This is a genomic window from Maribacter sp. Asnod1-A12 (assembly GCF_045063735.1).
Classification (GTDB): domain Bacteria; phylum Bacteroidota; class Bacteroidia; order Flavobacteriales; family Flavobacteriaceae; genus Maribacter.
Genome location: NZ_JBEFNZ010000006.1, coordinates 1958429 through 2189114, shown reverse-complemented (window position 1 = coordinate 2189114; position 230686 = coordinate 1958429). Strand labels below are relative to the sequence as shown.

Sequence of the window (230686 nt, the reverse complement as noted above, 5' to 3'; positions counted from 1 at the left end):
CTGCATACAGCAAATAATAACTTAACCAAGTACCAATTTTGAACCGAGGCTTACACCTCGGTTTTTTATACTTTATTTTCGATTTAAAAAGCGCTTGAAAATATTTTAGTGACTTTTGCCTTACCTCATCTAGATCAATCTCTTTTTTCCTAATTCTACATTTAAAGAAGTTATAGCCTTACCTTTTATTCCGCATGGGATCATCATATCGAAGTATCCTATATCGGCATTCACATTCAATGCAAAGCCATGCATCGTCACCCAGCGTGACGCTCTTACTCTCATCACACAAATTTTGCGTGCAAACGTAGTACCAACATCAAATTAAACTTCTGTTTCTCTTGGTAATCGCTGTGCTTTTTTAAGCGTTCACCATCAAGCTGCTATACCTCAGTAACATTCCCAAATAGCTTAAAACCCTCTTTTAATAATAATTCCAAGAGTAAGGTTTAACTAGAATCAGCCCACTATACTTATTAAAACAATTTAAAGCCATTTAGATGTTAACCTTTACCAACCTAAAACATCAAACTATAAAGAGCTTAAGATTTTATATCTCAATGAATACAAATATCCAATAGCCTTTATAAATATTTAAAAACATTATAACAAACAAAATGGTAATCTAAAAAATGAAAATTATGACCTATACAAACCAAACTTCAAGCATTGTTTTTAAAAATCATTCACGAGCTACATTTTTTCTCGTACTGCTTACCCTACTTTTCTACACTAACACAAAAGCGCAAAATGACATATATACTTTTGACTACATCTATCAATTAGAAATCGTAAACCCTAGAGGGAATAGCACTGTTATTGATTATTATTTACCTGCCAATGGTGGTTATTTCTGTACAAAAACAGAAGGCGATATGATAACTGTCTTTGACAATGTTAGCAATAAAATGTACAGCTATATGGGTCGCGACGACAAAAAAGTTTTGATGACAATGCCTTTTAGTTTCCAAGGTTTATTAAAAGAGTCTAACGATTTAGAAAACCCTGAAGTTCATGAGTCCGCAGGTTATGGTAGGTTATTAGGTCATGATTGTACATTATTTAGAATGACCAGCGACAACCTTACAAGCGAAGTATGGATTGCAGAAGGTTTAATTGAAGGGTCATTTGGAGAAAACTCAATGACATCACCAATGTTCTCCTACATTTTAGCTAGAAGTTTAACCCTAGACGATGACTCACTTAAAGCAGTATACTCTGGGTTACCCTTAAGAATTGTAACGAGAAAAAAAAGGGGACGAAAAGAGAAAATAACTACTATGACTTGTACAAAATTTGAGAGAGAAAGTTTTCAAATTAACACATCAGAATACGAAAGGCTTTAAAGTTTCACTAACTAATTAAATACCATAAACTCATGTTACATTCAATTAAATTAAAAATAGCTGTAATTCTATTTGGAGTTCTTTTAATTACTCAATTTTCGTTTGCACAGGAAAAAAGACTAAAGCGCCCCTCTGGAAGAGTCGGAATACCAAATGTAGATTCTTTTGTAAATGAATCGTTTGACCTATACGATAAGGTATATGCATATGACAATTATGCACAAGAAGACCAACCTTTAGATGAAGACGACTATGAGGTATTAATTGATACTGTTGAAGACTCTGAAAATGTACTAACCACAGCTCCCGATGCTATTTCAGATATTAAAGGAGCCAATATTTTAAAACAAGGCAAGGCCACTTTGCAAATGAATCGTGCAAAGAAAGCTTTAAAATATAGCGTAAAAACAGCTAAAAAAATATTATCGGAGAAAAAGAAAAATGATAAGGAAACTACAGAAAATGAAATTTCACATAATGATAGGAATGCCCAAAAACCCATTTCGGACAAAGAAGTAAGCGCTATTACAGAATTAGAGATTTATAGCAAATATGATTTTGTACCAGGAAACAAACTCTTAATTACAGACGATTTTTCGTTAGACCATTTAGGAGATTTTCCTTCTAAATGGAATACTAATGGCACCGGAGAATTGACAATGATCAATGATACAAAATGGTTTAAATTGGCCGGTAAATCTGTATATATCCCAGACTTACCATCTAACCTGCCCGAAGAATACACTGTAGAGTTTGACATGCTTACCGTAGTTGATAAAAAAACAAGCTCACAAGCAAAATTAGAAATATGGCTAGAAGACAATAATATGTTCAACAAAGCTAATAACATGGCTAAGGTAGAAATACCATTATGTATGTTTATCGACATTGGTTTTATTATTGAAAATAGAATTGAAGGCGAACGTGTTATAAGAAATGAGGTTGAAAAGGATATAAGAAATATACTTTCACAAGAAAACCATGTAGCCATTGCTGTTAACGGTAAAAGATTTAGAATGTGGATCAATGAAAACAAGGTTGTCGACGTACCAAGATTAGTTCCTGAAAATATAGTTTCATTTAAAATTCATCCTAGAGACATTCGTGATGGTACCGATGAAATTTATATAACTAATTTAAAAATTGCCGAGGGCGGGATAGATTTAAGAAATCAATTATTAGAACATGGAAAATTTTCTACAACTGGCATTTTATTCAATTCTGGTTCAGATAAAATAAAGCCAGAATCTTACGGAGTATTAAAAGAGATAGCAAATACCTTACAACAAGAAACTAACCTTAACCTAAAAATTATTGGTCACACAGATGCTGATGGTGATGATGCCTTAAATCTAACATTATCAAAAAATAGGGCATCTTCAGTAAAAGAAGCTTTAATTAATCAATTCAATATTGATAATAAAAGATTGTTTACCGAAGGAAAAGGGGAAACTGAACCTATTGACAATAACAACACCATGGAAGGTAAAACCAACAACAGGCGAGTAGAATTTATAAAAGTTTAATCCATTAATTTTCAACTTATTAAACTTTTTACTCTAAATTTATGTAAACAGGTTACATCACATAAATGCAATAAATAACTATCACATGTTAACTACCCACGCTGTAACCAAGAAACTACAACCCTATATATCTTTTTTTTATGAAATATTGTGGGAACAAAAAGACTATAAAAATAATATTCATGAAACTGTTTTACCAAGTGGAAAAGGCTTTATGGTATTTCAATACAAGGGAAGGTTTAGAGGCAGCATAAACAATGAAGAAAGGTTTGTACCCAAATTTTATACTATTGGTCAACAAACAAAAAACTACATTCTTTTTTCCGATAGTGAGACTACGGCCTTAATCGGCGTGGCTTTTAAACCAACAGGACTATACCATTTTTTTGGAATGGATATTTCAAAATTCACAAACAACCCTAAGGATTCGCAAATCATCTTAGGTGCAGACCTAAAAGACTTTGAAGGCTTATATAAAAATGAAAATGATTCGATTAAAAAAATTAAAATGGTCGAACAGCTTCTTGTTGAGCAATTAGATAACAAACGATTCGTACCAAATTTTATAGACATTGCAATAGATATTATGGACCAATCTTTAGGTTGCTATCGCATTACTGAAATCGTAAAAAAGCTCAATGTAAGTGAGCGATATTTTCAAAAAAAGTTTAAAGAAATAACAGGTATATCGCCATCGGTATACAATAGAATAGTTCGTTTTAACAATTTATTTTCCCAATATAATATTGAAGATAAAAACAACCACCAAACACTTCTGGCATTATTCAATTACTACGACTTAGCTCATTTTAGTAAAGATTTTAAAAAGTATTGTGGAGAATCACCAAAACAATTTCATTTAGATAAATTTAAATTTATAAAGGAAGCATTCGTCAACAACCCGATATTTATCAAAAATTAAAATGCCAATCAATAAATAGGACGGGTTTTTACAAATTTTAAATCCTACCTTTTGTATTTTCAATTTAAAATTCCCCTTAAAGTTTTGTTCCCCTTTTATTATAAAGGAAATATAGTCTAGCCACTATGTTAACCTTATCTGTTTATGTTCATTAATTAACAAAGAACCTAATAATAAAACATTATGAAAACAAAACTATTTTTAATTACCACTTTTACCTTACTCTTAATCAGCTCTTGTATAAAAGATTACACAGGAACTATTAAAGATTCAACAGATGAAATATTGACTAAAACTAATTTTAGTTATGAAGGCGATATGTTTAAATTCTATTTAGAATTAGAAATTGAAAATTTAAATGAAGTAATTTCTAAACTAAAAACAATTTCTCCAAATGACGCTGGTTATGACCAAGCTCAAAAAGAACTTTTAGAAGCTAAAGCACAACAAGTTACATATAACGAACAAGTTGCAGCCATTATAGATATAGACGAAGTCGGTTTAAAAATTGGTCCAGTAATTCCAAGACCACCATGTAATTGTTTTAGTCTACAAAATTCTTTAGAGTATGTATTAATTTTAAAAGGCGATAACATTAAAAACATTAGTGTTTTTGATATCAATGGTAAGATATTATCCTCTTCGATTCCGGAATTTTCACCTTTACCGGAATATAACAATCAGTTACTTTACGCCACTTATAAAGATTTACAAAATATTAAAGGAGAAGTTGTTATACAAATTAGCAAAATAGATAACTATGGCGACTTAATAGATTATAGTTTTAGCGGCTATATATTTTAATCTTTGCTTTTTAAGGATTATTGCATTTAGAAAAATTACAATGTTGGTTTCCATTATTATGGAAACCAACTTTTATTATGAAAAACTATTTACTCATACTTATTCTACCTATTCTTCAACTAAATGCCCAGGTTGAAGATTCTTATGATTTTAAAATAGATGAATACTCACAAAAATTATCAAGTTTTAGTTATAGTAATAAAGATTCTGTTTATTTCTATTTACATAAAACTCGCCAATTAACTAAAACACATAATCAATGGGAAGATGAATTCTTTACTTTGATTAATTGGAATAGGCAGGCTGGTTATTTTTATGATTTAGAAAAAATGAGTAGTAATCTTTCACTTTTGGACACTTTATGGCTTAACAACAAAAAAACAATAGAAGATTTACCGCAAAAGCGTCTTTTTGAAAACTCACTTTTATATGATAAAGGCAATTATTATTTTAAACTAGACGAATTTTTAAACGCTAGAAAATCATTTAACAAAATCGTAAGTTCAACAGAAAAGTTAAATGACACCAACATCAGTACTAACGACAAATACTTACTTTCAACTTCCTATAGTTTTATAGCGAAAATGTATAGTAATGAAGGTAAATACGAATTAGCCAAACAATTTTATCTTAGAAATATAAGATTCTTAAAATCAAGCATACCAGAAGATGAACGTACCCTTCATAGAAATTACAGTTTATTAGCTGAAGTCTATAAAAGGGAAAAGAAATATGAAATTTCAAATGATTATCTTTTAAAATCATTAAAATTAGATATTGATGAAGGTGGTAGTCTAAACAGCTTAATAACAGATGGCTTTCATCTTGTGGAAAATTATGTTCAACTGTCACAATTAGATAGTGCAAACCACTATTTGAATCTAATTGAAAGCAGACTTCCCCAAGAACACCCTTTCAGACATAAGTATTATCAGGCAAAAGCAGGAGTGTATCAAAAAAATGGTGAACACGATTTAGCTATTACTGAATATAAAAAAGCAGCTTTAGAGCTTAAACATAAATGGGGAGAAAAAAAACATGATGAGTTTGCAACGGTTTATAATAAAATAGGAGTTGCCTCAATGGCGGCAGATAAGCCTAATATGGCTTTAGAAATGTATGAGCTCGCTATTCATCAGTTATCTGGCCGTTATGCCAATAGCACCTCAATTTTGAAAACCCTTAAAAACAAAAATTCTGCTTTAAATGCCATAAACTCTTATGATACGACTATAGCATCTACCGACCATGCTATTACAATACTTGACAGCTTAAAACCCTCGTTTAAAAGTCATAATGATAAATTACTATTAATAGAAAACACTTTTCCGCTATTCGAATCTGGCCTAGATGCCATATATAATTTGAATGAAAAAAATAAGGATACCGCCTTAATCGATAAAGCTTTTTATTACTTAGAGAAAAGCAAATCGGTACTATTATTAGAAGCTTTACTCAACGCAAAAGCGACAGAATTCGCAAATATTCCTCATGAAGTATTAGAACATGAAAGTCAATTGAAAGCGAAAATCACGTATGCCGAAAAAAAAATAAATAATTCAAAAACTGATAACTATTTATTGGAAGGGCAGTTATTAGCACTAAAAAACAAGCATCTTAAGCTTATTCAAAATATAGAATCTAAATATCCGTCATATTACAATTTAAAGTATGGCACCGACGTCATATCGCTTACAAAAACACAAGATTTTTTAAAAACAGATGAACTATTAATTTCGTTTTTCTATGGTGACACCTCAATTTACGCGATTAGCATAGATAATACTTCTAAAAAAATATTCCAATTTCCTATAGACACAAAACTTGAAACAAAAATATCGAATGTGTATCGCATGCTATCTGACCCAAAATCGGATATAGCGGTTTTAAATCAAGAAAGTTATAAAATATACACGCATTTATTAGAACCCATTATAAAAAATAAAAGCCATAAAAAACTAATTATCACCTCTGACGGACTTTTAAATTACATCTCATTTGCAGCCTTAAATACTAATTCTAAAGAGGTGACCTACTTGACCGAAAATCATTCTATTAGTTACACCAATTCAGCTACCTTACTTTTAGAATTAAGCCAACGACAACCAAAATATGATAAAATATTAGCTTTCGCCCCTAGTTTTGATGGTACTATTGATATTACTAATGTAGACCGTGGTAAACTTCTCCCTTTACTTAATAATAAAAGAGAGGTGGCGCAAATATTGTCTAATTTCAATGGTAATTCTTTCATTGATAAAGAAGCTTCTCTTTTTAATTTTAAGTCACAATTATCTAATTATGGAATAATTCACTTGGCCACACATGCCATATTTAACGATACGGTTCCAGAATTTTCTTATCTAGCCTTTTCTCAAAATACAGATAAAGAAGAAGATTTACTTTATGTAGCCGACCTATATAATCTTCAAATTAATGCCGACTTAGTTACTTTAAGTGCCTGTGAAACTGGCTTAGGTAATTTAAAAAAAGGAGAAGGTTTTTTGAGTTTAGCAAGAGGCTTCTTCTATAGTGGAGCGGCAAGCATTTCCAGTACATTATGGAAAATTAATGATGCAAGCACCGCTAACTTAATGGGGGATTTCTACCATAATTTATCTAATGGAGACACAAAAGATTTAGCGCTCCAAAAATCTCAAATAAAATTTGTAAACCATAATCGTGATAACGGTTTATCGCACCCTTATTATTGGTCAGGTTTCGTAATCTCCGGGAACACCATGCCTTTGGCAGTTACTTCAAATTGGGTCTGGGTAATTATTTGTGCTTTCTTTATACTTACCGGCATGGTTTTATATTTTAAGCTAAAATCGAAAAATACTTAATTCAGTTCTATGAGTAACTCTTGTGCCTTATCCTTTTTGTAATCAAAATCTTCGATAAGATTTTTTAATGTTGCTATTGCATTCACTCTATCTTCTTCTTTAAGATAAGCTAAAGCTAAATACCAATGCGCTTCTGCCTTAAACTCTATGTCATTATCTATAACATTTTTTAACGTCTCAATAGCCTCTTTTTCTTTACCTAAGTTGAGGTAAGATTGTGCTAAATAAAAGTCGATTTGGGCTGTTTCTTCTTGTTTCTTTAAACTTAAAAATGCAACAACGGCGATTTCATGGTTATTTGCTTCATACGCTGCAAAAGCATTTCTTGCAATTGTTTCGACGTTATCACTTCTAGTTATTGTATATACAGTATTTGGATATGTTTCAAAATTAGAGGCATATAACGAATCATAATTCGGACCAGCAAAAGTGGTGTAAGCTAAATAGCCTAAAGCAATCAACAAGGCAAAAGACGCCGCCATTGACCATAAACCAACATTGGTTTTTGAATTAGGATTAGCACTCTTTATTTCATTTTCAAAACCAACCAATTTTTTCTTTAAGTTGTCATTTTCATTTTTTGAAATAACTCGTTTTAAATCCGATTCGAATTTAAACTGTGCCTTAAAATCCATATCACTCTCTAACAAATCATTAAAAAGCTTTTGCTCACTTTCAGAAAGTTGATTTGCAAAATATTGATATAATAAAAGTTCTTTATTCATATTCTATTGGGGTTATTAGCTTGAATTCGTTCTCTTAATGTTTTCATACAGCGAGATTTTGTTGCCTTAACTACATTTTCACTTTTATAATTTTCATGTTGCATAATCTCTTCTATTGTGAATCCACGATAATAAAATAAGGTTAACAACTCTTTACATTTATCACCTAACGAATTAAAATGTCTTTTCAATAATTCTTGTTCTTTTGAAAGCGATTGCTCTTCTAATTCTATTTCTTCAATTGCCTGCGAGTCGCCCTTAACAAGATCTAATTCGTAATTTGAACCTACCGTTTTTTTATTCTTTCTCATCTTGTCAAAAATTAAATATTTGCCAATACCAAAAAGATAAGTTGAAATACTACTGGTAAAACTTTCTACTTTTCCACTCATTATGTTATCATAGAAAATGACATATGCATCTTGATAAATATCAATATTTTCTTCTTCCGTCAAATTATAACGACGAGCAAAGTTTAAAAACTTAGAACGATTCTCTTCATATACTCTTTTTAATAGTATATCAGATCCTAGCTTTAAATCTTCCAGTGTTATTTTTTCTTGCTTTTCTTTCACTTTAATGTTCAGTATTCTAAGAGGTTAACATCTACTTAGCGAATTTAGCATTTTTTAAAATGACTATTCTATTATTCACCCAATACCTAATAATCAAAAGAAACACCTATTAAGTTGTAAAACCATAATACGAATATCAGTTTAAAAACTAAGGCAGTTATGTTAACCTTGTTTACAACAATTCATTAAATAGAAACCATAACAAAAGTTGATCATGAAAAAATTAGTAGTAAGTATTTGCCTATTAGGGTTTATTACCTCTTGTCAAGGACAAGTGGAAACTGAAGTTAGCAAGCAAAAATCTGTAAAGACCAATACCGATAAGAAACAAACAAACATGTTGGATCAGCAAACCAAAATATATGGTCAAATATTTGATTTAGGTAATGCAGGTCAAAATAACCCAACCAAAGGCGCAACAAATTATAAAGATTTAATTCTTAAAATGGACTTACCCGAGGAACAAAAAAAATCATTAATTGAACAGTATAACATTTATAATCTTAGCGCAGATCCAAAGAAAAAAGATTCATTAAAAATTGCGGTCGGAAAAATGTTAGAAAATGCACTAGAGAAAACAAAAAATGACCCTAATAAATAGTGCGTATATATTTCGAACTTTTAATTAAACAAAAAGAAAGTGAGGTGTATACTTTGCTTTTTTTATGCGCTGATGTTAACCTTTATTCTCAAGCTTCATTAAAAGAAAATAACCTTAAAAATTTTAATAATGAAGACTACATCAAATTTTATTAAATGCGCAGTTTTAATATTCGCCATTTCATTTACATCATGCTCTAAGGATGGAGATATTGGTCCTATTGGTCCACAAGGTGAACAGGGAATACAGGGTGAAGATGGTGAACAAGGACCTGCCGGGGAAGACGGGGAAGCGCTAGGAGTGCCCGGTCCGCAGGGAGAACAAGGAGAGACCGGTGCAACCGGACCTGCGGGTGAAGATGGAACTAACGGTGAAGACGGAGAGGATGGCAATGCCAATGTTGTAGCGTCAAGTTGGTTAGTTGCAGACTTTCCTGACAACTATTCTTACTCTGCTGCAACCGTCACTATAAGTGATTCTAGAATTACACAAGATGTATTAAATAATTATACTGTTCTAGGTTATTTCTCATTTTCCGATACTTTTTCTGAAGTCTATGCTATTCCTTTTACAGAGCCTTTATTCAGGTCTTTTACCATGGAACAAAGAATGTCTATTGGCGAATATAAAATTACTGAAATGGGCAACCCAGATACAGTAGACACTATTGACCCTACCGATGGTTTTGTTCGCTATTTATTAATAGCCCCTGCTTACCTTTCACTTAAATCAGGAGAAAGTAACAGGTATACTATAAGCGGAATGAAAGAGAACGGCGTAAATCTTTCTAACTACCATGAAGTTATGGATTACCTAGGGCTGAATTAACATACGCTATTTTAATTAAAAGAAAAAACCGAGGCTTATACCTCGGTTTTTTTTATGCGTGTATGTTAACCTTTATTCCAAAGCTTCATTAATAAGAAATAACCTTTAAAAATTTAATAATGAAGACTACAACAAATTTTATCAAATGCGCAATTTTAGTATTCGCCATCTCATTTACCTCATGCTCTAAAGATGGGGACATTGGTCCTATTGGTCCACAAGGTGAACAGGGTATACAGGGCGAAGATGGTGAACAAGGACCCGCAGGTGAAGATGGAGAAGCACTAGGCGTACCCGGCCCGCAAGGAGAACAGGGAGAGACCGGTGCAACCGGACCTGCTGGCGAAGACGGAACTAATGGTACAAATGGAACTGATGGCGAAGACGGAGAGGATGGCAATGCCAATGTTATCGCTTCAGAATGGTTAAATGCTACTTATGATGGCACAGTAGACGATGTTAGAAGAAGTTTCGAAATTACAGCTCCAGAAATAACACCTGAAATTCTTGATACAGGTCTTATTATCTTTTATGGAAAAAAAGGTGATGAAATTTGGGGCATCCCTTCGAGTTTCCCATTTTTAAATCAGAATTTTTCATGGATTTCAATGGGTTCATTAAGAATCCTATGCGATAGTAACGATGGCACCACTGGAGTAGGAGATCCTTATTTTACATCTATCAGATATATTGTTGTTCCTGCTGGGTTAACTTCGAAAAACAGTACAAGTATTTTAGAAATGAGTTACTACGAAGTTATGGATTATTACGGGCTAGAATATTAAACCAATAAAAGTATAAAAAAACCCGAGGCTTACACCTCGGTTTTTTCATTTATTTCAGCTTCAAACAGTATAAGAAAATGTTTAAGCAATTTCTGCTTCACTTCATCCATATCCACTTCCTTCTTGCCCAATTCCACATTCAAGGAAGTAACTGCTTTACCTTTTATTCCGCATGGGATCATCATATCAAAATAACCCAAATCTGCATTTACGTTCAATGCAAAACCATGCATGGTCACCCATCTGCTGGCCCGTACACCCATAGCACATATTTTACGTGCAAACGGAGTACCAACATCTAACCACACTCCGGTTTCTCCTGGTGATCGTTCAGATTTCATTCCGTACTCCGCTAAAGTTAAAATAACCATTTCCTCCAAAAAACGAAGGTATTTATGAATATCAGTAAAGAAGTTATCTAAATCCAATATAGGGTAACCCACTATTTGCCCAGGACCATGATAGGTAATATCTCCTCCCCTATTTATCTTGTAAAAAGTTGCGCCTTTAGATGCCAATACTTTTTCATCTACCAGCAGATTAGAAATATCCCCACTTTTACCTAGTGTATAAACATGTGGGTGTTCCACAAAAAGAAAATGATTTGGAGTCTCTAAATTCAGCTCCTCTCTTCTATTCCTTATTTTAAGGTCAAGAGTTTCTTGAAACAGTTGTTCTTGGTAGTTCCAAGTTTCTTTATAATCTTTAAGACCTAAATCTTGTATGCGCACCTTCTTATTCATCTTACAAAGATATGAAAAGCAAAAACCTATTTTTCTAACTCTACTTCGATGACCATAGATTCTGGGTCTTTCATCATGGTCAAGAAATTGACTTCATGTATCATGGTTTTACCATCCATTGAAAATGTGGCTTCTTCAATATTAGTAGATTTTACCCTTCTTGGAAAATGATACTTAAATGTATATGTAGACCCAGATAAAAACATTTCGGCACTTGCCAAGCTGTCTATACTTTGTTCAAACAATTCTTGATTTAAAATAACGGTCTCACGCTTGAATGTGTTCTTTTTAAAACTATAATTGACTGTTGTCGTTTCTTCTGTAGCTCCACCTGGCATCGTTTTACCACCTGCAATAGGACCAACTGAACTTGCATTTTGGAAAGCGTTGAACGCATCATTAACTTCAGACACTTTCTTAAAGTCTGTAAACATATTAAAATTCATGACTCCGCCTTCTGGATCTACTATCATACGTAAGCTGAAAGGCTCTAATCTTTTAAGCTTAGCTTGCTCTTCTGGCGACAACTGCGCTATACTATCCTTTTTCTCCCGTAATAAGTCTTTAAAAACCAAAGTAGAATCTATTGCCTTATCCAATTCTGTTGAATCGGTTTCTGGTATCATTTGCATCATTTCATCACCATCGAAAAGTATACTCATTTTACCTGACCCGTCCTCATTGAAATAAATCTCTTCTGTAAAGTTACAGGCAGCAATACATACTGTTATAACAACAACAGCTAATATTTTAAAAAGTCTCATGTATTTTGGTTCTAGTTAGGATTGTTCAGTATGACCAATGCAGCAATTACCCCTGGTACCCAGCCGCAAAAAGTCAAAAGTAGAACAATTACAAAAGAACCGCAACCTTTACCTAGAACTGCTAAAGGTGGAAAAAATATGGCTAGTAATACTCTAATTAAACTCATTTGATTATTATTTTGATTGATTGATGTACCTTATAAGTCGCAATTGCAAACGCTTTGTTACAAAATCCGCAAATTTTATTGACCAGAACGCTACCAATGCTCAGAACAATATTCTTTATTCTTATTCTCTTATCCCTTCTACAGCCTTCATTTAATTAAGTATTTATGCTAACTTTTAGAACCTTTACAATAGTCATTACGTTAAGTAAACATGAAATACTCACACATGCTTTATAATTTGACCTTAGTTGCTTTTCTATTTAGCTTTTTAACATCATGCAGTCAAACCGAAGAAATAAGACCTGAACAATTAGAGAATACTACAATTGATCAAGAAATTATTACCTATTTGGCTCTTGGTGATAGTTATACCGTTGGGGAGAGCGTTGCTTTTGAAGATAGTTTCCCTGCTCAATTAAGTACAGAAATAGAGAAAAACAAAGGTCTTGTGGTCAACACAACCGTTATTGCCCAAACGGGATGGAGAACAGACCAACTTATCGCCTCTATTGGCAATCGAGTATCTGCGAATTATAATTTGGTAACGTTGTTGATCGGTGTAAACAACCAGTTTCAGTCTAGACCATTTTCTCAATATGAAGCCGAATTTGAAGTATTATTAAATAAAGCTATCAGCCTAGCTGGCAATGATTCCAACAAGGTAATCGTTCTTTCAATTCCTGATTACTATTTTACACCATACGGACAAAGTAATGGTAATGAACTAATCTCAATTGAACTTGACGGATACAACAATTTTGCAAAATCTACAGCGAAAGCAAAAGGAGTTACTTTTCTTGATATTACGGATGTTACCCGAAGAGGATTAGACGAAAAAGAATTGGTTGCCAATGACGGTTTGCACCCATCGGCACTAGCATATGAAAAATTTGTTGAAAGACTCTATCCTTTAGTGTCCACAAGATTGAAAGATTAAGACATATCGATTATATTTGCCAGCTAAATAAACGACGGCATGCAATTATCGGAGCAAGAGCTTATCAGAAGAGAGAAATTAGACAAATTAAGAGCATTGGGCATTAATCCTTATCCTGCTGCTTTATATCCTGTAAATTCCACATCAGAAAGTATAAAATCTGACTATGAAGAAGGCAAGCAGGTAATTGTTGCCGGTAGACTTATGTCTCGTCGTATTCAAGGTAAGGCCTCTTTTGCCGAGCTTCAAGATAGTACCGGTAGAATTCAGGTATATTTCAATAGAGATGAAATATGCTCTGGCGAAGACAAAACCTTGTATAACGATGTTTATAAGAAGTTGCTGGATATTGGTGATATCATTGGTATTGAAGGTGATCTTTTTACGACACAGGTAGGTGAAAAAACGATTATGGTGAAGAAATTTACCATGCTAAGCAAATCGCTAAGACCTTTACCATTGCCTAAAAAAGATGCCGAAGGCAAAGTATATGACGAATTCAATGACCCTGAACTACGTTACCGTCAACGTTATGTTGATTTAGTAGTAAACCCAAAGGTGAAAGAAAATTTTATTAAAAGAACGAAAATCACCAATAGTATTCGTGAATTTTATAACGCAGCCGGGTATTTAGAAGTTGAGACCCCTATTTTACAGCCTATACCTGGTGGTGCAACTGCACGTCCGTTTTTAACGCATCATAATGCATTGAACATTCCTTTATATTTAAGAATTGCCAATGAACTTTACCTTAAAAGGCTAATAGTTGGTGGTTTTGATGGTGTTTATGAATTCTCAAAGGATTTTAGAAACGAAGGAATGGATCGTACCCATAACCCAGAATTTACCGTAATGGAATTGTATGTTGCATACAAAGATTACAACTGGATGATGGATACCACAGAGAAACTATTGGAGAAAATTGCGATGGATTCTAACGGTACCACGAAAGTTACCGTTGGTGAAAACGAAATTGAATTTAAAGCTCCGTACGCTCGTGTGCCAATTCTTGAAGCTATAAAAATACATACTGGTTACGATGTTGCAGGTATGCCTGAAGACGAACTTCGTGAAACTGCCAAGAAACTAGGTCTTGAAGTTGACGAAACAATGGGTATCGGTAAATTAATCGATGAAATATTTGGTGAAAAATGTGAGCACTTCTACGTGCAACCAACATTTATTACGGACTACCCAAAAGAAATGAGTCCGCTAACCAAAGAACATAGAGACAACCCGGCTTTGACAGAGCGTTTTGAGCTGATGGTAAATGGTAAAGAGTTGGCTAACGCTTACTCTGAGCTTAATGACCCTATAGACCAAAGAGAGCGTTTTGAGGATCAATTAAAGCTGTCTGAAAAAGGAGATGACGAGGCAATGTTCATTGATCAAGATTTTCTTAGAGCTTTGGAATATGGTATGCCCCCAACTTCCGGTATCGGTATCGGTATTGACCGTTTGGTGATGTTGATGACCAATAATGCATCTATACAAGAAGTATTATTCTTCCCTCAAATGAGACCTGAGAAGAAACCTTTACAATTGTCTGACAATGAAAAGGTGATTTTTGATATTCTAAAAGGCGAAAAGAAAATGGAACTGGACTCCCTTAAAACAAAAGCGGATTTAAGTAACAAAGCTTGGGACAAAGGGATAAAAGGGATTACGAAGCAACAGTTGGCTAAAATCTACAAAGAAGAGGACGTACTTTTAGTGGAAATTTTATAATAGTCATTTCAAGGAACGGTAAAAAATAGTAGCTTAGAAGCTGGCAAAACCAACCAGCATGAATCTAAGTAGTAAAATAGGTCTGTTTACAGGTCCTATCATATTTTTCATTCTTATTTCTTTACCCAATGTATTAATTTCTGAAAATGCGGATGCCGTCATAGCTGTTGCACTTTGGATGGTTATTTGGTGGGTTACCGAAGCGGTTTCTATTTCTGTAACCGCATTGCTGCCCTTGTTACTATTTCCTATTTTGAAAGTGATGCCCATTGGTGATGTTGGAGCTAATTATGGTAGTCCTATAGTTTTTCTATTCTTTGGGGGTTTTGTCATGGCATTAGCGTTAGAAAAAGTCAATCTTCATAAACGTATTGCCTTAAACATCATTAGACTTACGGGTACGACAGCGAATAAAGTAGTTCTCGGTTTTATGTTTGCCACAGCTGTTTTAAGTATGTGGATCAGTAATACGGCGAGTACCGTAGTCATGTTACCCATTGCCATGTCGGTTATCAACTTACTGATCCAAGATGAAGACGGATTCACAAAACGAGACCGAAACTTTGCCTTAAGTGTTATGCTAGGTATTGCCTTTGCTGCCAACGCGGGTGGTATTGCAACTGTTATTGGTACTCCCCCAAATTCAGTTCTCATTGGTTTATTAGAAAACGAATACAATATTGAAATATCATTTCTTAAATGGATGATTATTGGGCTACCATTCTCCCTTATCATGATTTCCATTTGCTATTTTGTTCTGGTAAAAGTGTTTTTTCCTACTCAGGGTTTAAAATTTAAAGCTTCAAAAACTATTATTCATGAGGAGCTAGACAAACTAGGTCCTACTTCTGGGAAAGAAAAAATGGTGCTTATCATTTTCGGAGTTACTATTTTCTTATGGGTGTTTAGAACTTTGATTAATTCGATATTCCCGAGTTTGGGATTATCAGATACACTTATCAGCATGTTTGCCGCTATTGCGTTGTTTACATTACCATTTAATCTCAAAAAAGGCGATTTTATTTTAGAATGGAAAGATACCCAAAAGCTCGCATGGGGAATTCTTATTCTATTCGGTGGCGGACTCTCATTGGCAAAAGGTATGTCGGTTTCGGGTATTGTAGATTTGGTGGCAGCAGTTATTGGACAGAGTGATCTGAGCATCTTACTAACAGCTTCATTATTGATTCTACTAATGTTATTTATGACAGAGCTTATGAGTAACGTAGCACTTGTAGCAGTTCTTGCTCCAGTAGTGGCAGGTATCGCTATTGGTCTAGGCTTACCTATTACTTATCTTTTGATACCAATAACCATTGCCAGCAGCTGTGCTTTTATGCTACCTATGGCAACACCACCAAACGCAATAGTCTTTGCTAGCGGTTATATAAAAGTCCACGAAATGGCACGTGCAGGAGTAATTCTTAATCTCATTGCAGTGCTCTTATTAATTGGATTATTTCAATTTGTGCTGCCATTATTATTCTAGTAATCTTCCACAAAAAATAAAGCCCTTGCAGTTGCAAAGGCTTTATAATCGACTAATTCAGAAATGAAAAAATGTTTATTCCTACTTAATAGACGCCTTTCATTCAGCATTGTTACAAATAGGCTTAAGAAATTATTAACTATTTGTTCTAGATATTATTTCAATCTTTGAAAGATTACCAAACTAACTCACAAATGAAAAGAAAATTACTAGTAAAATTATTGCTGTTTGTATGTGTTTTCGGTTATCAAAATGCCGAAGCCCAAATTTTTAAGAAAAAGAAAAAAAATACGGAGCAAGAATCTAAAAAACCTTCAAAAGATAAAATTCAACCTTACAATAAGGTGATCACTAAAGATGCCGTAAGTGATGCGGGACTTTTTACTACCCACGTAGTTGACGAGAATCACTTTTTTGAAATTCCAGATTCACTATTCAATAAAGAAATGTTGATGGTAAGCCGTATTTCTAAAACTGCCTCAGGTATTGGTTTTGGTGGTGGAAAAATAAACACTCAAGTTTTACGATGGGAAAAGAAAGATAAAAAAGTATTGCTTCGCGTAGTATCCCATGATGTTGTGGCTGCAGATTCTTTACCTGTACATGAAGCCGTTGTAAATTCAAATTTTGAACCAGTTTTATACTCATTCGATATAAAGGCTGTTCAGAAAGATTCACTTAACCCAACTACCGTCATAGAAGTAAACGATATTTTCTCAAAGGATACCAAAGCTCTAGGTATGCCTGAAAGATTTAGAAAAAGATACAAGGTATCACGTTTAGATGAAGGCAGAGGCTATATTGAATCAATCAAAAGTTACCCTTTAAATGTTGAAGTACGCCATGTAAAGACGTATTTAGCAAATGCAGCACCTAGTAATCAAACTCTTGGTTCTATTTCTGTTGAAATCAACAACTCAATGGTGTTGTTACCTGAAGAACAAATGAAACGCAGATATTTTGACGAACGTGTTGGCTGGTTCTCTCGAGGTCAGGTTGATTATGGTTTAGAAGCTCAAGAGAGTAAGACCGTTAAATTTCTTGATCGATGGCGTTTAGAAGTGAAAGATGAAGATCTTGAAAAATATAAGAACGGGGAACTGGTAGAGCCTAAAAAACAAATTGTCTATTATGTAGATAGAGCTACACCTAAAAAATGGGTTCCATTTATTAAACAAGGTATTGAAGATTGGCAAGTTGCCTTTGAAGCTTCAGGTTTTAAAAATGCAATTATTGCTAAAGAGCCACCTTCAGAAGAGGAGGATCCAGAATGGTCTCCAGAAGATATTCGTTATTCCGTAGTGCGTTATTTAGCTTCACCAATACCAAATGCAAACGGTCCACACGTTAGCGATCCACGTAGTGGCGAAATATTAGAGTCCGACATTAACTGGTACCATAATGTAATGACGTTATTGAGAAACTGGTACTTTGTACAAACAGCAGCTATTAACCCGGCGGCTAGAGGCGTTTCTTTTGATGATGATGTAATGGGTCGCCTAATTCGTTTTGTATCGTCTCATGAAGTTGGGCACACCTTAGGTTTACCACATAACATGGGTAGTAGTGTTGCTTATCCTGTAGATTCGCTTCGTTCTAAAACCTTTACAAAGAAATTCGGCACCGCTCCATCAATTATGGATTATGCGCGTTTCAACTATATAGCCCAACCTGGTGATGAAGGCGTTGCCTTAATGCCAGATATTGGTGTTTATGACAAATATGCTATTAAATGGGGATACAAGCCTATTTTAAACACTAATGCAGAAGAAGAAAAATCTATTCTAGATAAATGGATTATGGCTCATGCCGGTGACCCTCTTTATCGATTTGGACACCAACAAGTAGGTGACATCGTAGATCCAAGTTCACAAACCGAAGATTTAGGAGATGATGCCATGAAAGCTGGCGAATACGGTATTGCCAACCTTAAAAGGATTGTTCCAAAGTTAATTGAGTGGACAGCGGAAGACGGAAAGACTTATGAAGACCTAGATAAATTATACGGACAGGTATTCTCTCAGTTCAACAGATACATGGGGCATGTCTCTAATAACATTGGTGGAGTATATGAAAACCATAAGACATATGATCAAGATGGTGCTGTTTACACAGCTGTAGCAAGAGAGAAACAACAAAGAGCAATGACCTTTCTTCAAGAGCAGCTATTCAATACCCCAATGTGGATGCTGGACCAAGATATTTTAGAACGCACAGAGTACTCCGGCTTCTTAGAGCAAATGCGCTCAATGCAAGTACGTACATTGAACAATGTATTAAGCTTAGGAAAGATGGCGAGGTTAATTGAAAATGAGACCATAGATAAGTCAGAAGCATATTCTCTTGCTCAAATGATGAGCGAATTAAGAAAAGGAATATGGTCTGAAGCTAAAAATGGCAAAGCCGTAGATACCTACAGAAGAAACTTACAAAAAGCTCATATAGATCGTTTAGCATATTTATTGACAGCAGACAATCAAGCCAAAGCTTCTGATTTCGGTGGCTACAGAAAATCAACAGTTGTCAACACAAGCCAATCTGATATTAGAACGATAGCAAGAGCTGAACTGAACATTTTAAAGCGAGATATTAGAAATGCACGCAATAGAACCTCTGATATGATGACAAAATATCATTACGACGATGTTTCTGAGCGGATTAACGTCATTTTAGACCCTAAGTAAGAGCATGTTTTATGATCGATAAAATACACTTGTCGATGAACAACCAATATCATCGATAAATGGATTGTATTAACCACATTTTAAATATTCTAGACATCATAAAAAGCCCATTACACAACAATGGGCTTTTTCATGCGTTATTGTTTTTTAGATTAGCAACGAATTTAAACCCCCAAATCATGACCAGTAAATTAAAAAGTCTTATTTACCTAGCTTGTTTCATCTGCGCTTCTGTTGTATATCATCAAAGCACAAGTGAAAACACACAAGAAGAGATTGTAATTAACACCTATGAACAAGAAGCTGATATTGTTATCAACCCTTACAAAACAATGGAAGGTAGAACAACAGCTAATTAGAAAATCACAAAATTTACCTACTTAAAAGCGCGGCCACCTACAGCCGCGCTTTTTAATTTTAAACACTTTAAGCAGCCGTTAAACTTTTATTAAAATGGATATTAGCATTAAACCTATCTAAAAAGTTCATGTCAAAGAAGCAAATACATAAAACAAAAAACATGAAAAAATTAATAATGGCCATTTTAGTAATGGCAGGAATATCGGCAACAGCACAAGATCACAACATGAAAGGTAAAAGAGATAGCATGAAAGATTTCACCCCTGAACAAGTAGCTACTTTACAAACCAAAAAAATGACCTTGGCTCTAGATTTAGATGAATCTCAACAATCAAAAATCAAAACTATTCTTACCGAAGATGCTGCAGCTAGAAAGGCCAAAATGGAGGAGAGAAAAAGTAATAAAGAAGATGGTAAAAAGGTTTTGAGTGCAGATGAAAAATATGCTATGCAAAATGAACGTTTAGATCATCAAATTGCGCGTAAAGAACAAATGAAATCTATACTTAACACCGATCAATATGAAAAATGGGTGAAGATGGATCATAAAAATAAAAATCGCGGTAAAAGTGATAATAAAGAAAAACGTTCGTCTCAAAGATAAATATTACGCATAATAGAATAAAAAAAGACTTGCTTTTAGCAGGTCTTTTTTGCCTTTAATCGATTTCTAATTTCTTTCAAAAAACCTTATAACACAGGAAAAAACACTTAAATGATTCATTCACGGATGAATTTGCATACTTAACCAAAATATTTTAAAGTGCAACTATATTAGAAGTACTTAGTTTGTTCGAATTCGAGACCGTTTAATTATTCAACCGCTAGTCTCCAATTAGAAATTAAGATACTAAACCATGATAGCAAAAAAATTAGGTTACTTATCGTTACTTATTCTCATAAGCCTACTAACCAGTTGTCAACAAGAACTATACAAGTCTAATAACAAATTTCACATACCTGAAAAGAGTACCGAAGAACCTCTTGTACAGTTTTTAATTGAGCCCACAAACTACAGTGCAATATTAGAAACAGAAAATTTAGCAAAAGCATTTGACTATTCTAAAATTGCTCATAAAACCTTATGGGTAAATCAATTTAATGAAAAACTAATAATATCTCCAACTACAAGAATTGTAACAGTACATGAAACGGCAGGTCTAAGTACAATTGCAATTGACAGTCTTTTAAAATTCGTCTCAAAAGGAGGGACCTTGCTTGTTACCAAAGCAACTAAAGATGAGCGAATGTCATACTTCTTTGGCATGACACCCGACGCAGATTGGAGTACCAACAAAGAAGCTTCAGGTTTATTTTTCAACAAAGCTCTTTTTCCTGGTATGCAAGGGCGTGGTTTTGACAACAAAATAGTCCATTTAGGTTTTGATGGCAAGAATTTTTCGAGCAATATCAATGTTTTGGTTTCCGCTAATAACAATCAAGAATATCCGGTATTGATTGAAAATAGAATAGGTAACGGAAAAGTGGTTCTGTACAACTCATCTCAAATTCTTAAAAAAGAAATGAGAGGTCTTCTATTTTCTGCAAGTTTATTGGGGTTAGAAGGCATTCCTTATCCTATTGCGAATATTGGAACTTTATTTCTTGATGATTTTCCAACTTCTATGTATGATGATAAAGGCAAGGCAATTTATATTCAAAATGGCATTAGTAAATCTGAAATGTTAAAGGCGGACTGGTGGCCAAAAATGAAAGCACTTGCACAAGAAGAAGACATTAAATACTCTGCCTATGTAACTTTTAATGCGAATGAAAATAATAATGGCGAACCCAATTTTAAAAGCTGGGATCAAACTGGGTTATTAGACGGTAAAAATGATAACGGCACCAACAAGTGGCTTAGAAATGAATTTACCAATAGAGGTCATGAACTTGGTTTTCGTGGTTATAACGATTTACCACTTTCTAAAAAATTATGGAAAGACAATGATCATATTTTAGACAATGTCAAAGCTTCTGCGAATAAATGGGAAGATAATGTTTCAAAAACATTGCCTAGGTCTTACGTTGCTCCAGACAATCAAATAGATAGCCTTGGTCTTATCGCACTAAAGAAAGGTTTTCCCAGTTTAAACTTTCTACACACATCTTTTTTAGGAGATGTATATGAAGGCGGAAACAGAGAATTCGACCCAGATCCATTAAATAACAGATTTTTTGATTACCCTCGTTTAAGTAGCGGCTATAGCATTTCAAAAAAAGAACAATGGGCGGTAGAATCTACATATTTATATACCGGTATTTGGTCACATGCTTTAAATACTAATGATCTTTTAAAGATAGGTAGCAGCTCAAATGCTATTGGTGAACTTAAGAAGTACATTATTGATTACAAAAACAGACACCCATACATGCAGTTTATAACTGCCAAACAGTCTACAGAGGCTGCGATGGACTGGCGCTACCAAAGTATTCGTCATTTAAGTTACGAAGGGCAATACGAAGTTTCAAGTTCCTTAAATACTGATGAAAAAAAAGATTCTTATTGGTTAATGTATGTCGAAGAAAAAAATAATGTGAAGGTCCATGAAAAATTATTTTTCGACGAAACAGAATTTACCTCTGTTCCTTTGTTGAACGGTTTTCTTTATAGCATTAAAACAAAATCTCCCAATATTAGCGTACCAGACATAAGACCAGAAATCAGAACTCTTGTTGGTAGAACCTCAACACTTATTACAGAGACGGGTAGCGAATACAAATCTTACAATCATAGTAAGCAGACAATGGTTCCGTTAAAGCAAAAAATTGATAGGCTTGTAGTTGAAGAGAAAAACGAACAGGCAACCAACTTAATGGAAAAACTATTTGAAAACAATAAGTTTATCAATAGCCAACAGATTGTCACATATGCAGAAGGCATGGAGTCTCAAGGAAAAACCGATCAGCTTTGGTCTCAATTGAATAGTTTGTACTTGAAAAACCCTTCAGGTTCTTATGCTGCTTTTTCACAAGACATTAATACTGTTAGCAACTACCCTTCTCCTGAAATTAAAAAAATGTGGATGGAAAGACAGATGGAATGGGGTCAAAATGATGTAACCATTTTAAAAGAATACTACGACAATTTTAATACTGTTGACAACTCAGAAGTTATAGAACAAGTTTTAGAAGTGTTACATACTTTAGAACCTACTGAAGAAAATGAGATGAAATATTACAAATTTCTAGTAGAATCTAATCATGAAAACCTCTTAATAAGACTTGATGCTATTGAACCTTGTAGTGTTTCAGATAAAGAATTGGCAACCTCAATAAGCAAAGTCTATGCCAATAACTTGAATTTTAATAAAGCTGAATTGTGGCAAAAATGCGGTACTAATATTTCTGAAGTTACCGTTCAAGAATGGAAAGAAAAAGTGAATACGATAGAAAATACTAAATTCACCAATTTTGAATATTATTTAAGATATCTTTTGGTTAACGATCCTGACAAAGCCATTGAAGAAATGCAGGATATTGAAACATGTAGGTCAGATCTTAATAGATTATCTAAAAACATAGCCTTATTATTTGCACAGTATACCCAATACGAAAAAGCATTAGACTGGAGTACATGTAACAATACCGTATCTATTAGAAATATATTGGATTGGAATTTAGAATATGAAAATGGCAGATATTTAAAACAAGTATATACCAACCATATAGAAAAAAATCCAAGAGATTATAATACTATGAATCATATGGTGAAATTGTTATTGTTAAAAGGCGATGTAAACGAGGCAGGCGAAATAGCAGTAACAATACCTCCTACCAAAATTGATCCAGATTTTAAAATAGCATTCAATAATGAGGTTAAAGCTGAATCTGACGAAAAACAATCGCTATACATCAACAAGTTCGAAATATTAATGGACGATGCAATCATTAAAAAATCAGAAATTGAATCTCGAAAAAAGAAAGGACATTCCATTGGGCTTACCTCAACGGCTATAGCAGATGAGTTTAATCCTACACTTTTCAATAATGCATTTCACTTTGGTTTTTATAATAAGAATTTAGATTTTCACAAATTTTCTATTGTTCAAGGTACGGCATATACCGTTTTAAAAGATACGATTGTACCTAATGATATTGGTAGAGATTTATTAGGTTTAGAATATGTCTATAAAAAAGAATCTGATCAAAAAAGCCCGTTTTATGTTGGAGCAAGAGTTGAGATGGACAATTTTAATAAAGTATTCTTCCATTTTAAATCTGGAATAGATTTTATTGGCGACACCAGTACATCTTCTTTAGGCGTAAAAGCTCATCCTGTTACAACAGGACCTGGGTATGATTTAAACATTTACGACATACAAGTGAAAGCGGCACAAGAGTTTGAATACTCATCTAATTTAAACCATGAGTTTTATATAAAAGCCGATTATTATACCGATAGTCAATATTATGCCATTGGTGGTACGCGAGTAGAATACAACCTATTGAATTTAGATAAATTTAAACTAGGTCCGTTAGTTGAAGGAGCTTACGGTGTTGGTTCTGAGGAAAGAAGAAATGGTTTTCCCTACTGGTTAACCGAAAATAGACTTTTTGCTGGCGGTGGATTGCAATTTCAACTTGGTAATGATGATTCTGATTTTAACCTGAAGAGCGATTTCTCTCTTTTTGCAGAACAAGATGAAGATAGCTTTCAACGCTATGAAGGTGAACTATCATATAGAATTAAAAACTTCACCACTATTAATTTAAACTACTCTTACTTTACTATTGACCAGTTTTTCTCGAATACTGTTCAGTTAGGTATTCAGTATAACTTTAAATAAAAAAATAACTAACTCAAATAAAAAGAGCCCTCATATGAGGGCTCTTTTTATATTTTATATCAACAAACTTACACTATAAATCTATTTCTTTCAATGCATTTATAGTAACATCTAAATCTTCATAACTCAAAGCATCATTTAGAAAATAACTTTCAAAAGCACTTGGTGGTAAGTAAACTCCGCGTTCTAACATACCATGAAAGTATTTCTTAAACGTTTCATTATTACCCTTAGCAGAAGAAGCAAAATCAACAACAGGCTCATCAGTAAAATGTACAGATATCATACTACCATAACGGTTAATTTGATGAGCTACCTTTTTCTCGATCAACACTGCTGCAATGCCTTTATGTAGGTATTCTGCCTTATCAGCCAGACTTTTAAATACCTCAGGGTTGTTGTTCAATTCTGTCAACATAGCCAAACCTGCACTCATAGCCAACGGATTTCCACTTAAGGTACCTGCTTGATAAACTGGACCATCTGGAGCTAAAAAGTCCATGATTTCTGTTCGCGCAGCGAAAGCACCTACTGGCAATCCGCCACCTATAACTTTACCGTAAGTAACAATATCAGCCTTTATATTCAGTACTTCTTGGGCTCCACCTTTCGCTAAACGAAATCCGGTCATTACCTCATCGAAAATCAATAGAATTCCCTCTTGGGTACAAATGTCACGTAGCCCTTTCATAAAAGCATCCGAAGGTACAATACAACCCATATTACCGGCAATTGGTTCAATGATGATAGCAGCCAATTCTCCTTTGTTCGCTTGTACCAATTCTTTAACACCGGCTAAATCATTGTAATCTGCCAATAAAGTATCTTTTGCAGTACCTTGGGTAACACCAGGGCTATTGGGACTACCAAAAGTAACCGCACCACTACCCGCTTGAATCAAAAACGAATCTGAATGACCATGATAGCATCCGGCGAATTTAATAATTTTGTCTTTGCCTGTAAATCCCCTTGCCAAACGAACTGCACTCATGCAAGCTTCTGTTCCGCTGTTCACAAACCTGATTTTATCCATATTAGGAACCATAGAAATAGCCAGTTTCGCAAGCTCTGTTTCTATTTCAGTAGGCATACCAAATGAAGTACCGTTCTGTGCCTTTTCTACAACTGCATTAATTACAGGCTCATGGGCATGACCCAATATTAACGGACCCCAAGATGCTATATAGTCAATTAACTTGTTACCATCTTCATCATACAGATATGCGCCTTTGGCTTTCTTTACAAATATTGGATCTCCACCAACTGCTTTAAATGCTCTTACAGGTGAATTTACTCCGCCCGGTATATATTTTTTCGCCTCTGCAAACAGGGCGCTACTTCTTTGATAAATCATGCTCTTACTAAATTTTACTATTATTTGACTTTAATTGGCTGACCAATAGACAAGTCTGCACTACGTAAATTATTCAACTTCATTAATTCATCTACGCTCATATAATACTTTCTAGATAATGAATACAAAGTATCACCCTTTTGTACGGTGTGTATGTTACTCGCATCGTTTGTAACTACTGTTGTATTTTTATAATTGTTTTTTCTAGATTGTCTGTCATATTTATGCAAATCATACTTTTCTATTAAATAGATGAGTTTTTGCGGGTATTTTGGGTCGGTTGCATAACCTGCCTTTCTTAAGCCTCTTGCCCATCCTTTATAGTCCGTATGTCTTAAATTGAAAAGAAAGGCATATCTAGACCTTGTAGTCAAGAAAATACTATGGTCTCTAAAAGAATACATGGGATGGTTATATTTTCTAAAACACTCTCCTTTTTCGTCATCATCATGAAAATCATAATCACCTTCCCAACCTTTATGACATTTTATACCAAAGTGATTATTGGTTTTCATCGCCAATTCCCCTTTTCCGTTTCCACTCTCCAAAAGTCCTTGTGCCAAGGTAATACTTGCCGGTATACCATAGCCCATCATCTCTAATTGTGCCGTCTCGGCGAATGTGCTAATGTAATCTGAAGGTGAATCTATACGGAAACGAATAAATTTAGATGGCTCCGCAGGTAGAATTGCTTTTTCTTCTTTCCGTGAAATATCTAAAGTTGATTTTCTACGTTCTGCCTGTACATTTTTGGTTCGTAATTGGTCTGAGTATTTTTTCTTGGATTTACAAGATGACAACCCGATACCCATCAACAATACCAATAAAATTATCTTTTTCATATATGTAACAAAGGTAAATTTTTCTTTTTCAGTACACTATTCATGCCAGCAATACCTTGTAAACCACCTGTATGTACTGCCATAATTTTGGTTCCTACGGCAAAAGTATCACGCTTAACCATATCGAACAACCCAAAAATCATTTTTCCGGTATAAATTGGATCTAAAGGAATACCTGTTTTTTCTTTAAACTCATTTATAAATAGAATTAGCTCTTCGGATGTTTTTGCGTAACCCCCAAAATGATAATCGGTCAATAGTTGCCAACGTTTATTGTTAACCATTTTATTAATTTCATCTTTTAAAAAATCGCCTTTCAACGCTGAAAACCCCAAAACTTTCTGATTTGGAAAAGATGATTTTATTAATCCGGATACTGTACCTCCTGTACCTACGCTACTACACACAACATCAAATTCCTCATCATCATTTGTGATAATCTCTTCACATCCTTTTATTGCCAAATCATTTGTACCACCCTCAGGCACCAGATAAAATGGACCGAAGTCATTATGTAATGTATCAATAAATACTTGGGATTCCTTTTCTCTATAGTCGCTTCTACTTATAAATTTAAAACGCATACCATCATCATATGCCCTCTTTAACGTGGCATTCGTTTTCCAAGAATTTTCTAGCTCTTCTCCACGTATAATCCCTATTGCCTTGAACCCCTTTTCCTTTGCCGCATAAGCAGTGGCGGCTATATGATTAGAATATGCCCCGCCAAAGGTTAATATGGTATGCTGATTTTCTGCCTTTGCAGCCAATAAATTGTATTTGAGCTTTCTATACTTATTACCAGAAATGAAAGGATGCAGAAGATCTTCTCGTTTAATAACAAGGGTAACTTGCTTTTCTGCTAATAACGGATGTTCAACAAGTTGATTTATGCTTTGCAAGAAGGGCGAATTTAACGCCAAAGATATTTAATAAAGCTGAACGCTCTGCGATTTGTAAGATAATCCATGTCATTTTCATGAATGTAAGCTTCACGCTCAAAACTTAAATTTTGGTATGCCTTATACGTATCCAAATAGCAAATTGCACGAATTACCCATTCAGACAAATACAAAACATAAAAAGGTAGAATCAATAATTCTTGCTGCTGGCGCAAATGAATTTTCTCATGATTTATAAGTACATCATCATTTTTTAAACTTCCATTTTTTAAAAATATAAAAGGCCATAGTGAGAGCCCCACATAATTTTTATAGAAGAAATGTCTAAAAACCAATATCATAGATTTAATTTGATAATGTTATAACAAAGATAAAGCCAAAATTACACCGTAAGAAAATTACCGGTTTTTGTTGCCAACAAAACCGTTTAATGGTGAAAATACGGTTTAAGCGCTTTAACAACTACCTTCATAACTTCTTACTTCTGGGTTATCAACAGAAAGAAGTAACTTTATACCTCAAAAAAGCGTTGATCATATGAAAGAAATAATACCTATTGAAGAAGGTGATTTTTACTGGTCTGAAAACGGCTTTAGGGTATTCACCAAACAATATCACCTTAAACGAGGGTATTGCTGCGAAAGTGGTTGCCGACATTGCCCATATGGATATGATCCTAAAACGAATACGCAATAAATTTTAACATAGCTCGGCATGATATTTGCAAATGTTTTTATTAGAAAAAATAAGTACTTAAAACATATAACGTTATGAAAAGCATCAAATTCCTTGGTTTACCTCTACTCCTTTTAGTTTTTATTACTTCTTGCTCATCAGTCAGCGTACTTTCCGATTATGATCAAAAAGTAGATTTTAACGGTTATAAATCTTACGCCTTTTACAAAACAGGCATAGATAAAGCTCAGATATCAGATTTGGACAAGAAGCGTATTTTACGAGCTATTGAAACCGAAATGAGCTCTAGAGGCTTTGTAAAGTCTGAAACACCAGATATTTTAGTTAGCATTTTCACTAAAGAACAAGAAAGAGTCGATGTTTACAATAACAACTATGGCTGGGGCGGCGCCTGGGGATGGGGTTATAACCCATGGGCATGGGGACCTGGTTTTGGCTGGGGAGGAACTAGTGTTAGCGCAAGCACGCAAGGATCTCTTTACATTGACCTTATCGATAATAAAACCAGCGAATTGGTTTGGCAAGGCAAAGGTGTAGGTACACTTTCAAACACTAAAAATATCGCTAAAAAAGAAGAACGTATTAGAGAATTCGTTTCTCAAATTTTAGAGCAATACCCACCTAATGCGGTTGCAATGAAATAATAAAAGTACAACCTAAAAAAAGGGCTTGTAGATGAAATCATCTGCAAGCCCTTGTTATTTATAGCAAAGGAAAATGGGTATCGTTCTTTACCTCATTTAAAACAAAAGCACTCTTAACACCTCCTATACTAGGTAAAGAGGCAATCTTAAATTTCGCAAAATTATAATAGGCATCTAGATTTTTGACGATAACTTTCAACAAAAAATCAAACTCCCCACCTACCACAAAGCACTCTACCACCTCTGGATATTTCATCACCTGTTCAAAAAAATCATCCATCATGGCTCCTTTCTGTGCTTCTAATGAAACAAAACTGAAAACGGTAATACTTTCTTCAATTTTATCTTTGTCTAAAATGGCTACATAGTTTTTAATGTAACCTTCTTGCTCCAACCTTTTAATACGCTCATAAACCGGAGTTTTGGTAAGCCCCAATTGTTCTGCAATAGATTTAGCAACCGTCTTAGCATCTTTCTGTAAAATTTTTAAGATTTCACGATCTATATCATCTAATTTTTCTGTCATTACTTTTTCCTGTTTTATGATTGCTATCCGCACTTAAAAAGACCTTATTCCTTTTTAATTTATACTTAAAAGTATTATTTCCTAATTTAAACAATATTAACAATTAATTAGTCTTTAAATCATATATTTAAAAGAAACAATGCGAATCTAGCGTAAAATAATTAAGGGCATGAGTACTTCCGAATATGAAAGCAATCCTATTTTAGATAAGCTTCCTAAGCATTTAAGACAATACATTAAACCTCAAAATTATGAGGACTATACGCCTATCAATCAAGCTGTGTGGCGCTATGTTATGCGAAAGAATGTAGATTATCTAAGTAAGGTTGCACATAAATCTTATTCTGAAGGATTACGAAAAACAGGTATTTCAATTGACAATATTCCCAACATGTACGGCATGAACCGTATTCTCAAGGATTTAGGTTGGGCTGCTGTTGCCGTAGACGGATTTATACCACCTGCTGCATTTATGGAATTTCAAGCATACAACGTACTGGTAATCGCGTCAGACATTCGACAGTTAGAAAACATCGCCTACACTCCCGCTCCAGATATTATTCATGAAGGTGCCGGTCATGCACCAATAATTGCCAATCCAGAATATGCCGCTTATTTAAGACGTTTTGGTGAAATTGGATGCAAGGCAATATCAAGCGCTAAAGATTTTGAACTTTATGAAGCTGTTCGTCACCTATCAATTATTAAAGAGGCTAAAGGCACTCCCGCAGAGGATATTGAAAAGGCAGAAAAACATATTGAATTTCTTCAAGAGAATATGGGAGAACCCAGCGAAATGGCGCTTATTAGAAATTTACATTGGTGGACCGTTGAATATGGACTTATAGGTACTTTAGAAGACCCAAAGATTTATGGTGCTGGATTGTTATCTTCTATTGGTGAAAGTCAGTGGTGCACGACCGACAACGTTAAAAAACTGCCATACTCTATTGAAGCGGCTAAAACATCTTTTGATATCACCAAAAAGCAACCGCAACTATTCGTTACTCCCGATTTTGCATTTTTAAGTCAGGTGTTAGAAGATTTTGCCAATACAATGGCATTACGAAAAGGCGGACTTACAGGTTTACAGAAACTTATAGACTCTAAAGAATTAGGCACAATTGAACTAAGTACGGGCTTACAAGTATCTGGTAATTTTGAATCTTTGATTTCTCATGATGGCAAACCTATTTACTTTCAAACAAAAGGTAAATCTGCGTTGGCATTTCGAGAAAAAGAATTGGTGGGGCAAGATATCAATCAGCATGAAACCGGTTTTGGCTCTCCTATTGGTAGACTCAAAGGAATCAATATTCCTATTGAAGATATGAGTCCTAGAGATCTTAAAGCGTATAAAATCTATGAAGGAGAAATTGTTTCATTAGATTTTGTTGGTGGTATTAATGTTACCGGTAAAATTATAACCGGCACACGAAATATTCAGGGTCGCATTATACTAATCACTTTTGAGAATTGTAAAGTGACACATAAAGGCATTACACTTTTCGAATCTAACGAAGAATTGTACAACATGGCTATTGGTGAAGAAATTGTTTCTGCCTACCATGGTCCTGCAGATTTAAAGAGTTTTGACCTTTTGGACCATTCGTTAAGTTCCGGCAGCCAAAATTACGATCAAGTAGGTTTAAACGAACTGGAATCTTACTATAAATTAATTCGTGATTTTAGGGAGGGAAATAATACCATCATCTCCAGAACAAAGATTTTTGAAGTAATACAAGAAAAATACCCGAAAGACTGGCTACTGCCCATTGAAATTTATGAACTGGCAATTTTAAGTGACGAAAAAATACTACCGGAGAAAATAAAAGCACATCTTGAAAACATTAAGCGAGATCAACCTAACCTTGGACAATTAATTGATGACGGATTAGAATTGGCGGCTATAAAATCTAAGGTTTAATAACTTGCAAGCCATCTAAAGAATCAATGGTCTGTTCTTGATACGTTAATCGCCACCCCATAGAGTTGGTGAGTATATAGAATTTCTGCAATTCGCTAATCAGCCTGTTTTCAGCATTGGTACGCAATGCTGAAGCTTCTACCTTTTTCATTAAAGAAGAATTTACCGTTTTCTTTATTTTATTATAGTCGGCAGCATCAAACTGGTTCAAGTAATCTGCAGTGACATCGTAATATTCAAAATCAGGATTCAGGTTAATTTCTGCTTCTGGTATGCTATTGATTTTTACCGTTTTGGTTGCCTGGTCAATTTCAAAATCAATCTTACTTAAATCATAGGCGACGGTTACATCTGCATTTACCACTACTAAAGCTTTTTTTTCCGCTCGTAATAACGGACCAAAAAGTTCTTTTGAATCTTTATAATTATAGACCTCAGCAAAATGACCCTCTGTTACTACTAATTTAGAAACATTGTTTATTTCCTGTTGAATGAGCATAGAATTTTCCTCTAAAATAGATTTATCTTCTTTGTCATCTTGACAAGTTTGGAAGGCAAACAATAATGTCGCTCCTATTACTAAGCCTAAAAGTATTTTCTTCATAAAAAAACAATGTATTTGAAATTAAGGAACAAACGAATATATAAGCCTATCGTTTTAACGAAAAATGACCCGAAAGATGTATTCTGGTATCGTAATTCAGATATTTGAACCAATAATCAGTTGAAGGCATTTGCTTGCCATCATACATACCATCCCAAGCACTATTAGAAGCGTTAGGATCAAGCTGCTTTAAGAGCTTACCATAACGATCATAAATAAATATACCTATATCACCTGTACCAGATAGTTTTGAAGTATCCCAAACATCATGATATGAATCATTATTAGGAGTAAAAAACTTAGGCAACGCCAAAGACTCTACACCTTGGCAAGCAACAGCATCTATATTTATCGTAAATCTAGATTGACTAAAACAACCATTCTCTTCTGCAAATACATAAATAGTCATGGACGTTGAAATTTCATCACCAGCCAATAAAATAACTCCATTACCATCTGCTTCACTATAGTAATCCTGTCCATCTGGTAATGTTGGTAGTGTATACGTAAGACAAGCCGTTACATCATCGAACTCTGCAACTGAGACCTCAGTGATATCAACGAAAAAACTACTTTCATCAAAACAATCTTCCGCTCCCGTAGCACTCCATGCATACACGTATATTGTTTGCGATTCGGTAATCTCTTCACCTGCATTCAATATCGTTCCTGTACCCCCTGTAGTTGTATAATAGTTATTCCCTGCACTCAATGCCGGTAGAATATAAGCGTTGCAAACTTCGACATCAGAGAACACATCTGCCACGGTCAAAGGATTTACAATAAGACTAAAAACAGTCTCATCAAAACAGGTTTCAGATGCTTCCACCCTAACTGTAATATCTTGTTGATTTGCTGTAGTATTATCAAATGAACTTGTTAATGTTATTTGACTTCCCGTGGCGTCAAAATAGGAAACCGTTAATCCTGTTTGACTACCTACTACTTGAGATTCTATAGCCGTCAAATCTAAATTAAATGTTGCAAATCCGTCGGTATCGATATCACATAGTACTATATCATCAATATCGTTTGCCGTAGGTCCGTCGTTATTCACTGTTAACGTAATTGGGTTTCTCTCCAACACCAAATCTGTTACGATAGTGCTCCTAATTTCGCATGTATAAACGCCAGTATCTTCTAATTGAAGGTTTGTCAATACTAAATCTGGAGTATTTGAACTAGGTATAGCAACACCATCTTTAAACCACTCATATACGTTTGCACTGCCGCTAACCGAAGTGGTCAAGGTCAAAGAACCACCAACACATCCTGTTATATTTTCAATATTATCTACTAATGCCTGTGGAGTATCAACAAAATTATTAAAACCATTATAATAATTAAATTCATCTTCAAAATCACCAAATTGAAAACGGTTACCATAAATTCTAAATGAACCCTCATTTAAAAAAACAAAATTTGGCACATCTCCCTCAATATTATTATTGTAAATATCAAAAGAACTTAGATTGGTCCAGTTTACCAAACCGGCAGGTAAAACACCTTCTATGTTATTATCATTAATTTCAAATGACCCTAAATTTATTAGACCTGAGAAAGAATCGGGTATAGTTCCCGTAAAATTATTTTGACCTAGCCATAATGTAAGTAATGTAGTAATATTTCCAATTTCCTCTGGCAAATCACCCTCAAATTGATTAAATCGAAGTATTAAAGACTCTAAGGAAATTAAGTTTTCAACCAATGGAGAAATAGCGCCTTCTAACTGATTTGATTCCAATTGCAAAGTCACTAAATTACTTAAATCATAAATAGTTTCAGGAATTTCTCCTGTAAGATTATTATTGCTTAAAAGTAATTGCCTCAAATTTGAAAGCAATCCTAATTCAGCGGGAATTTCACCAGTAAGTTCATTTATAGAAAGCCAAAGAGATACTAAGTTATTTAGGTTTCCTAACTCAATAGGTATAGTTCCAGTAAGTTGATTCCCTGAAAGCAGTAAAGTCTCTAAATTACTTAAGTTACCAAGTTCGGTCGGTATATTTCCACTTAAATTGTTTGAACCTAACCATAATGTCACCAAATTACTTAAATCTCCTAAAACCGAAGGTATGACCCCTGATAACTCATTGCCATTTAAAAATAAATTTTCAAGGTTTAAAAGATTACCTATACTATCTGGAATAGGACCAGTGAGGTTAGTTTGATCGGAAAGGTCTAGAAAGATTAAGTTCTGGAAATTACCGATTTCAATCGGTATTGTTCCTATTAAATTGTTTCCGGTATTCGAATTATTATCCAAATCAATAGATAAAACATTTTTACCATCAAAGGTTATACCATACCAATCATTGGATACAACGGTAGCAGATAACGGTGTGGCAAACACCCAATCATTGGTAGGATCTACATCTGTCTCACTAACCCAGTTAGGACCTCCGGTGTCATTATATAACGCTTGTAATGCCTCTAACTCAACTAATGGAAGCTGAGCGCTAGCAGTAATTACACTAAACATTAATAAAATAAAACAGCTTAATTTTTTAATCATATTAGACGTAAAACTGGAAAGTACTGAAAAAACTATAGTATTAATATCCAAGCCTAAAAAAATTCGACAAAGTTCCTAATTAGTCTAGAAAACAAGGTCTGGATACTCTTTATGAATTTCAGATTTCAACATATTTAGTTTTACAAGAAATTTCTGGTGCTGTTCTGATTTTTCATTGAACGGCTTATGAAGAATCCCTCTTTGTATTTTTTCAATCTTTTTCATCGTAGGATAAACATTAGAAGCAATACATACTTCGCAAAACTTCTCCCATATATAATCTATTGCCACTTCGTTAGGGTGAATCATATCCTTAGCATAAAAACGATAATCTCGAAGTTCATCCATCATAATTTCATAACTAGGGAAATAGGAAATACCATCATTCAGCACCTTATGTACCGCAGCAATTAGATGCGCCTTACTTAATTGATTTTCTAAAAAGCCGTCTTTTAAATGCCTAACAGGTGATACCGTAAATATAAATTGTGCAGCCGGATTTACTGAACGCACCATTTCAATAGTACGCTCTAAACTCTCTTTAACATCATCAACATTCAATAACTCTTTTGTGAAATTTGCCTGAGGTACTTTATGACAGTTAGCAACAACTTTTTCACTCGCACTATTACGATATACCCATGTGGTACCCAAAGTGATAATGATGTGACTTGCTTTTTTTAGTTGCGTAGTAGTGTTTTGTACTGCTTCATTTAAATCGTCAATAATTTTTTCTTTGGATGGATTACTTAAGCAAGAATGTGCATCGAAACTATGCCATTGCTCATTCTTATTAAACACATCTTTCTCAGTAACTAACTCTTGATGCACAGACTTTTGAATGAGTTTTTCAATTGCCAGAGGATGAAACAATATCCCAAACGGATTCTGTAATCCCTGGAATTTAAAGTATTCTAGTTTAGCCCCAATATTCTCTGAAAAACAAGAACCCAAAAGTAACAACTGACTTGAATAATCAATTGGGCTTTCAGATTTCGATAAAGGTATTTGAGTTAAGAGATTCATACTATTAAAGTTTATTAACCATTGAACTTCTTAAACATCAAAAACCGTTTAATTCAAATAACTTTTAGCCTGTGCCAAAGCATCTGCTATACCTGCCGGGTTTTTACCACCTGCTGTTGCAAAGAAGGGTTGACCACCACCACCACCTTGAATATACTTACCAAGCTCACGAACAATGGTTCCAGCATTCAAATTCTTAGAAGCAACCAATTCTTTAGATATATAACAAGACAATAAAGCTTTACCATTTTGCTCCGTACCAAAAAGTAAAAACAAATTATTCTTATTACTTCCCATTTCAAAACTTAAGTCCTTTATACCGGCGGCATCCAAGTCAATTTTCTTTGCTAGAAATTGAACTCCGTTTACTTCTTCAAGTTCAGAAAGCAAATCACCTTTTAAGTTTTTCGCTTTGTCTTTCAACAATTCGGCTACCTGCTTTTTAAGACTACTATTCTCTTCCTGAAGACTAGAAACCGACTTCACAGGATCTTGAGTATTACCCAAAACCACTTTTATCTTAGATAACAATTTATCGTTATATACATGTACATCCTTAACCGCATCACCTGTAATTGCTTCAATTCTTCTTATTCCTGCAGCTACAGCACCTTCAGATTTAATTTTAAACTGCCAGATATCCGCTGTGTTTTTCACATGCGTACCACCACATAATTCTATGGACTGACCAAAACGAATTGTTCTAACGGCGTCTCCGTATTTTTCTCCAAACAATGCCATTGCACCATCTGCAATTGCAGCTTTCATTGGTACATTTCTTTCTTCTTGAAGTTGTAAATGTCCGTCTATACGAGCATTCACAAAATTCTCTACATCTTGCAATTCTTCCTGTGTCATTTTAGAGAAGTGAGAAAAATCGAATCGTAAATATTTTGAATGTACAGAAGATCCTTTTTGTTCTACGTGTTTTCCTAAAATTTCGCGTAAAGCCTGATGCAACAAATGCGTTGCCGTATGGTTTGCCTCTGTTCTATTACGCTGTTTTTTATCGACTACCGCTTTAAAATTCTCTCTTAAATGTTTTGGCAGATTTTTAGTAAAATGAATGATTTCGTTATTCTCTTTCTTGGTATCCGTAATATACACTACATCTCCATGAGTATCCTCTAAATATCCTTTATCACCGACTTGACCACCACCTTCTGCGTAAAATGGAGTTAGATTAAATACCAACTGAAACTGTGTTCCGTCTTTTTTTGAAACTACTTTACGGTATTTTGTAATTTTCACTTCAACATCTAGCATATCATAACCAACAAACTCCTGTTCGTTATCGTCCTGTAAAACTTCCCAATCTTCTTTAGATATTGTTGATGCGGATTTTGATCTATTTTTCTGCTGTTGCATAGCCGCATCAAACCCCGCTTCATCTAATTTATATCCTTTTTCACTTAGAATTAGAGCAGTTAAATCTATAGGAAATCCGAAAGTATCATACAATTCAAAAGCTTTACCGCCATCAACTGTTTTGCCTTTGGTATTTTTTATAATCGTATCTAATAGCAATAATCCTTGATCAAGGGTTTTCAAGAAAGAGTGCTCTTCTTCCTTAATTACGTTTTCAATCAGTTGCTTTTGTTCTTTCAATTCAGGATATGCATCACCCAAAGATTTAATAAGTACACTTACCAAACGAAACATAAAAGGCTCTTTGATATCTAAAAATGTGAATCCGTACCTTACTGCCCTTCTTAATATTCTTCTTATTACATAACCTGCACCTGTATTGCTTGGTAACTGACCATCTGCAATTGAAAACGCAACAGCACGTATGTGATCACTAATTACGCGAATGGCTATATCAATTTCTTCATTTTTACCGTAATCAGAATCTGTAATCGTTTCTATTTCTCTAATTAACGGGGTAAAAATATCGGTGTCGTAATTACTTTGAACTCCCTGTAACACCATACAAAGACGCTCAAAACCCATACCCGTATCTACATGTTTCGCCGGTAAATTTTCTAAAGAGCCATCTGCCTTACGGTTGTATTGCATGAATACAAGATTCCAAATCTCCACTACCTGCGGATGATCTTGATTGACCAAACTTGCTCCAGAAACTTTTGCCTTTTCTTCTTTTGAACGAATATCTACATGAATCTCTGAACATGGTCCACAAGGACCTTGATCGCCCATTTCCCAGAAGTTATCTTTCTTGTTGCCCATGATAATTCTATCTTCAGGCACAATACCTTTCCAAAGATCAAAAGCTTCAGTATCCAACTTTAATTGGTCAGCATCATCACTTCCTTCAAAAACCGACACATATAAACTGTCCTTATCAATTTTAAGAACTTCCGTCAATAACTCCCAAGCCCAGGTAATGGCTTCTTCCTTAAAATAATCGCCAAAACTCCAATTACCTAACATCTCGAACATGGTATGGTGATAGGTATCTTTACCAACCTCCTCTAAATCATTATGTTTACCGCTTACACGTAAACATTTTTGGGTATCTACCACTCTAGAACTTTTTGGCTGACTTATACCTAAAAAGTATTCTTTAAACTGATTCATACCCGCATTTGTAAAAAGCAGGGTCGGATCATCTTTAATGACCATTGGTGCAGAAGGCACGATTTTGTGTTCTTTACCTTTGAAAAAATTCAGAAATTGAGTTCTTGTATCTTTGGAATTCATCTAAAATGCTAAGCTTTTACAAATTTTAACGGTTTATATAAAACTATCTTTATATTTGTTTGTTCCCTAATAATTGAAAAAACAAAAATAGGATAAATAACATTCATGTCTAAGGTAAAATACTATTACGACCCAGACACGCTGTCGTACCGTAAAATAGAACCCGAAAAATCTAAACGTTATAGAAATATAGCCTTCTTTATTTTGGGCTCATGCCTTTTTGGTTTTTTGGCACTTATTCTTCTGCTTAACACCAACTTAGTCAATACACCAAGGGAGCTTTCTTTATCTCGTGAAGTCAAAAATTATGAACTTCAGTACGAGCTTTTGAACAAGAAAATGGAACAAATTGAAGAGGTTCTAGGTAATATCGAAGACCGTGACAACAATATTTACCGTCTATATTTTGAAGCCAACCCAATACCTGACGAGCAGCGTAAAGCTGGATTTGGTGGTATAAACCGATATAAATCATTAGAAGGTTTTAATAATTCTGAAATGATCGTTTCTACTACAAAAAGACTAGATATCATTAAAAAGCAAATGGCCATTCAATCTAAATCATTGGATGAAATTACCAAGCTAGCAGAGGAAAAAGAAAAATTATTAATGTCGATACCAGCTATTCAACCTATCAACAATGAAGACCTAAAACGTATGGCTTCTGGTTATGGTTGGCGCTCAGACCCTTTTACCAAGGCTAGAAAAATGCATTATGGTATGGATTTTACCGCTCCAAAAGGTACACCTATATATGCAGCAGGGGACGGTAAAATCACTAGAGCTGACAATAACTCATCTGGCTACGGAAAACATATTCGTATTGAACATGGATATGGATATTTGAGTCTATATGCTCACTTAAGCCAGTACAATGTTAAGAAAGGACAAAAAGTAAAAAGAGGCGATTTAATAGGTTTCGTAGGAAGCACAGGTCGCTCAGAAGCTCCACACCTTCATTATGAAGTATGGAAAGACAATGATAGAATCAACCCTATGAATTTCTACTATGGCAGTTTATCGCCAGAAGAATTCGAAAATATGTTGAAATTCGCTAATCAAGAAAACCAATCTCTGGATTAATGCAGATAGAACTCCCTGAAAAAAGATATTATGGTATTGGAGAGGTCGCCCGTGCCTTTGGCGTAAACGCTTCACTAATTCGTTTTTGGGAGAAAGAATTCGACGTGCTTCAACCTAAAAAAAATGCGAAGGGAAATAGAAAATTCACTCCCCAAGACATTAAAAATCTTCAATTAATATATCATTTGGTAAAAGAAAGAGGTTTTACTCTCGATGGCGCCAAAACTCATTTAAAAGAAGAAAAGCAGAAAACACTTTCTAATTTTGATATTATTCAAAAATTAGAACGCGTTAAAGCAGAACTAAATAAAATTAAAGACCAGTTATAACACAACCATTATGAAAAAAGGACTAATTGCATTAATTGTCATCGCTGTTTTAGCATTTGGACTATACCAGTGGGGCGTTGGCTTCAACAACACTGCCGTTGCATTAAAAGAGACATCTACCAAAACTTGGGCAAATGTAGAAAGTGCCTACCAACGTAGAAATGACTTAATTGGTAATCTTGTAAAAACAGTACAAGGCGCTGCAGATTTTGAAAGAGGTACTTTGACAGATGTTATCGAAGCTAGAGCAAAAGCAACATCGGTCAATATTGACCCTACTAATATTACACCTGAGCAACTGGCACAATTCAACCAAGCACAAAGTGGGCTAAGTGGAGCATTAAGCAAACTATTGGTAACGGTAGAACGCTATCCTGACTTAAAAGCAAATCAAAACTTTCTAGAGCTACAATCACAATTAGAAGGTACTGAAAATAGAATTAACGTAGCAAGAGATAGATTCAACGCAACTGTAGAACCTTACAACCTACACATTAAAAAATTCCCTAATTCTATATTGGCAGGTTTTCTAAATTTTGATGAACTAGCTTATTACAAAGCAGATGCTGGTTCAGAAGATGCGCCTGATGTAGATTTTGATTTTGAATAACAGGCCTATGTCTAAAGTAGAAGATTTTTTATCGGCAACTGAAGAGCAAGAGGTAGTAGAGGCTATTCTTAAGGCCGAAAAGAATACTTCTGGCGAAATTAGGGTACATATTGAGGGTCATACCCGAAAAGACCACTACGATCGCGCTAAAGAGGTTTTTCATTTATTGAAAATGGATAACACTAAGCAAGAAAACGGAGTATTGATATATGTTGCTGTAACCGACAAGAAGTTTGTTATATGTGGTGACAAAGGTATAGATAAGGTTGTACCCAAAGATTTTTGGCAAACTACTAAAAATAGTATTCAAACACAATTTGAAAAGGGAGCTTTTAAAGACGGACTCGTTGCCGGAGTTTTAAAAGCTGGCGAAGAACTAAGAAGTCATTTTCCTTGGCTATCAGATGACACCAACGAATTAAGCAATGAGATATCTAAAGGTTAGCCTTGTAATTCTTTTTCTTTGGTGCACTCCGTCATGGAGCCAATTTGAGATACCCGAAAAACCGGCATTACCAACAAGTGTCTATGATTACACCAACCTTCTTACCGATCAGCAAAAAGTAGCTTTAAGCCAAAAACTGGTTCGTTATTCAGATAGCACCTCAACACAGATTGTAATTACCATCATTGCGAGTACTAACGGTGAAAACATCAATTACCTTGGTGCAAACTGGGGTCAAAAATGGGGTATTGGCCAGGAAGGCAAAGACAATGGTATTCTCATTATTCTAGCTGAAAACGACAGAAAAGTCGCTATTAGCACTGGTTACGGCGTTGAAGGTTCTTTAACTGATGCACTTTCTAAACGAATTATTGAAAATGTAATTCTCCCAGAATTTAGAGTCGGAGATTATTACGGAGGTCTCGACAAAGGGTCAGATGTTATTTTTCAAGTTTTAACCGGTGAATTTCAGGAAGACAGAACTTTTGGAAATAATAGCGGCACTCCATTTTCATCTCTTTTACCATTTATCATATTCGTGGTAATCCTCTTCATTCTTTGGAGTCGAAAAAATGACGACAATGATAGTAATGGGGGACGAAGACGTGGAGGTTTAAGTCCGTGGGATATGATTATTCTCAGCAACATGGGTCGCTCAAGCGGCTCTAGTGGCGGATTCGGTAGCGGCGGAGGTGGAAGCTTTGGTGGTGGCGGATTCGGAGGAGGTTTCGGCGGCGGCGGCTTTGGCGGCGGCGGCGCTTCTGGAGGGTGGTAGTTTTGTTACCAAACAATCACTAAGTCTAGTTTTATCAAAATTTTTTAATTCAAGCCAGAAAAACTGTTACTCTCTATGGAGGAATTATAGACGGGTTCTTGTTTGTGAGTTTATTACAATCTTCATCATAGTAGCACCCACCCCTTTACCCCCTCCCATGAGGGGAAGATTACGTTTTTTTGTTTTGAGATTGTTGAGTGCTGGGAGCAATGTTTCAACAAGTATCACTTAACCTGCTTTATCTAAAATTTTTAATACAAGCCAGAAGCTGTTCCCCTCCTGGGAGGGGCTAGGGATGGGTTCCTGTTAGTTGGACTTAACACTAAAAAAAATGATCAAATAATTCCGCTGCGCAAAATACTTGACCATTTCTTATTTCTCTATCTGATAATCAGAGTTTATTTTTCAACTCTAGCACCTGAATTCTAAAGCAACTTACTTCTTTCGCATAAATACCGTAATTGGCACACCAGAGAAATCATATTCTTCACGAATTTTATTCTCTAAATAACGCTTATATGGCTCACGCACATATTGGGGCAGGTTACAAAAGAATGCAAACTGCGGATACGGAGTCGGTAATTGCGTACAAAATTTAATCTTAACGAACTTCCCTTTGTATGCCGGTGGCGGATAGTTTTCAATTATTGGCAACATCGTTTCATTGAACTTACGGGTAATAATCTTCTTATTACGATTATTATACACCTCAACCGCCGTTTCTATTGCCTTAAAAATACGTTGCTTTGTCAATACAGAAACAAAAAGAATTGGCACATCAGTAAATGGCTCAATGGCTTTTTTAATTTTATCGGTATAGTGTTTTATGGTATTGGTCTCTTTATCCTCGACCAAATCCCATTTATTCACAAGAATTACTATTCCCTTATGGTTACGCTGAGCAAGCCAAAATATATTTTCTACCTGACCATCAAAGCCCCTTGTTGCATCTAACATTAAAATACAAACATCGCAATGCTCAATAGCTCTTACGGAACGCATTACAGAATAAAATTCTAAATCTTCCTTCACCTTTGCCTTACGACGAATACCTGCCGTATCTACCAGATTAAATTCAAATCCGAATCTATTATATTTTGTATCGATACTATCTCTTGTAGTACCGGCTATATCCGTAACTATATATCTATCCTCACCAATCAAAGCATTTATAAATGAAGACTTTCCAGCGTTGGGTCTACCAACAACAGCAAACCTAGGTAAGTCACTTTCTTCCTCAACTACATCTGGCAATTTTTCTACCAAAGCATCTAGCAATTCCCCAGATCCACCACCATTTATACTAGATAATGTAAAATATTCGCCAAGACCTAAAGAATAAAATTCAACGGCATCTTCTGCTCTTTTGGCATTGTCCACTTTATTCACTGCCAGAAAAACTGGCTTTTTAACTCGTCTCAATAATTTAGCCACATCTTCATCCATACCGGTTACACCAGTCTCCACGTCCACCATAAAAATTATAGCATCTGCTTCTTCTATCGCCAGTTCAACTTGCCTATCGATTTCCTTTTCAAAGACATCGTCACTACCAACAACATATCCGCCGGTATCGATAATTGAAAACTCTTTACCGTTCCAATCACTCTTACCATAATGGCGATCACGAGTAACACCGCTAACGGCATCAACAATAGCCTCGCGTCTTTGAATTAATCTATTAAAAAATGTTGATTTTCCTACATTAGGTCTCCCTACAATGGCAACAATAGCACCCATAGCTTAAATTTGGGGCAAAGGTAGTACTTATAGCTCCAATTACAATATAAGTTATTAAATAGAGATATAAACCGAATACCTTATAAAGAAGCAAAATTTGGAATTTGTTGCTTTTTAGGTGTGCTAAGATATGCTTCACCTATTGCTCTTTCACGTACTATTCTTGCAGGAGAACCATAAGCGACTATGTTATCTCCAAAATGATCAACAACAAGAGAACCGGCTCCTATTACAGAATGCTGACCAATTTCTATACCATTAACTATATTTACCCCCAAACTAACTGCAGAAAATCTACCTAGTTTTAAACTCCCCCCTGTGCATACAGATGGTGCTAAGCTAGAATATGAATCCATTACTCCATCATGACCTAAAGATGAATTTGTATTTATAATGCAAAAGTCATGAATTATAGAATTAGCATTGACAATTGCACCAGGCATAAATACATTGCCACAACCCAATCGAATATCCTTACCAATAATAGCCTTAGGATGAACTGTATTTATAAAACTAAAATTAGGTGAAATCTTGAGAATTTTATCAACGATTAATTTTCTTGTCCAATTATCACCAATTGCAACGATACCACCGACAATATTAAACCTATTGATTAGAAATGGTAGATTTGACTCACTACCTAATACTTGATAACCGTTAATTCTAAATCCCTTAGGCTTAAACGAATCTATAAAACCAATTATATTATATTTAGCCTCTTTTTCCAAACAATCCAAAACTACACTACCATGGCCGGAGGCACCAAAAATAATTATATTCTGCATTTCATCGGGGTTTTATAGCATTTTGTCGATGAAGCAAAAATAGTCTATTCTTTTCAGAAGGAAGGCTTAAAAATGAATTTGAGATAAAAATTTTCTTTAATAGGTTAATAAGCATAGATAATATAAGCCAATCATCTAACAATCAGAACATCAAAAAAAATTAAGTATTCTAATAATATTCAATTGAATATCTTCTCTTATATTTAAGATAACCAATTATTACTTATTGTAACCGAAACGCTTCAATTGACGTGCATTGCTACGCCAGTTTTTATTCACTTTTACATATAATTCTATATGGACTTGTTTGCCGAAGAATTTCTCCAAGTCTTTTCTTGCTTCTACACCTACACGTTTTAAAGCTGAGCCTTTATGACCAATAATAATACCTTTTTGAGAATCGCGCTCTACCATAATTACGGCACGCATGCGAATAATATCTTCATCTTCAAAAAATTCCTCGGTTTCTATTTCAACTGCATAAGGAATTTCCTTTTTGTAGTTCAATAAGATTTTCTCGCGTATAGTTTCATTTACAAAAAAACGTTCTGGCTTATCCGTTAATTGGTCTTTTGGATAATACGCCGGTGACATTGGCAATAATTCTATAATACGCTCAAAAACACCTTTAACATTAAAATTAGATAATGCAGATATAGGATGCAACTCAACACTCGGCAACATTTCTTGCCAATACTGAACCTGCTCTTCCAACAATTCTTGCGTAGCGGTATCTACTTTGTTCAACAACAATAAAACAGGAATTTTACTATTTTTAATTTTCTCAAAGAAAGCTTCATCTTTTAACGCCTTCTCTCCTATTTCAACCATGTAAAGAAGTACATCGGCATCTTCGAAAGCAGATTTCACAAAATCCATCATACTACTTTGAAGTTGATATGCAGGTTTTATGATACCTGGAGTATCAGACAAAATCATCTGAAAATCATCTCCGTTTACAATACCTAAAATACGGTGCCTTGTTGTTTGTGCCTTAGATGTAATTATGGATAATTTTTCACCCACAAAAGCATTCATCAAAGTTGATTTACCAACATTAGGATTACCAATAATATTTACGAAGCCCGCCTTATGATCTGCCATCTCTATACTTTAATATATATTTCTTCAATTCCACATTTACCTTTGGAGCCAACAAAAGTACGGCAATCATATTAGGTATCACCATTAGTGCGTACGACAAATCAATTAAATTCTTTACTAACTCTAATGATGCCACTGCAGCGAAGACAATCATTATTACAAAATACCAATTGTAAAACTTACCGATTTTAGCATTGGTCAAGAAAGACAAAGATTTAACGCCGTAATACGAATAAGTAAATAAGGTAGACAATGCAAAGGCAGTTACAATGACCATTAATAATACATCTCCCCAACCAAATAAGGTTCTTTCAAAAGCCGATAACGTCATTACTATTCCGCTAGAATCTTCTAAATATGCACCGCTTAATATGATAACAATTGCAGTAAAAGTACATACTAGAATAGTATCTATAAACGGACCTAACATGGCAACCAACCCCTCTCGAATTGGTTCATCATTCTTAGATTGCCCATGGTACATTGGCGCACTACCCAAACCTGCTTCATTTGAAAACATCGCCCTACGGACACCAATGATGACCAAGCCCCAGAATCCTCCAGTTGCTAAAGATTTAAAATTCCAAGCTTCTGTAAATATCATTTTCAAAGCTGGCATTATTTGACTTGAATTCATAGCCATTACAGCTATTACAGCAACTAAATATACAGCTACCATGAATGGAACTATTGCAGATGCAACTTTCGCTATCTTGGTTAATCCGCCGAAGATTACAAATGAGGTTATGACGGCCAATATAAGACCTATAGTCCATTTCCAATTCTCGTCGCTAATATCCATTATGTTTGCTCCAGGATCAACTACGCTCATGAATGTTTCCGTAAACTGGTTAGCAGTGAACACACCTAAAAACCCAAACAGTCCACAAACTGCGAAAAATATAGCTAAAGGTCTAGCCTTTTTACCTAATCCTTTAGTGATATAATACATAGGTCCACCTTGCAACTTACCATCCGAATCCGTACCGCGATACATAATTGCCAAGCTACAGGAGTAAAATTTAATACACATACCGATCAATGCAGTCATCCATATCCAAAAAACTACACCCGGACCTCCATCATGTATGGCAATAGCAACTCCTGAAATATTTCCTAAACCAACTGTTGCCGCAACAGCTGCCGATAAGGCTTGAAAAGAACTTACATCTCCTTTTGAGTCTTTATTATCATATTTACCCGCAGTAATTGCGATTGCATGACCAAAAAAACGATAAGGCATTAGTTTTGAATAAAAGACAAGAAAGAGTCCACCCCCTATTAATAAAAGAAACATTGGCCACTCAGTATATGGCAATGCGCTTGCTATAAAGTCATTAATTGTATCCATAGAATTGTAAAAAACCGAAGTTATGGATTTAATGTTTTTTAAAAGATAATGCTCTTGAAAAATATTATTAAATAAGTTTGGAATTAAGAGAAAATGTATTGTATATTTGCAGCCCGTTACAAATAGTAGCGCACCTTTATTTCGTCAGCTTAATGACCTGAAGTCGCAAGATAAGTGAAATAAAAACCCATATCGCGGGGTAGAGCAGTAGGTAGCTCGTCGGGCTCATAACCCGAAGGTCGCTGGTTCGAGTCCAGTCCCCGCTACTAAGTTTAAAGGCTTGTGTTTCACAAGCTTTTTTTATATCTAATTTTCTCTAAAAATTTCAAATACCAATTCTCTACTTAATGGACGTCCTTTTGCTTTTTCACGAATAGTATCGTAACTACATCGAAAGTCGCAACCGGTTTTGTGTTCACTACAGCCGTAAGCAGTTTTTCCTTTTATGATATTACCTTTTTTACATTTAGGACAACTATTTTCTTCAGAAGTATTCTTTGCCTGAACTTTAACCTTCTTAGGTTCTAACTTTAGCTTATAACTTTCATCAAATCTAACCAAACCTTCAACGGAAGCATTGTTTACTTTAAAGCCTTTTAAATTTACTGTCGAACCTTTTTGAAACAGCCTAATGTATTGTTTTTCTGAAATAGTTTTTCCTTCAAATTTAAAAGGAATCACAAAATCGCAAGTCTTATTAAACTCAGAACAGCCATAGGCTGATTTCCCTTTTCGTATGGTTCCTTTCTTACATTTAGGACAAACTTCTGATGTTATTTCTGTAGCCTTTTTAATTGCTATTTTCTTAGAAGTCGCTGCTGCCGGCTTATTATTTACAGCCGAAATATTAGCCTTTCTAGTTTCACTTCGAACGTCGTAAACCAATTGATCCACCATTTGTTTCATCTGTTTGATAAAACTACCTGCACTAAAAGTACCTTTCTCTATATCTTTTAATTGCTTTTCCCATTTACCGGTAAGTTCGGCAGACTTCAGCATTTCATTTTGAATGGTATCTATTAATTGAATACCTGTAACAGTAGGTATAACTTGTTTTTTATTCCTTTTTATATATTTTCTACGAAACAATGTTTCTATTATATTGGCACGTGTTGAAGGTCTACCAATTCCGTTTTCTTTCATTAGCTCACGAAGTTCATCGTCATCTACCTTTTTACCTGCAGTTTCCATCGCACGCAATAGCGATGCTTCTGTATACTGCTTTGGTGGTTTTGTCTGCTTTTCAAGAAACGAAGGTTCATGAGGTCCTTTTTCCCCTTTTTTAAATGTCGGTAATATTCCTGATTCTTTAGCGCCGGAATTAGGTGTTTCAAAAACTACACGCCATCCTTTTTCTATAATCTCTTTTCCCGTGGTTTTAAATTGTACTTTTTCCGCTTTACCGATTACGGTAGTATTGGAAACTTTACAATCTGGATAGAATACGGCTATAAAACGACGAACAATGATATCATAAACCTGCTGCTGGTTGTATTGCAAGTTCATTTGTTGACCGGTAGGAATAATAGCGTGGTGATCTGTAACCTTACTATCGTCAAAAACCTTTTTGGTTTTCTTTATTTTTTTACCATCAAGAGGCTTCGTTAGCGTATCATACTTCGTAAGGTTCTTAAGTATTCCCGGAACTTTAGGGTACACATCATTAGGCAAAAATGTGGTATCTACTCTTGGGTAGGTTACTACTTTTTGCTCGTATAATTTCTGAACAATCTTTAATGTCTCGTCTGCACTAAATCCAAATTTGGTGTTACAATACACTTGCAACCCTGTTAAATCAAAAAGTTTTGGTGCATATTCATTCCCCGCTTTTTTAGTAGTGGAAACAATTTCGAAATCATGTTCTTTTACAATATTGGCAAGTTTTTCGCCATCTTCTACTTTCAAAAAACGACCTTCTTCATAACTGAACAACGTCTCGCGATATAATGTTTGTAGCTCCCAATAGGGTTGTGGTTTAAAATTTTCTATCTCCTTAAACCGGTCTACCAGCATAGCCAAGGTTGGTGTTTGTACACGCCCAACAGACAATACTTGTTTGTAGCCACCATGTTTTAAAGTGTATAAACGGGTGGCATTCATACCCAAAAGCCAATCGCCAATCGCACGAGAAAAACCTGCATAATATAAATTATCGTAATCTGTAGATGATTTTAAATTATTGAATCCTTCTTTTATCGCTTCTGTGGTAAGTGAAGAAATCCAAAGTCTTTCAACTTTGCCTTTATAGTTCGCTTGATTTAATACCCAACGTTGTATCAATTCTCCCTCTTGCCCGGCATCACCACAGTTTATAACAACATCTGCCTTATCGAATAATTGCTTTATAATTTTAAACTGTTTTTGAATACCAGAATCTTTAGTCACTTTGGTTTCAAAATGTTCGGGTAACATTGGTAGATTATTCAAATCCCAACTTTTCCAATGTGGTTTATAATCATTTGGCTCTTTGAGCGTGCAAAGGTGTCCGAAGGTGTAGGTTACTGCATAGCCATTGCCTTCGTAATAACCGTCATGTTTGGTATTTGCCCCAAGAACAGAAGCGATTTCTCGAGCTACAGATGGTTTTTCGGCAATACAGACTTTCATTTTATGAATTGAAAATTTAAAGATTTAGGCATTGATTTTAGTCTAAGCAGTCATATTATTTATGAAACTAAAATTCACAACCGTCGGGCATTTTTATTTGGACAAATATATAAATAGTTTGTTATAGGTAATAGTATATAAAAAGCTTCTAAAACTGAGTTTTAGAAGCTTTTTAATTCTAGTTATTTAGCTACCATAAAAATGATGCCAATTACCCAGAGTGTTCAAAAAAAATTCCTATCAAAAAGATATAGGCTAATTTTAATTTTTATGTATTCTCTTAATAGGTTAACGTATTATAACCGTTTGCTTGTAGTTGCAGTACACGTACCGATGCGGTCGGCGTAACATCAAGACCATCAAAAAGTGTTTCTTCTGCTACCCCTAGTTTCTCCATAGCAACACTGCATACACTTACTTTCACCTTTCCCTTATATTTTTTAAAGAACTCTTCAAGCTCTGAACCTTTTACCAATTGGGTCACCACTTTACCTTTTACCACAATTTCATAATCCTCTATTTTAACGCCGTTCTCAATAAGAAGGTCATACATACTTAGCACACCCTTAAAATGTCTTTCTGTAGTAAGTATAAAACCATATTTAGGTGTTTTCTGTAAATCGGCAACAGCTTGTTCGTCTAATTTTTTTTGTCCATATGCTTGTGTGCCACTAGCAATCATTACAATAACTACTAAAAGTGTTCGTAAAATATTATTCATAATTTCTATTTTGATGGATGTATTTGTTATTTAAAAATACAGAAAAATAGTTCTAAATATTAATTTAGGGATGATAAAAAAGGAATCGTTTATTTGCATTACATAACACCATCAATCGATTATAAAAATTATAGCAAAGTTCACTTCATTTACAATAGAACAACGAATTCATCTTTATGTACTACTTCATCATTCTTGAACGGTACCTTTCTCAAAGACTTCGACAACAGCTCTCTTAACTCTTTCAAGGAAGATGATTTTTTCAAGAATTGATTAGCACCATCTTCTTTAAGCTGATTCACTTCTCTATCTCTGTAAATTGAAGAATAGGCAATGATGTATATATCCTTAAATTTTTTGAAATTTCTGATATCAATAAGACACTCAAAACCATCCATAATAGGCATATATAAATCCAAAAAAATAACATGAGGCAAGTTAACATCTGTGAACAACCTATCCATAAGGTCTACTCCATTATTGTATTCAGTTACTTCGGTTTTTATTGGGATGCTTTCTAGAGCCTCAATAAAAAAATCACGATCATCTAAATCGTCATCCGCAATGTAAATTCTCAAATTTTTCATTTTTCCCAAGTAATAATGGCGTTTCCTCCAAAAATATGAGAAAATCATATAAAAAATTTGACCAATAAAATTGAATGATAACTCAAAAGGAAAAAATAACAAGATAAATTAGCTTCATGCTACCAGTAAATAAAAATGTGATAACAATAAAGTCCTTTTTATAGGATAAAATCTAAGTGATTTAATAACTTTTAATCATATTTTGAATCATACTTTTAGATATTGGCTTTTCATAATAGCCTTCTATTAATTGATGATTTTTGGCTTTCTCCCTATCCTTAGAATTCGTAAAAGCAGACATTATAAAAACCTTTATTTTTCTTGAACTGTTATTATAATTTTGCAGTTTATCAATGAACTCCCAACCATTCATTTCAGGCATTACTAAATCTACTAATATATAATCAGGTATAGGTTTATTGGTTATTTTAAGATTGGTCAACAAATCTAAACCCTCTAGTGCACTTTCGCATACATAAATTTGACTCTCACCACTACACTGTTCTACCGCATACCTCGCAGTAAATTGCGAAACCATATCATCATCTATTACCAAAAACACTGAGCTCATTTATTAGCTTTTAAAATTAACCTAGTTACCATACTATACCTAATATAAATATACACTTTAATATATTACGTTCTTTACAACTTCTATTTCCTACCTATTAATATACCGTATAATCATTTAAAATTGTTTCACTTAAAAATATGAAGTCTTGTTTTAAAAAAAGGCCTCTATTAAATGGAGACCCTGTACCAGCTATATGCTTCTAACACTAACCATTAACACTTAAAACGTATAACTGACTCTTTCTTTATAAGGAGTGCATTTTAAATCTATAAAAAAAATTGCGATGAACGTAGTGCATTTCAACATAAATTTAGCTTAATAAAAGGAGATAAATATCTTGGTGCTTCATTTTCTTTCAAAGTCAATTTTAAACTTAATAACGACTACCAAGATCTATTTAAAGACATAATTTTCGTTTAGAGTTTTAAAATAAAAATGATGAAAAATAAAATCATAATTACTTTAGTATTAACCACTATTTTAACCGCATGTTCTAGCTCTAAGAAAACTATTTCAAATAAAACGGAAGTCGAATTTGGGCAAATGACAACCACAGATATTGATTCTAAAAAAATTCAAGAAGACACAGTTAAACAAGTGAATGGGTCAACGGGAGCTATAAACAATAGCATGACCCAAAATAGTTCAAAAATTTTAGGTACCGATGATTTAGAAATGTTTAACAAACTTAATATGAGCGATAATCAAATTAGCACATTTACCAATGCAATGAATCGTTTTAAAACTAAACAAGCCAATACCGCAAGTGGCGAAATGTTAGGTAGTCTAGATAGTGAACGTAATCGTCAAATGGAAAGTATTCTATCTACTAGCCAATATGCTAAATATGAGCAATGGGTAGCCGATAATGAATAATCAATAGCTATATCACCTATTGAATCAATTCTAAAAGTTTTGCAACAAAGCTTTTGCCCGAAACACTTATATTTTTATAGAATACTAATTATAAAAAAATACAATGATAAAACCCACATTAGAAGTACCTGAATTAAAAATATCTTTGATTAATGACGCACAGTGGAGTTTACACGATCAAGACAGCAGATCATTTACAATGGTGGTTTTCTACAGAGGTTTACACTGCCCAGTGTGCAAAAATTATTTGGAAGAACTTACGACTAGATTAAAAGATTTTAGTAACAGAGGCGTTCACTTGATTGCCATAAGTTGCGATAGTGAAGAACGTGCAAAGAAATCTGGCAAGGAGTGGAAAATACCAGAATTACCCGTTGGATATAATTTGCCTATTAAGACTGCGCGCGAATGGGGTCTTTATATTTCTAAAAAAACATCTGAAAAAGAACCCGACATATTTTCAGAACCAGGTTTATTTTTAATACGACCTGACAATACTTTATATGCCAGCGCCATACAAACGATGCCATTTGCAAGACCTCATTGGGACGATATTTTGAATGCAATAGATTATGTAAACAAAAACGATTATCCGGCTAGAGGTGGCGAATAATAAAGCTTACATTTTAATATAGAGATAAAAAAGGCGGTCAATTCTTCAGAAAAATTGACCGCCTTTTTCACAAGTACTATTAATTAACCTCTTTCTAACTTCCATTTCTCAAAAATTACCTTAATACCTTCGTCAACCATTGGGTACAAACCAATAACAGGCTTACCATCTTGAACTTGTTCCAAAACAAATTCTTCGTATAATGTCATTTGTAAGCATTCATCAGCAACCTCATCAGCGAGGTTAGCCGGTATTACCATAACCCCATCATCATCTCCTAGTATAATATCGCCCGGAAAAACAGCAACATCACCACAACCAATAGGATCGTTTATAGCAATTGCCTGATGTAATGTTAGGTTGGTAGGTGCAGTTGGTCTATTATGGTATGATGAAAAATCTAGGTCCGCAATCTCAGCAGAATCTCTAAATCCACCATCGGTAATGATACCTTCTGCTTTTCTAATCATTAGTCTTGTTACCAGAATAGAACCTGCAGATGCCGCTCTAGCATTTTGCCTGCTATCAATAACCATAACAGCACCTTCTGGACATTCTTCTACAGCTACTCTTTGTAAATGCTTAGGATTCCTAAATACCGAAATAGGATTTAAATCTTCGCGAGCAGGTATATAACGTAAAGTATACGCCTCACCTACCATTGTTGGCCTCCCGAATTTCAAAGGTTTTACATTTTGAATGAACTGATTTTTTAGTCCTTTTTTAAATAAACAGGTTGCAACGGTTGCAGTACTTACCTTTCTTAACTTGTTTATTGTTCCTATAGCTATTTTAGTCATTATTTATTCTCTAATTTATTTTATTCAGCTCTTTGCCATGCATCTTCAATAAAAGTCAAATCTTTTTTCATTCTTGCAAATACTTCTTTTTTACTCATTGTAATTTTTGTCGCACCATGTTCTGCGCCGCCAAGGTCATATTCTAAATGTAAAGATATCGGCACATTAATTCTGTATTTTTTAAGTAAAGAAAAGTATCGATTAAAATCTATCATACCTTCACCTAAAGGTGTGTTAATAGGTTCCCAACTACCATTTTTCTTTCCCCATTTAAAATCTTTAACAACGATAGATTTAATATACGACTGAATTCTTCTTAAATCTAACTCCCAACTTTTTCCACCTTCTACAACTGCATGCCGAATATCATATTGACATCCTAAAAATTGATTATCCGTTTGGGAAAAAATTGCTGGCAAATCCCAAATCGGTGCACCAACATGATTGCCTGCATGGTTTTGATAACACCCCACTAAGCCCAAGTTTTTATTTACAGTCGACAATTCAACTGCTTCACCAGCATATTTAGCCTGACTTTCTACAATTGAAACGTCTTTTGGGTACGTCAACCACCCAGTTCGATAGTGACTAAAACCTTCTTTACTTGCTGCTTCTAAAATTTTTTTATCAATTTCGTTTGAAACATCCCATACGTTGGTAGTAAACAGCTGCATATTTAACCCATATTTTTTCATGGCATGAACCGCCATTGGCAAATCATCTTCAACTCTTTCTGGTAGTACATGCCCTTTAGGTCGCACTGTTAAATCCAAACCATTGAATCCTATTTCAGCGGCAGCGGCAGACATTTCATTATAATCAAGAAACTGTAGATGCTTTGAAAATAAGTTTATCTCCAATTTATCCTTAGCGTTACCAGTAAATGCCAATAGAGGGTTATTAACCTGAAGTAATGGTATAGCTGTCAATACGGTAGCAGTTTTTTTTGCAAATTCTCGTCTTGATATCATATTGTTATTTTTTCTCATTTTAACCACCCTACAATTGATTGATAGGTAGATTTAATGTTAAAAATTTGGAGGTCTTACAAATATATGTATTTTTGGTCAACCAAATTGGTTAACCAATATCATCAAATTCCAATGAAAAATATATTTTTAAACAAAGTAGTTTTATTGCTAATTCTAGTCTCAACATTTTCTTGGGGAAATAATGAATCAAGCAACGTTCTAGTTCATAATCTTAGTGAATTTGATAAAGCAGTCTCAACTGCAGAACCCGGTACTGTAATTGTCTTGGCAAAAGGTATATGGAAAGATGTAGAATTTATCTTTAAAGGGAATGGAACAAAAGAAAAACCAATTACACTCACGGTAGAGGCTAAAGGCGAAGTCAGTATTGAAGGGGCTTCTAATTTAAAAATAGGTGGTCAATATTTAATTGTAAAAGACTTATATTTTAAAAATGGCCATACACCTAGTAATACGGTTATTCAATTTAAAATTGACAACAATACTATAGCTAACAATTGTCGTGTTACCAATTGTGTAATTGAATCTTTTACCCAACCTGATCGCGATGTTAGTGATCATTGGGTTGAATTATGGGGAAGAAATAATAAGTTGGACCATAATTATATTACAGGTAAATCAAATTTTGGACCGACTGTTCGTGTTTACCTAAAAGGCAATCAACATATAAACAATCACCATCAAATTACCGAAAATCATTTTGGACCTAGACCTCGAAAAGGTGGACCTCATGGTGAAACATTACAAATTGGTGATAGTTACACTTCTATGACACCTTCTTACGCTAACGTAGCAAATAACTTTTTTGACCGTTGTAATGGGGAAATTGAAATTATTTCAAGCAAGTCTAATTTTAACCAATTTTCTAAAAATGTGTTTTTTGAATGCGAAGGCTCTTTGGTTTTAAGACATGGTAATTACGCCAAAATTGACGGTAACATTTTTATAGGAAACGACAACTCAGAATTTATCGGTGGTATTCGTGTCATAAATACAGGGCATTGGATTACAAACAATTATTTTTACAAGCTTAAAGGTTCTTCCTTTAGAAGTCCGTTAGCAGTTATGAACGGTATACCTAAATCTCCTTTAAATAGATATAATCAAGTTACAGATGTAGTTGTTGCCTACAATTCATACGTAGATTGTAAATCTCCTTTCCAATTTAGTGTTGGAGCCAACGTAGATCAAAGTGAAGTTTTACCTCCTTCAGAAATAAGATCGGCTAGACCAGTAAGAACAATTGTAGCGAATAATTTAATATACAATCAAACTCCCGATAATTTTCCTATTGTCGCTTATGATACAGTAGATGGGGTAAACTTTAAAAATAATTATAGTAACTCAATTAACAAAAGTGAAACACAAACTAAAGGTTTTATAACAACCGATTTAGTTCAAAAATCATCATCTGAATACCTTTTTATTCCAAATTCAAATATTGACGAAGTATATAATGGCTTCGATTTCGAAACAATTAAAACTGATATGTTCGGAGCAGATCGCACAGTACAAAATAACGTTGGTTCAATAACCGTACCTGTTGAAAATGGAATTTTGCTAATTGACAAGAAAAAATATGGTACAGACTGGTTTTCTACTGAAAATGTTAAAATAAAAGAAAGAAAGATACAGGTAAAAACTAATAATGAATTGGTAGCTGCCCTTGAAAATTCAATTTCAGGAGACCATATTATTTTAGCGTCTGGCACTTATGATCTAACACAACAATTACCTATAGATAAGACAATTTCAATAACTTCAAAAAATTCGAAAAAACCAGCAAAACTTAATTTCAAAAATAGCAAAGAAGCCGCTGCATTTCGTTTACTTCCTAAAGCAAATTTAAATATCTCTAATGTTCAAATAAATGGTACAGAAACCATTAACGCTTTCGCCACTTTAGAAAAAAATATGTCAAAAGCATATGATTTGCGGATAGACAAAGTTGAAATTTCTAATTTTAAAAATGTTTTAGAAGTTTCAAAGGGTTCGTTTGCAGACACAGTCTCTGTCATTAACTCAAAAATCAAGAATTGTTTGAACGGTATACAGCTAAATAAAGAAACCAACGATAAAGGTGATTACAATGCTGAATTCTTAATTATAAAAAATTCAACATTTGAAAATGTGCAAAGCAATGTCGTTTCATATTACAGAGGAGGTTATGACGAATCTACAATTGGCGGAAATTTATGGCTTGAGGGCAATAACTTTACAGATTGCGGAGAACAAGAAGAAAGTAATATTTTAATTGAAACTCGCGGAATTGTCAATGTTGAGTTCTCGAACAATGTCTTTGAAGACAATCCTGTAAAATACACTGCTGTTCTTTGGGGAGAGAAAGGGCAAAAACCAGTTGAAAACAAACTTTTAAACTCTGGAGAAATCAAAATTGAAGAGAATTTGAAGCTTAAATTAATGTACTAATGAAACCAGTATTATTTACATTATTGGTGTAAAACAGTTTTCAAATAACTTTCGAACAGCAAAACAAAAGAATGATTACATATAAAATTAACTGGGCTATTAAAGTGGTAATTTGCTTATTTTTAAGCTTAACCCCAAACATTAATATTGGTCAGGAACATCCAAACCTAATTTTAACTAAAACCGGTGTTGAAAAAATTAGAGCAGAACTTGGTAATGTACCTTTGTTTGATTCTTCCCTACAAAAATTAAAAGAAGAAGTAGACGCCGAAATTGCATTGGGCATTGATACACCTATACCAAAGGATTATTCTGGCGGTTATACACATGCTCGCCATAAGCGTAACATGATTGTTATGCAACAAGCTGGTGTTTTATATCAAATACTAGAAGACGACAAATATGCACAATATGTAAAAGACATGTTAATGCAATATGAAGGTATGTACAAAACATTACCACTGCACCCAAAAACAAGATCTTATGCTAGAGGCAAACTGTTTTGGCAGTGTTTGAATGATTCTAATTGGCTGGTCTATGTGAGTCAAGCTTATGATTGCATATTCAATTATTTAAGTAAAGCTGAAAGAAAAAAATTAGAAAAAAATCTATTTAGACCTTTTGCAGATCATATTTCAGTAGACAGTCCGCAATTTTACCAAAGAGTCCACAATCACAGTACTTGGGGCAATGCAGCCGTTGGTATGATTGGCTTAGTAATGAACGACCAAGAATTAATTGATCGTGCCTTATATGGTATCAAGGGCGTTAATTTAGATAAAACTGCTAAAGATGATGATGGTGGGTTTTTAAATAAGGATGGAAAAGCAGGTTTTTTAGCCAATATAGAAGAGCCTTTTTCACCAGATGGCTATTATAATGAAGGACCATACTACCAACGTTATGCAATGTATCCATTTTTGATTTTTGCAGAAGGATTACACAATGTAAAACCAGAATTGAAAATTTTTGAATATAAAGAAGGTGTTTTATTAAAATCAATCACTGCTCTTTTAAATTTATCTGATTCTGATGGAGATTTCTTCGCACTAAACGATGGTCAAAAAGGGATGTCTTATTATAATGATGCCTTAGTTACCGCTGTAGACATTTCTTATTACTTTGGAAACCAAGATCCTGGTTTATTAAGTATCGCTGCTGAGCAAAATAAAGTGTTATTAGACGACTCTGGATTAGCAGTTGCACTTGGTATTAAAAATGGAAAGGCTAAACCTTTCAACAAACAATCAATAAATCTATCTGATGGACCAGATGGAAAACAGGGAGGCGTAGGTATTTTACGAAGTGAAGATTTAGAACTTGTTTTTAAATATGCTTCTCAAGGATCAAGCCATGGCCATTATGACAAGTTATCCTTTTCTATGTTTGAAAAAGGCGATGAATTACTACAAGATTATGGTTTGGCACGTTTTGTGAATATTGGACAAAAAGGTGGTGGTAATTATTTAAAAGAGAACAAAACTTGGGCAAAGCAAACCATTGCACACAATACACTAATACAAAACGAAGGTTCTCATTTTTCAGGAAAATATGACATAGGTAGTCAATATCATTCTGAACTTTTCTTTTTCGACATATCTAACAAAAAAATTCAAGCTATAAGCGCTACCGAAACCAATGCCTATCCTGGCACAGATATGCACCGAACAATGGCTATGATCAAATCACCTAATTTTGAAAAGCCTTTTGTTCTTGACATCCTAAAAGTGAAGTCAAAAACTGAAAACCAATATGATCTTCCATTTTATTTCTTAGGGCAAATGATTGAAGCTAACTTCGATTTTGAACCAGCTTCTACAATGAATGTTTTAGGAAACGATAATGGTTACCAACATTTATGGGTGGAAGGCAAAGGAACATCGAACTCTGAAAATGCAAAGTTATTGTGGCTCAACGAAGGTAAATTCTACTCTTTAACATCATCCGTTAACGACACCGATGAACTTATGTTTACAAGAATTGGTGCAAATGACCCTAACTTTAATTTAAGACGAGATGCAGCACTAATGATTCGCAGAAAAGATTCGAAAAATACAACTTTCGTTTCTGTAATTGAATCACATGGCAGCTATAGCCCAGTTACAGAATCAGCCTTAAATTCTAAAAGTAATGTTCTAGCCGTAAAAGTTATATACGATCAAGATGAATACACAGCTGTAATTATTGAAGACATCAATAATGATCAAGAGGTATTTATACTTTGCAACTTAGATAACAATACAACAAAAGAACATAAATTAAAAATTGGAGATAAGACTTATCAATGGGTAGGACCATATTATTATAGTGGCTTAACTAAAAAGTAAGGTCTCCTTATATTCTTAGTTTACATTTGCCGTAAATAGATTATAGCTCTGTAACAACAGACCATCATTATTTTAAAATAAGCTTATCCTTAAAAATATGGAATCAAACAATACGTCTAAATTAAGTAGGTTTAAAAAAAGTCTTAAAGATTTTGGTCCAGCTTTTTTCATAATTGGTTACGTAGTAGGTACGGGTAGTGTTACCTCTATGGTAGTTTCTGGTGCCAAGTATGGTCTTAGTCTTTCTTGGGCTTTATTACTATCTTGTTTTTTTACATATTTTCTTCTTGTATCTATTAGCAAGTTGACCATAGTTTCTGGTAATACCTTAATGTTTAATTTTAAAAATACATTTGGCAAACCACTTACTATATTTATCATTACCGCACTATTAGTTTCAATTGTATCATCTTGTATTGGCGTAATGGGTGTTGTTGCAGAAGTAACGATGGAGTGGATTTCTGTAAAAACTTCTATTTCGTTTTTAAATGGTCCGATTGTTTCTGTATTTTTCATAGCTCTTCTCATAGGTTTATTCTGGACTGGTAAACACGAGAACTTCATTAAGGCAATGAGTATTATGGTTGGCTTTATGGCACTAGCCTTTATAGTCACCAGCTTTATGGTCGTAAATGAGGCGGGTACTTCAATTACAGAATTCTTTCCAGAATTACCTAAAGGCGAAAATAACGGTTTAGTAATTGCAGGTATAGTAGGTACCACAATGGCAGGCGTTTGTTTAGCGTCTAGAAGTATTCTTGTACAAGAACAAAATTGGGGATTAACAGATTTAAAGACAGAAAATAAAGACGCCATGTCTTCTATGATTATGACTTTTTTTATTAGCCTTGCCATAATGATAAGTGCAACTGGAACCCTTTATTTTAAAGGAGCCCCGGTAGATGACGCTACAGACATGATGCATGCACTTGGGCCTTGGGCAGGAGATTTTGCCCTTACATTGTTCACATTAGGTATTATCGGAGCCGGGCTTTCATCTATATTCCCTAACCTATTATTATTTCCTTGGTTGGTTGCAGATTATACAGGTACCGAACGTAACATGAAAAAACCCTTATACAAACTTATTGTTGTATTAGTTGCTCTGTCTGGTCTAATTGTCCCTATACTTGGAGGAAAGCCAGTTTGGATCTTAATTGCTTCTCAAGCATTAAGCCCCTTCGTAATGCCTTTGATTACACTCTTTCTAATTATTCTATTAAACAAAGAGAGCGTAATGAAAGAACACAAAATAAAATTATGGATGAACCTTGCTCTAGGTGCAACGTTTGTTTTTAATTGTTATATGTTATACGTAGCCTTAAACGGATTTATAGATTTCATCCAGTAAACTATAGTTTAGTTATTAATTCAAATAATGAGAAACTTTTATGAAGAATATCTTTCTAATTTTCACAATTCTCATTTTACTGGCTTCTTGTAAAGAAAATATCTCTAAAAAAAGTATAAGAGTAAACGATATTCTGGAATTGAATTCTGCTATTACCAAAGCAACGCCAGGAGACAATATAATTTTATCAAACGGTATTTGGAAAGATGCCGCAATTAACTTCTACGCACTCGGAACAAAAGAAAAACCCATCACAATTACCGCAGAAACGCCAGGAAAAGTATTTCTTGAAGGTAATTCATTTTTACATTTAGGTGGTGAATATTTGAGCGTAAGTGGTCTATATTTTAGAAATGGACACTCTCCTAACTCTTCTATAATTCGTTTTATGATTTCTGAAGATACTGTAGCCAATAATTGCAAAATTTCAAATACGGTAATAAAAAACTTCAACAAACCTAATAGATACAATAATGACCGTTGGATAGAACTATATGGAAAAAATAATAGTTTTGACCATAACTATATCTCAGGAAAATCAAATGACGGTGAAACCTTGAGGGTTTTCTTTACAGGCAACCAGCATATCAACAATCACCACCAAATAACAAATAATTATTTTGGCCCGCGCCCAAGAAAAGGCGGACCAAGAGGAGAAACTATTCGTATTGGTGATAGTAAAACCCGTTTCTCCCCTGGCTATGTAAATGTATCCGATAATTATTTTGACGCATGCAACGGCGAAGTAGAAATCATTTCCGACAAGACAAATTTTAACTCTTTTAAAAATAATATCTTTTATAAATCTGAAGGTTCATTGGTATTAAGACATAGTAGTTATGCTACCGTTAATGGCAATATTTTTATTGGAGGTGATGAATCTGAATTTTATGGTGGCATTAGGGTTGTAAATGCAGGGCATTTGATTACCAATAATTATTTCTACAAAATAAAAGGTAAAGAATTCAGATCACCACTTGCAATAATGAACGGAATACCGATGACACCGTTAAATAGATATTTGCAAGTATCAGATATTGTAGTAGCATTTAATACTTGGATAGACTGTACATCCCCATGGCAAATAGGAATTGGCCAAAACATAGAAAGTGCTAGCGTGCTACCTATAAGTGAAATACGTTCAGCACCGCCTATTAGATCAATTCTAGCAAATAACATTATTTATAATACAGAAGTCGACAACACCCCTTTCATTAACCATAGCGAAATTGATGGCATATTATTTAAGAATAATATTATTGATAATAATGGTAGTGCTTATTCTGAATACGATGTACTGCAGAACGCAGATTTGAACATGGAAAAAATCAACGATTGGTTGTATGCGCCCATAGATTCAAAAGAAGGAATGATCAACCAGGTCTATAACGGATTTGATTTTGAAAAAATTGATAAAGATGTATTTGGCGCAATGCGAAACAATAAAAATAGCATTGGAGCTATTAATAGTATATCTAAAGCCAAAAACTTTATTATTGACAAGAAAACATATGGTCCAAATTGGTTTTCTGTAGAAGAGACAGATTATGAATCTAAAATAATAAAGGCTACGTCTGCTAAAGGAGAACTTGCTGATAAAATTAAACAAGCACATTCAGGAGATATTATTGAACTAACAGATGTATTATACCAGATTAAAAAACCTTTAATTATAAATAAGAACATCACATTACGTTCAAAAAACGCAACTACTAAATCGCAACTAACATTTACAGGCAAAAATGATAGTGTAGCTTTTCAAATGAACCCATATGGTACGATTACATTAGAAGGCATAAAAATTAACGGCGCAACTAACAAAATCGCATTTTCTCCGCTGCAGGAGAATATGTCGGCAGCGTATAATCTTAATCTACAAAATTGTGAATTAAATAATTTTGGCTTTATATTAAAAGCTTATAAAGGCTCTTTTGCAAATACTATTACACTCAAGAACTCCACTTTTAAAAATTGTATTAATGGTATTGTGCTTGCAGCTGATGAGAAAGGTGACTATAATGCCGAAATGATACAAGTTGAATATTGTGAATTTGAAAATATCGAAAAAAATGTTGTCAATTTCTATAGAGGAGGCTATGACGAATCTACTATTGGAGGTCATTTAAGCATTTTTAATAGTAGTTTCAATAACTGTGGACAATATGAAAAAACTAAAATATTATTAAACACCAAAGGCATAATCAACGTTTATCTATCAGATAATACATTTAAGAACAACGCTATTGATTATGTAGCTCTTTTATGGGGAGAAAAGAACAACCACCATAAAAACAACATTTTGATAAATTCAGGCAAAATAAAAGTAGAAGAGCAGCAAAAACTAAAAATCCTTTATTAGGATACCAAAAGCTTGTGCTGCCCATCATTTTTTTTAGGAAAATCTATGTTATTTAGGAGGGTAACATAATAGAATTTTCGACTCTATCTTAGATTTAAAAACAACTTCATTTATTGCCGCTGAAAAGAATATTTCGTCACCTTGTGTAAAATCATATTCTTGACCTCCGCTTATAATAGTTCCTTCCCCAAAATAAATAACTGCTACAAAGAAACTACCGTTTGCTTTAATTGAGTGTTCTCCATTTAAATCCAGTTCACTTAATCCGAAACAATCTGTGTGCGTTTCATTAAAAATAGAATTTAAGGTATGAGTTTCAGATGAATCAATTGTTTTAGGGGAAACCTTCCATCTTTTTAATACCTCTTCATAAGAACAACCATCATAATGAAAACAATCTAACATATTTTGCTCACCAACCCCTTGATGTATTAACTCATCAGAGATTTCTAAGCCTGCAGGTGTAATTTTTTCAACACGCATTGTATAATCTGTTGGTTCTTGAACTTCCATCAAAAAGCAACCACTACCAATAGCATGTGGTACTCCACCATATATCATATAGGCATCACCAGGGTTTACCTCAATTTTATGCAAACACCCTAACATTCCTTCAATATCTTGATTTACAAATAGGGTTTCCCATTGAGTTTTAGTAACCCCTTCCTTAAAGCCCATGTAAATGACACTTTTTTCACCATCAATCTCTCTTTTATTCAATACATACCACGATTCTGTCTTGCCAAAAGCAGAATCGAGCATAGTACGCGCATAATCTTTATCTGGATGAACCTGTATGGTCAACCTTTCTTTCGAGTCTAACATTTTAATCAGAACTCCAGTAGTTCCGAATTTATCTGCTAACGCTTTACCCAAATACAGTTCTTTATTAGATGCAACCAATTCTTTTAAAGAATGAGTCCCTGTTGGAGTTTCTACTAAAGACAAGCCTTCATTTTCAGGCCTACCGTTTCCTCTTGCCGTTACTGTAGACATTATCCATTCTTCTGGCATGCTACCATCAACTTCAGGGCTATCTTTTTTCCATTTATCTATTAATGCCCCACCCTCATAAGTACGCCAAACTCTGTTTGAAAATTGTTTAAGTGGCATGTATGCATATTGCTCAAAATCGTTATTCATATCACTACGTTTCTTGTTTAGTAAATATCACATAAAATCAATAAAATTCTTAAAAAGAACCTATTGATAATTATTTCTAATTCAAATTTTATTGAAAATCTAGAGAGGAAAACCGCTCAAATTTAGGAATTTATATGTTAAGCATAAGTAAAAATAAGACCTATTTAACCATGAAAACCATAATTTCAAAATAAATCTCATTTGTTAATAAAATACCATATCCTCAATATTAACAAGGCTTAAAAGCAAAATTGAAAAAATTTGACACCTGAAAAGTTGTTAAAATGCAAAATTCCCTTTTTTTAACGAATAAATAACATATATTTGGTCAACCAAATTGGATAACCAGTTTGGAAAACCAAAAAATGATTCAACATAACTTCAATTAAATTCGAACTTAAACTCAATGACAAGAAATTAGATTAACGACAAAAAGTACTGTTTTTGACTACTTCAAAATAAGATTTTAAAATCTTGAATGAAAAAACAGAAATTAAAATTGATATTTTACTCAAAATTCAATTATAGAATGCTTTAATCAAACTTTAAAAAGTTGAACTTAAATTAACATAACAAGACTACAAATGAATTTAAAAACGAAATTAGTATTAACAATGATATTGTTACTCAACATATCATTATTCGCACAAGACGGCTACGACTTGACCGGTACAGTAACCGATGAAACAGATATGCCTGTACCAGGAGCCAATGTTGTTATTCAGAACACAACAACAGGAACCTCTACCGATTTTGATGGTAATTACACCATTACAGTATCTAATGGAGATGTTTTAGAATTTTCTTCTATCGGGTATGCCAAGAAATCAGTAACCATTAATGGTCAACAAACTTTAGATGTTGTGCTTGCGGAAGACGCCAGCCAACTTGAAGAAGTTGTTGTTGTTGGTTACGGTTCTCAGAAAAAAAGTGATATTACAGGGTCTGTTTCTTCTGTAAAGTCTGAGGAGTTAAATGCATATCCTGTTTTAAATGCAGAACAAGCATTACAAGGACGTGCAGCAGGAGTTGTAGTACAATCAAATAATGGTGGTGAACCAGGCGCTCCTATCAGTATAAAAATTAGAGGTAATACTTCTATTAATGCAAGTAGCTCTCCACTTATTGTTGTAGATGGCTTTGTTGGCGCTTCTATGCCACAAGCTAATGACATTGAGTCGATGGAGGTTTTAAAAGATGCATCGGCAACCGCTATATATGGTTCAAGAGGTTCTAATGGTGTTATATTAGTAACTACAAAGAAAGGTAGAAGCGGAAAATTATCTATTGAAGCTAATACTACTTACGCCATTCAAAATATTTCTAACAGATTAGATTTATTGAATGCTAGTGAATTTGCTGATTATCAAAATCAGATCAGAACTAATAATGGTGTTACTACTCCTTATTCTCAAGGGCCTGCAAATACAGATTGGCAAGACTTGATTTATAGATCTGGCAGTACATCTAACAACCAAGTTTCATTTTCAGGTGGTAGTGATAAAATTAATTTTTACGCTTCTGCAAACTACTTTAAACAAGAAGGTATTATCATTGGTTCTGACTTTGAAAGATTAACTTTCCTTTCTAACATTGATGCTCAGGTAACTGACAAATTAAAGTTAGGAATGAACCTTTTCGGAAGTAGAGGTATTAAAAATGGTTCTGCTACTCAATCAGACGGTTCTGTTTCTGCCGGTGGAGATGATGTAATTACCTTAGCTTTAAGATATGCACCAGATCAACCTGTTTACAATGCAGATGGAACGTATACATTTGGTAATACCGTAGGTGACCCTGTCGATAACCCTTTTGCTGTTGCAACAGAAAGAATTGACGAAACAAAAACAGATAATTTCAGAGCAAATTTATATGCTAATTATGAAATTTTAGAAGGTCTTAGTTTTAAAACTACATTTGGTTTAAGTACAGAAAATCAGACCAGAGGTATATACTTACCTTCATTACTAACACAAACTGCTGGTGGCGAAAGTGGAAGAGCAATAGTAGATACTGATAGAGAAACAAGTCTTTTAAGTGAAAACTATTTGACTTATACAAAGGAATTTGGCAAAAGTAATTTAACCTTATTAGGAGGGTATTCTTATCAAAAAACAGTTTCAGAAAACTTTTTCTCTGAAGCTACAGGCTTCATATCAGATGGTTTTTCTTATTATGGTTTAGGTTCTGCAACGAACATCTTACAGCCAGATTCTTCAAAATCAGAAGTGGAAATACAATCTCAATTTGGTAGATTCAATTATGATTATGATGATAAATACTTATTAACTGCTACTATAAGAAGAGATGGTGCATCGAACTTTTCAGCTAATGAAAAATATGCTCTTTTCCCTTCTGCAGCTTTAGGATGGAAAGTTTCTAATGAAAATTTCTTAAAAGATAGTAAAGCTATTTCTAATTTAAAATTCAGAGCTAGTTATGGTGTAACTGGTAACCCATCAATTGGTGCTTACGAATCTTTATCAAGACTAGAGACTCTTTATGCTTCTAGTAACGGACAGACTGTTAGCGCAGTAACTCCAGAACAGCCTGAAAATCCTAATTTAAAATGGGAATCGTCATATCAAACAAACTTCGGTATCGATTTAGGTCTTGTTAACAATAGAATATCTGTATCATTAGATTACTACAACATTGATACTAAAGATTTGATATTAACGGATAACAGTATTACAGAATACTTAGGTTTCTCTGGTGACGATATTTTAGCCAATGTTGGAGAAATAAACAATAGAGGTCTTGAAATCGCTTTAAGTACGAAAAACATTCTTAAAGAAGATTTTAGATGGACAACTGATTTTAATATCGCTTTTAATAAAAACGAAGTGGTTAGTTTAGTAAACGATGCAGATTTGTTTTTCGATGCTACACCAAGTTATTTTAGTCATGACAGAAGTTATGTTTTAAGAGTTGGTGAAGAAGTTGGACTATTCTGGGGTTATGAATATGCCGGTGTTTATCAAGGCGGTACAGTACCTGCAGGTACACAAACCCTTTCAGGTGGTGTAGCAGGTGACCCATTATTCGCTGATATTGATGGAAGTGGTGATATTACTGAAGCAGATAGAACAACAATAGGTAATCCTAATCCAGATTTTACATGGGGTTTCACTAACAACTTCAGCTATAAAAACTTAGATTTAAGTATATTTTTTCAAGGTTCTCAAGGTGGAGATATTTTTAACTTGACCAATGTTCAGTTAACAAACGGAGATGCAAATACAACCAGAGCTTACTACAATAGTGCTTGGACTCCAACAAACACAGACACAAATGCACCACGTGTTGGTAACAACAGTAATAGAGAAATTTCTTCTCGTTTTATAGAAGACGGTAGCTACATTAGACTGAAAAATATTTCTTTAGGTTATACAGTTCCTTCTGATGTTTCAGAGAAATTAGGTCTTGATAACCTAAGAATATCTTTAAGTGGGCAAAACCTATTAACTTTTACAGATTATTCTGGTCTAGATCCTGAAGTTAGTTACTACGGATCTGGTGGTGACAACAACACTTCATCTAACACCGCACAGGGTTTTGACTTCGGTAACTACCCAACGGTTAGAACTGTAACTATGAGCCTTAATTTAAAGTTTTAATAAAGAATTAATTTAAAATAAGAAAAATGAAAATATATAAATTATTACTATTATTGGTAGGTCTGTCAATAATGGGATGTTCAGATCTAGAAGAAGAGCCTGTTGGTATATTGTCTGCTGAAGGTTTCTTTGAAACTCCTGCAAATATACAAACAGCAGTAGATGGTTCGTTAACACACGCTATCAATGAGAAATTTTGGGGCAGAAAATTATCGATTGCCTTAATGTTGCGTTCAGACATGGTTAGTCTTGCCTCTAATGAAACTAGAAGAGTTGAAATGAACGAATTTACTACTTTAGCCAGTAATGGTATGATCAGTGAATTCTGGCCAAGAACATATCAAGGTATTGCAGCAGCAAATGCGGCAATTGCCGGAGCTGAAGATGTAGATGTGGATGATGATATCAAAAACCCGATAACAGCGCAAGCTTATTTTGCTAGAGCATTTTACTATTTTCACTTAGTAAGGCTTTTTGGAGATGTACCTTATATTGATGCTCCTGTAACAGATTTTGATGCCGCTACTTCTATAAGTAGAACTCCTGCCGCAGAAGTATATGAAAATATAATTTCAGATTTAGAGTACGCTAAAACATGGTTGCCAACTACAGTAACATCAAGAGCAATACCGTCAAAAGCCGCTGCTAGTTCTTATTTATCTCTAGTTTATTTAACTATGGGAGAATGGCAAAATGCTTATGATGAATCACAAGAAGTAATTGATAATGCAGGTACTTATAATTTAGCATTAGAAACTAATTTTCAAAATCTATTTAATGCAGATGCTATAGACGCATCTCTTGAGCCAATTTTTGCATTGGACTACAATAATTTCGAAGCAGATGATAATGCTTATGACCAAACAGCTCCAATGACCGGCATTAGAGGAGATGATAGAAACTTAGGTGGAGGTTGGTCAGTAGCCGTGCCTACATTAGAGGTATATACAACCTGGGACGCCGATGATTACAGAAGGGCTGTAAGTATGGATGACGAAGTTTCAATTGGAGGTACTGTTGTAGATTACACCCAATTCGATATTAGTGGTCATGAATTTGCCAAAAACAACCCATACGTTGCAAAATACACTCGTTTTCCTGGTCCATTTGCTCGTGCGAACGCTAGAGCAACTAGCCACAACTATTCTATGATACGTTATGCAGAAGTATTATTAATCGCAGCTGAAGCAGCAGTAGAATTAGGAGACAATGCAACTGCTCTAAATTACATCAACCAAGTTAGAGCAAGAGCAAGAATGGGTGGAGAAACTCAGACTGGCGCAGGTGTTACGATAACAGTTGAACCAAGTGCAGTACCTGCAGATTTAACAGGTACCGTTACAGTTGACGACATCTTAGAAGAAAGAAGATTGGAATTTGCTTTTGAAGGAGTGAGATGGTACGATATAGCTAGAAGAGAAATAGGGTCAGAAGTTTTTAACGCAGCAGGTTTAGAAGGTGAAAAAGCATTTTTCACTGAAGATGATTATTTACTACCATTACCTGAAGACGAATTAGAAAGAAACCCTAACCTAACACAAAACCCAGGGTACTAAAAAATAACTTCTAATTTTTATAGACCTCTTATTTACGAATTAGCTTTAGAATAAGTAACCATTAAAAATTAAAAGATCATTAAAGAAAGTTGTTTGAGTTAGTTTTTTTAAGATTGCTGGTCCGCTAAACGGACCAGCAATTCTTTTAAATTTCATTATTTAAACGAAGTATTGAACATTAAACGCATATAATATTTGATAACACGGTTATTTTTATAAATTTGATAAACCAATCTGGTTAACCAATTTTATAATTAAACAATCTGATCTATGAAGCTCGAAATCCTTACGAAAAATGAAAATAAAGACCTTCATAATGATATCATAGCTAAGATTAGAGAACTTATCATCAACAAGAATCTAGAACCTGGAGATAAATTACCTTCAGAGCGCATGTTATCAGAACGTTTTGAAGTAAGTAGAGGAAATGTTCGCGAAGCTATTCAAAAACTAGAATTTTACGGAATTCTAAAATCAAAGCCACAAAGTGGCACCTTCGTTGCAGATATTGGTCAAGTAGCAATGAATGGAATGATGGACGATATTCTTGGTTTAGAAGACCCTGATTTTAAATCCTTGGTTGAAACTAGAATACTATTAGAACTTAAAACAGTTCGATTAGCTGCACAAAGAAGAACAAATGCCGATTTAAAAAAAATGGAAACGGCATTAGAAGCATATAAAAACAAGGTAATGAACAATGAAGATGCAGTCCAAGAAGACCTACTCTTTCATTTAGCTATAGCTCAAGCTTGTAGAAATAGCACTATTAATAGAATGATGCTAATCATAACACCGGAAATCATAAACAATTTTGAAAAATATCATGTATGTGATAAAGATCAAAGTTTAAAAGGAATAAAAGAACATCAAGATATTTTTGATGCCATAAAAGAACAAAATACACAAGAAGCTAAGGCAATGATGAAAGTTCATTTTAATGCACTTTATCAATATTGTTATAACATATAAAATTTAGAACACTTTTATTTATTTATAAACCAAGTGAAATTATTTTAACCTTACTGCTATTTTAAGAAAAGTAGAATGGTTTTCACCAAAAACAATATATAACCAAAAAAGCACAGATTTATGAAAATTAAAGGATTAAGATGGTGGATTATTGTGCTTATTTTTATAGCGACCGTAATTAACTACATAGACAGAACCGCTTTTGCATTACTCTGGCCAGAAATGGGTAAGGACTTAGGTATGGATAAAGCCGACTATGCATTTATGTTCAATATATTTCTTGCCGCATATGCCATAGGTAAATTCGCATCAGGAAAACTATATGACCAAATTGGCACAAGACTTGGATTTACAGTATCCATAATTGTTTGGTCTGTTGCATCCGTACTACACGCCTTTGCCGGAGGTATCGTTTCTCTTTCTATTTTTAGAGGTGCACTTGGTTTAGGTGAAGCCGGTAACTGGCCTGGCGCAGTAAAAAGTAATGGAGAATGGTTTCCTGTAAAAGAAAGAGCCATTGCACAAGGTATTTTCAATGCAGGTGCATCTATTGGTAATGTAATAGCCCCATTTATAATTGTCTTTCTATATGCCCAGTTTGGATGGAAAACAACCTACATCATTTTAGGTGCCGTTGGTTTGTTATGGGTTATTCCATGGTTGTTTCTAAATAAATCTACTCCAGAAAAACATCCTTGGGTTACCGATGAAGAAAGAAAATTAATCCTTTCTGATAGAATTGAAGATGAAGACACAGGTGTTAAACGAAAAAGCTTAAGTGTAGGTGCAATTCTTAGCTATAAGCAATCTTGGGGTATTTTATTATGTAGATTCTTTATCGAGCCAATATGGTGGTTTTTTGCAGCTTGGATGCCTATATACCTTAACAATAAATTTGGGTTAAGTATTGAAGAAATAGCCAACACAATGTGGATTACATATTTAATGGCTGCAATTGGAAGTATTGTCGGAGGTATGGTTTGTGGAAATTTAATGAAAAAATATTCTGTAGATATCTCAAGAAAAGCAACTATTGTTTTTGGAGCCATTCTTATACTAATTGGTTTTATTGGAATTATAATGTTTGTCAAACAAGACAATTTTATGACCTTTATTTACCTTGCTGGTCTAGCATTATTTGGTTTCCAATTTGCAATTGGAAATATACAAACACTCTCCAGTGATATGTTTAGCGGTCCGTCAGTAGGAACATTGGCAGGTATGGCAGGTACAGTAGCAGCAGTATCTCCAATGATTATGAACTGGTTTGTTGGTAAAATAACAGCAAACTCATATACTCCAGCATTTATCGCAATTTGCATAGCAGTCGTTTTAGGTGTTCTTTCAATTTTGATTTTAATTAAAAAAATTGAGCCCGTAAAAAAATATGTTCACAGTACTAAAAAATAAAATTAAGAATAGATTAAAATTAAATATATCATGAGTACAGAAGGAAAAGTAGCAGTAATTACAGGAGCAACTGGAGGAATCGGTTTTGAAGTTGCTAAAAGATTAGGTCAAGACGGTTATACAGTTATCTTAAACGGGATAGACGACGAAGCTGGAGCACAAAGAATTAAAGAACTTACAGCAGAAGGTATCACTGCAGAGTACTTAGGTTTTGACGTAACTAATGAAGAAGCAGTTACGAAAAACATCAAAGCTATTGGTGAAAAATATGGTAAAATCGACACCTTGATTAACAACGCAGGTGGTTTAGGAGGTAGATCAAGATTTGAAGAAATGACTACTGAATTTTATAGAGGCGTAATGGCCTTGAACCTTGATTCAGCTTTTTTTGCTTCTAGAGCTGCAATTCCTTACTTGAAAAAAGGTGAGCACCCATCAATTATCAACTATACATCTAACGCAGGATGGACAGCTGGTGGACCAGGCGCTGGTATCTATGGTACTTCTAAAGCAGGAGTTCATGCATTAACTAGAGCTTTAGCTAAAGATTTAGCTGAATATGGCATTAGAGCAAATGCAGTATCGCCAGGTACTATCGACACACCTTTTCATGCACAAATCAAAGCAACCAAACCAGAAGTTTTCGCTTCTTGGGCAAACAATATTATGTTAGGTAGATTAGGTCAACCAGAAGATGTAGCCGGTGTAGTTTCTTTCTTAGCTAGTAAAGATGCTTCTTTTATAACTGCTGAAACTATTCAAATCGGAGGTGGTCAAGCTTTAGGTATCTAGTACAACAACTTCTATACTATTTTAAAAAAGCGTTATCGTTAATTACGATAACGCTTTTTTATTTTGATGAACTTCTGATAATCAATTCTGAATCTAAAATAATTTTATTCAACGACTGAACAATCGTTTCTTTTTCGGTATACCCTAAAAAAGTCTGTGCCGCTAATTTCCCAATTTGCTGGCTATGCTGGCTTATGCTGGTAATAGAAGGGGTAACTAGAGAAGTAAACGGCTCATTACCAAAACCTACAAGTTTAATATCTTCAGGTACTTTAATATTTTTCTCATTCAAAACCTGCAATGCACCCAACGCTGCATAATCACTTGCTACATAAATGGCATCAGGTCTCTTTTTTAAAGCCAATAATTTCTCGATTTGCCTTCTACCATCCTCTAAGGTCAAACCACTTTCAATTAACAATTCATCATCATGTGGTAAATTATGCTTTTTAATCGCATCAATATAGCCACGTATTCTATTATTAAATATTCTTGTTCTTCGATATCCGCCTATATGAGCAATACGTTTACAACCTTGAGCAACTAAATGCTCTATGATCATATGGCTGCTTTCGTAGTCATTAATACCTACATAATCAACATTCAAATCATTCTCTCCCCTATCGAATAGAATCAATGGAATTCCGTTAGATTTTACTTTTTCGTAGTAAGAAAGATCTACCGTCTCATTTGCCATAGATGCAATTATGCCATCGACTTGTAGGTAAAGTAACGTATCTATATTATCACATTCTTTTTTAAATGATTCGTTCGACTGAGTAATTATAATGTTATAACCCGCTTTATTAAGAACTCCTTCCATATTTTCAACCACAGAAGAAAAGAAATTACTATTGGTTCTGGGTACAATAACACCCACCAATTTACTTTTTCCTTTTCTTAAGGCACTTGCCAAATGGTTAGGTTGATACTTCAACTCCTTTGCAACCTGTTTAACAGCTTTCTTAGTTTTTACACTAATACGCGCATCATCATTTAAAGCTTTAGAAACGGCAGCAGTTGAAATACTTAAAACATTTGCAATGTCTTTTAAAGTTGTTCTTTTTTTATTCAATTACTTTGTATATATTTGTTTAATCGATTAACCAAAAGTAAGACTTTAATTAACTTAAACAAAAATTGTCTGTTTAGGTTATTTTTTACCCTGATTGGTTAATCGATTAAACAAATTACAAATTAGTACATATTAAACTTATAAAACAACATGAAAAAAGTAGTAACATTCGGTGAAATCATGCTTCGTTTGGCACCACAAGGATTTTTGAGATTTTCTCAAGCTAATAATTTTGATGTAGTATATGGAGGAGGCGAATCTAACGTTGCTGTTTCTTTAGCAAACTATGGTGTTCCTGTAGATTTCGTTACTCGTTTACCAAAAAACGACATTGGCGAATGCGCAATGATGGAAATGCGTAAAAGAGGCGTTGGAGTAGATAAAATTGTTTACGGTGGTGATCGCTTAGGAATATATTTTCTTGAAACCGGTGCTGTATCTAGAGGTAGTAAAGTAGTTTACGACAGAGCTCATTCAGCTATTTCAGAAATCGAATCTGGAATGATCGATTGGGACACTGTTTTCGAAGATGTTGAATGGTTTCATTGGACAGGTATTACCCCTGCAATTTCTCAAGGTGCGGCAGATGTTTGTTTAGAAGCTGTAAAAGCTGCAAGTGCAAAAGGAATCACTATTTCTACAGACTTAAATTATAGAGCTAAACTTTGGACATACTGTGATGATGCGCACAGAGAAAAAGTAATGGCTGGTTTAACCGAATATTGCGATATTATTTTAGGGAACGAAGAAGATGCTGAAAAGCATTTTGGAATTCACCCTGAAGGACTTGATGTACATAAAGATGGTGCCGACGTTAAAGCAGAAGCGTTCTTATCTGTATGTAAGCAGATGATGAAGAAATTCCCTAAAGCTAAAAAGGTAATTACCACATTAAGAGGTTCTATTTCTGCATCTCATAATACATGGGCCGGTGTTCTTTGGGACGGTACTAAAATGTACGAAACTCGTCAATACCAAATTACCGATATCGTTGACCGTGTTGGTGGTGGAGATTCATTCATGGGTGGTTTAATCTACGGATTATTGAAATACCCAGAAGATGATCAAAATGCATTGGACTTTGCTGTTGCAGCTTCTTGTTTGAAACATACCATTAAAGGTGATGCCAACCTTGTAACAGTTTCTGAAGTAGAGAAACTTATGGGCGGTGATGCTTCTGGTAGAGTTGCTCGTTAAAAAAGATAATAAATAAAATATTCTTAAAACATTAAGATGTCTCAAAAATCAGTTTTAATTCTTTGTGGTGGTGGACCTGCTCCCGGTATAAATACCGTTATCAGTACCGTAGCCAAAACCTTCTTAAAAGATGGTTACAGAGTTTTAGGGCTTCATGAAGGTTTTAAGGGCATATTCGATAAGAATCCTCAAATCAAGGAGTTTGATTTCTTCCATGCCGATAGGATTTTTAGTAGGGGTGGCTCAACTTTAATAATGAGTCGTTTTAAACCTAAAAACGAAAAACTAAACACTAACCTGTTTATTGATAATAATGTAAAACTGTTGGTAAGTATAGGTGGTGATGACACTGCCTCTACTGCCAACAGAATTACAGGTTTTCTAAAAAAAGAAGGAATATCTATTTCAAATATTCATGTACCGAAAACCATAGATAATGATTTACCATTGCCAGATAGAAACCCAACTTTCGGTTTCCATTCTGCAAAAGACGAAGGTGTACGTATAGGTAATACCACGTATGAAGATGCCCGTACAAGTCAAAATTGGTTCGTTATGTCTACAATGGGTCGGTCTGCAGGGCATTTAGCTTTCGGTATTGCCGCTAGTTGCCATTTTCCAATGATGATTATACCTGAAATGTTTGATCGTACCTCGATCACTTTTGATAAGGTAGTACGCATGGTCATTTCTTCAATGATCAAACGTAAAATCGAAAATATAAATTATGGTGTAGCTTTAATTAGCGAAGGTGTATTTCATAACATGCCAGAATCTGAATTAGATAAATGCGGAATTACATTTACGTATGACGACCACGGTCACCCAGAACTGGGAAATGTTAGTAAAGCGCATATTTTTAATATGCTCGTTCAAAAGAAATTAAAGGAATTAGGTATCGATATAAAAAGTAGACCGGTTGAACTGGGCTACGAACTGCGCTGTTGTAGACCTATTGGTTTTGACCTAACATTATGTACGGTTTTAGGTCTAGGCGTAAAAAAATTATTTGATGAAGGCAAAAGTGGCTGTATGGTCACGGCGAATTCTAGAGGTGAAATAACACCCCTATTCTTATCTGAAATTCAAGATGAGAATGGTAAAATCGCTCCTCGTTTGGTCAATATAAATTCAGAATTGGCAGAATTATGCTTTCAAAATTTATTTTATGTAGGTGAAGATGATTATGAGGATGCTAAAAAATATGTAGACAATCCTTCAAACTACGATTTCAACAAAATTTTAACTGAGAAATAAAAACAAATGGCACAATATTCAAGAATAGAAGTAGCAAATGTAATGAAGGAAAATGGTATGGTTCCTTTGTTTTATCACCCAGATGTAGAGTTAGGCAAAAAGATTCTACAAGCTTGTTATGACGGTGGCGCGCGTTTAATGGAATTTACTGCTCGTGGCGATTTCGCTTTCGAGGTATTTTCTGAACTAAACAAATATGCTATTAAAAACTTACCTGGTATGATTATGGGAGTTGGATCTATAACAGATGCCGGTGCTGCTTCATATTACATGTCTTTAGGTGCAAACTTTATCGTAACACCTTCTTTAAGAGAAGATATTGCCATTGTTTGTAATCGTAGAAAAGTTTTATGGTCTCCTGGTTGTGGTTCTTTGACCGAAATAAACAAAGCAGAAGAAATGGGCTGTGAGATAGTAAAATTATTCCCTGGTGATCTTTACGGACCTGGTTTTGTAAAAGGTATCAAAGGACCTCAACCTTGGACAAGTATTATGCCTACAGGTGGTGTAAGTACAGATGAAGCAAACCTTAAGGGTTGGTTCGACGCTGGAGTTACTTGTGTTGGTATGGGATCAAAATTAATTAGTAAAGATATTTTAGCGAATAAAGATTACGCAGGTTTAGAAGCTTTGGTAAAAAACACCTTAGCTACAATTAAAAAACTGCGTTCATAAAGTATAAGGGTACCACACAACATGAATTAGACACTCATACTGTGTAGCCTTTTAAAAGTGCATATTTAAGTTGTTAGTTGGAAAAGAGCATTAAAATCTTGGCATTTCGCCAGGTTTTGTGCTCTTTTTGTTTTTATTTAATAGTATGTTTTAGCACAATATAAAATAGCAGATGAAGACCGTATAAGTCTACAATATAACTTAATAATCAAATTGATACACTAATATCCATTTACAAATCTGTTTTCCAAATAAATCATAAATGAATTCAGAAATCTAATTACATGAAATGTCTTTACTTTAGAGGAATGAATAACCGCAGAATTTCATTTAATTTGAACATTCAAATTTTTATTGTCCTTATATTTTGCGTGGTCCTAAATTCATTAGCCCAAACACCTTCTGATAGTTCGCGTTATTACAGAAAAGTAATTATCAATCCTGTGAACCAACAAGATCTCCCATCTGGAATTTATTTTTTTACTAAAAAAAAGGAAAATGATCTCAAATCGAAAGATACTCTAAATGCTATTTATGATTTACGTCTACTATCTATTGCCGAATTTAAAATAGGAAACAACTTCAATAGTGAAAACCATATTGTCGAAGCTTTGAATCTTATTCAATCTATGGCTACGAAAGACACTTTAATCAACTCCAGAGTTGGTATCTACAATCAATTAGGGCGAATTTATCGAGCATCAAGCAATCCTAAAGAAGCTATAAAAGCTTTTAAAAAAGCACTTCTAATCGCCAATAAAATAAGAGATAGTGTGGTTGTTCTTAACAATAAAGCTAACGTTTATAAAGATCAATTAGATTTTAAAAATGCATTAGATATTTATACTATTCTTTATGACAAACGAAAACAACTGAAAGATGACCAACAATTAGCAATGGTAATTGATAATTTAGGTTACGTACAATCTAAACTGAATCTATCAGCAGGATTGCAAAATTTAAAAAAAGCACTACATCTACGTGAGACTAAACATGACCTTACTGGTCTTCACTCAAGTAATTCGCATTTATCAGAGTATTATCTAGACCGAAAAGATACTGTTACAGCCCTATTTTATGCAGAAAAGGCATTAAGCTTATCAAATCAAATTAACAGTAGTTCTTTTAGGCTTAACTCTATATCCAACCTTATGAACTTAAGTAACGATTCACTTGTTCATGAATATAAAAGATTAAACGACAGTATAAATGGTGCCAAACAGGCGGCAGAAAATAAAAATGCTTTTCTAAAATATAATGTAGCTGAAGAACAAAAGAAAACTCAAGCGAGTATCCTTCTTCAAGAAATAGAATCTCGTAAACGCTTAGCTTACCAAGCTCTTGCTCTAATCATTTTTTTAATTCTTATTGGATCTTACTTTATTTACAGAAATAGATATAGAAAAGCAAAAATTGAAGAAATCTATAAAACAGAAACTAGAATTTCAAAAAAAGTACATGATGAAGTAGCCAATGACATCTATAAAGTGATGACTTCAATTGAAAATAATTCTATAATCGATAGTCGTATTATTGATGAAATGGAAAAAATTTATAATAAAACTCGAGATATTTCAAGAGAAAGTAGTGTAATTGACCTCAAAGAAGATTTTGGTATTCAATTAAATGATTTATTATTAGGTTATAAGAACAACGAGGTGAAAATCATAACTCGAAATCTATCCAAAATACCATGGAGTTCTGTTCCTGAACTTAAAAAAACTACTGTTTATAGGGTATTGCAGGAACTTATGACAAATATGCGAAAACATAGTCAAGCAACCTTCGTAACTTTAATCTTTCAAAAAGAAGGGTCTAAAATTCATATAAAATATCGTGATAATGGAGTTGGTTGTGATCTTTTTAAAAAAAATGGACTGCAACATACGGAATCCCGTATCGCTTCTTTAAAAGGAACTATTAATTTTGAATCTAAGCAAGGTGATGGCTTTAAGGCATCAATAATAATTTAAGCATGTTCAAAAAAGTTTTAATTGCAGAAGATATGGAAGACATCAACAAAGGTGTACATACTCTACTGACAGAATTAGGAGTTTCAAATATAGATCAAGTTCAATATTGTGATGACGCATATTTAAAGGTCAAAAGAGCTAATCTCGATCATGATTCTTTTGATTTAGTTATTTCCGACCTATCATTTAAAGCAGACCACCGATCACAAACTTACCCTTCTGGCAAGGCTTTAGCAGGAAAATTAAAAGAAGAATTTCCTGAGTTAAAAGTAATAGTCTATTCTGTAGAAGATAGATTGCAAGCAGTACGAACACTTATTAATCAATACCATATAGACGCATATGTGTGTAAGAGCAGGAACGGACTCAAAAATTTAACGACTGCTATAAATGAAATCAGTAATGGAAAAATATATTTATCTCCTGAAGTATCCAATGCTTTCAGTGCCGAGAACGAATTGGAAGTAGACGACTATGATATTTCTTTGTTAGATCACCTTAGTAAAGGACTATCTCAAGATGAAATCAGTGCTTTATATAGAAAACAGAATATTACACCTGCTAGCTTAAGTTCAATTGAAAAACGACTGAATAAATTACGTATTCAATTCAATGCCAATAATGCTATACACCTTGTCGCAATCGTAAAGGATTTAGGTCTTATTTAAAATCTAATATTATACTTCTCTTACGGAAAACCGTAATACTTATTTATAAAATGGAGTTAGGTTTGCCAAGCATAGATGAAGGTATAAACACTAACCTATAACATTTAATGCTATGGCCATCCTGCTGAAAAGGTAATTCGGGGGAACTAACCGATTTGGCAGGTATGGCCTATTTAATATAAACTCGACATATTTGATTTAACTATGAAAAAAAATTTTATATTCTTAATTATACTATCATTGTTCACTCCCAATCAAAATAATGCTCAAGATAACGGTGCTATAGTGGCTGGCGCGGTAGGAACTTTAGCTGCAATTGGGGTTGGCGTAGCTGCTGTTGAACAAATGAAAGAACGGGCTGAACTTACGGCGACAGAATGGTTGCTAGCGAATAACCCTAATATTACAAGCTTCTCGTTAAAAACAATTGATTTTGAAGGTAAGAAACTTAAAGATATGTCATCTGCCTCGGTCATAACTTTTAAAATTCAAGAATTTGTACCGACTGACAAACCAACGTTAGATGGAAAAAAACAAGTATTACTTGGTTTTACAAGTCATGGTTGGATAAATGAATATGGCATTGATTTCAATAAAATAAAATGGTTTTTGATTGACCGAGAAGAATGGACAAACATGATGGTATCTTATGTGAAAGTAGCATCGGGCGAATCAAATAATTCAAAAGTCGAGTCTACTATAACTAATGGAAAAATCGTAAATAAAGGTGTAAAGCTTAAAAATAAAATGACTATCCCATTTTATCAACTTTCTGGAGATATGTATGTTGTCACAGATTATTCTAATGAAATGAAATTTATTTATAATGAAAAATCGTTGGGTGTTTTTTTAAAAGAGACCAGGGATTTAGTACAAATAAAAAGAGGTAGTTTAATCGAACTACACGAATTCTTTTTTGAAGATTAGTTACAATACTGCCGCTATATCTACAGCAACTTTCAATTTACTTTGACCACTACCATAAACTACTCCCTTTAATGGTGGCACATCATAATAATCTCTACCCCAACCGACTATAATATGCTGGTCTTTTGGTATTTGATTATTCGTTGGATCAAAATCTACCCACCCAAAACCAGGTATATAAATAGCAAACCATGCGTGGGATGCATCTGCTCCAATCAACTTCTCTTTACCCGGGGCTGGCAATGTTTCTATGTACCCACTAATATATCTTGCAGGCAAACCAACAGAACGTATACATGCTATGGCTATTTGAGCAAAATCTTGACATACCCCTTTTTTCTCCTTCATTACCTCTTCAATAGGTGTTGAAATGGTAGAGAATTCAGAATCAAAATCAAAATCGGTATATATTCGTTGCATTAGCTCGTATGCTGCTTCAAATACAGAGCGCCCTCCTTTAAAAGATAATTCAGCATAATCTCGAATCGCCTTATCTGTTCTTCTTATAAAAATAGATTCAAGTATATATTGCTTTGCATCTAATATTTCTGCTTGCATACTTTGTAAAGCCTTTAAGGCATCGTTAAGGGTTATCCCCTTACAAGCATCGCTATTAAACGAATCATGAAATTTGGCATATTCCCTATTAATTTTACTTTTTGTTGTAACCTTTAATATATTATGCTCTGTCTGTATGGAAAAACGTGTTATGTAATTACCAAAGAAATCTACACGCTCACTTATCTCTGCTGGCTCTGGAGATATGTCAATAGTATATGACAATAGCTCTTGACCTTTAGACTCTCTAGGTCGTAGCGTTGCAATATTATGACAATAGCTAACAGGTGCATTATATTCGTACTTGGTAATATGTGTAACGTTAAATATCATAATCAAATAGGAAAAGACTGTGTAAATAATTGGGTCTGCTTGTCTGTATGATTGAAATAAGTATTAGAAATAGATTGCGATGCTTTATATAACAACCCTGATAGTTCTTTTAGAAGAATATCCAATTCCTCACGTTTAAAATCTGTTTCAGACTTCGTCAATACCAACTTAGAAGATTCTGCTAAACGTAATTTTGAAAATGCTTCAAACACATATTTTTGATAATTACTTAATTGATGATCATATTTAGAATGTGGCAACCTAGCTATATCTTTTTGAATGCGATTGATCATAAAGGTCAATGAACGAGCATAATCCAAATCTAAAACTATCAATTCTAGTACATGAGCCAATTCTATGTGAGAGCGATAGCTATACCTATAAATGTTAAGACTTTCATGACTGGTCAATAAATATTCTAAAAGGTCGTACTCTACTTGCTCATCATATTTTATGGTTAATAAGGCTCTGCATTTTGTAATATTCAAGGTACTTTGTTCTAATTGTAAGCCAATAAAATATAACAACAAACCTTGCTGCACCATAATACTTTCCTCAATTAGTCCCATAAACGCAATTAAACGGGTAATTAATTGATTCAAGACTTTTAAAATTTTATTTATAGAGTGATCCTCGCCTTCTACTAGAGATGTCCATAATTTCTGAATATTTTCAAATACACGCCACATATCTGATGACCATAAATTACGGATCGAATAATAAGAATTACCGAACATACTTATGGTGTGTGCCAAACTACCTATTCTATTTTTATCTAATATGACCGACAACATTTCTTCATACGGATTGTCCATTGCCAATTTCCCTTCTTTGTCCTTATCTACAAATCCAGGATAAGTTCCAGTTAAATGGGTAACTGCTTTGAACAAAACTTTCAATTTTTCAGAATCTGGCTTTTCATTTCTGTTTTGTACAATTGCCATTTGTCGCATTACAGTACGTAAAAAGCGAGCATTGACCAAAGTACGACCTACATAACGACCAGCCCAATATAGGTTCTCTGCAGTTAAACTGGGTAAATCATTTAATCCAGAAATGGCTATGGATGATTTTTGATGCCAGTGTCTGTTCTTATCTTCACTTATAGGGGTGTCATCTAAAATCCAAAAATCTTTACTAGTACCTCCTCTTTGATTAGAAACCCTAACGGTTTCACCATCTGGCGCTACTCTTACCAAACCACCTGGCATTACAGAATATTGATTTTTTGAGGCTATACAAAATGCTCTTGCAACTACATTTCTAGGCTCTAATTTTTCTTTGGAAAGATTGGGCGCTGTTGAAAAATTAATACGCTCTTGAGCAACAAATCGATATGGGCGTTCTAAAATTACCCTTTGAAGTTCGTCTAATTCTTTAGTGCTCATTTGTTCACCAAAGTAAATACTTTCCCTATTGGTTCGATCTATTCTTTTTATAACTAATTCCGATAAATTCTCAAGTACATAATTCCTCTCCTTTTCTTGACCACACCACCATGAGGCAATTTGTGGTATTTTTAATTCCTCTTCTAAAAAATATTTCGCAATTGCAGGCATAAAAGGTATTAAACCCGGATTTTCTATAACTCCACTTCCGACTGGATTAATTATGGATACATTTTTTCTTCTAACAACATCTAACAATCCCGCGACACCTAAATGAGAATCTTCACGTAATTCTAAAGGATCAGTAAAGGCATCATCTACTCTACGTAATACTACATCTATCTGTTTTAGACCTTGCAATGATTTCATCCAAAGAAAACCATCTCGTACCACCAAATCGTTACCCTGCACTAATGGATACCCTAAAAACGAAGCCATATACGCATGTTCAAAATAAGTTTCGTTATGTGAACCAGGTGTTAGAATAACAATATTAGGATTCTCCTTTTTACCAGGAGCGGCATCGATTAGCATTTGATTGAATTTTCGAAAGAAACCCGACAAACGCTTGACCTTCATTTGTGCATACATATCGGATAGAACTCTACTAGTAGTAGATCTATTTTCTAAAGCATAACCCATACCAGAAGGTGCTTCTGTGCGATCATTGACAACCCACAAACGACCATCTGTTCCTCTGCATAGATCTGCCGCATAAATAGACAGATACTTTTCCAGCTCAAGTTCCATACCTGAACATTGTCTCAGAAAACCTCTGTGACCATAAATAACCTCAAATGGTACTATTCCGTTTTTTATCAATTTGCCTTCACCGTAAACATCTTTCAAAACTAAATTGAGTAATTCCGCCCTTTGCTTTAGCCCTGCTTCAACCTCTGTCCATTCTTCTTGATGCAATATAAACGGAACCACATTCAGGTTCCATGGGCGATGCATTCCTTTAGGGTCATTATAAACGTTATAGGTAACCCCATTTTCAGATAACAACCAGTCAATATCTTTTTGACGAGCGGTCAATCCGGTTACTCCTAATGTATCAAAACTAGTAAATAATTCTTTCCAATAAGGCTTCATTCCGTTATTCAACGAATACATTTCATCATTGCCTTGATGGGTATCATAATTATTCAACCAGGTAGTTTTTGTTGTTGGCATTACTTCTTACGTAAATCTGTTACATGTGGATACTCAGGGTTAACCGGCATCTCTTTGTATACAAATGTATTTGAACCAGCCTTAGGTTCAACCATTCTACCCGTAAAATTTGTTGAAGCAACCAATTCTGTAGGACTTATCGCATCTTGTGTTAAGCCAATATCCCAAAATCTATTAATTCTACGAGATTCTGCCTCAAGACTGTTTACAGGGTACGTATCGTATGAACGCCCACCCGGATGTGCTACAAAATAAGTACATCCTCCAATAGATTTATCGTTCCAATCATCTACTATATCAAAAACTAAAGGAGTGTCGACCCCTATAGTTGGGTGTAATGCCGACCAAGGCTCCCAAGCCTTAAAACGAACTCCTGCTACATATTCTCCTTTTGTGCCGGTAGAACTTAGCTCTATTTTTACTCCGTTACAGGTCAATGAATATCTTTTATTATTAAAATCGTTCACCTTAACCTGCACACGTTCTAATGAGGAATCAACATAACGAGACGTACCACCACCTGTCATTTCTTCTCCAAGAACATTCCAAGGCTCAATAGCCATTCGCAACTCTAATTGTATCGCGTTTATCTCAACCATTCCATATAATGGGAATCTAAATTCAAAAAACGGATCAAACCAATCTAACTTAAACGGATAGCCTGCTTCATTCAATTGCTCTACAATATCCTTTATATCTTCTTTTACATAATGCTCTAACAGATACTTATCATGTAATTCTGTGCCCCAACGCACTAAATCATGTTTATAAGGCTTTTTCCAAAACCAAGACACCAACGTACGTACCAATAACATTTGCATCAAACTCATCTGCGCATGAGGGGGCATATCGAAAGCTCGCAACTCTAATATACCCAAACGACCAGAAGAGGAATCTGGCGAATAAAGTTTATCTATACAAAATTCTGCTCTATGCGTATTACCCGTAATATCTGTTAATAAATGGCGAAACAATCTATCGGTTAACCAAAAAGGAACTTCTTTATCGTCTGGTATTTGAGAAAACGCAATTTCAAGTTCGTACAAGTTTTCTAACCTTGCTTCATCAACTCTTGGCGCCTGACTTGTTGGACCAATAAATGCACCTGAAAACAAGTAGGATAAGCCTGGGTGATGCTGCCAAAAGGTCAATAGACTTCTTAGCAATTGTGGGTTACGTAATAACGGACTATCTGCAGGCGTAATACCACCTAATGTTACATGGTTACCGCCACCTGTACCGGTGTGCTTACCATCTAACATAAACTTTTCGGTACCTAAACGAGCTTGTTTTGCTTCATCATAAAGAGTTAAAGTATTATCGGTCAACTCTTGCCAGTTATTTGCCGGATGTACATTTACCTCAATTACCCCTGGATCAGGTGTTACTTTTAAAACTTCTAATCTATTGTCGCGCGGTGGTTCATAACCTTCTAGAATTACAGGTACATTCAGTTCTTTAGCAGTAGCCTCAATACTTGCCACCAAGTCCAAAAAGTCTTCTGCACTGTCTAATGGAGGTAGATATAAAAATAATTTATTCTCACGAACCTCAGCACAAATAGCCGTACGTACATATGGATGTTTTCTTGGATGAGAAGTAGATTTCAACTTCAATCTTTTCTTCAGTTCGTCATCTGTTTGAGGTAAATCTGGAGTACTCTCAAACAATTCTACTTCAGCAGTTGGTTCTGACGGAATTGGCGGATCTTTTGGTAATGCCGCCAAAGGTAAACGCAAACCAATTGCAGAATTTCCTGGAGTAAGTAACAGATTCTTATTTCTAAACTTCCACCTATTTGTAAGCCATTTATTATTCTTTTTAGTTAACGGATACACATGACCTACCGCTTTTCCAATTCCTTGTTCCAGTATCTCACCCAACTTTCTACGCAAGTGACTATCATCTTTATTATATTTTTTAGGATTTACATCTACAGGTAACTTTCCCTCTTCCCATAAAAAATAAAAAGCATCTTCATAGGCGGGTATTACGCTATTTGTTTTACAACCTAAATAACCACCTAATGTCTTTAAAAATCGTTTTGTAATATTTCGAGGCATTTTATATTCCTCAGAGAATGATGCCAACAAACTTGGATCTTTCCATATTGGTTTTCCATCCTTTCGCCAGTGAATTCCTATTAGCCAACGTGGCAAAGCTTCACCAGGATACCATTTACCTTGTGCATGATGTAACAAGCCACCTTTACCAAAAACCTCTAGCAATCTTATAGATAGTTTACTAGCCAATTCGCGCTTATGTTTTCCGTCGGCAGCGGTATTCCATTCTTCAGATTCCATATCGTCTATAGAAACAAAGGTAGGTTCACCTCCCATAGTCAAGCGCACATCATTTGCTTGCAATTCTTCTTCAACTTTAAAGCCTAAATCATAAATAGCATTCCATTGATCATCGGTGTACGGTTTTGTAACACGAGGCGATTCAAATATTCTAGTAACTGAATTATCGAATTCGAATGTTGTTTCAGCAAAATCTGTAAATCCGCTAACGGGGGCAGCACTCTCATATGACGGTGTACAAGCCAACGGAATATGACCTTCACCAGTAAAAAGTCCAGATGTAGCATCTAACCCTATCCATCCCGCACCTGGCAAATACACTTCCGCCCATGCATGTAAATCGGTAAAATCTTCTTCAGGCCCTGAAGGACCATCTAATGATTTTTCATCAGACTTCAATTGTACCAAATAACCCGATACAAAACGTGCCGCCAAACCTAAATGTCGAAGTGTCTGTACCAGTAGCCAGGCAAAATCTCTACACGAACCTAATTTACCTTCTAAGGTTTCTTCGCAAGTTTGCACCCCTGGTTCCAAACGCAAGGTATAGTTAAGGTAATTGTACAAATCGCTATTTAGACCAATTAAAAAGTCGATACTTCGTTGTGGCGTAAGATCGATTTTAGATAGGTACTCTTTTAAAAGCGGACCGCTTTCTATTTTTTCTAAATATGGCAAAAGCTCTTTTTTAGCTTCTTCAGAATACTTAAAAGGAAATTCCTCACACGCTTCTTCTACAAAAAAATCGAACGGATTTATCGTTTTTAAATCTGCTATAATCTCTACATCTACAGAAAGTTCTGTTGTCTTATCTGGAAACACAATACGTGCCATATAGTTTCCAAAAGGATCTTGTTGCCAATTGAAAAAATGGTTTTCTGGTTTGATTTTTATAGAGTACGCCTCGATGGGGGTTCTACTATGCGGGGCAGGTCGTAACCTAAATATATGAGGCGATAGATTTATACTTCTATCATAGATATACTTTGTTTTGTGTTTAATTGCAACTTTTAATGCCATAATTCAGTGGGATTTCAGTACTAACTAATATAAGCACTAATAACAGTAAAAAGAACACACAATTGCTTAATCGTTAAATTTTTATACATTAAAGAGTTGCAGCCACTTTTATTGATAGATTCCTAATGTAATCTTAGAATTGTTGTTTTTTCTTTGGATAGAATAAATGATAAATGCTGATGATCTAGTAGCACAGATACGTTGAACCTATTTATTATTCGTAAATTGGTTTCAATACCAAACCTTAAGAAAGTGGAAAAGGCAATACAAACCATGATCGATAATATGCCCGAGAAAACTGGGAAATCTTTAAGCGAATGGAAGTCCATTTTGAAAACAAAATCTTTTGCTAAACATTCTGAAGGAGTTAGTTTTCTAAAGAAAGAACATGGCGTTACCCACGGATTTGCAAATACTATTGTCTCTTTATCAAAAGAAGAAAATAATTCTCCTGCCGATTTAGTAGCCCAGCAATATAAAGGGAAGGAAAATTTGACCCCTACTTACGAAGCGCTTTTAAAAACAGTAAAAACATTTGGTGACGATGTTACCATTACCCCAAAGAAAACTACAGTAAGTATTATTCGAAAAAAACAATTTGCACTTATTAAACCCGCTACCAAAACAAGAATAGACCTAGGACTGAAAATAAAAGATAAACCAACTACAGACCGACTAGAATCATCTGGGCCATTTGGTAGCATGTGCACACATAGAGTTCAACTCACTGATGCCAGCCAGGTTGATAGTGAATTAATAGACTGGTTGAAAGAAGCTTATGAGAAAGCCCAATAATACTAAACCCCTAAATGCAACAAAGCCAGTGCATCTTCAGTTTTACCATCTGCCAACCATTGTTGTGCTAGTTTGTGTAATGCAGTTATACTTTCATCGCCATTAAGAATAGATTTCACCTCAGCGTGTTCTGTAATTTTCGCGATAGCTTCTTTAGTTGGCAACTGTTCTAAATTCCCTAACCTTCCTAAATTATTACCTGTTAATACAGTGCTGTTCTGAACAGCTTCCGGTAGCATATCTACGCCAATACCTTTAGTGCGTATTGGTTTAGGTATTTCAAATAGCGCATCGCCATTGGCTCTGCAATACCAATTGCCACCCATGCGTGCCACTAAATCTAACTTTGGAGTATCCAGTTTTCCTTCCGCATCTAAAAATGCTTTTTTTACGTGAATCTGAACTACTTTGGCCAGTACCAAATTACCTGCTCCCGGTCCGTCACCCAAGGCTATTACTTGATCAACAACGCACTCAAATGCTACGGGTGCCTCTCCCACTCTTGGAGGCTGAACTTTATCACTAGGTACTTGCGTAAAACCTGCTTTTACAAATTCATTTACTCCGTCACCATACTCCGTGCTTGACAATGACATTTGCTCTACCATATCATAATTAACGATATTGATTACCGTTTCTTTTACTTCCAAAACATTTTCTAAAGTATGCTTGGTGGTATTATCACGACCTCGTCTAGAAGGTGAGAAAATCATGATTGGCGGATTTACACTGAATAAATTAAAGTAGCTGAACGGACTCAAATTAACATTGCCATCTTTATCGATCGTACTGGCAAAACATATTGGTCTTGGTGCTACGGCCGATAATAAATACCCATGTAATTCTTGTTGAGAAATACTGTTTGGATCTATAGAATTGATTTCTTCGTTCTTTGACATTGTGCTACTATTAAGCTATTTAAAAATTTATTTTATTTACTTGGTAAAATGGTTCCGGTTACTTGTCCGAATCCTACTCGTTTACCATCTTTTTCTGCGAACCCTCTCATTGTCACTGTATCATTATCTTCTATAAAAGTACGTTTGCTACCATCTTTTAATTCAAACGGTTTTTTACCGCCCCAAGAGATTTCTAACAAAGAGCCATATGAACTTTCATCTTTTCCGGAAATGGTACCCGATGCCATGATATCACCTACATTTATATTACAACCGTTTACAGTATGGTGCGCCAATTGCTGCATCATATTCCAATACATATATTTGAAGTTAGATTTGCTGATGGTTGTTTCTTCTGAAGTTGCAGAAGACATCCCCACTTCTAACTGTATATCATAATTTTTTTCTCCGTCGTACTCTAAATACGATAGTACTTCTGGTGATTGCTCGGGACCTTGAACCTTAAATGGTTCTAAAGCTTCTAAGGTTACAATCCAAGGTGACATAGATGATGCAAAACTTTTCCCCAAAAACGGACCTAAAGGCACATACTCCCACTTCTGAATGTCTCTTGCCGACCAGTCATTTAACAATACCAAACCAAAAATATGCTCAGCTGCGTCTTTAGTGGAAACGCGTTCGCCTAGTGCTGTACTTTTACCAACTACAAATCCCATTTCTAATTCAAAATCCAAGTTACCAGAGGCTTTGAAAACAGGAGTTTCCATTTCGTTAGTTTTCACTTGCCCCATAGGTCTGTGAATAGGTGTACCACTGACTACAATTGATGATGCACGACCATGATACCCTACCGGAATATGTCGCCAATTAGGCAACAAAGCATTCTCTGGATCACGAAACATTTTACCTACATTGGTAGCGTGTTCTATACTAGAATAGAAATCTGTATAATCGCCTACATGTACCGGTAAATGCATTTGGACATCTTTCTGCAACACAAAAACTTCTGGATGATTCTTCAAGGGAGAATTCTCAATAACCAACAAGTTCTGAATATCTAAACGTACCTTATTGGTGATTTTTTTTCCTAACGAGATAAACTCATTTAACGTTTTCTGTCTAAAATAAGCAGCACCTACCTCTATTAGACCCAGCTCTGAAATTGCTGCCAAATCAAGTATCTGTTCCCCAATAGCTATTCCTGCTTTTGCTTCTTCATCATTTACGGAGAAGATGCCAAAAGGAAGATTATAGATAGAAAAATCAGATTTTTCAGGCACAGAGACCCATGTATGTAGTGTTGTCAAGTTTGTATTTCTTTATTTATCCAACCAAGATTTGTAATAATCACCATCATCTAATTTCATGGCATTTTCAGTAACCATCAATGGCTTAAAAGTGTCTATCATTACCGCTAATTCTTCTGATCCTTTTTGACCAATGCTACGTTCTGCAGCCCCTGGGTGCGGTCCGTGAGGTATGCCTGCGGGATGCAACGATATATTACCTGGCTGCACTCCGTTTCTACTCATGAAATCTCCGTCAACATAATACAGCATTTCGTCAGAATCAATATTAGAATGATTGTATGGTGCTGGTATCGAAAGTGGATGATAGTCGTACAACCTTGGTACAAAAGAGCAAATTACAAAGGCATTCGTCTCAAATGTTTGGTGTACTGGTGGCGGTTGATGAACTCTACCGGTAATCGGTTCAAAATTGTAAATGGAGAATCCGTACGGAAAGTTATACCCATCCCAACCTACAACATCAAAAGGATGCCCAATGTAGACCATTTCATGTATAACCCCTTGTTTCTTCACTTTTATCAAGTGCTCATCGGTATCTGTAAACGTTTCTAAATTCTCTGGTAATTTATAATCACGCTCACAAAAAGGAGAATGCTCCAATAATTGCCCGAAGCAATTACGATATCTTTTCGGGGTATATATAGGCGAGTACGATTCTGCAAACAAAATACGATTGTCTTCACCATCAAAATCTATCTGATAAATTGTTCCCCTTGGAATGATTAGATAATCGCCATACTCAAACTTAATCTGCCCAAAAATGGTTCTTAATACCCCTGTACCTTTATGTATAAAGAGCATTTCATCTGCGTCGGTATTCTTATAAAAATACTCGCGTAGAGATTTTCTTGGTGCAGCTACCCCAATAATAATATCACTATTGACCAAAAGTGGTTCTCGAGCATCTAAAAAATCGTCTTTTGGTGCCGTATTAAAACTCACTAGTTTTAACGAACGTATATTCTTCTCCAAGGCTATTTTTGGTGAAACATCCGTACTTTTCAGTATCTCCTTAACCATTGTTGGTCGGTTATGGTGATATAGTAAAGAGGACATACCGTCAAAGCCAATAGTACCGAACAATTGCTCTGAGTACAATTCGCCATCTGGTTTTCTAAATTGCGTATGCCTTTTAGGTGGCAACGCTCCCTGTTTATGATATATAGGCATATACGTTCGTTATTCTAGTTAATACTCTACTTTTAAAAATACGTAATTCTTAAATGCTCAAGAAATTTGTTGAACTTATAAAGTTCCTCTTAATTCTTGCTCACGCTCAATCGCTTCAAACAAAGCTTTGAAATTTCCTTTTCCAAAAGAAGTCGCTCCTTTACGTTGAATGATTTCAAAGAACATGGTTGGTCTTGCCTGTACGGTTTTTGTAAAAATCTGTAATAAGTACCCTTCATCATCACGATCTACCAAAATACCTAGTTTTCTTAATGACTCAATATCTTCCTCTATCTCTCCCACTCTTTCGGTCAATACATCATAATATGTTGTAGGTATGGTCAAGAACTCAACCCCTCTACTTTTAAGGTCAGATACCGTTTTTACAATATCATCGGTAGCAACTGCAATATGCTGTACTCCTTCACCTTCATAGAACTCCAGATACTCGTCTACTTGAGATTTTTTCATACCTGGTGCCGGCTCATTGATCGGAAACTTAATACGACCATTACCATTACTCATCACTTTACTCATTAAAGCAGTATAATCCGTAGAAATATCTTTATCGTCAAAGGACATGATCTGCTTAAAGCCCATAACATTGGCATAAAAATCTACCCAAAAATTCATTCTACCTTCTTCAACATTACCTACCATATGATCTACAAATTTTAATCCTGTAGATGTTGGTTGGTACTCACTTTCCCATTTTTTATACCCTGGCAAAAATGTACCGTTGTAGTTTTTACGCTCCACAAAAATGTGAACTACCTCACCGTAAGAATAGATACCAGATGTTACCACTTCGCCGTCATCATCTTTCTCTGTCTTTGGCTCCATATAACTTTTGGCACCTCTTTTCATAGCCTCTTCATAAGCATAGGTAGCATCATCAACCCATAGCGCCGTAACTTTTACTCCGTCACCATGCTTATCTATATGCCTACCTACATCAGTACCACTTTTTAAAGGGGAGGTCAATACCAATCTAATTTTATCTTGCTCTACCACATAAGATTCATAATCTCTACTACCGGTTTCCAAACCTTTATATGCCAAAGATTTAAAACCAAATGCTGTTTTGTAATAGTGTGCCGCTTGTTTAGAATTACTTACGTAAAGCTCTAAATAATCCGTACCGTTGATAGGCATAAAATCTTGTGCCTCTTTGTGATCGTTTTGTGCTAATGTTGTTGTTGACATAGTTCTGGGTTTTATATTTTTATTTCGTTTATTGTTGCTTCTGCAACATATATATATTAAATTTTTTTATGCTGTTGTGGCTTTGGATTTCATCAATACTTCTAGTGATGCCAAAAGTGCTTTATTTGCTTCTCTTACTCCAAATGAAATTCTAACTTTTCCCGGAGCTCCAAAATTGCCTACTGGGCGCACCATAATACCTCGCTGTTCTAAGAAGGCCGTGAATCCCATATCATTGATAGGTGGATCTATTAGTACAAAATTACCTTGTGCAGGCCAGTATTTAATCTGTAATGCATCAAATCCGTTCAAAACAAACCTTCTTTCTTCTTTTACCAACGCCACGGTCTTATTCACAAAATCAACATCTTCCAATGCAGCAATCGCCCCTTCTAAAGCCATGGTAGACAACAAAAAAGGCTTACAAATTCTGCGCATGTAATTACTAAGTTCTAAAGGAGCATAGCAATACCCAACTCGTAAACCGGCCAGACCATATGTTTTTGAAAAGCTATTGATTGCTATTACATTCTTACCTTCCACTACAAATGGTAAGCCAGACGTATAATCTTCAGCTTCGGCAAAATGCCTATACACCTCATCTAATACCAAAACTACATGCTCAGGTAATTTTTCAATGAAGCTTCTTAAATCGGCCATTGGAATATAATTTCCTGACGGATTATTAGGGGATGCAAGAAATACCAGCTTCGTTTTATCTGTAATAGCCGCTAGAATTCCATCTAAATTATAGTCATAATTATCGGTCATTGGCACATTAATCGCCTTTGCGCCCATCCAACGGGTAAAAGCAGTATAGGGCAAAAAACATGGTTGACTAACAATTACCTCATCGTTTTCATTTAAAAATGCCTTAGAAATCATATCTATAATTTCTGAACCACTATTTGCTGAGATAAAGTTATCAGCAACTAAAGCGCCATCAAAGTCCTTTACTAAAGCTTCACGTAACCTTATATCCGTATTATCTGGATAGAAACTTAAATCATCTAAGGTATTTGCTAATGCTTCTTTTACTTTTGGGGAATACCCTAACGGATTTTCATTAGAAGAAAGCTTGTGTACCGTAACACCATCAGGCATTATAATTTTCTTTCCGCCACCTTTATAAGTACTATCCTCTAATATATATTTCTTGAAACCTAGTTGCATATTTCCACTTCTTTTAACCAATTTATCCGTAGTAAATATACACTTTTTTTTAATTATTGTTGCACTAACAACAATATTAACGATAAACTCTGTTACTTTTGGAGGAATAACAATTGGATTATGGACAGGACGGAAGGATTTGGAGTATACATTGATCGCACCCTTAAAAAGGTTCAAAGTACTTTTTTACAAGTTTTTGCAGAGAATAATATTGATCTAACCATTGAGCAATGGGTAATTTTACAACGCGTACATTTAGAAGGTAAAGAAGCCTCACAGGCAGATATTGCCAAATCTAACTTTAGAAATAGGGCAACAACTTCTAGAGTTATTAGCGGATTATGCAAAAAAGGCTTCTTACGAAAGTCTAGATTTAGAGATGATCAAAAAAGATACAAACTTGTTATTACAGAAGAAGGTTCTTCCCTCATAAAACAAGTAATGCCCTTTATTACCGATTTAAGAAAAGTTAGTACACTGGGTATCACTGAAGAAGAGTTTGAAATTTTTTATAAAGTTCTTGATCAGTTATGGGAAAACTTTGACCAATATGAAGGTCGTTCATAGTTGTATTTTAGCATATAAAAGAAATAATTAAAATTTTATTGATTTTGGTTTTACCAGTCTATAAAAATCACTAAGTTTGCACCCACATTTGAAAAAATGGTGTCGGTCGCATAGCTCAGCTGGATAGAGCATCTGCCTTCTAAGCAGACGGTCGGAGGTTCGAATCCTCCTGCGATCACTCAAAAGCCCCTTTTAGGGGCTTTTTTGTTTTATATACATTTTTCATTTCTACGTCCTTTCAAAAATTTCTAATGTCTTTTTCGTTTTTTGACATTTTTATTAATTTTGCCGATTAAGACCAATTTCATTTTAGATGTATACATTAACTTATGAATCTGTTGCTACCAATAAAATATCGGGCACAGAAATGGAAGAGCTACTTGAAAAGGCACGTGCTAACAATTTACGTGATGATATAACTGGTTGCTTAATCTATTACAAAGGTGGCTTTGTTCAATTACTCGAGGGTAGTAAAGAAAAAATTGAAACCCTTTACGATAAGATTAAAAAGGACCCTCGCCATAAAAATGTTACGCTATTTTCCGATGATGAAATTAGTAAGAGAACTTTCCCTAATTGGGGCATGGCTTATTACCCAATTGACGAAAACAACACCAATAAGTATGAGTACGAGCAATTTAAGAGAAACCTAATTTTAATGGCGGACCTTATTGAACCTACAAATGTTACGTCAAAACAGTTTTGGAAGAAAATTAAAACCATGATTGCCGAGCCACCTATGTAGTTTTACCATTCATTTTTTTCTTTTTATTATACCAAGTGCTCACATTAATGCGTTAACATTTAGGTATTGAGCTATTTTTTAAATGAATAAAACTACAGGATAGGTTCCATAATATTTACCTTGCTTTTAGATTTTCATTTAATTTTTAATTGAAATAATCTTGAACAAACAAATTTAGAGTTTTAAATTATTTAATTGCCATGAGCAAAACTGTACTTAATGTCTTTCTAGCAGATGATGATAGTGATGACAGAACATTCTTTTCTGATGCATTGAGAGAAATCCCAATACAAACCAAAATATCTGAATTTAACAATGGCGTAGACCTTATGGCAAGTTTGCTAGCAAATGATACCCAAAAACCAGATGTTATCTTTTTGGATTTGAAAATGCCTATGATGGACGGGTTTGAATGTTTAGCGGATATTCGTGATCTTGAAAAATATGCAGACACGCCGGTAATTATCTATTCTACATCGTATCACCCTAAAGAAATTACACGTTTAAACGAAATGGGCGCTTCTTTATATTTACAAAAACCTTCTTCATACAATCAGCTAAAAACACTTTTGCATAAGTGCTTACGCTATGTTGACAATTCTGAATATAATAAGCCAGAAAGAGAGTTCGTTATATCTATCTAAACAATCATTTACTAACTTATTTTTTACCAGGCTATTAACTAGTTATTATAGTTGACTATCCGTTTCTTCTTCATTTATTACACACCATCCATCTTAAAATACTATTACCCTAATTATACAAAACAAAAAAGCCAGCTCAAAGAGCCGGCTCAACCATTTTCATAACAATTATCTTAAGCTGAAAGCGATACGTTTCTAATATTCATTAAATATGCTTTTGGTGTACATTTAAATTTATTTCTAAAGATCTTAGAGAAATAACTTCTACTTGTAAATCCTATAGAGTATACAATTTCCGATATATTCATGTCAGAAGTTTGTATCAATTCTTCTGCAAGTATCAATCTTTCATTTCTAATGAAGTTGGTTACCGTAGTACCTTCCATCACTTTAAATCCTTCTTGTAATTTTGTTGGTGAAAGACCATATTCTTTACTTAAATCTGTAACCGTATAAGGAAACTCTGGCTTTCTCTTTATTGCGTTAACCGCTTCCTCTATTCTTAAAAGCTCTTTTTTGGTCAACATTGTGGAAACCTGACCACTATTCTCAATATCTTGCTTACAGTGTAAAATCTCTAATGCCAAAGTAAAGTTCACAATACCTTCAATAAGCAATTTTCTAACTAATCCTACCTGGGTTATTGATCTTATCTGTAATAACTGCTCTTTAATTTTAAGGTTGAAGGTACCAATATGAGCACTCCCATCTTCATTTAAGAACTGAGTAAATAATTTCTCGTACAACTCATTGTTGTTAGAATTCTTAGTTAGCGCTTCACTATCTTGTGTTACTTTAATAATAGACAAGTTAGACTTAGTCGCCTCTCTTAATTTTATATTGATAGTTTCATTTAAACCACCTACTACTACTGTCTGTAGTGCTTCTACCTTGTTATTTTCTTTTCCTTTTGAAAATCTAAAACTACCTTCTAAACAATAAATAAAGTATAAACTAGGGTTTTCATCCAATTTTAAATCGAAATTAAAATCTTCATTTAAATCCAAATCATATTCCGTATAAGAAATTCCTGATCCTAAAGAAACTGTTTGAATTCTACCTGTTCCTTTTTCATTATCATATTGAAGAATACGATCTCCTTGAAAACTTGAGATACTACCTCCTAAAACACTATTGAAATAACTTAACTGATTATGAACTACTTGCATGATATATTGTTTAAATGGTTATTGTTTAATGTATCCTCTAGTGCTACTATAGCATCTGATGAACCAGAAGTAATTGCTTCTACATTTGAAGATTGACTATGAGCGTCTTTGCTTCTTACAGCACCTACTCTAGCATATTGAAGATTATTCATAAAGGCATACATTTCTTGTTGATACAAAGGTGCGACCTACATCATGTAAATGTGTTACAACATTTTTAGAAGCTGTTACACAATTTTAAGAAGCGATAGTAAAATACTATAATACAGTTTAATTTATAGTAAGGTAGGAAGGTAAACAGTAAATTCAGCTCCTTTGTTCTTTTCACCCTTAGCCATGATGGTTCCATTATGTGATTGAACTATTTTTTTACAGATAGATAACCCTAACCCGGTTCCAGAAAATTCTGTTTTGCCATGTAAGCGCTGAAAGATTTCAAAAATTTTCTCCTCGTACTTTTTTTCAAACCCAATACCGTTATCTATGAATTGTAGTTTTACATAATTTATACTTGGTAACAAGTTATCTACCGATGATTTATCGCCGCTTACTATACTACCTACTATTTTAATATTAGGCTGTACACCTTCTTTAATATATTTAAGGGAGTTACCTATAAGATTGGCGAACAATTGTTCTAACTGAAATTGAATTCCGTTTACTACCGATAAGCTTACTGAATCTATCTGGGCATCTAAATCATTAATACGTTCCCCTAAATCTTCAAGAACATTTTTTAATACATCATTTAAATCTACCCGTTTTGGTTGCTCACCAACTTCATCTATTTTAGAATATGAAAGTAGATTATTGATTAGTTTACGCATTCTGTCCGACGAGTACTTTATTTTAGACAGATAACCTTGGGACCTGTTACTAAGTCGCCCCTCCTCTTCTTCATCCAAACGACTTACAAACATTTGAATTTTACGCAATGGTTCTTGCAAATCATGACTTGCAACACGATTAAATGCCTCCAAATCTGCATTGGTTCGTTTTAGCTCCGTATTTTTTATTTGTAAAATAGATTCAGCCTCTATCTGCTTGGTAACATCTCTAATAACACCAACCATATACCAATTACCCTCTTTCTGGTAGCATTCACCTATGGTATTCATATAGCGTAATTCTTGAGATTTCGTATAAATACGAAACACAAGGTCTGATTTTGATTTGTTTTTTCTTGCCTCCTTAAAACTAGATTTTACTTTCTCAAAATCATTTGGGTGTAAAAAAGTGAGTAGACGATCATACTTATTATCGAACTCATTTGGATCGTAACCAAACAATCTATAAACATTATCAGAATATTTGATGTGATTCTCATTCAAATTCCACCGAAAGCTACCAATATTAGCCACACGCTCAGCTTCTGACAACAACCTATTCTGAATAAATAATTGAGCTTCATACTTTTTCTCTTGTGTAACATCTTTAGAAAATAATATAAGACCATCGTTCATTTTCACCGCTTTGGTGGTCAACCAAACCGACTCTTCATTAAAAATGAATTCTTTGGTATATTCTTTATTTTCACCAGAAACATAACTATCAGTCAGAATCTCTAAAACTCCATTCTCATCATTTTTAGGGTAATATTCTAGAATGGTTTTACCTTCGATAAATGCCGTTTCTTGATTGGCAATTTCACCCATTCTATTGTTAATATAGACAATACGAAAATCTTCTATCTTTCCTTTATTGTCAAACACGGGTTTTAAATATGAAATAATACTATCGTTACTATCTAAAACTCTTATTCCAAAAAGATTGGAAATTTCTAGTTCCCTATTTCTTGATTCTAGATTACCTAACGGAAGTTTAGAATCTTTATCTGAAATAAACTTTGGCTTGACCAAGGTTAGTGCGAACAACAGCCCCTTATTAAAAATTCTAATTCTTATATGATAATTTAGAATACTAGCTACTTCCCTTACTATAATATTAAAATTTTCATCTTCGCCAGTTTCCAATACCTTATTTGCCAAAATTAGTACCTCATCATAATGAACAAGCTCATCTAAGGTTTCACTTTCACAATTATCTAGAGTAATCCCAAAAAAGCGTTGCCCTTTTTTGTTCGCATATTTAGGTCTATATCCTTTGACGTTTACAGAATTAGAAGCTGATGGTTCGGCATATAAAATAGCAGTATCGGCATCATCTATCATTGTTTTAAAAAAATCATCCGCTAAATTATTCTTCATACTATTTTGTATTAACCATCTTAAGTTAAGATACAGCGAAATAACCAATTAAAATGTTATTAGCTTGGTGCTAAAACAAAAAAAGTTGTTCCTAACGAAACAACTTTAATTATATATGCTTTTACAACTGCTTAAATTTTCAATAAAAAATTCTCTTTCTTAAAATCATTTAAGTGGTACGCCCAGTTCATTTTTACGACTTGCTTCAACGACTTTTTAAGCTCATTAAAACTAGACGGCTTCTTAATATAGATATTGGCTCCTTTTTCAAAGGTTTCTTCTATATCTCTTTCCGCAGAAGATGTAGAGTAGATTGCTACTAACAAATCTTTCAAATGAGGTGTACGTCTAATAGCTTCTAAACACTCAAACCCATTCATGATAGGCATGTTCAAATCTAGAAAAACCAAATCTGGCGTATTGTCCGTGTCGCTAAGTAAAAATTCCATACAACTTTTACCGTTCTCTAACTGACGTAACTCTGTATTGAGTTCAACTCCTTCCAATGCATCTGCAAAAAATTGTCTGTCGTCTTCATCGTCGTCAACGAGAAGTATTTTTAATTTATCCATTTTCACTATTCATGTATTGAAAAGAAGAACCTTTCTTCTTACTTTTTTCTAAACTTCAAATATTGGGTGATGGTTAACCCAGTTACTTTTTTGAATTGATTCGATAAATGAGGAACACTGCTAAAATTTAAGTTATGGGCAATCTCCCCTAAACTTGCATTCTCCAATAGCACTAATTCTTTCACTTTTTCTATGCGCACTAAAATATAAAAATTCTCTATTGAGGTGAATGTTTTACTTGAAAATAAATTAGAAAGATATGGATAACTAAAACCCAATTGATCAGATAGCAATTCTGATATTTTTACATTTCTAATATCGCCTTCATAAACCATTTTCTTAATATAAATCTTGATCTCCTCAACGATATCACGATTTTCCTTTGTCTGAACTTTTATACCAAAACACCTAAGTTCCTTAATTGTAGCTTGAAGCTTATCATCACTTAAATCATCTGGCAACTTAACTGTGTTATCTTGCAAAATCTCAAAATCAACACCTGCAGCGACCATTGTTCTTTGAAATACTTCATTAACCATTTTTTCAGGGCTATATATGAAACTATATTCCATTCAATAAATCAATATTAGTTCGCCACATTTAACGTGTAAAATTATTATTTTAACTATACATTATATAACAAAATACAATAAAATATTACCACTTTTGAACCTTAGTAAAAAAAACAACATTATTGTAAGTTTAAACCTACAATAATGTTCTCTGCAGCAGTAAATTACAGGTATATTCTTAAGGTTTGGTAAATACCAACGCACCGTAAGCAGGTATATTTACCTTACCTGTCCACTTCTTTTCATCAGTATTGGCTTCAACAACCTCTAAATCATCAACTGGTAATTGCGAAAATGCCGGATCGTATATTTTATTTCCTGCATTTATTCTAAGATCAAAAGGCTCGTTTTCATTTAAACCAATACCGTAGTCTTCAAAATCTTGATTACTAAAATTTAAAACAATCAACACCGGTTGTGTAGTATCATCTGAATCAAACCTTTTATAGGCTAGTATTTTAGTTTGGTGATTTACGTGTAAAATTTCAATATGTTGACTTCTTAAACCTTTTCCGCCCTCTGTAACCCCTGTTCTTAATTTAATGATATCACTTACCAGCTTTTTAATGCCTCTATGCTTCTTTTCCTTATCCCAATCCAAAGCCTCGGTATCTTGAAAATATTCATCTTCAATAAATTCCTGTCCCTGAAAAAGCATAGGTATACCTGGTGCGGTCAATGTCAAAACAATGCCCAACAATGCTCTCTTTTTAGCAAAATCACTTTCTGCATCTCCGGGCTGTATTTCTTCAGGAACTCGTGCCTTGCCATTGGCTACCTCATCATGAGACTCTGTATATACAATTCGGCTAAATGCATCATTGCTATATGTAAACTCAAGGGCATCAACCACTTTTTGTAAGTCTCTACCATCATCATGTGTGTCTTCTATTACCTCTCTAACCGGGTGTACAAAATTCATATCCCATTGAGATCCATATGCCAGCCCATCATGTTCTATGGCATCGGTAACCCTACTATCGCCTTTTAAATCTTCAGCTATTGTTAATACATGCGGATATTTCTCCCTTATCTCACTATTGATATCGCGCATCAATATATTTCCTTCCTCTATTTCGGTATCATAACCTAAACCGCCGCCTTCATAACGTATATACGAGGTAGCATCCATGCGTAAACCATCGCAATGGTATTTCTCTATCCACATCAATGCATTGTCTCGCAAATATTGACGCACTTCTTCCCGTCCATAATCTGGTCTGGTATCTCCCCATGGAGTATCGCTTCTATGGTCATTATAAAAATAGATTCCTCCTTTATCGTTTTCACTCCAACCATCAAATCGCCATAAATCAACATCTGAAGGTCCAAAGTGATTATATACTACATCCATAATCACGGCAATACCCTTTTTATGTGCTTCATTGACCAATTTTGCAAAAGCATCTGGACCGCCATAATCTTGTTCAATAGCAAAAGGATGTGCTGGGTTATAGCCCCAAGAAATTCCTCCTGCAAACTCAGCCACAGGTAACAACTCTATACAATTAATACCCAGTTCTTTTAAATAATCTAGTTTGGCAATAACATCTTCAAATGTACCAACGGTATCTGGAGTAGAACGATTAAAAGTACCTACATGTAGTTCATAAATAACCAACTCGTTCCAACTTGGCATTTTAAAGTCTTCATCATCCCACTTAAAATCTAATGTTCTTATGATAGAATTACCATTGCTATTGGTCACTTCAAAAGCATAAGGATCATTTCTGGCCAAAACTTCTCCTTCATATTCAATAAAGAATTTATATTCATCTCCTTCAGATGCATTTTCGGTAATTATGTACCAATATCCATTATCCTCTATTTCAAGGGAAATTTCATTCTTAGACCAGTTGTTAAAGCTTCCGCCAACGAAAACTTTTTCCGCATGCGGAGCCCACACTCTAAAGGTTACCGCACCATCATTTAAAACAGCGCCCATACCTGCCGATTTTGTTATTGTAGCATTCATAAACCAAAAGTAGACTGCAAATGGCGTAAGTAATATCCTCAAAAAAAGATGCTTTAACTCTAAAACATTTTTTATAAAAGTTTATAATTCTATGAATGAATAAGGTATACGTAAATTAATAGTATTGAAAGATGAAAAAAATAGATAGCACTTAAAAGAGTTCTATTGCGCTTTTGGAATTACAATTTCAAAAACGGAACCTTCATTTAATTTGCCCTTTGCACTAATGACACCATTATGATTCTGTACAATTTTTTTAACAATTGCCAAGCCTATGCCGGTACCTACATATTCTTGCTTGGAGTGTAAACGTTGAAATACTTCAAAAATCTTTTCGGCAAACTGTTCTTCAAAACCAATACCATTATCGGTAATAGTAATTTTAACGTATTCTTTTTTATTAATTAAACTACTATCTGTAGATTTTGCATTCGTTATTATTTCTGTTGCTATAGTTACATTTGGTTCAACATCGCTTTTGGTATACTTTACCGAATTGGATAACAGATTATAAATTAACTGTCTAAATTGAAATGGCACTACTTCAATTTCACATGATTGTAGTAACGTAATTTTACCATTTTTCTTTTTTAGTTCCTCCGCTAGATCATTTTTAACATCATCTACAAGTTCTTTTAAATCTATGACTTCAAAAACTCTCTTTTCGGTATCTGTACGTGAATAGGAAAGTAGATCATTAATTAGGGACTGCATTCTATTGGCAGCAGATTGTATTTTTTCAAATTTTGCCTTACCAGATGTTGATAGCTTATCGAACTCATTGTCCATCAACACCTCTGCGAACATCTGAATTTTACGCAACGGCTCTTGCAAATCATGACTAGAAATATAGGCGAAGGATTGAAGCTCTTTATTCATTGCCTCTAGCTTATCATTACTATCCGCAAGTTCTTTAGTACGAATATCCACTTCTCTTTTTAGTTCATCGGCAAATGATTTTTGCTTATCGATATTCATACCCGTACCAATAAAACCGACCATTTCACCTTCTTCGAATTTGGGAACACCTAAAACCTTAAACCATTCATAATTACCGGTTTTCTTTCTTTTAACCCGGTATTCAAGCGTAAAATCAGATTTATCTTTAACCGCTTTACCAAAACCTTTGAAAACAACATCAAGATCATCTGGGTGTACTACATCTACCCATACCTGACCAGTAAAATCAGCCTCATTTTCTACACCTACATAGTCTAACAAGGCACGATTAGAATATTGTATATTAATTTCATTATCTGTAATCCAAATCCACACTGGCGATAGGTTTGCCACCTCTCTAAACCTGCGCTCGCTTTCTCGTAATTTTCTCTCGGCCAATATTGCCTCTGTAGTTTCGGTTACAATAACCAAGACCCCTGCGACGTTGCCAGATTCATCTTTAATAGGACTGTAGCTAAATGTCCAATAAACATCTTCCATTTGACCGTTCCTAAAAATAGGAATCAATAAGTTTTCTCGCCAAATAGACTCTCCCTTATCTTTAACTACCCTAAGCATGGGCTCTATTTCATCCCAGATTTCCGCCCAAGCTTCTGCACCGTTCAAACCTAAAATTGTAGGATGTTTTCCATCAGTACCTAGAATAGGTCTGTATGCATCATTATAAAACCCTTTTAAAGTCGTACCCCAAAATAAAAACATGGGAAAAGGGCTGTTCAATAAAATATTGATCGTAGTACGTAAACTCTGCGGCCATCCGTCTGGCGGACCTAATGGCGTAAGCGACCAATCTTTCTCTCGCATGAGGTTACCCATCTCACCACCATCATCAAGAAAATGAAATTTTTTATTCATAAGTTACTTTCGCTGAAAAATGTATTAAACAATTTACAAACCGTAATTCGAGAATAATCAAATTCTTCAAAAATTATTTTTTGCAAGTACAATTAAAGCAATTTCAGAAGATAATCTTAACTCTATAAAAATTGTATCATAAATTTTGAAACCCAAAACATAAAATCACCATTTTAAAAATTCTAAAAAACACCCACTTTTGACTCAAAACATGCAAAAAACTCTTTAAAATAGTCAAATAAATCATAAAACACTTCAATTTCTTGCATTTTAACGAAATTTTGCTATGTTATATTTTAATCTAAAATTTATTCTATGCGACAACTGAAGATCACCAAACAAATTACGAACAGAGATGCCAAATCATTAGAAAAATACTTTCAAGAAATCAGTAAAATAGATTTAATTACTGCAGATGAAGAAGTAGAATTGGCTCGAAAAATTCGTGAGGGTGATCAGCAGGCATTAGATAAATTGGTAAGTGCCAATTTAAGGTTTGTCGTATCTGCGGCTAAACAATATCAAAATAGAGGTTTACGCCTTACAGACTTGATCAACGAAGGTAATTTAGGTTTGGTTAAAGCTGCCAAACGTTTTGATGAAACTAGAGGGTTCAAGTTTATATCATACGCCGTTTGGTGGATTCGTCAATCTATTCTTCAGGCATTATCCAACTCTTCAAGAATGATACGCATACCACAAAACAAAATAGCCGTCAATTCTAAAATATACCAAGTGTATTCTAATTTAGAACAAGAAAATGAACGCCCGCCAAGTCCTTCTGAAATCGCAAAAGAATTGGATATGAGTGTTTCTAAAGTAAAAAACTCCATAAAAAACTCAGTCAAGTCCATTTCATTAGACGCTCCTTTTAAAGAAGGTGAATCTTCTTCTCTATACAATGTTCTTGAATCAACGACTTTAAATAGCCCGGACAAGGAAGTAATGGCGGAATCTTTGGAGACAGATATTAATCAGGTATTGAATAAAATACCAGAAAGGCAAGGTGATGTCTTGCGTCTATATTTTGGTCTAGGGAAGCAACCCGCTATGAGCTTGGTAGAAATTGGTGAAATTTTTGACGTTACCAGAGAACGTGTTCGACAAATCAAGGATAAGGGTTTAAAATCTTTACGTCGTACCTCTAACACTGAAATCTTACGAGCATACCTATAAAATTTGAGTTATTTCTAAATATAAAAGACTCATATAGAGCTCATTATTAACAACCTTTAGAATAGTATAACACAAGCTTAACACCTCTAATTTGGAGTTGGCAAAGCATATGTTATGTTACTATTTGAAATACCATCACATGAAATTTATCTACATTAAAAGAGAAAGCGATATTAAAGAATTATACAGAACACGCAACGGACTCAAAAAAGCAAAGGTGACGTCCATTACAAAATACTTCATGGGCATACCCATTAAAAACTTACACACTTACAGACAAATTTACTATAGGCGTAAGAACAACGCTATTGAAAAAATGTTATTTATATAATTATACAATCACACATATATTATCCAATAATTTAAATTGAATTCATGAAAATATTAGTAATAGGAGCCGGCAACATGGGGTTGACGTATGCTGAAGGAATGTCCAAATCAAAATTACTTAAGAAGAGAAATATAATGGTGCTTGACACTTCTGAAGAGAAGTTGGAGGAACTGCGCGAGAATCCGCAATTCGATGCTTTTGATGATTTAAAAAATTGTGCTCCACAGGCAGATATTATTTTTATAGCGGTAAAACCATATCATGCAGAGAGTGTATTTCTAAAATTGAATCCGCTTGTAAAATCAGGTCAAATTGTAATATCTATAATGGCCGGGGTAACTATAGAAACCATTCAAAACTTAACGGGACTCACAAAAATAGTACGGGCTATGCCAAATCTACCTGCATCGATAGGTAGAGGGCTTACATCATTCGTAGCATCGAATGAAGTAACTAGAATTGAATTGTTGACTATTGAAAGTTTGTTAGACACCACTGGTAAATCAATTCAAGTAAGCAACGAGAATTTTATCGATGCATCTACCGGAATTTCTGGTAGTGGACCGGCGTACGTTTTTTACTTTATGCAAAGTATGATGGAGGCCGCTTTAAAAATGGGCTTTTCACCTAATGTATCTAAGGTATTGGTAGCACAAACATTTACAGGTGCCATCGAGCTGTTTAACCAGAATGAGCTTTCACCGAATTCTTGGATGGATAAAGTTGCAAGTAAAGGTGGTACTACCCGTGCGGCACTAGATTCAATGGAAAACAATAATGTAGGGGAATTGATTAAAGAAGCCGCTTTCGCAGCTTTTGAGCGTGCAGTTGAATTAGGTAAAGAAAAGGTAAATGTATAAACAGAAAATTGTAATTAAGGTAGGCACCAACGTAATGACCAATAAGGACAATCGTATCGTGAGACCGGTATTGCGAAATTTGGTCCAACAAATCGCTGAATTATATGAACAAGATATTTTAACCGTACTCGTTTCTTCAGGTTCTGTAATTGCAGGTCGTGAGGTTTTAGGGGCGTCATCAATTGAAAATGACACACAGCGCAGACAAGTGTATTCTGCCATTGGGCAACCACGTATGATGCGATTATATTATAATATTTTTCACGATTATGGTATGAAATGCGCACAAGTGCTTCCTACAAAGCGAGATTTCACCCCTGGTGTACATCGCCAAAATATGATTAGTTGTGTAGAAGGGCTTTTGTCTGAAGGGGTTATACCGATAGCCAATGAAGATGATGCCGTTTCGGTGACCATGAGCATGTTCTCAGATAATGATGAACTTGCCAGTTTAATTGCCCAACTTATAGATGCTGACAAATTGATTATTCTAACGGATATTGACGGACTCTATACTGGTCATCCAAATGAAGAAAGCAGTGATCTTATCGAACATGTAAATCCTGAAGAAAATCTAGATAAATTCATACAAGACAATACTAAAAAAGCAGGCGAAGGTCGTGGTGGTATGGGTTCTAAATTAGATTACGCCCAACAGGCAGCAGCAAAAAACATACCTACATATATCGCTAACGGAAAAAAAGACCGAACGATAATTGATATTATAGAAGGAAAAAATGTGGGTACGAAAGTAACCATGGAAGAAAAAGCAGAAGCATAATGAAGATAATTTCAACGGAAATAAAAAATAAGGTTTTAAATAGCATGATGAGACTTTTGGACGAAAACCGAGGTAGCATTCTTGAAGCCAACAAGAAAGACTTAGATCTTTTCAAAAAAGATGATCAAGCAATGTATGATAGATTAATCGTAACCAATGGTAAAATCGATGGTATGATCAACTCTATTAAAGAAGTCATGTCACAAAAAGACCCTGTAGGCAAAACTATTTCTACGCAACGATTAGAAAACGGATTAGACATTACCAACAAAACGGCCCCTTTCGGTACTATTATGATCATCTATGAATCTAGACCCGATGTAACTATTGAAGCAGCTGTACTTGCCTTTAAAGCGAGCAATAAAATTCTTTTGAAAGGTGGTAAAGAGGCCTTACATAGTAACACCATTCTCGTAGAACTTTGGCATAGCGCTTTAACCGAAAACGGACTACCGAACAATTATATTCAACAGTTGACCATGAATAGGGAAGAAACACAAGAGTTCTTAAAAACCCCTACCGAGAAATTAGATCTTATTGTACCTAGAGGTGGCGAACGTTTGATTAATTTTGTAAAAGAACATGCCAAATGTGCGGTTCTTGTAAGTGGTAGAGGTAACAACTTTTTGTTTGTAGACAAAGAAGCCGATTGGGACAAAAGCATTAAAGTGATCATGAATGCTAAAACAGAAAAAATTTCGGCTTGTAATGCGCTAGATAAAATCTTAATTAGCACTGCTATTGAAAACTACGAACAAAAACTAGAAGATTTACATCAACTATTGAAATCAAAAGGGGTGGAAATTTTGGTTGATGCCCATGTAAATTCAGTTCTTAAAAACGCGCAACGTATTAAAGATGATGCTGTTTGGAAAGAAGAATTTCTTGCTATGAAATGTTGCTTAGGTTCAGTTGAGTCTCTTGACCAAGCAGTCGAAAAAATCAATGATAATTCCGGGGGGCATTCTGCTACCATTATGACAGCGAATAAAGATACAGCATTGCAGTTTATGGAAGAGGTAGATTGTGCCGCAGTGTATCAAAACGCATCTACCCGTTTTACCGATGGTGGGCAAATGGGTGTAGGCGCAGAATTAGCTATTAGCACAGATAAATTGCACCACCGTGGCCCACTAGGCCTAAAACAATTGGTCACCAACAAATATTATGTATTCGGTGATGGTCAAATTCGCGAATAGTTAACGGAGTTCACTACCAGAAAATCGAAATCTATGTTCGAAACAATTGAAAAGATAGACGGTGCATTGGTCTATCACGGCAATATGCATAAACGAATTTATTTTACCGAAGCTGATAATATCGACTTGGATATTTTACTGCCAAAAATGCATGACCTTGCTAAGCGACAACAGTATGAGAAGATTTTAGGAAAGGCTCCTGAACAAGAAGTCAATGCTTTACAAGCAAAGGGCTTTTCTGTAGAAGCTAAAATTCCCGGTCTCTATAATGGTAAAATAGATGGTTATTTTTTAGCAGAATATCCTAATAAGAAACGCTATACCAATGACGAGAAAAGTTTAAAAACCATCGCAACGGTAAAAACGATTGCCAAGGCAGCCAATAATTCGCATTCAGACTCGCATTTCGAAATGCCGATCGACTTTAATATTAAAAAGCTAACCGCAGCAGATTTTAAGAGCTTAGAAGATTTATATCATAAAGCATATAAATACCATCCTCATCAAATAAAAGATGATACCTATTTTTCAAAACTTAAAGAGCTGAATCATCGATTTTATGGCTTGTTTCAAAACGGAGAGTTACTAGTTTCTACTATTTTATGCATAAATGAAGCGGAATCAAATATGGAAATCGTTGATTTTATTACCCACCCAAATTACAGAGGTCAAAATCTTTCTTATTTCTTAGTACAAGAAATTATACGGCAAATGGGTGATTACAAATGTAAAACACTCTATACAATGGTTAGAGCTACCTCCTACGGACTGAATATTACATTTAGTAAGCATGGATTTCTTCTTGCGGGCACACTGAAAAACAATTGTATGGTACTAAACACTATCGAAAGCATGAATGTATGGTATTTGAAAAAAACTCTTTAAATAAATTGCAATCTTAAGAAATATCGAAGCATAAGTATGGGCTGAAAATAAATAGGAAACTATTCATTTTCAGCCCATACTATCTATTGTCTCATTTAATTACAATAATCCTTTGATTACACAATTATTTGTGCTTTATTTGAAATACACAACTAAAATTTATCAAATTCATCAATGAAAGGTGCTAAAAATATGAAATTCATTCCTAACCTTTCATACGATTGTGTCATTTTTGGTTTTAATGGCAAAACATTAAAAATACTTATACTTGAATATCAAAACACCGGTTTTTTCGCTCTTCCAGGAGGGTTCATTAGAAAAAATCAAAGTTTAAAGGAGGCTGTAGATAAAGGTGTGGAAGAGCGTACAGGTTTAAAAAATGTATATCTAGACCAATTTCAAGTTTTTGGCGCTATAGATAGAGCAGACCCTTTTGCGATGAAACGCATCTTAGAAGCAAATAATAAAGATCTTGAAAAAAACAAATGGATGATGGAACGTTTTGTAACGGTCGGTCATTATGCATTGATAAATTATGAAGATGTTGACCCTAAGCCAGACCACCTTTCAGATAGTATAGGTTGGTACGCTATAGAAGATGTTCCTAGATTAATGATGGACCATAATGAAATAGTAGATAAAGCTTTAGAAGTACTTCGTAATAATATCAGTGAAAAGTTGATCGGTATGAACCTGCTTCCTTCAAAATTTACAATGAAACAACTACAGCAGGTATTCGAAGCTATTTTAGATCAAAAATTAAGACGTACTAGTTTTCAACGCAAAATGCTATCTCTAGATGTGTTAGAACGGCATGAAAAACTTTTTGAGGGCAAGGCACATAAAGCCCCATACTTATATAGCTTTAAATAAACATTAGATACTTAAAACAACAACAATGAACAATTCAACAATGAACAACTTTTTAAAATGTACCGTTATAGCTGCTTTTATGCTCGGTACATTAACCACCTATGCCCAAAAGAAATTTGGTGGCCTTGCACTGTATACCGTTAGAGAAGATATGGGTGCCGATGCTAAAGCAACTTTACAAGCAGTATCAGATGCAGGTTATAAAAATATAGAAGCTGCAGGTTACGAAGACGGCAAATATTATGGTATGACTCCGACAGATTTTAAAGACTTATTACAATCTTTAAAACTGAAACCGATTAGCACACACCAAAGTGCGGTTACTCTTGACAATGCCGATAAAATGATGGTAGATGCCAAAGCTGCAGGTTTTAAATATTTTGTAGTGCCGATTCCACCAATGGGCATGTTCACTTTCAACCAAGAAGATCGAACAATGGGTATGACAGGCACTGTAGAAGATTTAGCAAAAATTTTAACCTCTCTTGGAGAGAAGGCAAATAAAGCAGGACTAAAATTGTTGTACCATAACCACGATTTTGAATTCAAGAAAAATGCTGCGGGTATTGTTCCAATAGATTATTTATTAGAAAATATAGACCCTAAATTATTGAACTTCCAGATGGATTTATTTTGGGTAACCAAAGCAGGTGCCAACCCTATTGCTTATTTCAACAAATACCCAGGTCGTTTTAAAATTTGGCACGTAAAAGATATGGATGAGCAAGGTAGATTCGCACCAGTTGGTAAAGGCTCTATAGGTTTTGAAAATATTTTAGCCAATAAAGAGCTTGCTGGTATGAAATATTATATGGTTGAACAGGATATGACCTTTGATGGATTAAAACCTTTAGACGCTATTAAAATCAGTCACGAAGGCATAAAAGAAATAGGTTTCAAATAATTAGTATTATCAAACAACGGAGATGGCCCCGAAGAGATTTTTCTCTTTGGGGTTTTCTTTTTTAATGAATTCCCCATTAAACCTTTTACATTTAACATTGTCTTAATCACTTATAAAATTATGTGCCTATTTTTGCACGCTGAAAACCAACTTTTAAAAGGTATAGCATGAGAATGACCACCAGTTTACGCATGAGAATCATACATAGATATTTAGGCTTCTTTTTAGCCGGTATAATGGCAATGTACTCCATTAGCGGTATTATTATGATTTTTAGAAATACAGACTTTCTAAAAAGTGAAAAGATTATAGAACAACAACTAAAACCAAATTTAAAAGCCACAGAACTTAGTGGTGCGTTAAGAATTAAAGGCGGTGTAAAACCTCAAAAAACAGAAGGTGATGTTGTTTACTTTAAGCAAGGTGAATACAATACGGCAACAGGTATGGCTATCATTAAAAAAATGGAACTTCCATTCATTTTAGATAAGATGGAACATCTGCACAAGGCAACCACAAATAGCCCTGTATATTTTCTAAACATATTTTTCGGACTCTCTTTACTATTTTTCGTGGTGTCGTCCTTTTGGATGTTCATGCCCAAAACTACTGTATTTAAAAAAGGACTGTACTTTTCTCTTGGTGGTATCGTTTTGACCATTATTTTGCTGTTCGTATAATACATAAGTTAAATTGATATTTAATCCGTTTTAAAGAAAGGTCTTTAAAACGGATTTTTTGGTTTTGATAAACACTGTAACCAGAAGAATCCACCCCTAACCCCTCCCAGGAGGGGAACAGTTTCTGACTTTGAATAAACTTTTTAGATAAAAACAGACGAAGTAACTCTTATAAAAACGCAACTCCCAACCACCAACAAACCCGCAACCAAAAACGAAAACCTCCCCTCTTGGGAGGGGATTGAGGGGTGGGTGAACGGGTGAACGGGTGATGAAGATTTCATTAAACATACTAACTCAAAAAGACCCACCCCTAGCCCCTCCAAGGAGGGGAACAGTAGTTGATTAAAATTGAATAATTGCATACCAATACCCATTTCCTCACCCAACACTGGTATCTTGCATGTATAAATTACAATTATGAAAATCAATTTATTGTCTTGTGATGCTCCAAGACCAGATAGAAGGGCGATTGCCAATAGTATTGTAGAAATATCGACTAACTGTAGTCCATCGTTAGCAAATGAACTTACCGATATACTTTTAGAAGGTGATGCCGTTGACATAGAATTGGATGATAAAAATACCGGTTCTGCATTACGTGCTTTGCGAAAGCTTAGTATTGACTATGAAATTATAGAATAAAATACCCACCCCTAGCCCTTCCAAGGAGGGAATAACCAGCGTATTTAATTAGAATATATTCTGACAATAATTCTTATGAAAACAGTAGTTTCAACTAACTCCAATTTCACAATTAATAACGTACTTCTCCCCTCTTGGGAGGGGATTAAGGGGTGGGTACTACTATGAGAAAGATTATTCCATATAACCCAAATTTAGTTGAGCTCGCCAGAACATTAAGAAACAACATGACCCTTGGTGAAATCGCGCTATGGCGAGAAATCAAAGGTAAAAAGCTAGGTCAAAAATTTAACAGACAAATTCCAATCGATCAATATATAGTTGATTTTTATTGCAAAGATCTTCAGCTCGCAATAGAAGTAGATGGCAGTATTCATTTTGAAGAAGGACATGAAGAAAAAGATAAGAAACGGCAAGCACGCTTAGAGTCTCTAGGAGTACACATGCTCAGATTTTCAGACACTGATGTGAAGAATAATTTGGGTTTTGTTTTAGAAGAGATTAAAGTAATAATTGAGAAATTAGAACAAACAAGAACCCACCCCTAGCCCCTCCAAGGAGGGGAACAGTTTCTGACTTTGAATAAACTTTTTAGATAAAACAGACCAAGTAACTCTTTTAAAAACGCAACTCCCCAACCAACAAAAAACCCGCAACCAACAACGAAAACCTCCCCTCTTGGGAGGGGATTGAGGGGTGGGTGCTACGGAGACGATGATTGCATTGAACATTCTAACTCAAAATACCCACCCCTAGCCCCTCCAAGGAGGGGAACAGTTTCTGACTTTGAATAAACTTTTTAGATAAAACAGACGAAGTAACTCTTACAAAAACCCAACTCACAAACAACCAATAAACCCGCAACCAAAAACAAAAACTTCCCCTCTCGGGAGGGGATTGAGGGGTGGGTGATTAGGTGATGAAGATTAGATTAAACATTCTAACTCAAAAGAACCCACCCCTAGCCCCTCCAAGGAGGGGAACAGTTTCTGACTTTTAATAAACTTTGTAGATAAAACAGACGAAGTAACTCTTATAAAAACGCAACACCCCAACTACCATAAAACCCGCAACCAAAAACGAAAACCTCCCCTCTTGGGAGGGGATTGAGGGGTGGGTGCTACGGTGTACTCGTTTTAAATACAAACGCAGCTCGTTATAATCTCTTTACACCTCTTTTATTTTTCTTACAGTTTTACGGAAACCCGTAAGAAAATATACCGTAAACTTCTTTATATTGCAGTTCCAAGTAAAGTATACTCCCTCTACCACTTTAGCTGAAACTATTATATAAACTATTGCACATAAACCTAAAAATTCACCAATATATGTAATTGTGCACATACACAATTGTTAGGCGTAATATGAAAAAACAATGAGTTTTATAAGAAATATTACACTTCGAATGACTAATAGGACAATATCAGTTGAAATTGATAGTTTGCTCTTGCCTCATTTGGATACAGCAGATAAAGTTTCAACAAATAGAATTATAAGATTTAATTTATATCGACTTATATATCATATTGGTACTGTTCAATCAAGACGATGGGCGCCATCAAATAGAAATAAGTTTCAAGACAAATCCGATTTAATAGAAAAAATATATAATGGAACCGAGGAGTTTAGAATTAAAACTAACCAAATTAGAATTGAAAATGGTTCAGAAGTTCTAACTACAATTTCAGAAGATTTTGGTGTTGGTATATCTGTACTTATTGCGGAACAATTATTCAATTTAAACTTTTCTACAATTCAAAGGATATATGGAGGCGGTAGACGTCCTGACTGGAAATGTCAAACTAAGGATGATAGAATACTAGTGGTAGAATGTAAAGGTTCTACAAATATCAACACGTCCAATCAACAACAAGTTAATGCATTGCAGCAAAAAATGATGGTTGTAGGAGATATTAGAGTTGCTTCATTAACTCTCTTAAATGAAGATGAAATATCGTCTAACCGATTTCTCGACCCACCAATTGAAAACAATGATAATTCCCCAATTATGGAAAATCACATTTTAAGGGCTGGTCACTATGCATCTGTGTTTAGTTTTTTAGGAAACAGTAAATTGAGTCGTTATTATTCCCAAATGAGAAAGCGGCTTCAAGGTTTAATTACACCAATAGAACAAGAGATTAAAGACAGTACTTTCCGAGATTTATATTCCAATAAACCAAGAGTGTCTTACAAGAACAAAGAATTTGCAGGTAGCTTTTACAAAGTAGAAAACGATAACTTTTTATTCGTTGGTGTAGATAAAAGACTTCTCTCATATCGAGGGTTTTTGACTTTTGAGGAATACCAAACTGAATTAGATGAAACTCAAAATGAAAATCATTATTTACTGTTTCAAGATGGTGTTCTAATAATTGAAATTAAGAACATATCTTATTTTTCGGATGTTATTGAAGTTTCAAGAATTCAAAATATTCAAGATAAAATAACAATAAGTGATATTGATGCTATGACAGAGATTTCATTTCGTAAATATTTTGTTTTCATTCTAGAAAAAAATGGTTTTGAAAATTTCCAGGAGGAACGTTTAGATAATAATTTAAGAATTGATTTGTCAGCATATTTACAAGGTGTTCAATACTTCTTTGAATTCAAACTTTCACGAAATAAAAAACTTTCACGAAATGTGATAGAACAATTAAGTGTGTATCAAAATAGACTTCCAAATCGAAAGTTCTATTTAGTGACTAATTCGGATTTAGATAAAGTGAACTTCTCTTTGTCTGACTATAATGTTATTGGAAGGAATGAGCTTAAACAGATTGCACAAAAACCAAACTATATTATGGAACTGATAGATACTACGCCTAACAATGTATAAAAATAGGGCAAAAAGTGCTTAATCGAAAGGTCTGTGTGTATTTGCTAAGTCGCCAAATTTTTTAATTTGGTATAATTAAGAAGAGAAAAAATAATTAACAAAATATGAAAATTCGGCTTTAGCTTAATCCGAAAAGTATCGCTTACAACTGACCTACTTTTCTTATACTAGACCGTTATAGGCAATGCAAAAAACAACATTACAAAACCAAACTACTTAAGTCAATAAATGGAAATCAAAATAACACATTGCAACAATATTGAAACAGGAGAAATAAAGATTTCCAATAATAAACTGAATATTAAGTTTGGAATTAATGGTACAGGAAAAAGTACGATTACAAGAGCTATAAAATATAATACAGAAACGCCTGAAAAATTAAAAGAATTAATACCATTTAAACACAGAGGTGGGGAAGTTGAAATTATTCCAAAAGTAGAGACAAGTGAAGAAATTGAAAGTGTACTCATTTTTAATGAAGAGTACTTAAATCAATTTTTATTCAAGGAAGATGAATTAATTTCAAACAGTTACGAAATATTCATTGAGACTCCTGAATTCAAAAACTACACTACTCAAATTGAGCAACTTCTTTCAGAAATAAAAAAAGTGTTTTCGGAAAATGTAGAACTCGATAAAATAATATCAGACTTTGATAATTTATCAAAAAGCTTTAAAGCCACTCAAACTGGTCTCTCGAAAACTTCAGCACTATATAAAGGACTTGAAAATGGAAACCAAATTGAACATATTCCAGAATCTTTAAAGGGTTATAGTAAATTAATTAAAGACAAAAGCTGTGTTAGTTGGTTAGACTGGCAAAATAAAGGAGAACAATATCTCGATATTTCAGACGATTGTCCATATTGTACCTCTCCAACAATTGAAAAAAAAGACACCATTAAATCCGTTTCTACATTTTATAACAAAAATGTTATCAAAAATTTCAATGTAATAATTGAAGCATTGCAAAATCTTGGAGAATATTTTTCTGAATCAGCCAATACTACACTTAAAAATATAACAGAAAAACAAACAGGTTTAGAAGAATCTGAAATGAACTACATAGTTGTTGTTAAACAACAAATTGATGATTTACTCTTAAAATTAAAGTCATTAAAAGACATTTCGCCTTTAAGCTTTAGTGAAGATGAGAAAGCAGAGGAAAAATTAAAAGGATTAAAAATTAATGTAGACTTATTTGATAGGTTGAAATCTGATAAAACTGTTGAGATAATAGACTCTTTAAATTCTTCATTAGACACCGTTCTTGAAAAAGTGGGGGTTTTAGAGGGCGAAATAAATAAGCAAAAAAGTTTAGTTAAAAAATTAATTGAAAAACATAGAAAAAGTATCAATTCGTTTTTAACTAATGCGGGATATAAATATACAGTTGAAATTGAAAATGTAGGCACAAGTGACTACAAACTACTTCTAAAACATATTGAGTCTACCGATATTATTTCGGGAGGAAAACAATATCTAAGTTTTGGAGAAAAAAATGCATTTGCACTCGTACTATTTATGTATCAAGCTTTGCATAAAAACCCTGACTTAATAGTTCTTGATGACCCAATATCTTCATTTGATAAAAGCAAAAAATATGCAATTATGCATATGCTTTTTAGAGGTAAAAGCATAGACTGTCTTTTGAATAAAACAGTATTGATGTTAACTCACGACCTTGACCCTGTAATTGACACCGTGAAAGTCCTTAAAGAGTTTAACAACCTATCTGAATCAAATTTTATATGCACTAAAAATGGAATTCTATCAGAGATAGAAATAAAAAAGAATAACATATTGTCATTTGCTCAAATTTGCAAAAAAACTTTAAATTCTGAAATTGATAACATAATTAAATTAATATATCTAAGACGACATTATGAAATATTAGATGATTTAGGAAATGAATATGAAGTGCTCTCAAATTTATTTCATAAAAGGAAAGTAGTCGAATGTACTGACCACAGAAAAGAAATAGAGAATAATTTACTGTCAGAAGAAGATTATAATTCAGGTGTAAAAAACATAAAATCTTATATCCTCGATTTTGACTATGAAGTATTATTGAATTCATTAAATGACATAGGATTCTTAAAGAATTTATTTTTAAATGCAGAAAATAATTATACCAAGCTGAGTATATTTAGATTGATTTATGATGAAAAACTTGAGAAAATACCAAGTGTTCTAAGAAAGTTTATTAACGAAACATTTCATATAGAGAATGAACTAATATGCCAACTTGACCCAAGTGAATATGATATAATTCCTGATTTTATTATTGAGGATTGCGAAAAATACATAAATGTAATGTAAATAAACACTGGCTATAACAATGTATAAAAAAACATAAGGCATTTGTGCTAAACCGAAAGGTTTGTGAGTTTTAATAAAGTCCGCTAAATATAAAATTTGGCGTTTATAGTAGAAAAGATAAAAGCAAAATATTAATATTTAGCTAAGTAATAAACCAAAATGTTAGTGCTTACCTCATGCCCTACGATTTCTTATACTAGACCGTTATGTCAAGTTCAAAATTCAGTTAAGAGCATAACAACAAATTTCAAATCTCTCCGTAAAACCTGTTAACCGCAACATACAATTTTACTCCATTTTCTAGCAATATGATAGCAATTATCACTATTTTCAATAACATCATATAGAAAATAGCTATTCCTATACATTATCAGCATATTTAGTATACACTATAAACATCCAGTTTCAATGAAATGGTAATTAGATTATTGACCAGAATTTTCATTTTAAACTTGTTATAAAAATTACATCATGAATACTCTGCAAAAGCAACGGTTGCATTACCTAACTCTTTCATTGGTATGCTTTCTATTGACAACATTCACTTTCGCCCAAAACAGCGAACCTAGTACAACACCCTCTTTATTACTTGGTCAAGGCGATCAACTCCCAAGAATAAAAAAAGAGCTTGCAGCGGGTAATACAGATTTGGTGGCAGCCTTGAAAAAAATCGTCGAAGAAGCTGATGCTGCACTTGAGCAACCGATTGTAAATGTAGTTGCAGAAGGTGCTTTACCACCAAGTGGAGACGCTCACGATTACTTTAGCTATAGCCCGTATTGGTGGCCAGATGCTAAAAACCCCGATGGACCTTACATTTGACGCGACGGAGTTACCAACCCTGATCGCCGCACCTCTGATGTCTCTAGGCTTGAGGCGATGAACAAGGCGGTAACATCTCTTGTTCCTGCTTGGTATTTCACGGGCGAGGAAAAATATGCCGAACGTGCCGTGCAGCAAATTCGTGCTTGGTATTTAAATTCTGAAACTAGAATGAACCCTAATTTTCGCTATGGTCAAAAACGCCGTGGTCATGAATATAATAGTAGTGGTGGCATACTAGAATCTAACCGAATGGATTGGGTGGTTGATTGTGCCATTCTGCTAGAGTACTTTTCTGGCTGGACAGCTAAAGACCAAACCGACCTGCGTAAGTGGTTCGGCGAACTCGCTACCTGGATGGTGGAAAGTCCGGAAGGTGTTGAAGAAGCTATGCAACCTAATAACCATGGTGCGTGGTATAATCAACATCTTATTCTCTTTTCGCTCTACGGTGAAAAACCTGAGATTGCACGTACTTTTCTTGAACGCATGCCTGCACGAATTTTTGGACAGGTTTTTATAGATGGTCGCCAACCGCAAGAACTTATTCGTACAAATGCATTAAGCTATAGTATTTACGGTGCACGTGCGCTAGTAGGTGTTGCCCGCCTTGGTCGCCATCTTGATTTTGACCTTTTTGCCTATCGCAGCACAGAGGGCAGAAGTATACGACTTGCCATAGATTACATTACACCTTTTATTCTGGGTGAAGAAGAATGGCCTGGCAGTCAAATTAGACCGCTGCGTACCGGAAGAGCCAACGAGTTATATTGGAATGCAGCCCTTGGATTTCAGGAACGTGAATTTGCCAATATTCTGCATAAGTTGCCGGGAGACCAATTACCATCGCCCATAGTGCAGTTATTAGACCCATTGCCTGAAGGGTGGTAAATCTTGGTCTTTCTAAATAATTAGGCAGCCTCTTTTTTCTAGATATTGTGAATTTCAGAGCATATAAAGTGAATTAGTTTAACGAGCAGTCGCATTTGAAAAATAGAGTACATTAGTGGAGCATCTCAATCCAATTTCGTTATGAAAAGAAACTTTATCTTCTAAGTATTTACCCTATTCTAATTAAGCGCTTATGCCCAAGACAGTTTCAACAAACTCCCACAGGCAGTAAAAATCAGCTGCCCAATGCTATTGATTGACGAGCATATCATCGCCAATATAAATATCATCACTTCAAAGGAAGATATTGAAGAAATAGCAGTAATAAAAGGTAAACCTAGACGAGAAACGCATTTTTATAATCTTACGGCAAACGGTATTCTGTTTGCTAAACTAAAAAAGGAAATACCTAATAAAACACAAGCTGAGCTGAATACCTTTCTGGATTTGGATGAAAACAATCCTGTATTTTTAAACGGTTATTTATTGGAACATGACACGTATACCATTGCTACAGAAAGTATTACAGAAATGGAACTGGTAGTCCCAAATAATGAAAATAACTTAACTGAAAAAGTCATCAATGTTTGGACATTAACTCAAGAAGAACGTGAAAATGGCTGTGCATTGTCCCAAATGAAGTAAATTAGTTGTTCATCTCATCATCAATCATCATGAAAACAACAATCACACTTATCACCTTCCTCTTTTTTACAACAACTTGTCTTCTAGCCCAACAAGACAAATTCATTGAAGACGCCATAGAGCGATTAGAAAACTCACGTAAGTACTTGTTACTAGTTGCCGATATGATGCCGGAGGAGAAGTATGGGTACAAAGCAACAGAGGAGTCCTTGAGCTTTACCGAAAATTTAATGCATATTGGTTTTGCGCTAGATTGGCACAGCCAGTCACTCATTGGCGACCGAGAAGCGCGTGTATACCAAACGGACACCGTTTTTAAACCTGCCAACAAAACAAAGGCTGAAATGATGGCTCGCATAGACCAATCGTTTACCGAAGCCATTGCGCTTTTACAAGATGTATCTCCTGAACAGTTAGATACCGAGTTGGATTATTTTGGACTTACACGCTCTAAACGACAAATTTATATGCTGCTGGCAGACCATATTACGCACCACAGAGGGCAAATGTTGGTTTACATGCGCCTAAACGGACTTACGCCGCCACGGTACGTATTATATCAATAGCAGTGTAAGAGAAAGTTATTCTTCTTTTTTCTTATCGCCGTTCATTAGCATTAGTACAATGCCAACAAGGGTTAAACACACGGCTGCAAATACAGCGATCATAATAACGCCGTAGCTCCAGTTTACCAAGGGTAGATGTAATGAGGTCATAGTCGGTAATTTTATTAACACAAAAATAGAATGTAGTTGCAAGATGTTCTATGACAATTGTCAGGAAATCAAAATACTACGCAACAAATAAATTTTCATTTCATTTGAGTGCCGCCAAACGTTGTAGGCTTGGTATGGGTTCAGTATTTTTATAGTTGAAAATGGTTTTTAGAAAATGGTAGATAAAATTAAATGTCCCAATTGTGGACATGAGTTTGATGTTGAAGAGGCGCTTTCCGGCAAAATGCAGGCTCATTTTAAGGCTGAATATGAACGTAAAGTTGCGGAGCAGGCAGAAAAATTCAATAAAGAACGTAGAAAACTTGAAATTGAAGTAGAAGAATTCGAGAAGAAGAAAGAGAAGGAAAACGAGCTTTTTAAAGAGAAGCTGGCACAACGCCTTGCCAAAGAATCTGAAAAAATACAGCTACAGACCAACGAAACTTTTGAGCAAAAGTTAAAAGCCCTGCAACAAGAGAACGAGAAAAAGAAAGAAGAGAACAGAGCGCTACGTGCACAAGAGATCGACCTTTTAAAACGTGAGAACGAATTAAAGGAAAAAGCCGAAGAGCTTAAGATGAACGTGCAGAAAGAATTGCTGGAGAAACAGTCGGTCATCGAAGAAAAAGCAAAGGCAAAAGAGCGCGAGGCAATGGCGCTAAAAGAGAAAGAATACCAGAAACAGCTAGACGACCAAAAGAAGCTTATTGATGAAATGAAGCGCAAGGCAGAGCAAGGTTCTATGCAAATGCAAGGCGAAATACAAGAACTGGCATTAGAAGAATTATTGCGCAGCACCTACCCTTTTGATAATATAGACGAAGTTGGTAAAGGTATTCGTGGTGCAGATTGCATACAGACCGTCATTAACTCGCTGCAACAGACCTGTGGTTCTATTGTCTATGAAAGCAAACGTACCAAAAATTTCAGTAATGATTGGATCAATAAACTTAAGCAAGATCAAATTAATTGCAAGGCTGATATCGCAGTAATTGTTACAGAAACCTTTCCGCCCGATATGGACCGTTTTGGTGAGAAAAATGGTGTTTGGATCTGCGGATTCAACGAAGTAAAAAGTGTATCTCTCGTATTAAGAGAATTGCTGTTAAAAACACAATCCATAAAATCATCTGACGAAAACAAAGGTGATAAGATGGAACTGCTATATTCTTACCTCACTAGTAACGAGTTTGTACAAAACATTAATAGAATTATAGAAAACTACGATTCTATGATCAAACAATTGAACTACGAAAAGAAAGCCGCTTACAAGAATTTTGCCGTGCGAGAGAAGCAAATTTGGGGTGTTCAAGAAAATATAAATGTTCTCTTTGGTTCTATTAAAGGGATTGCGGGTAATGCGTTATCCACATCGACCATTCTTGATTTACCGGATGCGGAGATAGACGATTAGTTTTAGTTGTTGGTTGTTGGTTGTTGGTTGTTGGTTGTTGGTTGTTGGTTGTTGGTAAAATAATGAATTTCACTTTGCGCTATGCACAAAGCCCTTAATAAATTATGCGCTAGGCGTGCCGCGCATTACGTTTAGCGTTGGGCGCTAAGCTTTATTTAGTTTGGAATTTAGCCAAGTGATCATTTTCTCAAATCTAAAAGAGATGAAAATTAGATATATGCAGCTAATAAAACTCCCGAAATTACTACTAGATGTATCTTTAAAATAAAACACATTTAATAGGGTTGCTACCAAGCCTAAAATGCCGACCGCAAGTATAAAATATTTTAAGAATTTCATTGTTTATGTTTTAAGACGTTTTGGCACTTTTGGACCAAATTGATGGTTATTTACACCTATATGTAGCATTTTTATGCAAATTGTTACATATTTTAATGAAAAAATAGAAAAAAAGTATCTTATGAAACTAACTCATATTCTGGTAGCCTTACTACTCACTATCACTTCCGTATCATGCCAACAAGAAAAGAAAGCATCAGGTGATGATGTAACGGTTATGTGGACATCCTTTTTATCTGATTTAGCGGCTGAGGACAAAGAAGCTTTTAAGAATACATCCGGGAAGACCATTCGTTGTTATGATTGTTTGGAGAATACGCCATCCGAAGCGCAACAAATGAACTTCTTACGAGAAAATGATTCGCTTTGGTACGATAAAATTTATGATGACCTCATCTATATTCCTATAGATAGTTTTATCGCCAATGATTATGACATTCTATTCAATCCTAAATTTGTAAACATCCTTAAGGAAAATGAAACAGTTATTTCTAGTGAAGAAACAAACGGAATAATATACACCCATATACTGGTTACCACTACCCTACCTACTGCATTTTTTGAAGGTGGCCAACATATGTTTTCATTTGAAAAAACATCCGATGGCAACTGGAAACTTTATGAAATTAGCACCATACCTTAAAACATCAAAAATTTATCTCCCCATCCAATTTTTGAAGTCTGATGCTTTTGCCTTGCTAACTATAATACGCTCGCTACAGGCAGGATGAACCTCTACCAATAATTTGCTATTAAAATGAAGTTTAATAGTTACAATAGCCTCTCTACGCAGAATAAACTGTCTGTTCGCCCTATAGAAAACGGTAGGATCCAATGCTTCTTCTACTTCTTCTAATTTTACATCTAACGCATAAGAACGCTCTTGAACCGTAACTGCTTTTACAACCCCGGTATCTATATAAAAATAGGCGATATCTGCTGTTTTAACGGGTATAAATTGATCCCCAACACCTACCAAAAAGGTCTGTTTAAAATTAGTTGGCTTGGTCTGTATTAGATGCAATAGACTTTGCATTTGTTGCTCATCTATTCCATTTTGTTGGTTTTGAGCTTCAAACCGATCTAAAGCATCTTTTAGTTCTTCTTTATCAATAGGTTTCAGTAAATAATCTATACTATTTACCTTAAAGGCTTTTAAGGCATATTGATCATAAGCGGTGGTGAATACTATAGGAATGTTGATTTCTACTTGGTCAAAAATTTCGAATGAAATACCATCTGCCAAATGAATATCCATAAATACCAAAACACCATCGTGGGGTTTTGCGAAATAAGCTACGCTGGCCTTTACTGTATCTAATATTTCAATAACCTCTATATCTGTATTTATCTTTGTCAATAGATATGATAGGTTATCGCTAGCAGCAAATTCGTCTTCTACAATAATTACCTTCATTCTTGTTGATTTAAGGGTAGTTCTACCTTAAAAATATCATTATCGGTGTTCACCAACAACTCCTTTTTCAATAATAACAAATACCGTTTCTTAAGATTATAAAGTCCGGTACCCATACCTTCTGCCAAGGTGCTACGCGTGCGAATAGGGTTTTCTACGATTAACGATTCTCCACTAGAATATACTTTTACCGTTAAAGGGTTTGTAGATGAAATTTCATTATGTTTTACAGAATTTTCTACCAACGACTGTAATGCCAACGGTGGTAACTCGCGATCCAAGAAATCATCGGCAACATTAATCTCTATATTTATGCGGTCACGATAACGGGTTTTCATTAAAAAAATATAACAGTCCAAGAATTTTAATTCCTCTTTGGCAGGTACCAAATTGGTTTCACCACTTTGTAAAATATACCGATACATGTACGATAGCTTATTTACAAACTTAGTCGCATTTTCATTTTCCCTAATCAAAGACGACAAAGAGTTCAGAGAATTAAATAAAAAGTGAGGGTCGATCTGGTTTTTAAGGGCAGCAAGCTCGTTCTCTAAATTCTGCTGTTTCAACTGCTCGTTTTCTATTCTGCTTTCTTGCTTATCGGTACTTACACGTAACAACCTGGCAATAAAAAAAAGTACTATGGAAAGATTTATAAACGTAAAATTGATCCAACCTTCTTCATGATGCTCTAAAACCCTACCATTAATTAAGGGATAGCATAGCTTGATCACTTTGACTACTACCAACAATAAAATTACATTTATTACCAGTATTACAATCCACTTTAAGAGTGGTCGCCACTTAAATTCGTCATAATCAATATTAGTATTTACTTGAATTACAGACCATGAAAAACAAAAGAAAAACAAATAACGGTACAAGAAATCTGCTACCCAAGACATGGAGAAATTTAAGTTACCCTCCATAATACCATTATATAAATAAATGGTTTTTGGCAGCGAGACCAGAATACCTAATAAGAGGGCCGTTTTTATTACTTCCCCTTGTTTAACTTTAGTTATTGCCATATAATATCTTCTATTGATGCTTGCCTAGAAACATCTAAAACGGAAATTTATTTCAACCATGTTTTTTCAAACCTAAGTTCAAAATGTTTGAGCATATGATATTGTTTTTCCGAATCATAAAGATATTAGGTTATTCGCATGCAAAAAGATTTGAATGGCTCAAGCGTCTATATTACCGTCTAAAACAACCTAAGTTAAATATGAAATTTTCATGTTAAAGACATTGCCGAGCTAAATTTCAAAAAAACAGTACGTTACACCCTCTTACCCAACAGTAAACAAACCGATTAGAGCTATATCTAATACCAGATATAGACTACTTTGTAAACCAATCTCTAACCGTTTCTTCGGCTAATTTATTGTTAGGGGTAAACGCATTATTGTGTTCTCCACGGTATTCTATATAGCTAGGAAATTTCCACCATAGAATACCTTGACACCAAGGTTCATCTTGTATTCCTTCAAAGATAATCTCGTAGCCTCTGCGTTGCGACTCTTCATTAATGGAATCATCTGCCTCTGCATGCGGATTCTTCCATGGAGTGTCTACACTTCTAAACCCAATTTCAGTAAAAACGATAGGTTTTTTAAAGCGGTCATACACCTTTTTAATTTTAGTCTTTATGGTATCAAATTGTAAACGCAGCTCTTCATCGGTCGGATTATCTTTTTTACTTAATGGATAATACGAATTCAACCCCACAAAATCTAAATCGTCCCAAAACTCTATATTCTCAAATTCCTCGCCCCAATTGGCCGCATAAGTTAATTGACCAGAGTATAAAGCGCGTGTTTTTTTAATCATACTACGCCAAGCTTCGGGCTGTGCCAAGGTTGCGGTAGCGAACTCCACACCTATACATAAGGCATCCATCTCATGAATTTCAGCTAAAAATGCGTAGTGGCGAATCCAACGATAGTAATAATCATGAAATTTATTCCATTGTTCTTCCGTAGGCATATCTATGCCGCCAGGCCAACTACCACCTACGTAAATTTGCGGTTTAAGTAACGTATACATACCCATATTGCTCGCCATAGAAACAGCATGAACAACGGCGTCATCATTCTCACTACCCGCATTATCACTAAAATGTAATGGTGTAGGTGTATTTATATCATTGATGCCCGTATACGGTACTATAGCCATCGCATTACTACCCATATTCTTTTGTTTCAACAAAGATTCTGTTGCCTTTTGTGAACCGTAACCGTTATAAATGCTATACCCTTCGTGCGCAAAATTGAAGCCTTTTAAGTAAGGTAATTTTTTCTTTTCTGTTTTTTTCTTAGGATGTGTTTTTGTTAATCCTCTTAAATAACTCTGCCACCTCACCTCTAAATTCTCTATTTCCCTTTCAGACAGTGATACATTTTTATAATGTTGCAAATATGTATCTTTTCCCAAAGTGTTTATTAGAAAATCTGCAAAAGCCCCTGCCATACAATCTCTTATAAGTGATGATTCCATTTCTAGAAAATCATCATCCAATAATTCTGATACCGTAAACGTATTTTCAGATTCTAGCAATCTGGCAGACCAGTATTTATACCCTTTTATTTGCCAAGTTTTAGTAAAATAAATAGGTAGACCCAAAGTGAATATTGTTTTATTACTGGCACCAATAAGATTATGCAACAGTAAAGCATTATCCCTGCCAATATGGTTATTGGCGTAAATTTTATTTACAATGGTATGAACTGAATTGGTCGCAGGATAAAATGTAGAGTGATCCGTATTACCCGTCATCAAACCTTTTTCTTCTGTACTAGAATAAAAATTATAAGTAATTTTAGGTACATTCTTGTTCTTAACGAAATCGATGATTTTTGCCTTAGTCGCTATAACCTGTGCCTGTTTCGTCTTTATCTCTGAAGTATCCAAAGCTTTTTGATGGTCTATAAATCTGAACTCATCGGTATCTAACAATACCCTTGTACCTTTGGCAAAATTGAAAAAAGTAGACCCTTCTATGCCCCAGTTGATATTAAAATCGCCCATAACCAATCTTTCATTATTCTGGTACACTTCATATTCTAAATTCTGACGATAAAAAGAAAGACCATACTCGGCAACTTTATCGGCAAAAACATTAAAAACCTCATTTGCATCTGTACCTGTTAAAAAACTAAAAGGCACTTTTGGATCAGTAGGATTTGGATAAAAACAAACCCCAAGTACAGATTTATTATTAGGTACTTCTTTCTGCCCTATTACAATTTCTGTTGGCGATACCCGAAAAGGAGTTTCGGCCATATATTCACTAATCAAGGGATTTTCATCAATGGCGCCTACTAAAAATACTATCGAACCGTTCAATAATTTATCTGTGACCTCATCCACATGCATAAAACTAACCTTAGCACTACGCCTAGACCTAGTCACGTCCATTAATGATAATTCATTTAAAATTTCTTTATACCGCTGAGCCAATGCAACATCTTTTGCACCGTATACCACTAAAATCTCTCTCTTATTGAAGAAACTTCTACGTAAATCTCTGCGTGAAGCGATAGAATCTTTAGCTTCTGGCACTAAATCATTATCTGGGGAAGGAAAATATTCTACAGCAGCAAAACCAACGATACCGACAATAACAAACAAAGCAACTAAAAGATATTTCTTTTTCATAAATACAACTATAAGCGAACTATTGTTAAGATAACAAAAGTGCAAAACCTACGTTTGTTTAAGGCTTTATTTAACTTTTTAAAAGGGTTCGTGCAATTGCGTGTTCCAAACCTGTTCTTTATACATTTCTGAAAATTCGCTAGGCTTCTTTACAAAAACACTCGAACCGACATTTTAAATGAAAAAGGTTTTGAAACAATAGCCGTTGTGGTACGAACCCTTTTGTACCTTAACTTTGCACTACCAAATAGCCAACGCTACATGAAATCATTACTAACATTTTCCTTTCTTATTTTTACCCTAAGCTGTTTTGCCCAAAACACCGCTACAATACCATTACAAGAATTTACTGAACTAAGGGTATATGACAGAATCAGTGTTACCCTAGTAAAAGGTGAAGAGAATAAAATTGAAATCGCTTTAGAAAATAAAAAGGATTTAAGCATTACCGAGAACGATGGTCGGTTACGATTGAAAATGTGTTCTGGCGATTCTGTTCTAAATAGTATATTGAGCATAAAACTGTATTATACCGAAGCCCTAGCAGTAATTGATGCTAATAAAAATTCTAGAATCATATCATCAGGATTGGTAATCGGAACTTTATTATCTATTGAAGCACAAGATGCCAGTACTATTACCCTGAATATTGCTTATAATAATGTTAAGGCAAAAAGTATTAGTGGCAGCGAAATTAAACTCTCTGGCACAAGTGGCAACCAAGAAGCAACCATAAATACAGGCGGTAGACTCTTTAATAAAGGACTGAAAACAAAAAATACTACTGTTATTGTTTTGTCCGGTGGTTCTGCCGATGTTTATGCCAGGGAAGAAGTCATTGCCAAAGTAAAGGCAGGTGGTACAATTACCGTATACGGCAAACCAAATTCTATTGACAAAGACGATACCTTTGGAGGTAAAATAGTAATACCAGAGTAACTACTGTTCTATACTTTGAACATTAAAACCTACAAGTTCATTATCTTGAAAATGTGGAGCAACCTCGATAGGGTTACAACATACTTCACAATCTTCTACATAGGTTTGATTTACAATAGAGGGATCTAAAAGCATCGAAACTTCTTCCCAACAATACGGACATTGAAAATAATGTTCGAACATAGTATTAAATTATGCTTTCAATTCTTTTGCCAGTTCCTTTAGTGTAAGCGTCTGTATTAAATTACCCGAATTGGAAGTAAATATGGTCTGATGACCCAATTTCAATGAAAGTATATCTTCTTCTGCATCAAGATGAATTTCGGCAGGATTTATTCTAAGTTCCTCTAACTTTACATCAAATCGTTTTTTTAAGGATACTGAACCGTTAGACTTATTCAATTCAAATCCGTAAAAATCAAACAACCTTTGTAATCCGCTGAAAAAACTTATACCAATAAAAACCAGACCTGCCATGGCAAATTTATATGCCAAGGTAAATACGTCTAATTCCTCTCCATTTATAAAAGCAAACACCAGGTTTATACAACCATAAATACCCAATAAAAATACGAACAGACCAACCATAATCGCTAATACATCGGTAAGTAAAGCTTTTTTAGTTCTTGTTACCGTTAAACCATCTACCGTTCTATTTGCCTGAAAGCCAAAATCCTTTAAATATTCTAAATTATTAATTTGAGTTAACCTATTGGCTATAGTAGTTTCTAAACCACTTAGATCTACAACAACAGCACGTTTCTGCAGCTCTTCTTGCAAACTTAATTGCGCTTCAAAGGTGAGTAATGAATGTTGATCCAATATCTCTATAAGTTCGCTATTTGTTTTATCGCTATACATGTTATTCCCTAATTAATTTAATCCATTATCAAGACCTAATGCACTAACGCATATCTTAATATTTTAAAGTTGACATCTTATGAATACCCCGTGGGCTTATCACTAATAGACCTACTACCTATAATTCTATATTCAATAACTGACCTGTAAGCTGCAGTAATTGAAGCTCTGCTAATTTTGCGTCGTACTTAGCCAAATTCTTATTGGTCTGGGCATTCAACAAATTGATTTGTGCCTGTCTAAATTCAATAGAGGTAATACTACCTAACTGAAATTGTTCTTGAGAACGTTCAAAATTGTTTTGATTGGTGTATACGTTCTGCTCTTGAATATGATAAATTTTCAATAAATTCTCGTACAATGCCATCGCATTTTGCATATCTCTACTTACCTCTATCTCTACTTGCTTACGCAATATGTCTTGATTCGCATAGGTGATTTTTGCATTCTTTACACCTACTGTTGTACTACCACCATCAAAAAGATTCCAAGTAAGGCTTGCCCCTAATGATATACTATTCGCTATCGAATTTGTTCCAGGAAAAACAGCACCGGTCAAAAAAGCGGAAGGTGCATTTTGGTTTCTGTTCCAACCATAAGAACCAGTTAGGTCTAAAGTCGGTAGATAACCTGACTTACTTACTTTAATATCATAATCATTAATGCTTAAGTTCGACTCTGTCTGAAGCATTGCAACATTGTTTTTCATTGCCTGATCCATATATTCTACAATCTGAAACTTCGGCAAAAAAACAATTGTAGTATCAACTTGGTATTGATAACTTAAATCTTGGTTCAACACCACATTTAAATCACGTTTCGCGTTGGCCAATTGTTGTTCTGTATTCAATAGATTAATGCTGTCATTTGTCATATCAACTTGTGCATTCAAAATATCTAGCTTGGTATTTTGACCATATTCAAATGAGTATTCCGACCGTTGTATTCTATCTGTCGAAATCTCCAAAGCTTGCTTTTGCACATTTCTATTTTCGGTTAAACGAGCAATTTCAAAATATACACTAAACATTTGGATCATAGTGTTTTCGATAGTCTCACGCGCTTGCAAAGTGCTTAAATTGTACTGTTCTTTTAATCTCTGGTAGTTATAAAACCTACCTAGACCATCGAACAAAGTATAGTTTAGACTTAAGCTTGCGCTGTACTGTTGACTTTCTGCATCACTCAACTCAATATTACTCCTTACGCTACCATCCTCATTAAATTGCCCAGGAAATTCGGTAGTGGTATCATTGTTATTATATGTAGCACCAGCCGTACCAGTTAATGTAGGTAAATATCCTGAATTTAATATACTAGCATTATTATCAGCTATATCTACCTCATTTTTAGCAATCTCTATTCCGAAATTATTTTCTAAAGCGCGTACAATAGCTTCTTCTTTAGAAAGGGTTTTCTCTTGTGCAAAAATTACACAAACAGGGAGAAATACTAATAATGTAATTAATTTTAATCTACTCATTACAACTTATCTATATTCTTATGTGAATGTGAACCATCTTCAATAGCCGGTTGTGTATGACCTTCTAAATGGGCTGCTTCTTTCTTTTCTTTAATAGCTCTTTCTACTTCTTCTTTTGTAATCTTATGACCAGACGCAAACGATCTATTCTGTGCTTTTAGATTATTACTAAAAGATAAAAATAACGGCAACATAATCAACGTAAGTACTGTTGCTATAGCGATACCATACGCAATTGAAATAGCCATAGGTATTAAAAACTGCGCCTGTCTACTAGTTTCTAATAACAAAGGAGCCAAACCAGCAATAGTCGTTATCGAGGTTAAAAATATAGCTCTAAACCTAGATTTACCTGCTTCAAAAATAGCATTATCAAAAGTCATACCCTCTCTTAAGTTAGAATTGAACTTACCTATAAGCACTAGCCCATCGTTAACCATAATACCTATCAATGCAATAATACCTAAGATAGAAAGTACGTTTATAGGGAAATCATGAATCCAATGCCCCCATGCGACCGCAGTAAAACTAAATGGTACCAAAAGCAATAACATTAATGGCTGACTGAAACTTCTAAACGTAAAAGCAATAGTGATATATATTAAAAGTATCACTGTAAAACCTACTAATTTCAATGAACCCGTTAGTTTCTCAAGCTCCCTATTCTGACCTTCATACGATGCACTAACCGTTGGATACTTTGATTGTATTTCTGGCATGTGCACATTTTGAATCTCAGTCATGATTTCTGTGGGACTATCCTTAACATCTTTCATATCGGCAGATACTTGAATCTCTCGTCTACCTTCTAAACGATTTATAGCTACATCTCCACGTTCAATGATATAGTCGGCAACCTCACTTAATGGAACACGGTCGCCTGCTGGTGTAACAATACGCATATCATCTAAATTGGATATGGAAGATCGCTCTTCTCTATCATACCGAACCCAAACCCTAATCTCATCTTGTGACCTCTGAAAACGTTGTGCCTGTACACCAAAGAAACCTGCTCTAACTTGATCCATTAATGCTTGAAGATCTAAACCTAATAGATATGCATTCTCTTTTAATGTTAAGCGAATCTCCTTAATACCGGCAGGATCATTATCAGATATATCTTTCAGCCTGGTGTTTTTTGTAAGTATACTTTTCAGCTCAACTTTGGCTGCTTTTAGCTGTTCTATATTATTACCCAATAGTGATACCGAAACCGGCGAACCACCGAAGTTACCACCAGAACCATAAATTAAACTTTCAACGCCCAAAACCGGACCAACAAGTTCTTCTAACCTTCTTGTCACCAAATCTGCAGAAATTTCATTTGGTCGCTCTTCACCTGGCAAAAGATTAATGGTCAATACTGCTGATGATGAACCAGGACCTAACTTTTTAATCAGATTTTCAAAAACCTCTATATCTTCTCCAGGTAAATATTTCTCAGTCAACTCTTGATTAACAATCCTAGCTTTTTCCTCAATTAAGGAAATAATAGAATCGGTTATTTTTTCATTGGTACCGTTAGGCATCTCTAACTCAACACCAACACGATCACTCGCAACTCTTGGAAAGAATGCAGTTCTTATAATACCGCCACCAACAGAGCCTAAAGTCAAAATAAAACTAGCCGCAATTACAGAGAATACAAATATTTTGTATTTCATTGAAAAACGCAATACCGGTGTATACAGGTAATCACGCATCCAAACCATTAACCTATCTCCAAACTCATTGATAACCCTGAGCTTCGCAAATGCATTTGCGAATCCGCTTTTAGGTTTATTATCTATGGGCTGTAAGGCTTTGGAATGTGCCAAGTGAGCAGGCAATATAACCAATGCCTCTACTAAGGACACTACCAATGTTAAAATTACAATAACCGAAACCTCGCCAAAGAACTCTCCAATTCTACTATCTAAAAATAGGAATATAGAAAATGCCAATATCGTAGTTATAATAGCAGATATAATAGGAGGCAATACCTCCATAGTACCATCTACGGCTGCTTGTACCGGCGATTTACCTTTTTCGTAGTGCTGGTAGATATTCTCGGCAATTACAATACCATCATCTACTAAAATGCCAATAACGATAATCATACCGAACAATGATAGTACATTGATAGTAACATCAAAGAACCCGGCAAAAACGAACATTCCTAAAAATGCTACAGGTAGACCAAAGGCAACCCAAAATGCCAGTCTTGTATTCAAGAACAGTGATAAGAAAATCAACACCAATACCATACCCATAATGGCATTTTCAGTCAATAATTGTGTTCTTTGATTAAGAGTAATAGACTGATCGGATACAACATCTAATTTAATGTTGTTATATTTTTCATTGAACTCTCCAATAAATTCATTTACCTTATCTGCAGCCGCTATTAAATCTTCATTATTGGTACTCGTAATAGTAGTGCTTACAGATAAATTGCCATTGAAATAAGTTGCGTTTGGTGTTTCTGCAAATCGATCCCTAACAATTGCTACGTCCTTTAAACGAATTACGTTACCAGATTGGTCTGCACGAACTACAAGATTACCAAGTTCGCTACCATAATATGAACGATTATTTGCACGTATTAAATATTCTTCTGCGTCTGTCTTAATATTACCACCGGTTACAAGAATATTTGCATTACCTACTGCACTGGCTACTTCTGAAAAGGATAAGCCATATGCCAAAAGATCGTTCTCATTAACCGCTATTTCAATTTCTTCATCTGGGAAACCCGAAATCTCAATTTGAGAAATACCTTCCATTGCTCTTAGATCATTCTCTATCTCTCTACCAACACTTTTTAAGGTTGCTAGCGGTATGTTCTCCCCACTTATGGCAAATGATATGGTTTGACGAACGGTTTCCAGAATAGAAACAATCAAAGGTTCCATACCGGTAGGAAAAGTAGGTACTCTATCTACCGCATTTTTTACCTCTAAGAGCATGAAATCGATATTCTCACCCTTTTCGATTTCTACATTAATAGTACCACTATTTTCTCGAGAAGTTGACGTTACTCGATCTACACCTTCTAGTCCTTTTAGGTTATCTTCTATCTTTAGTACAATACCTTCTTCTACCTCTTGTGGCGAAGCACCAGGATAAGTTATTGTTATGGCAATATTCTTAGAATCCGTTAACGGAAAATAAGAAGATTTTAATGCTTTAGCCCCTACAATACCAAATAAGCCAAAAGATATTACTACGACATTAACGGCAACATGATACCGAATAAAATATTCTATCAGTTTACGCATTATTCTTCTGTGTTTTCTGGTTGTTCAGCATAAATTTTAACGGCCATACCTGAATAAGCTCCACTTATGGGCTTTGAAACTATAGTTAAGCCATTTGGCACATTCTTTAGTACTACACGCTTATCAGAAAAATATACAGGATCTACATCAATGATATCCAATATCGAATCTCTTACGACAAATATCTTATTACCCTCTAATAATAAACCTCTATCTACTTCAATAGCGTTTTCTTCCTTTTTAGCATCTAAATCTGCCTCTAAGTACATACCTTCTCTTAAATTATCGCCTTGTACCTCTATATAAGCATTTACCGTTTGGGTCGCTTGATCGATACTACCATTGATCCTGGTTACCTTACCCTTATACTTGCTATTATCATCTAAATTGGTCAACTCTACAGACTCACCTACTTTTAAAAGATCCGTATATCTTTTACTAATAGCAACTTCTAACTCATACACTTCTGTATTTATAAATTCACCAAGTTTTTGCCCAGACCTTACTAAAGTGCCTTCAGTAACCAAAGTTTCTGTAAGCACCCCTGAGAAAGGTGCCGATATACGATACTTAGAAAGTCTTTGTTCTAAATTCTTAACATTATAGTAGCTGGTCAATATACCTCTACCAGATATAAAAAACTTTTCTTTCTCTGTTGCCATTTCTGGAAGCGGTGGAGTGGTTTTCGACATATCAAAATTAGAAAGGTAACTTTGCCACTTCGCGTATATATCTGGATAATCTAATCTCAAATCTGGCATTACCGAAGTTAATTGGTTAAACAGATTACTTTTCGCAGATTGGACGCTTGCCGCATATTCATCTGCATCTATACTTATAATTGTTTCTCCTTGACGAAAAGCTTGTCCTTCTTTAAACAACTTGCTACCTTTTTTAAAAAGACCCTGCACTTCGGCATATAATTCAACTCGTTGCTTAGCAGTTAAATTTCCATTAGCCGAAACAACAATTGGCACTGTACCATTTTGTACTATCTCGGTAAAAACTGTTTTAACAACTTTTACAGATTTCGGTTTAAAAGTTTTCTTACTATCAATAATATACCCTGCAAGAACAAAGGATACAGCAATTAGTAATATACCTAGTACGGTAAAAATAATTTTTCGCATTTTATTTATAATTTATAAGCGTATTTTAAAAAACACAGGAACAAAAATACTTTTTATTACCCTTTAGAGATTATGGTAATTAAATGAAACGACTAAATTCAATTGTGAAACGACTTTGTCTCCACACCAGTTTAATTATCAATTATATTTAGCGCACGACCTTGCCAAAAAAACCTTAATTGTATCATCAAAATAGTCAGTTTATTATTATATCAAACTTTAAAAAAATAGTAAATGAGTAGCCCAACACTATACTGACTTTAACTCGAAGATTTTGAAAATCAATTCATCAACGGCAAAAATACCATACCGATATCATGCCCCATAATAGCTATAACAATCATCGAACATTTTTGAGTTTTAAATGTATCTTAATTTAAAAAAGGGATACTCTCGTATCCCTTTTTTAAATTTTAAATTCGTGGTTTAGTTTCGCTTTGTATCTTCAAATTTTGTATCTACAATTCTTGTTCTACTCGCTTCAGTAGTGCCAAATTTTAAATTCAAAAATTCATCATCGCTATCAAAAACCGCTAATTTACTACTTGGCATTCTCAATAAAGAATTCAATGATCTAAAATCATTGCCTTGTAATTGAACAAATTCTAGATTAGTTAACGAAGCCATACTACTTGGTAAATCGCCTTCAAATTGATTGTAAGATAAAATCAACTCCCTTAAATTCACTAAACGGCCTAAATCTACCTCTATAGAACCAGCCAACTTATTGCCGAACAATTCTAACTGCTCTAATTTCCCTAACTTCTCAATAGATTTTGGCAAACTACCTTCTAGGTAATTACTTGACAGATTTAAGGTTTTTAGATTAGACATCTCACCTATACCTTCTGGAATTGTTCCTTGAAACAAATTATTGAACATAGATAATTCTTCTAAGTGTTTCATTTGCGAATAATCTTTAGGTAGTGCACCTGTTAATTTATTCATCTCTAAACGCAATGAGGTCAATTCTTCTAATTGAAAGAAGTCATTAGGTAAATTACCTTCTAAAATATTAAATGCAAGATTTAAAGTTTTCAGATGGGATAGTTTGCTTACACCCATCGGAATTTTTCCTTTTAAGTTATTGCGGTATAACTTCAAGCCGGTTACATGACCATCTGCTATTTCTACACCATACCATGATGAAGGATCGGCTTGTAAATTCCACTTATTCTGCCACTTTTCACCACCCGTACTTTTATGCAAGTCAATTAAAAACTGTTTTTCATTGGTTGGTATTTGAGCATTTACCATTATACTACAAGTAAAGAAGAGTACTAAACTAAGATAATTAAAAAGGTTTTTCATATCGAAAAAATTGATTTTTGGGGGACTATTTACAACTACGATCTACCTGTCAACACTGTTAGAAATCAGTACTGACATAAAAAGTACTTTCATAATAACGTCTAAAAAATAAATTTATGATACATTACTGTTATTAAAGCACTTAAAACAAGAAAGAGATGCTGTTCAACATCTCTTTCTTTCACCAAACTAACTAAAAGTGTAAACTACTCTTACTCTTCTATATCTTCAAACTTCGTATCTGCCATTCTGGTCTTACTGAAGTTAAGGTCTTTAAATTCTAATTTTCTATCTTCTTTATCATAATCAAATACTAAATATTCTTTAGTCTCTAAAAATTCTAATGCTTTAAAAGAACTGAAATTATTATTTTGTATTTGAAAAACTTCTAAACTTGCTAAATCTGCGAACTCATTAGGAATTTCACCAATAAGCCTGTTATTTGCCAAAACCAACTCCTTCAATTTACTTAGTTTACCCATATCTCTTGGTATCGCACCCTCAAGTCTATTTTCAAATAGACCCAAAGTTTCTAATTGAGATAATTCTCCTAACGAACTTGGTATGTCTCCGTAAAATTCATTGCTTGAAAGATTTAATAATTTTAAACCTTTAAGGTTACCAACAGAGGTAGGTATTTTACCCGTGAAAAAGTTGTTGAAAGCTGAAAGCTCCTCTAATTGTATTAAACTACCAATGCCTTCTGGAAGATTACCATTTAACCTATTCATCTCTAATTTCAACACTCTTAAATTGGAAAGGTTTACAATTTCTGCCGGTAAAGAACCTGTTAGAGAATTGAATGCAAGGTTAAGTACTTTTAAATTTTCTAAATTTCCTATTTCTGAAGAAATTGATCCCATTAAATTGTTGTGGAATAAATTAATCTCTACAACTTTATCATCTTCTACTTTAATACCGTGCCATTGAGAAACCGGAGCTTTTAAATCCCATTTTTTTACCCAGTGATTACCGTTGGTAGATTCATAAAGGTCAAGTAAAGCTTTCTTCTCCTTTTTAGAGACTTCTGCTAAACAAACTGTGCTTAGAAATAATAGACTAAAACTTAAAAAATATAATTTTTTCATAATAAGGTGGTTTGGTAAATTCTATCAACTCAGAATTATCCTACAAATTTGAACTAATAACGCTAAAAACTGAAATTTTATCGTTGACTGACCTCTGTTTGTTGTGAAAGTATCAAAATATGTTGTGAAACCCTTATTATCATATGTAAGAAAATACTTCTTAATTCAACGATTCTATGTCTAATGTAAGGTTTTCCCAGTTCTGCATAAGTGTCTCTAGTTTCTTCTTTTTTGCTTCATAACCATCAAAAAAGTTGGGCTTGGCTATAGTAGCGTCATAGTCTACCAGAAGATTATGATCTATGTCTTTAATTTCTTTTTCGAGGTTACTTATTTTACTTTCTACTGAACTCAATTGATTTTTGAGACTCTTTAATTTTTTCTGATCCTGAAAAGAATTCGAAACTTTAGGTTTTGCCTTTTCGACAACTACTGCTTGTTTTTTCTCTATTGCCCTAAAATTTTCTACTTTACGTTGTTCTAGGTAGTAATCTACATCGCCCAAATACTCCCTAATCTTTTGATCTTTAAACTCATATACTTTATTGGTCAAACCCTGTAAAAAATCTCTATCGTGAGAAACCAATATCAATGTACCTTCAAAATTTAAGCACGCTTGTTTTAGTACATTCTTAGATTTAATATCTAAGTGGTTGGTTGGTTCATCCATTACCAAAACATTAAAAGGCTGCAATAACATTTTAGCCAGTGCTAAACGGTTACGCTCACCACCAGACAAAACTTTTACGTATTTATCTACTTCATCTCCCCTAAACAAAAAAGAGCCTAGAATATCTCGCACTTTACTTCTATTCTTTTCATTTGCAGCATCTATCATGGTATCTAAAATAGTCTTATTACCATCTAGATATTCTGCCTGGTTTTGAGCAAAATATCCTATTTGCACATTATGCCCAAGTTTTAAATGTCCGTCATGCTTAAGATCGCCTACAATAATCTTCGCCAATGTAGATTTACCTTGACCATTTTGACCGACGAAGGCTGTCTTACTATTTCTTTCAATAAGTAGATTGATATTATTCAATACCAAATTATCACCATAAGCTTTTGAAAGCTCTTCTATTTCGACTACCACTTTACCTGGTGTAATAGAAATAGGAAAACGAAGACTCATTACACTATTATCATCTTCATCTACCTCTATACGCTCAATCTTATCTAATTTCTTAATTAAAGATTGTGCCATTGATGCTTTGGTCGACTTCGCCCTAAACTTTTCTATTAATCGCTCTGCTTGCTGAATTTCTTTTTCCTGGTTCTTTTGAGCGTTAACCTGCTGTTGCTTTATTTCATTTCTTAATACCAAGTATTCGGTATACGGCTTATTATAATCATAAATACGGCCTAGTGAGATTTCAATAGTTCTGTTGGTAACATTATCTAAGAACATTTTATCATGAGATACTATGACCACAGCACCCGTATAATTATTTAAAAATTGCTCGAACCAAATGATAGATTCAATATCTAAATGATTGGTTGGTTCATCGAGTAGCAAGACGTCATTAGTTTGCAATAATAATTTGGCAAGCTCAATACGCATACGCCAACCACCTGAAAAAGTTTCGGTCTTTTTATCAAAATCTTCTCTTCTAAAGCCTAAACCTTGTAGAATTTTTTCTGTTTCTCCCTGATAATTATACCCTCCTAATATTTCATAATGTTGGGTTATATCACTTAAGTCAACAATTAACTGGCTATACGAATCTGACTCATAATCGGTACGTTCTGCCAATTGATGGTTGATTTCATCTAATTTAAGCTCTAATGCCTTAATTTCTTCAAATGCTTGATATGCCTCTTCTAAAACTGACCGCCCTTCTACGAAGTCGATATCCTGTCTAAGAAAACCAATCTTTATATCTTTTTCAATCGCTATAACACCGGTATCTAAGGCCATGTCCTTATTAAGTAACTTTAATAAGGTTGATTTACCAGCGCCGTTTTTACCAACTAGTCCTGCTCTATTACCTGCATTTAGGCGAAATGAAATTTCTTCAAATAAATATTCTCCTCCAAAAGAGACCGATAGGTTGTGAACGTTTAACATAAATTTTAATTCTTCTTATGGTTACTTAAAAATGTCATTTTAAACCTGATAATTTTTAAGCTAATTTTATCTTTGTAACCTTAGATTTCTAACACGAAAAATGTCTTAAAATCGTACCTTAGTATAAAGTTTTGCAAATGTTAAAAAAAGGAAACAAACTCTACAGTATTTTAACAGGAAGTTGCCCCAGATGCCATGAAGAAAGTATGTATTTGGACAAAAATCCATATCATTTGGGCAAAATCTATGAAATGCATGAGAGATGCAGTAATTGCAATCTCAAATATAAAATAGAACCTTCTTTCTTTTATGGAGCAATGTATGTTAGTTATGGGGTAGGTATAGCCTTCGCCGTGGCGGCATTTGTTATTGCCAATCTTTTTCTGGGTGCCAGTTTACTAGAAGCGTTTATTGCAATTATTGCGACACTGGTTATATTCATGCCGGTAATTATGCGTGTATCTCGAAATATTTGGATCAATATGTTCGTGAAATACGATCGTAACACGAAAACAAACTTCAAGAATTCTTCATTCTAAGTAAATCGAGTTATATCCATTTCTTTCAATAGTGATACATTAAATTCAATATAATCATATAATGATCTTGCCGCCCAAGGCGCAATTGTTATACCATGAGAACCAAAACCGTTCAATAACCACAAATTATTATATTTTGGGTGTCTACCCACCAAAGGCCTTCTATCTTTAACCGTAGGTCGCACCCCTGCTTCGTGACCAACTATCTCATAATTACAGGTTAAAAGGCTATCTAGTTTAACAACAAGCTCATTTTTAGCCTCTACTGTCGTTCTATTGTCTTTTTGACCTCTATTATATGTAGCCCCTACTTTATATAAATCATTGCCAAGTGGAATTAAAAATATTGACGACTTTATAATATTTGCCTCATTCAAACCTTTTGATTTAATTATAATATACTCTCCTTTAGAACCTTGCATCGGCAAGTATTTAAAATAAGGATTCTGCATCATACCATAACCCTCTGTAAAAACAACGTTTTTAGCTTTAATATCTTTGTAGGTCACAAAATCTTCTTCAACTTGAAGCTGACCATAATCAAACGTTTCTTTATACAATTTGTTCTCTTGCTCTAACCAGTTTGCATAGCTATTGAAAAGTAACTTGGTATCTAACTTACCTGTTTCTAATACTTTTCCGAATTGAAAAGGAATTTTGAGTCCGGCATTGTCATTATTTATCAATTTTATATCTAAATACGGTCTGAGCCTGTCTTTATCGGCTGCTTCAAACCACAAATTTTGCTCTTCTATTGACGCAAATTTGCGTAGCACACTGATTTTTTGATCAAACGTAACATTTAAAAATTGTTCTAATTCGGTATAAAACTTTACAGCTAAAGGTAATTGCTCATCTGCCCTCCAAGAAAGGGTAAATCGTTTTAAAATAACAGGATTATATAAGCCACCAGCAACACGAGAAGAGGTTTGCGTTCGATCATTAAAAACAACGAAAGTCTTATTGTTTTTCCGCAAGTTTTCGCAAAATGCAGTACCCGCCAAACCTAACCCTACCACTATAAAATCTACCATAGCACAAATGTAATGACAATTGCATAAAACATGATATAAAACAAAAGACCCAATCTTTCGATTGGGTCTTTTTTATGTGAATTGGATTTTCAGTAAGCTCTTAGTAAGCCCACATGTCTTGTTCCTTATCTCTAATTGTTTCTTTAATTCGTTTAGCTTCCAATAATTGGAACAAAGCATTGTCAGAAATATAGTCGTCTACTTTTCTATCGCCTTGTACGTTATCTTCTTTATAAATAACGGCATCGAATCTTCTAGCATTCAACAGCATGTCAAAAGAGATAGGCTGTGCAGAATTTTGTTGGTTGAAAACTTTTGCCTCATGTAACATTGCACGAGCATCTGGATACCATACCCAGAAAAGTTCTACCATATCTGGATTTTCATCATCCATAAAGTTTACATCTGGAGCAACTGGAGCAATACCTAAAAGACGGTATTTCAACTCTCCTTGTCTCTTATCAAAATACCAGATTCCTTTAATATGATACTCTTCAATATCAGCTGCAGAAATAGTTCTACGTGTAATATATTCTTCAGAAACAGTTTCACCTGCATTCATTTGCTCATACCCATAATCTAAGGTATCAACCATTTGCAATGCATCTTTTAAATCTCCAAAAGTTCTTTTTTGTGTAAAATAAGAATCTGTATAAGTATCTAATTTTCCACTTTTTAAATTTTTAACCAGTACATGGTATAAAGACCTTCTATCTGGCCCGATATCCATAGTATCCGTTGGGTAATACAATGGGAAATTAACTCTTTCATCTAAATCAATGGTTTCCCATAAGGTTTTAGACCAAAGGATATCCCTATCATCTACGTACCCGTATTCTAACGGAGCATCATTATCTACAGCTTTTTGAGCTTCTGTACGAACACCAACCTCATCTGGTTTTTTTGCATTCAATACGTTTGCTTGGGCCATCATCGATAAAGGTAACATCGTTACCACTCCCATTACTAAAACATTTTTCCAATTCATGTTTGCTTCACTTTAAAATTAACCGGGCAAGACCAATGGGCTTACCCGGTATCATTCTATTTATTTAGTTTGTAATCTCCACAACTACTGGAGACACTTTCTTCAACTTGTAACTCTTGTTATTTGTGATATAAGCTTCAATATCGAATATTTGTACGATATCTCCTCTTTTAGCACGACCTAAAGCTTGTTTAGCCTTAGCATTCATTTTGTTTCCTCTAACAGAAACTGTTGGCTGACCTGGTACTTTGAATTTGAAACCGCTTACCGCAAGGTTTAAATCAAAATCGAAGTCTTCTAAACCAGCACCGATAGTAGCAATTTCAACATTCCTTTTTGGAAGCTTAAGACTACCTGTTTGCTTACTTACACTACCTTCTGGTCTTGGAATATCTTTAATTCTAAACTCTAATGAAGAACCTACAGGCTCACCATCTGGCAATGTACCAGAAGCTTTTATAGTAACCGTTCTACCTGTACCAGGAGTCATTACATATTTGCTACCGCCTACAGATTTCAAACCTGGCGCAGATGCATTTACTTTATTATTGGCAATACCTGGTATAGAGATAGACATTGGGTTAGCAACACCTCTATAAACAACATTCATTTTATCAGCAGCTATTAAAGCACCACCTGGCTTAGAAATTGTTGCGAATGAATTTTTAACCTCAACAGGAATCTCTTCACCGTCTTGCTTAAAATAGATAGTACCTTTTACTTCATGATCACCGGCAGAACCAGAACCAATCAACATTTTAACACCACCAGCTTCTAATTTGTAATCAGAACCTTCAGATAATTTTCTACCATCTAAAGTCAACTCTGCTCTTACCGGAGTAGAAGAGTTATCAGTTTTACTGATAATAATCTTACCATCGTACTTCTCACCTGCATAGTATGCAGATTTTGTAGCTGAAAGAGATGTTGCGAAGTTCTTTAAAGAAACTTGTTCTGTTAACTCACCTGCTAACATAGATTTCAAAGCTGCTTCTTCAGTTATCTTAACATCAGCTTGTAACTGAGTTAATTTTGCCAAAGATGCTACTAAAGGATACCCTTCGTAGTGATAATTGATCCAATCTTGTTTAGTACCGTCTCTTTTTTCAACTTTACCGTTTTCATCTCCTGTTTGGAAACGATCGATAACAGATTGCTTTAAAGCAGTTGGTACTATTGCAGCAACTTGATCTCTATAACCTGTTAGGTTACTCATGAATTTTTTACCGTCTTCCGATAAAGTTTCACCTTGGAATAATTTCTGATCTAAATAATCAGCCATATCCATACGAGCATAATCTTTAGGATCTTCGATCCCTTCCATCATACCTGATTTAAGTCCTTCTAAGTAATCATAATACTCTTGAGACATTGCTTTGATCTGCTGAGCATTCTTATATAACTTATCGTACTTTGCAGCATCTTCAGATGCTTTAGTTCCAAGACTTTCCAAGAACGCATCGTTACTTGCTGTTGTCTTTTGATTCGAAGTCTCTAGCTTTTCATTCATTATACCGAATGCAGCCAATACTTCTTTACTCATGTTTAACGCCAACATTGCGATGAAGATCAAATACATTAAGTTGACCATCTTCTGACGTGGTGATTGTTTTCCTCCTGCCATGGATTTTAGTTTAGATTTTTATTAATAATTGATTCGGGTTGGTAAAAATCCAAATTAGTTTTTGCTCATTGCAGATAACATACCACCATATACACCATTCAATGAAGAAAGGTTTGTAGACAAAGATGCCATTTGATCTTTAAGTGCACTTGCATTTTGAACAACTTCTTCATTAACTGAAGCTTGCTTGCTAGCGCTTTCTAATTGTACTTTATAAAGACTGTTCAAAGACTCCATTTGAGAAGCAGCCTGAACCATTTCACTAGAATATTTCTTAGTAGATTCCATTGCGTCAACTGTTGGAGCGATACCTTTGGCAGCACCTTCAAAGTTTTTAATGCTTGAACCTAAGCTTTCCATAAGACTTGCATCTACACCAGCTTCTTTCAATAAATCATCTAATTTCTTAGATAAAGATGCTTCAGCTTCTTTTACTTCTGTTGCAGCTTGTGCTTTTTTAGGTGCTTTGCTTTCACCACCAGCTAATTCTGGGTATACTAATGCCCAATCTAAATCGTCATCTACTGGTTCGAATGCACTGATCGCGAAAATTAATGCTTCTGTAATAAGACCTATCGCTAGAAGAATACCACCATTTAATGGACCTAACTCCCAGTGAAGAATTTTAAATAATGCACCAATAATTACAACTGATGCCCCTAGCCCGTAGGCCATGTTAAATAATTTTTTTGTGGATTTTGACTGTGCCATGTTTTAATTTAATTTAAGGTTTAATAAAAAAGATTTGGTTAAAAATGAATTTGAATTTATTATAAAACTATTAATGTTATTATTTATTGTGTGGAATCTTCCTCACCCATATAATCTTGTACTGTTCTGAAACCGATGTAACTACGTGCTGAATCTGCGTATTCGTAATCTCTTGTACTTACTTGTAAGAAGTATGCAACATCTTTCCAAGAACCACCTCTAATCACTTTTCTTGTATTAGATTGATCGCCTCCGTTAGGGTTCATAGTTGATACATAATCGTATGCACTTGGATCATAACTTGAATTTGTCCACTCAGAAACGTTACCGGCCATGTTGTACATATTAAAGTCATTAGGCTCGTAAGATTTTGCTTCCACTGTATATAAAGCAGCATCTGCAGCATAATCTCCTCGTTGCGGCTTAAAGTTTGCCATAAAACAACCAGTATCACTGATTACATATGGTCCACCCCATGGGTACGTACCACCTTCGATACCACCTCTTGCAGCATATTCCCACTCAGCTTCCGTTGGTAATCTAAATTGATTTACAAACTGTCTACCTCTGCTTTTGTTATCGTCATTCTTAAACTTAGTTCTCCAGTTACAGAATGCCTTTGCTTGTTGCCAGCTGATACCTACTACTGGGTATTCGCTATATGCATCATGCCAGAAATAATCGTTGTGCATTGGTTCGTTATAAGAATAAGAGAAGTCTCTGATCCAAACCGTTGTATCTGGGTATATCTCAACTTCTTCTGTGCGGATAAAATCTTTACGACTTTGGTTTCCTTTTACAGAAGCACGAGCAGCTGCCTCAATATCCATCCAGCTATACTTATACTTTAAACTTTTAACATCAATGGTACGTTGACCATTATAAGACTCTTCTTCCGATAGGTAGATAGAATCCATAATTTCGGTATAATATTCATCTGGATAATCAGATGTGTTCCAAACTAAGTCTTCATCTTTGCTTAACGCTCTACCCTCGTAGCCCGTTTCACCCATACCTGAATAGTTGTCCAACATATACTTATCGTATACAGACGCTCTTGTAGTATCTGCATCTTTAAAAGCATAGTCGCCGATACCGCCTTCTTCTGGGCCGATACCTAACTCATCAGCTAAAATGGCTAATTTGGTTCTAACTATAGAATCCTTTACCCATTCTACAAACTGACGATACTCACTATTCGTGATTTCGGTATCATCCATGTAAAAAGAACGTACCGTAACTGTCTTAGTAGGTGCATTCAATAATTTTCCTTGGTCTTCTTCACTCTTACCCATGATAAAAGAACCCCTTGGGATAAGTTCCATTCCATATGGTTTTTCTGGATACCATTTTTTTCCCTGGACTCCAGTTAGCTCACCTTTCTGCTTAGACCCACAACTTGTGAGTAAAAAAACAAACGCTATAGAGGATAACAATAGCTTCTTCATACTTTAGGTTAAATTTCGATTATGGTTTAAACTCAGAATACAATGATTTATTCTAACAACTAAAACTAGGTTTTATATAAAATATTGTATTAAAGTCTTTTTATGCTTTAAAAAAAATAATGTTAATTAAAGCCTTTCTTATAGGCCTTAAACCACCTTTCAGGAATTTGTTGATTACATGCATCTAAATAATCCTTCTCAGTGCAAGGTAATAACGCAGGTGTATGGCCTTTAGTATGTGAGGTAAAAATAGATGGGACTTCTGTCCACCATCTTTCTGTTAATAAACTTTTGTAGAATACCAATTCTTCATCTTCGCTCGGTACATTGTACTTAACAAAGTCATCTGTTTTGGTATAAGGAGATTCTTTGATTCTAAAATTGATACCTTCTATAAAGTACCATATTATCTGCGCTATCAGCTGTTGCGACTGTACGGTGTTCTCCATTTCATATAAACCGAATACCGATACTTTATCACTGATACCGGCATATCTAGAAATAGCACAGATTTCTCTTCCATTAAATCCGTTCGGAGAAAAATTAGCAGATAAAGAAATTTCACTTGCCTTGACCGACCGTAGGTCTAAACTCACCATATGTGCATTTCGTAGTACCGGTTCTGCCAAAGAAATATCATTTGCAACCTCTCCAAGCCTATAGGCATCAAAAAATAAACGCTCCATTAAATCTATTTCTTCTTGGGCATTAAAATAACTCTGATAGCCAATATTTGAAAAGTTAAAGAGATTATTTGGCTTATCTGTAATTATTTTACTCATATAGGAATGTGATGAAATAAGCTCATCTTCAATTCCGAAATCAAATCTACTGTCTATTGCAACAAGATTGATCATATCTCTAATACCATCAAAAGCTCTATATGCGGGATAAGTAATATCTTGCGTTGCTCCTAAAATTATCGGAATAACATGTTCTTCTAACAAACCGGCCACAACTTCTTTTACAACAAAATAAGTGTCGTTTACAGTAGCCCCTTCTTCAATATCACCCAAATCTACAATTGTGGCATTCCAGTTTCCTATAAGAAGTTTATAGAATTGTAACCGTATAGCAGAGACATCTAATTTCTCGTGTTTCTTTTCGTATGCATTTCTAGATTCTCTAACCCCTATAATCGCTACTGTGGCATTAGCCAGTACAGGCAATCCATCTTTTTCAGTATGTATGTGGGTGTTTTTACCAATGGATTGACTAGGCAGTAACTCATTATGGGCTAAAACTTTATCCGATACTGGAACTAGAAAATCAAAGGCCATTTATTAAAGGTTTTTAGAAATCATAAAAATACTATACTAATCTTTTGACCTAAAATTAAATTACTTTTTTGTTTTAGGTTTAGCTTTTGCCTTTTTCTTTGGAGCTTTTTTCTTTGGAGTCTTCGCCTCAATCAACTTTTTGGCTTCTTCTAAAGACATCTTAACAACATCGACAGTTTTTGCCAACTCCACCTTGATCTTGCCTTTTATAACATTATGACGGCCCCATCTCGCTTTTTCTATACGGATGCCTTCTTCTTCCCAGTTATGAATAACCTTATCGATCTCTTTTTGTTTTTTGATTTCGATTAGCTCTATAATGTCATCATTAGATAAGTTATCAAAATCGTACTTTTTGTTTACGTTAATAAACATACCGTTCCATTTAATGAACGGTCCAAACCTACCTGTACCTTTTGTAACTTCTAGATCTTCGTACATAGCAATTGGCGCATCGGCCTTCTGCTTAGCAACAATAAGTTCTATTGCTCTATCCATCTCTATTTCAAAAGCACTCTCGCCTTTATCCATAGAAATAAATTTCTCGCCAAATTTCACATAAGGTCCAAATCTACCTACGTTAGCCAATACTTCTTCCCCTTCATAAACCCCTAATTTCCTAGGAAGTTTAAAAAGATCCATTGCCTCTTCATATGAAATGGTGTTCAAAGATTGCTCTGGTAATAAACTTGCAAATGTTGGCTTCTCTTCATCATCAACAGTACCAATTTGTACCATTGGTCCAAACCTTCCTAAACGTACAGATACTTGTTTTCCACTTTTTGGGTCTTTACCCAATATTCTTTCTCCGCTGGCACGGTCTGCATTTTCTTCTACATCTACTACATTAGGATGAAAATCCTTGTAGAAATCTTTCATCATTTTCTTCCAATCCTCATCACCAGAAGCTATCTCATCAAAATCTTCTTCAACTTGAGCGGTAAAATTATAATCTAAAATATTGGCAAAATTACTCACCAAGAAATCGGTAACGATCATACCAATATCCGTAGGCACCATTTTACCCTTATCAGAACCAACATTTTCAGTAAGGTTCTTTGTTTCTATACTATCTGAAGCCAATATCAATTGTTGATACTTACGCTCACTACCTTCAATAGTACCTTTTTCAACATAACCTCTATTAAGAATAGTAGATATTGTTGGCGCATATGTAGACGGTCTACCAATACCCAACTCTTCTAACTTCTTAACCAAAGATGCTTCCGTAAATCTATATGGTGCTCTTGTAAAACGTTCCGTCGCTGAAATAAAGTTGTTCAACAAACGCTCACCTTGCTTCATTGCCGGCAGCATACCTTCTTGTTCTTCAGCAACATCTTCATCATCTACACCTTCCATGTAAACTTTTAAGAAACCATCAAACTTAATTACTTCACCATTAGCTGTGAACTCTTCTGTATGTTTGTTGGCCTTTATTCTAACATTGGTACGTTCCAATTTCGCATCGCTCATTTGAGATGCAACGGTACGTTTCCATATTAAATCATATAATTTAGATTGATCACGCTCCAACGAAGGAGATTGATTCCCCATATCCGTAGGTCTAATGGCTTCGTGTGCTTCTTGAGCTCCTTTAGACTTCCCTTTAAAGTTTCTTGTTTCGCTATACTCTTTACCGTAGTTTTTTTCAATAGCTTCTTTGGCAGATGCTAATGCTTCGTTAGAAAGATTAACACTATCTGTTCTCATGTAGGTTATTAAACCCGCTTCATACAAACGTTGTGCTACCTGCATGGTTCTACCTACAGAAAAATACAATTTTCTTGATGCTTCTTGTTGTAAAGTAGAAGTGGTAAACGGCGCAGATGGCGATTTCTTAGCCGGTTTTTTATCTAATTTGCTTACTGAAAAATCAGCTGCTTTGTTTTTCTCTAAAAATGCCTTTGCATCTTCTTCGGTAGCGAACGTTTTGTTCAGTTTTGCCGAAAACACACTACCTGCTTCGGTTTGAAACTCTGCTGCAATCTTAAACGATGCTTGTGGCTCAAAGCCTTCAATATCTCTTTCTCGCTCAACGATTAACCTTACGGCTACTGACTGAACACGACCGGCTGAAAGACCCGGCTTAATTTTTTTCCAAAGTACAGGTGATAGTTGATAACCAACCAAACGGTCTAATACTCGTCTAGCCTGTTGTGCATTTACAAGATTGAAATTGATTTCCCTTGGATTCTCAATCGCTTTTTGAATAGCTGCTTTTGTAACTGAGTTAAAAACAATACGTTTTGTCTTCTTCTTGTCTAAACCTAGCTCTTCTGCTAAGTGCCAAGAAATAGCCTCTCCCTCGCGATCCTCATCACTCGCGAGCCATATAGTTTCTGCTTTATCCGCCAGACTCTTAAGCTTTTTCACTAAAGCTTGCTTATCTTTATCAACGATATATTTCGGTGTAAAATCGCCTTCAACATCTACTCCCAACTCCTTTGAAGGTAAATCTGCAATGTGACCAAAGCTCGATTCTACCTTATAATCTTTTCCCAAAAACTTCTCTATAGTTTTGGCCTTTGCAGGAGACTCAACAATTACTAAATTTTTCGCCATCAACCTTGTTTATACTTACAAATGTATACTAAAAATTAAACTTTGGAATTTCAAGAATTTATTTTTCCCCATATTTCAACAGAGTTTAGCCTATTAAATCATGAAATTAATGCTTATTCTAGCCGCTATATCACAAGACATAAACTAATTAGGGGCTCAAATAAAAAAAGGGAAGCTAAACTAGCTTCCCTTTTTTTAACCTAATAATAATTTTACAATTGAAATGTACTTAACAATCTAATATCATTATCTACATATTCATATTGATATAATGTTTGATCACCGATCATTAACAAGGAAGAGACCAATGGTATTACATCGTAAGCTACAATATCTTCAAAAGTATTTATCAAAGTAACATTTGGTGCATCTGTTTTATCATAGACTTTTAAGCCCGAATCTCCGTCGCACACAAAAAGGGTATTTTCTTTAATACCTAATCCGTTAGGACCATCCATAGGATAAATCACTTTTAATTCAGGATTTGCAAGATTAGATATATCAACTACATAAAGACCACTTTCCGTACTACCATAGAAATTACCTCCTTTTAAAGTCACATACGCATAATCACCATCAACAACGACAGGATCACAAGCCGTACCATGTCTAAATTCTGAGATGAATTCTGGTTTTTCAGGATTCTCTATCCCATAAATATACATGCCTTGAGACCCTCCTATAAATAAAATATCTCCTTGACTGTAAATAGTTTCAATATCCCAGGCAACTTGTACATCATCCAACACTTGTACATTTTCAACATCTGTTATGTCGAAAATATTGATGTCGCTATAATCGACAACATAAAGATAATCTCCAATAATTTTAAATCGTGCTAAAGAACCACCTTGACCTGTACTTGGCTGCGGACTATCATTAGAACTTTCAAGAGTATCTACCACACAACCATCACAATTATACCTAGATTCATACTCCTCTACCGGTCTTCTTTCGGTCACAACTTCCCAGCCTATTACAATATCCCTATCATAATCAATATCGCCGTATTCATAAAAATCTGCTTGTGGATACGCTATATCCGTAGCCCAAACACCATTATTATAGATAGCATTTACAATACGGCTATCTACTGTAATATTATTAATATCCGAAATATCAAAAATGACCAAGTCGCCATAACTATCGGCATATATCTTATCATCTTTAATAGAAATATCATTATTACCTTCTAGCTTGATAAATGCAATGCTTTCTGGTGATGAAGGATTTTGATTATCGATTACATGAAAACCCTTATTCACATCATTGACAAAAATATAATTACCATAGGCATATATTTTACCTGATGATACAATTGGTACCGGCTCAGTAACCGAAACAGCTTCTGCCTTAAAAGTAATTGCATCTTGCAAAATGGGTCTTGCCACTTGGTAATCCTCATAAGGTCCATCATCATCACAAGAAACAAATGCAGATAAAGCTATGGCACAAACAAGAAAAAGAAAATTCTTCATGGTCTATAAATTAACTGGTTGCAACAATAAGATGAAGAAACCTGTAATAGTTGCGTTACAATAAGTTTGAATTAGCTTCTACCTCGTTGAAACCTACACCATCTTTATACATATAATACGTTGGCACCTTACCTAACATTGCAGTAAACAATACTCCTACACAACACAGAATAAAGCCCAGTTGAGCCACAAATGCAGAAACAATCACCAAACCAAATATAACCAGCCAGTTTTTATTGCCTAAAGTAAAACTTGCCTTCACCATTTCTAAAGGAGATAAATGATTTGAAAACGCCAAAAAAGCAGGTATCAATGAAACTGGAACCATTACATAGAACATACCCACACCGCAGGCAAGTGCCCCAGCAATCGATAGCCCAAAAGTATATAGCGCAAGTATGAACACCTTACCTAAACGCCCTTCCTTAAAGAAAAAGAAGTAGTCATCACTAGATTCTTTACCCAGATCTTTTTCTCTACATATTTTCAGAAATGCCGCATTCAAAGCCAAGGCAAAAGTAGTTACGCCAATTGCAAACACAGGTGCAAGAATTGCCATCGCAATAGCAGCCATTGGTGGTAAAGCATCATGCTGAAGCGACTCTGGATCAGTTATACCCAAAGCGATCATAGGTATATAGAGAATAATATAAAAGGGCAATATTACAACAAAGGTCAAAAGCAAAATAATGAATCCCTGTAACCAGACTTTCTTAAAAAGCTCAATAGACCTACTGAATATGGTGCCAAATTCTAAATCTGGCTTCGTTTTAATCTGCTGTGTTAAGTTTTCTAAATTCATATGTATTGGTGGTTATAATTGGTGATAAAACTAAATAATTTTAAAGTGTAAAGCATAAACAAACCCTAAATAATCATGTCATCTTGTCATATTTTTGATTATAATAGTATCTTTGCCATCCAAAATATTTTATTGCAACGTATTACAAAAATGGAGAAAACCATAGACGAAAATGTGCAGGGCACAACTTTGGTAGTTGAAGGAAAAGAAATGAACAAGCGTAATCTCTACATTGAGAGTTATGGTTGTGCCATGAACTTTGCCGATAGTGAAATTGTTGCATCTATCTTAGCGACCGAAGGTTTTAACACCACCCAAACGTTAGAAGATGCGGATTTAGTACTTGTAAACACGTGTTCTATTAGAGATAAAGCAGAGCAGACCATTCGTAAAAGATTAACCGAATATAATAAGGTAAAAAAATCTAGACCACATTTAAAAGTTGGAGTTCTTGGCTGTATGGCAGAACGCCTGAAAGACAAGCTTTTAGATGAGGAAAAAATAGTGGATATGGTCGTTGGGCCAGATGCCTATAAAGATTTACCCAACTTAATCAAAGAAGTTGATTCTGGAAGAGATGCTGTAAACGTAATTCTTTCCAAAGATGAAACTTATGGCGACATAGCTCCCGTCAGATTAAATACGAACGGAGTAACAGCTTTTGTATCTATCACCAGAGGTTGTGATAATATGTGTACGTTTTGCGTAGTTCCGTTCACGAGAGGTCGCGAACGTAGCAGAGACCCACAATCTATTTTAGCAGAGATCAGCGAACTTTCTGAAAAAGGATTTAAAGAGATTACACTTCTAGGGCAGAATGTAGACAGCTACTTATGGTATGGCGGCGGACTAAAGAAAAATTTCGTTAATGCTACGGATATGCAAAAAGCAACTGCCACCAACTTTTCCAAATTATTGGAAATGGTAGCATTGGCAAACCCTAAAATGCGCATTCGGTTCTCTACATCCAACCCGCAAGACATGACCTTGGACGTCATCAGAACCATGGCCAAACACAAGAATATTTGTAATCATATTCATTTACCTGTACAAAGTGGTAGCAATCGCATTTTAAAGGAAATGAATCGGCTACATACCATTGAGGAGTATTTTGAACTAACAGATGAAATTAGAAAAATTTTACCTGGCTGTTCTATTTCTCAAGATATTATTACGGGCTTCCCCACTGAAACAGAAGAAGACCATGCCGCCACGCTAAGAGCATTGGAACATGTAAAGTATGATTTCGGTTATATGTACGCATATTCAGAAAGACCGGGCACTATGGCTGGCAGAAAAATGGAAGATGATGTGCCAGAGGCTACAAAAAAGAGACGCCTTTCTGAAATTATAGCGTTACAGAGAAGCCACTGTCAATACAGAACCGAAAAACATGTAGGTAAAATACAAGAGGTTTTAATTGAAGGGACCTCTAAAAAATCGGAACATGAATGGATGGGTAGAAATAGCCAAAGTACCGTTGTGGTCTTTCCGAAAGAAAATTACAAGGTGGGCGACTTTGTAAACGTACAAATTAACGATTGCACTTCTGCCACTTTAAAAGGTGTTGCAGTTGGGTATTCTGACAATAACTAACTTTATAGTAGCCATTTTATATGGAAAGTATACAAAGCATAAAACAACGTTTTGAAATTATTGGGCAAGACCCAAAATTAAATCGTGCTCTTGAAAAAGCAATGCAAGTTGCCGCAACTGACATTTCCGTTCTGGTTACAGGTGAAAGTGGGGTAGGAAAGGAATCTATTCCAAAAATCATTCATTCACTTTCCCATAGAAAACACGCAAAGTATATCGCCGTAAACTGCGGCGCCATACCAGAAGGTACTATTGACAGTGAGCTTTTCGGACACGAAAAAGGCGCTTTTACTGGCGCTACACAAACAAGAAGCGGCTATTTTGAAGTAGCGGATGGTGGTACTATATTTTTAGATGAAGTAGGCGAACTACCATTGACTACCCAAGTAAGATTATTACGTGTGCTTGAAAATGGTGAGTTTTTAAAAGTAGGTTCATCACAAGTACAAAAGACAGATGTACGTATTGTTGCCGCTACGAATGTAAATATGTTCGAAGCCATTAAAAAAGAGCGTTTTCGCGAAGATTTATACTATCGTTTAAGCACTGTAGAAATTAACATTCCGCCATTACGTGAACGTCAAGGTGATATTCATTTATTGTTCCGAAAATTTGCATCCGATTTTAGTCAGAAGTACAAAATGCCTACTATCAGACTAGATGACCATGCCGTATCATTATTGACAAAATACAGATGGCCTGGCAACATTCGCCAACTGAGGAATATCGCAGAACAGGTTTCGGTCTTAGAAGAAAATAGAGCTATTACCGCTGCCACTTTAAACGGTTACCTGCCGCATAACAATACAAGCAATCTACCTGCAGTAGTTTCTAACACTAAATCTGAAAGCGACTTTAGCAATGAAAGAGAAATACTGTACAAAGTACTTTTTGATATGAAAGGCGACCTCAACGACCTTAAAAAGTTGACCATGGAGCTTTTAAAAAACAACGATTCTGAAAAGGTTCAAAAAGACAACGAAAATCTTATCCGTAAAATTTACGGCAATGACGATGAAGAAGATGCAGATATCGAACACGATACGCAAGAAGAAGCTTCAATGAACCTATTGCACTTACCTGAACCGAAACGAGAAGAAGCTTCTATCATTCAAGACTCTTACGAGGACAAATATCATTTTGCCGAAGAAATTCAAGAAGAAGAAACCCTATCTTTACAAGAGAAGGAGGTCGAATTGATAAAGAAATCATTAGAACGCAATAGAGGAAAAAGAAAAGCCGCGGCAACAGAATTAGGTATTTCTGAACGAACGCTTTACCGAAAAATAAAACAATACGACCTATAACATAAAACGAACCCCATTTCAATGAGATACCTAAAGAAGTCTATATTATTTGTATTACCGCTAATCTTACTTTTTAGCTGTGGCATCTATAACTTTACTGGCGGTAATGTTGGTGAAGCTAAAACATTTAAAGTTAGCTATTTTCAAAATTACGCAACGCAGAGTCCGGGCTCTACCTTTGAACCAGGCGTAGATAGAGATTTCACACTAGCTTTACAAGACAGAATTCAAAATCAAACGAGCCTAGATTTAATCAGCACAGGCAATCCAGATTTATTGTATGAAGGTGAAATAACAGAATACAAGATTTCACCTATGTCTGCAACAGCTGACCAAACAGCCGCACAAAATAGGCTTTCAATAAGAGTAAAAGTGCGTTTTTATAATCAACTAAAAGAAGATGCGGCATTTGACCAGAGTTTTTCTTTTTTCTATGACTATGATGCCGATACCCAACTGGCAACGGTGAAAAGTGAAGCACACGACATTATATTCGAAAGATTAACACAAGATATTTTCAACGCCTCATTGGCAGATTGGTAAGAACATGAATGTTAAGGACTTTACATATTTTCTAGAGCAGCCTACCAAAGTGGTAGAACCCATACACACAAAACATCTAGAAGATATCATCGAAGAATACCCTTATTTTCAAGCTGCACGTGCCCTTTATTTAAAAGGTCTCAAAAACCTAAATAGCTACAAATACAATAAAGCGCTTAAAACTACCGCAGCATACACTACCGATCGAGATGTTCTTTTTGAATTTATAACCTCTAAAGATTTCTTACAATTTGAACCTTCAAAAGGTACGCTTGCTGAAGCAAAAGAAGACAAAGAAGTTGAAATTATTGATGAGACCGACGTAACATCTATAATAAATGAATTTGAAACAATTGAAAAAGAGGAAGCATCTATTTCTACAGTAGATAATATTACGCCAGACGAGTTTATAGAAGAAGTAGAAATCAATGAAGGCGAGACCATTGAAATTGATGAATCAGGTATTATTGCTATTGCTACTACCGCTTCTTTAATTACTCCATCAGACGACAAACCATTACCGCAAAACGAACAAGATGCTGACAAAATTCTAGACCCAGCATTATTTCAATCTAAAAACCCTGCTAATACTGAAGATGAAAATGCTCTCGACATAGGCAAACCATTATCTTTCGACGCAAAAGAAAAATATTCTTTTTCTGAATGGCTTAGTCTTGCTTCAAAAAAACCTTTAGAAAAATCTGAAGAGAATGCTGTTGAGAAAGTTCACGAAGAAAACATTGAGCCCCAAGCTGAGGTGAAAGAAAGTAAGATTGAAAAGACCATCTCAAAGGCACAGGAACAAAAAGTTACTCCTAAACCTATTAGAAAACCCAAGGTCAAAAGTGAAGCAATTAAAAAGAAATACGACCGTATAGACAAGTTTATAGCTTCTAACCCTAAAATAGTCCCTACTGAACAAAGTGCGGTTATAGATATTTCAAAATCTTCTAAAATCGACCATAACGAGCTTATGACAGAGACTTTAGCAAGGGTTTATCTCGAACAAAAAAAGTATAAAAATGCAATTCAAGCCTACAAAATTTTAAGTTTGAAATATCCAGAAAAAAGTAGTTTCTTTGCAGACCGAATTAAAGCGGTAGAAAAATTACGAAAAGATAATAAATAATTTAGAATGAGTACATTTTCAATTTTCCTAATACTTATCATTGTTGTTTGCTTATTGTTAGTATTAGTGATCATGGTACAAAACCCAAAAGGTGGCGGACTTTCTTCTTCTTTTGGTGGAGGAGGAAACCAAGTAGTTGGTGGAGTTAAAAAAACAGGTGACTTTTTAGATAAAAGTACATGGACTTTAGCCGGCTTATTAATAGTTTTAATACTAGCATCTAACATTGCCCTGAAAGGTAATTATGGCGATACAGATTCTAAATTATTACAAGGTGATGATATTGAAACGGTAATACCAGAAACATTACCTGAAGAAGTTACACCTCCTGTAACAAATGAAGCTACTCCTTCAGATAGTTTATAAAAATTTACAACCATATATTTAAAATGCCAGCTTATGACAAGCTGGCATTTTTTGTTTACAATTTGTCAGGAAAAATGCAATGGCATAATTTCTGCCTTTGTATACCCACGAAACTAAAAATCAATTTTAAAATTAATAATTATGGCTAAAGTTAATATCAAACCATTGGCAGACCGAGTACTTATCGAGCCAATGGCAGCTGAAACTAAGACTGCGTCTGGACTTTACATTCCTGATACTGCAAAAGAGAAACCACAAAAAGGTAAAGTTGTAGCCGTGGGTCCTGGAACAAAAGATGACAGTGTTACCGTTAAAGTTGGTGATACCGTTCTTTACGGAAAATACGCCGGAACTGAATTGAAGCTAGAAGGTACAGATTACTTAATGATGAGAGAAAGTGATATTCTTGCTATTATCTAAATAGCAATTAGCTTATGGCTCTTAACCATCAGCTGTTGAATTTCAATTTAAAAAATTAATAACTCAATTGACCTGCCATTACAAATGGAAGGTTAATATTTAAACAAAATTAAAAATGGCAAAAGATATTAAGTTTGACATAGATGCAAGAGACGGTCTTAAAAGAGGTGTTGATGCATTGGCAAACGCTGTTAAAGTAACATTAGGACCAAAAGGGAGAAACGTAATTATCAGCAAATCATTCGGTGCTCCACAAGTAACTAAAGATGGTGTTACCGTTGCAAAAGAAATTGAATTAGAGAACCCTTTAGAAAATATGGGCGCTCAAATGGTTAAAGAGGTTGCTTCTAAAACCAATGATTTAGCTGGTGACGGTACTACTACCGCAACTGTTTTAGCTCAAGCTATAGTTAAAGAAGGCTTGAAAAACGTTGCTGCCGGTGCAAACCCAATGGATTTAAAAAGAGGTATTGACAAAGCTGTAGAAGCAATCGTTGCCGATTTAGCAAAGCAGTCTAAAAAAGTAGGTGATTCTTCTGAGAAAATTAAGCAAGTTGCTTCAATTTCTGCAAATAACGATGAAACTATTGGTGATTTAATCGCACAGGCTTTTGGCAAAGTTGGTAAAGAAGGAGTTATAACCGTTGAAGAAGCAAAAGGTACAGATACATACGTTGATGTTGTTGAAGGTATGCAATTTGATAGAGGGTATCTTTCTCCTTATTTCGTTACCGATTCTGAAAAGATGGTTTCTGAATTAGAGAGTCCTTACATCTTGTTGTTCGATAAGAAAATCTCTTCAATGAAAGATTTACTTCCTGTATTGGAGCCAGTTGCTCAGTCCGGTAAACCTTTATTGATTATTGCTGAAGATGTTGATGGTGAAGCATTAGCTACATTGGTAGTAAACAAGTTGAGAGGTTCTTTAAAAATCGCTGCTGTTAAAGCTCCTGGTTTTGGTGACCGCAGAAAAGCAATGTTAGAAGATATCGCAATCTTAACTGGCGGTACTGTTATTTCTGAAGAAAGAGGTTTCTCCTTAGACAACACTACTCTTGATATGTTAGGTACTTGTGAAAAAGTACAGATTGATAAAGACAATACAACTATCGTTAACGGTGGTGGTGTTGCAAAAGATATTAAAACTAGAGTTAACCAGATTAAATCTCAAATCGAGACAACTACATCTGACTACGATAAAGAAAAACTTCAAGAACGTTTAGCTAAATTAGCTGGCGGTGTTGCAGTACTTTACGTAGGTGCAGCTTCTGAAGTTGAAATGAAAGAGAAAAAAGACCGTGTTGATGATGCATTACACGCTACAAGAGCTGCCGTTGAAGAAGGTATCGTTGCTGGTGGTGGTGTTGCATTGGTAAGAGCTAAATCTGTTCTTAACAAAGTTTCTACTGAAAACGAAGATGAAGCTACAGGTTTACAGATTGTTGCCCGTGCTATCGAAGCTCCTTTAAGAACTATCGTTTCTAACGCTGGTGGAGAAGGTTCTGTAGTTATCGCTAAAATACTTGAAGGTAAAGGTGATTTCGGATACGATGCTAAATCTGAGCAGTATGTTGAAATGATGAAAGCAGGTATTATCGATCCTAAGAAAGTGACAAGAGTAGCATTGGAAAACGCTGCCTCTGTTGCCGGTATGATCTTAACTACTGAATGTGCTTTAACTGACATTAAAGAAGATGCTCCAGCTATGCCTCCTATGGGTGGTGGTGGCGGAATGCCAGGTATGATGTAGTTCGACTTCGTCGACAGGCAATTATTAGCTTGTTTGCGGACATACATAAAATTTAAAGCTGCACTTGAAAAATTCAAGTGCAGCTTTTTTTTATACTTATACCAACAAAAAACCACCTTCTTTATTTACTGAAGGTGGTTTTATCGTCCAAACGGTATCGCCTTCTAAAGGCAATAACTTAACCACTTCTTTTTAGGAGCAGCTTTCGGAGCAGCCTTTTTTCCAGCTTTTGCTGGAGAAGGTTTTGCAGCTGGTTTCCCTGCTGATTTTGCTTGTGCCATTGGTATAGAGTTTTAAAATAAATCTATAGCTAATGTATTTCAGATTTTGATTCGTGATAATTCCATTGGCAAAAAATTAACCAAAACTTTTTAACCAATTTTCGACTCCAAATCAAACCCAATTAAAACAGTATTTACTACTTATTTTCATGGTGCATACCATCATCGGAATTGTCTTCTCTATACAAACAACAAGGGTGAACACTATTGTAAGCTTCATCTGTTGCTTTCAATTCTTTGGTATCATGTCCAACAGCAACAATTGCTGTTTTTATCTTCATGGCATCGGTTTTACGCTCATCCATAATAATAGCCAATTGATGCGTTGGTATATCCCAATTTGCATACTTTACACCTTTCACATTTAAGGCAGCTTCTTCTATACGCTCTTTACACATGGCACATTTACCATTAACGTCAAAAGTTACTTTCTTGTTTTTGTCTTGCGCAAAGGTTACTATCGTAATTAGCATCATTGCTAATGATAAAATCGTTGTTTTCATAATTAGTATATTAATTGTTATATATTAAATTTTAAATCTGAATCCGCCATAGAACATTCTTCCCATAATTGGAGCAAACACTATAGTAGTATCAAAATTGGAACCAAAAGGGTCATTTGCTCCTAAAACAGGAGTATTTTGTTGTACATCGGATAAGTTCTCGCCCCCTACATATACTTCAAATGTTTTTGAGAACACTTTCGTTATTTGAGCATTCATATGATTATATGGCAATGAATATTCTCCTAGTTGATATTCGCTTATATTAGAGCTCGTATCTGGAAGTCTCTTTTCTCCGTACGAATGCAAGGTATAATCAAACTTCCATTGCGCTCCATTTTCTTTAGCTTTTGTTTCATACCCTAAATTACCTAAAAAACGATGTTGTGCCAACAATGGTTTTTGAAGGTTACCACTTTCATAATCTGTAGATACGTCATAAAACTTATAAGAACTTCTTAGGTTTAAGCGAGGCAATAACTCATAGTTGACCTCAACCTGAAAACTTTTAGCATTACTATCTCCTTCTAAATTATAAAAAGAAACTTCTTGAGGGCTCTCCCAGTCTACTACGATTTGGTTTTCAAAATCTGTGATGTAATAGTCTAAAGTAATATCTCCTTTTTTACCCAAAAAATTGAATCCCTGTAAAAAACTGACTCCGTAGTTCCAAGCATCTTCAGGCTCAAGACCGTAAACACTACCACCAGTATCAGCAATATTAATTGTTCTAGCCGAAGCAAACAACTGCTGATTTTCCGCAAAAATATTGGCTGCTCTTTTACCCCTACCAAACGACCCTCTTAGACTCCCTTTTTCCCATGGGGTATACCTAATATGGAATCTAGGCGTTACAAAAGTACCTAACCTGTTATGATTATCTACACGTAAACCAGCAGTTAGACTTACCTTTTCCAAATTTTCATAGCTGTATTCAAAAAAGGCGCCAACAGAATTATCTACACGAGAATAATCTGTAGCCGTCACCATTTCATCATAACCATCATAAGCAAAAGTGATTCCCGTTTTAAACTTATTTCTAGTATCGCCTATTATTGAATTAAATATAAGGTTACTATATAAACTCTCGTGGTTGATATCATAAGTTCTAAATCCGAAATAGGAATCTTGTTTATGATAACTATACGATGTTTGAAAACCTAAACTTTGAAAAGGTAATTCCGGAAAAACATATCCCAGCTTTAATGATGTATCGAACCTACGTGTATTAATTTCACTTCCCCACACTTCGGCTCCGCTCAGAGCCCTATTGACTCCATCTACTCTATCTGTATTAGGGTCAAAATCTACTTGCCCCACTTGTTTTTCATCATTTAAAAAACGAACATTAAAGAAACTGACCCATCCTTTTTCTGCATCTTGATATTGCCAACGGTTCATCACATTCAATTGCTCTCCTAATGGTGCATCTAAGAATCCGTCATTATTATCATCTTCTTTTTGTACTCGTTTATTACCATGTATATATAAACCTGTACTCCACTTATCTGTCAGCTTTCTATTGAAGTGAGTGTTCAATTCATAGCGCCCGTTTTGGTTTGCATACCCGTTTACAAAAACAGCATTATCAGTTAATGGTTTTACCAGCTCTGTGTTAATCTGACCAGATATACTTTCATAGCCATTTACGACACTACCCGCACCTTTTGTAATCTGAATACTCTCTATCCATGTACCAGGCGTAAATGTTAATCCGTATGCCTGTGACGCTCCACGAACCATAGGAATATTCTCTTGAGTAATCAATAAATACGGACTCGTCAATCCTAACATTTGTATTTGTTTGGTACCCGTTAACCCATCGGATAAATTCACATCTATTGCCGGATTGGTTTCAAAACTCTCCGCCAAATTACAGCAAGCGGCTTTCAATAACTCTGCACTATTAACGGTGATGACGTTCTGCGGACTGAAATATGTCTTCTGTATTGCGTCGCGTTCTTGTTGTACCACCACCTCATCTAATTCATTAGATGGTTTCAAAGTTATTCTCAAAGTTTTAGGTTCGTTTACTGTCAGTGTATCCGACTCAAAACCTACATAACTAATTATTAATCTATTAAATTCCTTTATGTACGGAATTGAAAATTTACCGTCAAAATCTGTCACTACTCCCGTTTGGGAATCTTGCCAATAGACATTTGCACCCGAAAGTGTCAATGCATTAGACCCTTCAGAATCTAACACTACACCTTCTACCTTTTCTTGAGAAAAAGCAAACCAAGGCAACATGGCTATTATTAGTGTTATATATTTATTCATTTAATTTTTTATTCAATTTTATTAATCAATTTTTGCTGCTCGTAATCGTAATGCATTTGCAATCACGGAAACAGAACTGAAACTCATTGCTAAAGCGGCAATCATAGGAGAAAGCAACAATCCGAAAAAAGGATATAACACTCCTGCAGCAATAGGAATACCGACCGTATTATATATCAGTGCAAAAAATAAATTCTGCTTAATGTTTTTCATCACAGCTTTACTTAAGTTGTGTGCTTTAACGATACCATGTAAATCACCTTTAACCAGCGTAATCGTGGCGCTCTCAATAGCAACATCCGTACCAGTACCCATAGCAATACCTAAATCACTTTTTGCTAATGCAGGTGCGTCATTTATTCCATCGCCAGCTACGGCAACCTTCTTACCCTCTGACTGTAAACGCTCCACTTCTGCAAGCTTGTCTTGAGGAAGCATTCCTGCTTTAAAATCAGTCAGACTTAAATGATCCGCTACAGCCTTTGCCGTATCATGATTATCACCTGTTAACATGATTACCGAGATACCAGAATTCTGAAGCGCTTCAATAGCCTTTTTACTGGTTTCCTTGATTTTATCACCAATAGCAACAAAACCAACAGCATTACCATCGATCGCTACATAAGAAACTGTTTTACCCTTCTTTTGATGCCCTGCAATAACTACTTGCAAATTTTCAGGAATAAACACTTTAGCCTCTCCCATCATTTTATCATTTCCTAAAACAACAGATTCCCCATTAATTTTACCAGAAACCCCCATACCTGTAACAGAACTGAAATCATCTACCTTTAAAATGGACACATTTTTTGTTCTACCATAATTCACCGTAGCATCTGCTAACGGGTGCTCACTATGCTGATTTAAGGAAACAATATATTGCAACACCAAATCTTCATTAACGCCATCAACACTGCCTACTTCCTCAACAGACGGTTTACCTTCTGTGATGGTTCCGGTTTTATCTATGACTAGGGTATCAATTTTATCCATTCGCTCTAAAGCTTCAGCATTTTTAATCAACACTCCCGATTGAGCTCCTTTACCTACACCTACCATTACGGACATTGGTGTAGCCAAACCTAATGCGCACGGACAAGCAATTATCAACACCGCAATGGCATTTACCAAAGCATATACATAAGCGGGTTCTGGACCAAAAGTGACCCAAACCAAAAAAGTTACAATAGAAATAAAGACAACTGCCGGTACAAAATAACTAGATATTTTATCTGCTAGTTTTTGAATAGGCGCTTGACTACGACTAGCCTTGTTCACCATATCTATAATTTGCGACAATAACGTATCTGCCCCTACTTTCTCTGCAGTCATTACAAAAGAGCCTTTACCATTTATGGTACCTGAGCTTATTGCATCACCAACCACTTTTTGAACTGGAACAGGTTCACCCGTAATCATAGATTCATCCACGGTACTTTTACCTTCATAAATACTTCCATCTACAGGTATTTTATCGCCTGGTTTTACACGAAGTAAATCTCCTTTTGAAATCTGGTCAATAGAAATGCTCTCTTCTTTACCGTCAACAATCTTAACAGCTTTATTAGGTGCTAATTTCAGCAGCTCTTTTACCGCAGAATTCGTTTTACTATGTGCGCGGGCTTCTAACAACTGACCGAATAACACTAAAGTCAAAATCACCGTAGCGGCTTCGAAATAAACATGAACTGTACCCTGTACTGTTTTAAATTGTGGCGGAAAAAAATCGGGCACCAAAATAGCGAATACACTAAACAACCACGCCACCCCTGCTCCAATTCCTATTAATGTGAACATGTTTAAATTCCATGTTTTAACAGAACGATAAGCACGTTCAAAAAACATCCACGTGGCATAAAACACCACAGGTATCGATAATGCAAATTGCACCCAGTTCCAATACTTCAAGCTTAAAATATCCTGAAGCGGATTATTAGGTATCATTTCTGACATTGCAATAAGAAAGATCGGCAACGTAAACCCTACTGCTATTTTAAACTTATTCAGTAGTTTTTGATAGCTCTTTTCTTCGGCGGAAATATCTGCTTGCTTCGGTACTAAGTCCATACCACAAATTGGGCAATCGCCAGGTTCATCACTAACAACCTCTGGATGCATTGGACACGTATACTCTTGACCGTTATTAGATGTAGCACTTGCCTCCTCTACCAAATCCATACCACAAACCGGGCAGTCACCCGGTTCTGTATATGTCTTTTCTCCTTCACAATGCATTGGGCAGTAAAAAACACCATTACCATTCTCAACAGCTTTGGGTTTTGTAGCCTCATGCACATGAGCACCCAGATCATGGATGGAATAATGCCCTCCGTCAGCTTTCATAGCCGCCTGCAAAGTTTTTAAGGGAATTTCATTATCCATTTCCAAAACTGCTTCAGCCTTTTCTAAATTCACCACAGCATTGGATACTCCGCTAATTTTTGCCAAGGTTTGCTCAACATGACCTCTGCAGCCATTGCAGGTCATTCCATGAATTTGATATGTATTTTTCATAATGAGATTATGATTTCTTTCAGTTGTTAAAACTGTTTCTACTATTTCAACTAATCATATTCACTAACCTTTTATAAAAACGAAACAAAAACAAAAACACCTATAAATTAAGGTAGACTTGCTTTACAGCTTGATAAAAGAAAAGGTGACTAGATTAAAAATAGTACTTGATTACACTGCATTTGCGAACTAACGCTAATCATCAGTTGATATCAAATCAAGAAAACCTGGTGTAGAATATTCAAATCTTCAGCCAGTATAAGCGGTGGATATGAATTAAAAATAATTTTCTTTTCAACGTAATCTTCAAACAAACCTAAGTAAGTACTTGTAAAAGAAACCAAAAACACTTGTTGTGAAAAATCGAATTTTGAGAAGTCGTGCGTCAAATCATTTTGACCTTGCATGGTAAAAGCTTCATTATTACAACAATGTGCGCTTTCGATACCTAAACTCCCTTTTACTACGGAATTAGAATCCATACAACAATCTTTTGCTTCATTGAACAAAGCTACATCCATAACTCGCCCCATACACATATGTTTCTCTACCGTCCAAGAAATGGTAGACAGCAGCAGCAGCAAAGCCATTGAAACAGAAAAAAGTTTATGAAGTAAATTTTTCATCTATGCAAAGTTACTAAATAATCAACTTCTAAAATTCTACACTTCATTTCTTTAACGAAGTTTTGTCTTTCGAATCAAACAACAATTAAAATTCGATAAAAAACAAGTTTGTAAGTATACGATTACAATAGTTTTTCAGTTAATTACTTTAACTAATAATCATTAACCACTTTAACACTAATCATCAAAATTAAAAATTATGAAAAAACAATTTAAGCAAGCTTTCTTAATATGTTCTATAGCACTATTCATAGGAAGTTGCAGTTCAGATGACGGATCAATTTTCGATACTCCTATCGAAGATAATACCGGAGAAGACGGTGAAGACACCGATGAACCAGAAGTAGCCACCATCGTTTTCAACGAAGCCGTCCCTTCTTCCAATATTGAAACGGCATCTGCGAGCGGAGAAGTAGGAACCAATGTTACCGGTAGAGTTATTTTTACTTCTGACGCTACTACACAACGTAGAATGTATATAACTCAAAATTATTTAGGACAAGGAGAAATGCCTTTCAGTTCTTTTGATTTGGTAAGTGATGACTTAACCAAAGCTCTAAAAGCTGATGGTTCAATAGATTTAGATGGCGCCACTAAGAAAGAAATCGACTTTTCGTTTCCACTTCCAGTTCCAGATATTGAAAACGGAGAAATTGTTTATTCTTTTTGGACAACTACAGGTAAAGGTGACTTTAGAGATAGCTCAAAAAGATTGGCATTAGGTGTAGGTCAAATTACAGTAACTATTGGTACGGGTACCAACCCTACCGCTGCCGTTAGGGAATTTACAGATGTTAAACTTTTTGCTCCGGCACGAGATGGCTCAACAGAATCTTTCTTTTCTCTATTGAACGAAACCGTTTACAGAATTGATGTAGGACCTGAATTTAGAGCTTTTTGGGATTTTGGCTACTACTACGGTGCTTCTGGTGATTCTGCCGGCGATAATGCTTCTTTTGCTTCTACAGAACAATATGACGATTCTTTCGGATTTGATGTAGAAGGACTTGAGCCAGGTGCAGACGAGGAAAATGCTGCTACGGAAACATTGAACCAAATGTTCTTTGCAACTTCTGCAACCTTAGACGTTGCTGCTTTTGATGCGATAACCCTAAACAGTGAATTGAATTTTATTACAAGTTCAAGTTCACAAAACATAACCAACTTAAGCGTAGGTGATGTTATAGAGTTCGTTGACAACTACGGTAAAAATGGTTTAATTAAAATTACCGCTATCGAAGCTGGTTTCAACAATAACGATTTCATTGAATTCGACGTTAAGATTCAACCATAAGTATTACAAATAATATGTAGTATTAAAAAGAGGATGTTTAAAAACATCCTCTTTTTTTGTTTTAGCGCATACTGTTGCATGACAACAATATGTATTTTTGCAAAAAAAAGTTATGTTCAAAGCGCTGCGACCTCAAGTAAGTTCTATTATTGATTCTAATAAAGCCCCAGATGCAAAAATGCAGGATATATGCGAGCTTTTAAAAGCTAACGTACCACATTATGATTGGGTAGGTTTTTATTTTAAGAATGGCGATAAGCGCGAACTAAAATTAGGTTCTTATGCGGGTGCGCCAACGGATCATACTATAATTCCATTCGGCAAAGGTATTTGTGGTCAAGTGGCTGAAAGTAACAAGAATTTTGTAGTACCAGATGTACAAGCTCAAGACAACTACATCGCATGTAGCATTACAGTGAAAGCAGAGATTGTTGTTCCCCTATTCATTAACGGCGAAAATATTGGTCAAATAGATATCGATTCTAACACTCCTGACCCTTTTACAGAGGCAGATGAGACCTTTTTAGAATTCGTAAATTTTGAAGTAGCCAAAATTCTTTAAAACTTTAGGCTTTTTGTTGATAAACTAGCTCATTTTATAACTGCAAAAAAATTACTTTTGCTTGCTTATTAAAAACATTTAAGCATCATACAATGAGCAGTGTAAAAAAAGCGTCTTCAGCCTTAATTTCAGTTTTTCATAAAGACGGATTAGAGCCAATAGTAAGAAAATTTCAAGAATTAGGAATCACTATTTACTCCACCGGAGGAACCGAAAAATTCATAACTGATTTAGGAATCGACGTGGTTCCTGTAGAAGATGTAACTAGCTACCCTTCTATTCTAGGAGGAAGAGTAAAAACTTTACACCCAAAAGTATTTGGCGGTATTTTAAACAGACAGGACAACGAAAGTGATGTTGCCCAATTAGCTGAATTTGAAATTCCACAAATAGATATTGTTATTGTTGATTTATATCCTTTTGAAAAAACGGTTGCTAGTGGTGCTTCTGAGCAAGATATCATTGAAAAGATAGATATAGGTGGAATTTCACTAATTCGTGCTGCAGCAAAAAACTTTAAAGATGTTACTTGTGTTTCTTCTATGGAAGATTATGCAGAGTTTCTTGAAGTTGTTTCTGCTGACAATGGTAACATTAGCCTAGAAGACAGAAAGCGTTTTGCCGCTAAGTCTTTTAATGTTTCTTCTAATTACGATACTGCTATATTTAACTATTTCAATAAAAACCATGAAATCGCAGCATTAAAAGTAAGCGAGACTGAAGGCAAGGTTTTACGTTATGGCGAGAACCCACACCAAAAAGGATTCTTCTTTGGGGATTTTGATGCTATGTTCTCTAAATTACACGGTAAAGAATTATCATACAACAACCTTTTAGATGTTGACGCTGCCGTTAATTTGATGCTGGAATTTAAAAACGATGCTCCTACCTTTGCTATTCTAAAGCATAACAATGCATGCGGATTAGCACAAAGAGAAACGTTACACCAAGCTTATGTTGACGCTTTAGCCGGTGACCCTGTTTCTGCTTTTGGCGGAGTTCTTATCAGCAATAAAGAAATTGATAAAGCTACGGCAGAAGAGATACATAAATTATTCTGCGAAGTTGTTATAGCACCTAGTTATAACGCAGAAGCTCTTGAAATTTTAAAAGGAAAGAAAAATAGAATCATCCTTATTCAAAATGAAGTTGAGATGCCAGAGATGCAAGTTAGAACTTGTTTAAACGGTATGCTTCTTCAAGAAAAAGATCATAAAACAGATACAGTCGCTGATCTTACTAATGCGACCAACACAAACCCTACAGATCAAGAATTAGAAGATTTAATTTTTGCATCTAAACTTTGTAAGCACACAAAGTCTAACACTATTGTTCTTGCTAAAAACAAACAACTTTGTGCAAGTGGTACAGGGCAAACTAGTAGAGTCGATGCCTTGAACCAGGCAATACACAAAGCACAAACCTTTAATTTTGACCTTAAAGGAGCGGTTATGGCAAGTGATGCTTTCTTCCCTTTCCCTGATTGTGTGGAGATTGCGGACAAAGCGGGTATCACCAGTGTTATTCAACCGGGCGGATCTATAAAAGACCAATTAAGTGTTGATTATTGCAACGAACACAAAATTTCAATGGTGATGACAGGCACACGTCATTTCAAGCATTAATTTCATTACTTTTGTCGATGAAATACACCCTTTTATCTAAAATTTAAACATCACATATGGGATTTTTTGATTTCTTGACCGAGGAAATAGCTATAGATTTAGGTACAGCTAACACTCTTATCATTCATAATGACAAGGTAGTTGTCGATAGCCCATCCATCGTTGCCAGAGATAGAATTAGCGGAAAAATCATTGCAGTTGGTAAAGAAGCCAACATGATGCAAGGTAAAACCCATGAGAACATAAAAACAATTAGACCATTGAAAGATGGTGTAATTGCAGATTTTGACGCATCTGAAAAGATGTTGATGATGTTCATCAAGAATATTCCTGCATTAAAGAAAAAATGGTTTCCGCCAGCATTGCGTTTGGTCATCTGTATACCTTCTGGTATTACTGAAGTTGAAATGCGTGCCGTAAAGGAATCCGCAGAACGTGTAAACGGTAAAGAGGTGTATCTTATTCATGAACCAATGGCTGCAGCTATTGGTATCGGTTTGGACATTATGCAACCAAAAGGAAATATGATTGTTGATATAGGTGGTGGTACTACCGAGATTGCGGTTATTGCATTAGGCGGTATCGTTTGTGACAAATCCGTAAAGATTGCAGGTGACGTTTTCACAAACGACATCATTTATTACATGCGTACACAGCACAACTTATATGTTGGTGAAAGTACGGCTGAAGCAATTAAGATTGAAATAGGTTCTGCAACAGAAGATTTACAATCTCCACCAGATGAGAAATCTGTACAGGGACGTGATCTACTGACAGGAAAACCAAAACAAGTTCAAATATCTTATAGAGAAATAGCGAAGGCTTTAGATAAATCTATTCTGCGTGTTGAAGATGCGGTTATGGAAACATTATCTCAAACTCCCCCAGAATTAGCTGCCGATATTTACAATACTGGTATCTACCTTGCAGGTGGTGGCTCTATGCTACGTGGATTGGACAGAAGGTTATCTCAAAAAACCGACTTACCAGTTTACATTGCCGAAGATCCATTACGTGCCGTAGTACGTGGTACTGGTATCGCACTTAAAAACTTAGAACGCTACAAGAGCATACTAATTAAGTAAGAAGCTTGTTTTAACGAACAGCTTCTTACTTAATATTGATAGCCTTGGATAAAATTCAAGAGCCATTTATTAATGATTATCGATAGAACTTCTGGGCTAGTCTAGAAACAATTTATCTAAAGGCAGTCTTGTTTAAAACACTATTATCGAGTAAAAATATAGGGGTGAATGCAACAGATCATAAATTTTTTAATTAGGTATAAGATATTCTTACTTTACCTTTTTCTATTATTGATTTCCTGCATTTTTACGTTTCAGTCGCATTCGTACCACCAATCTAAATTTTTAAATTCATCTAACTACATCACCGGAAGCATCTATACCTTTTCTGATGATATTACTTCCTATTTTGGCTTAAGAGAAGAAAACAATAAGCTTGTTGAAGAAAATAAAAGACTTAGAGATAAGTTATTTAACAACTTGGTACTTTCACCGGCTCTAATTGATTCAACTTCTGTAGACTACGAAGTTATAAGAGGGCGTGTAATCAATAACAGCTATGCCGATCAGCGTAACTATATAACTATCAATAAAGGTAAAAGTGATAGTATTGCTCAAGATATGGGCGTTATTACAGATAAGGGTATTCTTGGTATCGTAGAAAATACCTCAGACAACTTTTCTACAGTACAAAGTATATTGAGCGATAAGTCTAACATTAACGCAAAAATCAAAAACTCTAATCACTTTGGTTCTTTAGTTTGGGAAAACACCACAGATTATAATGTTGTTCAATTAATTGACATACCAAGATTAGTACCTCTTACTATTGGTGACACCATTGTAACCGGAGCCATGAGTAGCATATTCCCTGAAAACATTCCTATTGGCACTATTAAAAGATTTGATTTAGACAACTCAAAAAGTTTTTATTTTATAGATGTAGAACTCTTTAATGACATGACCAATATTGGTACTATTTATATCATTAAAAATTTAAATCGTAAAGAAGTTTTAGAATTAGAAGCAGAAACAGAAGCCAATGATTAACAACACTTCATTTTTAATTGTGCTCCGATTTATTTTATTGGTACTACTGCAAGTGTTAGTATTCAATAAACTGAATTTCTTTGGCTATATAAATCCGTTGATTTATATTCTTTTCCTTTATTGGTATCCTATCAAACAAAATAGAACTACCTTTATAATTCTATGCTTTTTCTTAGGATTATGCGTAGATATTTTTTCTGACACACTTGCCATAAACGCAGCTGCTACCGTTACCATAGCTTATCTTCGACCAACCATTATGCGTTTTGTCTTTGGTGTCAATTATGAATTTCAAAGTTTTAAGTTAAACAACAGTACCAAGGCACAACAATTCACGTTTTTAGCGTTATTGATTATAATACATCATTTGGTATACTTTACGTTAGAAATTTTCAGCTTTTCAAATAGCCTGTTAATTTTACAAAAAACGATTATAGTAGGTATTGCCACATTGATTTTAGGAATGTTGTTCAGTACATTATTCAGCAGTAAAAAAGAATGAGAAAAATTCTTTTATCATCAATTATAATTGTCATCGCCATTACATTTTTGGGAAGGCTGTCCTATTTGCAAATTTTTAGTTTTTCTGCAGAGCAAGTTTTAGAGGATCCGGCAATTAAAGCTATTTATGATTATCCTGAACGCGGCTATATTTATGATCGTAACGGTCATCTTTTAGTTGGTAATGATCCCGCTTATGATGTCATGGTAATCCCAAGAGAAGTTAAACCTTTAGATACTTTAGAGTTTTGTGGGTTATTGGGAATTGACAAAGAAAAATTCGTCAAAAAACTTAAAAAAGCTAGGGTATATTCCCCAAGACTACCTTCTGTACTGGTACCTCAACTATCAAAACAAGATTACGCCAAGCTACAAGAGAAAATGCGTAAATACAAAGGCTTTTACATTCAAAAGCGATCTTTGCGCTATTACGACACTCCTAGCGCGGCAAATGTTCTAGGTTACATCAGTGAAGTTAACGAAGGAGATTTAGCGGTAAATAAATACTACGTTCAAGGGGAACTAAAAGGAAGAACGGGAGTTGAACGCTATTACGAAGACCTATTAAGAGGCAGAAAAGGTGTTCAGTATATTCAGAAAGATCGATTCAACAGGGATATTGGACCATATAAAAACGGAACCATAGACACCTTACCTGAGCAAGGGAAACAAATAAGTATTACCATAGATAAAACGCTACAGGAATATGGCGAATTATTGATGAACGGAAAACGAGGCGGCATTGTAGCCATAGAGCCTGCAACCGGCGAAATTCTTTCCATGATTTCGGGACCAACATACGACCCAGCTTTACTTGTAGGTCGTGAACGTTCTAAAAATTACACGAAACTCTATAACGACACCATAGCAAACCCAACTTGGGATCGTTCTATTCACGCACAACAACCACCTGGATCACCATTTAAAACCTTAAATGCTTTAATCGCTTTACAAGAAGGTGTTCTAGATGAAAATACAACCATACAATGTTACCACGGATTTTACGTGGGCAAGAAAAAAAGAGGTTGTCACTGTGGTGGTGGCTTAAGAAACTTGAACAAAGGAATATCCCAATCCTGTAACGCTTACTTTGCAGGAGCGTTCAGAAAAATATATGAAAAATTTGAAACTACAGATGAAGGCATGGATGTGTGGGAAAAACACATGCGAAGCTTTGGTCTAGGTGATTATTTAGGTTACGATTTACCATTTGGACAAAAAGGACGTATACCTAGTAAAGAATACTACGACAAATGGTACGGAGATAATAGATGGAGTTCTTCTTACATTATTTCTAATGCTATCGGACAAGGCGAAATATTGGCTACACCGGTGCAGTTAGCGAATATGACGGCAGCTATTGCCAATAGAGGTCATTATTTTACTCCGCATATCTTAAAGAAAATAGAAGGCAAGGATATCACCGAACCTAAATTTACCGAAGCCAAACATACTACAATTGACCCAAAACACTTTGAACCTGTAGTACAAGGTATGGCAGATGTTTATGTAAGTGGTACTGCAAGATGGTTACAAATTCCAGGCATTGAAGTGGCCGGAAAAACAGGAACCGCAGAAAATTTCACAAAAATTGATGGCGTACGTACGCAATTGACAGACCACTCGGTATTTGTAGCATTCGCACCAGTTGACGATCCTAAGATTGCAATTGCGGTATATATAGAAAATGGATATTTTGGATCTAGATATGCCGGGCATATAGCTACACTTATGATTGAAAAGTACCTGAAAGGTGAAATTACCTTAAAGACACTTGAAAAAAGAATGCTTGAAAAAACTTTAGAAGCAGAATACGCGAAACCCTACAGTGGGGAGGAGTTCAAAATTAACGAGCGTGTCTGGTAAAAGTGTTTTAAAAAGAATTGATTGGCTAAGTGTTTTTATCTATTTCGCACTTGTACTTATTGGCTGGATCAATATATACTCAAGTACATTTACCGACGAGCATAGCTCTATTTTTGACTTTAGTACTTTATACGGCAAACAACTCTTTTTTATTGGGGTCAGCCTAGTTACCATAGTCATAGTACTCGCATTAGAAGTAAATTTTTACGAACGGTTTTCTAGTTTACTTTACCTCATATCCATGCTTTCGCTATTAGGGCTCTTTGTTTTTGGTAAAACAATTGCCGGTGCAACTTCATGGTACGACCTTGGCTTTTTTAATTTACAACCTTCCGAGCTTGCAAAAGTAGCTACTGCTCTTGCACTTGCTAAATATCTTAGCGACATTCAAACAGATATCAAACGAAGAAAAGACCAGTTCTACGCGCTTCTAATTATACTTGTACCTGCCATTCTTATTATACCTCAACCCGATCCCGGTAGTGCACTAGTATTCTTTGCCATGATTTTTGTAATTTTTAGAGAAGGCCTACCATTGTACTATTTGGTTATTCTATTAAGTCTTATACTGATATTCGTCATTACCCTAATGTTTGGTACCGTATGGCTTATAATCGGTTTGGCATTAATGATTATTCTATTATATACTTTAAAACGTAAGTCATTAAAAATTCCGGTAATACCGCTTAGTCTAATTAGTGTAGCTGTTATTTTGTTCTCGCTTTCGGTAAATTTCGTTTTCAATAATGTATTCGAGCAACGTCATAGGGATCGCTTTGGTTTATGGTTACGTTTAGAGAAAGATCCTAAAAAACTGGAACAGATAAGAAAGTCGATTGGTTACAACACGTATCAATCTGAAAAGGCAATTGAATCAGGCGGTTTCTTCGGAAAAGGATTTTTAGAAGGAACACGAACAAAAGGAGATTTTGTACCTGAACAGCACACCGATTATATATTTAGTACCGTTGGTGAAGAATGGGGATTTTTAGGAACGGCAACAGTAATTATTCTATTCACCGTCTTGTTTCTGCGTTTAATTTCTTTAGCAGAACGACAGAAAAATGCCTTTGCCAGAATGTATGGCTATGGAGTAATTTCAATTCTACTCATCCATTATTTCATTAACATAGGTATGGTAATCGGTATTCTACCCACTATTGGTATTCCACTACCCTTTTTTAGTTACGGCGGATCTGGACTCCTATTTTTCACTATTCTACTCTTTATTTTTTTAAGGCTAGATACGAATAGATTAAAGGAAAGTTTCTAAAACTTCCACCCCACGGTATTCTTACTCGCTTCAAAAGCCCTTTGTTGTATTTCTGGTAGCTCGACAAAAAAGTCAATCCCTGTTACTTTTTCTATATCATCAATTGATACTACGAAATTGCGTAAAGATGTAAATTGAGGTTTATTCGGCATTAAAAAAGATAAAGTATAAATCTTACCCCCCTTTTTACGTGCAATAATCTTGTAGAAAGTATCGGGCACATCAACATCTTCCTGTCCGATCTCCTCTAATCCACTTTCCAAAACTCCGCCGGTAAATACATATAAAGTCCCATATTGCTTCGCCCAGCGTCTTGTTTGCTGCTCTAAATCGTTCCAAATACCTGCATTGAACTCTCTGTCTTGCGGACTTATATTACTTGTATAAAATGTTTCATTGTATGCTTGTAAAGAAAACCTACGATCACCGGCAGGTACTAAATGCCCACGATCATAACCTGATCCCTTATAATTTCGCCAATCGGCAGATTTAGAGGAAACGAAGGGGTCTTCAATAAAATACGGTCGCTTTCTATCATCATAAGTTAGATGGCTTTTACTTAGCGTATACGCTACCCACTCTGCTTGCTCATAAGGTTCATTGTACGATAATGTAAAAAACTCATGATTTACAATCTCGCCCGTTGTAGACGATGGCAAGAGCTCTATGGGGAAATCATTGGTATTAACTTCTTCGTTGTTATTGGAATATGTAGCGGGAGTATAAAAGTTTTCAAACAGCCAAAAACCTATAATACAGACAAGAATTAAAATACTATAAAGAGATCCCTTTTTTTTACGGTATGCCATATGCCAAAATTACCTAATTTTGTAAGATATAAGGCAAATTACCGACCAATAAACCTAGTAAACAAAGTCTAAACGAAAGGAAAATTATGATGTTAACTTGGAAAGATATAATTCATTTTTCAGTGAACGGTAACCCTGAACCTGACAGACGAGTTGAAAAAACCGAACAGGAATGGAAAGAGATATTGACACCTGAACAGTTTAGAGTTACTCGAAAAAAAGGTACTGAAGCCCCGCATTCCGGTGCGCTTTGTACTGCTCACGAAGCTGGCAAGTACGAATGTGTTTGTTGTGGCACACCATTATTTGATTCTACTATTAAATTTGAATCTGGTACTGGCTGGCCTAGCTTCACCCAACCAATTAAAGATAATGCTATAAAATATCATAAGGACACAACCTTTGGTATGATACGCGTAGAAGTGATGTGTAATACTTGCGATGCGCATTTGGGCCATATATTCCCTGACGGACCAGAACCTAGTGGATTACGTTACTGCATTAATTCGGAATCTATGCAATTAGAAAAGGAGGAATCGAATGGTTAATTCAAATTTAGAAATCGCTACGGTTGGTGGTGGTTGCTTTTGGTGTACCGAAGCGGTATTTCAAGAGGTGAAGGGCATACACAAAGTAATTTCTGGATATACTGGAGGTAAAGCACCAGGAAGACCTACCTATAGAGAAATCTGCTCTGGCTTAACCGGTCATGCAGAAGTAGTTCAGGTTACTTTTGACCCTAGTATCATTTCCTATGAAGATATCTTAATTATATTCATGACTACACATGACCCTACTTCTTTAAACAGGCAGGGAGCTGATACTGGTACTCAATACCGTTCTGTTATTTATTTTCATAATGACAAACAAGAGCAAAAAGCAAAAGTAGTATTGAATGAAATGCAGGCAGTATATGAGAAGTCAATAGTAACTGAATTAAGTCCTTTAGGTATTTTCTACGATGCAGAAGAGTATCATCAAGATTATTACAAGAACAATTCTGAACAAGGATATTGCCAAGTTGTAATCAACCCAAAGTTGGCTAAACTTAGACAATTACACTCAGACAAACTTTTATCATAGATACAATTTTGGTTTATTTTTAACGCTAAAAAATAAACGAATAAAAAAGCCGCTACATGTTTTATGTAGCGGCTTTTACTTATCTAAAAAAACTATTTAATTCTTTACACTAGCCAGTTTTCCATGCTTAATGTTATTCATTTTTAAGTCTTCTAAAACATTTACCGCTTCTTCAACATAAACATCTTTAGCTAAATTCTTATGCCATCTGTTACGTTTTTCACGCAATACAGAGTCTTTAGTAAATAACTGCTCTTCATACCCTAAAGACTTAAATGTAAGTTGAGAATCATAATTTGTTAACTTTTTAAAGTAGTCAGATTGTTCTTTATCCTTATTCTTTTCTTCTTTGTAAGTATCATAATTCAAAGAAATTTCAGTTTCATCTTGCTCACCCTTTAACCACTTAGCATTTTCTTCTATCAACTTAATTTGTTGACTTGTTGCCATTCTCTTTTCACTATCAGCAATTGTTTTTTCATAATTAATATAACCATCCCAAGCTTTATAATCTGCAGGTGTAATCTTATCCCATCCTAACGGATTTGATTGATCTCTTTCTCCTAAGTCAATATAACTATACCTATCTGGTACAACGATATCACTTTTAACACCCTCTAACTGAGTAGAACCTCCATTAATTCTATAGAACTTCTGAGTAGTAATTTTAATGGCTCCTAAATCTCCGTGCTCATTACTGCGTAACATGTTGTTCAAAGGAATAACGTTTTGTACCGTTCCTTTACCGAAGGTTTGTTTACTACCTATTACAATAGCTCTTTTATAATCTTGCATTGCAGCTGCTAAAATTTCAGAAGCAGAAGCAGACAACTCGTTTACAAGAATCACTAATGGTCCATCCCACTGAATTCTTTCATCCTTATCATCATATACATCTTTGCCCTTATCCTTAGATTGTACTTGTACAATTGGACCATCCTTGATAAACAAACCTGCCATTTCAACAACAGTCTTTAAAGACCCACCACCATTATCACGTAAATCTAGAATAAGACCTTCTATGCCTTCTTCCTTTAAACGCTCTACTTCTTTAGCAACATCCGTTGCTGCATTTCTTTCACTGTAATCATTGAAATCGACATAGAATTTTGGAAGATTAATAATTCCAAATTTTTCTTCTCCTTTTATAATGTTTGCAGATTTCGCATACGACTCTTCTAACTCAACAACGTCTCTTGTTAAAGAAACAACATCTAAAGAACCATCTACTTTTCTAACAGTCAAATCTACAATAGTACCTTGGGCACCTTTTATCAATTTAATGGCATCGTCTAAACGCATACCTACAATATTGATCGGCTCTTCTCCATTCTGACCAACTTTAATGATTTCATCACCAACTTCTAATCTTTGATCTCTCCACACCGGTCCTCCAGAAATAATCTCTACAATTTTTGCCCCTTCAGATTTTTTCTGAAGTCTTGCTCCAATTCCCTCGAATTTACCCGACATACTGGTATCAAACTTTTCTTTCTCTTCTGGAGCGAAATAAAATGTATGTGGATCAAATTCATCTACAATAGTATTAATATATTGCACGAACCAGTCTTTACGATCTAAATCTTGAACAAAATCAAAGAATTCATCTAATGTTTTTTCAGTTGATTCTCTAGATTCCAGTTCTGCCTCTTCAGGTGTATGTGCTGTATGATCATCATCTTCAGAACTTTCGATTTCTTTATTCTCCATATGAGAAATCTTAGAATCATAGTTACCTAAGGTTGCATATTTCAACTGCTTTCTCCAACGTTCTTTTAATTCCTTACGATTTGCAGCAAAAGGTTCTTCGTCATACTTAATGCTGATGCTTTCATTCTCTGAATAATCAAACGGAGTTTCTAGCACTTCTTTATAAATACCTTTGGCATCTTCCATACGCTCCATCAATCTTTCATATACCACATTAAAGAAAGTGATATCTGTATTTTTGATTTCATCATCTATCTGATATTTATACTTTTCAAATTCAGCAATATCAGATGCTATAAAGTATCTTTTGGTAGGATCAATAACGTCAATAAAATCTTCGAATACATGAACCGAAAAATCATCGTTAAGCGCTTTAGGCTCATAATGTCCTTTTTCTAACACATAGGTTATTAAATCTAACAACAATTTATCCTTGTCGTCATTTTCAAAAGTCTTATTTGTAAAACTGCACGATGCTACAGCCGCGAGCATCAATAACAGTACGTAGGCTAAATTTCTTTTCATAAAATTATCTTTTACTTTCCTTTTCAATATCTCCGAATTTGAGGGTTTAAAGCAGCAATAAAAGCTACTTAAACCCCTAAGGTAAAGAAAAAACCATGCCAATTAAATCTGCTTAAGACTAATTTTTTGTTAAACGGCATTTCGGACTTATCATATTTAAAAACGTATTTTTACTACAGAAAGTATAAGTTATGGAAAAACCATTGATTTTAGTTACAAATGACGACGGTATTACAGCACCTGGTCTGCGTATGCTCATCTCCGTAATGAAGAAAATTGGCGATGTAGTAGTCGTTGCGCCAGATAGTCCACAATCTGGTATGGGACATGCCATTACATTGGACACCGCTCTTTTTTCAAAAAAAATGAAAATTGACCTTGACCAAGACGGTATTGACGAATATAGCTGTAGCGGCACCCCTGCAGACTGTGTAAAACTGGCACTTCAAGAAATACTACCCAAAAGACCTGATATCTGCGTTAGCGGTATTAACCATGGTTCTAACTCATCTATCAACGTAATTTACTCTGGCACCATGAGTGCTGCGGTAGAAGCTGGTATAGAAGGAATACCTGCTATTGGTTTTTCTTTGTGTGATTATAGTTGGAATGCTGATTTTTCCCAATCTCAAGATTTTATTCTGGACATTGTTATTCAAGCTTTAAATCATGGAATTCCTAAGGGAACCGTCTTGAATGTCAATATACCTAAGCTTAAAAAAGAAGAGCTTAAAGGGATTAAAATCTGTAGACAAGCTAAAGCCAATTGGAAAGAGAAATTTGACAAACGCACCAACCCTATGGGAAAAGATTACTATTGGCTGACCGGTGAGTTCGAGTTATTGGATAAAGGTGAAGATACTGACGAATGGGCACTTTCCAATGGATATATTTCTGTTGTACCCACCCAATTCGATTTAACCGCCCACCACGTCATTCAAGAATTAAACACCTGGGAACTTTAGTTATTTCCCAAAAAAAAGGATTAAATTATTTCGCTCAAATATTATAAATGAATACCAAAAAAGAAATTCTAATAGGTTTTATTGTAGGCATTATCGCAAACGCCATTGGCACATTATTATATATTTTAATATTCTCTGATTTGGGGATTATGGAAACTTTTGATGCTGCCGTTAGACAAGAACATGTTGGCAGTCTTTTGGCATTGGGTGCCATTCTTAACCTTGTGGCTTTTTTCGGATTTCTAAAAATTAAAAGAGACAACAGAGCTAAAGGCGTTTTGATTGCTACCATTTTGACCGCATTCGTAATTCTTTACTACAAAGTATTTTAAAATGAAGTACTACATTATTGCAGGCGAAGCTTCTGGCGATCTTCATGGCTCTAATTTAATTAAGGCTCTGAAGCAACAGGATAACAATGCAGACATTAGATGTTGGGGTGGCGATTTAATGCAGCAAGCTGGCGGAACTTTAGCCAAACACTACAAGGAATTGGCTTTCATGGGATTCATAGAAGTAATTCTAAACCTGAATGCCATTTTTAAAAATATAAAATTTTGCAAACAAGATATTGCCGCATTTAATCCTGATGCTATTATTTTCATTGATTATTCCGGATTTAATTTACGTATTGCTAAATGGGCCAAAGAACATAATTTCTTGACCAACTATTATATTTCACCTCAGATTTGGGCATCTAGAGAAGGCAGAATAGCTAAGATAAAAGCTACCGTAGACCATATGTACGTGATCCTACCTTTTGAAAAGGAATTTTACGAAAAGAAACACAATTACCCGGTCAACTTTGTAGGGCACCCTCTACTAGACGCCATTAATAACAGACCAGAACTAAACGAAACTCTATTCAGATCAGATAATGGTATAGACCCGAACAAACCCATTATAGCTTTACTGCCTGGCAGTCGTAAACAAGAGGTACAGAAAATGTTATCGCTTATGCTTTCTTTGACTAACGACTTTTCTGAATATGAATTTGTTATTGCAGGCGCTCCAAGTTTAGATAAAGAATTTTATGCTGCTTTTCTCACCAATGCGAATGTGAAATTCATTCAAAACAAAACTTACGATTTACTTTCCATATCAAATGCCGCCTTAGTTACCAGCGGTACAGCTACTTTAGAAACTGCTTTATTCAAAGTACCACAGGTTGTTTGTTACAAAGCAAATTGGATTTCTTACCAAATTGCAAAACGGATTATTACTTTAGAATATATTTCTTTGGTCAACCTTATCATGAAAAAGGAAGTAGTTAAAGAATTAATACAAGATGATTTTACCAAACAGAACCTAAAAAAGGAACTGACTTTAATTTTAGATGGTGAAGCTAGACGCAAACAATTGACCGATTATGTTGAGTTAATTGCGAAATTGGGTGGATCTGGAGCTAGTGCCGAAGCCGCTTCTCTAATCATTGCAAATGCTAAAGTTTCATAGCGATATTCTTTTTAAAAAATAATTCGATAATTTTGGAGTTACACGTACTACAGGGTACACTCTATTTTATGCGCATTTTACCATACTTTATAATCATTTGCTTTTTAGCCAGTTGCGGAGCCAAAAAAACGACTACTTCTGACAAGGAACGCAAAATTTCTGTTGCCGCTGCAAATAATGCCAGAACAGGTAATGTTACCGGTGCTACAAGAACTGAAGAACGTAGGGCAGTTTCTTCAACGCATACTAAGGCAGATGAGATTATTAACACAGCCCTTTCATTTTCAGGTACACGGTATAAATTTGGAGGAACAACCAAGAAAGGAATGGACTGCTCTGGCCTACTATATGTTTCTTTTGGTGTACATGACGTACAACTACCCAGAGTATCTTACAACATGGCAGAAGAAGGTCGTAGGGTAACCGTTAAAAATGTGGAAAAGGGCGACTTGTTATTCTTTAAAACCTCTAGAGGCTCTAAACGAATAAACCATGTTGGCATGGTGGTAGGTACCGATAATGACGAAATTACATTTATTCACGCATCAACATCTCGTGGTGTTACCGTTTCCTCATTAAGAGACGGATTCTGGAACCAGGCATTCGTAAAGGCTACAAGAATATTATAGCATGAAGCTCTTAGCGTTTATTCCTATTAGATTAACGCTTTTACTCATTGTTGGTATCTTAATAGGTTATTATTTCTCCTTTAACTTATTACATACGCTTCTCTTCACAGTATCTCTTTTTCTACTACTTGCCGCAATATTCTTTTTTGAAAAAAATACAAAATCGGTTTTATTCGGAGCCATTGCCGCACTTACATTTATATCATTAGGCACCTACAGTTACACTGCCGCACAACCCATAAACCATACTAATCACTACAGCAATCATCAAAGTACCAATAACGAATTGTGGACGTTAAAAATCAAAGAGGTTCTAAAACCTAATCAGTTTTCTACCCGCTATTTTGCCACAGTAAAAAATATAGGCAATGAACAAGTAAGCGGCACTATAGTTCTCACCATACCCAAAGATTCAACAAGTTTAAATTTAGCTATAGATGATGAATTTGTAACCCAAACCGAAGCTAAAGCTATTTCTTCTCCTTTAAATCCGCATCAATTTGATTATAAAAAATATCTAGAAAATCTAGGTGTGTATCATAATATGCGAATAGAACATGATCAACTTGTAAAAATTAAAAATTCACAAACAACTCTTTTAGGAATCGCCGCAAGGGCACGAAATCATATCATTGAAAAACTTGATAAAGAGAATTTCGGAGCAGATGAATTGGGAGTCATAAAAGCACTATTACTTGGTCAGCGTTCAGATATATCAGAAGAAACATACACTAATTATCAGAAAGCGGGTGCCGTACATATTTTAGCAGTATCCGGTTTACACATTGGTATTCTACTTTTAGTTATCCAGTTTTTATTGAGTCCGCTAAAAACCATCTCTAATGGGCGAACTCTAATTCTAGTTCTATCGGTTCTCTTTTTATGGGGCTTTGCCTTTATCGCAGGGTTGTCTGCCAGTATAATTCGTGCTACTACGATGTTCACCTTTGTAGCTTATGCATTGTATTTAAACAGACCCAGTAACACCTTTAATATACTTGCGCTTTCCATATTATTTATTCTGTTATTCATCAATCCGAATTTATTGTTTCAAGTGGGGTTTCAGATGAGCTATGCCGCTGTTTTTGCCATACTTTGGATTTTCCCTTTACTTAAACAATTATGGTTTCCGAAGAATAAAGTGGTACGATACTTTTGGCAACTGCTCTGTGTTAGTATCGCCGCACAATTAGGTGTTCTGCCAATCAGTTTATTTTATTTTCATCAGTTTCCGGGACTGTTTTTTATTTCAAATTTAATAATTGTGCCCGCTTTGGGATTGATTCTAGGTATGGGTATTTTAGTGATTGCACTCTCACTATTAAATTGGCTCCCTACTCAATTAGTATGGTTTTATAATGAAATCATCAGTTTAATGAACAGCATTATTGCTTGGGTAGCAAAACAAGAAAATTTTATTTTCAGTGCTATTTCTTTTGACTTTATTCAGCTATTATTAAGTGTATTTGTCCTGATAATGAGCGTAGAACTTTTTACGAAATTCAATTACAAACGAATAGTTTTCTTTTTATTAAGTATTCTATGTTTTCAAGGATATACCATCTTTCAAGAATATGAAGCTCATAACAATTTGGAAGTATTAGTGATGCATCAAACGAGAAAGAGCCTCATTTTCAACAAAAGCGGAAATAACCTAACTATCCTAACCAACCCTGACAATACACCTAATTATCTTATTTCAGATTATATCACTGCAGAACGTATAGATTCTATTCGTTATAATTCCTTAAAAAATAGCTATGCTTTCAAAGATGGATCGGTACTGATTATTGATAGCACAAGAATTTATCCGAAGTCATCATCCCTTAAAATCTTATTGACTCAATCACCAAAAATCAATTTAGACAGGCTAATTGACAGTATTCAACCCAAGGAAATTATTGCAGATGGCAGTAACTACAAAAGCTACATTGAACGTTGGGAAACAACCTGTATAAAAAATAAAATCCCTTTTCACTATACTGGTGAAAAGGGAGCTTATTATTTTGAGTGACTTTAGACTAATGCACTTTACCCATTAACTTTTTAATTAGTGGTGATGCTAAAAGAACAATAGCACCTGCACCTAAAGCATACTTTGCAATCAACATAAAACCATCTGTATAAACGGTTAAAGTTGCAAAACCGTTAACATCGCCATCCGTACTTTCAATAGCTAATTGTTTACCAATAAAACCAACTATCTGAAATGCAAATGCAGATGATAAAAACCAAACACCCATTATAAAGGCGATTAATCTCGCCGGTGCCAAATCTGTCATTTTAGAAAGACCGACAGGAGACATAAACAACTCACCAACGGACAATAGGAAATACATTAATAAAAGATATGTAAAAGGAACAAAACCGCTTTCATTGGCGCTACCACCACTTAATGCTAAAACGTAAAAACTGATACCGGCAAAAAGTAGGCCTAACCCAAATTTATACGGAGTTCTTGGGTTCCAATTTTTCTTGCTCAACCACGTCCACATCATTGAAATAGGAATAGCCAATATTATAATAAACATGGAGTTCAGTGAATTGGTTTGTGCAGCAGACATAATACCATCCAAGTCAATATTTCTAGCTGCAAACAAAGTAATAACACTACCGGATAATTCATGGAAACCCCAGAATATAGTCATGAAAAAAGTTAGCAATACAGCTACGAATAGTTCTTTTCTCTCCTTAACATTTGCCTTGAACATCTCATATGCCAAATATGCCAATACCGCAATACCAATACCTGTAAAAATCACATTAACGATATTTTGATCAGCGAACAACCCATCTGTAGCAATAGCTTTATAAGATGATAATAACAGTGCTATTAATGGCGCTGCCAATACAGCAAGTACAGGCACAAGAATACCTTGTTTTACACCAAGTACTTTTTTCTCCAATACATGCTCATTAGGTGGTAATCCCCTATCTCCAAAAACATTAGTTTGAATACCTCTCCAGAATACGATCAAACCGGTTAACATACCAATACCTGCTAAGCCAAAGCCATAGTGCCATCCATAAGTAGCCGCTAGCCATCCACACAACAAAGGAGCTACCCAACCACCTATATTAATACCCATGTAAAAAATGGTGAATCCGGAATCTTTTTTAGGATCGCCTTTCTCATACAAAGTACCAACGAACGTGGAAATATTTGGCTTAAAAAAACCGTTACCCACAATAATCAATGATAGCGCCAAAAAGAAGGCCATGTTATTTTCAATAGCAAGTACAAAATGCCCTATAGACATTAAAATTCCCCCTAAAAAAATGGAATTTCGCATTCCTAAAATCTTATCGGACAATTTTCCCCCGATTACGGTTGATGCATATACCAAAGACCCGTAAGAGGAGTATACAGCTGCCGTGGCGTAATCTCTTTCTGCTAATGCCTTGAAGATTACATCTATCATATAAAGCGTCAGCAACGCTCGCATACCGTAGAAGCTAAAACGCTCCCACAACTCTGCAAAGAATAAATAAAATAAACCCTGCGGGTGTCCAAAAACCTGCTTTTGGTCTGAAAATTCAGTACTTTCAGTCATATAGATGTTAGTTTGATTATAGTTTTTCTTTTATGAAATTGGTCATTTTGTTGAAAAGGTGAATTCTTGTATTTCCACCATAAATGCCGTGATTTTTGTCTGGGTAGATTCCCCAATCAAATTGTTTGTCCGCTTGAATTAATGCTTCGATCATTCTCATGGAATTCTGTACATGTACATTATCATCACCTGTGCCATGTATCAACAAATAATCGCCTTCTAATAACTGCGGATAATTGAATGGCGAGTTGTCATCATAACCACTTGGGTTTTCTTGCGGCGTTTGCATGTAACGTTCCGTATAGATAGTATCATAAAAAGCCCATGAAGTTACCGGAGCAACCGCAATGGCCATTTCAAATGTATCATTACCTTTTAAAATACAGTTTGTAGACATAAAGCCACCATAGCTCCAACCCCAAATACCTGTTCTATCTGCATCTATATATGGTAATTCACTCAGTTTTTTAGCAGCGGCTATTTGGTCCTCTACCTCATATTTACCTAGTTCTTTTTGTGTAACTTTCTTGAAATCCCTTCCTTTAAATCCAGTTCCTCTACCATCTATACAAGCAACAATATAGCCTTCAGCTACTAAACCTTGATGCCAGTAATCATTAGCACCCATCCAGCTGTTACTCACATTTTGTGAACCAGGACCACTGTACTGATACATAAACAACGGATATTTTTTTGAAGGGTCAAAATCTTTTGGTTTGATCATGTACATATTAAGATCATTGCCATTTATAGAAATAGTAGAGAACTCTTTAGGGCTAACAGCATAACCTTCTAACCTCTTCAATAATTGACTATTGTCTTTTATATCTTTTACTTTCTTACCGTTAATTGCTTGATGCAACGTGTATACCGGAGGAGTATCTGCGCTTGAAAACGTATTAATAAAATAGGTAAAATCTGTGCTAAAAGAAGCGTTGTTCGTTCCTTTACTTATTGCCAAGCCTTTTTTATCATCACCTCCGCTGCTAATATTGTAAACCCCACGGTTAATAGAACCGTTCTCTGTAGATTGGTAGTATATTTTATCTTCATTTTGGTCGTAACCATAGTACTTGGTTACTTCCCAATCGCCTTTTGTAATTTGGTTCATTAAACTACCATCTTCCCCATATAAGTAGATATGGTTATAACCATCTTTTTCACTTGTCCAGATAAAGCTATCATCTTCTAAAAAAGTCAGGTTGTCGGTAACGTCTACATAAGCGTCATCCTTTTCTACCAACAATACAGAAACTTCGCCTTTTTTAGCATTGACTGAATACATTGTTAATTGATCTTGATGTCTGTTCAGGGTCTGAACACTTAAATAATCTTTATGATTTTTCCATTTAATTCTTGGTACGTAATAAGAATCTTTTAAGTCAACCGACGTAATTGACCCACTTGCAACGTCTAATAAATGCAATGTAACTATAGAATTGTTCTCACCTGCTTTTGGATATTTAAAAACGTGTGGCTGTTGATACAACCCTGTGCCGTATACGTCCATTGAAAATTCTGGAACATTGGTTTCATCAAAACGTAAAAAAGCTATTTTAGAACCATCTGCATTCCATTCAAAAGCACGAACAAATGCAAACTCTTCTTCGTACACCCAATCGGTAACACCGTTGATTATTTTATTTTTTACTCCATCTTCAGTAACCTGTTTAGTTTTGCCCGTAGAAAGATCAAAAATATAAATGTTGTTACTTTTTACATAGGCTACTTTGCTACCATCTGGGGATAACAATGGCTCTTGAATTTTGTCATCACTAACTTTTACCACCTCTTTTGTAGCAATATCGTAGACATAATATATCCCAAGTTTCGATCTTCTGAATATTGGCTCTACTTCCGTAGACAATAGCATCTGTTTTTCATCTGAACTAAAGTCATATGAAGAGAAGGAAGTAATATCAGCTAAATCTGCAGATGAAACTACGGTACCTACTTTTTCTAATGTTTTATAATCGTATTTGTCAACCGTGGTGATTTGGCTGAATCTGTTTGTATTAAGAACCGTGTACTGGGTGCCGTTCTTCATGGACCTAAGAGCATCCATCCCTTCTGTTCTAAAAGCGCCTTGATAAATATCTGAAACTTGTATTTGATTGTCCTGTGCCCAAGTAAATACGCTGAATGAAAGTAAAATCAACGCAATTAAGTGTGTTTTTCGCATATATAAGTGAATTTTGTTAAATCTCTCAAGTTTACCACAATTTCCTCAAAAAAACACGCTTTAGAGTAAAAAAGAAAGTGCTTTTAACGCTTTGACCACTTAAAAAAGATTATTGCCAATATGTGTATCTTTACCGCTGTTACAATGTGCTGTATTTTTCATGATCTTCACATGTACACAACATTGAATATTAGTAGAAAGTTATACCTAAATGACCAAACCAATAAGTGGTTTTTCCAAACTAACGAAGGAGGAAAAAATAGACTGGGTTACAGAGAGTTTCACGCAAAATGCAGCCCAATCAAAGAAAATTCTGCAAACATATTGGAACCAAGATAAAAGTGTTCAGCAATTGCATGATGAGTTTATTGAAAACACCATCACAAACTTATACGTACCACAAGGAATTGCACCCAACTTTTTAATCAATGATACGCTATACGCCATACCTATGGCCATAGAAGAGAGTTCTGTAATTGCAGCAGCAAGTAAAGCTGCTAAATTCTGGTTAAAACGAGGCGGATTCAAAGCAGAAATACTAGGTACTGAAAAAGTAGGTCAGGTTCATTTCATCTTCAAAGGGGATACTAAAAAACTAGACTCGTTTTTTACGTACTTAAAACCTCTTTTACTAGCAGAAAGTGCTTCTTTGACTACTAGCATGAAAAAAAGAGGCGGTGGCATTACAAACATCGTTCTAAAGGATAAAACCGATGAGCTAGATCACTATTTTCAATTGCACGCTACTTTTGAAACTAAAGATGCCATGGGCGCTAATTTCATCAACAGTTGTTTGGAGCAATTTGCAACAACCTTAAAAAAAGAAGCCGCCCAGTTTGATGCATTTTCTACAAAAGAAAAAGATGTAGAAATAGTAATGAGCATACTTTCTAACTATGTTCCCAACTGTACAGTTCGCGCAGAAGTAAGTTGCCCGGTAGAAGATTTAAATCTATCGGCAGAATTAACCCCGCAACACACTGCAGAAAAAATAATACAAGCCATCAAGATAGCTAAAGTGGAACCTTATCGTGCGGTGACGCACAACAAAGGTATCATGAACGGTATTGACGCAGTAGTACTTGCTACGGGAAACGACTTTAGAGCCGTTGAAGCTGGCGTACATGCATATGCTTGTAAAGACGGACAGTATAGAAGCTTAACCAATGCGAAAATTGAAGACGGAATTTTTAAATTTTGGATTGAGCTGCCATTAGCACTAGGAACCGTTGGCGGACTTACGAATTTACATCCTCTTGTGAAGCTAAATTTAGAATTGTTGCAGCGGCCATCGGCTAAAGAACTCATGCAAATAGTTGCCGTTGCGGGACTAGCACAAAACTTTGCCGCAGTAAGCTCTTTGGTTACTACAGGAATTCAAAAAGGACACATGAAAATGCATCTTTTAAATATCTTAAACCAACTTGGAGCCAATGAAAATGAAAAAGCCACCTTGGTGAAACATTTTAAAACCAACCCGGTTAGCCACCACGCCGTGGAAAGTCAATTAAGTATTATTAGAAAGTAAATCTTTAAGCTATGACGAAGGAATTTTACAGCAACGGAAAATTACTATTGACAGGAGAATATGCCATTCTTGATGGCGCAAAAGGATTAGCATTACCAACGAAATTTGGACAGTCCTTAAAACTTAGAAATAAGAATACGGAGACAATTCACTGGTTTGGCGTTGATGAAAATGACGACACTTGGTTTTATGCCGAATTTTCTAAATCAGATTTCAAAACCGTTACAACCACCGACGAAGCTACATCCGATCGATTGAAGCAAATATTGACAGAAACCAACAAGCTTAATCCTGAATTCTTATCCAAGATTACAGAAAACAGTATTATTGAGACTAAAGTTACCTTCCCTATGGCCTGGGGACTGGGTACCTCTTCTACCTTAATAGCCAATATGTCAACTTGGGCAGGCGTTAATCCGTATCAATTATTAGAGTCCACTTTTGGCGGTAGCGGATATGATATTGCATGCGCAACGCATATCTCCGCTATTACCTATAAAAGAAATAACTTTGAGCCAATAGTTGATGAAGTTCATTTTAACCCAACTTTTAAAGACGAGCTGTTCTTTGTTTATCTAAACCAGAAAAAGAACAGTAGAGATGCCATTAATAGCTACAGAAGTTTAGATTTTGATAAAGAGGCTTTTATAACTAAGGTAGACGCTATAACCGAAAATATTCAAAAGTGTACTGACATAACCGAGTTTGAGGGTTTATTGAAGAAGCACGAGGCTATTTTATCAAAAACACTTCAAATTCCTACTATCAAAGATTCGCTTTTCACTGATTACCCTAGAACGATTAAAAGTTTGGGAGCTTGGGGCGGAGATTTTGTTCTTGCCACAGGAACAGAAGATGACATGGTATACTTTAAGAATAAAGGTTACGAAACGATACTTCCCTACTCAAAAATGATATTATAAAAAAAGAGCATTCCAAAATGGATGCTCTTTTTTTTATATAAATCCAAAGATACTACTAGTAGAACGTAGCTCTTTTATCTTCAATTTCAGAACCGTCTTTCAACGCATTGTATACCGCAGTATTAACACGACTAGCCGCTCCTGTTTTCAAAGCATTAGCATATACACTGTAGTTATCTAATTTAGGTGCTTCTGTTTTCTTAACAATCTCAATTTTAAAAACTCCAGTATTACCTTCAATTAAACCAGATGTTGCTCCAGCAGACATACCATAAGCAGTACCCACTACAACCGGCTCACTACCTGCCCCAGGAATTGTCGGAGATTTTACGGTAAGAGCAGAAGCGTTAGAGATACTTACACCATTATCAGATGCAATAGCACTCATATCCTTACCCGTGTTAGCTGCTATAATTTTAGCCGCCTTACGTTCTTTACGTATTTTTGGCAAAACAAGTATAGAAGCATCCTCTGCACTCATTACACCTTCAGCATAACTACCTGTTAATTGAACAACAGCATAACCGTTGTTAATGTTGAACCTCTTCACATCACCAACTTCGGTATCAGAATTAAATGCCCATTGAACAATGTTTCTTTGATTCGTTAAACCCGGAAGGTTTTCATCTAATGCCTTTATCTTATTTACTGGGCGCACTACGTATTCATCTTTCTTCGCTAATGTTGAAAATGCACTCTCATCTTCTGTAGTCTCCATTTCAAACTTGGTAGCATTGGTAAACAATGTGTTTATCGTTTCTTCTGATGCAACGATTTCCCTAGATACAGTTGCTATTTGAACTACATCTTCTTTATCATCTATTTTTATAACATGAAAACCAAAATCAGTTTCAACTAAGCCAATTGAATCTTCATTATTATTGAATGCGAAGTCATTAAATGCCGGTACCATCACCCCTCTTTGAAAATAACCTAAATCTCCACCATTAGGTGCAGAAGGTCCGTCTGAGTTATCTCTAGCCAATGTAGAAAATACAACTCCAGATTTTTTAGCCTCTCTCAATAATTCTTTTGCCTTAACTTCAGCTTCTTCCTTAGTTCTAGTGACTTCAGGGTTAGCTCTAGTTGCTCCTGTATAAGCTAAAAGAATATGACTCGCTTTCACAGAACCATTTGGCTTTCTAGCGATCATTTTAGAAAGCTTGTATGAATCACCGTCTTTGTAAGGACCATAGATTTGACCTACGTTTAAACTCATTAAGGTATCCGCAACACTAGAAGGCAAGTTTTTCTTCGCCTTGTATATTGTATCAAATTTAGTATCTGAATATCTATCTAAAAATGCAGCAACATTTGTGGTATTTCTAAACCCTCTAATAGTATCGTTAAGATCTGTTTGAGAATTGTACTCAATAGTATCATCTAAAAGCTTAGTGATCTCACCTTTAATTGTATTTTGATCAGCCTCAGATGGCTTTTCTTGAAAATATACATATTGTAAATCTCTAGCAGGATCTTGCTTGTATTCTTCTTTATGCTTACTAACGTAATCAGCAATTTCGCTTTTAGTAACCGTTATTGTACTATCTGGTATTGAAGTATAAGGTACTCTAACATACTTAATATCCATTTTTTCGTTAGCCAGTTTATAATCTAGCTCTCCTTCTTTCAATGTAGCGCCAACACCGGCCTTAACCAAATTAAAATATGTTTGCTCTTTTGCCAATTGAACGATTTCATCTTCTGTTTGCAACCATGCCTCGTACTGTGCCGGGTTGTTTATTTTCCAATCTGCTACAGTTTGCTTGAAAAGGTTTGCATCAAACTGACCATTTTGATCTTGAAACTGAGGATTCTGAGCATAACCTGTAGTTCTAAGAAAATCAACAATCTGATCTTGCTCTATACCTATTCCTAAATCTTCAAATTGCTCACCTAATATGGTTTGTCTTACCTTATTTTCCCAAACCTGATTTACCACCTGCATTGATGATGTCGTTGGACCAACTCTGTTAGAAGCTACTTCAACTTCTTGTCTGAATTCATCAATAGAAATATCTTCTCCATTAATTTCAGCTACTGACGAGCCTACTTTTTCTCCTCCAAAATTGCTACTGGTAAAAACCCCAGAAATAACAAATGCAAAAAGTGCTAAACCTATAATCAAGATCAACACTGTTGTACGCTTCCTAATATTTTCTAATACTGCCATTCTAATTAACGTTTAAAATAATCGTTTGTGGTTATTGGGAGGCAAAACTACCATTTTTAATTGAAATAATAAAAACTAAAAAGACTCCTAATTTATTGATTGATGCACTGTTATTCCTCTTCCAAAACTTCTATTGAAATCAAATCTATTTTGGTATTGGAAACTTCTAGCACCGTAAACTTATAAGAGTCTATGGTAAGCTCTACTTCTTTATCTGGAATCTCCCCTAGCGTATGCACCAAAAGACCGCCTAAGGTCTCATATTCATCCGATACCGGAAGATTTAATTTGTGATTTTCATTAATATCATCAACTTCTAATCTTGCAGAAAATAAAAAGTGACGTTCATCTACAACTTCTTCCCTTAAATCTGTAGTATCATGCTCATCTTCAATTTCTCCAAAAAGTTCTTCCACTATATCTTCCACCGTTACCAATCCAGATGTACCACCATATTCATCTAACACTACAGCTATACTCTTACGTTTTTTAATCAGCACATTAAGCATATCTTGAATAAGCATTGTTTCTGGCACAAACTCTACCGGCAATAGGATACTTTTAATTGTCTTTGGTTTTTTGAACAGTTCATAAGAATGTACGTAACCTATAACATCATCTACAGTATCATTATATACTAATATTTTAGAATAACCGGTCTCTGTAAATAATTTAGCTAAATTTTTGGGGGTCTCATGCATTTCAACAGCAACAATCTCTGTTCTAGGAACCATAACCTCACGTGCTTTCACAGCAGCAAACTCCAATGCATTCTGAAAAATTTGAATCTCAGTATCTACCTCATCTTCCTCTTCAATAGTTTCCATCTGCTCTGTAATATAATCGCCCAATTCTAATTTACTGAATGCCAATTGCACCTCATCTCCAGAGGTTCCAAATACATATTTCAATATTAAATCAGAAATCCAAATGATAAAATCTGATATTAATGAGAATAAAACGTAGAATAAAAATGCTGGAATCGCCAATAATTTCAATAGACTATTAGCATAAATTTGAAATAGGACCTTGGGCAAAAATTCCGCTGTTATTAAAATGACGAAGGTAGAAATCAAAGTTTGGGTCAATAGACTAAAATCTGTGATCAATAACTTTAAAAAAGCATGACCAGGCACAAAACCCGCAAACCAATTCATGAGCAATTCTCCCATGAAAAGACCATAAATCACTAATGCTATATTGTTTCCAATTAGCATGGTTGCTATAAATTTCGATGGCTTTTTGGTTAACCTGGTTAAAATTCTAGCTAAAAAACCCTCTTGTTTCTTCTCTATTTCTATATGAATTTTGTTCGCAGAAATAAAAGCAATTTCCATTCCTGAGAAAAATGCCGAAAAAAACAAAGAAAGTATAATGACAATACCGGCTATACCCACTATTTGTTTTGATTATTCCGTTGACGTTGTTCGAATTTTTTTCTGTAGTTTCTTCTAAACAAGAACATACCTATAGAAACTACTGCAAAAAATATGAAAAAATATGCCATACTTCTGTCAGTATTCCAGTCTGTAAATATTCTATAAATTGAAAAACCCGCTACAAAAACATATAAGTATTCTGTATACTTTAAAATATTAATCATCTTTTTCTTCTTTTTCTTCCTTGATCAGCATTAAACCATAAGTCTTATGAGCATTCAGAAACTTAAGATCTTTTTGAACATCCATTCCTTCACCATCCATCACCGTGCCATCTTCAGGATTGGTAAATGTAAATTTTTCATGGGTAAATGCCCATTCATTACCCCGGTCGTAATACAATTGTGATGTGGATAATTTTTTTCCATCATCACCTTTTATTAGCACATTACCTCGTAAATCTACGATAGAAGTTACAGAATACAACACACCATAATCTGCCTCTATAGTAGTTTTTTCATTCTTCTCGTTAAAAATTTCGACTAACAAACCATCTGGAAAGGTTTGATAAGGAAATGACAATTGTTCGTAATCATTTCTAATAGGACCAGACAATACCGCCATAACCCTAGAAGAACCTTCATCTTCAGACCCTAATTCAATAGGAGATTCGGTATATGTAAGAACAAAATCTTCTACCACACCTCTCGGATATACTTTTTTTTGCGCTTCTTCACCAACTCTCTTGTATTCATCTTGACAAGATAAAAAAAGCATTGCCATGGTATAAACCACGGCAATGCCTTTAAAATTTTTAATCTGTATCATTTTTTCTATAAAGAAGGTACTTTCACACTACCACCAACCCAACAGTTGAAAGTAACAGTTTTACCAGCCATACCTGAACTAAAGATCATCTCTTTAGATGGTGCTTTTGAACTATAGCTAGTTGCAGCTTGACTTGATGAACCACTTAATGATGGATCTACCCTACCCGCTTTTCTTGCCATATCTGCAGCTTTCCAATAGATAGCTCTTTTCTCGAAAGCAGATGTACCACAACTGTTTGCACTTGTAGCATATAAGTTAGCGATCAATAAATATGCACGACCGTTAGATGGGTTAGCATCAATAGCTTTCTGAGCGTATTTACGAGCAGTAGACTTACTACCTTTTCTTTTATTAATAACTGCTACTTTGTAAGCAATCTTAGATTTCTTCTCGTTATTTGTTTCTAAAGACAATGCTTTATCAAAATCTGCAAGTGCTCCTGAGCTATCCCCATTTTTCATTTTCAAAGTACCACCATATACATAAGCATCGGCAGATGGGTCTAAAGCTAACTGAGCTTCAAATAATTTTTGGAATAAAGGATCATCCGTACATTCTTTGTTGAACATCAAACCTACCGCTCTTTTCACCCAAACAACATCACCTTTTTTCTCTTCAAAACTCTTTTCGTATAAAGGAATAAGGTTGCTACAATCAGCTAAAGGACCTAATTTAGAATCGATACTACCAGCAATTTTACCATAAGCTCCAGAGTAAGAATTATAAGCCTTTAAACGAGATTTCTCTTTAGAAGTCAAAGTACCAGCTTCTTCTTTAGGTAAAAGTTTAGCAATTTTACCTGTAAGTTGCTCATTTTCGCTTTCTATTTTTTCAGTTACCTCATCGTACACATCAAAAACCTCTTGCAAGTCCTTTGACCCCGCTTTATGCAAATCAACCAAACTAGAAAAGTAAATATACAATGCTTTAGGACTCTTAAAATTGTCTTTATCTTTTGTATAAGCATCACTTAACATGCTATACATTTTAGCATCATCGGCCATTTTATTATCATACATTACCAATGCCTTATCTACCTCTGTTTCTCCTAGACTTGTTTTAGATGCAAAGTGCTTTAACTTATTATCATAAAGACCCATAAGATCATTCGCAAATTTAGTTTTATCAGCATCGGCCGCTTTATCTATCTTATCCTTAAGTATACGTTCACCATATACATAGATAGCATTATTTAATTGTGGACAAGTTTCATAAACCATTTTCCAAGGCTCATAAGCCGCTTCGTAATTTTTAACTTTTGCATGTTCAGAAAATATAGACAAGTTGGTCATACATTCAGGGTTTTGCGCCTGCGCATTGCTCACCCCCATCATTCCAAGGAACATAATTGCCGTGAAGTAAAGTTTCGATTTCATTTTTTCTCTTTTTAAAATGGTTAATGTACTAAATTTTAATTTATTTTTCTCTTCTGGAACCAACGATCATTTAACGAAAGACCAATATTAAATTTAAAATAACTCTCTTCGACTAAATCAGCCCTTGTAGTTCCTCTTCTTCCAAACTCAAATCCTAAGTTAAGATTAGAGAAACTTCTACCCAGTGGCAATCCTAATCCAAAAGTTATGCCAAAGTTATTTATATCAACATCGTTCACTAACAAACCAGTTTCATCTAAACGTAGACCAGCACGGTAAGTAACTCTTTTTAAGTAACTTGTGAACGAATCATAGTCAGGTGTAAAAAACATACCCAAAGCATAAGAACTAGCATCTTCATAAGTTACATTATCAGCGCCTAAAAAAGAATTTTCAAAAGAACTCATCTTCTGAAAACTATACTCAGCTCCGACAAACCATTTATAATCCTCCCCATACCCCAAACCTAGTGTAGTGTTCGTTGGAATTTTTAATTCTGTGTTACTTAAGTTCTGAGATGCCAAATCAACCTCTACCTCTTCAATAGTTAAACCATTGGCTACAGAAAAAGAGCCAACTTGCCTCTCATTCTTAGAAACCAAATTACCTTGCGTATTAACTCGTATAGAAGTATGAAGTCTTTGCCTACCTTTAATTAAAGGAGTATAGCTTAAAGCATAATTAAAATCGAAACCATTAACTCTAGAGCTTCGCCTATCGAAAGTTCCAAATTGAATTTCTTCTATTTGCTGTAGCCTCTCGCTATCTAAAGTCCCAAAATTGAAATTTATGGTGGCGCCAATACTCAAATCTTTTATAACTTCATATCCTATGGAATAAAAAGCTCGTGTCAAACCACCTTCGCCAGTATATATATTGATTAAAGAGCCACTTGTACCAGTTCGTTCATCAACCAAATTATACCCCACTGATGAATATGGCATAACACCAAACCCCATACCTAACCCTTTACCAACACTAAACCCAAGTGCTAAATAATCTAAGCTAGTAATGGAACTATTTTGTTCTTCAGTAAAACTTTTAAGTGCAAATTGCTTATTAGAAACACCGGCAGTATAGGTCACAAGACCTTCCCTATCCATAAGTTCCAAGCCTAATTTACCAAATGCGGCAGGGTTTTTTAAATTTATGTGAATACTATCAGCGTACACACCAATTCCTCCCATCATTTGATTTTCTACCGTACTATTGTTCTTCAAATCACCTATTCCAAAGAAAGAATAAGGAGAAACAGTACCATCTTGAGCGTACATACCTACGGTAGTTATGTATACAATTGCAATTACAATTTTTCTGATCATTTAGTGCTTGTTGTATTCCAGCAAATAATTAAGCCCTTTCAGGAGAAATTTGGAATCCGCAAATATGGTATTTTTTAATCGTTTAGACAAAAATAGTGTATCGCCCCCTGTTAAAATAATTGTTAAATCTTTAAACCGAGCTCTGTAAAGGTCAATGACACCGTCGATTTCAAGAGTAATACCATTTATCACCCCACTATGCATACAATTTTCCGTATTGTTACCAATATAGTCTAATAACTCCTTTTTTTCTAGCAAAGGTAATTTTGAAGTTTGCTCGTTCATTGCATTATAGCGCATTTGTACACCTGGCGAAATTGCACCACCCAAGTATTCGTCAAAATCATTGATCATATCATACGTAACACATGTACCTGCATCAATAATCAAATTATTTTGATGGGGATTAAAATAATACGCCGATGTTACCAGTGCTATTCTATCAACACCTAAAGTCTGAGGCGAGGCATATGAATTTTTAAATGGCACTTTTGAAGTGTTAGAAAGCTCATGTAAGTCACAAAAAATTGCCACAACCTTTATTTGTTCTTCAGAAAGTGACCCAACACTAGAAATAATTGCATATTGAACTTTTGAATATTCTTTAAAAATTTTCTTCACCACCTCAACAAACAAATCGACAACAACAGTCTCTAAATGAATTATTTCGGACTTTTTGAAGATTGCTAATTTGACGTTAGTATTACCTGCATCAATTATTAAATTCATGTTGCAAAGATTAAAAATTAAAAAAACATTATTCTTTTTTCATGATTTTGTTTGTAAATCATAAAATTGAAATTATATTTGCAGCCGCTTACAGCGACATGGTGCCTTAGCTCAGTTGGTAGAGCAATGGACTGAAAATCCATGTGTCCCTGGTTCGATTCCTGGAGGCACCACAATAAATCCTTACTTTACGGTAGGGATTTTTTTGTTTTAACACCTATCTTGTATTATGGTACAAAAATATATCGTCTACTACAAATTAGCCAAGCCACTACAATAAATTATTTTAAAGACTTACTACAAAAATAAAAATTACCCGAAATTTTTCAATGTAATAGCGGCTTACTTAATCAAATTTCAATTTTAAAAATTTTATATTGCTACATAGGCTAGTTTTAATCAACTACAAGCTCTGCACTGAAAAAAATATAAACGCTCTTTAAATGCTGAATTTATCATGAAATACGTATTCATCTTAATTTCAATTTGCCTAATGGGGTGCAAAAATGACTCCAAGAAATTTGACATACCAACCCCTACAAATGGTAATTACTTGGAAAACGAAATACAATTAGCAGATTCTGTTTACTATGACAAGGTTTTGGGCGCTTTGGTCGGATCGGCAATTGGTGACGCCATGGGCGCATCTACTGAAATGTGGAACAGAAAAGATATTCAATTAAACTATGGTTATATTACTGGATTAACACCTGCATTACGTCAGCGATCACCCGAAGGAACGTGGGAGCATAATCTTTTAGCAGGAGCCACTACCGACGACACCCGATGGAAAAACTTGATGACCCATTATTTCAAAACCAACCAAAACGACATAAACGCTGAAAATTTTGCAGATTTTATTATTGATTACTACAGTACTTTAACGAAATCTCTTGCCAATAAAGAAATGCAATCCAATACGGATGCGTTAGATGCCAAAATTGAAAAAATAGACTGGATCAAAGAATGGGCGCGCGTGGCAATGGCATTCAAAAAGGACAATAACAGTTATTTACAAGCTCAGAATAGATTTTATGGCGGAGAGATGTCTTGTGCAGGACAATTATACTCCCCCATGATCGGACTCATTTCTAAATCTCCATTAGAGGCTTATAAAAACGCATACAACCTGAGTCTTTTTGACATTGGCTATGCTAAAGATATTACTGCTTTAGCTTCTACCATGACTTTTATGGCGACAAGATCACAAAATCTAGATTCAATAATAAATTCAACAAAATTTATAGATCCGATTGGATATGCAGATAGCAGGTTAGTAGGGCGAATACCAACAACTATCTTAAATAACGCTCAAATAAATATTCGTAAAATCAATGAACTTGTTATTGATTCTTTACTAATTAACGATACGATAGCTTTTAAAATACCTCGCGGTTTTCTCGGGTCTAAAAAAGATTGGATTCGTCAAGAAATGATATACAGAGTTTTAGAAAAAGATGAACGAAATATCGCATTTCATTCAGCGGAAATTTGGCAAATTCTGGTTACTGCGTTGGAATTTGGAAAAGGAGATTTTGAAAAAACAATGCAATTCATAATCAATTACGGTCGCGACAACGATACGGTCGCCTCCGTTGCAGGTATGATACTTGGAGCAAAATTGGGTTTCAAAGAATTACCCACTGACCTGCGGGAAACAATCATAAAGGTAAACAAAGAAAATTTAGGCATAGATCTAGTGACCTTAGCTCAAGAAATATCTCAATAAAAAAATCAATCCCAAACACGTTCTACCTTATGCTCGGTAAAATCATCAATTTTCAATTCTACTTCTGAAGTATTTACTATTGAAATTGACCTGAAAAATTCTGTAGGGAATATTTGATTCGTCATTACATACTGTCCGCCATTGATAAATAATTCAATCGATGAATGATCTAAAAGCATTACAATTTCTATAGGGTCATCAGTTAAATCAGAAATATTCATTTGCTGTACACCTTTAGAAAATTTTTCGTTAAAATCAACTTTACCAGACTTTCTTCTATCAAAGGTCACTAACTTCTTATTTCTATTAAGGTCTATACTTAAGCTATCCCCATTTTTATTTTTAAAATACACTTGAACATTCGGTGATTTTAAAGTGAATTGTATTTTGCTTTGATTACTGTATTTAAGTGGTATTATCCTTTTTCTAGTAGGTAATATCTCAATTAAACTTTCTGGATAAGCTAATGCAACATGTTTTTCAAAACTTTTTAAAGGATAATTGAACAAAGACACATCTCTACCAACTTTTTGTAATGTCAATGTTCTAGGTACTGTCATGGAACCTCTCCATTTTTCAGTAGGTGTATCGCTAGCATAATCCCAATTACTCATCCAACCTATAAAAACTCGTTCATTATTTGGCGTTCCATTATAGGTTACACCTGCATAGTTATCCCTTCCTAAATCTATCCATTTACTTTCTTCTTGATCGGTAGTAAATGTTGAACCATCGAAATCACCAATAAAATATTGCGTACCACTACCCCCGTTAGGTGCACCAGGATTTATACTTATCAGAAGCACCCACTTTACCTCTTCTGTTCCTTCAATCTTTAGAGGAAACAAATCTGGACACTCCCAAACTCCACCATGAGTTCCTTTATCCTTTCCAAATTCGCTTACTTTGTACCATTCTTTAAGATTATCAGATTTCCATATCTGCAAATGATCACCAGCGACCAAAAGCATTGACCAATTTTGCTCCTTTTTATTCCAAAAAACTTTTGGGTCTCGAAAATCTTTGAACCCTGCGTTTTCAATTACGGGATTAGCTTGATATTTTACCCAATTATCCCCATTATCTAAACTATAGGCAATACCTTGAGTCTGAAAATTGTTATTTCCGGCTATTTCGCTTTCAGCATCATGATAAGTAAAAATTGCTACCATTGCCGGGTTATCATCGGTGCCAAAACCAGAGGTGTTTTCATAATCTACAACTGCACTTCCAGAAAAGATAAAGCCATGCTCATCTGGAAAAAGTGCTACGGGTTTATGCTTCCAATCCATCATGTCCCTACTTACCGCATGCCCCCAATGCATAGGTCCCCAAATAGTACTATCTGGGTAATATTGATAAAACAAATGATACAAACTATCTTTATAGACCAAACCATTTGGATCGTTCATCCATTTTTCTTCTGGTGTAAAATGAAACTGAGACCTATAATGCTCTATAAAATATCCGGTAGCATTTACCTCTTCTTCAATTACTTCTTGTTTCAGGTCTTGTTTGCAACCAAAAACACACACCAAACAAAGAAGAATAAATACACCTAAGCCTCTATTTTTAATAGTTTTAACCATAAATTCACTTTTACAACCTTATTTCTTATAACGTATTAATAGTACCTTTGCAGCAATGAAAATAACAATTTACAAGTTAATTATAACAGCGATCATATTAGTATCTTTTCCAACCATTAGTTTCGGACAAGATAAAATTTCTAAGACTTTGACTACTTTAAATAAAGAAACTATACCCTATGTTTATGTAGACGACCTGCAATTAAATGACTCTATTGTACTTTTAGATACTAGAAAAAAAGAGGAGTTTCAAGTTAGTCACTTAAAAAATGCCATGTGGGTAGGCTACAAAAAGTTTGACGAAGAAAAAGTAACCAATACCATTACCGATAAAACACAACCTATTGTCGTATACTGCTCTATTGGTGTTCGCTCAGAAAATATTGGAGAAAAACTAAAAGATTTAGGATACACCAATATTCTCAACTTACATGGTGGTATTTTTGAATGGAAAAATAAGGGCAATCAAGTTTTTAACCAAAAAGAAGCCATTACCGATAGTGTACATACTTTTAACAAGCACTGGAGCAAGTTATTACATGAAGGCATTAAAGTGTATTAGTCAGAAAAATAAAAAATACTTTGGGAATACTATTAAATAACAAAACAGAAAAGGACGAAAAAATCATAGATTTTACACTTGCAAACTCAAATAATCTTTTACTAATTTTTACCAGAAATCCTGAATTAGGCAAAGGAAAAAGACGCTTAGCCGCAACAGTAGGCGACCAAGCTGCGTTCGATATCTATAAATTTTTATTGAATCATACAGTAGGTATCACTAAAAATTTATATGCAGAAAAATTGGTGTATTACTCTGAAGAAATTTGGGAAAACGATATATGGAATAATCAAAAATTCGGAAAAAAAGTTCAAGTTGGCGATGATTTGGGAATTCGTATGGCGAATGCCTTTCAAGAAGGATTTAAAAATGGATATCAAAAAATCATTATCATTGGAAGTGATATGCTAGACCTATCTCAAGAAGATTTAGAAAATGCCTTTAAGTCTTTAGAAAAAAATGATTTTGTCGTTGGCCCTGCTGAAGATGGGGGATATTACCTGCTTGGTATGAAAAAATACTTACCAGAACTTTTCTCAAATAAAACATGGGGAACAGAAACCGTTTTAAAGAATACGTTATCTAATCTTAAAAACGAAACCACTGCAATTTTAGAAACCAAAAATGATGTAGATTACTATGAGGATATAAAGGATATTGAAGCCTTTAAACCTTTTTTAAAACATATGAATAAATGATGAGAGAAGAACTTTTAGAATCTGTTGCATACCTTCAAAATAAAGGATTTGATAAGCCAGAAATTGGTATTGTACTTGGTACAGGCTTAGGCAAATTAGTTGATAGTATTGAAAATCCAATTGACGCACACTACAACCACATTCCTTTTTTCCCATTAGCCACAGTAGAGTTTCACACTGGAAAATTAGTCTATGGCACCATTTCTGACAAAAAAGTAGTTGTGATGCAAGGTCGTTTTCACCTATATGAAGGGTATGACTTTTTAGATATCACCTACCCAATTCGCGTAATGCACATGCTAGGGATCTCTAAACTGTTTATTTCTAACGCTGCTGGCGCAGTCAATCTAAATTATAAAAAAGGTGATATGATGCTGCTAGAAGATCATATAAATCTACAAGGTGGGTCGCCATTGGCATTTAAAGGTGTTAGCGAATTTGGGGAGCGTTTTGCCGATATGTCCGAGCCTTATGATTTGGACATGCGAAATAAACTGACTGCAATTGCCAAAGAACATAATATCATTTTAAAAAGTGGAGTATATGCATCTGTTGTCGGTCCCCAATTAGAAACCAAAGCGGAATACAGAATGATTAAATTAATTGGCGCAGATGCCGTGGGCATGAGTACCGTACCTGAAGTTATCGTTGCAAATCATTTATCGCTACCCATAGTCGCTGTCTCTGTAATAACCGATGAATGCAATCCAGACAATCTAAAACCTGTTAATATCAGCGATATAATTTCTATCGCTGAAAAAACGGAACCTAAAATGGTGAAATTATTTCAAGAATTGATAAAGCAATTGTAAGGATTACCAGTATTCGGCTACCATAAGAGAGCAAAGATTGTTTTTATGAGTATCAACCAACCAACCATTAGTATTATCATTCCGGTATTGAATGAAGAAAAATATATTAAAGATGTACTTTTTGCTATTTCTACTAATGCCGGCACAAATCGTATCAAAGAAATTCTTGTAATCGATGGTGGCAGTACCGACCTTACCGTAACCAATGCTCAAAAATATGGAGCAACAGTAATTAATAGCAATAAGGGACGTGCTACACAAATGAACCTTGGTGCTGCAAATGCAACTGGCGATGTTCTTTATTTTATACATGTAGATACGCTACCTCCAAAAGATTTCGACGGCGCTATTTTAAACGAAATTGACCAAGGTTTTGAGGTAGGTTGTTTTCAAATGCAATTTAATAGCAATAGTCCTTTCTTAAAATTCTTTGGTTGGTGCACACGCATTAACCATCAAATTTGTCGTGGCGGTGACCAGTCGCTTTTCATCACCAATAAACTATTTCAACAACTTAAGGGTTTCAATGAAAATTATGTTATTTACGAAGACAATGAATTCATTAGAAGAGCTTATAAACTAAAACCTTTTAAGATTATTTCTTCTGCCGTAACCACTTCCGCACGACGTTATGAAGAACGAGGCATGGTTAAATTACAATATCATTTTGGCATGATTCATTTAAAATATTATCTAGGCGCTAACCCAATAGAACTTTATCAATATTACTTGAAATATATAGCTGCCTAACCTATTCCCCTTCAAAATCTAACAACACTCCTTCACCATTGTATTCTTCCAGTATCCCAACAAGTATCTTTTAACCTAAACTTTTACTCCCCACTGATTAACTTAACGGAGTTTTAAAATTACCTATTAACGGGTATTGCCGCACGCCATTCCCAAAACTACATTTAACACTGTTAATTTTAAAACCAAACCAAAATGAAAACTAAGGTATTACAAATCCTCTTATTAACATCATTAACATTTTTCATCATAAGTTGTGATAAGGACGAAACTAAAGAAACCGAAACTGAACAGCAAGAACAAGAAGAAATAGAAGAGCCAGAGGAGGAGGTAACGGAAGACCCTTCCATTGTACTTGCGCAAGAACGCGAGTCTGTTTTAAGTTCATTAACAAATAATGACCAAAAAGTATGGAAGATCAGTGAAGCAGTTCTAACCAACGATTCGGGCACATTTGACATTTCAAATAATTTTAACGTTACCGATGATGAACTTGTTTTTACCAACGAAGTTTTCGTTAGTTCAAAAACAGACTTTAACGGTACATTAGAATGGAGACCTGGAAACTTTATAGAAACAGAAGCCACAACACTAGAAGAAACCATGGTCGATTATTATGAATCTCCGTTTACAACTTCATTTGATTTTGTTGGAGAAAGCAGTTCAGATCTAGAAAGCCCAGGTTTTACATTTACCTATATAGATGAAAGTACCATAACGGGAACTGTTTTAGGCGAAGGATCATCAACCATCGCAATTACACTTACCCCTAAAACAGCTAATGATTATGTGCAGGCACCTACAGAAGCACTTTCATTTTCCACTGCTTTTTCATACCCTTCTAACGCCGTTAGTGGCTTCTCCCCGGGGATGATAGGCTCTAACAGTAGTAACAGTATTTTTATAGTGACTAGAGAAGGTGAAATGAGAGGGTCTGAGGCTGTTGACCCCGAGCGTATTACTAGATTTGATAATGAAACCGGCACCCTAACGGATAAACTATTTTTTCAATCAGATTTCGTATCAAAACAACTTCATATTATAGACAATAAACTAAAGGTAGTCGGCGGTCAATATATAAACACCTATGACCTTGACTTACAGACAGACCCAACCAGTGCTTCGTATGATGGACAAATTGCATTATCCAGACATGGCTCTGCCGTAATTGACGATGAAATTTTTATTGTTGGTGGATCGCTTGGCGACACACAAAATATTGGTGATGAAATTTATAAATGGGATGATTTAAATTCATCACTTACAATTGAAACCATAATGCCAGAAGCTAGAAGTGGAGCCCGTGCAGAAACCGTACAAAACAAACTATATGTTTTTGGTGGTACCGAAGAGTTTTATGGGCAAGATGCTAAAAACACAATTTATATCTATGATTTTGAATCTCGTGTAATGAGCACTGAAACGATGCCTTCAGCATTACACTTTACTTATACTGGAAAATATGAAAACCTAATTATAGTAAGCGGTCAAATAAAATCATTTACAGATGATGCTGATGGTGATGGTAATCCTGATGGTTTTTTAACGCAATATGATAATGAACCCTATTTAGGCGTATATAACACTTTAAATAATGAGTTTACCGAATTGACCACTAATTTAAACAGTCCTGAAAATGAGACTATTCATTCTATGGCCGTAATCAATGGAAAAATATATATTCTTTACGGTCAACAAGAAGAAGTGGTAGAAGGAGAATTTCAAAATTGGGATGTATTGGTAGCAGATTTAAATTAGGCAATACCTATAAGCAACTTGTGTACTAACCTTTACCGCTTTATAAATCGGTAAAGGTTTTTTTATTCCGAAAATTAAAACTATTCCCCTTCAAAATCCAACAACACTCCTTCACTGATCCATTTAGCAAGTGCTTGGCGATTATCTGGATCTAATATCCTGACCTGATCTTTTTTATTTCTAATATTCCCAATCTCAATATATGCCATTGCTGGGTGCGTTTTCTTTACCAAATACAGCGAGGTTCTATCTTCAAAAGTACCTGAGTACGTTCTATTGGGCTGATATTTCTTGTATTTGGATCCAAACGTTTTATGAATGCTTTCCGCTAGTTTTTCTCCGTTCTTACTTTTTTCATGGTGATAAAAGAAAACATCTATATTTTGATTTTCGCTTCTACTATCTACATGAGTTACGATCAAGCGCTGATATTTACCTCTGTTATCTTTATATAAATCATTGATAATATCTACACGTTGTTTTAACCGCGCCAACTGATTTAAAGGAATTGTTTTATCTGGATACGCTACTTCGTCATGGTCAATTTCTAAAACTCGTTCATCTCTAATGCCATCGTTTTCATCTTGAATGATGATGTAAACCTCAGCACCATGAGCCATTAATTCTTTTGCCAAGCGCAGCGTAATATCATAAGCATATTCATCTTCTGCTATAGCCTTGCCGGCATACATACCCATGGCACCGGGATCAGGACCTCCATGACCGCTTACCAAATAGTACACATTACCTTTTAAACGCTCACTTTTTTCAATTACAGTTTTGTATTTTTCCCCGAAAATAGCATAAGTAGCACTCTCTATCTCCTTTATTTCTTTTGCCTGAATCTGTAATGAGTCAACAATAGCCACCGTATCTAATTTTACATCTGGCATAACATAAGTTCTCCCTGCTATTAAATGAACGCTATCTCTTAAGTTTTCCATATTCAATGTTACAAACTCATCGAATACTTCGTACGGGTCTACCCCTTGCTTTCTTATCAGCGATAAAATGCCGTCACCAGGTTCTGCCATAACGGTCTTTAGCGAATCTTGCGCAAAACAAAAAGCACTTAAAAACAAACAAAAGCCAAACGTAAAATTGCAGTATCTCATTCTATTACCAAACACAAGGTCTATGCCATAATATTCTTATGACGCTCTAATTCAATACAAAGATTGCTAAAAATATTGACCAATACCAAAGACAATACCGTTGTCTCCGTTTTTTGTGATTCCGTAGCCGTAATCTATTCTAAAAATAGCATTGAAAATTCGCTTATGCATAAAACGCAGACCAACACCTGGGTAGATTCTTATATTTTCACTATTCCATAAGTCATCAAATCCGCCAGCAGGGTTACGCCATGTACCTCCATCAATGAATATGTTTCCCTGCAATACAAATTTATTTTTATCAATAAAGGTCTGACGATATTCCGTGTTCAAAACAATCATTCCCGTTCCTCTATCTATTGAGTTACCAACACCTCTAATATTTAAATTATTATCTACGGTGAACGGTGCAAACGGACTATCAACATTACTGGCTAAACCTAAACGCAATCTATTTGCCCAATTACCCCTATCTCCTATTCTCTTAAAGTATGTGAAATCATTAAATCCGATTAAGAATTCTGGCAAACTTATATCGGTACTACCTACATATTGAAAATTCAGCTGACTTCTAAATCCTTCTAAATAATGGTAGAAATAATCCAAACTATTATAATCATATATGAACTTGAACAAGTGCTTATCTACATTTAAATTCAGTGGAACACCTGCACTAGTAGCGCCATCAACGTATGCATAATCTTCAGTAAAAAAACTAAAACCCAACTCCATTCTATTTTTGAAATTGAATTCATACAGACCTAAAAGCTCAAACCCCGTGTTGCTATACTTATAATCTGCTGTATCATCTTGAAAAAAGACAGGTTCTAATGTGGTAAAATCGTTATAATTAATAGCTAGACCAAGCTTATTTGAAAAGAGATAAGGTGCTCTTATACTTACCCCAAAAGAGCTATAATTATCATACTGATAAAAAGCTCCTAACGTAATATTACGACCAAAAGAATTAAACTCTTGTAGTCCCACCCTAAATGCAAAATTGTCATTGGATGAGCTGAAAAGATTTGCAAACGGAATTAACGTGAAATTTTCTTCAATGATATATTCAACCTTGCAAGTTTCATTTTGCAATACATTTACCTTATAATAGGCATGAGATATAGAGGGCAATCTCTTTAAACGAAGCATATCTCTATTCATAAGAACAGAATCCAAGATCATACCTTTCTTTACACCTACAAGATTTTCAATGAATGATACCTTGGTGCGTTTTGTTCCAGAAAACTGTAATTCTACTACTGTAACATCTTGCCCATTCATTATGAAACTGACAAGTATTATAAATAGAAATGGTAGCGTTTTTGTATTCATTCTTTTAAGTACTCATATCCTGACCAACATGAATTTTGCTCTAAGGTTTCCAATATAAAACAAAATATGGGTGTAATCAATTATAGTTCAAAAGCATACCTATAAACATCAAAAAAGAGCCTATTTGTTTTTCAACAAAAGGCTCTTTTAAGAACACTCAAACTATTTTTTAAAAAATTCCTCTTAATCCTAAATTAAAAGTTTGTCCTAGCCCTGTATTACTGCCACGAACAAAGTTTGTGTACAATAACTCTAGATTTAGTGCACTTGTAAGTTGATACTTTGCACCACCACCCAATGCTGTAAAATCTTGTGCAAAATCATTACCCAAATCTAACCGTTGAGAATGTTGTGCCAATGCCAAAACGGTGAACTTGCTTGACGGGAAGTAGCTAAGAAAAATACCTGGCGTTAGGTTCAAACTATTATTGGCAAAACTCTCTTCCTTATCTCCAAAACTTAACTCTGAATTGATTTCACTAAAAAGTTGCCATTTATCTCCTGGAAAGGTGTAATCGTAAAAGAATCTATTTTGCCAGATGTATCCTTTTTGATCTAAAAAAACACCGTTTTCCGTTTCATTATCCACCAAAGGGATAAAGAATGAACTTTGAATTGAAAAATTACTGACAGAGGCAATAGGGACAAATTTCACTGATGGCGCTATTGAGGTAAGTCCGGATCTAGCCGTATTGTTTTCTCCGTCAAATTTAAATACATCCAATGCACTTCTATCACCAATAACATTTGATCTAAACTCTAAAATAGCACCAACATTCCACCTTTTATTTGTTCCAACCCCAGTGTATGCCTCTAATGTTGATGTAAAAAAAGTTTGTCTAGGCTCCGTACCTTCTGAAAATGTACTTTCAGTTTGTGTATATAAATTATTGAACCACTTTAAATCATACTGCCCCTTACCTATTAATTTTGACGGTGTATATTGCTGTATATTACTTTTCTGTTGCAAACTATCTTGCCCGTAGCCTGTAAAAAAGGCGCAAAGAGACACTGCAAGAAATAAATTTCTAGTTAAAATTTTCATTTTTAGGTTTTTAAAATTCTTAGTTGATTATTTAGTTTCGTTCAAAGACCAGTCGTAAGGATAGTAAGAAACCTTCGCATTTTCTGGTAATTGTTCTTTTCTATAGGTATTGATAAAATCTACAGTACTTCCTTTTTGTTCAAAGTCTCCTTTGTACCACTCAAATAATTGAGAAATCTGTACTTTATTCTTATTTACTTTTATAAAATTAGGATTGTTCAAAGCCAAAACGGTTTGCTTCTGCAATTGACCATCTATTGTGTTAGGCTTGTAAGCCGTGTTTATAATTGGTGGGCATCCTAAACCTGCGCATACCAATACAAAATGAAATCTTGCTTCTGCTGGAAACTGCGCTCTTAACAAATCATTCTCAATACCGTTTAAGGTTACAGACTTACCTGCTATTTCATGTTTTGTTTTATCAAAAAATCCAGCTACGTCTAAAGGAGATTTTAAAGGATAATTCTTTACGATACCATCTATAACCAGAAGGTTATATGCATTGATCCAAAAAGATTGATATGTTGCTGCATCTGATTTTAAAACCGATATACCCTTAGCAGAATTCAATGCCTCGTTTAAAGCTTCTGGGTTATTTTTAATGGCTGCGTATCTTACTTTACCATTAACAACGTACTCTTTAAAAAAACTATCGCTCTTGCTAAAAAAGGTAGCTACATCTTGTGCAGAAACACTAGTAACCATTAAAAGGAAAAACAAAGTCTGTATAACAATTCTATTCATCATAATTTTAAATTTAATATCACTTTTGAGATTGTTTAGGTCGTGGTCATTTACAAATACATACACTTCTCAAAAAAAATAATTTTTTTTCTTTACAATTTTCAAACGAATTAAACACTGATTTACTGTATGTTACAAATCCGTTTTAATAAGATTAAAACGCAAACTACGATAAAAAGTATCACAGAGTTATAACAAGTTTATAATCTTTCTAAATAAAAAGGTAGCTGTTAAGTTATTACCTTTAATACCGACACAACCATCAACAAAAGCATTTTATGGATCATATTGTAATTATTGGTAATGGCATTTCCGGAGTCACTTTAGCTAGACATATACGTAAGCTATCAGACAAAAGAATCACCATTATTTCCGCAGAAAGTGACTATTTCTTCTCCCGTACCGCATTAATGTATGTTTACATGGGTCACATGAAATTTGAACATACACAACCTTACGAAAACTGGTTTTGGAAGAAAAACAGAATCGACCTCGTTAACGGGTTTGTAGAAAAAGTAGAAACCGATGCTAAAAAGCTTCTTCTAAAAGGTGGTTTATCTATTTCTTATGACAAACTAATTATTGCAACAGGTTCTAAGCCTAATAAGTTTGGCTGGCCAGGGCAAGATTTAAAAGGTGTACAGGGCTTGTATTCAAAACAAGATCTAGAAATGCTTGAAAAGAATGCCCCCAATAATAAAGTATGTAATCGTGCGGTTATTGTAGGTGGCGGACTAATTGGTATTGAAATGGCAGAAATGCTGCGCTCTCGCGAAATACCGGTCACTTTTCTAGTTCGTGAAAAGAGCTTTTGGAACGGAGTATTACCTGCCGGGGAATCTGCAATGATTAACGAACATATTCTAGAACACCATATCGATTTACAATTAGATACCAATCTTGAAAAGATAATTTCTGATGAAAATGGACGCGCAAAAGCAGTAGTCACAGACAAAGGCGAAACCATTGAATGTAATGTAGTTGGCTTAACTGCCGGTGTTACCCCAAATATCGATTTTTTAAAAGATTCTGGTATTGAATTAGGCAGAGGCGTAAAGGTCAATCGTTTTTTAGAGACCAACGTTAAAGATATATTAGCAATAGGCGATTGTGCAGAGCAACACGAAGGTATTGGCAGCAGAAGACCAATAGAAGCTGTTTGGTATACGGGCAGAATGATGGGCGAAGCGCTTGCACAAACTATTTGTGGAAACCCAAGAGAATACAACCCTGGTCACTGGTTTAACTCAGCTAAATTTTTAGATGTAGAATACCAAACCTACGGTTGGGTATTTAGCGAACGCAGTAAAAAAGATAATGAACACCACTTTCATTGGCGCCATGCTTCTGAAAAAATATGCATTACCGTTGCGTTTGATAAAGACAGTCATCAATTTTTAGGCATCAACACCTTTGGAATTAGAATGCGACACGAAATTTTTGACCAATGGTTAACAGAGAACAAAGATATCGACCATGTAATGACCTATTTAAAAGATGCCAATTTCGACCCTGAGTTCTACAAACTTTATGAGGATGAAATTGTCGCCAAATACAATACCGATTTCAATAAGAATATCAGTGCAAAGAAAAAAAGCTGGAAACGAATTTTTAGCAAAGCTTAAAGAACAAGAAAAATGAAAGTACTTCAAAATATAGGAATAATTATTTTTTTGGTAGGTCTAAGTATATTTGCTGCCTTACCACTTCTTGGAACCTTCAAGGTAGATAAATCCATCGTTCAAGAAATAGTTTCAGATAATTCAATTAAAAGTGAGTTATTCATTGAAAATATAGAAACCAAAATACAAGGCAAAGAATTTAAAGGTGTTCAGAGCTTATCGCCAATAATTGTTTCTTCTGTAGATGAAGCGAATGCTACGCACAGAAAAAATAAGGAGTATAAAAAAATTATTTATACAAAAGGTAGAGATATGGCAGGAGCTATCGCCAAAAAATCTGGAGTAGGTTTTATCGCAGAAAACAAAGGGTTAATGTGGTTTTTAACCTTTGGATTAGGTATTATCGGAGCCCTCTTATTTATTATTCCCCAAGTAATTCTTTTGGGCCCAAAAGGAATTAAGAATGACGGAATATATCATCAGAGTTCAACTAATAGAGGTTGGATAGCTTGGCTAGTCTTTATATTCTTAGTTTCATTTTATTTGATTTTATATTTCCGTCCAGAGTATGCAACCAATTGGACTTTTCTTGTAGATCCTATTAGTGTAAGTTTAAGCGGTAATCCTGCTGGTCATTGGTTTGTGTATGGCTTTATGTATTGTGTTGTAATGTCAGTAATGGCAGTACGTATGTACATAAAATATCGCCATAATATATACCAGGTAGTAAGAACAACATCTGTTTTGTTCTTTCAAATTGTATTCGCCTTTCTTATACCTGAAATTATGGTGCGTTTACAAATGCCCTACTATGATTTTAAAAATGCTTTCCCTTTAGATTATGACTTCTTTTTTCAATGGAATTTAAAGACGCTTTTAAATAGTGGTGGAATTGGAATATTTATTCTTTTCTGGGGTGTCATTCTAACCTTGGTTATTGTACCTGTAATGGTATATTTCTTTGGAAAAAGATGGTATTGCTCTTGGGTTTGCGGTTGTGGCGGTTTAGCCGAAACATTAGGTGACCCATACAGACAACATTCGGATAAATCACTATTTGCATGGAAAGTTGAACGCTGGTTAATTCACGGAGTATTACTTTTTGCCGTAGTAATGACGGGTATGACGCTTTATAGCTTCTTTTCAGAAACAGGTACTGTTCTCGGTATTAAGACCCAAAGTGTACAAAATGTTTATAGCCTTGCAATAGGTTCTGTTTTTGCAGGTGTTATAGGTACTGGTTTCTATCCCATATTTGGCAATAGGGTATGGTGTAGGTTTGGTTGCCCATTGGCGGCTTATTTAGGGTTTGTACAACGATTTAAATCTCGATTCAGAATAACAACAAATGGAGGGCAATGTATTTCTTGTGGCAACTGTTCTACCTATTGTGAACAAGGAATTGATGTTAGAGCATATGCTCAAAAAGGAGAAAACATTGTACGTTCTAGTTGTGTAGGCTGTGGTATTTGTTCTGCGGTTTGCCCAAGGGGAGTTCTAAAATTAGAAAACGGACCTGAAAAAGGGCGTATCAATTCTAAAGATGTCTTATTAGGTAATGATGTTGATTTAATGGATTTAGTGAACAATAAATAGATTTTATTCTTAAAATAACGCCGTGCTTTTAAGCGCGGTGCTAATTTTAATCTTGTTCACTTATACTTTATAACAGGAAAAAGATCATGAAAGACTGGTTTTCACCAATCTTTCATGATCTTTACAACCTATTAACAACAACTTAGACAGTACATGAATCGCTTTTTTTACTTACTTTTTTTACTATCACTATCTACACAATCTCAGACAGAACTTAATTACCCTGAGGTTGTTTATGGCAAAGAAAACATCAGTGCCAGCTGGGTTAGTCACCCAGATACAAAAGGTGGTGAAGACACAGCGGTTTTGTTTCGTAATACATTTAATGTTGCTGATGCAAAGGCAGATTTTATCATCAATATTTCTGCAGACAACCACTACTTTCTTTATGTAAACGGTGAGTTTATTACCCACGGACCTCAATTGAGCGATATTCAGCATTATAAATATGAAACCTTAAACCTGAAAGATTACCTAAAGCAAGGAGAAAATGTCATTGCCGTTAAGGTGATCAATTTTGGTAAAAGACGATTTTTAGGCATGCAGTCTATATTCACTAGTGTAATGGTAAACGGTGTTACAGATAATGCCAAAATCATAAATACTACCGGTTTTAATGATACATGGCTAAGCACCATTAATCAATCTTACAAAGCTAACGAAGTAGTTTGGAGAGGTGATGGAGAAAAGGCTATTGTAGGGGGATTCTATGCCAACAACCCTACGGATATGGTTGACATGAACAACTACCCAACCCATTGGGAAACCCTAAATTTTGATGATACCGATTGGAAAAAAGTAGCGTTTTTTGAAAACGCCAGTAGTATGGGCGGCTCTATTGCTTATTTACTAGAACCTCGTAATTTACCTTTACTTTCTTGGGATGAGGAAAGAATTGCAAGTATTGTCCGTTCTTCAAAACCTCTTGAAACTGAGTTCCCAGTGTTAGGCAGTTTAACACTTGAACCTAATACAACCACTACTTTTCTATTAGACCAACAATACGTTACTAACGGATTTCCAGAATTAGTTTTCAGTAAGGGAAAATCAGCTACCATTAACATTAAATATGCTGAGAACCTTTTTGGTGCAAACAATGAAAAAGGGGATCGTAACGACTTAGAGAACAAAAAGCTTTTAGGCTATTACGATGAAATTATTTCTAACGGAAAAAATGCGCAAAAATTTATACCGAATTGGATGCGCACCTTCCGTTTTATTGAGTTTGAAATTGAAACCAAAGATCAGGAGCTTGTTCTTGAGAATTTTGTAAACCATAGATCAAGAACCAGTATACCATCTATTGCCAAGTTTACTACAGACAATGACATGTACAATGATATTTTTGATATCTGTAAGCGTACCATTGATATCTGTACCCAAGATTATTTTTTAAGTGATGCCTATTATGAAACTATGCAGTACGTAGGCGATACTAAAATACAAGGTTTAATCTGGCAAGCTTTGAGCGGCAATGCAGCACATACCAAAAATGCAATTCGCCAATTTGACCACAGCAGAGATTCTGACGGTAATATTTTAGGTGCTTATCCGCTTCGCTCTACCTTTATTTACCCTACCTACTCTTTGGTTTGGGTAGATATGATTGCAGATTACTATAACACCTCTAACGACAAAGCATTTATTGAAACCTATAAAGATGGTATTGCAAATACCCTTGCCGGATTCGAAAAAAACATGAACGACCTTAACTTGGTCAACAAAACGCCATACCGCTATTTCGTTGACTGGTATACCGGACCTAATAATGGTAGTGGTACGGCCACCAAAAATGACGGACTCAATTCTGCAGTGGTCAGTTTACATTATGTACATGCATTACAAAATGCCTCTCGCCTATTCACTGAGATCGGAGACGAACAAACATCAATGAAATACAAGAACAGAGCTCAAGAAATCATTACATCTGTTTACGAGCTTTGTTATGACCAAGAAAGAAATCTATTTGCGGAGCGCCCTGATAAGACTATTTATGACCAGCATACCAATATCATGGCAATATTGACAGATGCTATTCCAGAAACCGAACAAAGAGCACTATTAGACAAAATTCTAAACGAAGAAGATTTGTTACAAGCCACATACTACTACCGCTTTTATCTTTTTGAAGCGATTAAAAAAGTAGATGCCCCAGAATTGTTCGATGTTGCCCAACAACCCTGGGAGGAAATGATCGAAGACAACATGACCACTACTTTAGAAAGATTTGAAAGTGTTGAGAAACCAACAAGATCAGAAGTGCATCCGTGGAGTGCGTCGCCCGCATATTTTTATTTTAATTATCTGGCAGGCATCCGATCGGTACAAAATGATTTTGAAGAAATGGAAATTTCCCCTGCATTTGGGAAACTAAATGAAATAGCAGGTTTGCTGCCTACATCAAAAGGAACTATAGTATTTGAACTAAAGAGAAACAAGAATAAATTATCCGCCGAAATAACAATTCCTGATACCATGAAAGGCAACTTAAATTGGCAAGGAACTGTAATTCCTCTTAAAAAAGGAAAAAATACCTATACTATAAAAAGTAGAAAGTAACAGTGTAATCTTCGGTATGGTAAGCACCTATATTTTAATCTAATATTTTAAAAAAATGAAGCTATTTAAACTTTTTTTACCCGCTCTTATTTGTTTAGGATTGTTAGCTTTTACCAATCCTGAAGACAAACGTTATGAACGTACCTATTATGAAGACGGCACCTTAGAAAGTGAAGGATGGATGCGTTATAGTACAAGAACTGATTATTGGACTTTCTACCACCCTAACGGTCACAAATCTGAACAAGGTTTTTACGCCTATGGTAAAAGAGAAAAGTATTGGTTTTTTTATAGTGAAGACCGTATTAGAATCAAAGAAGGCAAATTTGCCGATAATAAAGAAATTGGCTGGTGGCTTTTTTACGATAAAAAAGGTCGTATTAACCACAAGTGCCAGCTAACAAAAGGAATAAAAGACGGGTATTGCCTAAAGTACAAGGACACAAAATTAATATCCGCAGAGAAATACAGTAAAGGTGAAAAGATCAAGGAATGGACATCTTTTCGTGACTTTACCAGTGAAAATAGTTTATCAGATTTAAAATAATGACAGACATTAAAGTAATTATACCAGCTTTTAACGAAGCAAATTCTATTGCCCATGTCATCAACGAACTACCAAAAACGGTATCTGAGGTAATCGTTGTGAACAATAACTCTACAGATGATACCGTAAAAAATGCCGAAGCTGCTGGTGCAACAGTACTTACCGAAACTAGAAAAGGATATGGCTATGCCTGCCTTAAAGGCTTAGATTATGTAGCAAATCTGTCAAAACAACCAGATATTATCGTATTTATTGATGGAGACTACTCTGATTATCCAGAGGAACTGAACAAGATAGTTGCTCCTATTTTAGAAAAAAATATAGATTTTGTGGTTGGCGCTAGAACAAAAGCTTTACGAGAAGAAGGTTCAATGACCCCACAACAAGTTTTTGGCAACTGGTTGGCAACATTTTTAATGCATTTATTTTTTGGTGCAAAATTTACGGATTTAGGTCCTTTTAGGGCAATTAAATACGAAAAGCTCAAAGAATTGAACATGGAAGACAAGACTTATGGGTGGACGGTTGAAATGCAACTGAAAATTCTTAAGAAAAAAATGACATATACCGAAGTACCAGTACGTTACAAACGAAGAATTGGCATATCTAAGGTATCTGGTACCGTAAAAGGTAGTATATTTGCAGGCATAAAAATTTTGGGGTGGATCTTCAAATACAGTATAAAATAATATGGCTTTAGCTCTTGCATATCTTATCATCATCATCTACAGTTTCTCTTTACTGTTGATTTTCTTTTATAGCTTGGCGCAGCTTAATCTGTTAATCAATTACTTATCCCAAAAAAGGCAAAACCAAACGGCACCTAAGTTTAATTTGTTAGACCCAAAGGAAATTCCGTTCGTAACCATTCAACTTCCTGTTTTTAACGAAGAATATGTAATGGATCGTTTATTGGAAAACATCGCTAAAATAGAATACCCTAAAAGTAAATTAGAGATTCAGGTTTTAGACGACTCTACTGACGACACCATTATAACCACCGCAGCCAGTATTGCAAAATTACAGGAAACCGGTTTAGATATTAAACATATTACAAGAACAGACCGTTCTGGTTTTAAGGCAGGTGCCTTAAAAGAAGGACTAGAAGTAGCAAAGGGTGAATTCATTGCCATTTTTGATGCGGATTTTTTACCTGCTTCAGATTGGTTAAAGAAAACAGTTATCTATTTCAAAGATGAAGAAATTGGTGTGGTACAGACCCGTTGGGGACACCTGAACCGCGACTATTCTACCTTAACAAAAATACAGGCTTTTGCTCTTGATGCTCATTTTACCTTAGAACAGGTTGGGCGTAACAGCAAAGGTCACTTCATCAACTTTAACGGTACCGCAGGTATTTGGCGTAAAGAATGTATTCTTGATGCCGGTAATTGGGAGGGCGATACGCTTACCGAAGATTTAGACCTTAGTTACCGCGCACAACTGAAAAACTGGAAATTTAAGTATTTGGAGAATGTGGAGACTCCCGCTGAACTACCTGTAGTGATAAGTGCAGCTCGTTCTCAACAATTTCGTTGGAACAAAGGTGGAGCAGAGAACTTTAGAAAAACGGTTTGGAGCGTTGTAAGCGCAAAAAACATCCCTTTTAAAACGAAGTTTCACGGGGTAATGCACCTACTGAACAGTTCTATGTTTTTATGTGTATTCTTAGTTGCTTTATTGAGTATACCATCACTTTATATTAAAAACACCTATGGTCATTTAGACTGGGTATTCTCTCTTTTAAGTTTGTTTACCGTTAGTACCATTATTTTATTTGTGTGCTATTGGTTTACCTATAAGAGTATACAAGGCAGCGGCTTTAACAACTTTGTAGATTATATACGTATTTTCTTTACCTTTTTCTCTGTAGCATTAGGTTTCTCTTTACACAATACCATTGCCGTATTAGAAGGACATATGGGTAAACGAAGTGAATTTGTACGTACACCAAAATTCAACATCAGTACCTTAAAGCAAAGCTGGAAAGGCAATAAGTACCTAGCTAAAAAGTTATCACCTAACATGATCTTGGAATTTGCCTTAATGGTTTATTTCATGTTTGGTATGTATAGTGCAATACCATTGAATGATTTCGGGTTGTTTCCGTTTCATTTTATGCTGTTCTTGGGCTTTGGGTTTGTATTCTTTAAATCATTGACCTCAAGAGCTTAAAACAGCTTGAAACAAGATATTAAAAAGGGACAGCCATTGGCTATCCCTTTTTTAATTCCAATTCTTTTTGTTTGTTTAACTTACGCCTAAAAATAGGAATAAGATTACTTGTTATCTTATTCGTCTTAAATAGCGTATAAAGTAACTTGTTACTTTATACTATTGTTCTAGGTAATTTAAATAAACACCAATGCTTCGAAAGGAAATTAAAGATGACAATGAACTCTATCTGTATTTTAATGACAAATTAATTTACAAAAGATGGCTGAATCAAGGTTATTCCAAAGTATTTGACAGATTCGCATGTGGGAAAGACACTTTTATGAGCATAACGAAGGACGAAAATGGGAATATTAAACATCTAAGAAAAATATTTATCCGAGGAGAGTTTTGCGATTCAAAATTGGACTTCTGGAACAAATATGTTGAAGACATGGAGTTTTCTGTAAAAAAGGATTTTGGAAAAAATCTTGATGCCTTCAATGATGCTATCACAGCAAAAGGACCGGGTTACCCTGGTGATTGTATTATTGAAATTACAGGGACGGAAAAGCTTGAGAAAATATTTGGTAAGAAAGATTTTAACTTTATAATTGAACTCTTAAAAGAGGCTGAGTTTGTGAAATTGATTGTTAAAAAATCAGAAGTATGAAACAAATTAATTTTACCAAAGAAGAAGTTTCGTGTATTTTACATGTAATTAAACTAAGATTCGCTAGTGTTACACCTGCAGAAATGTCACAACCAAAATTTATAAGAAATGAATTCTATTATCCACTTTTTAAGATAAGAGAAAAACTGGAAAATAATGAGACAAAATTTCTAAAAAAGGAAATTAACATTATGAAAATAAATCTAAATAATTTCGGAACTAAAAAGGAAATTACTGAGTTAAACGGATTCAAAAAAATAAGCTTTATTAAAATATGACAGCCAGCACACTTACCGACTGAATCTACTAGTTTACTTAAAATTAATATGTGACTACTGTTTAATCAACCAATATTAATTCTAGACGACTTATAATGATTACTTTTATAGTTATAGAATCAAATATTGAAAATGATGAAAATTCAATTTAAAAGTATAATAATAGCCTTGTTACTGGTTACTACTTTCAGTTGTAAAAACAAAAAATCTGACAAGACCAATACCACTGCCACAGAAGAAGTAAGTATTTCAGTAAAAAAAGATAATTTTCTTTCAGGCGGTTTGGCAGAACCTATATCTATTGTTAGTAAAGAAATGTCTGATGGCACTACCGCAGATTGTTATAAAATTGTCACCACTGGCACACCTACAGAGCATGAAATGGGACCTTGGTGTCCAGATAATATTACTGATGATGCATCAAAAGGTGGTGTTTGGGCAGTAGAAGGAGAAATTTACGATATTGATGGCGAGTTCATTAAAAACTTAGGAACACTTTTTAATGATGATACTTGGATGCTTTATGATAAAACCACAGGTGAAATCACTAAAACAAAGACCAAGGCAGAATGTAATGATGCCGCAGACCCAAATGTTGGCGAAGAATATAAAAACTTTTGTGTAGAATGCTTACCATCTTACATCACTGGTATGACGCATACATATTATATACCGATTACTCCTAAAAAAGCACCTGAAGGATATGCCTTTAGATCTGGACCCCCAAACGGCGGTGAAGATGACCATGAAAGGCCAGAACGCCCAAAAGATGGAGAAAAACCAAAGGGACCACCACCTGGTGGAGCAGGGGTTGGTCCTTCAAATAGAGGTATAGCTTTTAACGGTGTTGTTTTTAATGCACCTGCGCCAGTAGATAATATTCTAGCCGCTTATACAATTGCTCCTTTTGATGATGCCGGTGGACATATAAATTTACATGAAGGTTATCATTATCATGCAGCAACAGGTGTCTCTAAGAAAATAGCGCAGAATGATAATCATGCTCCAATGATAGGATATGCTATGGACGGATACCCGATTTATGCCAATACTGATGCCGATGGTAACGAAGCTACGGATTTAGATGAATTTAGAGGTCAATACGACGAAATTAGAGGGTACCACTATCATGTAGACAAAGCCGGAAGCAACAATTTTATTGATGGTTTACGTGGTGTCTATGCTATGTAAAAAACTTCTTTTACCACTTTTTCTTACTGCTTTTCTCTTGGTAAGCAATGTGCTTTTCGCCCATAATCCAGATTTTTCGAGCATTATTATTTCTAAAACGGAAAATGGGCAAATTGTTATGCAATTAAACAGCTCTTTAACAGCTTTTCAACAAGAGGTAAATTATGTAAACGGGGAAGGTGCCTATGCATCTCCAGAAGAATTTCAAGATTTAGTACTTCAGCTTTTTAAGTCTAGATTCTCTATTGTTCTCAACCAAGACAATCCCTTTCAGTTTAAGAATACTAAAGTATTTTTGGGTCATGAGACGAAGATAGTTTCTGAGCTCATTGGTTTACCTAAGGAAGTAAATCACATATATTTAAAAAATGAAGTGTTCAAAGACCTACACAATAGTCAATCTGTCGTTGTTTTTTTATTGGATGGATTTCCAAAAGAAAGATTCAACTTACTGCAAAATAACCAACATGAAGTAAACATTACTCTAGAAGAAGGAAAATGGATTGAGCCAATTAAACAAAGTGTTCCTGCACCATTTAAGTATTTGCCGTATTTGATTACCCTTATGATTGGAGGTTTTCTATTTTTTGTTTCTAGAAAATAAAGCATCACATGAAAAAACCAAATAAAGCAGTTTATATCGCTTTAGTAATTGTAATAATCGGTCTTATATTTCAATTTATGGAAATGGGATTTTTTGGAGAGGATCCCATACCTGAAATCACCCAATATAATCAACTGTTTTTTTGGACCGGAATTCTAATTTGGGCTCTTGGATATATGAAACAAGAAACTGCAAAAAAGAAGGATAACGAAAATGACCTGTGAACTAAACAACAATCTAACGGGTCTGCTTGCGTTGAACTACCACTATAAAACCAACAAACCTTTCGCTACCCTTTTTAAAAATATAAACTTCTTTATTTGAATAGACGAATTGAAGATTCTTTCAAATTCAATTTAGCTGGTTGCGGAAATTCTGCATGAACTATCAATACATTTTCATGATGTTGCTCTAACTCACTCAACACCTTTCTGTTCAATAATAAAATGGTTGAATGACCGTAATGGTCTAATTTATCAAGAATGGTTTTTCCGTTAAATTCACACACCCAATGTGTTTCTGACATATTTTCTTCGTAAAACAACTCTAAAGTTGGTACTTGATAATAATCATGCTCACCAATACCTTCTAAATCAAAAACCAAACGAAGCAATCCGCCTTCTAAAGAGGCTCCCTCACTAGAAACACCTAATTGTTCAAAAGATAATTTACCAGAAGTTGGTTCATTAAATTTCACTTTTATCTCTCCTTGATTTATCTCTACTTTGCTCATCAACGTTTGTTTTTATGATACCACCAAAGCTAGATAACAACGTAGATTAATACTATGACATTTATCAGGATTAATAAATCAATACATCTTATATAAAACTGTTACAATAATACCATGTTCATCTACGACTTTTAAAAGTTCGCGCTGCTCTACAACTTTCAAATTAAATGGTGCCAACAAAAGATTGATGCCACTTTGCTTTTTTAAACGAGTACCTTGACCTGAGATAATATCTACATTAGGTATAAAACCTTTATTAGGAAGATGTTCTGTTACTATTACATACTTGTAATTAACAAGCTTAGCCGCAACCTGCTTTACCTCATCATTAGAGATATGCTGCAAGACTTGACGAAGAATAGCACAATCTGTATTGGGCAAAGTGTCTTTAGAGACATCTAGACATAGAAATTCCAAATTAGGAGCTTTATATTTCTCTTTGTTGCGCTCAATTAATTCTGGAACAATATCTACCGCAATAAAATTCTTGGCGTGGTCCACCAATTCTTTTCCCACATTAAAATCCCCGCAACCTAAATCACATACTGAAATTGGTTTTTCAAATGAACTTAAAAAAGCAATTAATTTCTCTACATAAGGTTTTACAATTTCTGGTTTATGAGAACCTTCACCAGAATAAAAATCTTCACCACCACTACCCCACAAGTTCTTTTCATAGACTTGTTGCATAGCATCTTTTGTTGGCCATGGTGTTTTACTTCTTGATTTTTCTTGTTTACCCTTCATTAATTATCTAAAAAACATGAACTTTTATCTGTATGTAGTAATATAAAGTAAAATAACCAAAGACGATTATTAGCCTCCTTATGTACTGAATGGGACTTTAAAAGATAACATATGCGACTCATAAAAAAACTACCATATAAAAAATGTATTTTCATTAGCATAAAAATTCAATTAAATGGAACAAATAAAAATCATATTCTTTCTTTTAGGTTCGTTCTTTGGTATTGAAAATAGTAGAATTGCTTCAGACAAAAACACTGTCACCATTTATCCTGAAAAACACAAAATTGAGATTGTTCAAGAAAACCTTTTTACCATAATCCAAACCGAAAAAGACACTGCTCTTATCTTGGCACAATGGGAGCAATTAGCAAATTGGAAAGAAGACAAACTGCCGTGGGCTAAAGAGTTAGAAAATTTCACCAATAAAAATGTGACTATTGAAAATAATGAAGGAGCCATAGCACCACGCATTTCTTTTAATTACACTGACGAAGATGATTTGCGTGCCTTGGGTATCTGGTATAATAAAGAAAAGAATCAATATTCTATTAATAATATTCCAAGAGACCATACCACAAGCGAAAACGGTAAATTAGAAGGCAATTATTGGATTTTTGAAGGAAACAGTAAATTTAGCTTCACCATTGAAGCTTTTATTGACCTACCCAGCGAATACAAGAAATTAAAGATCCCTATTATCACCATAATAAAGAAGTAAATGCCCAACCGGCATTGAATTGAAAATAAAATTTATATTACGATTATCCAGTAAACACTAAACATATGTCACTAGATAAAAACAAAGAAAATGCCATAGCATTTTACAGAACAGCATACTTGGGTAATCCAAAATTAGCCATAGAGAAATATGTAGGCAGTGAATATATTCAACACAACCCAGACGTTGCCAATGGCACACAAGGTTTTATTGATTATTTTGAACGTATGCAGGCAGAATACCCAGAAAAATCTATTGAATTTGTACGCTGTATTGCAGAAGGCGATTTAGTTTCACTACACACGCACCAAACTTGGTCAGGAAATGATCAATACGTGACTATGGATTTCTTTAGGTTTGATGCAGAAGGAAAAATATGCGAACATTGGGATGCTATTCAGCAAATTCCCAAGAAATCCAAGAACCCGAATACCATGTATTAATTTAATATGAAGACCTAAAACGCTATTATGAAAGATATTGTTATTCAAGGAATTAATTGGGATGCCAAATCATCTTTTCAACAAGGTCCGGCGAAAGCTCCTGACCTCATTAGAAAAGCATTATACAGCAATTCTATGAACTTATATACAGAACTTGGGGTATCCATAGAAAACGATGCCATAACGGACAAGGGTGATTTTACCATTAATGATTATTTTGATATTGAGACCATCACCAAAAACAACCTAGATGCTGGTTCTAAACTACTTTCTTTAGGCGGAGACCATTCTGTCACTTTCCCCATTATCAAGGCTTTTAACGAGTACTACCCAAAACTAGACATCTTACATATTGATGCGCATGCAGATCTGTATCATGAATACGAAGGGGACCCTTATTCTCACGCATGCCCTTTTGCACGGATTATGGAAAACGGTTTTGCTGTAAAATTGGTGCAAGTCGGTATTCGCACTTTAAATCCGCATCAGGCAAATCAAGCAAAAAAATACGATGTTGATGTTCATGAAATGCGGAATTTAGATTTAAACGCTATACCTAAATTCAATAATCCTCTTTACATTTCTTTAGATATGGATGGCTTTGATCCTGCTTTTGCACCTGGAGTTTCTCATCACGAGCCAGGCGGACTCTCATCACGACAAGTTTTAGACTTAATTCATAGTATAGATACCGAAGTAGTAGGTGCGGATATTGTAGAATATAACCCTAATAGAGATTTTCATGACATGACCGCTTACTTGGCCGCAAAAATGATGAAAGAACTTTTAGGAAAATTGATGGGCAATTGAAATCATTTTTCAATAAAAACCAGTAAATTGACCTGTTACTAAACCCAGACCCCTAATGCCGATTACCTTTAAAAATTACATGAAACTCCACAAAGTTTCCTTGATATTGGCAGTATTAAGTTTTGTATTTTACTACACCTTCGCCTATCATTTAGATCGAACCGATTTTATAAAATTGCTCTCTCTTTTTGTAGCACTTTTCTTTTTCTGTTTTAAATTGATACAGTTTGAAAAACTGAATTTCAGGTTCTTATTAGGTATTGGAATTATATTTAGATTAATTTTTCTATTTATAGAACCCAATCTTTCTCAAGATTTCTATAGGTTCGTTTGGGACGGTCATTTGGTCTCTCGTGGCGCCAACCCCTATTTACACACACCAGACCAATTAATGGAAAATATGGTATCTATGATACCAAATGCCAATATTTTATATGAGGGCATGGGCAGTTTAAGTGCGCGGCATTATAGCAATTACCCACCTTTGAACCAGCTTATTTTTGCTATTGCGGCATTTGTTGGCGGCAAAAGTATTTTCGGCTCTTTATTTGCCATGCGTGTCATTATTATTCTTGCAGACATAGGTGTATTCTATTTTGGGAGAAAGTTGCTAAAAAATCTGAACAGATCTCCACATTTAATATTCTGGTACTTCTTAAATCCCTTGGTTATTGTAGAACTCACAGGCAACCTCCATTTTGAAGGGGTAATGCTGTTTTTCTTTATTCTAGCCCTATTTTTATTATCTATAGATAAATGGAAAACTGCAGGTGTAGTTATAGCATGTTCTATTTCAATAAAGCTCGTACCCCTATTATTTTTACCACTTTTCCTTAAGTACTTAGGATGGAAAAAAAGCATCGTTTTCTACGCTATCATTGGCATAACATCTATTGTACTTTTTCTTCCATTTAATACCCCAGAATTTATAGACAACTATTCGAAAACTATAAAACTATGGTTTTCTAATTTTGAATTCAATGCAAGCATCTATAACATCGCTAAAAAAACTGCCATACATTTTAATGCAAAGCCGTGGGAATTTATTAAGGAATACGGCAAAATTACACCGCTGTTTACCATTGCCACTGTTGGTCTATTTACATTTTCACCAAAAAGGTATGATTTAAATAGAGTGCTCTGGTCTATGATGTGGGTATTGACCATCTATTATTTTGTATCTACTACCGTACACCCATGGTACGTTATTTTTCTGGTGCTGCTTTCTATTTTTACAACCTACAGATATGCCATCATTTGGTCTGCAGCCATTGTACTAAGCTACTTCGCCTATTCTCAGGCAGATTTCAAGGAAAACCTATGGCTTTTAAGCATTGAATATATTTCAGTGTACGGCTACATTGTTTATGAAATTATTGCACATAATAACAAAAAGTGAAGTTTTTGTAAAAATTATATAATGAGTGATGTCAAATAAATATTATTTGTACATTTACCCCATAATGAACGAAATAAACTACTTTTTATATAGCACCGTGAGCCCATTGGCTCTAGCGCGCCCGTTCACATCTCGCCGTCGTCGCCCGTAAGGGTAAGATATAATTATGGAATTAGGTGAGTCCATTTCCGCACAACAAATCAAAACTTTTTTTACACTTTTAAATCTAACTGGCAATGAACTTAATTGTTGCTAACGAATCACATTTTAAATACGCTCAGGATATTTGCGACACCATAGCTGATTCTGCTAAAGTACGCGGTACAGGTATTGCTAAACGTACCCCAGAGTATATTCAGAAAAAACTAGCTAACGGCAATGCTGTTCTTGCATTGGACGGAGATAAGTTTGCAGGTTTCTGCTACATTGAAGTTTGGGGGCACGAAAAATTTGTTGCCAATTCCGGACTCATAGTACACCCAGACTATAGAGGACAAGGTCTTGCCAAAAACATAAAGGCAAAGATTTTTGACCTTAGTAGAGAGAAGTTTCCAGATGCTAAAATATTTGGGATCACTACCGGCTTGGCAGTTATGAAAATTAACTACGAACTAGGTTACAAACCGGTTACATTTTCTGAATTGACAGATGACCCAGAATTTTGGAAAGGCTGCCAAACCTGCAAAAACTTTGATATTCTTACAAGAACAGAGCAAAAAATGTGCTTATGTACAGGTATGCTTTATGATGGCGCTACCAAGAAAAAAACTGAAGAGTCAAAAGAAATGAACGGCAAAGCTTTTACAAGGTTAAAAAGTATTAAAGAGAGTTTGTTTCTGAAAAAGAAATAAGAGTATAGAGTATAGAGTATAGAGTATAGAGTATAGAGTATAGAGTATAGAGTATAGAGTATAGAGTATAGAGTATAGAGTATAGAGTATAGAGTATAGAGTATAGAGTATAGAGTATAGAGTATAGAAGTTAAAAAATAAATATTGAGAGTAGTGAAATAGCTGATTTTTATAAAATCTTTTTTCTATTGACTTTTTTCTAACCTCTCTTTTCTAGCCCTATCAAACTAAAACAATAATTACCCGGCATCACCGGATTTGAACATATTACAATGAAAAAATTAGTACTAGCATACAGCGGAGGATTAGATACATCTTATTGCGCTAAACATTTATCAAAAGACAAAGGATTTGAGGTTCATGCAGTAAGTGTAAACACTGGTGGATTTTCTTCGGATGAAATAAAAGAAATCGAGAAAAAAGCAATCGAATTAGGGGCAACATCATATACCTCAATAGACGCCGTACAGACTTTTTATGACAAAGTAGTAAAGTATCTTATTTTTGGTAATGTACTAAAAAACAATACCTACCCGCTTTCTGTAAGTGCTGAACGTATTGTACAGGCAATCGAAATTGTAAACTATGCTAAAAAAGTAGGTGCAGGTTACATCGCTCACGGTAGTACAGGAGCTGGTAATGACCAAGTTCGTTTCGATATGATTTTTCAAATCATTGCTCCAGAAATCGAAATCATCACTCCTATTAGAGATAATAAATTAGCAAGAGAAGAAGAGATTGCATACCTAAAAGAAAACGGAGTAGATTACCCTTGGGAAAAAGCTAAATACTCTATTAACAGAGGACTTTGGGGAACATCTGTTGGTGGTGAAGAAACTTTGACTTCTGAAAAAGCATTGCCAGATAATGCTTACCCAAGTCAGTTACAAGAAAAGAACCCTACGGACGTAAAACTGACTTTTGAAAAAGGAGAGCTAGTTGCTATTGATGGAGAAAAAGATTCTCCCGTTGCTAATATTGAAAAACTTGAGGCATTAGCTTCAAAGTACGCTATTGGTAGAGATATCCACGTTGGCGATACCATTATTGGGACTAAAGGAAGAGTTGGTTTTGAGGCTCCCGCATCTTTAATCATCATAAAAGCACACCATTTACTAGAAAAGCATACGCTTACAAAATGGCAACAATACCAAAAAGAACAGCAAGGTAATTTTTACGGAATGTTATTGCATGAAGGTAACTACCTTGATCCAGTCATGAGAAATATTGAAACCTTTTTGACCGATACCCAAAAAACCGTTTCCGGAGATGTTTTTGTTGGCTTATATCCTTTTCAGTTTAGACTACACGGTATTTCATCTGAACACGATTTAATGACAGATGCTTTCGGTAAATACGGTGAAGTAAATAAAGGTTGGACTGCAGATGATGCTAAAGGCTTTATAAAAATCCTATCTAATTCAGGAAAGATATATAACCATGTTAATGGGGATAAATAGTTAGAAAAAATAGTATTAAGGAATGAGTACAAAGTATTAAATAAAAAGATTAAAAGTGTTATTCAAGTACTTCGTACTTACTACTTATTACTTGATAGTTATTCAGAAAAGAACATTATGATTAAAGCAGGTATTATTGGTGGTTCTGGTTATACGGGTGGGGAGCTTATTCGCATCTTATTGAATCATCCCGCAACGGAAATAGATTTTGTTTTCAGTACTACAAGGGCTGGAAAAAAAGTAACCACCGCGCATCCGGATTTGCTAGGGACCACTGACCTAGAATTTACAGGAGAAGTTAACCTTGCTATAGATGTTGTTTTTCTATGTCTAGGTCATGGAAACTCTACCACATTCTTAAAGGCACATGACTTTTCTTCGAAAACAGTAATCATCGATTTAAGTAATGATTTCAGACTTGATGCCGATGCTGATTTTGAAGGAAAGCACTTTGTATACGGGTTACCTGAATTGAACAAAAGCAACATAGAGAATGCAAAATACATTGCCAACCCTGGTTGTTTTGCTACTGCTATTCAACTAGCGTTGCTGCCATTGGCTAAGGCAAACTTATTAGAAAATGAAGTACATATAAATGCTGTAACCGGCAGTACAGGAGCAGGTGTTAGTCCGTCTGCAACCTCTCATTTTTCATGGAGAAATAATAATATAAGCTGGTACAAGCCTTTTACGCATCAACATTTAGGTGAAATTAATGAGAGTCTGCATTCGCTTCAAGAAAATACGGGCAACTTATTTTTCATGCCCAATAGAGGAAATTTCACTCGTGGAATTTTAGCTACTTCGTACACCAAATTCGAAGGCAATTTAGAAGATGCCAAAAAAATCTATCAAGAATATTATAAGGACGCCGTATTTACACAAATTTCTGATGAACCTATCAATCTAAAACAAGTGGTAAATACCAATCAATGCCATATTCATTTACATAAACATGAAGATATTTTATTGATTACCTCAGCAATTGACAACCTCCTAAAAGGTGCATCTGGACAAGCAGTACAGAATATGAATTTAATTTTTGGATTAGAAGAAAATTTAGGCTTGAATTTGAAAGCGGGAGTTTTTTAACTTCGGCTACGCTCAGTTACCTAACATAGGAGATGGTGAGAAATAGAAATACAGTTGATGATTAATGGAATTTTAAAAATCTATTTAAAGAAATCAAGCTTAAAATAATATAGTTGAATTATAAGCAGAGAATACTAAGTACTAATAAATTAGAATATACTTTTTACTTAATACTTTGTACTCATTACTTAATACAAAAAACATGAAAATAGCGATTATAGGTGCAGGTAATTTAGGACTTTCTATAGCAAACGGAATTCTAAAAAGTAATGGTGCCACTAGCATGTACCTTACTAAAAGAGATATCAAATCTATTTCTGATTTTGAAAAATTTGACAAGGTTACCGTTACAAACGATAATCGTTTGGCGGTACAAAATTCAGACATTTTAATATTTGCGGTACAACCCGTTCATTTTGCTGCAATTTTAGAAAGTGTAAAAGACCTCTTAACTGAAAACCATGTAATCATTTCCACCATAACCGGCTTCGGGATCGAAAAAATAGAAGCCGTTATAGGTAAGGATAATTACATTGTTAGAAGTATGCCAAATACCGCAATCTCAGTTGGTAAATCTATGACCTGTATTTGTAGCAATGAAAAAGGGAAAAAACGAATAGAGCTAACAAAAGCAATTTTCAACAGAATGGGGCATTCTATGGAAATACCTGAAAGTCAAATGCAAGCTGCAACAGTTATTTGCGCAAGCGGTGTAGCGTTTTGGATGCGTCTTATTCGCGCCACCACACAAGGTGCCATACAATTAGGTTTTGATGCCAAAGAGGCTCAAGAACTAGCCATGCATACCTGTAACGGCGCTGCAAGTTTATTAATAGATTCTGGTAATCATCCTGAAGAAGAGATTGATAGGGTAACTACACCAATGGGCTGTACCATAACCGGTTTAAATGAGATGGAGCACCAAGGTTTAAGCTCTTCTTTAATACAAGGTATAATTGCCTCTTACGATAAGATTACTGAATTTAAAACGAAGTAACACCAGCCAACAAAACCAATTCACTATTAAAATTGATGCTATTGAATTATGAAATTATTCGACGTTTACCCACTATATAATGTTACTCCTGTTTCCGCAAAAGGTATTGTGGTGACCGATGACAAAGGTGAAGACTATTTAGACTATTACGGTGGGCATGCCGTAATATCCATAGGACATTCACACCCACATTATGTGAAGCGCCTTAAAGATCAATTAGATAAAATAGGATTTTATAGTAATGCGGTACAAAACCCGCTTCAAGTAGAACTTGCTGAAAAACTAGGTGTAGTTTCTGGTTGCGAAGATTACAACTTATTTTTATGTAATTCTGGTGCCGAGGCAAATGAGAATGCGCTTAAAATGGCTTCTTTCGCAACTGGTAAATCTAAAGTTATCGCTTTTAATAATGGTTTTCATGGACGAACTTCTGCGGCAGTAGCGGCAACAGACAATCCATCTATAAATGCGGAATTAAATCAGCAACACGAAGTTGTCTTTCTTGACCTGAACGACATCAAAGGTTTTGAACGGGAAATTTCAAAGAATGTCTGTGCCGTAATCATAGAATCTATACAAGGTGTAGGCGGATTAGATGAACCTACTACCGAATTTTTACAAAAAGTAGCAGCGCTATGTAAAGAAAATGACGCGCTATTAATTGCCGACGAAGTGCAATGTGGCTTTGGTAGAAGTGGTAAATTCTTTGGGTTTCAACATCACAATATAAAACCGGATATCATTAGCATTGCAAAAGGAATGGGTAATG

199 protein-coding genes, 3 tRNA genes and 2 pseudogenes (2 of these 204 cut by a window edge) are annotated in these 230686 nt (G+C 34.9%); 118 read left to right on the top strand and 86 right to left on the bottom strand.

Going from position 1 to position 230686, the window contains the following annotated elements:
* Positions 1-17, top strand: partial view of a hypothetical protein gene (locus ACJJVP_RS09330; RefSeq protein WP_405413045.1) — the end only. The gene continues 670 nt to the left of window position 1, outside the view; the window shows 17 of its 687 coding nt (coding positions 671-687); the start codon falls outside the window, past its left edge; the stop codon is at positions 15-17.
* A 47-nt stretch (positions 18-64) separates the two neighbouring features.
* On the opposite strand, the pseudogene ACJJVP_RS09325 reads toward ACJJVP_RS09330, so the two are convergent.
* Positions 65-321: pseudogene (locus ACJJVP_RS09325) on the bottom strand (lipoyl protein ligase domain-containing protein); the annotation flags it as partial.
* Between the two features lie 320 nt (positions 322-641).
* On the opposite strand from ACJJVP_RS09325, the gene ACJJVP_RS09320 reads away from it, so the two are divergent.
* From ACJJVP_RS09320 to ACJJVP_RS09300, 5 genes are all read left to right on the top strand, one after another.
* Positions 642-1346, top strand: coding sequence for a DUF4412 domain-containing protein (locus ACJJVP_RS09320; protein ID WP_405413042.1), 705 nt, complete (start codon positions 642-644; stop codon positions 1344-1346).
* Positions 1347-1378: 32 nt separating this feature from the next.
* Complete coding sequence (locus ACJJVP_RS09315) at positions 1379-2872, top strand: OmpA family protein (RefSeq protein WP_405413040.1); 1494 nt, start codon at positions 1379-1381, stop codon at positions 2870-2872.
* An 85-nt stretch (positions 2873-2957) separates the two neighbouring features.
* A complete protein-coding gene (locus ACJJVP_RS09310) occupies positions 2958-3794 on the top strand; it encodes a DUF6597 domain-containing transcriptional factor (protein WP_405413037.1) in 837 nt (278 codons plus the stop codon).
* A gap of 183 nt (positions 3795-3977) precedes the next feature.
* Entirely contained in the window at positions 3978-4598 is a 621-nt protein-coding gene (locus ACJJVP_RS09305) for a hypothetical protein (RefSeq protein WP_405413035.1), read from the top strand.
* Between the two features lie 77 nt (positions 4599-4675).
* Positions 4676-7444: a CHAT domain-containing protein gene (locus ACJJVP_RS09300; RefSeq protein WP_405413033.1), complete on the top strand. Its 2769-nt coding sequence runs from the start codon at positions 4676-4678 to the stop codon at positions 7442-7444.
* Here the strand turns inward: ACJJVP_RS09300 and ACJJVP_RS09295 are convergent.
* Positions 7441-8169, bottom strand: a complete 729-nt coding sequence (locus ACJJVP_RS09295; protein ID WP_405413032.1) for a tetratricopeptide repeat protein — start codon at positions 8167-8169, stop codon at positions 7441-7443. The genes ACJJVP_RS09300 and ACJJVP_RS09295 overlap by 4 nt on opposite strands.
* Positions 8166-8744, bottom strand: a complete 579-nt coding sequence (locus ACJJVP_RS09290; RefSeq protein WP_405413030.1) for an RNA polymerase sigma factor — start codon at positions 8742-8744, stop codon at positions 8166-8168. The genes ACJJVP_RS09295 and ACJJVP_RS09290 overlap by 4 nt, the downstream gene beginning before the upstream one ends.
* Positions 8745-8958: 214 nt before the next feature.
* Between ACJJVP_RS09290 and ACJJVP_RS09285 the strand changes: the two genes are divergently transcribed.
* The 3 genes from ACJJVP_RS09285 to ACJJVP_RS09275 all read left to right on the top strand — a co-directional run bounded on the left by ACJJVP_RS09285 (position 8959) and on the right by ACJJVP_RS09275 (position 10958).
* On the top strand, positions 8959-9345 hold the full coding sequence (locus tag ACJJVP_RS09285; RefSeq protein WP_405413027.1) for a hypothetical protein: 387 nt from the start codon (positions 8959-8961) through the stop codon (positions 9343-9345).
* Between the two features lie 129 nt (positions 9346-9474).
* Positions 9475-10173 (top strand): hypothetical protein, encoded by a 699-nt coding sequence (locus tag ACJJVP_RS09280; RefSeq protein WP_405413024.1) that lies wholly within the window; start codon positions 9475-9477, stop codon positions 10171-10173.
* A 119-nt stretch (positions 10174-10292) separates the two neighbouring features.
* Positions 10293-10958: a hypothetical protein gene (locus tag ACJJVP_RS09275; protein WP_405413022.1), complete on the top strand. Its 666-nt coding sequence runs from the start codon at positions 10293-10295 to the stop codon at positions 10956-10958.
* 29 nt (positions 10959-10987) lie between these two features.
* Here the strand turns inward: ACJJVP_RS09275 and lipB are convergent, their stop codons facing one another.
* The 3 genes from lipB to ACJJVP_RS09260 are packed head-to-tail and all read right to left on the bottom strand — an operon-like array spanning position 10988 to position 12632.
* On the bottom strand, positions 10988-11701 hold the full coding sequence (gene lipB, locus ACJJVP_RS09270) for a lipoyl(octanoyl) transferase LipB (protein ID WP_405413019.1): 714 nt from the start codon (positions 11699-11701) through the stop codon (positions 10988-10990).
* A 26-nt stretch (positions 11702-11727) separates the two neighbouring features.
* A complete protein-coding gene (locus tag ACJJVP_RS09265) occupies positions 11728-12465 on the bottom strand; it encodes a hypothetical protein (RefSeq protein WP_405413016.1) in 738 nt (245 codons plus the stop codon).
* Positions 12466-12476: 11 nt separating this feature from the next.
* The gene (locus tag ACJJVP_RS09260; RefSeq protein ID WP_073240341.1) at positions 12477-12632 is read right to left on the bottom strand and encodes a YqaE/Pmp3 family membrane protein; all 156 of its coding nucleotides are present in this window, start codon (positions 12630-12632) and stop codon (positions 12477-12479) included.
* Between the two features lie 211 nt (positions 12633-12843).
* On the opposite strand from ACJJVP_RS09260, the gene ACJJVP_RS09255 reads away from it, so the two are divergent.
* The 7 genes from ACJJVP_RS09255 to ACJJVP_RS09225 all read left to right on the top strand — a co-directional run bounded on the left by ACJJVP_RS09255 (position 12844) and on the right by ACJJVP_RS09225 (position 24620).
* Positions 12844-13569 carry an SGNH/GDSL hydrolase family protein gene (locus ACJJVP_RS09255; protein ID WP_405413014.1) on the top strand — a complete coding sequence of 242 codons (726 nt, stop codon included), beginning with the start codon at positions 12844-12846 and terminating at the stop codon, positions 13567-13569.
* 39 nt (positions 13570-13608) lie between these two features.
* A complete protein-coding gene (lysS, locus tag ACJJVP_RS09250; RefSeq protein WP_405413012.1) occupies positions 13609-15297 on the top strand; it encodes a lysine--tRNA ligase in 1689 nt (562 codons plus the stop codon).
* Between the two features lie 58 nt (positions 15298-15355).
* The gene (locus ACJJVP_RS09245; protein WP_405413010.1) at positions 15356-16786 is read left to right on the top strand and encodes an SLC13 family permease; all 1431 of its coding nucleotides are present in this window, start codon (positions 15356-15358) and stop codon (positions 16784-16786) included.
* Between the two features lie 194 nt (positions 16787-16980).
* Positions 16981-19470, top strand: coding sequence for a zinc-dependent metalloprotease (locus ACJJVP_RS09240; RefSeq protein WP_405413007.1), 2490 nt, complete (start codon positions 16981-16983; stop codon positions 19468-19470).
* A 179-nt stretch (positions 19471-19649) separates the two neighbouring features.
* A complete protein-coding gene (locus tag ACJJVP_RS09235; RefSeq protein ID WP_405413005.1) occupies positions 19650-19829 on the top strand; it encodes a hypothetical protein in 180 nt (59 codons plus the stop codon).
* Positions 19830-19990: 161 nt separating this feature from the next.
* Positions 19991-20434, top strand: a complete 444-nt coding sequence (locus tag ACJJVP_RS09230) for a hypothetical protein (protein ID WP_405413003.1) — start codon at positions 19991-19993, stop codon at positions 20432-20434.
* 253 nt (positions 20435-20687) lie between these two features.
* Entirely contained in the window at positions 20688-24620 is a 3933-nt protein-coding gene (locus ACJJVP_RS09225) for a DUF2194 domain-containing protein (protein WP_405413000.1), read from the top strand.
* Between the two features lie 73 nt (positions 24621-24693).
* Here ACJJVP_RS09225 and hemL read toward each other — a convergent pair whose 3' ends face one another.
* The 4 genes from hemL to ACJJVP_RS09205 are packed head-to-tail and all read right to left on the bottom strand — an operon-like array spanning position 24694 to position 28059.
* Positions 24694-25974, bottom strand: a complete 1281-nt coding sequence (hemL, locus tag ACJJVP_RS09220; protein ID WP_405412997.1) for a glutamate-1-semialdehyde 2,1-aminomutase — start codon at positions 25972-25974, stop codon at positions 24694-24696.
* 20 nt (positions 25975-25994) lie between these two features.
* Positions 25995-26816 carry a glucosaminidase domain-containing protein gene (locus ACJJVP_RS09215; protein ID WP_405412994.1) on the bottom strand — a complete coding sequence of 274 codons (822 nt, stop codon included), beginning with the start codon at positions 26814-26816 and terminating at the stop codon, positions 25995-25997.
* Positions 26813-27718, bottom strand: a complete 906-nt coding sequence (locus ACJJVP_RS09210; RefSeq protein WP_405412991.1) for a 1-aminocyclopropane-1-carboxylate deaminase/D-cysteine desulfhydrase — start codon at positions 27716-27718, stop codon at positions 26813-26815. The genes ACJJVP_RS09215 and ACJJVP_RS09210 overlap by 4 nt, the downstream gene beginning before the upstream one ends.
* A gap of 11 nt (positions 27719-27729) precedes the next feature.
* Positions 27730-28059: a hypothetical protein gene (locus ACJJVP_RS09205; protein WP_405412989.1), complete on the bottom strand. Its 330-nt coding sequence runs from the start codon at positions 28057-28059 to the stop codon at positions 27730-27732.
* A gap of 196 nt (positions 28060-28255) precedes the next feature.
* Here ACJJVP_RS09205 and ACJJVP_RS09200 point away from each other — a divergent pair, with 196 nt between their 5' ends.
* Together ACJJVP_RS09200 and ACJJVP_RS09195 are read left to right on the top strand one after the other, a co-directional pair.
* Complete coding sequence (locus tag ACJJVP_RS09200) at positions 28256-28414, top strand: DUF5522 domain-containing protein (RefSeq protein ID WP_166637489.1); 159 nt, start codon at positions 28256-28258, stop codon at positions 28412-28414.
* Positions 28415-28488: 74 nt separating this feature from the next.
* Positions 28489-29058 (top strand): DUF4136 domain-containing protein, encoded by a 570-nt coding sequence (locus ACJJVP_RS09195; RefSeq protein ID WP_405412986.1) that lies wholly within the window; start codon positions 28489-28491, stop codon positions 29056-29058.
* A gap of 58 nt (positions 29059-29116) precedes the next feature.
* Here the strand turns inward: ACJJVP_RS09195 and ACJJVP_RS09190 are convergent, their stop codons facing one another.
* On the bottom strand, positions 29117-29584 hold the full coding sequence (locus ACJJVP_RS09190) for an Lrp/AsnC family transcriptional regulator (RefSeq protein ID WP_405412984.1): 468 nt from the start codon (positions 29582-29584) through the stop codon (positions 29117-29119).
* Positions 29585-29753: 169 nt separating this feature from the next.
* Here ACJJVP_RS09190 and ACJJVP_RS09185 point away from each other — a divergent pair, with 169 nt between their 5' ends.
* Positions 29754-31511 carry an aromatic amino acid hydroxylase gene (locus ACJJVP_RS09185; RefSeq protein ID WP_405412982.1) on the top strand — a complete coding sequence of 586 codons (1758 nt, stop codon included), beginning with the start codon at positions 29754-29756 and terminating at the stop codon, positions 31509-31511.
* Here ACJJVP_RS09185 and ACJJVP_RS09180 read toward each other — a convergent pair.
* The 4 genes from ACJJVP_RS09180 to alaS form a co-directional block, all read right to left on the bottom strand.
* Entirely contained in the window at positions 31501-32115 is a 615-nt protein-coding gene (locus ACJJVP_RS09180; RefSeq protein WP_405412979.1) for a DUF4230 domain-containing protein, read from the bottom strand. The genes ACJJVP_RS09185 and ACJJVP_RS09180 overlap by 11 nt on opposite strands.
* A gap of 46 nt (positions 32116-32161) precedes the next feature.
* Positions 32162-34630: a T9SS type B sorting domain-containing protein gene (locus ACJJVP_RS09175; RefSeq protein ID WP_405412977.1), complete on the bottom strand. Its 2469-nt coding sequence runs from the start codon at positions 34628-34630 to the stop codon at positions 32162-32164.
* A gap of 84 nt (positions 34631-34714) precedes the next feature.
* On the bottom strand, positions 34715-35656 hold the full coding sequence (locus ACJJVP_RS09170) for a GSCFA domain-containing protein (RefSeq protein WP_405412974.1): 942 nt from the start codon (positions 35654-35656) through the stop codon (positions 34715-34717).
* Between the two features lie 48 nt (positions 35657-35704).
* The gene (alaS, locus tag ACJJVP_RS09165; RefSeq protein ID WP_405412972.1) at positions 35705-38320 is read right to left on the bottom strand and encodes an alanine--tRNA ligase; all 2616 of its coding nucleotides are present in this window, start codon (positions 38318-38320) and stop codon (positions 35705-35707) included.
* Between the two features lie 105 nt (positions 38321-38425).
* Between alaS and ACJJVP_RS09160 the strand changes: the two genes are divergently transcribed.
* The 5 genes from ACJJVP_RS09160 to ACJJVP_RS09140 are packed head-to-tail and all read left to right on the top strand — an operon-like array spanning position 38426 to position 41562.
* The gene (locus ACJJVP_RS09160; RefSeq protein ID WP_073240362.1) at positions 38426-39403 is read left to right on the top strand and encodes a M23 family metallopeptidase; all 978 of its coding nucleotides are present in this window, start codon (positions 38426-38428) and stop codon (positions 39401-39403) included.
* The gene (locus ACJJVP_RS09155; RefSeq protein WP_027066328.1) at positions 39403-39732 is read left to right on the top strand and encodes a MerR family transcriptional regulator; all 330 of its coding nucleotides are present in this window, start codon (positions 39403-39405) and stop codon (positions 39730-39732) included. Before ACJJVP_RS09160 ends, ACJJVP_RS09155 begins: the two co-directional genes overlap by 1 nt.
* A 10-nt stretch (positions 39733-39742) precedes the next feature.
* Complete coding sequence (locus ACJJVP_RS09150; protein WP_396633448.1) at positions 39743-40342, top strand: LemA family protein; 600 nt, start codon at positions 39743-39745, stop codon at positions 40340-40342.
* A gap of 7 nt (positions 40343-40349) precedes the next feature.
* Positions 40350-40787 (top strand): TPM domain-containing protein, encoded by a 438-nt coding sequence (locus tag ACJJVP_RS09145; RefSeq protein WP_405412968.1) that lies wholly within the window; start codon positions 40350-40352, stop codon positions 40785-40787.
* Positions 40768-41562: a TPM domain-containing protein gene (locus ACJJVP_RS09140; protein WP_405412965.1), complete on the top strand. Its 795-nt coding sequence runs from the start codon at positions 40768-40770 to the stop codon at positions 41560-41562. The genes ACJJVP_RS09145 and ACJJVP_RS09140 overlap by 20 nt, the downstream gene beginning before the upstream one ends.
* A 435-nt stretch (positions 41563-41997) precedes the next feature.
* Here ACJJVP_RS09140 and der read toward each other — a convergent pair whose 3' ends face one another.
* The 4 genes from der to ACJJVP_RS09120 all read right to left on the bottom strand — a co-directional run bounded on the left by der (position 41998) and on the right by ACJJVP_RS09120 (position 46542).
* Positions 41998-43302, bottom strand: coding sequence for a ribosome biogenesis GTPase Der (gene der, locus ACJJVP_RS09135; RefSeq protein ID WP_036156478.1), 1305 nt, complete (start codon positions 43300-43302; stop codon positions 41998-42000).
* An 80-nt stretch (positions 43303-43382) separates the two neighbouring features.
* Positions 43383-44087, bottom strand: coding sequence for an acetyltransferase (locus ACJJVP_RS09130; protein ID WP_405412962.1), 705 nt, complete (start codon positions 44085-44087; stop codon positions 43383-43385).
* Positions 44088-44306: 219 nt separating this feature from the next.
* Positions 44307-45191 (bottom strand): GTPase Era, encoded by an 885-nt coding sequence (gene era / locus ACJJVP_RS09125; protein ID WP_405412960.1) that lies wholly within the window; start codon positions 45189-45191, stop codon positions 44307-44309.
* Positions 45178-46542, bottom strand: a complete 1365-nt coding sequence (locus tag ACJJVP_RS09120) for an alanine/glycine:cation symporter family protein (protein ID WP_405412958.1) — start codon at positions 46540-46542, stop codon at positions 45178-45180. The genes era and ACJJVP_RS09120 overlap by 14 nt, the downstream gene beginning before the upstream one ends.
* A gap of 193 nt (positions 46543-46735) precedes the next feature.
* Here ACJJVP_RS09120 and ACJJVP_RS09115 point away from each other — a divergent pair.
* Positions 46736-46808: transfer RNA gene (locus ACJJVP_RS09115), tRNA-Met, on the top strand.
* Positions 46809-46848: 40 nt separating this feature from the next.
* Here the strand turns inward: ACJJVP_RS09115 and ACJJVP_RS09110 are convergent.
* The 4 genes from ACJJVP_RS09110 to ACJJVP_RS09095 all read right to left on the bottom strand — a co-directional run bounded on the left by ACJJVP_RS09110 (position 46849) and on the right by ACJJVP_RS09095 (position 51028).
* Positions 46849-49149, bottom strand: coding sequence for a DNA topoisomerase 3 (locus ACJJVP_RS09110; RefSeq protein ID WP_405412955.1), 2301 nt, complete (start codon positions 49147-49149; stop codon positions 46849-46851).
* Positions 49150-49429: 280 nt separating this feature from the next.
* The gene (locus tag ACJJVP_RS09105; RefSeq protein ID WP_299800734.1) at positions 49430-49870 is read right to left on the bottom strand and encodes a DsrE family protein; all 441 of its coding nucleotides are present in this window, start codon (positions 49868-49870) and stop codon (positions 49430-49432) included.
* A gap of 149 nt (positions 49871-50019) precedes the next feature.
* Positions 50020-50457 (bottom strand): response regulator, encoded by a 438-nt coding sequence (locus tag ACJJVP_RS09100; protein WP_405412953.1) that lies wholly within the window; start codon positions 50455-50457, stop codon positions 50020-50022.
* 181 nt (positions 50458-50638) lie between these two features.
* Positions 50639-51028 carry a response regulator gene (locus ACJJVP_RS09095; protein ID WP_405412951.1) on the bottom strand — a complete coding sequence of 130 codons (390 nt, stop codon included), beginning with the start codon at positions 51026-51028 and terminating at the stop codon, positions 50639-50641.
* A 441-nt stretch (positions 51029-51469) separates the two neighbouring features.
* Between ACJJVP_RS09095 and ACJJVP_RS09090 the strand changes: the two genes are divergently transcribed.
* The gene (locus tag ACJJVP_RS09090) at positions 51470-51907 is read left to right on the top strand and encodes a hypothetical protein (RefSeq protein WP_405412949.1); all 438 of its coding nucleotides are present in this window, start codon (positions 51470-51472) and stop codon (positions 51905-51907) included.
* A gap of 103 nt (positions 51908-52010) precedes the next feature.
* Complete coding sequence (locus ACJJVP_RS09085; RefSeq protein WP_405412947.1) at positions 52011-52520, top strand: peroxiredoxin-like family protein; 510 nt, start codon at positions 52011-52013, stop codon at positions 52518-52520.
* Positions 52521-52603: 83 nt separating this feature from the next.
* Here the strand turns inward: ACJJVP_RS09085 and ACJJVP_RS09080 are convergent, their stop codons facing one another.
* Both ACJJVP_RS09080 and ACJJVP_RS09075 read right to left on the bottom strand, forming a co-directional pair.
* Entirely contained in the window at positions 52604-53320 is a 717-nt protein-coding gene (locus tag ACJJVP_RS09080; RefSeq protein ID WP_405412945.1) for a ribonuclease activity regulator RraA, read from the bottom strand.
* Between the two features lie 20 nt (positions 53321-53340).
* The gene (locus ACJJVP_RS09075; RefSeq protein WP_405412943.1) at positions 53341-54291 is read right to left on the bottom strand and encodes a sugar phosphate isomerase/epimerase family protein; all 951 of its coding nucleotides are present in this window, start codon (positions 54289-54291) and stop codon (positions 53341-53343) included.
* A 132-nt stretch (positions 54292-54423) separates the two neighbouring features.
* Here ACJJVP_RS09075 and ACJJVP_RS09070 point away from each other — a divergent pair, with 132 nt between their 5' ends.
* From ACJJVP_RS09070 to ACJJVP_RS09055, 4 genes are all read left to right on the top strand, one after another.
* Positions 54424-56742: a chondroitinase-B domain-containing protein gene (locus tag ACJJVP_RS09070; protein WP_405412941.1), complete on the top strand. Its 2319-nt coding sequence runs from the start codon at positions 54424-54426 to the stop codon at positions 56740-56742.
* Positions 56743-56813: 71 nt separating this feature from the next.
* On the top strand, positions 56814-59069 hold the full coding sequence (locus ACJJVP_RS09065) for an alginate lyase family protein (protein ID WP_405412938.1): 2256 nt from the start codon (positions 56814-56816) through the stop codon (positions 59067-59069).
* A 97-nt stretch (positions 59070-59166) separates the two neighbouring features.
* A complete protein-coding gene (locus ACJJVP_RS09060) occupies positions 59167-60420 on the top strand; it encodes an NRAMP family divalent metal transporter (RefSeq protein ID WP_405412935.1) in 1254 nt (417 codons plus the stop codon).
* A 40-nt stretch (positions 60421-60460) separates the two neighbouring features.
* Positions 60461-62779, top strand: coding sequence for a chondroitinase-B domain-containing protein (locus ACJJVP_RS09055; RefSeq protein ID WP_405412933.1), 2319 nt, complete (start codon positions 60461-60463; stop codon positions 62777-62779).
* Positions 62780-62827: 48 nt separating this feature from the next.
* Here the strand turns inward: ACJJVP_RS09055 and ACJJVP_RS09050 are convergent, their stop codons facing one another.
* Positions 62828-63922: a type I phosphomannose isomerase catalytic subunit gene (locus tag ACJJVP_RS09050; RefSeq protein ID WP_405412931.1), complete on the bottom strand. Its 1095-nt coding sequence runs from the start codon at positions 63920-63922 to the stop codon at positions 62828-62830.
* A gap of 614 nt (positions 63923-64536) precedes the next feature.
* On the opposite strand from ACJJVP_RS09050, the gene ACJJVP_RS09045 reads away from it, so the two are divergent.
* From ACJJVP_RS09045 to ACJJVP_RS09025, 5 genes are all read left to right on the top strand, one after another.
* The gene (locus tag ACJJVP_RS09045; RefSeq protein WP_405412930.1) at positions 64537-67542 is read left to right on the top strand and encodes a SusC/RagA family TonB-linked outer membrane protein; all 3006 of its coding nucleotides are present in this window, start codon (positions 64537-64539) and stop codon (positions 67540-67542) included.
* A gap of 26 nt (positions 67543-67568) precedes the next feature.
* On the top strand, positions 67569-69098 hold the full coding sequence (locus ACJJVP_RS09040; protein ID WP_405412928.1) for a RagB/SusD family nutrient uptake outer membrane protein: 1530 nt from the start codon (positions 67569-67571) through the stop codon (positions 69096-69098).
* Positions 69099-69368: 270 nt separating this feature from the next.
* Positions 69369-70070, top strand: a complete 702-nt coding sequence (locus ACJJVP_RS09035; RefSeq protein ID WP_405412926.1) for a FadR/GntR family transcriptional regulator — start codon at positions 69369-69371, stop codon at positions 70068-70070.
* Between the two features lie 120 nt (positions 70071-70190).
* A complete protein-coding gene (locus tag ACJJVP_RS09030) occupies positions 70191-71480 on the top strand; it encodes an MFS transporter (protein ID WP_405412924.1) in 1290 nt (429 codons plus the stop codon).
* 30 nt (positions 71481-71510) lie between these two features.
* Positions 71511-72272, top strand: a complete 762-nt coding sequence (locus tag ACJJVP_RS09025; RefSeq protein WP_405412921.1) for an SDR family NAD(P)-dependent oxidoreductase — start codon at positions 71511-71513, stop codon at positions 72270-72272.
* A 58-nt stretch (positions 72273-72330) separates the two neighbouring features.
* Here ACJJVP_RS09025 and ACJJVP_RS09020 read toward each other — a convergent pair whose 3' ends face one another.
* Positions 72331-73347: a LacI family DNA-binding transcriptional regulator gene (locus tag ACJJVP_RS09020; RefSeq protein WP_405412919.1), complete on the bottom strand. Its 1017-nt coding sequence runs from the start codon at positions 73345-73347 to the stop codon at positions 72331-72333.
* Positions 73348-73497: 150 nt separating this feature from the next.
* Between ACJJVP_RS09020 and ACJJVP_RS09015 the strand changes: the two genes are divergently transcribed.
* The 6 genes from ACJJVP_RS09015 to ACJJVP_RS08990 all read left to right on the top strand — a co-directional run bounded on the left by ACJJVP_RS09015 (position 73498) and on the right by ACJJVP_RS08990 (position 80044).
* On the top strand, positions 73498-74544 hold the full coding sequence (locus tag ACJJVP_RS09015; RefSeq protein WP_405412918.1) for a PfkB family carbohydrate kinase: 1047 nt from the start codon (positions 73498-73500) through the stop codon (positions 74542-74544).
* A gap of 36 nt (positions 74545-74580) precedes the next feature.
* A complete protein-coding gene (locus ACJJVP_RS09010; protein ID WP_405412916.1) occupies positions 74581-75801 on the top strand; it encodes a 6-phosphofructokinase in 1221 nt (406 codons plus the stop codon).
* A 6-nt stretch (positions 75802-75807) separates the two neighbouring features.
* Positions 75808-76476 carry a bifunctional 4-hydroxy-2-oxoglutarate aldolase/2-dehydro-3-deoxy-phosphogluconate aldolase gene (locus ACJJVP_RS09005; RefSeq protein ID WP_405412913.1) on the top strand — a complete coding sequence of 223 codons (669 nt, stop codon included), beginning with the start codon at positions 75808-75810 and terminating at the stop codon, positions 76474-76476.
* 308 nt (positions 76477-76784) lie between these two features.
* Positions 76785-78449 carry an ATP-binding protein gene (locus tag ACJJVP_RS09000; RefSeq protein WP_405412911.1) on the top strand — a complete coding sequence of 555 codons (1665 nt, stop codon included), beginning with the start codon at positions 76785-76787 and terminating at the stop codon, positions 78447-78449.
* A 2-nt stretch (positions 78450-78451) separates the two neighbouring features.
* Complete coding sequence (locus tag ACJJVP_RS08995; RefSeq protein ID WP_405412908.1) at positions 78452-79117, top strand: response regulator; 666 nt, start codon at positions 78452-78454, stop codon at positions 79115-79117.
* Positions 79118-79321: 204 nt separating this feature from the next.
* Positions 79322-80044, top strand: coding sequence for a hypothetical protein (locus tag ACJJVP_RS08990; protein ID WP_405412905.1), 723 nt, complete (start codon positions 79322-79324; stop codon positions 80042-80044).
* Here the strand turns inward: ACJJVP_RS08990 and ACJJVP_RS08985 are convergent, their stop codons facing one another.
* Genes ACJJVP_RS08985 through ACJJVP_RS08975 form a run of 3 tightly spaced genes read right to left on the bottom strand, consistent with a single transcriptional unit; the run spans position 80045 to position 86822 of the window.
* Complete coding sequence (locus ACJJVP_RS08985; RefSeq protein WP_405412903.1) at positions 80045-80935, bottom strand: transglutaminase N-terminal domain-containing protein; 891 nt, start codon at positions 80933-80935, stop codon at positions 80045-80047.
* Between the two features lie 2 nt (positions 80936-80937).
* Positions 80938-83499 carry a circularly permuted type 2 ATP-grasp protein gene (locus ACJJVP_RS08980; RefSeq protein WP_405412900.1) on the bottom strand — a complete coding sequence of 854 codons (2562 nt, stop codon included), beginning with the start codon at positions 83497-83499 and terminating at the stop codon, positions 80938-80940.
* Positions 83499-86822, bottom strand: coding sequence for a DUF2126 domain-containing protein (locus tag ACJJVP_RS08975; protein ID WP_405412898.1), 3324 nt, complete (start codon positions 86820-86822; stop codon positions 83499-83501). The genes ACJJVP_RS08980 and ACJJVP_RS08975 overlap by 1 nt, the downstream gene beginning before the upstream one ends.
* Before the next feature lie 252 nt (positions 86823-87074).
* On the opposite strand from ACJJVP_RS08975, the gene ACJJVP_RS08970 reads away from it, so the two are divergent.
* The gene (locus ACJJVP_RS08970; RefSeq protein WP_405412896.1) at positions 87075-87617 is read left to right on the top strand and encodes a DUF4287 domain-containing protein; all 543 of its coding nucleotides are present in this window, start codon (positions 87075-87077) and stop codon (positions 87615-87617) included.
* A 2-nt stretch (positions 87618-87619) separates the two neighbouring features.
* On the opposite strand, the gene ACJJVP_RS08965 is transcribed toward ACJJVP_RS08970, so the two are convergent.
* The 5 genes from ACJJVP_RS08965 to ACJJVP_RS08945 all read right to left on the bottom strand — a co-directional run bounded on the left by ACJJVP_RS08965 (position 87620) and on the right by ACJJVP_RS08945 (position 93336).
* A complete protein-coding gene (locus ACJJVP_RS08965) occupies positions 87620-88516 on the bottom strand; it encodes a flavin reductase family protein (protein ID WP_405412894.1) in 897 nt (298 codons plus the stop codon).
* Positions 88517-88548: 32 nt separating this feature from the next.
* Positions 88549-89784 (bottom strand): fumarylacetoacetase, encoded by a 1236-nt coding sequence (fahA, locus tag ACJJVP_RS08960; RefSeq protein ID WP_405412891.1) that lies wholly within the window; start codon positions 89782-89784, stop codon positions 88549-88551.
* A gap of 12 nt (positions 89785-89796) precedes the next feature.
* Positions 89797-90957 carry a homogentisate 1,2-dioxygenase gene (locus tag ACJJVP_RS08955; protein WP_405412889.1) on the bottom strand — a complete coding sequence of 387 codons (1161 nt, stop codon included), beginning with the start codon at positions 90955-90957 and terminating at the stop codon, positions 89797-89799.
* A gap of 75 nt (positions 90958-91032) precedes the next feature.
* The gene (hppD, locus tag ACJJVP_RS08950) at positions 91033-92163 is read right to left on the bottom strand and encodes a 4-hydroxyphenylpyruvate dioxygenase (RefSeq protein ID WP_405412887.1); all 1131 of its coding nucleotides are present in this window, start codon (positions 92161-92163) and stop codon (positions 91033-91035) included.
* A gap of 66 nt (positions 92164-92229) precedes the next feature.
* Positions 92230-93336, bottom strand: coding sequence for a pyridoxal phosphate-dependent aminotransferase (locus ACJJVP_RS08945; RefSeq protein ID WP_405412884.1), 1107 nt, complete (start codon positions 93334-93336; stop codon positions 92230-92232).
* Positions 93337-93456: 120 nt separating this feature from the next.
* Here ACJJVP_RS08945 and ACJJVP_RS08940 point away from each other — a divergent pair, with 120 nt between their 5' ends.
* The 4 genes from ACJJVP_RS08940 (at position 93457) to ACJJVP_RS08925 (ending at position 95292) form a co-directional block, all read left to right on the top strand.
* Positions 93457-93903, top strand: coding sequence for a MarR family winged helix-turn-helix transcriptional regulator (locus tag ACJJVP_RS08940; RefSeq protein ID WP_405412882.1), 447 nt, complete (start codon positions 93457-93459; stop codon positions 93901-93903).
* A gap of 104 nt (positions 93904-94007) precedes the next feature.
* A tRNA-Arg gene (locus ACJJVP_RS08935) sits at positions 94008-94081 on the top strand.
* A gap of 135 nt (positions 94082-94216) precedes the next feature.
* A complete protein-coding gene (locus tag ACJJVP_RS08930; RefSeq protein WP_405412880.1) occupies positions 94217-94648 on the top strand; it encodes a BLUF domain-containing protein in 432 nt (143 codons plus the stop codon).
* 200 nt (positions 94649-94848) lie between these two features.
* Positions 94849-95292: a response regulator gene (locus ACJJVP_RS08925; RefSeq protein WP_405412878.1), complete on the top strand. Its 444-nt coding sequence runs from the start codon at positions 94849-94851 to the stop codon at positions 95290-95292.
* A gap of 173 nt (positions 95293-95465) precedes the next feature.
* Here ACJJVP_RS08925 and ACJJVP_RS08920 read toward each other — a convergent pair whose 3' ends face one another.
* From ACJJVP_RS08920 to ACJJVP_RS08890, 7 genes are all read right to left on the bottom strand, one after another.
* Positions 95466-96461, bottom strand: coding sequence for a helix-turn-helix transcriptional regulator (locus ACJJVP_RS08920; RefSeq protein ID WP_405412876.1), 996 nt, complete (start codon positions 96459-96461; stop codon positions 95466-95468).
* Positions 96452-96613 carry a hypothetical protein gene (locus tag ACJJVP_RS08915; RefSeq protein WP_405412874.1) on the bottom strand — a complete coding sequence of 54 codons (162 nt, stop codon included), beginning with the start codon at positions 96611-96613 and terminating at the stop codon, positions 96452-96454. Before ACJJVP_RS08915 ends, ACJJVP_RS08920 begins: the two co-directional genes overlap by 10 nt.
* 123 nt (positions 96614-96736) lie before the next feature.
* Entirely contained in the window at positions 96737-98668 is a 1932-nt protein-coding gene (locus tag ACJJVP_RS08910) for an ATP-binding protein (RefSeq protein WP_405412873.1), read from the bottom strand.
* Positions 98669-98799: 131 nt separating this feature from the next.
* A complete protein-coding gene (locus tag ACJJVP_RS08905) occupies positions 98800-99240 on the bottom strand; it encodes a response regulator (RefSeq protein WP_396633323.1) in 441 nt (146 codons plus the stop codon).
* 38 nt (positions 99241-99278) lie between these two features.
* Entirely contained in the window at positions 99279-99812 is a 534-nt protein-coding gene (locus ACJJVP_RS08900) for a helix-turn-helix domain-containing protein (RefSeq protein WP_405412871.1), read from the bottom strand.
* Between the two features lie 178 nt (positions 99813-99990).
* Positions 99991-101787: an alpha-amylase family glycosyl hydrolase gene (locus ACJJVP_RS08895; protein ID WP_405412869.1), complete on the bottom strand. Its 1797-nt coding sequence runs from the start codon at positions 101785-101787 to the stop codon at positions 99991-99993.
* Between the two features lie 162 nt (positions 101788-101949).
* Positions 101950-103602: an ATP-binding protein gene (locus tag ACJJVP_RS08890; RefSeq protein WP_405412867.1), complete on the bottom strand. Its 1653-nt coding sequence runs from the start codon at positions 103600-103602 to the stop codon at positions 101950-101952.
* Positions 103603-103917: 315 nt separating this feature from the next.
* Between ACJJVP_RS08890 and ACJJVP_RS08885 the strand changes: the two genes are divergently transcribed.
* From ACJJVP_RS08885 to ACJJVP_RS08815, 15 genes and pseudogenes are all read left to right on the top strand, one after another.
* The gene (locus ACJJVP_RS08885; protein ID WP_405412866.1) at positions 103918-104778 is read left to right on the top strand and encodes an RNA polymerase sigma factor RpoD/SigA; all 861 of its coding nucleotides are present in this window, start codon (positions 103918-103920) and stop codon (positions 104776-104778) included.
* 139 nt (positions 104779-104917) lie between these two features.
* The gene (locus tag ACJJVP_RS08880) at positions 104918-105109 is read left to right on the top strand and encodes a hypothetical protein (protein ID WP_405412863.1); all 192 of its coding nucleotides are present in this window, start codon (positions 104918-104920) and stop codon (positions 105107-105109) included.
* Between the two features lie 44 nt (positions 105110-105153).
* A complete protein-coding gene (gene proC / locus ACJJVP_RS08875) occupies positions 105154-105969 on the top strand; it encodes a pyrroline-5-carboxylate reductase (RefSeq protein WP_405412861.1) in 816 nt (271 codons plus the stop codon).
* Positions 105962-106750 (top strand): glutamate 5-kinase, encoded by a 789-nt coding sequence (gene proB, locus ACJJVP_RS08870; RefSeq protein ID WP_405412859.1) that lies wholly within the window; start codon positions 105962-105964, stop codon positions 106748-106750. Before proC (ACJJVP_RS08875) ends, proB begins: the two co-directional genes overlap by 8 nt.
* Positions 106750-107949 (top strand): glutamate-5-semialdehyde dehydrogenase, encoded by a 1200-nt coding sequence (locus ACJJVP_RS08865; protein ID WP_405412856.1) that lies wholly within the window; start codon positions 106750-106752, stop codon positions 107947-107949. The genes proB and ACJJVP_RS08865 overlap by 1 nt, the downstream gene beginning before the upstream one ends.
* 33 nt (positions 107950-107982) lie before the next feature.
* On the top strand, positions 107983-108834 hold the full coding sequence (gene ablB, locus ACJJVP_RS08860) for a putative beta-lysine N-acetyltransferase (RefSeq protein WP_405412853.1): 852 nt from the start codon (positions 107983-107985) through the stop codon (positions 108832-108834).
* A 192-nt stretch (positions 108835-109026) separates the two neighbouring features.
* Positions 109027-109707: an NrtR DNA-binding winged helix domain-containing protein gene (locus ACJJVP_RS08855; RefSeq protein WP_405412851.1), complete on the top strand. Its 681-nt coding sequence runs from the start codon at positions 109027-109029 to the stop codon at positions 109705-109707.
* 25 nt (positions 109708-109732) lie between these two features.
* Positions 109733-110611, top strand: a complete 879-nt coding sequence (locus ACJJVP_RS08850) for a sugar phosphate isomerase/epimerase family protein (protein ID WP_405412849.1) — start codon at positions 109733-109735, stop codon at positions 110609-110611.
* Positions 110612-110778: 167 nt separating this feature from the next.
* Positions 110779-111291: a hypothetical protein gene (locus ACJJVP_RS08845; RefSeq protein WP_405412846.1), complete on the top strand. Its 513-nt coding sequence runs from the start codon at positions 110779-110781 to the stop codon at positions 111289-111291.
* Positions 111292-111711: 420 nt separating this feature from the next.
* Positions 111712-111936 carry a hypothetical protein gene (locus ACJJVP_RS08840; protein WP_405412843.1) on the top strand — a complete coding sequence of 75 codons (225 nt, stop codon included), beginning with the start codon at positions 111712-111714 and terminating at the stop codon, positions 111934-111936.
* A 164-nt stretch (positions 111937-112100) separates the two neighbouring features.
* Positions 112101-112484: an endonuclease domain-containing protein gene (locus ACJJVP_RS08835; protein WP_405412841.1), complete on the top strand. Its 384-nt coding sequence runs from the start codon at positions 112101-112103 to the stop codon at positions 112482-112484.
* Positions 112485-113341: 857 nt separating this feature from the next.
* Positions 113342-114778, top strand: a complete 1437-nt coding sequence (locus ACJJVP_RS08830) for a hypothetical protein (protein ID WP_405412838.1) — start codon at positions 113342-113344, stop codon at positions 114776-114778.
* A gap of 228 nt (positions 114779-115006) precedes the next feature.
* Positions 115007-117100: a hypothetical protein gene (locus ACJJVP_RS08825; protein ID WP_405412837.1), complete on the top strand. Its 2094-nt coding sequence runs from the start codon at positions 115007-115009 to the stop codon at positions 117098-117100.
* Between the two features lie 471 nt (positions 117101-117571).
* Positions 117572-117922, top strand: a complete 351-nt coding sequence (locus tag ACJJVP_RS08820; RefSeq protein WP_405412835.1) for a hypothetical protein — start codon at positions 117572-117574, stop codon at positions 117920-117922.
* Between the two features lie 12 nt (positions 117923-117934).
* A pseudogene (locus ACJJVP_RS08815) lies at positions 117935-118813 on the top strand (alginate lyase family protein); the annotation flags it as partial.
* Between the two features lie 479 nt (positions 118814-119292).
* On the opposite strand, the gene ACJJVP_RS08810 reads toward ACJJVP_RS08815, so the two are convergent.
* A complete protein-coding gene (locus ACJJVP_RS08810) occupies positions 119293-119394 on the bottom strand; it encodes a Vmc-like lipoprotein signal peptide domain-containing protein (RefSeq protein ID WP_405412833.1) in 102 nt (33 codons plus the stop codon).
* Between the two features lie 93 nt (positions 119395-119487).
* Here ACJJVP_RS08810 and ACJJVP_RS08805 point away from each other — a divergent pair, with 93 nt between their 5' ends.
* A complete protein-coding gene (locus tag ACJJVP_RS08805; RefSeq protein WP_405412830.1) occupies positions 119488-120024 on the top strand; it encodes a DinB family protein in 537 nt (178 codons plus the stop codon).
* 15 nt (positions 120025-120039) lie between these two features.
* Here the strand turns inward: ACJJVP_RS08805 and ACJJVP_RS08800 are convergent, their stop codons facing one another.
* Positions 120040-120174 (bottom strand): hypothetical protein, encoded by a 135-nt coding sequence (locus ACJJVP_RS08800; RefSeq protein ID WP_405412827.1) that lies wholly within the window; start codon positions 120172-120174, stop codon positions 120040-120042.
* Between the two features lie 175 nt (positions 120175-120349).
* Here ACJJVP_RS08800 and ACJJVP_RS08795 point away from each other — a divergent pair, with 175 nt between their 5' ends.
* Both ACJJVP_RS08795 and ACJJVP_RS08790 read left to right on the top strand, forming a co-directional pair.
* The gene (locus ACJJVP_RS08795) at positions 120350-121588 is read left to right on the top strand and encodes a DUF2130 domain-containing protein (protein WP_405412825.1); all 1239 of its coding nucleotides are present in this window, start codon (positions 120350-120352) and stop codon (positions 121586-121588) included.
* Between the two features lie 460 nt (positions 121589-122048).
* Positions 122049-122570 carry a hypothetical protein gene (locus ACJJVP_RS08790; protein ID WP_405412823.1) on the top strand — a complete coding sequence of 174 codons (522 nt, stop codon included), beginning with the start codon at positions 122049-122051 and terminating at the stop codon, positions 122568-122570.
* Positions 122571-122582: 12 nt separating this feature from the next.
* On the opposite strand, the gene ACJJVP_RS08785 is transcribed toward ACJJVP_RS08790, so the two are convergent.
* The 3 genes from ACJJVP_RS08785 to ACJJVP_RS08775 form a co-directional block, all read right to left on the bottom strand.
* Positions 122583-123344, bottom strand: a complete 762-nt coding sequence (locus tag ACJJVP_RS08785; protein ID WP_405412821.1) for a LytR/AlgR family response regulator transcription factor — start codon at positions 123342-123344, stop codon at positions 122583-122585.
* Entirely contained in the window at positions 123341-124375 is a 1035-nt protein-coding gene (locus ACJJVP_RS08780) for a sensor histidine kinase (RefSeq protein ID WP_405412819.1), read from the bottom strand. Before ACJJVP_RS08780 ends, ACJJVP_RS08785 begins: the two co-directional genes overlap by 4 nt.
* Positions 124376-124691: 316 nt before the next feature.
* Positions 124692-127007 carry a glycoside hydrolase family 113 gene (locus ACJJVP_RS08775; protein ID WP_405412816.1) on the bottom strand — a complete coding sequence of 772 codons (2316 nt, stop codon included), beginning with the start codon at positions 127005-127007 and terminating at the stop codon, positions 124692-124694.
* 261 nt (positions 127008-127268) lie between these two features.
* On the opposite strand from ACJJVP_RS08775, the gene ACJJVP_RS08770 reads away from it, so the two are divergent.
* Positions 127269-127946, top strand: a complete 678-nt coding sequence (locus ACJJVP_RS08770; protein WP_405412815.1) for a head GIN domain-containing protein — start codon at positions 127269-127271, stop codon at positions 127944-127946.
* Here the strand turns inward: ACJJVP_RS08770 and ACJJVP_RS08765 are convergent, their stop codons facing one another.
* The 8 genes from ACJJVP_RS08765 to ACJJVP_RS08730 form a co-directional block, all read right to left on the bottom strand.
* A complete protein-coding gene (locus ACJJVP_RS08765) occupies positions 127947-128129 on the bottom strand; it encodes a CPXCG motif-containing cysteine-rich protein (protein ID WP_405412813.1) in 183 nt (60 codons plus the stop codon).
* A gap of 9 nt (positions 128130-128138) precedes the next feature.
* Positions 128139-128807: a hypothetical protein gene (locus tag ACJJVP_RS08760; RefSeq protein ID WP_405412810.1), complete on the bottom strand. Its 669-nt coding sequence runs from the start codon at positions 128805-128807 to the stop codon at positions 128139-128141.
* 118 nt (positions 128808-128925) lie between these two features.
* A complete protein-coding gene (locus ACJJVP_RS08755; RefSeq protein ID WP_405412807.1) occupies positions 128926-130290 on the bottom strand; it encodes a TolC family protein in 1365 nt (454 codons plus the stop codon).
* On the bottom strand, positions 130290-133550 hold the full coding sequence (locus ACJJVP_RS08750) for an efflux RND transporter permease subunit (RefSeq protein WP_405412805.1): 3261 nt from the start codon (positions 133548-133550) through the stop codon (positions 130290-130292). Before ACJJVP_RS08750 ends, ACJJVP_RS08755 begins: the two co-directional genes overlap by 1 nt.
* Positions 133550-134680 (bottom strand): efflux RND transporter periplasmic adaptor subunit, encoded by a 1131-nt coding sequence (locus ACJJVP_RS08745; protein ID WP_405412803.1) that lies wholly within the window; start codon positions 134678-134680, stop codon positions 133550-133552. The genes ACJJVP_RS08750 and ACJJVP_RS08745 overlap by 1 nt, the downstream gene beginning before the upstream one ends.
* A gap of 426 nt (positions 134681-135106) precedes the next feature.
* The gene (locus ACJJVP_RS08740) at positions 135107-135991 is read right to left on the bottom strand and encodes a hypothetical protein (protein ID WP_405412801.1); all 885 of its coding nucleotides are present in this window, start codon (positions 135989-135991) and stop codon (positions 135107-135109) included.
* Positions 135992-136203: 212 nt separating this feature from the next.
* On the bottom strand, positions 136204-137079 hold the full coding sequence (locus ACJJVP_RS08735) for a hypothetical protein (protein ID WP_405412799.1): 876 nt from the start codon (positions 137077-137079) through the stop codon (positions 136204-136206).
* 160 nt (positions 137080-137239) lie between these two features.
* Entirely contained in the window at positions 137240-139150 is a 1911-nt protein-coding gene (locus ACJJVP_RS08730) for an ATP-binding cassette domain-containing protein (RefSeq protein ID WP_405412797.1), read from the bottom strand.
* Between the two features lie 137 nt (positions 139151-139287).
* On the opposite strand from ACJJVP_RS08730, the gene ACJJVP_RS08725 reads away from it, so the two are divergent.
* Positions 139288-139689 carry a DUF983 domain-containing protein gene (locus ACJJVP_RS08725; RefSeq protein WP_405412794.1) on the top strand — a complete coding sequence of 134 codons (402 nt, stop codon included), beginning with the start codon at positions 139288-139290 and terminating at the stop codon, positions 139687-139689.
* Here the strand turns inward: ACJJVP_RS08725 and ACJJVP_RS08720 are convergent.
* From ACJJVP_RS08720 to ACJJVP_RS08680, 9 genes are all read right to left on the bottom strand, one after another.
* Entirely contained in the window at positions 139686-140723 is a 1038-nt protein-coding gene (locus ACJJVP_RS08720) for an NAD(P)/FAD-dependent oxidoreductase (RefSeq protein WP_405412792.1), read from the bottom strand. The genes ACJJVP_RS08725 and ACJJVP_RS08720 overlap by 4 nt on opposite strands.
* A 100-nt stretch (positions 140724-140823) precedes the next feature.
* Positions 140824-141711: a gliding motility protein GldN gene (gene gldN / locus ACJJVP_RS08715; RefSeq protein WP_405412790.1), complete on the bottom strand. Its 888-nt coding sequence runs from the start codon at positions 141709-141711 to the stop codon at positions 140824-140826.
* Between the two features lie 64 nt (positions 141712-141775).
* Positions 141776-143335, bottom strand: a complete 1560-nt coding sequence (gene gldM, locus ACJJVP_RS08710) for a gliding motility protein GldM (protein ID WP_405412787.1) — start codon at positions 143333-143335, stop codon at positions 141776-141778.
* A gap of 54 nt (positions 143336-143389) precedes the next feature.
* Positions 143390-144046, bottom strand: coding sequence for a gliding motility protein GldL (gene gldL, locus ACJJVP_RS08705; protein ID WP_036156763.1), 657 nt, complete (start codon positions 144044-144046; stop codon positions 143390-143392).
* 83 nt (positions 144047-144129) lie between these two features.
* On the bottom strand, positions 144130-145494 hold the full coding sequence (gldK, locus tag ACJJVP_RS08700) for a gliding motility lipoprotein GldK (RefSeq protein WP_405412785.1): 1365 nt from the start codon (positions 145492-145494) through the stop codon (positions 144130-144132).
* 122 nt (positions 145495-145616) lie between these two features.
* On the bottom strand, positions 145617-146774 hold the full coding sequence (locus ACJJVP_RS08695) for a formimidoylglutamase (RefSeq protein ID WP_405412783.1): 1158 nt from the start codon (positions 146772-146774) through the stop codon (positions 145617-145619).
* A 60-nt stretch (positions 146775-146834) separates the two neighbouring features.
* The gene (topA, locus tag ACJJVP_RS08690; protein WP_405412781.1) at positions 146835-149339 is read right to left on the bottom strand and encodes a type I DNA topoisomerase; all 2505 of its coding nucleotides are present in this window, start codon (positions 149337-149339) and stop codon (positions 146835-146837) included.
* Positions 149340-149551: 212 nt separating this feature from the next.
* Positions 149552-150817 (bottom strand): LVIVD repeat-containing protein, encoded by a 1266-nt coding sequence (locus ACJJVP_RS08685; RefSeq protein WP_405412779.1) that lies wholly within the window; start codon positions 150815-150817, stop codon positions 149552-149554.
* Between the two features lie 55 nt (positions 150818-150872).
* Positions 150873-151619, bottom strand: a complete 747-nt coding sequence (locus ACJJVP_RS08680) for a hypothetical protein (RefSeq protein ID WP_405412776.1) — start codon at positions 151617-151619, stop codon at positions 150873-150875.
* A 150-nt stretch (positions 151620-151769) separates the two neighbouring features.
* Between ACJJVP_RS08680 and miaB the strand changes: the two genes are divergently transcribed.
* The 7 genes from miaB to groL all read left to right on the top strand — a co-directional run bounded on the left by miaB (position 151770) and on the right by groL (position 158730).
* Entirely contained in the window at positions 151770-153215 is a 1446-nt protein-coding gene (gene miaB / locus ACJJVP_RS08675) for a tRNA (N6-isopentenyl adenosine(37)-C2)-methylthiotransferase MiaB (RefSeq protein ID WP_405412774.1), read from the top strand.
* 20 nt (positions 153216-153235) lie between these two features.
* Positions 153236-154522 carry a sigma-54 interaction domain-containing protein gene (locus ACJJVP_RS08670; protein ID WP_405412771.1) on the top strand — a complete coding sequence of 429 codons (1287 nt, stop codon included), beginning with the start codon at positions 153236-153238 and terminating at the stop codon, positions 154520-154522.
* A 21-nt stretch (positions 154523-154543) separates the two neighbouring features.
* Positions 154544-155065 (top strand): LptE family protein, encoded by a 522-nt coding sequence (locus ACJJVP_RS08665; protein WP_405412769.1) that lies wholly within the window; start codon positions 154544-154546, stop codon positions 155063-155065.
* Positions 155066-155069: 4 nt separating this feature from the next.
* The gene (locus tag ACJJVP_RS08660; protein WP_405412766.1) at positions 155070-156194 is read left to right on the top strand and encodes a hypothetical protein; all 1125 of its coding nucleotides are present in this window, start codon (positions 155070-155072) and stop codon (positions 156192-156194) included.
* Between the two features lie 6 nt (positions 156195-156200).
* The gene (secG, locus tag ACJJVP_RS08655; RefSeq protein ID WP_405412764.1) at positions 156201-156560 is read left to right on the top strand and encodes a preprotein translocase subunit SecG; all 360 of its coding nucleotides are present in this window, start codon (positions 156201-156203) and stop codon (positions 156558-156560) included.
* A 141-nt stretch (positions 156561-156701) separates the two neighbouring features.
* Positions 156702-156980 (top strand): co-chaperone GroES, encoded by a 279-nt coding sequence (gene groES, locus ACJJVP_RS08650; protein ID WP_036156781.1) that lies wholly within the window; start codon positions 156702-156704, stop codon positions 156978-156980.
* A 115-nt stretch (positions 156981-157095) separates the two neighbouring features.
* Positions 157096-158730, top strand: coding sequence for a chaperonin GroEL (groL, locus tag ACJJVP_RS08645; protein WP_405412762.1), 1635 nt, complete (start codon positions 157096-157098; stop codon positions 158728-158730).
* 418 nt (positions 158731-159148) lie between these two features.
* Here groL and ACJJVP_RS08640 read toward each other — a convergent pair whose 3' ends face one another.
* From ACJJVP_RS08640 to ACJJVP_RS08625, 4 genes are all read right to left on the bottom strand, one after another.
* Entirely contained in the window at positions 159149-159514 is a 366-nt protein-coding gene (locus tag ACJJVP_RS08640; RefSeq protein WP_405412760.1) for a heavy-metal-associated domain-containing protein, read from the bottom strand.
* A gap of 24 nt (positions 159515-159538) precedes the next feature.
* Positions 159539-161797, bottom strand: a complete 2259-nt coding sequence (locus ACJJVP_RS08635; RefSeq protein ID WP_405412758.1) for a TonB-dependent receptor — start codon at positions 161795-161797, stop codon at positions 159539-159541.
* A 21-nt stretch (positions 161798-161818) separates the two neighbouring features.
* A complete protein-coding gene (locus ACJJVP_RS08630; RefSeq protein WP_405412756.1) occupies positions 161819-164311 on the bottom strand; it encodes a heavy metal translocating P-type ATPase in 2493 nt (830 codons plus the stop codon).
* A gap of 212 nt (positions 164312-164523) precedes the next feature.
* Positions 164524-164937: an HYC_CC_PP family protein gene (locus ACJJVP_RS08625; protein ID WP_405412754.1), complete on the bottom strand. Its 414-nt coding sequence runs from the start codon at positions 164935-164937 to the stop codon at positions 164524-164526.
* A 199-nt stretch (positions 164938-165136) separates the two neighbouring features.
* On the opposite strand from ACJJVP_RS08625, the gene ACJJVP_RS08620 reads away from it, so the two are divergent.
* The 8 genes from ACJJVP_RS08620 to rodA all read left to right on the top strand — a co-directional run bounded on the left by ACJJVP_RS08620 (position 165137) and on the right by rodA (position 174133).
* Positions 165137-166231 carry a hypothetical protein gene (locus ACJJVP_RS08620; protein ID WP_405412752.1) on the top strand — a complete coding sequence of 365 codons (1095 nt, stop codon included), beginning with the start codon at positions 165137-165139 and terminating at the stop codon, positions 166229-166231.
* Between the two features lie 112 nt (positions 166232-166343).
* A complete protein-coding gene (locus ACJJVP_RS08615; RefSeq protein ID WP_405412749.1) occupies positions 166344-166793 on the top strand; it encodes a GAF domain-containing protein in 450 nt (149 codons plus the stop codon).
* A 92-nt stretch (positions 166794-166885) separates the two neighbouring features.
* Entirely contained in the window at positions 166886-168418 is a 1533-nt protein-coding gene (gene purH, locus ACJJVP_RS08610; RefSeq protein WP_405412747.1) for a bifunctional phosphoribosylaminoimidazolecarboxamide formyltransferase/IMP cyclohydrolase, read from the top strand.
* 56 nt (positions 168419-168474) lie between these two features.
* Positions 168475-169503, top strand: coding sequence for a rod shape-determining protein (locus ACJJVP_RS08605; RefSeq protein WP_027066022.1), 1029 nt, complete (start codon positions 168475-168477; stop codon positions 169501-169503).
* A gap of 168 nt (positions 169504-169671) precedes the next feature.
* Positions 169672-170493: a rod shape-determining protein MreC gene (mreC, locus tag ACJJVP_RS08600; RefSeq protein WP_405412744.1), complete on the top strand. Its 822-nt coding sequence runs from the start codon at positions 169672-169674 to the stop codon at positions 170491-170493.
* Positions 170486-170995: a rod shape-determining protein MreD gene (gene mreD, locus ACJJVP_RS08595; protein WP_036156798.1), complete on the top strand. Its 510-nt coding sequence runs from the start codon at positions 170486-170488 to the stop codon at positions 170993-170995. Before mreC ends, mreD begins: the two co-directional genes overlap by 8 nt.
* On the top strand, positions 170992-172860 hold the full coding sequence (mrdA, locus tag ACJJVP_RS08590) for a penicillin-binding protein 2 (RefSeq protein WP_405412741.1): 1869 nt from the start codon (positions 170992-170994) through the stop codon (positions 172858-172860). Before mreD ends, mrdA begins: the two co-directional genes overlap by 4 nt.
* Complete coding sequence (rodA, locus tag ACJJVP_RS08585) at positions 172850-174133, top strand: rod shape-determining protein RodA (protein ID WP_396633271.1); 1284 nt, start codon at positions 172850-172852, stop codon at positions 174131-174133. The genes mrdA and rodA overlap by 11 nt, the downstream gene beginning before the upstream one ends.
* On the opposite strand, the gene ACJJVP_RS08580 is transcribed toward rodA, so the two are convergent.
* Entirely contained in the window at positions 174130-174942 is an 813-nt protein-coding gene (locus tag ACJJVP_RS08580; protein ID WP_405412739.1) for a DNA/RNA non-specific endonuclease, read from the bottom strand. The genes rodA and ACJJVP_RS08580 overlap by 4 nt on opposite strands.
* An 89-nt stretch (positions 174943-175031) precedes the next feature.
* Between ACJJVP_RS08580 and msrB the strand changes: the two genes are divergently transcribed.
* Positions 175032-175490 carry a peptide-methionine (R)-S-oxide reductase MsrB gene (gene msrB, locus ACJJVP_RS08575; protein WP_405416153.1) on the top strand — a complete coding sequence of 153 codons (459 nt, stop codon included), beginning with the start codon at positions 175032-175034 and terminating at the stop codon, positions 175488-175490.
* The gene (gene msrA / locus ACJJVP_RS08570) at positions 175483-176025 is read left to right on the top strand and encodes a peptide-methionine (S)-S-oxide reductase MsrA (protein ID WP_405412736.1); all 543 of its coding nucleotides are present in this window, start codon (positions 175483-175485) and stop codon (positions 176023-176025) included. The genes msrB and msrA overlap by 8 nt, the downstream gene beginning before the upstream one ends.
* Positions 176026-176121: 96 nt before the next feature.
* On the opposite strand, the gene ACJJVP_RS08565 is transcribed toward msrA, so the two are convergent.
* Complete coding sequence (locus ACJJVP_RS08565) at positions 176122-178260, bottom strand: carboxy terminal-processing peptidase (RefSeq protein WP_405412734.1); 2139 nt, start codon at positions 178258-178260, stop codon at positions 176122-176124.
* 191 nt (positions 178261-178451) lie between these two features.
* Here ACJJVP_RS08565 and surE point away from each other — a divergent pair, with 191 nt between their 5' ends.
* From surE to ACJJVP_RS08540, 5 genes are all read left to right on the top strand, one after another.
* A complete protein-coding gene (surE, locus tag ACJJVP_RS08560; RefSeq protein WP_405412731.1) occupies positions 178452-179225 on the top strand; it encodes a 5'/3'-nucleotidase SurE in 774 nt (257 codons plus the stop codon).
* 47 nt (positions 179226-179272) lie between these two features.
* The gene (locus ACJJVP_RS08555; protein WP_036156812.1) at positions 179273-179557 is read left to right on the top strand and encodes a hypothetical protein; all 285 of its coding nucleotides are present in this window, start codon (positions 179273-179275) and stop codon (positions 179555-179557) included.
* A 1-nt stretch (position 179558) separates the two neighbouring features.
* A complete protein-coding gene (gene lpxB, locus ACJJVP_RS08550; protein ID WP_405412728.1) occupies positions 179559-180680 on the top strand; it encodes a lipid-A-disaccharide synthase in 1122 nt (373 codons plus the stop codon).
* A gap of 68 nt (positions 180681-180748) precedes the next feature.
* Positions 180749-181309 carry a C40 family peptidase gene (locus tag ACJJVP_RS08545; protein WP_405412726.1) on the top strand — a complete coding sequence of 187 codons (561 nt, stop codon included), beginning with the start codon at positions 180749-180751 and terminating at the stop codon, positions 181307-181309.
* 1 nt (position 181310) lies between these two features.
* Positions 181311-183323: a ComEC/Rec2 family competence protein gene (locus ACJJVP_RS08540; protein WP_405412723.1), complete on the top strand. Its 2013-nt coding sequence runs from the start codon at positions 181311-181313 to the stop codon at positions 183321-183323.
* Positions 183324-183330: 7 nt separating this feature from the next.
* On the opposite strand, the gene ACJJVP_RS08535 is transcribed toward ACJJVP_RS08540, so the two are convergent.
* Together ACJJVP_RS08535 and ACJJVP_RS08530 are read right to left on the bottom strand one after the other, a co-directional pair.
* Positions 183331-184863 (bottom strand): peptide MFS transporter, encoded by a 1533-nt coding sequence (locus ACJJVP_RS08535; RefSeq protein ID WP_405412720.1) that lies wholly within the window; start codon positions 184861-184863, stop codon positions 183331-183333.
* A 16-nt stretch (positions 184864-184879) separates the two neighbouring features.
* Positions 184880-187045, bottom strand: coding sequence for a S9 family peptidase (locus tag ACJJVP_RS08530; RefSeq protein ID WP_405412719.1), 2166 nt, complete (start codon positions 187043-187045; stop codon positions 184880-184882).
* A 211-nt stretch (positions 187046-187256) separates the two neighbouring features.
* Between ACJJVP_RS08530 and ACJJVP_RS08525 the strand changes: the two genes are divergently transcribed.
* Together ACJJVP_RS08525 and ACJJVP_RS08520 are read left to right on the top strand one after the other, a co-directional pair.
* Positions 187257-188573 (top strand): hydroxymethylglutaryl-CoA reductase, degradative, encoded by a 1317-nt coding sequence (locus ACJJVP_RS08525; protein WP_405412718.1) that lies wholly within the window; start codon positions 187257-187259, stop codon positions 188571-188573.
* Positions 188574-188584: 11 nt separating this feature from the next.
* The gene (locus ACJJVP_RS08520) at positions 188585-189496 is read left to right on the top strand and encodes a GYDIA family GHMP kinase (protein ID WP_405412715.1); all 912 of its coding nucleotides are present in this window, start codon (positions 188585-188587) and stop codon (positions 189494-189496) included.
* Positions 189497-189551: 55 nt separating this feature from the next.
* Here the strand turns inward: ACJJVP_RS08520 and ACJJVP_RS08515 are convergent, their stop codons facing one another.
* From ACJJVP_RS08515 to ACJJVP_RS08485, 7 genes are all read right to left on the bottom strand, one after another.
* On the bottom strand, positions 189552-191669 hold the full coding sequence (locus ACJJVP_RS08515) for a SurA N-terminal domain-containing protein (RefSeq protein ID WP_405412712.1): 2118 nt from the start codon (positions 191667-191669) through the stop codon (positions 189552-189554).
* 110 nt (positions 191670-191779) lie between these two features.
* Entirely contained in the window at positions 191780-193066 is a 1287-nt protein-coding gene (locus tag ACJJVP_RS08510) for a hemolysin family protein (RefSeq protein ID WP_405412710.1), read from the bottom strand.
* Positions 193066-193272: a hypothetical protein gene (locus ACJJVP_RS08505; RefSeq protein ID WP_405412708.1), complete on the bottom strand. Its 207-nt coding sequence runs from the start codon at positions 193270-193272 to the stop codon at positions 193066-193068. Before ACJJVP_RS08505 ends, ACJJVP_RS08510 begins: the two co-directional genes overlap by 1 nt.
* Positions 193265-193876 carry an LPS export ABC transporter periplasmic protein LptC gene (lptC, locus tag ACJJVP_RS08500; RefSeq protein ID WP_405412706.1) on the bottom strand — a complete coding sequence of 204 codons (612 nt, stop codon included), beginning with the start codon at positions 193874-193876 and terminating at the stop codon, positions 193265-193267. The genes ACJJVP_RS08505 and lptC overlap by 8 nt, the downstream gene beginning before the upstream one ends.
* 5 nt (positions 193877-193881) lie before the next feature.
* Complete coding sequence (locus tag ACJJVP_RS08495) at positions 193882-195255, bottom strand: tetratricopeptide repeat protein (RefSeq protein WP_405412703.1); 1374 nt, start codon at positions 195253-195255, stop codon at positions 193882-193884.
* A 35-nt stretch (positions 195256-195290) separates the two neighbouring features.
* A complete protein-coding gene (locus ACJJVP_RS08490) occupies positions 195291-196577 on the bottom strand; it encodes a hypothetical protein (RefSeq protein ID WP_405412701.1) in 1287 nt (428 codons plus the stop codon).
* Positions 196578-197306 carry a type III pantothenate kinase gene (locus tag ACJJVP_RS08485; protein ID WP_405412699.1) on the bottom strand — a complete coding sequence of 243 codons (729 nt, stop codon included), beginning with the start codon at positions 197304-197306 and terminating at the stop codon, positions 196578-196580.
* 100 nt (positions 197307-197406) lie between these two features.
* Here ACJJVP_RS08485 and ACJJVP_RS08480 point away from each other — a divergent pair.
* Both ACJJVP_RS08480 and ACJJVP_RS08475 read left to right on the top strand, forming a co-directional pair.
* Positions 197407-197479, top strand: a tRNA-Phe gene (locus ACJJVP_RS08480).
* Positions 197480-197763: 284 nt separating this feature from the next.
* Entirely contained in the window at positions 197764-199035 is a 1272-nt protein-coding gene (locus ACJJVP_RS08475) for an ADP-ribosylglycohydrolase family protein (RefSeq protein ID WP_405412696.1), read from the top strand.
* Between the two features lie 5 nt (positions 199036-199040).
* Here ACJJVP_RS08475 and ACJJVP_RS08470 read toward each other — a convergent pair whose 3' ends face one another.
* Complete coding sequence (locus ACJJVP_RS08470) at positions 199041-200624, bottom strand: glycoside hydrolase family 32 protein (protein ID WP_405412693.1); 1584 nt, start codon at positions 200622-200624, stop codon at positions 199041-199043.
* Between the two features lie 55 nt (positions 200625-200679).
* On the opposite strand from ACJJVP_RS08470, the gene ACJJVP_RS08465 reads away from it, so the two are divergent.
* The 5 genes from ACJJVP_RS08465 (at position 200680) to ACJJVP_RS08445 (ending at position 205204) form a co-directional block, all read left to right on the top strand.
* Positions 200680-201186 carry a rhodanese-like domain-containing protein gene (locus ACJJVP_RS08465; RefSeq protein WP_405412690.1) on the top strand — a complete coding sequence of 169 codons (507 nt, stop codon included), beginning with the start codon at positions 200680-200682 and terminating at the stop codon, positions 201184-201186.
* 20 nt (positions 201187-201206) lie between these two features.
* On the top strand, positions 201207-201884 hold the full coding sequence (locus ACJJVP_RS08460; protein ID WP_405412687.1) for a TIGR04282 family arsenosugar biosynthesis glycosyltransferase: 678 nt from the start codon (positions 201207-201209) through the stop codon (positions 201882-201884).
* Positions 201881-202696, top strand: a complete 816-nt coding sequence (locus tag ACJJVP_RS08455; protein ID WP_405412686.1) for a purine-nucleoside phosphorylase — start codon at positions 201881-201883, stop codon at positions 202694-202696. Before ACJJVP_RS08460 ends, ACJJVP_RS08455 begins: the two co-directional genes overlap by 4 nt.
* A gap of 45 nt (positions 202697-202741) precedes the next feature.
* On the top strand, positions 202742-203446 hold the full coding sequence (locus tag ACJJVP_RS08450) for a TIGR04283 family arsenosugar biosynthesis glycosyltransferase (protein ID WP_405412683.1): 705 nt from the start codon (positions 202742-202744) through the stop codon (positions 203444-203446).
* A gap of 195 nt (positions 203447-203641) precedes the next feature.
* Positions 203642-205204, top strand: a complete 1563-nt coding sequence (locus ACJJVP_RS08445) for a hypothetical protein (RefSeq protein ID WP_405412680.1) — start codon at positions 203642-203644, stop codon at positions 205202-205204.
* Between the two features lie 80 nt (positions 205205-205284).
* Here the strand turns inward: ACJJVP_RS08445 and ACJJVP_RS08440 are convergent, their stop codons facing one another.
* From ACJJVP_RS08440 to ACJJVP_RS08425, 4 genes are all read right to left on the bottom strand, one after another.
* Positions 205285-206238, bottom strand: coding sequence for an N-acetylmuramoyl-L-alanine amidase (locus tag ACJJVP_RS08440; protein ID WP_405412678.1), 954 nt, complete (start codon positions 206236-206238; stop codon positions 205285-205287).
* A 147-nt stretch (positions 206239-206385) separates the two neighbouring features.
* Positions 206386-207651 (bottom strand): outer membrane protein assembly factor, encoded by a 1266-nt coding sequence (locus ACJJVP_RS08435; RefSeq protein ID WP_405412675.1) that lies wholly within the window; start codon positions 207649-207651, stop codon positions 206386-206388.
* 169 nt (positions 207652-207820) lie between these two features.
* Positions 207821-208696, bottom strand: coding sequence for a hypothetical protein (locus ACJJVP_RS08430; protein WP_405412672.1), 876 nt, complete (start codon positions 208694-208696; stop codon positions 207821-207823).
* A 27-nt stretch (positions 208697-208723) separates the two neighbouring features.
* Entirely contained in the window at positions 208724-209443 is a 720-nt protein-coding gene (locus ACJJVP_RS08425; protein ID WP_405412669.1) for a DUF547 domain-containing protein, read from the bottom strand.
* A 275-nt stretch (positions 209444-209718) separates the two neighbouring features.
* Here ACJJVP_RS08425 and ACJJVP_RS08420 point away from each other — a divergent pair, with 275 nt between their 5' ends.
* From ACJJVP_RS08420 to ACJJVP_RS08370, 11 genes are all read left to right on the top strand, one after another.
* Positions 209719-211065 carry an NAD(P)/FAD-dependent oxidoreductase gene (locus ACJJVP_RS08420; protein ID WP_405412667.1) on the top strand — a complete coding sequence of 449 codons (1347 nt, stop codon included), beginning with the start codon at positions 209719-209721 and terminating at the stop codon, positions 211063-211065.
* Positions 211066-211077: 12 nt separating this feature from the next.
* A complete protein-coding gene (locus ACJJVP_RS08415; RefSeq protein ID WP_405412664.1) occupies positions 211078-212658 on the top strand; it encodes a 4Fe-4S binding protein in 1581 nt (526 codons plus the stop codon).
* Positions 212659-212811: 153 nt separating this feature from the next.
* Positions 212812-215217, top strand: coding sequence for a hypothetical protein (locus tag ACJJVP_RS08410; RefSeq protein WP_405412662.1), 2406 nt, complete (start codon positions 212812-212814; stop codon positions 215215-215217).
* 55 nt (positions 215218-215272) lie between these two features.
* Positions 215273-215764 carry a toxin-antitoxin system YwqK family antitoxin gene (locus ACJJVP_RS08405; RefSeq protein WP_405412660.1) on the top strand — a complete coding sequence of 164 codons (492 nt, stop codon included), beginning with the start codon at positions 215273-215275 and terminating at the stop codon, positions 215762-215764.
* Positions 215764-216453, top strand: coding sequence for a glycosyltransferase family 2 protein (locus tag ACJJVP_RS08400; protein WP_405412657.1), 690 nt, complete (start codon positions 215764-215766; stop codon positions 216451-216453). Before ACJJVP_RS08405 ends, ACJJVP_RS08400 begins: the two co-directional genes overlap by 1 nt.
* 1 nt (position 216454) lies before the next feature.
* Entirely contained in the window at positions 216455-217939 is a 1485-nt protein-coding gene (locus ACJJVP_RS08395; protein ID WP_405412655.1) for a cellulose synthase family protein, read from the top strand.
* A gap of 190 nt (positions 217940-218129) precedes the next feature.
* The gene (locus tag ACJJVP_RS08390) at positions 218130-218591 is read left to right on the top strand and encodes a barstar family protein (RefSeq protein ID WP_405412653.1); all 462 of its coding nucleotides are present in this window, start codon (positions 218130-218132) and stop codon (positions 218589-218591) included.
* Entirely contained in the window at positions 218588-218869 is a 282-nt protein-coding gene (locus ACJJVP_RS08385) for a hypothetical protein (RefSeq protein ID WP_405412651.1), read from the top strand. Before ACJJVP_RS08390 ends, ACJJVP_RS08385 begins: the two co-directional genes overlap by 4 nt.
* A 132-nt stretch (positions 218870-219001) precedes the next feature.
* On the top strand, positions 219002-220060 hold the full coding sequence (locus ACJJVP_RS08380) for a YHYH protein (protein ID WP_405412648.1): 1059 nt from the start codon (positions 219002-219004) through the stop codon (positions 220058-220060).
* Positions 220050-220664, top strand: coding sequence for a hypothetical protein (locus ACJJVP_RS08375; RefSeq protein ID WP_405412646.1), 615 nt, complete (start codon positions 220050-220052; stop codon positions 220662-220664). Before ACJJVP_RS08380 ends, ACJJVP_RS08375 begins: the two co-directional genes overlap by 11 nt.
* An 8-nt stretch (positions 220665-220672) precedes the next feature.
* Positions 220673-220888 carry a hypothetical protein gene (locus ACJJVP_RS08370; protein WP_405412644.1) on the top strand — a complete coding sequence of 72 codons (216 nt, stop codon included), beginning with the start codon at positions 220673-220675 and terminating at the stop codon, positions 220886-220888.
* 92 nt (positions 220889-220980) lie between these two features.
* On the opposite strand, the gene ACJJVP_RS08365 is transcribed toward ACJJVP_RS08370, so the two are convergent.
* Together ACJJVP_RS08365 and ACJJVP_RS08360 are read right to left on the bottom strand one after the other, a co-directional pair.
* The gene (locus tag ACJJVP_RS08365) at positions 220981-221397 is read right to left on the bottom strand and encodes a hypothetical protein (RefSeq protein WP_405412642.1); all 417 of its coding nucleotides are present in this window, start codon (positions 221395-221397) and stop codon (positions 220981-220983) included.
* A gap of 78 nt (positions 221398-221475) precedes the next feature.
* Entirely contained in the window at positions 221476-222144 is a 669-nt protein-coding gene (locus ACJJVP_RS08360) for a class I SAM-dependent methyltransferase (protein ID WP_405412640.1), read from the bottom strand.
* Positions 222145-222319: 175 nt separating this feature from the next.
* On the opposite strand from ACJJVP_RS08360, the gene ACJJVP_RS08355 reads away from it, so the two are divergent.
* The 9 genes from ACJJVP_RS08355 to ACJJVP_RS08315 form a co-directional block, all read left to right on the top strand.
* A complete protein-coding gene (locus ACJJVP_RS08355) occupies positions 222320-222865 on the top strand; it encodes a hypothetical protein (RefSeq protein ID WP_405412638.1) in 546 nt (181 codons plus the stop codon).
* A gap of 65 nt (positions 222866-222930) precedes the next feature.
* Entirely contained in the window at positions 222931-223308 is a 378-nt protein-coding gene (locus ACJJVP_RS08350; protein ID WP_405412636.1) for an ester cyclase, read from the top strand.
* Positions 223309-223335: 27 nt separating this feature from the next.
* Positions 223336-224118 (top strand): agmatinase, encoded by a 783-nt coding sequence (gene speB, locus ACJJVP_RS08345; RefSeq protein ID WP_405412634.1) that lies wholly within the window; start codon positions 223336-223338, stop codon positions 224116-224118.
* 79 nt (positions 224119-224197) lie between these two features.
* Positions 224198-225517, top strand: coding sequence for a glycosyltransferase 87 family protein (locus ACJJVP_RS08340; RefSeq protein WP_405412632.1), 1320 nt, complete (start codon positions 224198-224200; stop codon positions 225515-225517).
* Positions 225518-225753: 236 nt separating this feature from the next.
* Positions 225754-226368, top strand: coding sequence for a GNAT family N-acetyltransferase (locus ACJJVP_RS08335; RefSeq protein ID WP_405412630.1), 615 nt, complete (start codon positions 225754-225756; stop codon positions 226366-226368).
* A gap of 272 nt (positions 226369-226640) precedes the next feature.
* Positions 226641-227828, top strand: coding sequence for an argininosuccinate synthase (gene argG / locus ACJJVP_RS08330; RefSeq protein WP_036156884.1), 1188 nt, complete (start codon positions 226641-226643; stop codon positions 227826-227828).
* Positions 227829-227945: 117 nt separating this feature from the next.
* On the top strand, positions 227946-228920 hold the full coding sequence (gene argC, locus ACJJVP_RS08325) for an N-acetyl-gamma-glutamyl-phosphate reductase (RefSeq protein ID WP_405412628.1): 975 nt from the start codon (positions 227946-227948) through the stop codon (positions 228918-228920).
* Between the two features lie 202 nt (positions 228921-229122).
* On the top strand, positions 229123-229917 hold the full coding sequence (gene proC / locus ACJJVP_RS08320; RefSeq protein WP_405412625.1) for a pyrroline-5-carboxylate reductase: 795 nt from the start codon (positions 229123-229125) through the stop codon (positions 229915-229917).
* A 48-nt stretch (positions 229918-229965) separates the two neighbouring features.
* On the top strand, positions 229966-230686 hold the 5' portion of the coding sequence (locus ACJJVP_RS08315; RefSeq protein ID WP_405412623.1) for an aspartate aminotransferase family protein. The gene runs 404 nt beyond the window's last position; 721 of the gene's 1125 nt are visible here — the first part of the coding sequence; it begins with the start codon at positions 229966-229968; its stop codon lies off the right edge, out of view.

Bases quoted from the DNA above. Each gene is read 5' to 3' on its own strand.
- ACJJVP_RS09320 (WP_405413042.1), top strand. From the start codon at position 642: ATGACCTATACAAACCAAACTTCAAGCATTGTTTTTAAAAATCATTCA.
- ACJJVP_RS09315 (WP_405413040.1), top strand. From the start codon at position 1,379: ATGTTACATTCAATTAAATTAAAAATAGCTGTAATTCTATTTGGAGTT.
- ACJJVP_RS09310 (WP_405413037.1), top strand. From the start codon at position 2,958: ATGTTAACTACCCACGCTGTAACCAAGAAACTACAACCCTATATATCT.
- ACJJVP_RS09305 (WP_405413035.1), top strand. From the start codon at position 3,978: ATGAAAACAAAACTATTTTTAATTACCACTTTTACCTTACTCTTAATC.
- ACJJVP_RS09300 (WP_405413033.1), top strand. From the start codon at position 4,676: ATGAAAAACTATTTACTCATACTTATTCTACCTATTCTTCAACTAAAT.
- ACJJVP_RS09295 (WP_405413032.1), bottom strand. From the start codon at position 8,169: ATGAATAAAGAACTTTTATTATATCAATATTTTGCAAATCAACTTTCT.
- ACJJVP_RS09285 (WP_405413027.1), top strand. From the start codon at position 8,959: ATGAAAAAATTAGTAGTAAGTATTTGCCTATTAGGGTTTATTACCTCT.
- ACJJVP_RS09280 (WP_405413024.1), top strand. From the start codon at position 9,475: ATGAAGACTACATCAAATTTTATTAAATGCGCAGTTTTAATATTCGCC.
- ACJJVP_RS09275 (WP_405413022.1), top strand. From the start codon at position 10,293: ATGAAGACTACAACAAATTTTATCAAATGCGCAATTTTAGTATTCGCC.
- lipB (WP_405413019.1), bottom strand. From the start codon at position 11,701: ATGAATAAGAAGGTGCGCATACAAGATTTAGGTCTTAAAGATTATAAA.
- ACJJVP_RS09265 (WP_405413016.1), bottom strand. From the start codon at position 12,465: ATGAGACTTTTTAAAATATTAGCTGTTGTTGTTATAACAGTATGTATT.
- ACJJVP_RS09260 (WP_073240341.1), bottom strand. From the start codon at position 12,632: ATGAGTTTAATTAGAGTATTACTAGCCATATTTTTTCCACCTTTAGCA.
- ACJJVP_RS09255 (WP_405413014.1), top strand. From the start codon at position 12,844: ATGAAATACTCACACATGCTTTATAATTTGACCTTAGTTGCTTTTCTA.
- lysS (WP_405413012.1), top strand. From the start codon at position 13,609: ATGCAATTATCGGAGCAAGAGCTTATCAGAAGAGAGAAATTAGACAAA.
- ACJJVP_RS09245 (WP_405413010.1), top strand. From the start codon at position 15,356: ATGAATCTAAGTAGTAAAATAGGTCTGTTTACAGGTCCTATCATATTT.
- ACJJVP_RS09240 (WP_405413007.1), top strand. From the start codon at position 16,981: ATGAAAAGAAAATTACTAGTAAAATTATTGCTGTTTGTATGTGTTTTC.
- ACJJVP_RS09235 (WP_405413005.1), top strand. From the start codon at position 19,650: ATGACCAGTAAATTAAAAAGTCTTATTTACCTAGCTTGTTTCATCTGC.
- ACJJVP_RS09230 (WP_405413003.1), top strand. From the start codon at position 19,991: ATGAAAAAATTAATAATGGCCATTTTAGTAATGGCAGGAATATCGGCA.
- ACJJVP_RS09225 (WP_405413000.1), top strand. From the start codon at position 20,688: ATGATAGCAAAAAAATTAGGTTACTTATCGTTACTTATTCTCATAAGC.
- hemL (WP_405412997.1), bottom strand. From the start codon at position 25,974: ATGATTTATCAAAGAAGTAGCGCCCTGTTTGCAGAGGCGAAAAAATAT.
- ACJJVP_RS09215 (WP_405412994.1), bottom strand. From the start codon at position 26,816: ATGAAAAAGATAATTTTATTGGTATTGTTGATGGGTATCGGGTTGTCA.
- ACJJVP_RS09205 (WP_405412989.1), bottom strand. From the start codon at position 28,059: ATGATATTGGTTTTTAGACATTTCTTCTATAAAAATTATGTGGGGCTC.
- ACJJVP_RS09200 (WP_166637489.1), top strand. From the start codon at position 28,256: ATGAAAGAAATAATACCTATTGAAGAAGGTGATTTTTACTGGTCTGAA.
- ACJJVP_RS09195 (WP_405412986.1), top strand. From the start codon at position 28,489: ATGAAAAGCATCAAATTCCTTGGTTTACCTCTACTCCTTTTAGTTTTT.
- ACJJVP_RS09190 (WP_405412984.1), bottom strand. From the start codon at position 29,584: ATGACAGAAAAATTAGATGATATAGATCGTGAAATCTTAAAAATTTTA.
- ACJJVP_RS09185 (WP_405412982.1), top strand. From the start codon at position 29,754: ATGAGTACTTCCGAATATGAAAGCAATCCTATTTTAGATAAGCTTCCT.
- ACJJVP_RS09180 (WP_405412979.1), bottom strand. From the start codon at position 32,115: ATGAAGAAAATACTTTTAGGCTTAGTAATAGGAGCGACATTATTGTTT.
- ACJJVP_RS09175 (WP_405412977.1), bottom strand. From the start codon at position 34,630: ATGATTAAAAAATTAAGCTGTTTTATTTTATTAATGTTTAGTGTAATT.
- ACJJVP_RS09170 (WP_405412974.1), bottom strand. From the start codon at position 35,656: ATGAATCTCTTAACTCAAATACCTTTATCGAAATCTGAAAGCCCAATT.
- alaS (WP_405412972.1), bottom strand. From the start codon at position 38,320: ATGAATTCCAAAGATACAAGAACTCAATTTCTGAATTTTTTCAAAGGT.
- ACJJVP_RS09160 (WP_073240362.1), top strand. From the start codon at position 38,426: ATGTCTAAGGTAAAATACTATTACGACCCAGACACGCTGTCGTACCGT.
- ACJJVP_RS09155 (WP_027066328.1), top strand. From the start codon at position 39,403: ATGCAGATAGAACTCCCTGAAAAAAGATATTATGGTATTGGAGAGGTC.
- ACJJVP_RS09150 (WP_396633448.1), top strand. From the start codon at position 39,743: ATGAAAAAAGGACTAATTGCATTAATTGTCATCGCTGTTTTAGCATTT.
- ACJJVP_RS09145 (WP_405412968.1), top strand. From the start codon at position 40,350: ATGTCTAAAGTAGAAGATTTTTTATCGGCAACTGAAGAGCAAGAGGTA.
- ACJJVP_RS09140 (WP_405412965.1), top strand. From the start codon at position 40,768: ATGAGATATCTAAAGGTTAGCCTTGTAATTCTTTTTCTTTGGTGCACT.
- der (WP_036156478.1), bottom strand. From the start codon at position 43,302: ATGGGTGCTATTGTTGCCATTGTAGGGAGACCTAATGTAGGAAAATCA.
- ACJJVP_RS09130 (WP_405412962.1), bottom strand. From the start codon at position 44,087: ATGCAGAATATAATTATTTTTGGTGCCTCCGGCCATGGTAGTGTAGTT.
- era (WP_405412960.1), bottom strand. From the start codon at position 45,191: ATGGCAGATCATAAGGCGGGCTTCGTAAATATTATTGGTAATCCTAAT.
- ACJJVP_RS09120 (WP_405412958.1), bottom strand. From the start codon at position 46,542: ATGGATACAATTAATGACTTTATAGCAAGCGCATTGCCATATACTGAG.
- ACJJVP_RS09110 (WP_405412955.1), bottom strand. From the start codon at position 49,149: ATGAAAGTCTGTATTGCCGAAAAACCATCTGTAGCTCGAGAAATCGCT.
- ACJJVP_RS09105 (WP_299800734.1), bottom strand. From the start codon at position 49,870: ATGAATAATATTTTACGAACACTTTTAGTAGTTATTGTAATGATTGCT.
- ACJJVP_RS09100 (WP_405412953.1), bottom strand. From the start codon at position 50,457: ATGAAAAATTTGAGAATTTACATTGCGGATGACGATTTAGATGATCGT.
- ACJJVP_RS09095 (WP_405412951.1), bottom strand. From the start codon at position 51,028: ATGAGCTCAGTGTTTTTGGTAATAGATGATGATATGGTTTCGCAATTT.
- ACJJVP_RS09090 (WP_405412949.1), top strand. From the start codon at position 51,470: ATGAAAAATAAAATCATAATTACTTTAGTATTAACCACTATTTTAACC.
- ACJJVP_RS09085 (WP_405412947.1), top strand. From the start codon at position 52,011: ATGATAAAACCCACATTAGAAGTACCTGAATTAAAAATATCTTTGATT.
- ACJJVP_RS09080 (WP_405412945.1), bottom strand. From the start codon at position 53,320: ATGACTAAAATAGCTATAGGAACAATAAACAAGTTAAGAAAGGTAAGT.
- ACJJVP_RS09075 (WP_405412943.1), bottom strand. From the start codon at position 54,291: ATGATATCAAGACGAGAATTTGCAAAAAAAACTGCTACCGTATTGACA.
- ACJJVP_RS09070 (WP_405412941.1), top strand. From the start codon at position 54,424: ATGAAAAATATATTTTTAAACAAAGTAGTTTTATTGCTAATTCTAGTC.
- ACJJVP_RS09065 (WP_405412938.1), top strand. From the start codon at position 56,814: ATGATTACATATAAAATTAACTGGGCTATTAAAGTGGTAATTTGCTTA.
- ACJJVP_RS09060 (WP_405412935.1), top strand. From the start codon at position 59,167: ATGGAATCAAACAATACGTCTAAATTAAGTAGGTTTAAAAAAAGTCTT.
- ACJJVP_RS09055 (WP_405412933.1), top strand. From the start codon at position 60,461: ATGAAGAATATCTTTCTAATTTTCACAATTCTCATTTTACTGGCTTCT.
- ACJJVP_RS09050 (WP_405412931.1), bottom strand. From the start codon at position 63,922: ATGAATAACGATTTTGAGCAATATGCATACATGCCACTTAAACAATTT.
- ACJJVP_RS09045 (WP_405412930.1), top strand. From the start codon at position 64,537: ATGATATTGTTACTCAACATATCATTATTCGCACAAGACGGCTACGAC.
- ACJJVP_RS09040 (WP_405412928.1), top strand. From the start codon at position 67,569: ATGAAAATATATAAATTATTACTATTATTGGTAGGTCTGTCAATAATG.
- ACJJVP_RS09035 (WP_405412926.1), top strand. From the start codon at position 69,369: ATGAAGCTCGAAATCCTTACGAAAAATGAAAATAAAGACCTTCATAAT.
- ACJJVP_RS09030 (WP_405412924.1), top strand. From the start codon at position 70,191: ATGAAAATTAAAGGATTAAGATGGTGGATTATTGTGCTTATTTTTATA.
- ACJJVP_RS09025 (WP_405412921.1), top strand. From the start codon at position 71,511: ATGAGTACAGAAGGAAAAGTAGCAGTAATTACAGGAGCAACTGGAGGA.
- ACJJVP_RS09015 (WP_405412918.1), top strand. From the start codon at position 73,498: ATGAAAAAAGTAGTAACATTCGGTGAAATCATGCTTCGTTTGGCACCA.
- ACJJVP_RS09010 (WP_405412916.1), top strand. From the start codon at position 74,581: ATGTCTCAAAAATCAGTTTTAATTCTTTGTGGTGGTGGACCTGCTCCC.
- ACJJVP_RS09005 (WP_405412913.1), top strand. From the start codon at position 75,808: ATGGCACAATATTCAAGAATAGAAGTAGCAAATGTAATGAAGGAAAAT.
- ACJJVP_RS09000 (WP_405412911.1), top strand. From the start codon at position 76,785: ATGAATAACCGCAGAATTTCATTTAATTTGAACATTCAAATTTTTATT.
- ACJJVP_RS08995 (WP_405412908.1), top strand. From the start codon at position 78,452: ATGTTCAAAAAAGTTTTAATTGCAGAAGATATGGAAGACATCAACAAA.
- ACJJVP_RS08990 (WP_405412905.1), top strand. From the start codon at position 79,322: ATGAAAAAAAATTTTATATTCTTAATTATACTATCATTGTTCACTCCC.
- ACJJVP_RS08985 (WP_405412903.1), bottom strand. From the start codon at position 80,935: ATGATATTTAACGTTACACATATTACCAAGTACGAATATAATGCACCT.
- ACJJVP_RS08980 (WP_405412900.1), bottom strand. From the start codon at position 83,499: ATGCCAACAACAAAAACTACCTGGTTGAATAATTATGATACCCATCAA.
- ACJJVP_RS08975 (WP_405412898.1), bottom strand. From the start codon at position 86,822: ATGGCATTAAAAGTTGCAATTAAACACAAAACAAAGTATATCTATGAT.
- ACJJVP_RS08965 (WP_405412894.1), bottom strand. From the start codon at position 88,516: ATGTCAAAGAACGAAGAAATCAATTCTATAGATCCAAACAGTATTTCT.
- ACJJVP_RS08955 (WP_405412889.1), bottom strand. From the start codon at position 90,957: ATGCCTATATATCATAAACAGGGAGCGTTGCCACCTAAAAGGCATACG.
- hppD (WP_405412887.1), bottom strand. From the start codon at position 92,163: ATGTCAACAACAACATTAGCACAAAACGATCACAAAGAGGCACAAGAT.
- ACJJVP_RS08945 (WP_405412884.1), bottom strand. From the start codon at position 93,336: ATGCAACTAGGTTTCAAGAAATATATATTAGAGGATAGTACTTATAAA.
- ACJJVP_RS08940 (WP_405412882.1), top strand. From the start codon at position 93,457: ATGGACAGGACGGAAGGATTTGGAGTATACATTGATCGCACCCTTAAA.
- ACJJVP_RS08930 (WP_405412880.1), top strand. From the start codon at position 94,217: ATGTATACATTAACTTATGAATCTGTTGCTACCAATAAAATATCGGGC.
- ACJJVP_RS08925 (WP_405412878.1), top strand. From the start codon at position 94,849: ATGAGCAAAACTGTACTTAATGTCTTTCTAGCAGATGATGATAGTGAT.
- ACJJVP_RS08920 (WP_405412876.1), bottom strand. From the start codon at position 96,461: ATGCAAGTAGTTCATAATCAGTTAAGTTATTTCAATAGTGTTTTAGGA.
- ACJJVP_RS08915 (WP_405412874.1), bottom strand. From the start codon at position 96,613: ATGAATAATCTTCAATATGCTAGAGTAGGTGCTGTAAGAAGCAAAGAC.
- ACJJVP_RS08910 (WP_405412873.1), bottom strand. From the start codon at position 98,668: ATGAAGAATAATTTAGCGGATGATTTTTTTAAAACAATGATAGATGAT.
- ACJJVP_RS08905 (WP_396633323.1), bottom strand. From the start codon at position 99,240: ATGGATAAATTAAAAATACTTCTCGTTGACGACGATGAAGACGACAGA.
- ACJJVP_RS08900 (WP_405412871.1), bottom strand. From the start codon at position 99,812: ATGGAATATAGTTTCATATATAGCCCTGAAAAAATGGTTAATGAAGTA.
- ACJJVP_RS08895 (WP_405412869.1), bottom strand. From the start codon at position 101,787: ATGAATGCTACAATAACAAAATCGGCAGGTATGGGCGCTGTTTTAAAT.
- ACJJVP_RS08890 (WP_405412867.1), bottom strand. From the start codon at position 103,602: ATGAATAAAAAATTTCATTTTCTTGATGATGGTGGTGAGATGGGTAAC.
- ACJJVP_RS08885 (WP_405412866.1), top strand. From the start codon at position 103,918: ATGCGACAACTGAAGATCACCAAACAAATTACGAACAGAGATGCCAAA.
- ACJJVP_RS08880 (WP_405412863.1), top strand. From the start codon at position 104,918: ATGAAATTTATCTACATTAAAAGAGAAAGCGATATTAAAGAATTATAC.
- proC (WP_405412861.1), top strand. From the start codon at position 105,154: ATGAAAATATTAGTAATAGGAGCCGGCAACATGGGGTTGACGTATGCT.
- proB (WP_405412859.1), top strand. From the start codon at position 105,962: ATGTATAAACAGAAAATTGTAATTAAGGTAGGCACCAACGTAATGACC.
- ACJJVP_RS08865 (WP_405412856.1), top strand. From the start codon at position 106,750: ATGAAGATAATTTCAACGGAAATAAAAAATAAGGTTTTAAATAGCATG.
- ablB (WP_405412853.1), top strand. From the start codon at position 107,983: ATGTTCGAAACAATTGAAAAGATAGACGGTGCATTGGTCTATCACGGC.
- ACJJVP_RS08855 (WP_405412851.1), top strand. From the start codon at position 109,027: ATGAAATTCATTCCTAACCTTTCATACGATTGTGTCATTTTTGGTTTT.
- ACJJVP_RS08850 (WP_405412849.1), top strand. From the start codon at position 109,733: ATGAACAATTCAACAATGAACAACTTTTTAAAATGTACCGTTATAGCT.
- ACJJVP_RS08845 (WP_405412846.1), top strand. From the start codon at position 110,779: ATGAGAATGACCACCAGTTTACGCATGAGAATCATACATAGATATTTA.
- ACJJVP_RS08840 (WP_405412843.1), top strand. From the start codon at position 111,712: ATGAAAATCAATTTATTGTCTTGTGATGCTCCAAGACCAGATAGAAGG.
- ACJJVP_RS08835 (WP_405412841.1), top strand. From the start codon at position 112,101: ATGAGAAAGATTATTCCATATAACCCAAATTTAGTTGAGCTCGCCAGA.
- ACJJVP_RS08830 (WP_405412838.1), top strand. From the start codon at position 113,342: ATGACTAATAGGACAATATCAGTTGAAATTGATAGTTTGCTCTTGCCT.
- ACJJVP_RS08825 (WP_405412837.1), top strand. From the start codon at position 115,007: ATGGAAATCAAAATAACACATTGCAACAATATTGAAACAGGAGAAATA.
- ACJJVP_RS08820 (WP_405412835.1), top strand. From the start codon at position 117,572: ATGAATACTCTGCAAAAGCAACGGTTGCATTACCTAACTCTTTCATTG.
- ACJJVP_RS08810 (WP_405412833.1), bottom strand. From the start codon at position 119,394: ATGACTTTTTCAGTTAAGTTATTTTCATTATTTGGGACTACCAGTTCC.
- ACJJVP_RS08805 (WP_405412830.1), top strand. From the start codon at position 119,488: ATGAAAACAACAATCACACTTATCACCTTCCTCTTTTTTACAACAACT.
- ACJJVP_RS08800 (WP_405412827.1), bottom strand. From the start codon at position 120,174: ATGACCTCATTACATCTACCCTTGGTAAACTGGAGCTACGGCGTTATT.
- ACJJVP_RS08795 (WP_405412825.1), top strand. From the start codon at position 120,350: ATGGTAGATAAAATTAAATGTCCCAATTGTGGACATGAGTTTGATGTT.
- ACJJVP_RS08790 (WP_405412823.1), top strand. From the start codon at position 122,049: ATGAAACTAACTCATATTCTGGTAGCCTTACTACTCACTATCACTTCC.
- ACJJVP_RS08785 (WP_405412821.1), bottom strand. From the start codon at position 123,344: ATGAAGGTAATTATTGTAGAAGACGAATTTGCTGCTAGCGATAACCTA.
- ACJJVP_RS08780 (WP_405412819.1), bottom strand. From the start codon at position 124,375: ATGGCAATAACTAAAGTTAAACAAGGGGAAGTAATAAAAACGGCCCTC.
- ACJJVP_RS08775 (WP_405412816.1), bottom strand. From the start codon at position 127,007: ATGAAAAAGAAATATCTTTTAGTTGCTTTGTTTGTTATTGTCGGTATC.
- ACJJVP_RS08770 (WP_405412815.1), top strand. From the start codon at position 127,269: ATGAAATCATTACTAACATTTTCCTTTCTTATTTTTACCCTAAGCTGT.
- ACJJVP_RS08765 (WP_405412813.1), bottom strand. From the start codon at position 128,129: ATGTTCGAACATTATTTTCAATGTCCGTATTGTTGGGAAGAAGTTTCG.
- ACJJVP_RS08760 (WP_405412810.1), bottom strand. From the start codon at position 128,807: ATGTATAGCGATAAAACAAATAGCGAACTTATAGAGATATTGGATCAA.
- ACJJVP_RS08755 (WP_405412807.1), bottom strand. From the start codon at position 130,290: ATGAGTAGATTAAAATTAATTACATTATTAGTATTTCTCCCTGTTTGT.
- ACJJVP_RS08750 (WP_405412805.1), bottom strand. From the start codon at position 133,550: ATGCGTAAACTGATAGAATATTTTATTCGGTATCATGTTGCCGTTAAT.
- ACJJVP_RS08745 (WP_405412803.1), bottom strand. From the start codon at position 134,680: ATGCGAAAAATTATTTTTACCGTACTAGGTATATTACTAATTGCTGTA.
- ACJJVP_RS08740 (WP_405412801.1), bottom strand. From the start codon at position 135,991: ATGAAAAACCTTTTTAATTATCTTAGTTTAGTACTCTTCTTTACTTGT.
- ACJJVP_RS08735 (WP_405412799.1), bottom strand. From the start codon at position 137,079: ATGAAAAAATTATATTTTTTAAGTTTTAGTCTATTATTTCTAAGCACA.
- ACJJVP_RS08730 (WP_405412797.1), bottom strand. From the start codon at position 139,150: ATGTTAAACGTTCACAACCTATCGGTCTCTTTTGGAGGAGAATATTTA.
- ACJJVP_RS08725 (WP_405412794.1), top strand. From the start codon at position 139,288: ATGTTAAAAAAAGGAAACAAACTCTACAGTATTTTAACAGGAAGTTGC.
- ACJJVP_RS08720 (WP_405412792.1), bottom strand. From the start codon at position 140,723: ATGGTAGATTTTATAGTGGTAGGGTTAGGTTTGGCGGGTACTGCATTT.
- gldN (WP_405412790.1), bottom strand. From the start codon at position 141,711: ATGAATTGGAAAAATGTTTTAGTAATGGGAGTGGTAACGATGTTACCT.
- gldM (WP_405412787.1), bottom strand. From the start codon at position 143,335: ATGGCAGGAGGAAAACAATCACCACGTCAGAAGATGGTCAACTTAATG.
- gldL (WP_036156763.1), bottom strand. From the start codon at position 144,046: ATGGCACAGTCAAAATCCACAAAAAAATTATTTAACATGGCCTACGGG.
- gldK (WP_405412785.1), bottom strand. From the start codon at position 145,494: ATGAAGAAGCTATTGTTATCCTCTATAGCGTTTGTTTTTTTACTCACA.
- ACJJVP_RS08695 (WP_405412783.1), bottom strand. From the start codon at position 146,774: ATGGCCTTTGATTTTCTAGTTCCAGTATCGGATAAAGTTTTAGCCCAT.
- topA (WP_405412781.1), bottom strand. From the start codon at position 149,339: ATGGCGAAAAATTTAGTAATTGTTGAGTCTCCTGCAAAGGCCAAAACT.
- ACJJVP_RS08685 (WP_405412779.1), bottom strand. From the start codon at position 150,817: ATGAAGAATTTTCTTTTTCTTGTTTGTGCCATAGCTTTATCTGCATTT.
- ACJJVP_RS08680 (WP_405412776.1), bottom strand. From the start codon at position 151,619: ATGAATTTAGAAAACTTAACACAGCAGATTAAAACGAAGCCAGATTTA.
- miaB (WP_405412774.1), top strand. From the start codon at position 151,770: ATGGAGAAAACCATAGACGAAAATGTGCAGGGCACAACTTTGGTAGTT.
- ACJJVP_RS08670 (WP_405412771.1), top strand. From the start codon at position 153,236: ATGGAAAGTATACAAAGCATAAAACAACGTTTTGAAATTATTGGGCAA.
- ACJJVP_RS08665 (WP_405412769.1), top strand. From the start codon at position 154,544: ATGAGATACCTAAAGAAGTCTATATTATTTGTATTACCGCTAATCTTA.
- ACJJVP_RS08660 (WP_405412766.1), top strand. From the start codon at position 155,070: ATGAATGTTAAGGACTTTACATATTTTCTAGAGCAGCCTACCAAAGTG.
- secG (WP_405412764.1), top strand. From the start codon at position 156,201: ATGAGTACATTTTCAATTTTCCTAATACTTATCATTGTTGTTTGCTTA.
- groES (WP_036156781.1), top strand. From the start codon at position 156,702: ATGGCTAAAGTTAATATCAAACCATTGGCAGACCGAGTACTTATCGAG.
- groL (WP_405412762.1), top strand. From the start codon at position 157,096: ATGGCAAAAGATATTAAGTTTGACATAGATGCAAGAGACGGTCTTAAA.
- ACJJVP_RS08640 (WP_405412760.1), bottom strand. From the start codon at position 159,514: ATGAAAACAACGATTTTATCATTAGCAATGATGCTAATTACGATAGTA.
- ACJJVP_RS08635 (WP_405412758.1), bottom strand. From the start codon at position 161,797: ATGAATAAATATATAACACTAATAATAGCCATGTTGCCTTGGTTTGCT.
- ACJJVP_RS08630 (WP_405412756.1), bottom strand. From the start codon at position 164,311: ATGAAAAATACATATCAAATTCATGGAATGACCTGCAATGGCTGCAGA.
- ACJJVP_RS08625 (WP_405412754.1), bottom strand. From the start codon at position 164,937: ATGAAAAATTTACTTCATAAACTTTTTTCTGTTTCAATGGCTTTGCTG.
- ACJJVP_RS08620 (WP_405412752.1), top strand. From the start codon at position 165,137: ATGAAAAAACAATTTAAGCAAGCTTTCTTAATATGTTCTATAGCACTA.
- ACJJVP_RS08615 (WP_405412749.1), top strand. From the start codon at position 166,344: ATGTTCAAAGCGCTGCGACCTCAAGTAAGTTCTATTATTGATTCTAAT.
- purH (WP_405412747.1), top strand. From the start codon at position 166,886: ATGAGCAGTGTAAAAAAAGCGTCTTCAGCCTTAATTTCAGTTTTTCAT.
- ACJJVP_RS08605 (WP_027066022.1), top strand. From the start codon at position 168,475: ATGGGATTTTTTGATTTCTTGACCGAGGAAATAGCTATAGATTTAGGT.
- mreC (WP_405412744.1), top strand. From the start codon at position 169,672: ATGCAACAGATCATAAATTTTTTAATTAGGTATAAGATATTCTTACTT.
- mreD (WP_036156798.1), top strand. From the start codon at position 170,486: ATGATTAACAACACTTCATTTTTAATTGTGCTCCGATTTATTTTATTG.
- mrdA (WP_405412741.1), top strand. From the start codon at position 170,992: ATGAGAAAAATTCTTTTATCATCAATTATAATTGTCATCGCCATTACA.
- ACJJVP_RS08580 (WP_405412739.1), bottom strand. From the start codon at position 174,942: ATGGCATACCGTAAAAAAAAGGGATCTCTTTATAGTATTTTAATTCTT.
- msrB (WP_405416153.1), top strand. From the start codon at position 175,032: ATGTTAACTTGGAAAGATATAATTCATTTTTCAGTGAACGGTAACCCT.
- msrA (WP_405412736.1), top strand. From the start codon at position 175,483: ATGGTTAATTCAAATTTAGAAATCGCTACGGTTGGTGGTGGTTGCTTT.
- ACJJVP_RS08565 (WP_405412734.1), bottom strand. From the start codon at position 178,260: ATGAAAAGAAATTTAGCCTACGTACTGTTATTGATGCTCGCGGCTGTA.
- surE (WP_405412731.1), top strand. From the start codon at position 178,452: ATGGAAAAACCATTGATTTTAGTTACAAATGACGACGGTATTACAGCA.
- ACJJVP_RS08555 (WP_036156812.1), top strand. From the start codon at position 179,273: ATGAATACCAAAAAAGAAATTCTAATAGGTTTTATTGTAGGCATTATC.
- lpxB (WP_405412728.1), top strand. From the start codon at position 179,559: ATGAAGTACTACATTATTGCAGGCGAAGCTTCTGGCGATCTTCATGGC.
- ACJJVP_RS08545 (WP_405412726.1), top strand. From the start codon at position 180,749: ATGCGCATTTTACCATACTTTATAATCATTTGCTTTTTAGCCAGTTGC.
- ACJJVP_RS08540 (WP_405412723.1), top strand. From the start codon at position 181,311: ATGAAGCTCTTAGCGTTTATTCCTATTAGATTAACGCTTTTACTCATT.
- ACJJVP_RS08535 (WP_405412720.1), bottom strand. From the start codon at position 184,863: ATGACTGAAAGTACTGAATTTTCAGACCAAAAGCAGGTTTTTGGACAC.
- ACJJVP_RS08530 (WP_405412719.1), bottom strand. From the start codon at position 187,045: ATGCGAAAAACACACTTAATTGCGTTGATTTTACTTTCATTCAGCGTA.
- ACJJVP_RS08525 (WP_405412718.1), top strand. From the start codon at position 187,257: ATGACCAAACCAATAAGTGGTTTTTCCAAACTAACGAAGGAGGAAAAA.
- ACJJVP_RS08520 (WP_405412715.1), top strand. From the start codon at position 188,585: ATGACGAAGGAATTTTACAGCAACGGAAAATTACTATTGACAGGAGAA.
- ACJJVP_RS08515 (WP_405412712.1), bottom strand. From the start codon at position 191,669: ATGGCAGTATTAGAAAATATTAGGAAGCGTACAACAGTGTTGATCTTG.
- ACJJVP_RS08505 (WP_405412708.1), bottom strand. From the start codon at position 193,272: ATGATTAATATTTTAAAGTATACAGAATACTTATATGTTTTTGTAGCG.
- lptC (WP_405412706.1), bottom strand. From the start codon at position 193,876: ATGATACAGATTAAAAATTTTAAAGGCATTGCCGTGGTTTATACCATG.
- ACJJVP_RS08495 (WP_405412703.1), bottom strand. From the start codon at position 195,255: ATGAAATCGAAACTTTACTTCACGGCAATTATGTTCCTTGGAATGATG.
- ACJJVP_RS08490 (WP_405412701.1), bottom strand. From the start codon at position 196,577: ATGATCAGAAAAATTGTAATTGCAATTGTATACATAACTACCGTAGGT.
- ACJJVP_RS08485 (WP_405412699.1), bottom strand. From the start codon at position 197,306: ATGAATTTAATAATTGATGCAGGTAATACTAACGTCAAATTAGCAATC.
- ACJJVP_RS08475 (WP_405412696.1), top strand. From the start codon at position 197,764: ATGAAATACGTATTCATCTTAATTTCAATTTGCCTAATGGGGTGCAAA.
- ACJJVP_RS08470 (WP_405412693.1), bottom strand. From the start codon at position 200,624: ATGGTTAAAACTATTAAAAATAGAGGCTTAGGTGTATTTATTCTTCTT.
- ACJJVP_RS08465 (WP_405412690.1), top strand. From the start codon at position 200,680: ATGAAAATAACAATTTACAAGTTAATTATAACAGCGATCATATTAGTA.
- ACJJVP_RS08455 (WP_405412686.1), top strand. From the start codon at position 201,881: ATGATGAGAGAAGAACTTTTAGAATCTGTTGCATACCTTCAAAATAAA.
- ACJJVP_RS08450 (WP_405412683.1), top strand. From the start codon at position 202,742: ATGAGTATCAACCAACCAACCATTAGTATTATCATTCCGGTATTGAAT.
- ACJJVP_RS08445 (WP_405412680.1), top strand. From the start codon at position 203,642: ATGAAAACTAAGGTATTACAAATCCTCTTATTAACATCATTAACATTT.
- ACJJVP_RS08440 (WP_405412678.1), bottom strand. From the start codon at position 206,238: ATGGCAGAACCTGGTGACGGCATTTTATCGCTGATAAGAAAGCAAGGG.
- ACJJVP_RS08435 (WP_405412675.1), bottom strand. From the start codon at position 207,651: ATGAATACAAAAACGCTACCATTTCTATTTATAATACTTGTCAGTTTC.
- ACJJVP_RS08430 (WP_405412672.1), bottom strand. From the start codon at position 208,696: ATGAAAATTTTAACTAGAAATTTATTTCTTGCAGTGTCTCTTTGCGCC.
- ACJJVP_RS08425 (WP_405412669.1), bottom strand. From the start codon at position 209,443: ATGATGAATAGAATTGTTATACAGACTTTGTTTTTCCTTTTAATGGTT.
- ACJJVP_RS08420 (WP_405412667.1), top strand. From the start codon at position 209,719: ATGGATCATATTGTAATTATTGGTAATGGCATTTCCGGAGTCACTTTA.
- ACJJVP_RS08415 (WP_405412664.1), top strand. From the start codon at position 211,078: ATGAAAGTACTTCAAAATATAGGAATAATTATTTTTTTGGTAGGTCTA.
- ACJJVP_RS08410 (WP_405412662.1), top strand. From the start codon at position 212,812: ATGAATCGCTTTTTTTACTTACTTTTTTTACTATCACTATCTACACAA.
- ACJJVP_RS08405 (WP_405412660.1), top strand. From the start codon at position 215,273: ATGAAGCTATTTAAACTTTTTTTACCCGCTCTTATTTGTTTAGGATTG.
- ACJJVP_RS08400 (WP_405412657.1), top strand. From the start codon at position 215,764: ATGACAGACATTAAAGTAATTATACCAGCTTTTAACGAAGCAAATTCT.
- ACJJVP_RS08395 (WP_405412655.1), top strand. From the start codon at position 216,455: ATGGCTTTAGCTCTTGCATATCTTATCATCATCATCTACAGTTTCTCT.
- ACJJVP_RS08390 (WP_405412653.1), top strand. From the start codon at position 218,130: ATGCTTCGAAAGGAAATTAAAGATGACAATGAACTCTATCTGTATTTT.
- ACJJVP_RS08385 (WP_405412651.1), top strand. From the start codon at position 218,588: ATGAAACAAATTAATTTTACCAAAGAAGAAGTTTCGTGTATTTTACAT.
- ACJJVP_RS08380 (WP_405412648.1), top strand. From the start codon at position 219,002: ATGATGAAAATTCAATTTAAAAGTATAATAATAGCCTTGTTACTGGTT.
- ACJJVP_RS08375 (WP_405412646.1), top strand. From the start codon at position 220,050: ATGCTATGTAAAAAACTTCTTTTACCACTTTTTCTTACTGCTTTTCTC.
- ACJJVP_RS08370 (WP_405412644.1), top strand. From the start codon at position 220,673: ATGAAAAAACCAAATAAAGCAGTTTATATCGCTTTAGTAATTGTAATA.
- ACJJVP_RS08365 (WP_405412642.1), bottom strand. From the start codon at position 221,397: ATGAGCAAAGTAGAGATAAATCAAGGAGAGATAAAAGTGAAATTTAAT.
- ACJJVP_RS08360 (WP_405412640.1), bottom strand. From the start codon at position 222,144: ATGAAGGGTAAACAAGAAAAATCAAGAAGTAAAACACCATGGCCAACA.
- ACJJVP_RS08355 (WP_405412638.1), top strand. From the start codon at position 222,320: ATGGAACAAATAAAAATCATATTCTTTCTTTTAGGTTCGTTCTTTGGT.
- ACJJVP_RS08350 (WP_405412636.1), top strand. From the start codon at position 222,931: ATGTCACTAGATAAAAACAAAGAAAATGCCATAGCATTTTACAGAACA.
- speB (WP_405412634.1), top strand. From the start codon at position 223,336: ATGAAAGATATTGTTATTCAAGGAATTAATTGGGATGCCAAATCATCT.
- ACJJVP_RS08340 (WP_405412632.1), top strand. From the start codon at position 224,198: ATGAAACTCCACAAAGTTTCCTTGATATTGGCAGTATTAAGTTTTGTA.
- ACJJVP_RS08335 (WP_405412630.1), top strand. From the start codon at position 225,754: ATGAACTTAATTGTTGCTAACGAATCACATTTTAAATACGCTCAGGAT.
- argG (WP_036156884.1), top strand. From the start codon at position 226,641: ATGAAAAAATTAGTACTAGCATACAGCGGAGGATTAGATACATCTTAT.
- argC (WP_405412628.1), top strand. From the start codon at position 227,946: ATGATTAAAGCAGGTATTATTGGTGGTTCTGGTTATACGGGTGGGGAG.
- proC (WP_405412625.1), top strand. From the start codon at position 229,123: ATGAAAATAGCGATTATAGGTGCAGGTAATTTAGGACTTTCTATAGCA.